The organism is Candidatus Mycolicibacterium alkanivorans, assembly GCF_022760805.1.
GTDB classification, from domain to species: Bacteria; Actinomycetota; Actinomycetes; order Mycobacteriales; family Mycobacteriaceae; genus Mycobacterium; species Mycobacterium alkanivorans.
Genome location: NZ_JAIVFL010000001.1, coordinates 397,975 through 624,364, shown reverse-complemented (window position 1 = coordinate 624,364; position 226,390 = coordinate 397,975). Strand labels below are relative to the sequence as shown.

At 67.6% G+C, this 226,390-nt stretch carries 208 protein-coding genes, 1 tRNA gene and 17 pseudogenes (2 of these 226 running past the window's edge); 125 read left to right on the top strand and 101 right to left on the bottom strand.

All coding sequences use genetic code 11. The annotated features are described in order from the left end of the window. The 4 genes in view from K9U37_RS03145 to K9U37_RS03130 are tightly spaced (at most 1 nt apart) and all read left to right on the top strand, a layout consistent with a single transcriptional unit that may run on beyond the window. Positions 1-791, top strand: partial view of an MCE family protein gene (locus tag K9U37_RS03145; protein ID WP_243070486.1) — the 3' portion only. 490 nt of this gene lie to the left of the window's left edge; 791 of the gene's 1,281 nt are visible here — the last part of the coding sequence; the start codon falls outside the window, past its left edge; its stop codon occupies positions 789-791. Further along, positions 788-2,080 carry an MCE family protein gene (locus tag K9U37_RS03140; RefSeq protein ID WP_272888007.1) on the top strand — a complete coding sequence of 431 codons (1,293 nt, stop codon included), beginning with the start codon at positions 788-790 and terminating at the stop codon, positions 2,078-2,080. The genes K9U37_RS03145 and K9U37_RS03140 overlap by 4 nt, the downstream gene beginning before the upstream one ends. Beyond that, positions 2,080-3,210: an MCE family protein gene (locus tag K9U37_RS03135; protein WP_372489376.1), complete on the top strand. Its 1,131-nt coding sequence runs from the start codon at positions 2,080-2,082 to the stop codon at positions 3,208-3,210. The genes K9U37_RS03140 and K9U37_RS03135 overlap by 1 nt, the downstream gene beginning before the upstream one ends. A 1-nt stretch (position 3,211) precedes the next feature. Continuing rightward, the gene (locus K9U37_RS03130) at positions 3,212-4,615 is read left to right on the top strand and encodes an MCE family protein (protein ID WP_243070484.1); all 1,404 of its coding nucleotides are present in this window, start codon (positions 3,212-3,214) and stop codon (positions 4,613-4,615) included. Positions 4,616-4,645: 30 nt separating this feature from the next. On the opposite strand, the gene cwsA is transcribed toward K9U37_RS03130, so the two are convergent. Then, positions 4,646-5,056, bottom strand: a complete 411-nt coding sequence (cwsA, locus tag K9U37_RS03125) for a cell wall synthesis protein CwsA (protein ID WP_243070483.1) — start codon at positions 5,054-5,056, stop codon at positions 4,646-4,648. A 79-nt stretch (positions 5,057-5,135) separates the two neighbouring features. On the opposite strand from cwsA, the gene K9U37_RS03120 reads away from it, so the two are divergent. Beyond that, complete coding sequence (locus K9U37_RS03120; protein WP_243073197.1) at positions 5,136-5,684, top strand: peptidylprolyl isomerase; 549 nt, start codon at positions 5,136-5,138, stop codon at positions 5,682-5,684. A gap of 50 nt (positions 5,685-5,734) precedes the next feature. On the opposite strand, the gene K9U37_RS03115 is transcribed toward K9U37_RS03120, so the two are convergent. Together K9U37_RS03115 and crgA are read right to left on the bottom strand one after the other, a co-directional pair. Further along, the gene (locus tag K9U37_RS03115; RefSeq protein WP_243070482.1) at positions 5,735-6,151 is read right to left on the bottom strand and encodes a PH domain-containing protein; all 417 of its coding nucleotides are present in this window, start codon (positions 6,149-6,151) and stop codon (positions 5,735-5,737) included. Between the two features lie 155 nt (positions 6,152-6,306). Continuing rightward, a complete protein-coding gene (gene crgA, locus K9U37_RS03110; RefSeq protein WP_243070481.1) occupies positions 6,307-6,588 on the bottom strand; it encodes a cell division protein CrgA in 282 nt (93 codons plus the stop codon). Positions 6,589-6,636: 48 nt separating this feature from the next. On the opposite strand from crgA, the gene K9U37_RS03105 reads away from it, so the two are divergent. Further along, complete coding sequence (locus tag K9U37_RS03105; protein ID WP_243070480.1) at positions 6,637-7,428, top strand: DUF881 domain-containing protein; 792 nt, start codon at positions 6,637-6,639, stop codon at positions 7,426-7,428. A gap of 38 nt (positions 7,429-7,466) precedes the next feature. Then, a complete protein-coding gene (locus K9U37_RS03100) occupies positions 7,467-8,147 on the top strand; it encodes an aminodeoxychorismate/anthranilate synthase component II (protein ID WP_243070479.1) in 681 nt (226 codons plus the stop codon). Here K9U37_RS03100 and pknB read toward each other — a convergent pair. The 7 genes from pknB to K9U37_RS03065 form a co-directional block, all read right to left on the bottom strand. Beyond that, positions 8,131-10,011, bottom strand: a complete 1,881-nt coding sequence (gene pknB / locus K9U37_RS03095) for a Stk1 family PASTA domain-containing Ser/Thr kinase (protein WP_243070478.1) — start codon at positions 10,009-10,011, stop codon at positions 8,131-8,133. The two genes, K9U37_RS03100 and pknB, sit on opposite strands and share 17 nt — an antisense overlap. After that, complete coding sequence (locus K9U37_RS03090) at positions 10,008-11,264, bottom strand: serine/threonine-protein kinase (RefSeq protein ID WP_243070477.1); 1,257 nt, start codon at positions 11,262-11,264, stop codon at positions 10,008-10,010. The genes pknB and K9U37_RS03090 overlap by 4 nt, the downstream gene beginning before the upstream one ends. 101 nt (positions 11,265-11,365) lie before the next feature. Next, a complete protein-coding gene (pbpA, locus tag K9U37_RS03085; protein ID WP_243070476.1) occupies positions 11,366-12,841 on the bottom strand; it encodes a D,D-transpeptidase PbpA in 1,476 nt (491 codons plus the stop codon). After that, positions 12,838-14,244, bottom strand: a complete 1,407-nt coding sequence (locus tag K9U37_RS03080; protein WP_243070475.1) for a peptidoglycan glycosyltransferase RodA — start codon at positions 14,242-14,244, stop codon at positions 12,838-12,840. Before K9U37_RS03080 ends, pbpA begins: the two co-directional genes overlap by 4 nt. Then, positions 14,241-15,668 (bottom strand): PP2C family protein-serine/threonine phosphatase, encoded by a 1,428-nt coding sequence (locus K9U37_RS03075; RefSeq protein ID WP_243070474.1) that lies wholly within the window; start codon positions 15,666-15,668, stop codon positions 14,241-14,243. Before K9U37_RS03075 ends, K9U37_RS03080 begins: the two co-directional genes overlap by 4 nt. Continuing rightward, on the bottom strand, positions 15,665-16,132 hold the full coding sequence (locus K9U37_RS03070) for an FHA domain-containing protein FhaB/FipA (RefSeq protein ID WP_243070473.1): 468 nt from the start codon (positions 16,130-16,132) through the stop codon (positions 15,665-15,667). The genes K9U37_RS03075 and K9U37_RS03070 overlap by 4 nt, the downstream gene beginning before the upstream one ends. 149 nt (positions 16,133-16,281) lie before the next feature. After that, positions 16,282-17,661, bottom strand: coding sequence for an FhaA domain-containing protein (locus tag K9U37_RS03065; protein WP_243070472.1), 1,380 nt, complete (start codon positions 17,659-17,661; stop codon positions 16,282-16,284). Positions 17,662-17,897: 236 nt separating this feature from the next. On the opposite strand from K9U37_RS03065, the gene K9U37_RS03060 reads away from it, so the two are divergent. Then, positions 17,898-17,980, top strand: a tRNA-Leu gene (locus tag K9U37_RS03060). Positions 17,981-18,143: 163 nt separating this feature from the next. Here K9U37_RS03060 and K9U37_RS20125 read toward each other — a convergent pair. Further along, a pseudogene (locus K9U37_RS20125) lies at positions 18,144-18,512 on the bottom strand (RES domain-containing protein); the annotation flags it as partial. Between K9U37_RS20125 and K9U37_RS03055 the strand changes: the two are divergent. After that, positions 18,506-18,616, top strand: a pseudogene (locus K9U37_RS03055) (PIN domain nuclease); the annotation flags it as partial. The pseudogenes K9U37_RS20125 and K9U37_RS03055 sit on opposite strands and share 7 nt — an antisense overlap. Positions 18,617-19,005: 389 nt before the next feature. Here the strand turns inward: K9U37_RS03055 and K9U37_RS03050 are convergent. Further along, positions 19,006-19,863: a transglutaminase-like domain-containing protein gene (locus tag K9U37_RS03050; protein ID WP_243070471.1), complete on the bottom strand. Its 858-nt coding sequence runs from the start codon at positions 19,861-19,863 to the stop codon at positions 19,006-19,008. Between the two features lie 443 nt (positions 19,864-20,306). On the opposite strand from K9U37_RS03050, the gene K9U37_RS03045 reads away from it, so the two are divergent. Continuing rightward, positions 20,307-20,750 carry a hypothetical protein gene (locus K9U37_RS03045; protein ID WP_243070470.1) on the top strand — a complete coding sequence of 148 codons (444 nt, stop codon included), beginning with the start codon at positions 20,307-20,309 and terminating at the stop codon, positions 20,748-20,750. Between the two features lie 59 nt (positions 20,751-20,809). After that, the gene (locus tag K9U37_RS03040) at positions 20,810-21,751 is read left to right on the top strand and encodes a ferritin family protein (protein ID WP_243070469.1); all 942 of its coding nucleotides are present in this window, start codon (positions 20,810-20,812) and stop codon (positions 21,749-21,751) included. Between the two features lie 18 nt (positions 21,752-21,769). Here the strand turns inward: K9U37_RS03040 and K9U37_RS03035 are convergent, their stop codons facing one another. Both K9U37_RS03035 and K9U37_RS03030 read right to left on the bottom strand, forming a co-directional pair. Further along, positions 21,770-23,176, bottom strand: a complete 1,407-nt coding sequence (locus K9U37_RS03035) for an ATP-binding protein (protein WP_243070468.1) — start codon at positions 23,174-23,176, stop codon at positions 21,770-21,772. Continuing rightward, on the bottom strand, positions 23,173-23,853 hold the full coding sequence (locus K9U37_RS03030; protein WP_243070467.1) for a response regulator transcription factor: 681 nt from the start codon (positions 23,851-23,853) through the stop codon (positions 23,173-23,175). Before K9U37_RS03030 ends, K9U37_RS03035 begins: the two co-directional genes overlap by 4 nt. Before the next feature lie 135 nt (positions 23,854-23,988). Here K9U37_RS03030 and K9U37_RS03025 point away from each other — a divergent pair, with 135 nt between their 5' ends. The 7 genes from K9U37_RS03025 to K9U37_RS02995 all read left to right on the top strand — a co-directional run bounded on the left by K9U37_RS03025 (position 23,989) and on the right by K9U37_RS02995 (position 30,111). After that, positions 23,989-24,303, top strand: a complete 315-nt coding sequence (locus tag K9U37_RS03025) for a hypothetical protein (protein ID WP_243070466.1) — start codon at positions 23,989-23,991, stop codon at positions 24,301-24,303. Then, complete coding sequence (locus K9U37_RS03020) at positions 24,287-24,610, top strand: hypothetical protein (RefSeq protein WP_243070465.1); 324 nt, start codon at positions 24,287-24,289, stop codon at positions 24,608-24,610. Before K9U37_RS03025 ends, K9U37_RS03020 begins: the two co-directional genes overlap by 17 nt. Position 24,611: 1 nt before the next feature. Then, on the top strand, positions 24,612-25,574 hold the full coding sequence (locus K9U37_RS03015) for an FAD:protein FMN transferase (RefSeq protein WP_243073196.1): 963 nt from the start codon (positions 24,612-24,614) through the stop codon (positions 25,572-25,574). Then, the gene (locus tag K9U37_RS03010; protein ID WP_243070464.1) at positions 25,571-27,061 is read left to right on the top strand and encodes a 2Fe-2S iron-sulfur cluster-binding protein; all 1,491 of its coding nucleotides are present in this window, start codon (positions 25,571-25,573) and stop codon (positions 27,059-27,061) included. Before K9U37_RS03015 ends, K9U37_RS03010 begins: the two co-directional genes overlap by 4 nt. Positions 27,062-27,183: 122 nt before the next feature. Beyond that, positions 27,184-27,744 carry a hypothetical protein gene (locus K9U37_RS03005; protein ID WP_243070463.1) on the top strand — a complete coding sequence of 187 codons (561 nt, stop codon included), beginning with the start codon at positions 27,184-27,186 and terminating at the stop codon, positions 27,742-27,744. Positions 27,745-27,763: 19 nt separating this feature from the next. After that, positions 27,764-29,083: a Dyp-type peroxidase gene (locus K9U37_RS03000; RefSeq protein ID WP_243070462.1), complete on the top strand. Its 1,320-nt coding sequence runs from the start codon at positions 27,764-27,766 to the stop codon at positions 29,081-29,083. 11 nt (positions 29,084-29,094) lie between these two features. After that, a complete protein-coding gene (locus tag K9U37_RS02995; RefSeq protein WP_243070461.1) occupies positions 29,095-30,111 on the top strand; it encodes a hypothetical protein in 1,017 nt (338 codons plus the stop codon). A 184-nt stretch (positions 30,112-30,295) separates the two neighbouring features. Here the strand turns inward: K9U37_RS02995 and K9U37_RS02990 are convergent, their stop codons facing one another. Both K9U37_RS02990 and K9U37_RS02985 read right to left on the bottom strand, forming a co-directional pair. Then, entirely contained in the window at positions 30,296-30,460 is a 165-nt protein-coding gene (locus tag K9U37_RS02990) for a hypothetical protein (RefSeq protein WP_243070460.1), read from the bottom strand. A 32-nt stretch (positions 30,461-30,492) separates the two neighbouring features. Then, entirely contained in the window at positions 30,493-31,812 is a 1,320-nt protein-coding gene (locus tag K9U37_RS02985) for an IS4 family transposase (RefSeq protein WP_243070403.1), read from the bottom strand. A gap of 163 nt (positions 31,813-31,975) precedes the next feature. On the opposite strand from K9U37_RS02985, the gene K9U37_RS02980 reads away from it, so the two are divergent. The 3 genes and pseudogenes from K9U37_RS02980 to K9U37_RS02970 all read left to right on the top strand — a co-directional run. Beyond that, positions 31,976-32,179: a hypothetical protein gene (locus K9U37_RS02980; protein ID WP_243070459.1), complete on the top strand. Its 204-nt coding sequence runs from the start codon at positions 31,976-31,978 to the stop codon at positions 32,177-32,179. A 289-nt stretch (positions 32,180-32,468) separates the two neighbouring features. Further along, positions 32,469-32,857: pseudogene (locus K9U37_RS02975) on the top strand (GGDEF domain-containing protein). Continuing rightward, positions 32,854-32,991, top strand: a pseudogene (locus K9U37_RS02970) (hypothetical protein); the annotation flags it as partial. The pseudogenes K9U37_RS02975 and K9U37_RS02970, both read left to right, overlap by 4 nt. A 239-nt stretch (positions 32,992-33,230) precedes the next feature. Here K9U37_RS02970 and K9U37_RS02965 read toward each other — a convergent pair. The 4 genes from K9U37_RS02965 to K9U37_RS02950 form a co-directional block, all read right to left on the bottom strand. Next, positions 33,231-33,494: a cyclase family protein gene (locus tag K9U37_RS02965; RefSeq protein WP_243070457.1), complete on the bottom strand. Its 264-nt coding sequence runs from the start codon at positions 33,492-33,494 to the stop codon at positions 33,231-33,233. Positions 33,495-33,553: 59 nt separating this feature from the next. Then, complete coding sequence (locus K9U37_RS02960; RefSeq protein ID WP_243070456.1) at positions 33,554-34,390, bottom strand: acyl-CoA thioesterase domain-containing protein; 837 nt, start codon at positions 34,388-34,390, stop codon at positions 33,554-33,556. A gap of 30 nt (positions 34,391-34,420) precedes the next feature. Next, positions 34,421-34,873, bottom strand: coding sequence for a pirin-like C-terminal cupin domain-containing protein (locus K9U37_RS02955; RefSeq protein ID WP_372489373.1), 453 nt, complete (start codon positions 34,871-34,873; stop codon positions 34,421-34,423). 227 nt (positions 34,874-35,100) lie between these two features. Beyond that, the gene (locus K9U37_RS02950) at positions 35,101-35,514 is read right to left on the bottom strand and encodes a WhiB family transcriptional regulator (protein WP_243070455.1); all 414 of its coding nucleotides are present in this window, start codon (positions 35,512-35,514) and stop codon (positions 35,101-35,103) included. Positions 35,515-35,643: 129 nt separating this feature from the next. Here K9U37_RS02950 and K9U37_RS02945 point away from each other — a divergent pair, with 129 nt between their 5' ends. The 6 genes from K9U37_RS02945 to K9U37_RS02920 all read left to right on the top strand — a co-directional run bounded on the left by K9U37_RS02945 (position 35,644) and on the right by K9U37_RS02920 (position 39,669). Continuing rightward, positions 35,644-36,384, top strand: a complete 741-nt coding sequence (locus tag K9U37_RS02945) for a helix-turn-helix domain-containing protein (protein WP_243070454.1) — start codon at positions 35,644-35,646, stop codon at positions 36,382-36,384. Further along, on the top strand, positions 36,381-37,163 hold the full coding sequence (locus tag K9U37_RS02940) for a C40 family peptidase (RefSeq protein WP_243070453.1): 783 nt from the start codon (positions 36,381-36,383) through the stop codon (positions 37,161-37,163). Before K9U37_RS02945 ends, K9U37_RS02940 begins: the two co-directional genes overlap by 4 nt. A 52-nt stretch (positions 37,164-37,215) precedes the next feature. Further along, positions 37,216-37,557, top strand: coding sequence for a DUF4226 domain-containing protein (locus K9U37_RS02935; RefSeq protein WP_243070452.1), 342 nt, complete (start codon positions 37,216-37,218; stop codon positions 37,555-37,557). Between the two features lie 63 nt (positions 37,558-37,620). Further along, positions 37,621-39,033 carry a DUF4226 domain-containing protein gene (locus K9U37_RS02930; protein WP_243070451.1) on the top strand — a complete coding sequence of 471 codons (1,413 nt, stop codon included), beginning with the start codon at positions 37,621-37,623 and terminating at the stop codon, positions 39,031-39,033. Positions 39,034-39,046: 13 nt separating this feature from the next. Beyond that, positions 39,047-39,364, top strand: a complete 318-nt coding sequence (locus tag K9U37_RS02925) for an ESX-1 secretion-associated protein (protein ID WP_243070450.1) — start codon at positions 39,047-39,049, stop codon at positions 39,362-39,364. Then, positions 39,361-39,669 carry a DUF2694 family protein gene (locus K9U37_RS02920; protein ID WP_243070449.1) on the top strand — a complete coding sequence of 103 codons (309 nt, stop codon included), beginning with the start codon at positions 39,361-39,363 and terminating at the stop codon, positions 39,667-39,669. The genes K9U37_RS02925 and K9U37_RS02920 overlap by 4 nt, the downstream gene beginning before the upstream one ends. Positions 39,670-39,674: 5 nt before the next feature. Here K9U37_RS02920 and K9U37_RS19940 read toward each other — a convergent pair whose 3' ends face one another. From K9U37_RS19940 to K9U37_RS02910, 3 genes are all read right to left on the bottom strand, one after another. Next, positions 39,675-39,803, bottom strand: a complete 129-nt coding sequence (locus K9U37_RS19940; protein ID WP_272888005.1) for a hypothetical protein — start codon at positions 39,801-39,803, stop codon at positions 39,675-39,677. A gap of 120 nt (positions 39,804-39,923) precedes the next feature. Further along, positions 39,924-40,559 (bottom strand): class I SAM-dependent methyltransferase, encoded by a 636-nt coding sequence (locus K9U37_RS02915; protein ID WP_243070448.1) that lies wholly within the window; start codon positions 40,557-40,559, stop codon positions 39,924-39,926. Positions 40,560-40,615: 56 nt separating this feature from the next. Beyond that, positions 40,616-41,056 (bottom strand): STAS domain-containing protein, encoded by a 441-nt coding sequence (locus tag K9U37_RS02910; protein ID WP_243070447.1) that lies wholly within the window; start codon positions 41,054-41,056, stop codon positions 40,616-40,618. A 416-nt stretch (positions 41,057-41,472) separates the two neighbouring features. On the opposite strand from K9U37_RS02910, the gene K9U37_RS02905 reads away from it, so the two are divergent. Further along, positions 41,473-42,336, top strand: a complete 864-nt coding sequence (locus K9U37_RS02905) for a rhomboid family intramembrane serine protease (protein ID WP_243070446.1) — start codon at positions 41,473-41,475, stop codon at positions 42,334-42,336. A 155-nt stretch (positions 42,337-42,491) separates the two neighbouring features. Here the strand turns inward: K9U37_RS02905 and K9U37_RS02900 are convergent, their stop codons facing one another. The 3 genes from K9U37_RS02900 to K9U37_RS02890 are packed head-to-tail and all read right to left on the bottom strand — an operon-like array spanning position 42,492 to position 45,309. Next, entirely contained in the window at positions 42,492-43,112 is a 621-nt protein-coding gene (locus tag K9U37_RS02900) for a LutC/YkgG family protein (RefSeq protein WP_243070445.1), read from the bottom strand. Further along, complete coding sequence (locus K9U37_RS02895; RefSeq protein ID WP_243070444.1) at positions 43,109-44,569, bottom strand: LutB/LldF family L-lactate oxidation iron-sulfur protein; 1,461 nt, start codon at positions 44,567-44,569, stop codon at positions 43,109-43,111. Before K9U37_RS02895 ends, K9U37_RS02900 begins: the two co-directional genes overlap by 4 nt. Next, positions 44,566-45,309 (bottom strand): (Fe-S)-binding protein, encoded by a 744-nt coding sequence (locus K9U37_RS02890; RefSeq protein WP_243070443.1) that lies wholly within the window; start codon positions 45,307-45,309, stop codon positions 44,566-44,568. Before K9U37_RS02890 ends, K9U37_RS02895 begins: the two co-directional genes overlap by 4 nt. Positions 45,310-45,401: 92 nt before the next feature. Between K9U37_RS02890 and K9U37_RS02885 the strand changes: the two genes are divergently transcribed. Continuing rightward, positions 45,402-46,610 (top strand): FAD-dependent oxidoreductase, encoded by a 1,209-nt coding sequence (locus K9U37_RS02885; RefSeq protein WP_243070442.1) that lies wholly within the window; start codon positions 45,402-45,404, stop codon positions 46,608-46,610. Positions 46,611-46,760: 150 nt separating this feature from the next. Here the strand turns inward: K9U37_RS02885 and K9U37_RS02880 are convergent, their stop codons facing one another. The 5 genes from K9U37_RS02880 to K9U37_RS02855 all read right to left on the bottom strand — a co-directional run bounded on the left by K9U37_RS02880 (position 46,761) and on the right by K9U37_RS02855 (position 50,390). After that, a complete protein-coding gene (locus tag K9U37_RS02880; protein ID WP_243073195.1) occupies positions 46,761-47,201 on the bottom strand; it encodes an Hsp20/alpha crystallin family protein in 441 nt (146 codons plus the stop codon). 652 nt (positions 47,202-47,853) lie between these two features. Beyond that, the gene (locus K9U37_RS02875) at positions 47,854-48,324 is read right to left on the bottom strand and encodes a hypothetical protein (RefSeq protein WP_243070441.1); all 471 of its coding nucleotides are present in this window, start codon (positions 48,322-48,324) and stop codon (positions 47,854-47,856) included. A 252-nt stretch (positions 48,325-48,576) separates the two neighbouring features. Further along, positions 48,577-49,230, bottom strand: a complete 654-nt coding sequence (locus K9U37_RS02865; protein ID WP_243070440.1) for a phosphopantetheine-binding protein — start codon at positions 49,228-49,230, stop codon at positions 48,577-48,579. 3 nt (positions 49,231-49,233) lie between these two features. After that, positions 49,234-49,716, bottom strand: a complete 483-nt coding sequence (locus K9U37_RS02860) for a flavodoxin domain-containing protein (protein WP_272888004.1) — start codon at positions 49,714-49,716, stop codon at positions 49,234-49,236. A 281-nt stretch (positions 49,717-49,997) separates the two neighbouring features. Continuing rightward, positions 49,998-50,390, bottom strand: coding sequence for a DUF6941 family protein (locus tag K9U37_RS02855; protein ID WP_243070438.1), 393 nt, complete (start codon positions 50,388-50,390; stop codon positions 49,998-50,000). Between the two features lie 172 nt (positions 50,391-50,562). Between K9U37_RS02855 and K9U37_RS02850 the strand changes: the two genes are divergently transcribed. Further along, positions 50,563-52,098: a carboxylesterase/lipase family protein gene (locus tag K9U37_RS02850; RefSeq protein WP_243070437.1), complete on the top strand. Its 1,536-nt coding sequence runs from the start codon at positions 50,563-50,565 to the stop codon at positions 52,096-52,098. Between the two features lie 7 nt (positions 52,099-52,105). On the opposite strand, the gene K9U37_RS02845 is transcribed toward K9U37_RS02850, so the two are convergent. The 7 genes from K9U37_RS02845 to K9U37_RS02815 all read right to left on the bottom strand — a co-directional run bounded on the left by K9U37_RS02845 (position 52,106) and on the right by K9U37_RS02815 (position 60,172). Next, positions 52,106-54,358 carry a molybdopterin-dependent oxidoreductase gene (locus K9U37_RS02845; RefSeq protein WP_243070436.1) on the bottom strand — a complete coding sequence of 751 codons (2,253 nt, stop codon included), beginning with the start codon at positions 54,356-54,358 and terminating at the stop codon, positions 52,106-52,108. A gap of 13 nt (positions 54,359-54,371) precedes the next feature. Further along, positions 54,372-54,929: a TetR/AcrR family transcriptional regulator gene (locus tag K9U37_RS02840; protein WP_243070435.1), complete on the bottom strand. Its 558-nt coding sequence runs from the start codon at positions 54,927-54,929 to the stop codon at positions 54,372-54,374. Positions 54,930-55,006: 77 nt separating this feature from the next. Beyond that, positions 55,007-57,133, bottom strand: coding sequence for an elongation factor G-like protein EF-G2 (locus K9U37_RS02835; RefSeq protein WP_243070434.1), 2,127 nt, complete (start codon positions 57,131-57,133; stop codon positions 55,007-55,009). A 136-nt stretch (positions 57,134-57,269) separates the two neighbouring features. Continuing rightward, the gene (locus tag K9U37_RS20300) at positions 57,270-57,446 is read right to left on the bottom strand and encodes a hypothetical protein (protein ID WP_372489371.1); all 177 of its coding nucleotides are present in this window, start codon (positions 57,444-57,446) and stop codon (positions 57,270-57,272) included. Between the two features lie 73 nt (positions 57,447-57,519). Next, positions 57,520-58,764, bottom strand: coding sequence for an MCE family protein (locus tag K9U37_RS02825; protein WP_243070433.1), 1,245 nt, complete (start codon positions 58,762-58,764; stop codon positions 57,520-57,522). A 234-nt stretch (positions 58,765-58,998) separates the two neighbouring features. Further along, complete coding sequence (locus K9U37_RS02820; RefSeq protein WP_243070432.1) at positions 58,999-59,802, bottom strand: SGNH/GDSL hydrolase family protein; 804 nt, start codon at positions 59,800-59,802, stop codon at positions 58,999-59,001. 145 nt (positions 59,803-59,947) lie between these two features. Beyond that, positions 59,948-60,172, bottom strand: coding sequence for a hypothetical protein (locus K9U37_RS02815; RefSeq protein ID WP_243070431.1), 225 nt, complete (start codon positions 60,170-60,172; stop codon positions 59,948-59,950). Between the two features lie 271 nt (positions 60,173-60,443). Here K9U37_RS02815 and K9U37_RS02810 point away from each other — a divergent pair, with 271 nt between their 5' ends. From K9U37_RS02810 to K9U37_RS02790, 5 genes are all read left to right on the top strand, one after another. Then, on the top strand, positions 60,444-62,039 hold the full coding sequence (locus tag K9U37_RS02810; protein ID WP_243070430.1) for a Na+/H+ antiporter: 1,596 nt from the start codon (positions 60,444-60,446) through the stop codon (positions 62,037-62,039). A gap of 103 nt (positions 62,040-62,142) precedes the next feature. Beyond that, positions 62,143-62,613, top strand: coding sequence for a GreA/GreB family elongation factor (locus tag K9U37_RS02805; protein WP_243070429.1), 471 nt, complete (start codon positions 62,143-62,145; stop codon positions 62,611-62,613). A 37-nt stretch (positions 62,614-62,650) separates the two neighbouring features. Continuing rightward, positions 62,651-63,625, top strand: a complete 975-nt coding sequence (locus tag K9U37_RS02800) for an NADPH:quinone oxidoreductase family protein (RefSeq protein ID WP_243070428.1) — start codon at positions 62,651-62,653, stop codon at positions 63,623-63,625. 135 nt (positions 63,626-63,760) lie between these two features. Further along, the gene (treS, locus tag K9U37_RS02795; RefSeq protein WP_243070427.1) at positions 63,761-65,515 is read left to right on the top strand and encodes a maltose alpha-D-glucosyltransferase; all 1,755 of its coding nucleotides are present in this window, start codon (positions 63,761-63,763) and stop codon (positions 65,513-65,515) included. Continuing rightward, a complete protein-coding gene (locus tag K9U37_RS02790) occupies positions 65,512-66,834 on the top strand; it encodes a maltokinase N-terminal cap-like domain-containing protein (RefSeq protein WP_243070426.1) in 1,323 nt (440 codons plus the stop codon). The genes treS and K9U37_RS02790 overlap by 4 nt, the downstream gene beginning before the upstream one ends. A gap of 12 nt (positions 66,835-66,846) precedes the next feature. On the opposite strand, the gene K9U37_RS02785 is transcribed toward K9U37_RS02790, so the two are convergent. Both K9U37_RS02785 and K9U37_RS02780 read right to left on the bottom strand, forming a co-directional pair. Next, on the bottom strand, positions 66,847-67,080 hold the full coding sequence (locus K9U37_RS02785) for a ferredoxin (protein WP_243070425.1): 234 nt from the start codon (positions 67,078-67,080) through the stop codon (positions 66,847-66,849). Then, positions 67,077-67,988 (bottom strand): FAD:protein FMN transferase, encoded by a 912-nt coding sequence (locus K9U37_RS02780; protein WP_243070424.1) that lies wholly within the window; start codon positions 67,986-67,988, stop codon positions 67,077-67,079. The genes K9U37_RS02785 and K9U37_RS02780 overlap by 4 nt, the downstream gene beginning before the upstream one ends. An 87-nt stretch (positions 67,989-68,075) precedes the next feature. On the opposite strand from K9U37_RS02780, the gene K9U37_RS02775 reads away from it, so the two are divergent. The 5 genes from K9U37_RS02775 to recD all read left to right on the top strand — a co-directional run bounded on the left by K9U37_RS02775 (position 68,076) and on the right by recD (position 78,390). Beyond that, on the top strand, positions 68,076-68,753 hold the full coding sequence (locus K9U37_RS02775) for a response regulator transcription factor (RefSeq protein WP_243070423.1): 678 nt from the start codon (positions 68,076-68,078) through the stop codon (positions 68,751-68,753). A gap of 5 nt (positions 68,754-68,758) precedes the next feature. Continuing rightward, complete coding sequence (locus K9U37_RS02770) at positions 68,759-70,000, top strand: sensor histidine kinase (RefSeq protein WP_243070422.1); 1,242 nt, start codon at positions 68,759-68,761, stop codon at positions 69,998-70,000. 94 nt (positions 70,001-70,094) lie between these two features. Continuing rightward, positions 70,095-73,361: an exodeoxyribonuclease V subunit gamma gene (recC, locus tag K9U37_RS02765; RefSeq protein ID WP_243070421.1), complete on the top strand. Its 3,267-nt coding sequence runs from the start codon at positions 70,095-70,097 to the stop codon at positions 73,359-73,361. Then, a complete protein-coding gene (gene recB, locus K9U37_RS02760) occupies positions 73,361-76,660 on the top strand; it encodes an exodeoxyribonuclease V subunit beta (protein WP_243070420.1) in 3,300 nt (1,099 codons plus the stop codon). The genes recC and recB overlap by 1 nt, the downstream gene beginning before the upstream one ends. Continuing rightward, on the top strand, positions 76,657-78,390 hold the full coding sequence (recD, locus tag K9U37_RS02755) for an exodeoxyribonuclease V subunit alpha (protein ID WP_243070419.1): 1,734 nt from the start codon (positions 76,657-76,659) through the stop codon (positions 78,388-78,390). Before recB ends, recD begins: the two co-directional genes overlap by 4 nt. Positions 78,391-78,445: 55 nt before the next feature. Here the strand turns inward: recD and K9U37_RS02750 are convergent, their stop codons facing one another. The 4 genes from K9U37_RS02750 to K9U37_RS02735 are packed head-to-tail and all read right to left on the bottom strand — an operon-like array spanning position 78,446 to position 81,044. Then, positions 78,446-79,270, bottom strand: coding sequence for an ABC transporter permease (locus tag K9U37_RS02750; protein WP_243070418.1), 825 nt, complete (start codon positions 79,268-79,270; stop codon positions 78,446-78,448). Next, positions 79,260-80,069 carry an ATP-binding cassette domain-containing protein gene (locus tag K9U37_RS02745; protein ID WP_243070417.1) on the bottom strand — a complete coding sequence of 270 codons (810 nt, stop codon included), beginning with the start codon at positions 80,067-80,069 and terminating at the stop codon, positions 79,260-79,262. The genes K9U37_RS02750 and K9U37_RS02745 overlap by 11 nt, the downstream gene beginning before the upstream one ends. Beyond that, positions 80,066-80,518, bottom strand: a complete 453-nt coding sequence (locus K9U37_RS02740) for a MarR family winged helix-turn-helix transcriptional regulator (RefSeq protein WP_243070416.1) — start codon at positions 80,516-80,518, stop codon at positions 80,066-80,068. Before K9U37_RS02740 ends, K9U37_RS02745 begins: the two co-directional genes overlap by 4 nt. A gap of 25 nt (positions 80,519-80,543) precedes the next feature. Then, positions 80,544-81,044, bottom strand: a complete 501-nt coding sequence (locus K9U37_RS02735) for a metallophosphoesterase family protein (protein ID WP_243070415.1) — start codon at positions 81,042-81,044, stop codon at positions 80,544-80,546. 123 nt (positions 81,045-81,167) lie between these two features. On the opposite strand from K9U37_RS02735, the gene K9U37_RS02730 reads away from it, so the two are divergent. The 4 genes from K9U37_RS02730 (at position 81,168) to K9U37_RS02715 (ending at position 85,272) form a co-directional block, all read left to right on the top strand. Continuing rightward, positions 81,168-81,467 carry a hypothetical protein gene (locus K9U37_RS02730; RefSeq protein ID WP_243070414.1) on the top strand — a complete coding sequence of 100 codons (300 nt, stop codon included), beginning with the start codon at positions 81,168-81,170 and terminating at the stop codon, positions 81,465-81,467. A 209-nt stretch (positions 81,468-81,676) separates the two neighbouring features. Next, positions 81,677-82,879 (top strand): CoA transferase, encoded by a 1,203-nt coding sequence (locus K9U37_RS02725; protein ID WP_243070413.1) that lies wholly within the window; start codon positions 81,677-81,679, stop codon positions 82,877-82,879. A gap of 315 nt (positions 82,880-83,194) precedes the next feature. Next, a complete protein-coding gene (locus K9U37_RS02720; protein WP_243070412.1) occupies positions 83,195-84,040 on the top strand; it encodes a magnesium transporter in 846 nt (281 codons plus the stop codon). After that, positions 84,037-85,272: an NRAMP family divalent metal transporter gene (locus tag K9U37_RS02715; RefSeq protein ID WP_243070411.1), complete on the top strand. Its 1,236-nt coding sequence runs from the start codon at positions 84,037-84,039 to the stop codon at positions 85,270-85,272. Before K9U37_RS02720 ends, K9U37_RS02715 begins: the two co-directional genes overlap by 4 nt. Positions 85,273-85,671: 399 nt before the next feature. Here the strand turns inward: K9U37_RS02715 and K9U37_RS02710 are convergent, their stop codons facing one another. Further along, on the bottom strand, positions 85,672-86,172 hold the full coding sequence (locus tag K9U37_RS02710; RefSeq protein ID WP_243070410.1) for an RDD family protein: 501 nt from the start codon (positions 86,170-86,172) through the stop codon (positions 85,672-85,674). Positions 86,173-86,576: 404 nt separating this feature from the next. Between K9U37_RS02710 and K9U37_RS02705 the strand changes: the two genes are divergently transcribed. From K9U37_RS02705 to K9U37_RS02680, 6 genes are all read left to right on the top strand, one after another. Then, the gene (locus K9U37_RS02705) at positions 86,577-88,277 is read left to right on the top strand and encodes a sigma-54-dependent Fis family transcriptional regulator (RefSeq protein WP_504871046.1); all 1,701 of its coding nucleotides are present in this window, start codon (positions 86,577-86,579) and stop codon (positions 88,275-88,277) included. A gap of 401 nt (positions 88,278-88,678) precedes the next feature. Beyond that, positions 88,679-89,551 (top strand): methane monooxygenase/ammonia monooxygenase subunit C, encoded by an 873-nt coding sequence (locus K9U37_RS02700; protein ID WP_308197320.1) that lies wholly within the window; start codon positions 88,679-88,681, stop codon positions 89,549-89,551. Between the two features lie 144 nt (positions 89,552-89,695). Beyond that, complete coding sequence (locus tag K9U37_RS02695; protein ID WP_243070407.1) at positions 89,696-90,469, top strand: methane monooxygenase/ammonia monooxygenase subunit A; 774 nt, start codon at positions 89,696-89,698, stop codon at positions 90,467-90,469. Positions 90,470-90,570: 101 nt separating this feature from the next. Further along, positions 90,571-91,752 carry a methane monooxygenase/ammonia monooxygenase subunit B gene (locus K9U37_RS02690; protein WP_243070406.1) on the top strand — a complete coding sequence of 394 codons (1,182 nt, stop codon included), beginning with the start codon at positions 90,571-90,573 and terminating at the stop codon, positions 91,750-91,752. A 91-nt stretch (positions 91,753-91,843) separates the two neighbouring features. Then, entirely contained in the window at positions 91,844-92,143 is a 300-nt protein-coding gene (locus K9U37_RS02685; protein WP_243070405.1) for a hypothetical protein, read from the top strand. Beyond that, positions 92,140-92,457, top strand: a complete 318-nt coding sequence (locus K9U37_RS02680; RefSeq protein ID WP_243070404.1) for a hypothetical protein — start codon at positions 92,140-92,142, stop codon at positions 92,455-92,457. Before K9U37_RS02685 ends, K9U37_RS02680 begins: the two co-directional genes overlap by 4 nt. Before the next feature lie 22 nt (positions 92,458-92,479). On the opposite strand, the gene K9U37_RS02675 is transcribed toward K9U37_RS02680, so the two are convergent. Beyond that, on the bottom strand, positions 92,480-93,799 hold the full coding sequence (locus K9U37_RS02675; protein ID WP_243070403.1) for an IS4 family transposase: 1,320 nt from the start codon (positions 93,797-93,799) through the stop codon (positions 92,480-92,482). Positions 93,800-93,981: 182 nt separating this feature from the next. On the opposite strand from K9U37_RS02675, the gene K9U37_RS02670 reads away from it, so the two are divergent. From K9U37_RS02670 to K9U37_RS02660, 3 genes are all read left to right on the top strand, one after another. Beyond that, positions 93,982-95,514 (top strand): AMP-binding protein, encoded by a 1,533-nt coding sequence (locus tag K9U37_RS02670; protein ID WP_243070402.1) that lies wholly within the window; start codon positions 93,982-93,984, stop codon positions 95,512-95,514. A gap of 426 nt (positions 95,515-95,940) precedes the next feature. Further along, a complete protein-coding gene (locus K9U37_RS02665) occupies positions 95,941-96,408 on the top strand; it encodes a hypothetical protein (RefSeq protein ID WP_243070401.1) in 468 nt (155 codons plus the stop codon). Next, positions 96,405-97,766: a hypothetical protein gene (locus K9U37_RS02660; protein WP_243070400.1), complete on the top strand. Its 1,362-nt coding sequence runs from the start codon at positions 96,405-96,407 to the stop codon at positions 97,764-97,766. Before K9U37_RS02665 ends, K9U37_RS02660 begins: the two co-directional genes overlap by 4 nt. Before the next feature lie 381 nt (positions 97,767-98,147). On the opposite strand, the gene K9U37_RS20120 is transcribed toward K9U37_RS02660, so the two are convergent. From K9U37_RS20120 to K9U37_RS02645, 3 genes and pseudogenes are all read right to left on the bottom strand, one after another. Then, positions 98,148-99,770: a plasmid pRiA4b ORF-3 family protein gene (locus K9U37_RS20120; RefSeq protein WP_243070399.1), complete on the bottom strand. Its 1,623-nt coding sequence runs from the start codon at positions 99,768-99,770 to the stop codon at positions 98,148-98,150. Positions 99,771-99,846: 76 nt separating this feature from the next. Beyond that, positions 99,847-99,954: pseudogene (locus tag K9U37_RS02650) on the bottom strand (HAD family hydrolase); the annotation flags it as partial. 162 nt (positions 99,955-100,116) lie between these two features. Continuing rightward, a pseudogene (locus tag K9U37_RS02645) lies at positions 100,117-100,785 on the bottom strand (TetR family transcriptional regulator); the annotation flags it as partial. 69 nt (positions 100,786-100,854) lie between these two features. On the opposite strand from K9U37_RS02645, the gene K9U37_RS02640 reads away from it, so the two are divergent. Both K9U37_RS02640 and K9U37_RS02635 read left to right on the top strand, forming a co-directional pair. Beyond that, a complete protein-coding gene (locus K9U37_RS02640; RefSeq protein ID WP_243070398.1) occupies positions 100,855-101,901 on the top strand; it encodes a ferredoxin reductase in 1,047 nt (348 codons plus the stop codon). Positions 101,902-101,918: 17 nt separating this feature from the next. After that, complete coding sequence (locus K9U37_RS02635; RefSeq protein ID WP_243070397.1) at positions 101,919-103,010, top strand: fatty acid desaturase family protein; 1,092 nt, start codon at positions 101,919-101,921, stop codon at positions 103,008-103,010. A gap of 41 nt (positions 103,011-103,051) precedes the next feature. Here the strand turns inward: K9U37_RS02635 and K9U37_RS02630 are convergent, their stop codons facing one another. Then, the gene (locus K9U37_RS02630) at positions 103,052-104,047 is read right to left on the bottom strand and encodes a zinc-binding dehydrogenase (RefSeq protein WP_243070396.1); all 996 of its coding nucleotides are present in this window, start codon (positions 104,045-104,047) and stop codon (positions 103,052-103,054) included. A 70-nt stretch (positions 104,048-104,117) separates the two neighbouring features. Here K9U37_RS02630 and K9U37_RS02625 point away from each other — a divergent pair, with 70 nt between their 5' ends. The 3 genes from K9U37_RS02625 to K9U37_RS02615 are packed head-to-tail and all read left to right on the top strand — an operon-like array spanning position 104,118 to position 105,473. After that, positions 104,118-104,576: a PPOX class F420-dependent oxidoreductase gene (locus tag K9U37_RS02625; RefSeq protein ID WP_243070395.1), complete on the top strand. Its 459-nt coding sequence runs from the start codon at positions 104,118-104,120 to the stop codon at positions 104,574-104,576. Between the two features lie 4 nt (positions 104,577-104,580). Then, complete coding sequence (locus K9U37_RS02620) at positions 104,581-105,084, top strand: hypothetical protein (RefSeq protein ID WP_243070394.1); 504 nt, start codon at positions 104,581-104,583, stop codon at positions 105,082-105,084. 47 nt (positions 105,085-105,131) lie between these two features. After that, positions 105,132-105,473 (top strand): hypothetical protein, encoded by a 342-nt coding sequence (locus K9U37_RS02615; protein ID WP_372489370.1) that lies wholly within the window; start codon positions 105,132-105,134, stop codon positions 105,471-105,473. On the opposite strand, the gene msrA is transcribed toward K9U37_RS02615, so the two are convergent. Continuing rightward, positions 105,413-105,925: a peptide-methionine (S)-S-oxide reductase MsrA gene (msrA, locus tag K9U37_RS02610; protein WP_243073194.1), complete on the bottom strand. Its 513-nt coding sequence runs from the start codon at positions 105,923-105,925 to the stop codon at positions 105,413-105,415. The two genes, K9U37_RS02615 and msrA, sit on opposite strands and share 61 nt — an antisense overlap. A gap of 293 nt (positions 105,926-106,218) precedes the next feature. On the opposite strand from msrA, the gene K9U37_RS02605 reads away from it, so the two are divergent. The 4 genes and pseudogenes from K9U37_RS02605 (at position 106,219) to K9U37_RS02590 (ending at position 109,322) form a co-directional block, all read left to right on the top strand. After that, on the top strand, positions 106,219-106,605 hold the full coding sequence (locus K9U37_RS02605) for a cupredoxin domain-containing protein (protein ID WP_243070393.1): 387 nt from the start codon (positions 106,219-106,221) through the stop codon (positions 106,603-106,605). 145 nt (positions 106,606-106,750) lie between these two features. Then, positions 106,751-107,889 (top strand): annotated as a pseudogene (locus K9U37_RS02600) (NAD(P)/FAD-dependent oxidoreductase). 140 nt (positions 107,890-108,029) lie between these two features. Then, positions 108,030-108,407, top strand: a complete 378-nt coding sequence (locus K9U37_RS02595; protein WP_243070392.1) for a DUF427 domain-containing protein — start codon at positions 108,030-108,032, stop codon at positions 108,405-108,407. Between the two features lie 3 nt (positions 108,408-108,410). Then, complete coding sequence (locus K9U37_RS02590; protein ID WP_243070391.1) at positions 108,411-109,322, top strand: DNA-3-methyladenine glycosylase family protein; 912 nt, start codon at positions 108,411-108,413, stop codon at positions 109,320-109,322. Between the two features lie 8 nt (positions 109,323-109,330). Here K9U37_RS02590 and aqpZ read toward each other — a convergent pair whose 3' ends face one another. Beyond that, positions 109,331-110,089 carry an aquaporin Z gene (gene aqpZ / locus K9U37_RS02585; RefSeq protein WP_243070390.1) on the bottom strand — a complete coding sequence of 253 codons (759 nt, stop codon included), beginning with the start codon at positions 110,087-110,089 and terminating at the stop codon, positions 109,331-109,333. Between the two features lie 151 nt (positions 110,090-110,240). Next, complete coding sequence (locus K9U37_RS02580; protein ID WP_243070389.1) at positions 110,241-111,659, bottom strand: chloride channel protein; 1,419 nt, start codon at positions 111,657-111,659, stop codon at positions 110,241-110,243. A gap of 222 nt (positions 111,660-111,881) precedes the next feature. Between K9U37_RS02580 and K9U37_RS02575 the strand changes: the two genes are divergently transcribed. The 4 genes from K9U37_RS02575 to K9U37_RS02560 are packed head-to-tail and all read left to right on the top strand — an operon-like array spanning position 111,882 to position 115,725. After that, entirely contained in the window at positions 111,882-112,760 is an 879-nt protein-coding gene (locus K9U37_RS02575) for a sulfite exporter TauE/SafE family protein (protein ID WP_243070388.1), read from the top strand. Positions 112,761-112,789: 29 nt separating this feature from the next. Beyond that, entirely contained in the window at positions 112,790-113,056 is a 267-nt protein-coding gene (locus tag K9U37_RS02570; protein ID WP_243073193.1) for a metal-sensitive transcriptional regulator, read from the top strand. Between the two features lie 34 nt (positions 113,057-113,090). Next, entirely contained in the window at positions 113,091-114,470 is a 1,380-nt protein-coding gene (locus K9U37_RS02565) for an MBL fold metallo-hydrolase (protein ID WP_243070387.1), read from the top strand. A gap of 52 nt (positions 114,471-114,522) precedes the next feature. Then, the gene (locus tag K9U37_RS02560; RefSeq protein ID WP_243070386.1) at positions 114,523-115,725 is read left to right on the top strand and encodes an NAD(P)/FAD-dependent oxidoreductase; all 1,203 of its coding nucleotides are present in this window, start codon (positions 114,523-114,525) and stop codon (positions 115,723-115,725) included. 137 nt (positions 115,726-115,862) lie between these two features. On the opposite strand, the gene K9U37_RS02555 is transcribed toward K9U37_RS02560, so the two are convergent. Further along, positions 115,863-116,120: an HPr family phosphocarrier protein gene (locus tag K9U37_RS02555; RefSeq protein ID WP_243070385.1), complete on the bottom strand. Its 258-nt coding sequence runs from the start codon at positions 116,118-116,120 to the stop codon at positions 115,863-115,865. 109 nt (positions 116,121-116,229) lie between these two features. On the opposite strand from K9U37_RS02555, the gene K9U37_RS02550 reads away from it, so the two are divergent. After that, positions 116,230-117,336, top strand: a complete 1,107-nt coding sequence (locus K9U37_RS02550) for an ISL3 family transposase (RefSeq protein WP_243070384.1) — start codon at positions 116,230-116,232, stop codon at positions 117,334-117,336. Here the strand turns inward: K9U37_RS02550 and K9U37_RS02545 are convergent. Beyond that, the gene (locus K9U37_RS02545) at positions 117,333-118,544 is read right to left on the bottom strand and encodes an ISAs1 family transposase (protein ID WP_443627142.1); all 1,212 of its coding nucleotides are present in this window, start codon (positions 118,542-118,544) and stop codon (positions 117,333-117,335) included. The genes K9U37_RS02550 and K9U37_RS02545 overlap by 4 nt on opposite strands. Before the next feature lie 144 nt (positions 118,545-118,688). Here K9U37_RS02545 and K9U37_RS02540 point away from each other — a divergent pair. Beyond that, positions 118,689-118,847, top strand: a pseudogene (locus K9U37_RS02540) (transposase); the annotation flags it as partial. Positions 118,848-118,926: 79 nt separating this feature from the next. Here the strand turns inward: K9U37_RS02540 and K9U37_RS02535 are convergent. Both K9U37_RS02535 and K9U37_RS02530 read right to left on the bottom strand, forming a co-directional pair. Next, the gene (locus tag K9U37_RS02535; RefSeq protein ID WP_372489368.1) at positions 118,927-119,049 is read right to left on the bottom strand and encodes a hypothetical protein; all 123 of its coding nucleotides are present in this window, start codon (positions 119,047-119,049) and stop codon (positions 118,927-118,929) included. Between the two features lie 30 nt (positions 119,050-119,079). Beyond that, complete coding sequence (locus tag K9U37_RS02530; protein WP_243070271.1) at positions 119,080-120,339, bottom strand: ISL3 family transposase; 1,260 nt, start codon at positions 120,337-120,339, stop codon at positions 119,080-119,082. A gap of 225 nt (positions 120,340-120,564) precedes the next feature. Here K9U37_RS02530 and K9U37_RS02525 point away from each other — a divergent pair. Beyond that, positions 120,565-121,966, top strand: a pseudogene (locus K9U37_RS02525) (putative PEP-binding protein). Between the two features lie 13 nt (positions 121,967-121,979). Here the strand turns inward: K9U37_RS02525 and K9U37_RS02520 are convergent. Continuing rightward, on the bottom strand, positions 121,980-124,160 hold the full coding sequence (locus tag K9U37_RS02520) for an FUSC family protein (RefSeq protein ID WP_243070383.1): 2,181 nt from the start codon (positions 124,158-124,160) through the stop codon (positions 121,980-121,982). Continuing rightward, on the bottom strand, positions 124,157-124,720 hold the full coding sequence (locus tag K9U37_RS02515; protein WP_243070382.1) for a TetR/AcrR family transcriptional regulator: 564 nt from the start codon (positions 124,718-124,720) through the stop codon (positions 124,157-124,159). Before K9U37_RS02515 ends, K9U37_RS02520 begins: the two co-directional genes overlap by 4 nt. A 137-nt stretch (positions 124,721-124,857) precedes the next feature. Between K9U37_RS02515 and K9U37_RS02510 the strand changes: the two genes are divergently transcribed. Both K9U37_RS02510 and K9U37_RS02505 read left to right on the top strand, forming a co-directional pair. Continuing rightward, positions 124,858-125,043, top strand: coding sequence for a hypothetical protein (locus K9U37_RS02510; protein WP_243070381.1), 186 nt, complete (start codon positions 124,858-124,860; stop codon positions 125,041-125,043). Positions 125,044-125,189: 146 nt separating this feature from the next. Next, positions 125,190-125,861, top strand: a pseudogene (locus K9U37_RS02505) (epoxide hydrolase family protein); the annotation flags it as partial. Between the two features lie 17 nt (positions 125,862-125,878). Here the strand turns inward: K9U37_RS02505 and K9U37_RS02500 are convergent. After that, positions 125,879-127,129 carry an ISL3 family transposase gene (locus K9U37_RS02500; RefSeq protein WP_243070380.1) on the bottom strand — a complete coding sequence of 417 codons (1,251 nt, stop codon included), beginning with the start codon at positions 127,127-127,129 and terminating at the stop codon, positions 125,879-125,881. A 123-nt stretch (positions 127,130-127,252) separates the two neighbouring features. On the opposite strand from K9U37_RS02500, the pseudogene K9U37_RS02495 reads away from it, so the two are divergent. The 5 genes and pseudogenes from K9U37_RS02495 to K9U37_RS02475 all read left to right on the top strand — a co-directional run. Beyond that, positions 127,253-127,735: pseudogene (locus tag K9U37_RS02495) on the top strand (alpha/beta fold hydrolase); the annotation flags it as partial. A gap of 370 nt (positions 127,736-128,105) precedes the next feature. Further along, a complete protein-coding gene (locus K9U37_RS02490; RefSeq protein WP_243070379.1) occupies positions 128,106-128,747 on the top strand; it encodes a TetR/AcrR family transcriptional regulator in 642 nt (213 codons plus the stop codon). Positions 128,748-128,850: 103 nt separating this feature from the next. Beyond that, positions 128,851-129,786 carry a class I SAM-dependent methyltransferase gene (locus tag K9U37_RS02485; RefSeq protein WP_243070378.1) on the top strand — a complete coding sequence of 312 codons (936 nt, stop codon included), beginning with the start codon at positions 128,851-128,853 and terminating at the stop codon, positions 129,784-129,786. 177 nt (positions 129,787-129,963) lie between these two features. Next, positions 129,964-130,827 (top strand): SDR family oxidoreductase, encoded by an 864-nt coding sequence (locus tag K9U37_RS02480; protein ID WP_243070377.1) that lies wholly within the window; start codon positions 129,964-129,966, stop codon positions 130,825-130,827. A 62-nt stretch (positions 130,828-130,889) separates the two neighbouring features. Continuing rightward, a complete protein-coding gene (locus K9U37_RS02475; RefSeq protein WP_243070376.1) occupies positions 130,890-131,375 on the top strand; it encodes a DUF456 domain-containing protein in 486 nt (161 codons plus the stop codon). Here K9U37_RS02475 and K9U37_RS02470 read toward each other — a convergent pair. Beyond that, positions 131,364-132,158 (bottom strand): tyrosine-protein phosphatase, encoded by a 795-nt coding sequence (locus K9U37_RS02470; protein ID WP_243070375.1) that lies wholly within the window; start codon positions 132,156-132,158, stop codon positions 131,364-131,366. The genes K9U37_RS02475 and K9U37_RS02470 overlap by 12 nt on opposite strands. Continuing rightward, positions 132,155-133,384 carry an acyl-CoA dehydrogenase family protein gene (locus tag K9U37_RS02465; protein ID WP_243073192.1) on the bottom strand — a complete coding sequence of 410 codons (1,230 nt, stop codon included), beginning with the start codon at positions 133,382-133,384 and terminating at the stop codon, positions 132,155-132,157. Before K9U37_RS02465 ends, K9U37_RS02470 begins: the two co-directional genes overlap by 4 nt. Positions 133,385-133,619: 235 nt before the next feature. Between K9U37_RS02465 and K9U37_RS02460 the strand changes: the two genes are divergently transcribed. The 3 genes from K9U37_RS02460 to K9U37_RS02450 are packed head-to-tail and all read left to right on the top strand — an operon-like array spanning position 133,620 to position 136,473. Next, positions 133,620-134,714, top strand: a complete 1,095-nt coding sequence (locus K9U37_RS02460) for a Re/Si-specific NAD(P)(+) transhydrogenase subunit alpha (RefSeq protein WP_243070374.1) — start codon at positions 133,620-133,622, stop codon at positions 134,712-134,714. After that, complete coding sequence (locus K9U37_RS02455) at positions 134,714-135,037, top strand: NAD(P) transhydrogenase subunit alpha part 2 (RefSeq protein ID WP_243070373.1); 324 nt, start codon at positions 134,714-134,716, stop codon at positions 135,035-135,037. Before K9U37_RS02460 ends, K9U37_RS02455 begins: the two co-directional genes overlap by 1 nt. Further along, positions 135,034-136,473, top strand: coding sequence for an NAD(P)(+) transhydrogenase (Re/Si-specific) subunit beta (locus K9U37_RS02450; protein WP_243070372.1), 1,440 nt, complete (start codon positions 135,034-135,036; stop codon positions 136,471-136,473). Before K9U37_RS02455 ends, K9U37_RS02450 begins: the two co-directional genes overlap by 4 nt. Positions 136,474-136,578: 105 nt before the next feature. Here K9U37_RS02450 and K9U37_RS02445 read toward each other — a convergent pair whose 3' ends face one another. Then, positions 136,579-137,715, bottom strand: coding sequence for a low temperature requirement protein A (locus K9U37_RS02445; protein WP_252394145.1), 1,137 nt, complete (start codon positions 137,713-137,715; stop codon positions 136,579-136,581). A gap of 46 nt (positions 137,716-137,761) precedes the next feature. Further along, positions 137,762-137,872, bottom strand: a pseudogene (locus K9U37_RS02440) (CAP domain-containing protein); the annotation flags it as partial. Positions 137,873-138,013: 141 nt separating this feature from the next. On the opposite strand from K9U37_RS02440, the gene K9U37_RS02435 reads away from it, so the two are divergent. The 14 genes and pseudogenes from K9U37_RS02435 to K9U37_RS02370 all read left to right on the top strand — a co-directional run bounded on the left by K9U37_RS02435 (position 138,014) and on the right by K9U37_RS02370 (position 151,472). Continuing rightward, positions 138,014-138,661, top strand: a complete 648-nt coding sequence (locus tag K9U37_RS02435) for a TetR/AcrR family transcriptional regulator (RefSeq protein WP_243073191.1) — start codon at positions 138,014-138,016, stop codon at positions 138,659-138,661. A gap of 73 nt (positions 138,662-138,734) precedes the next feature. Beyond that, positions 138,735-139,178: an SRPBCC family protein gene (locus K9U37_RS02430; protein ID WP_243070370.1), complete on the top strand. Its 444-nt coding sequence runs from the start codon at positions 138,735-138,737 to the stop codon at positions 139,176-139,178. A 573-nt stretch (positions 139,179-139,751) separates the two neighbouring features. Next, entirely contained in the window at positions 139,752-140,507 is a 756-nt protein-coding gene (locus K9U37_RS02425) for an MlaE family ABC transporter permease (protein ID WP_252394144.1), read from the top strand. Position 140,508: 1 nt separating this feature from the next. Next, the gene (locus K9U37_RS02420) at positions 140,509-141,378 is read left to right on the top strand and encodes an MlaE family ABC transporter permease (protein ID WP_243070368.1); all 870 of its coding nucleotides are present in this window, start codon (positions 140,509-140,511) and stop codon (positions 141,376-141,378) included. A 109-nt stretch (positions 141,379-141,487) separates the two neighbouring features. Further along, a pseudogene (locus tag K9U37_RS02415) lies at positions 141,488-141,637 on the top strand (MCE-family protein MCE1A); the annotation flags it as partial. Next, positions 141,634-142,674: a virulence factor Mce family protein gene (locus K9U37_RS02410; protein WP_243070367.1), complete on the top strand. Its 1,041-nt coding sequence runs from the start codon at positions 141,634-141,636 to the stop codon at positions 142,672-142,674. The pseudogene K9U37_RS02415 and the gene K9U37_RS02410, both read left to right, overlap by 4 nt. Then, positions 142,671-144,224 (top strand): MCE family protein, encoded by a 1,554-nt coding sequence (locus tag K9U37_RS02405; RefSeq protein WP_243070366.1) that lies wholly within the window; start codon positions 142,671-142,673, stop codon positions 144,222-144,224. Before K9U37_RS02410 ends, K9U37_RS02405 begins: the two co-directional genes overlap by 4 nt. Before the next feature lie 3 nt (positions 144,225-144,227). Beyond that, positions 144,228-145,838 carry a virulence factor Mce family protein gene (locus K9U37_RS02400; RefSeq protein ID WP_243070365.1) on the top strand — a complete coding sequence of 537 codons (1,611 nt, stop codon included), beginning with the start codon at positions 144,228-144,230 and terminating at the stop codon, positions 145,836-145,838. 8 nt (positions 145,839-145,846) lie between these two features. Then, a complete protein-coding gene (locus K9U37_RS02395; RefSeq protein WP_243073190.1) occupies positions 145,847-146,989 on the top strand; it encodes a virulence factor Mce family protein in 1,143 nt (380 codons plus the stop codon). Positions 146,990-147,003: 14 nt separating this feature from the next. After that, complete coding sequence (locus K9U37_RS02390; RefSeq protein ID WP_243070364.1) at positions 147,004-148,554, top strand: MCE family protein; 1,551 nt, start codon at positions 147,004-147,006, stop codon at positions 148,552-148,554. Continuing rightward, the gene (locus tag K9U37_RS02385; RefSeq protein ID WP_243070363.1) at positions 148,524-149,123 is read left to right on the top strand and encodes an Rv1363c family protein; all 600 of its coding nucleotides are present in this window, start codon (positions 148,524-148,526) and stop codon (positions 149,121-149,123) included. The genes K9U37_RS02390 and K9U37_RS02385 overlap by 31 nt, the downstream gene beginning before the upstream one ends. Beyond that, positions 149,120-150,103, top strand: a complete 984-nt coding sequence (locus K9U37_RS02380; RefSeq protein ID WP_243070362.1) for an RDD family protein — start codon at positions 149,120-149,122, stop codon at positions 150,101-150,103. The genes K9U37_RS02385 and K9U37_RS02380 overlap by 4 nt, the downstream gene beginning before the upstream one ends. A gap of 206 nt (positions 150,104-150,309) precedes the next feature. Beyond that, positions 150,310-150,858, top strand: a complete 549-nt coding sequence (locus K9U37_RS02375; protein WP_243070361.1) for an Rv1363c family protein — start codon at positions 150,310-150,312, stop codon at positions 150,856-150,858. After that, entirely contained in the window at positions 150,825-151,472 is a 648-nt protein-coding gene (locus K9U37_RS02370; protein ID WP_372489367.1) for an Mce protein, read from the top strand. The genes K9U37_RS02375 and K9U37_RS02370 overlap by 34 nt, the downstream gene beginning before the upstream one ends. 138 nt (positions 151,473-151,610) lie before the next feature. Here K9U37_RS02370 and K9U37_RS02365 read toward each other — a convergent pair whose 3' ends face one another. Then, positions 151,611-152,723 carry a phosphodiester glycosidase family protein gene (locus K9U37_RS02365; RefSeq protein WP_243073188.1) on the bottom strand — a complete coding sequence of 371 codons (1,113 nt, stop codon included), beginning with the start codon at positions 152,721-152,723 and terminating at the stop codon, positions 151,611-151,613. Between the two features lie 215 nt (positions 152,724-152,938). Between K9U37_RS02365 and K9U37_RS02360 the strand changes: the two genes are divergently transcribed. Continuing rightward, positions 152,939-153,211, top strand: coding sequence for a GlsB/YeaQ/YmgE family stress response membrane protein (locus K9U37_RS02360; protein ID WP_243070360.1), 273 nt, complete (start codon positions 152,939-152,941; stop codon positions 153,209-153,211). A gap of 3 nt (positions 153,212-153,214) precedes the next feature. Here the strand turns inward: K9U37_RS02360 and K9U37_RS02355 are convergent, their stop codons facing one another. From K9U37_RS02355 to K9U37_RS02345, 3 genes and pseudogenes are all read right to left on the bottom strand, one after another. Next, positions 153,215-154,474 (bottom strand): PQQ-dependent sugar dehydrogenase, encoded by a 1,260-nt coding sequence (locus K9U37_RS02355; protein WP_243070359.1) that lies wholly within the window; start codon positions 154,472-154,474, stop codon positions 153,215-153,217. 19 nt (positions 154,475-154,493) lie between these two features. After that, a pseudogene (locus tag K9U37_RS02350) lies at positions 154,494-154,655 on the bottom strand (pirin family protein); the annotation flags it as partial. A 45-nt stretch (positions 154,656-154,700) separates the two neighbouring features. Then, the gene (locus K9U37_RS02345) at positions 154,701-155,672 is read right to left on the bottom strand and encodes a sigma-70 family RNA polymerase sigma factor (protein ID WP_243070358.1); all 972 of its coding nucleotides are present in this window, start codon (positions 155,670-155,672) and stop codon (positions 154,701-154,703) included. A gap of 55 nt (positions 155,673-155,727) precedes the next feature. On the opposite strand from K9U37_RS02345, the gene K9U37_RS02340 reads away from it, so the two are divergent. From K9U37_RS02340 to K9U37_RS02320, 5 genes are all read left to right on the top strand, one after another. After that, a complete protein-coding gene (locus K9U37_RS02340; RefSeq protein ID WP_243070357.1) occupies positions 155,728-156,567 on the top strand; it encodes an alpha/beta hydrolase in 840 nt (279 codons plus the stop codon). A gap of 29 nt (positions 156,568-156,596) precedes the next feature. Further along, the gene (locus K9U37_RS02335) at positions 156,597-157,601 is read left to right on the top strand and encodes an alpha/beta hydrolase (protein WP_243073187.1); all 1,005 of its coding nucleotides are present in this window, start codon (positions 156,597-156,599) and stop codon (positions 157,599-157,601) included. A 171-nt stretch (positions 157,602-157,772) separates the two neighbouring features. Then, positions 157,773-158,522 (top strand): DUF2786 domain-containing protein, encoded by a 750-nt coding sequence (locus K9U37_RS02330; protein ID WP_243070356.1) that lies wholly within the window; start codon positions 157,773-157,775, stop codon positions 158,520-158,522. Beyond that, positions 158,519-159,019 carry a TIGR04338 family metallohydrolase gene (locus tag K9U37_RS02325; RefSeq protein ID WP_243070355.1) on the top strand — a complete coding sequence of 167 codons (501 nt, stop codon included), beginning with the start codon at positions 158,519-158,521 and terminating at the stop codon, positions 159,017-159,019. Before K9U37_RS02330 ends, K9U37_RS02325 begins: the two co-directional genes overlap by 4 nt. A gap of 165 nt (positions 159,020-159,184) precedes the next feature. Then, positions 159,185-160,198: a medium chain dehydrogenase/reductase family protein gene (locus tag K9U37_RS02320; RefSeq protein WP_243070354.1), complete on the top strand. Its 1,014-nt coding sequence runs from the start codon at positions 159,185-159,187 to the stop codon at positions 160,196-160,198. 430 nt (positions 160,199-160,628) lie between these two features. Here K9U37_RS02320 and ilvD read toward each other — a convergent pair whose 3' ends face one another. Then, positions 160,629-162,326 (bottom strand): dihydroxy-acid dehydratase, encoded by a 1,698-nt coding sequence (gene ilvD / locus K9U37_RS02315; protein WP_243070353.1) that lies wholly within the window; start codon positions 162,324-162,326, stop codon positions 160,629-160,631. Positions 162,327-162,404: 78 nt separating this feature from the next. Here ilvD and K9U37_RS02310 point away from each other — a divergent pair, with 78 nt between their 5' ends. From K9U37_RS02310 to K9U37_RS02295, 4 genes are all read left to right on the top strand, one after another. Further along, the gene (locus tag K9U37_RS02310) at positions 162,405-162,995 is read left to right on the top strand and encodes a DUF305 domain-containing protein (protein WP_243070352.1); all 591 of its coding nucleotides are present in this window, start codon (positions 162,405-162,407) and stop codon (positions 162,993-162,995) included. Next, a complete protein-coding gene (gene ricR / locus K9U37_RS02305; protein WP_243070351.1) occupies positions 162,996-163,286 on the top strand; it encodes a copper-sensing transcriptional repressor RicR in 291 nt (96 codons plus the stop codon). A 140-nt stretch (positions 163,287-163,426) separates the two neighbouring features. Further along, positions 163,427-164,665, top strand: a complete 1,239-nt coding sequence (locus K9U37_RS02300; protein WP_372489366.1) for an MFS transporter — start codon at positions 163,427-163,429, stop codon at positions 164,663-164,665. Positions 164,666-164,807: 142 nt separating this feature from the next. Continuing rightward, the gene (locus tag K9U37_RS02295) at positions 164,808-165,875 is read left to right on the top strand and encodes a L,D-transpeptidase (protein WP_243070349.1); all 1,068 of its coding nucleotides are present in this window, start codon (positions 164,808-164,810) and stop codon (positions 165,873-165,875) included. Positions 165,876-165,939: 64 nt separating this feature from the next. On the opposite strand, the gene K9U37_RS02290 is transcribed toward K9U37_RS02295, so the two are convergent. Continuing rightward, entirely contained in the window at positions 165,940-167,925 is a 1,986-nt protein-coding gene (locus tag K9U37_RS02290; RefSeq protein WP_243070348.1) for a M13 family metallopeptidase, read from the bottom strand. A gap of 78 nt (positions 167,926-168,003) precedes the next feature. On the opposite strand from K9U37_RS02290, the gene K9U37_RS02285 reads away from it, so the two are divergent. Together K9U37_RS02285 and K9U37_RS02280 are read left to right on the top strand one after the other, a co-directional pair. Next, positions 168,004-168,561, top strand: a complete 558-nt coding sequence (locus tag K9U37_RS02285; protein ID WP_243073186.1) for an Rv1363c family protein — start codon at positions 168,004-168,006, stop codon at positions 168,559-168,561. Next, positions 168,558-169,247, top strand: coding sequence for a hypothetical protein (locus tag K9U37_RS02280; RefSeq protein WP_243070347.1), 690 nt, complete (start codon positions 168,558-168,560; stop codon positions 169,245-169,247). The genes K9U37_RS02285 and K9U37_RS02280 overlap by 4 nt, the downstream gene beginning before the upstream one ends. A gap of 85 nt (positions 169,248-169,332) precedes the next feature. On the opposite strand, the gene K9U37_RS02275 is transcribed toward K9U37_RS02280, so the two are convergent. After that, a complete protein-coding gene (locus K9U37_RS02275; RefSeq protein WP_243070346.1) occupies positions 169,333-169,833 on the bottom strand; it encodes an XRE family transcriptional regulator in 501 nt (166 codons plus the stop codon). Beyond that, complete coding sequence (locus K9U37_RS02270) at positions 169,830-172,784, bottom strand: MMPL family transporter (RefSeq protein WP_243070345.1); 2,955 nt, start codon at positions 172,782-172,784, stop codon at positions 169,830-169,832. Before K9U37_RS02270 ends, K9U37_RS02275 begins: the two co-directional genes overlap by 4 nt. A 418-nt stretch (positions 172,785-173,202) precedes the next feature. On the opposite strand from K9U37_RS02270, the gene K9U37_RS02265 reads away from it, so the two are divergent. Genes K9U37_RS02265 through K9U37_RS02255 form a run of 3 tightly spaced genes read left to right on the top strand, consistent with a single transcriptional unit; the run spans position 173,203 to position 175,634 of the window. Continuing rightward, positions 173,203-173,574, top strand: coding sequence for a heme-binding protein (locus tag K9U37_RS02265; RefSeq protein ID WP_243070344.1), 372 nt, complete (start codon positions 173,203-173,205; stop codon positions 173,572-173,574). A gap of 57 nt (positions 173,575-173,631) precedes the next feature. Continuing rightward, entirely contained in the window at positions 173,632-174,300 is a 669-nt protein-coding gene (locus tag K9U37_RS02260; RefSeq protein WP_243073185.1) for a response regulator transcription factor, read from the top strand. Then, positions 174,297-175,634, top strand: coding sequence for a HAMP domain-containing sensor histidine kinase (locus tag K9U37_RS02255; protein WP_243070343.1), 1,338 nt, complete (start codon positions 174,297-174,299; stop codon positions 175,632-175,634). The genes K9U37_RS02260 and K9U37_RS02255 overlap by 4 nt, the downstream gene beginning before the upstream one ends. Here K9U37_RS02255 and K9U37_RS02250 read toward each other — a convergent pair. Genes K9U37_RS02250 through K9U37_RS02240 form a run of 3 tightly spaced genes read right to left on the bottom strand, consistent with a single transcriptional unit; the run spans position 175,631 to position 177,407 of the window. Next, positions 175,631-176,008, bottom strand: coding sequence for a DUF3054 domain-containing protein (locus K9U37_RS02250; RefSeq protein WP_243070342.1), 378 nt, complete (start codon positions 176,006-176,008; stop codon positions 175,631-175,633). The genes K9U37_RS02255 and K9U37_RS02250 overlap by 4 nt on opposite strands. After that, a complete protein-coding gene (locus K9U37_RS02245) occupies positions 175,995-176,210 on the bottom strand; it encodes a hypothetical protein (protein ID WP_243070341.1) in 216 nt (71 codons plus the stop codon). Before K9U37_RS02245 ends, K9U37_RS02250 begins: the two co-directional genes overlap by 14 nt. A 30-nt stretch (positions 176,211-176,240) precedes the next feature. Next, entirely contained in the window at positions 176,241-177,407 is a 1,167-nt protein-coding gene (locus K9U37_RS02240; protein ID WP_243070340.1) for a lysylphosphatidylglycerol synthase transmembrane domain-containing protein, read from the bottom strand. A gap of 83 nt (positions 177,408-177,490) precedes the next feature. Between K9U37_RS02240 and K9U37_RS02235 the strand changes: the two genes are divergently transcribed. Continuing rightward, positions 177,491-178,645, top strand: a complete 1,155-nt coding sequence (locus K9U37_RS02235) for an AI-2E family transporter (protein WP_243070339.1) — start codon at positions 177,491-177,493, stop codon at positions 178,643-178,645. An 8-nt stretch (positions 178,646-178,653) separates the two neighbouring features. Here K9U37_RS02235 and mmpL3 read toward each other — a convergent pair whose 3' ends face one another. Genes mmpL3 through trmB form a run of 3 tightly spaced genes read right to left on the bottom strand, consistent with a single transcriptional unit; the run spans position 178,654 to position 183,101 of the window. Beyond that, positions 178,654-181,602 (bottom strand): trehalose monomycolate exporter MmpL3, encoded by a 2,949-nt coding sequence (gene mmpL3 / locus K9U37_RS02230; protein ID WP_243070338.1) that lies wholly within the window; start codon positions 181,600-181,602, stop codon positions 178,654-178,656. Between the two features lie 48 nt (positions 181,603-181,650). Further along, positions 181,651-182,346, bottom strand: a complete 696-nt coding sequence (locus K9U37_RS02225; protein WP_243070337.1) for an NYN domain-containing protein — start codon at positions 182,344-182,346, stop codon at positions 181,651-181,653. Continuing rightward, positions 182,343-183,101 (bottom strand): tRNA (guanosine(46)-N7)-methyltransferase TrmB, encoded by a 759-nt coding sequence (trmB, locus tag K9U37_RS02220; protein WP_372489553.1) that lies wholly within the window; start codon positions 183,099-183,101, stop codon positions 182,343-182,345. The genes K9U37_RS02225 and trmB overlap by 4 nt, the downstream gene beginning before the upstream one ends. Positions 183,102-183,203: 102 nt before the next feature. Here trmB and K9U37_RS02215 point away from each other — a divergent pair, with 102 nt between their 5' ends. The 3 genes from K9U37_RS02215 (at position 183,204) to K9U37_RS02205 (ending at position 187,554) form a co-directional block, all read left to right on the top strand. Beyond that, entirely contained in the window at positions 183,204-184,130 is a 927-nt protein-coding gene (locus K9U37_RS02215; protein ID WP_243070335.1) for a hypothetical protein, read from the top strand. After that, positions 184,127-185,575, top strand: coding sequence for a hypothetical protein (locus K9U37_RS02210; RefSeq protein WP_243070334.1), 1,449 nt, complete (start codon positions 184,127-184,129; stop codon positions 185,573-185,575). Before K9U37_RS02215 ends, K9U37_RS02210 begins: the two co-directional genes overlap by 4 nt. A 152-nt stretch (positions 185,576-185,727) precedes the next feature. Next, the gene (locus K9U37_RS02205; RefSeq protein ID WP_243070333.1) at positions 185,728-187,554 is read left to right on the top strand and encodes a phosphoenolpyruvate carboxykinase (GTP); all 1,827 of its coding nucleotides are present in this window, start codon (positions 185,728-185,730) and stop codon (positions 187,552-187,554) included. 314 nt (positions 187,555-187,868) lie between these two features. On the opposite strand, the gene K9U37_RS02200 is transcribed toward K9U37_RS02205, so the two are convergent. Together K9U37_RS02200 and K9U37_RS02195 are read right to left on the bottom strand one after the other, a co-directional pair. Then, the gene (locus K9U37_RS02200) at positions 187,869-188,588 is read right to left on the bottom strand and encodes a GntR family transcriptional regulator (RefSeq protein ID WP_243070332.1); all 720 of its coding nucleotides are present in this window, start codon (positions 188,586-188,588) and stop codon (positions 187,869-187,871) included. Between the two features lie 5 nt (positions 188,589-188,593). Beyond that, entirely contained in the window at positions 188,594-189,751 is a 1,158-nt protein-coding gene (locus tag K9U37_RS02195) for an acyl-CoA dehydrogenase family protein (protein WP_243070331.1), read from the bottom strand. A gap of 76 nt (positions 189,752-189,827) precedes the next feature. On the opposite strand from K9U37_RS02195, the gene K9U37_RS02190 reads away from it, so the two are divergent. After that, positions 189,828-190,832 carry a MaoC family dehydratase gene (locus K9U37_RS02190; RefSeq protein ID WP_243070330.1) on the top strand — a complete coding sequence of 335 codons (1,005 nt, stop codon included), beginning with the start codon at positions 189,828-189,830 and terminating at the stop codon, positions 190,830-190,832. A 120-nt stretch (positions 190,833-190,952) separates the two neighbouring features. On the opposite strand, the pseudogene K9U37_RS02185 reads toward K9U37_RS02190, so the two are convergent. Both K9U37_RS02185 and K9U37_RS02180 read right to left on the bottom strand, forming a co-directional pair. Then, positions 190,953-191,512 (bottom strand): annotated as a pseudogene (locus K9U37_RS02185) (PaaI family thioesterase). 25 nt (positions 191,513-191,537) lie between these two features. Continuing rightward, positions 191,538-192,848, bottom strand: a complete 1,311-nt coding sequence (locus K9U37_RS02180) for a PE-PPE domain-containing protein (protein WP_243070329.1) — start codon at positions 192,846-192,848, stop codon at positions 191,538-191,540. Between the two features lie 130 nt (positions 192,849-192,978). On the opposite strand from K9U37_RS02180, the gene K9U37_RS02175 reads away from it, so the two are divergent. The 3 genes from K9U37_RS02175 (at position 192,979) to K9U37_RS02160 (ending at position 196,247) form a co-directional block, all read left to right on the top strand. Next, the gene (locus K9U37_RS02175) at positions 192,979-193,503 is read left to right on the top strand and encodes a dihydrofolate reductase family protein (protein WP_243070328.1); all 525 of its coding nucleotides are present in this window, start codon (positions 192,979-192,981) and stop codon (positions 193,501-193,503) included. Positions 193,504-193,908: 405 nt separating this feature from the next. Continuing rightward, a complete protein-coding gene (locus tag K9U37_RS02165; RefSeq protein ID WP_243070327.1) occupies positions 193,909-195,744 on the top strand; it encodes an acyl-CoA dehydrogenase in 1,836 nt (611 codons plus the stop codon). A gap of 44 nt (positions 195,745-195,788) precedes the next feature. Next, positions 195,789-196,247, top strand: a complete 459-nt coding sequence (locus K9U37_RS02160) for a MaoC family dehydratase (protein ID WP_243070326.1) — start codon at positions 195,789-195,791, stop codon at positions 196,245-196,247. A gap of 54 nt (positions 196,248-196,301) precedes the next feature. On the opposite strand, the gene K9U37_RS02155 is transcribed toward K9U37_RS02160, so the two are convergent. Beyond that, on the bottom strand, positions 196,302-197,081 hold the full coding sequence (locus tag K9U37_RS02155; protein ID WP_243070325.1) for a class I SAM-dependent methyltransferase: 780 nt from the start codon (positions 197,079-197,081) through the stop codon (positions 196,302-196,304). A gap of 260 nt (positions 197,082-197,341) precedes the next feature. Here K9U37_RS02155 and K9U37_RS02150 point away from each other — a divergent pair, with 260 nt between their 5' ends. Genes K9U37_RS02150 through K9U37_RS02140 form a run of 3 tightly spaced genes read left to right on the top strand, consistent with a single transcriptional unit; the run spans position 197,342 to position 199,179 of the window. Then, positions 197,342-198,499, top strand: coding sequence for a glycosyltransferase family 4 protein (locus tag K9U37_RS02150; RefSeq protein WP_243070324.1), 1,158 nt, complete (start codon positions 197,342-197,344; stop codon positions 198,497-198,499). A 6-nt stretch (positions 198,500-198,505) separates the two neighbouring features. Further along, the gene (locus K9U37_RS02145; RefSeq protein ID WP_243070323.1) at positions 198,506-198,901 is read left to right on the top strand and encodes a DUF5313 domain-containing protein; all 396 of its coding nucleotides are present in this window, start codon (positions 198,506-198,508) and stop codon (positions 198,899-198,901) included. Positions 198,902-198,945: 44 nt separating this feature from the next. Further along, complete coding sequence (locus tag K9U37_RS02140; RefSeq protein ID WP_243070322.1) at positions 198,946-199,179, top strand: hypothetical protein; 234 nt, start codon at positions 198,946-198,948, stop codon at positions 199,177-199,179. A 44-nt stretch (positions 199,180-199,223) separates the two neighbouring features. Here K9U37_RS02140 and K9U37_RS02135 read toward each other — a convergent pair whose 3' ends face one another. Together K9U37_RS02135 and pgfA are read right to left on the bottom strand one after the other, a co-directional pair. After that, positions 199,224-200,954, bottom strand: coding sequence for an MmpA family trehalose lipid delivery protein (locus K9U37_RS02135; protein ID WP_243070321.1), 1,731 nt, complete (start codon positions 200,952-200,954; stop codon positions 199,224-199,226). A 7-nt stretch (positions 200,955-200,961) separates the two neighbouring features. Beyond that, positions 200,962-202,158 (bottom strand): cell envelope lipid trafficking protein PgfA, encoded by a 1,197-nt coding sequence (pgfA, locus tag K9U37_RS02130; protein ID WP_243070320.1) that lies wholly within the window; start codon positions 202,156-202,158, stop codon positions 200,962-200,964. A gap of 170 nt (positions 202,159-202,328) precedes the next feature. On the opposite strand from pgfA, the gene K9U37_RS02125 reads away from it, so the two are divergent. Next, positions 202,329-203,504, top strand: a complete 1,176-nt coding sequence (locus K9U37_RS02125; protein ID WP_243070319.1) for an acyltransferase family protein — start codon at positions 202,329-202,331, stop codon at positions 203,502-203,504. A gap of 113 nt (positions 203,505-203,617) precedes the next feature. Here K9U37_RS02125 and K9U37_RS02120 read toward each other — a convergent pair whose 3' ends face one another. Together K9U37_RS02120 and K9U37_RS02115 are read right to left on the bottom strand one after the other, a co-directional pair. After that, positions 203,618-207,895: an alpha-(1->3)-arabinofuranosyltransferase gene (locus K9U37_RS02120; protein WP_243073184.1), complete on the bottom strand. Its 4,278-nt coding sequence runs from the start codon at positions 207,893-207,895 to the stop codon at positions 203,618-203,620. A gap of 1 nt (position 207,896) precedes the next feature. Further along, complete coding sequence (locus K9U37_RS02115; RefSeq protein WP_243070318.1) at positions 207,897-208,070, bottom strand: DUF2613 domain-containing protein; 174 nt, start codon at positions 208,068-208,070, stop codon at positions 207,897-207,899. 122 nt (positions 208,071-208,192) lie between these two features. On the opposite strand from K9U37_RS02115, the gene K9U37_RS02110 reads away from it, so the two are divergent. Both K9U37_RS02110 and K9U37_RS02105 read left to right on the top strand, forming a co-directional pair. Continuing rightward, a complete protein-coding gene (locus tag K9U37_RS02110) occupies positions 208,193-209,392 on the top strand; it encodes a glycoside hydrolase family 3 N-terminal domain-containing protein (RefSeq protein WP_243070317.1) in 1,200 nt (399 codons plus the stop codon). 68 nt (positions 209,393-209,460) lie between these two features. Next, positions 209,461-210,081 carry a TetR/AcrR family transcriptional regulator gene (locus K9U37_RS02105; RefSeq protein WP_243070316.1) on the top strand — a complete coding sequence of 207 codons (621 nt, stop codon included), beginning with the start codon at positions 209,461-209,463 and terminating at the stop codon, positions 210,079-210,081. 3 nt (positions 210,082-210,084) lie between these two features. On the opposite strand, the gene K9U37_RS02100 is transcribed toward K9U37_RS02105, so the two are convergent. Both K9U37_RS02100 and K9U37_RS02095 read right to left on the bottom strand, forming a co-directional pair. Beyond that, positions 210,085-210,939, bottom strand: coding sequence for a MaoC/PaaZ C-terminal domain-containing protein (locus tag K9U37_RS02100; RefSeq protein ID WP_243070315.1), 855 nt, complete (start codon positions 210,937-210,939; stop codon positions 210,085-210,087). A gap of 3 nt (positions 210,940-210,942) precedes the next feature. Then, a complete protein-coding gene (locus K9U37_RS02095; RefSeq protein ID WP_243070314.1) occupies positions 210,943-212,295 on the bottom strand; it encodes a 3-oxoacyl-ACP reductase in 1,353 nt (450 codons plus the stop codon). Between the two features lie 141 nt (positions 212,296-212,436). Between K9U37_RS02095 and K9U37_RS02090 the strand changes: the two genes are divergently transcribed. Then, on the top strand, positions 212,437-213,741 hold the full coding sequence (locus tag K9U37_RS02090; RefSeq protein WP_243070313.1) for an acetyl-CoA C-acetyltransferase: 1,305 nt from the start codon (positions 212,437-212,439) through the stop codon (positions 213,739-213,741). Between the two features lie 131 nt (positions 213,742-213,872). Further along, positions 213,873-214,866: pseudogene (locus tag K9U37_RS02085) on the top strand (PE-PPE domain-containing protein). 58 nt (positions 214,867-214,924) lie between these two features. Here K9U37_RS02085 and K9U37_RS02080 read toward each other — a convergent pair. Beyond that, positions 214,925-216,760: an acyl-CoA dehydrogenase gene (locus tag K9U37_RS02080; protein WP_243070312.1), complete on the bottom strand. Its 1,836-nt coding sequence runs from the start codon at positions 216,758-216,760 to the stop codon at positions 214,925-214,927. 246 nt (positions 216,761-217,006) lie between these two features. Between K9U37_RS02080 and K9U37_RS02075 the strand changes: the two genes are divergently transcribed. Continuing rightward, positions 217,007-217,492, top strand: coding sequence for a flavin reductase family protein (locus tag K9U37_RS02075; RefSeq protein ID WP_243070311.1), 486 nt, complete (start codon positions 217,007-217,009; stop codon positions 217,490-217,492). Between the two features lie 25 nt (positions 217,493-217,517). On the opposite strand, the gene K9U37_RS02070 is transcribed toward K9U37_RS02075, so the two are convergent. The 11 genes and pseudogenes from K9U37_RS02070 to K9U37_RS02020 all read right to left on the bottom strand — a co-directional run. Beyond that, entirely contained in the window at positions 217,518-217,673 is a 156-nt protein-coding gene (locus tag K9U37_RS02070; protein WP_243070310.1) for a hypothetical protein, read from the bottom strand. A 200-nt stretch (positions 217,674-217,873) separates the two neighbouring features. Then, complete coding sequence (locus tag K9U37_RS02065; RefSeq protein ID WP_243070309.1) at positions 217,874-218,626, bottom strand: succinate dehydrogenase/fumarate reductase iron-sulfur subunit; 753 nt, start codon at positions 218,624-218,626, stop codon at positions 217,874-217,876. Next, positions 218,623-220,554 carry a fumarate reductase/succinate dehydrogenase flavoprotein subunit gene (locus tag K9U37_RS02060; protein ID WP_243070308.1) on the bottom strand — a complete coding sequence of 644 codons (1,932 nt, stop codon included), beginning with the start codon at positions 220,552-220,554 and terminating at the stop codon, positions 218,623-218,625. Before K9U37_RS02060 ends, K9U37_RS02065 begins: the two co-directional genes overlap by 4 nt. 35 nt (positions 220,555-220,589) lie before the next feature. Further along, positions 220,590-221,426, bottom strand: coding sequence for a succinate dehydrogenase subunit SdhC (sdhC, locus tag K9U37_RS02055; RefSeq protein WP_243070307.1), 837 nt, complete (start codon positions 221,424-221,426; stop codon positions 220,590-220,592). Between the two features lie 68 nt (positions 221,427-221,494). Then, entirely contained in the window at positions 221,495-221,791 is a 297-nt protein-coding gene (locus K9U37_RS02050) for an Rv0250c family protein (protein ID WP_243070306.1), read from the bottom strand. 244 nt (positions 221,792-222,035) lie between these two features. Continuing rightward, complete coding sequence (locus K9U37_RS02045; RefSeq protein WP_243070305.1) at positions 222,036-222,578, bottom strand: GNAT family N-acetyltransferase; 543 nt, start codon at positions 222,576-222,578, stop codon at positions 222,036-222,038. Continuing rightward, positions 222,575-223,484, bottom strand: a pseudogene (locus K9U37_RS02040) (5-oxoprolinase/urea amidolyase family protein). Before K9U37_RS02040 ends, K9U37_RS02045 begins: the two are co-directional and overlap by 4 nt. Positions 223,485-223,493: 9 nt before the next feature. Beyond that, complete coding sequence (locus tag K9U37_RS02035) at positions 223,494-224,117, bottom strand: 5-oxoprolinase subunit B family protein (RefSeq protein ID WP_243070304.1); 624 nt, start codon at positions 224,115-224,117, stop codon at positions 223,494-223,496. Between the two features lie 109 nt (positions 224,118-224,226). Further along, positions 224,227-224,946 carry a queuosine precursor transporter gene (locus K9U37_RS02030; protein WP_243070303.1) on the bottom strand — a complete coding sequence of 240 codons (720 nt, stop codon included), beginning with the start codon at positions 224,944-224,946 and terminating at the stop codon, positions 224,227-224,229. 23 nt (positions 224,947-224,969) lie between these two features. Continuing rightward, complete coding sequence (locus tag K9U37_RS02025) at positions 224,970-225,953, bottom strand: ABC transporter substrate-binding protein (protein ID WP_372489363.1); 984 nt, start codon at positions 225,951-225,953, stop codon at positions 224,970-224,972. A 116-nt stretch (positions 225,954-226,069) separates the two neighbouring features. Beyond that, positions 226,070-226,390: the 3' end of an acyl-CoA dehydrogenase family protein gene (locus K9U37_RS02020; RefSeq protein WP_243070302.1), read on the bottom strand. The gene runs 873 nt beyond the window's last position; 321 of the gene's 1,194 nt are visible here — the last part of the coding sequence; its start codon lies beyond the right edge, outside the window — the gene reads right to left on this strand; the stop codon is at positions 226,070-226,072.

Below are 226,390 nucleotides of genomic sequence, written 5' to 3'. Positions count from 1 at the left end.
TCGCCGACACCCCACCGGTTCTCAAGGTGGCGCTGCAGGGGGTAGCCCGCTTCTCCCAGACGGTCGACGAGCGCGACAGCGAGTTGCGTAAGCTTCTCACCGACGCCAACAAGGTTACGTCGGTGCTGGCCGACCGCAGTGACGCCATCGTCACCATGCTGACCGACAGCAACACGCTGCTTACCGAGCTCACGACCCAGAGCCGGGCGCTCGACGAGATCTCCGGGAACATCACGACGATGAGCCGCCAGATCAGGGACCTGATCGTCGAGAACAGGCAGACGCTACAGCCCGCGCTTGACAAGCTCGACCAGCTGCTGACGATCGTCGATCACCGCAAGGAGCGGATTGCCCAGGCTATCAAGGGGTTCAACCAGTACATGATGTCCTCGGGTGAGTCGATGTCGGCGGGACCGTTCTTCAAGTTCTACATCGCCAACCTGCTGCCCGGGCAGTTCATCCAGCCGTTCGTCGACGCCGCGTTCTCCGACCTCGGTCTGGACCCCAACGTGCTGGCACCCTCACAGTTGACCGATCCGCAGACCGGCCAGCCGGCTACCCCACCGCTGCCGTTGCCGTACCCCCGCACCGGTCAAGGCGGTGACCCGAGGCTGAACCTGCCCGACGCGATCACCGGCACCCCCGGCGATCGCCGCTATCCCTACCGTGAGCCGCTGCCGGCCCCGCCGCCGGGCGGACCGCCGCCGGGCCCACCCGCCGATCCGTCACCCGCCCCGACGCCGTCACCGGTCCTGGTGCCCGCGCCACCTCCTTCCGGAGCGGCCCAATGACTCAGCGCGCCAACATCCGCATCGGCGCAGCCGCCGTCCTCACCCTGATGATCGTGGCCGCGGCCGCGGTTCTGCTGCACTCGGCCGGCACGGCCGGCCGGCGCACCGTGGTGGCCTACTTCGCCAACAGCAACGGCATCTTCGTCGGCGACGAAGTCCGCATCCTCGGCGTGCCGGTCGGCAAGATCGAGCGAATCGAACCGCAGACCACACGCGTCAAGATCACCTTCTGGTACGACGGGAAATACCAGGTGCCCGCCGACGCGAAGGCGGTGATCCTCTCCCCCGCCATCGTGAGCGCACGCATCATCCAGCTCACCCCCGCCTACACCAGTGGTCCCGAGATGCGCTCGGGTGCAGTCATTCCCGAGGACCGCACCGCGGTGCCCGTCGAGTGGGACGATCTGCGTCAGCAACTCGAACGGCTCACCCGTCTGCTGCAGCCGGACGAACCGGGCGGGCTCAGCACGCTGGGATCCGTCGTGCACACCACCGCCGACGCGCTGCGCGGTCAGGGCGCGAACATCCGCGCCACCATCGTCAAACTGTCGCAGGCGGTTTCGGTGCTCGGCGACCACAGCGAGGACCTTTTCGGCACGATGAAGAACCTGTCGGTCCTGGTGTCGGCCCTGCAGGACAGCGGCGATCTGATGCGGCAACTCAACGGCAACCTCGCCACCGCAACCGGGCTGCTGACCGACGAACCCAACGAGATCGGCGATACGGTTACCGCCCTCGCCGCCGTCGTCGGCGAGGTGCGCACCTTCGTCGCCGACAACCGCGAGTCGCTGGGCAGCACGGCGGACAAGCTCGCGTCGGTCTCCACCGTGCTGACAGCGAACCTCGACGACATCAAGCAGACCCTGCACATCGCGCCGAACGAGTTGCAGAACCTGATGAACATCTACCAGCCCGCCCAGGGCACCCTGGGCGGTGCCTACGCCTTCAACAACTTTGCCGATCCGATCACCTTCCTGTGCGGGGCGATCCAGGCGGCATCCCGGCTCGGTGCCGAACAGTCGGCCAAGCTGTGCGCCCAGTACCTGGCGCCCATCGTGAAGAACCGCCAGTACAACTTCCCGCCGCTGGCTGAGAACCTCATCGTCGGTGTGGCCGCCCGGCCGAACGAGGTGACCTACAGCGAGGACTGGATGCGGCCGGACTACGTCCCGCCGCCGGCGCCGAATCAGGCTGCGCCGGCGAGTGATTCACCGCTGCCCGCCGAGGTGCAACGCACCGACCCGGCCGCCGGCCTGACCGGCATGATGATGCCCGGGCAGGGGGGCTGATGATGACGGCACTGCTGAACCGCGCCGCCCTGGCCCTGTTGACCGCAGCGGTGGCCGCCGGCTGCGGCTGGCACGGCCTGAACTCCTTGCCGCTACCGGGAACGGCGGGGCGCGGCCCGGGCTCGTACACGGTCCAGGCGCAACTGCCCGACGTGCGCACCATCGAGCCGAACTCCCGGGTTCAGGTTGACGACGTCACGGTCGGCACCGTCACCAAGATCGAGCGGCAGGGCTGGCATGCGCTGCTCACAATGAGCATCAACGGTGGCGTCGACCTACCGGCCAACGCCACCGCGACGGTCGGCCAGAGCGGTCTGCTCGGTTCGCTGCACGTCGAGCTGGCACCGCCGTCCGGTGTGCCACCGCAGGGAAAGCTGAAGGACGGCGCGGTGATTCCACTGTCGTCGGCCGGATTTTACCCGTCCAGCGAGCAGGTGCTCGCGGCATTGACCATGCTGCTCAACGGCGGCGGGGTCGGCCAGGTCCAGGACATCACCGCGTCGTTGAGCACGGCACTGGCCGGACGCGAGCAGGACCTGCGCAGCCTGATCGAACAGCTCGACACCTTCACCCGCTACGTCAGTGACCAGTCGGCCGACATCATCGCCACCGCCGAGAGCCTGAACTCGCTGGCCGGCAGGTTCGCCGACCAGAAGCCGGCGGTGGACAAGGCGCTGACGACCATCCCCGGTGCGCTGAAGGTGATCAGCGACCAGCGGCAGACGCTGGTGGACGCCCTCGACCAGCTCGGGAAGCTCGGTGCCCTGGTGGCCGAGTCCACCAAACAGACCAAAGACGGCCTGGTGCAGGAACTCACCGATCTCGGGCCCGTGCTGGAGTCGGTGGCCAACGCCGGTCCCGCCCTGACCCGAGCGCTGGGGTTGTTCGCCACCTACCCGTTTCCCACCGACAACGTCGGGATCTGGCAGCGCGGCGATTTCGCGAACCTGACCGCTGTCATCGACCTCACCTTGAGCCGACTCGACGCGTCCTTTCTCACCGGGACCCGCTGGGAGGGCAACCTGACCGAATTGGAGCTGCAGTGGGGGCGCACCATCGGGCAGCTCCCCAGCCCGTACACCAGCGGCAATCCCCTTGTGGCGCCGTATCATCGGGACCAAGGACGCTGATATGCCGCCCCTGAGCATGCGCATGCGGATCCAGCTGGCCGTATTTGCCGTGATCACACTGATCGGTGTGGCGGCGATGAGTTTCGGATACATCAGACTGCCGGCGATGTTCGGCATCGGGCGTTATCAGGTGACGGTGGAACTGCCCCGAACCGCGGGCGTCTACCCCGGCGGCAACGTCACCTTCCGTGGGACGGAGGTGGGCCGCATCAAGGAGGTGAAGCTGACCGCCACTGGAGTTGCGGCGATTCTGTCGCTGAAATCCAGCATCGCCGTTCCCTCGGATCTCGACGCGCGGGTGCACAGTCAATCAGCCGTCGGCGAGCAGTACATCGCCCTGCTGCCGCGCCGCGATTCAGCGCCGCTGCACAACGGCGACGTGATCCCGGCCGACCGCACCACGGTGCCCCCCGACTTCGACGCGGTGCTCGATTCCCTGACCGCCGGACTGAACACCATTCCGCACGACGACCTCAAGACGATGATCGACGAGTCCTACACCGCATTCGGCGGCCTGGGTCCGGACCTGTCGCGGTTGATCACCGGCGGTGGTGAGCTGGCGGCCGGTGCGCGTAAGAACCTGGGTCCGCTGCTGACGCTGATCGATCAGTCCAAACCGGTCCTGGATGCGCAGGCCGACTCCGCCGATGCGGTCGGGGCGTGGGCCGCCCACCTGGCGACCATCAGCGGCCAGCTGCAGAGCAGCGCCCCCGCCCTCCGGGACCTCCTGCACCAGGGTGCCCCGGCCGTCGACCAGGCGCGATCGCTCCTCGACCGGGCGCGGCCCACCGTTCCCGTCATCGCGGCCAACATGGCCAGCGTTGCCCAGGTGGCCCTCACCTACCAGCCGAGTCTCGAGCAGCTGCTGGTGCTGGCACCGCAGGCGACCGCCGTCGCGCAGGCGGTCAACCTGGCCAACCGGAACACCATGGTGCCCTACCGCGGCGCATACATGAGCTTCAACCTCAGCCTCAACCAGCCGCCCCCGTGCACCACCGGCTTCCTGCCGGCTCAGCAGCAGCGGCCCTCGTCCGTGGAGGACGCGCCGGAGCGGCCCGCCGGTGACCTGTATTGCCGTGTGCCGCAGGACTCGCCGTTGAGTGTGCGTGGGGCGCGGAACATTCCGTGCATCACCCGCCCCGGCAAGCGCGCACCCACGGTGGCGATGTGCGAGAGCGACCGGAACTACATCCCGCTCAACGACGGCTACAACTGGAAGGGCGACCCCAACGCCACCCTGTCCGGGCAGGGCGTACCACAACTGCCGCCGATCACCGGTGCCGAATACGACCCGGCGACCGGGACCTACACCGGACCAGACGGGCGGTCCTACACGCAGACCGACCTGGGCCCCGGCGCGTCAAAGCCCAAGGACTGGCAGTCGATGTTGTTGCCGGGCAACTGAACTGAGCATTCGACGACGTACGCGTGCCCGCTACGGTTTCGGTGCGACCTCGACGCTGGGCGGCAGCGGTGACGGTTCGGGCTGCATCGAGCGGCGCACGATGCTGAACGCGACCGCACCGCCGACCACCGCCGCCAAACCCAGACCGCCGAACACCCACAGCCGCCGGTGGCGTCGATGCGCGGCCGTGCGCGCATCCTGCAGGGCTGCGGGAAGTTCGGAGACCACCTGCTTGACCGCGGCGGCTTCCTGCGCGAGTTCCTGGCGGGCGGCCGGGGCTTCGCGGTAGCGGCGCCGCGCGGCGGCCGCCGCGGACTCCGCGGAGTGCACGCTGATGCCGACCACGCCGCGGGTCACGTCGACGGGGCCCACGGCCGTGTAGCGCAGGCCACGGGCCAGGCGCTCTCGTGAGGTGAGCTTCGGTTCGGTTCTGCGGCCCATCGCAACCTCCCTGCCGGTGATCCCCCAACCCTGCCACACCGGAACACCGGGTGGCCGCGGGATGACCCACACCGCGCTAGTGGCACACTGTGAACCCGTGACCACGAGCCCCATCGCCACCGCGACTGCGACCCTGCACACCAACCGCGGCGACATCAAGATTGCGCTGTTCGGTAACCACGCCCCCAAGACCGTCGCCAACTTCGTCGGCCTGGCTCAGGGCACCAAGGAGTACTCCACGCAGAACGCCTCGGGTAGCACCTCGGGACCGTTCTACGACGGCGCCGTGTTCCACCGCGTCATCGACGGTTTCATGATCCAGGGCGGCGACCCGACCGGCACCGGCCGTGGCGGCCCGGGCTACAAGTTCGCCGACGAGTTCCACCCCGAGCTGCAGTTCGACAAGCCCTACCTGCTGGCGATGGCCAACGCGGGCCCGGGCACCAACGGCTCGCAGTTCTTTATCACCGTGGGCAAGACCCCGCACCTCGACCGGCGGCACACCATCTTCGGCGAGGTCGTCGACCCCGAGTCGCAGAAGGTTGTCGACGCGATCGCCACCACGGCCACTGACCGCAACGACCGGCCCACCGAACCGGTGGTCGTCGAGTCGATCACCATCTCCTGACGCGGTAGCCGCGCCGAGACGCGGTTGTGTACGCCCCGGCGTCCAACAACTCAGCGCCCGGCGTACCCGGCGTCGGTCAGTGCATCGAGCACGTCGAGCGGGTCGGTGCCGAGGTCCCAGCGGCTGAGCACGATCAGTTGGTTGTCGGTCGTGTCGATCTCCAGCAGCCGCACTTTGCGGCCGATCCGGCGGAACTCGGTGATGCGGATCAGCGTGATGTCCGGGCGGCGCAGCGTCTGGGTCCGAATCCAGCCCCGGTAGACCAGGCCCTCGGGGGTGATTGCCAGCCGGGGGCGTGCCCGCCACGATCCGAGGGCAAAGACGATCAGGCCCACGGCGGCGACGCTTGCCAGGATCCGGCCGGGTGCGTCTGCGACGACGGTCACACAAGCGGTAGCCATCAAAATGCCGCCGGCGCCAATACCAGCGATTCCCGCCGGATTCGGCGCCCATTCGGTTTGCTGCACGGCTTCCTCTAGGGGCCCTCGCCGCGGGGATTGCGGTTATCCACAGGTGTTATCAACAATGGGGATGAATCACATCGTTGTGATTGGTTTACCAGAAGGTTGCCAGCTCGATACCGGCGCGCGCACAGGATGGTTCTGATCGGGCGTCGCCGGGCTCAGCGCCACCGCATTGTCAGCAACAACCCTGTGATCATGAAAGCAAACGCGATCGCGTAGTTCCACGGACCAAGGTTTGCCATCCATTGCAGCGCGCTGGGAGTGTCGAACCCGGACGCCGCGAGTTGGAACACCAGCAGCCACGCCAGACCGATGAGCATCAGGCTGATGAACAGCACGACGAACCACACGCTGGACGGCCCAGCCTTCACCTTGACCGGGGTGCGGCTGACCGAGTTGACGGCGAAGTCGTTCTTCTTGCGAACCTTGGACTTGGGCATGGGTACCTTCGCGACGGATATTCGGTGCGACGATGGTCGCAGATCGATATGAGACTAACGCAGCGACGCCGCGACCAGACAATTCCGGCACCAGCGACGACGGGAGCCGCGCGTTCCCCGTGGCGCTTCGGTGTCCCGGTGGTGTGCCTGCTGGCGGGCCTTCTGCTGGCCGCCACCCACGGTGTCTCCGGCGGCGGCGAGATCCGCCGCAGCGATTCCCCCCGCCTGGTCGACCTGGTGCACGATGCCCAGAACTCCGTCGACCGGCTCTCCGCGCAGCGTGACGCGCTGTCTGCTCAGATCGACTCCACCCACGGCGCCTCGGCGGGCACGGCGCTCGCGGCGATGCTGGCCCGCGCGGACGAGCTGGCGGTCGACGCCGGCTTGGAGCCGGTGCACGGCCCGGGTCTGGTGGTCACGCTCTCCGACGCGCAGCGCGACGCCAACGGCCGCTTCCCCCGGGATGCCTCACCGGATGACCTGGTGGTCCACCAGCAGGACGTCCAGGCGGTCCTCAACGCGCTGTGGAGCGCGGGTGCCGAGGCGATCCAGATGCAGGATCAGCGGATCATCGGCACCTCCGCGCCGCGGTGTGTGGGCAACACGCTGCTGCTCAACGGCCGCACCTACAGCCCGCCCTACACCGTCACCGCGATCGGCGATGCGGCGGCCATGCAGGCGGCCCTTGCCGCGGCCCCACTGGTCACGCTCTTCAAGCAGTACGTGGTGCGTTTCGGCCTGGGCTACAGCGAGCAGGTCGGGCCCGACGTCCAGGTCGCCGGCCACACCGAACCGGTCCGCATGCGTTACGCCCAACCCGCCGGCCCGGTGGGCTACTGACCCGATCGCCTCGGGTCGGTCCCAGGTAACCTGACACGGTGCGGGTCTTGGTCGTCGACAACTACGACAGCTTCGTGTTCAACCTGGTCCAGTACCTGGGCCAACTCGGGGTGAACGCGCAGGTCTGGCGCAACGACGACGAGCGGTTGGCCGACGAGGCGAAGGTCGCCGCGGAGTTCGATGGCGTGCTGCTGAGCCCGGGCCCCGGTACCCCCGAGCGGGCCGGTGCGTCGATCCCGCTGGTGCGCGCCTGTGCCGACGCCGGCACGCCGCTGCTGGGCGTGTGCCTGGGCCACCAGGCCATCGGCGTGGCGTTCGGCGGCACCGTCGACCGCGCTCCGGAACTGCTGCACGGCAAGACCAGCGCCGTCTACCACACGAATGTCGGTGTGCTACAGGGACTTCCGAATCCGTTCACGGCCACCCGCTACCACTCGCTGACCATCCTGCCCGAGACCGTCCCAGCTGATCTCGAGGTCATCGCCCGCACTCGCGGCGGAGTGATCATGGCGGTGCGACACGTCGAGTTGCCGATCCACGGTGTGCAGTTCCACCCAGAGTCGATCCTGACCGAGGGCGGCCACCGGATGCTGGCCAACTGGCTGGGCTACTGCGGCGCAGCGCCGGCAGAAACCCTGGTGAGCCGGCTCGAGCGGGAAGTCGCCGACACGGTGCGGCATGCCACGGCCGACGACCCGCTCGCTACGACGCAAAGCTGAGCGTGATCGAGGCCCCGAAGTTCACCGCGCTGCCCGCCGGCGGACTCTGGGTCACAACGCCGTTGCTGCGCACCCCGCTGTTGTCGACGTTGGGGCTCTTGATCAGCACCCCGGTCCAGCCCAGCGCACGCAGGTTGGGTTCGGCGTCGGTCCAAAACTGACCCTTGAGGTCGGGCATCACGAACTGGTTACCCTTCGACACCTTGATCTGGATCACGGTGTCGAGGGGAACCGTCTGGCTCGCCGCCGGGTCGGTGCCGATGACCTGACCGGCGGACTCGGTGCTGTCGATTGGAACCGACAACGTCTTCTGGAAACCGGAGGCATTGAGGATCTGCTGGGCGATGTCGACGCCCTGGCCGGCCACCACGGGCACCGCCGCGGTCTGCGGCCCGGTGCCGACGACGATGGTGATCTCGTTGGTGATTGCTGAAGTCTGGTTGGCCGGCGGATTGGTGGCCAGCACCTTGTCCTTCTGCTCCGGCGTGGAGGCCTCGTCGGCCCGCTTGAATTTTCCGAAGCCGGCGGCGGTGAGCTTCTTGACCGCGTCGCCGTAGCTCAGTGACGACACATCGGGCACCTGGCGCTGCTCAGGGCCGGTCGAGAGGATGATCGTGATCTCGTCGCCGGCGCTGACCGCGGAGTTGCCAGCTGGATCGGTGCCGATCGCGTGATCCGGCGGGATGGTGTTGTCCGGGTTCTTCTCGGTGCGGATCTTGAAGCCCTTGTTTTGCAGCGTGGCGATCGCATCGGCGGCCGCCTGGCCGCGCACGTCGGGCACCTGCACGTTGCGGGGGTTGCCGCTGACCATGTTGATCGCGATCGTCACCACCACGGTCAGGATGGCCAGGACAGCCACGGCGACCAGCCAGCGCCCAACGGAGCCGGTGGGCCGGTCCCGGTCGAGGTACTGGCCCGGGCGCGGGATTTCGTCGGTGGTCTCGGCACGCGAGAGGGGTCCCGACGTGGCGGCCATCATTGAGGTCCGCTCCGCGTGGGTGAGCACCTTCGGCGCCTCGGGGGCTTCGCCGTTGTGCACGCGCACCAGGTCGGAGCGCATCTCGGCGGCGGTCTGGTAGCGGTTGTCCGGGTTCTTGGCCAGCGCTTTGAGGACGACGGCGTCCAGCTCCGGTGAGATTCCCGGATGCTTCTGTGAGGGCGGGACCGGGTCTTCGCGGACGTGCTGGTAGGCCACCGCGACCGGGGAATCACCGATGAACGGCGGCTGGCCGGTGAGGATTTCGTAGAGCACGCAGCCCAGCGAGTAGACGTCGGAGCGGGCGTCGACCGACTCGCCGCGGGCCTGCTCGGGTGAGAGGTACTGGGCGGTTCCGATGACCGCCGCAGTCTGCGTGACGCTGACGCCGCCATCGGCCAGGGCTCGGGCGATGCCGAAGTCCATCACCTTCACCGCGCCGGTCTTGGAGATCATGATGTTGGCGGGCTTGACGTCGCGGTGGATGATGCCGTGCTGGTGGCTGAAGTTCAGTGCCTGGCAGGCGTCGGCAATGATCTCGATGGCCCGCCGCGGCGGCATCGGGCCGTCGGTGTGGACGATGTCGCGCAGGGTCACCCCGTCGACGTACTCCATCACGATGTAGGGCAGCGGGCCGGCGGTGGTCTCGGCCTCCCCGGTGTCGTAGACCGCCACGATGGCCGGGTGGTTCAGCGCGGCGGCGTTCTGCGCCTCCCGGCGGAACCGCAGATAAAAGCTGGGGTCGCGGGCCAGGTCGGCGCGCAGCACCTTGACCGCGACGTCGCGGTGCAGACGAGTGTCGCGCGCACGATGCACCTCGGACATGCCGCCGAAGCCGAGGATCTCGCCCAGCTCGTAGCGGTCGGACAGGTGCTGTGGGGTGCTCATCGTGGTGTCTCGTCGGGTGGGTCGACGGGGTTCTCATCACCAGTAGCCGAACTGGCCGCGGTGAACCGGATCCGGCCGATCTGGTCTCCACCGCCCCACCCCGACGGCGCGGAGTGGCTGGTCGGGGTCACGGTGTCGGTGACGGTCTGCTCGACGGGCTTGTTGATCCTGCGGTCGCGGTCGGCCAGCACGATCAGGATCGCGCTGATGATCGCCAGGGCGCCCAGCACACCGGCTGCCCACAGCAGGGCGCGCTGGCCTGAGGAGAAGGTGCGCCGTGCCGGCTGCGGCCGATGGCTACCGGTGACGGCGCGCGGGCGGGTCCCGGTCGCCGGAGCCGCGGGCAGCCGCGGCGAACTGCCGGGGATCGCCGCCGGGGTGGCCCGGATGGTCGGTGCGGAGTTGGGCCGCGGCGGCCGCCGCCCAGCCCGCACGGCTGCCACCGCGTCGGCGAACTGGCCGCCGTTGCGGTACCGCATGCCGGGATTCTTCACCAGGGTGATCTCGATCAGCTCGCGCACGTTGGGCGGCAGGTCGGCGGGCAGCGGCGCCGGCGTCTCCTTGATGTGCTTCATGGCCACCGTCAGCGCGCCGTCTCCGATGAACGGGCGCTTGCCCGAAACCGCTTCGTAGCCAACAACTCCCAGCGAGTACACGTCACTGGCGGCGGTAGCGTCATGGCCCAGTGCCTGCTCGGGCGCGATGTACTGGGCGGTGCCCATCACCATGCCGGTCTGGGTGACGGGTGCGGCGTCGACGGCCTTGGCGATGCCGAAGTCGGTGAGCTTCACCTGCCCGGCGGGCGTGATCAGGATGTTGCCCGGCTTGACGTCGCGATGCACCAGCCCGGCGGCGTGCGCGACCTGTAACGCGCGACCGGTCTGCTCGAGCATGTCCAGCGCATGGCGCAGCGACAGCCGGCCGGTGCGCTTGATCACCGAGTTCAGCGGCTCGCCGTTGATCAGTTCCATCACCAGGTAGGCGGTGCGGCCCTCGCCGTCCATGTCGGTCTCGCCGTAGTCGTGCACGGCCGCGATGCCCGGGTGGTTGAGCATGGCGACGGTGCGGGCCTCGGCGCGGAAGCGTTCGACGAATTCGGGGTCGGAGGAGAACTCCTGCTTGAGCACCTTGACGGCCACCCGCCGGCCCAGCCGGCTGTCCACGGCCTCCCACACCTGGCCCATGCCGCCGGTGGCGATCAGCCGCTGCAGCCGGTAGCGGCCGGACAGCGTCACTCCCACGCGCGGGCTCATTGCTTGCCTCGCTTCGCTTGGCTGCGCGGGCTCATGGCTTGCCTCGCTTCGCTTGGCTGCGCGGGCTCATTGCTTGCCTCGCTTCGCTTGGCTGCGCGGGCTCATGAAGCCCCCTGCAATGCCGCCGCGATGGTTGCCCGGCCGATCGGGGCGGCCAGCGCCCCGCCCGTCGCCGAGAGCCGGTCGCCGCCGTTCTCGATCAGCACCGAGACCGCGACCTTGGGGTTCTGGGCGGGCGCGAAGGCGATGTACCAGGCGTGCGGCGGCGTGTTCCTCGGGTCGGTACCGTGCTCGGCGGTCCCGGTCTTGGACGCGATCTGGACGCCCGGAATCGCTCCCTTTTGCTGGGTGAGCTGTTCGGCGCCGATCATCAAATCAGTTAGCTTAGCCGCGACCTGTGACGAAACCGCACGCCGCTGCTCCTGAGGCGCGGGGCCGCTGATGTTGGACAGGTCGGGACCCTTGAGAGTGTCGACCAGGTATGGCTGCATCATCAACCCGGCGTTGGCGATCGCCGCCGCCACCTCCGCGTTCTGCAACGGTGTCACCGCCACGTCTTTCTGACCCATACTCGACATCCCCAGCGCGGCGGCGTCGACGATCGGTCCGACGGTGGACTCGGCGACCTCCATCGGGATCGGCGCCGATGCAATGTCGAACCCGAATGCCTGCGCGGTGTTGCGCAGGGCTTCGGCACCCACTCGGATACCCAGTTCGACGAACGCGGTGTTGCACGAGCGTGTGAACGCCTCGCGCAGCGATGCGGTGGGGTTGCCGCCGCAGGGCGTTCCGCCGTAGTTCTCCAGGGTTGCGGTGCTGTTGGGCAGCTGGATCTGGGGGGCGGCGGTCAGCTGATCGGCGTCGCTGACCCCGGCTTGCAGCGCGGCGGCGGTGGTGATCACCTTGAACGTCGACCCGGGCGGGAAGGTCTCGGCGATTGCCCGGTTGGTCAGCGGCGAGCCGGGATCGTCGCGCAGCTGCTGCCAGGCCCGGCCTTGCTCCTCGGTGTCGTGGGTGGCCAGCAGATTGGGGTCGTAGGACGGTGAGGACACCATCGCCAGGATCTTGCCGGTGGACGGCTCCAAGGCGACCACCGAGCCCTTGCACGGACCGTTGCAGCCCTGCTGCATCGCGTCCCAGGCGGCCTGCTGGACCCGCGGCAGGATGGTGGTGTCGACGTTGCCGCCGCGCGGGTCGCGGCCGGTGAAGAAGTCGGCCAGCCGGCGGCCGAACAGCCGCGGATCGGAACCGTTGAGGATGCTGTCCTCGGCGCGCTCAAGCCCGCTGCTGGAGTAGCGCAGCGAGTAGAAGCCCGTAACAGGGGCGTAGACAAAGGGATTCGGGTAGACCCGCAGGAACCGGTAGTGGCCGTTGGTCGACACCGAGTAGGCCAGCAGCTGTCCGCCTGCGGTGATCTGTCCGCGCTGACGCGAGTACTCGTCGAGCAGCACGCGCTGGTTGCGCGGGTCGGCGCGCAGCCCGTCGGCGCGGAAGACCTGGGTCACCGTCGCGTTGATCAGCAGCAGCACGATCAACGCCATGATCATCACCGAGATGCGGCGCAGTGAAGTGTTCATACCCGCTCGATCACCTCGGTACCCGCCGCCGCGATGGAGGTGTGCGGGCGGGTCATGATCGGGCGTCGCGCTGCGTGCGAGATCTTCACCAGGATGGCCAGCAACAGGTAGTTGGCCACCAGCGACGAGCCGCCGTAGGACATCCACGGGGTGGTCAATCCGGTCAGCGGGATCAGCCCGGTGACGCCGCCGACGACGATGAACAGCTGGATCGCCAGCGTCGAGGACAGCCCAGCCGCCAGCAGCTTGCCGAAGCTGTCGCGCACCGCGATCGCGGTGCGCAGGCCGCGGACGATCACGATGGTGTACAGCATCAGCACCCCGGCCAGCCCGACGAGCCCCAGTTCCTCACCGACCGCGGCGATGATGAAGTCCGTCGACGCTGCGGGCACGGCACCGGGCTGCCCGTTGCCCAGCCCGGTGCCGAAGATGCCGCCGGTGGCGAAACTGAACTGCGACTGCACCATCTGGTAGCCCGAGCCCTCGGGGTCGGCGAACGGATCCAGCCACGTCTGCACCCGGACCCGGACGTGGCCGAACAGGTGGTAGGCCGCCACGCTGCCCGCGGCGAACAGCGTCAGGCCGATGGCCAGCCAGCTGAACCGCTCGGTGGCGATGTAGACCATCACCAGAAACGATGCGTAGAGCAGCAGTGAGGTGCCGAGGTCCTTCTCGAAGACCATGACGCCCACCGAGGCGATCCACGCCACCAGCAGCGGGGCCAGGTCGCGCGGGCGGGGCACGTCCATGCCAAGGACGTGCTTGCCGGCGCTGGTGAACAGGCTGCGCTTGGCCACCAGAACCGCGGCGAAGAAGATCAGCAGAAGGATCTTGGAGAATTCGGCAGGCTGAATACTGAAGCCGGGGAAGCGAATCCAGATCTTGGCGCCGTTGGTCTCGGAGAAGTGCGCGGGCAACAGCGCGGGAATGGCCAGCAGCACCAGGCCGGCCAGTCCGCAGACGTAGCCGTAGCGGGCCAGGATCCGGTGGTCCTTGAGGACGATCACCACCAGAGAGAAGCCGACGACGCCCACCAGTGTCCACAGCATCTGCTGGGAGTCGCTGGGGCCCCGCGACGACGGCGACAGCGCACGCTGCACCAGGTCGAGGCGGTGGATCATCACCAGGCCCAGGCCGTTGAGCAGCGCGACCACCGGTAGCAGCACCGGGTCGGCGTACGGGGCGAAGCGCCGAATGGCCAGGTGCGCGCAGACGAACAGCGTCAGGAAGGCCAGCGTGGAGCTGGCCAGATCCCAGCTGATGCCCTGCTCCTGGCTGGCCTCCACGATGATCAGCGCGACGAAGGTGATCAGGGTCGCGAAGCACAGCAGCGCCAGTTCGGCGTTGCGGCGGGTCGGGGTCAAGGGCGCCACCGCCGCCGGCGACTGCGGCTGGGTCGTCATGCCGCCACCCTGCAGTCAACACCCGGCTTCTGCGGCGGCGCGGGCAACTGAGTCACCGTCGGCGACGGGGCCGGAGTCGGCGCGGGAGCCGACTTGGGCACCGGCGCGGGGGTGGGCGCGGGCGTCTTGGGCACCGGCGGCGCGGGCGGCGCGGGTGGCGCACACGGCGGCAGCAGTGAACTGCGGGCCAGTTCACGCAGCTGGCCGATCGCGTTGTCGAGACTTCCGGCGGGCAGTCCGGCCGAGACCTGGGTGCGTTCGGAGGGGCGCAGATCCTGCAGCTGAATCAGCTGGCAGCCCAGCGAGCTGGTGGCCCGCCCGTAGCTGATCTGCGAGAGCTCATTGCGGTCGTTCAGGCAGCCCAGCAGGTAGGGCTCCTGTAGGGGATAGCCGAGGATCGAACCCTGGATCCCGCGCATGATCGCCACGGTCCCGTTGTAGGCGCCGACGTAGTAGTTGGCGCGGATGATCTCGCGGCCTACCGCCAACCCGGCCAGCGCCAGCAGCAGGACCAGCGCGGCGGCGATGAACATCCGCCTGCGTGAGCGCGGCTTGGGTGGGGGCTCGGGCTCGGGCACCACTCGTTTGGCGACGTTGGGCCGAGGGTTGATGGCCGACGCACGGCCGGCGGCAGTGTTGGGCGGTGCGACGTGGTCGTCGTCGCTGGAGACCGCACCGGCCAGGATCGGCTGGGTCTGGCCGCCGTAGTCGTGGTCGACGACGTCGGCGACCACCACGGTCACGTTGTCCGGTCCCCCGCCTCGCAGCGCGAGCTCGATGAGCCGGTCGGCGCTCTCGGCGACATCGGAGAGCTGCAGCGCTTCCAGGATCGTCTCGTGGCTGACCGGGTCGGACAGGCCGTCGGAGCACAGCAGGTAGCGGTCGCCCTCGCGGGCCTCCCGCATGATCAGCGTCGGCTCCACTTCATGACCGGTGAGCGCGCGCATGATCAGCGAACGCTGCGGGTGGCTGTGCGCCTCCTCGGCGGTGATCCGGCCCTCGTCGACCAGGGTCTGCACGAAGGTGTCGTCCTTGGTGATCTGCGTCAGCTCGCCGTCGCGCAGCAGATACCCACGCGAGTCGCCGATGTGTACCAGCCCAAGTCTGTTGCCCGCGAACAGGATTGCGGTCAGCGTTGTGCCCATGCCTTCGAGCTCGGGCTCGATCTCGACGTGCGCGGCGATGGCGGAGTTGCCTTCGCGGACCGCCTCCTCGAGCTTGCTCAGCAGGTCGCCACCGGGCTCGTCGTCGTCGAGATGGGCCAGCGCGGCGATCACCAGCTGGGAGGCCACCTCACCGGCGGCGTGCCCGCCCATCCCGTCGGCCAGCGCCAGCAGCCGAGCGCCGGCGTAGACGGAGTCTTCATTGTTGGCGCGAACCAGGCCGCGGTCGCTGCGGGCGGCGTAGCGCAGGACCAGTGTCACGGGCGTAGCTCGATTACCGTCTTGCCGACGTGAACCGGCGTGCCGATCGGAACGCGTACTGCCGTCGTCACCTTCGCCCTGTCGAGGTATGTGCCGTTGGTCGATCCTAGGTCTTCTACGTACCAATCGGAGCCGCGCTGGGACAGTCGGGCGTGCCGGGTCGACGCGTAGTCGTCGGTGAGAACCAGGGTGGAGTCGTCGGCCCGGCCGATCAGCACTGGCTGGGTGCCCAGCGTGATGCGGGTGCCGGCCAACGCGCCCTCGGTGACCACCAGATAGCGGGCGGCGTGGCGTTGCTGGCGGGAGGGCAGCAGGGAGCCGCGCAGCGCCAAGCCGCGGCGGACCATCACCGCGCCGGTGGGGGCGTAGATGTCGTTGCGCAGGATGCGCAGCACCGACCAGATGAACAGCCAGAGCAGCAGGAGGAAACCGGCGCGCGTCAGCTGCAGAACTAGTCCCTGCATCCGGCGTCCTCTCCGTCCTCGCACCGCTGTCGCCGTCCCGGCGAAACCCGCTGACACCGGGCCGACCGCGGCACCGTCACGATACTGGGACGCCGGAGCCGACGAGGGTGAAGCCCAACAGCATCGCCCAAGCCGCGGCCCCGCCGACCTCAGTGAACGCGGACGATGATCTCGGAGTGGCCGAGCCGGATGACGTCGCCGTCGGCCAGCTGCCACTCCTGAACGGGCGCGTTGTTGACCGTCGTCCCGTTGGTCGAGTTCAGGTCGGAGAGCAACGCCACCTGGCCGTCCCAGCGGATCTCCAGATGCCGGCGCGACACCCCGGTGTCAGGCAGGCGGAACTGGGCATCCTGGCCGCGGCCGATGACGTTGGCGCCTTCGCGCAGCTGGTAGGTGCGGCCGCTGCCGTCATCGAGCTGCAGGGTGACGCTGTGGCCGGTCGCCGGGTACTCGGGCTGGGCCGGCTGGCCGTAGCCGCCGTAGCCACCACCGGCGGGCTGACCGAAGTCGTAGTCACGGCCGGCCGGCTCGGCGTAGCCGCCCTGGTCATAGCGGGGGTACTCGGGCTGGCGGTAACCCTGGTCGTAGCCGGCGCCGGAGCCCTGCTGCTGCTCGTAGCCGCCCTGGTCCGGGTAGGCCGGGCGGGGCTCGGGACGGCCGTAGCCGGGCTCCTCGTGACGCCGCGGCGCACGGCCGTAGTCATAGTCACTGGGCGGCGGGGCACCATAGCCGCCGGCGGGAGGCGGACCGTAGGGCGCCGCCGGCGGGGGTCCATAGCCGGGCGGGGGCTGCCGGTAGCCCTGGTCGTAGCCGCCGGCCGGGGGCCGCTGCTCGTATCCCTGGCCGGCGGGCGCGTAGCCCTGCTGGTAGCCGCCCTGCTCGGGGTAGCCGCCGCGCGGGGCGTAGCCCGGCTCGTTGGGCGGAGCCGCGTATCCACCGGGGCCACCCCGCTCGGGGGCGCCGGCGCGCGGCTCCTCCTGCGGACGGCCGTAGCGCTCGTCGTAATAGTCGTCGGCGGGCCGCCCCTGACCCTGGTCGCCGCCGTAGCTCGGGTTATCGCTCATCGGTGGTACTCCTGGTTCTGCGGTGAACGCATGGTTCGATTCTGCTGGGGCGGTTGCGCCTGCGGACGGGTGGGGGTTGGCATCCGGATTGACGACGCCACGCGCACGGTACTGGCCGGTGTGCAGGCTCGGCGACGGCTCGAATCTGACGACGACATCACCATACGTTTGCCATTCCTGTTCAGAGACGTATCTCTTCAAGTGTTTGGCAAATGTGTCCGACGTGAGATCGCGATCGGCGCTGACCTTCTCGAAATCGGACCCACTGAGGGTAATGACGTATTCATTCGGCGCCAAAAAACGATCGCCGGGAAGCGTTTGCACACCGTCGGAGGCCTCCCGCCGCAGCAGCGCTTCCACTTCCTGCGGAACGATGGACCCACCGAACACTCGGGCGAACGCATCGCCCACGGTGTTCTCGAGTTTGCGCTCGATGCGTTGAACCAGACCCTTCTGGTTGCTCATCTCACCGCCTGCCTCGAGTCCGATACGTGTTCGACGCGTGTCGCGCCGCCGCCTTCTTTCTCTTGAATGGTATCGGCCCAGGTTGGCGCACCGTCCCATGAGAACTCTGAGAAACGTGTTACAGCAGGCCAGAGGGGCGATGGGCAGCCGCGAATCGAGGGGCCGCGGGCCCATCGGAGCTGGGGGTACGGTTGAGGACAACCCCCTCAACCGTGATACGCTCCCCCGGTTGTTTCGGGCGAGTGGCGGAATGGCAGACGCGCTGGCTTCAGGTGCCAGTGTCCTTCGGGACGTGGGGGTTCAAGTCCCCCTTCGCCCACATCGAGCGGTTCTACGAACTGCAGGCATAGGGTCACGAACTCGAGAGAGGTCGTGACCTTTGTGTTTGGTGAGGTCGGTCTGTGCCGCACGCCCGAGCGACGGGTAGTCAAGTGTCGCAGCGCAGGCAGCGCAGAATGTCCGGTCTCGCATGGGTGTCCGGCTTAGACCACCAGGTAGCCCAGGCGTTGAGCTGCCTTCGCGATCCGAAGTGTCAGGTCGGGGTGGGTCAGTGGTAGGGACAGTACGGGGCCTGGCGGGCATCGCATCGGCGGCGGGCATGAACAGCGTGATGCACGGTTCGCCGGCGAACCGGCTGTTGTAGCGCAGGCCGTCCAGGTTGGGGAACGCCTCTGTGATGCGCCGGGCCCAGTGCTGTGTAATCGAGTGCGGCCAGTCGATAATGCGAATGTGCCGGCGCTGTTTGCAACCAGATCAAGCAACCGAAGCTCTCGGGTGAATCGCAACCCGGATAGGTGGGGATCACCACGAAACCGGTCGATGGTGCGCTCGGCCTGGAACGCCTGGGGAAGAACGCGGACTCGCCGTGATCCACTACGACGCTGATTTCGACCTCGTCGCCGCTGCCACCGGACAGCCCACGCAATGGGTCGTTCCCGCTGGAACCATTGATTAAATCGTCGGCAGTACCGGTCCAGACATCTGCAGTAACCACGGCCCTCGGGTGGGGAATTTCAATGAGCACACTTGGGGACTTTCGAGAGCGCCATCAGCGCGCTCGTCTTGACGGGGGCAAGCTGCCAAAGGACGCCACGGCACCGTCGGTGAGTGGCTGGGCATTGGTGGGCAACGACTCTCGCGGACTCCGATCGCCGGGAGTTCACACGTGCGCTAACGCCATCCTCAGCCGCCGTCACCATCGTCCTCACGGAGTCCCGTAAAGCCGTTGATCAACGTGGCATTGCGGCTTCCACGCAGACCGGCATTCAATCTGTGCGAGCGCTAAGGGATCCAGGGCCAGCGGCAGGGTGTCAGCGAGCATCGATCGACCACAGCGCAGCAATGTTATGCGCCGCGATGTCTCGCCGGGTCATCCACCGAGGCGGCTCCCCGCCCCGCCCGTGGCCCCTGCCGCCGGGCCTGATCGACCGCGTCCGGTGCGCCGGCACGCGCGATACACGACACGTCCGGGACACCACCGCGGATCGACGCCACTTTCCTATTCATCCGTTGCCGCACAACATGGCGGTACAGCCAGTCCCTGAACCCCGACAGATTCGCGCCGTGCTCGGCGTAGAACGCATCAGGACTGTCATAGCAGCCCAGATCGCCGTTGACACCGGTCATCTGGATGGTCGTGTCGGCACCGCGCCAATCGATCGGTGGGTTCGCGAGGTCGTTGGCCCCGACGCCGTAACCGAGGAAGGCGCCACGTTCACCCGGTACCATCGCCCGAAGACCGTCGAGGTACCCCGTGTCGAGGATGACGCCCTCCAGCGCCAGCCAGCGGCCATCGACGAGCACTTCTACCCAACTGTGGATGATGTTGGTCGGCGCCAGCCGATACCACAGTCCGGTGACGACCCCCTTTTGCAGCCGCTTGTGGATCGTTGCCCCGTGGAAACGACACGGGATACCGACGCCGCGCAGCAGCGCCATGAGCAGGATCGTTTTGGTGTTGCACTGCCCATAGCCGTCGGCGAGGACCCGGGAGGCCGGAATCGGGTCAGTTTGGTTGTAGCCGAATGGGATGTCGTCACGCACGAAGGTGTAAACCGCGCCGATACGCTGCCCGGTGGGCAGCGACTCCCAGCCACGGTCCTCAATCAGCGTTCTCAACGAGGCATGGCCATAGTCGAGGAGCTCGGTCTCGCTCAGATAGTCGCGGTCGGCAGTGGTCAACGGATTCCCTACAGTCGGCATCGTCGGTTCACGGTATACACGGTTGGACGCGCCGATGCAGGGTCAAAAGTCGCCGGCCGACGCCCTGCAGCGGGGTCGAAAGCCTCGGGCGGAGCGAAGGCGGCGCGCCATTGGCGGTCGGCCGAGAGGGATTGACGATTTCTGCGCGGCGGAGTCGGTTGGCAAGCGAGTATCGCGCTGGCTGTTCAACATTCGGCTCAGCGGGTTCGGCCGTGTCGACGGCTTCACTCGAAGCGTGGTCTTTAATGGGCTCTGGCGAGATCTTGGACAATCCTTGGATTCTTTCGGGATCTTCGTTGACCGGCTCGAATCTAGGCTGACGTCATGAGACCGACAGTGGCCGAGGCGTTTTCCGGATCGACGAAGCAGACGGCCTGGTGAATCAGCTGTTTGGCCTACCGGCCCATCCCTTGTTTGCTCACCTGACGGTGGTTGCGGTTCCGGTGGCCGCGCTGCTCGTCGGCGTCGTCGCGCTAGTCCCCCGGGTTCCGCGGCTTGTCAAGTCCACCACACTGGTGTTGTGCGCGTTGTCGGTTGCGTTGGTGCCGTTGATGGAGTGGTCCGGCAAGCCGCTTGAGGAGCGGGTGACCGAGACCCCAGCGGTCGAGCGGCATGCGGAGATGGGCGAGACATTGCTGCCCTGGGTCGTCGGGCTGTTGATCGTGATCGTGGCTGTTCTTGCGGCCGACCGGTGGCTCCGCCGACCGGCAGCGCGACGCCGCACAGTCAGCGACCGGATTCTGACAATCGGGCTGACGGTAGTGGCGGTTGCGGTGGCAGCGGGGACCCTCGCGCAGACCGTCCGCATCGGTCACAGCGGCGCGCAGGCAACCTGGTCCGCCCCCGGCGTTTCGACGCCCGCGCCCGCCGAGGAAGACGATCACTGACCGCCAGGTCCGTGCCTTCGAAAATCAGTTGAGTTCGCAACTATTTTAGGAGTGTTGTCATGCGTTATGCAAACCTCTCATCGACAGCGGTGTGCGCCGCGACGTTGATCGTCACGGTCGCCGCGTGCGGGAGTCAGACCGCGCCGCCGGCCAGTTCGCCGCTCGCCGATTCCACGCGTTCCAATGCGTTGTCGGCGATGCATGGTGAAGCGCTCGCCCATGCGAAATACCTGGCCTATGCCGCCCAGGCTCAGCAGGCGCGGCGGCCCCAAGCGGCGCAAGCGTTCACCGATGCCGCCCAGACCGAGCTGTCGGATCATTTCGCCCGCGAAGCCGATCTGATCGGCTTTGGCGGTGACAGCGCCGCCAACCTGCGTGACGCCATCAGTGGCGAGACCACCGAGGTCGACACGATGTATCCGGGATTCGCCAAGCAGGCCACGGCCGACAACGACCCGGCCGCGGCAGCGTTGTTCGCCGAGATCGGCAACGATGAGGCCATCCATGCCAAGGACTTCACGACCGCGCTGACCATGATCACCAGCCCCAGCCCGGCCGGCTCGGTCCCGGTGGGCGCGACGTCCGCTCCGGAGGCGATTACGGCCGGCCCCCCGCGTTCGTCGGGCACGACACTGGCGAATCTGCGCACGGCGATGCAGGGTGAGGCGTTCGCCTACGCCAAGTACATGCGCTACGCCGATCAGGCCCGTCGCAGCGAGAACCTCGCCGTGGCGCAGCTGTTCACCAACTCCGCCAACGTCGAGTTGAACGAGCACTTCGCCGCGCTGGCGACGCTGGCCGGCTTGGTGTCCCCCGACACCAATACGAACCTCACCGACGCGATCAACGGTGAGCAGCACGAGGCCGACGTGATGTACCCCGACTACGCCCGACAGGCCGAGCAGTCCGGAAACCCGCAGGCCGCCAGCCTGTTCCGGGAGATTGCGGGCGATGAGAAGGCGCATCAGCAGGCGTTCGAGACGGCGCGGACGGCAACCTGAGCGCAGAGTCAGGTGGCGCTAGTGACGGGTACGGCTGCGGGCGAACCGGATGTGCGCATCGAGTCCGCCGGTACCGATGTTGTCCGACGTGCGTGGCGTCAACTCCGCGGTTGCTCCGCTCGCGCGGGCGAGCTGGGCGACGATGGCCAGGCCCAACCCACTGCCAACGGTGTCGGTGCGTCCGCGCCAGAACCGGTCGAAGGCTCGTGCGCAGTCCTGCGATGACATCCCGGGGCCCTCATCGAGGACGTGTAGGTCCACGGCGTCGGAGGCAGGCGCCACGGCCACGCCGATGGTGGTGTGGGCCGGGGCCACCGCCAGCGCATTGTCGATGAGATTGTCGATGATCTGCTCGACGGCCCCGGGCACGGCCGACACTGGGGCGGTTTCTGGCGCGGTCACGGCTATGCGCACACCGGATTCCTCGGCGAGGGGCTGCCACTGTTCGACCCGCGCGCGGGCCACCTCGGCCAGGTCGATCTCCTGCGGCGAGATCGCAGCGCCGTCGGCCCGGCTGAGCGCCAACAGCCCATCAACGATCTGCTGTAGACGCAATGCTTCGTCCTGGGCTGCGGCGACGGTCTCACGCGCGGCTTCAGGGTCAGCGTCGACGAGATCGGCGGCGTTGTCCAATCGGACGCGCAGTGCAGTCAACGGTGTGCGCAGCTGGTGGGAGGCGTCGCCGGCAAATGCGCGCTGCTGGCGCAGCTGATCTTGGAGCCGATCAGCCATTTGGTTAACCGACCTTGCGAGGCTGCGGATCTCCGGTGCCCCGCCCTGCTCTGGGGTTCGCGCGTCGAGCCGTCCGTCGGCAAGCAGTTCGGTGGTGCGCCGCAGCTGCTGCAGGCGGCGGGTGACGGTGGTTGCCATCAGGAAGGCCACTGCCCCAGCCAACGCGACGGTGATGCCGGCGACCAGCCAAAGGATGCGCAGTTGCCCGTGCACCTTATCGGTGACCACCTGCGTCGGATAGGTCAGCCGCACCGCCCCGAGGACCCGTTGACCGCTGACGATCGGCACCGCAACGTAGAACAGGTCGGTCCCCAGGCTGAGCGAATGACGTTCTCCCGTGGCGATGTCGCCCGACAATGCCGTGGCGATCTCAGGGCGCGACCGGTAGGAGCCGCCGGTCGCGGACTGGTCGTCGTCTGAGGTCACGACCGCGTCGCCGGCGGCGTTGACGATGACCACCCGCGCTCCGCTTTCTTGCCGGTAGCGGTGTACATCGGTCACGACGCGCGGATCCGGTGATGCCGCTTCCAGCGTGTCCTCGCTGCGACCGGCGAGCAGAAAGGCATCGCGTTCCAATGCTGTGACGATGCGGTCGCGTTCGACCCGCTGCAGGTAGTTGCCCAGCGGGACGTCCTGGACCACCACAACGAGGCACGTGACCGCCATGAACGCCGCGACCAACCTCCACTTCACGACAGGATTCCGATGCGGAAGCCCACCCCGCGAACCGCCTCGATCCACCGCGGGTCGCCGAGCTTTTTGCGGATGGCGGCCACGTGCGCGTCGACGGTTTTGGTGGTGCCGTACCAGTTGGCGCCCCATACCTGATGCAGGATCTCCGATCGTCGGTAGACCGCGCCGGGATCCTCGGTGAGGTAGTAGAGCAGGTCGAATTCCTTGGGCGTCAGGTGCACCTCCCGCCGACCGAGATGCACACGCTGTGTGCGGCGGTCGATGGTCAGCGCACCGATCGAGCGGGTGGTGGCGGCCTGGTCGGGGTGACCGTCGGGCGCGGCGGTACGTCTGGCCACGGCGCGGATGCGTGCGACGAGCTCGTGCATGCCGCAGGGTTTGACCACGTAGTCGTCGGCGCCCATCTCCAGCGCTAGGACCCGGTCGATCTCCTCGCCGCGGGCGCTGACCACGATGATCGGTACCTGCGAGTGTGCCCGGATGGCGCGGCAGACGTCAGTGCCGTCCATGTCGGGCAACCCCAGATCCAGCAGCACGAAATCCGGCGCGGACGCCGACACATTCGCCACGGCCTCGGCGCCGGTCGCCACACGGCGCGGCTCGAAACCGGCTCTGCCCAGGCCTTCGCACAGCCCGGCAGCCACCGATTCGTCGTCTTCGACCACGAGCACCTGCACGTCCGCATTATCAGCTTTGCCGCGGCCCGGGTCGAGGCAGCTCGAGCGGGTCTTCCACGAGATCGCGCGCGACCTTGGATGATTCTTGGATTTTGCTGCGACCATTCTCGACCGGCCGGAATCTACCGTGAAGTCATGAGATCGAAACTGGCGGTGATTGTTTCATTGCTTTTCGTGCTGGCCATCGGGGGGGCCGCACTAGCGGTCAACACCCGGATTCTGAACACCTCGCCCCAACCCGACATCGGGCGGGCCAACGAGGTGTTGATTCCCGGCGGCGGACAGCCCGCTTCCCAGCCGACTCCGCCACCGGCTGTGCCGACTCCGCCACCGGCTGTGCCGACGTTGAGCCCGGCGGCGCCGCCCCCGACCGTGTCGCGGGAAGACGACGAGCACAGCTCCGGTGAGCACCAAACAGAAGGCGAAGATAGGCATGAGCGCGACGACTGACTCCCGCCCGCCGCGACCGTCGCCGGCGCGATGGTCCAAGCTCGCGGTCTCCGCGCTCTCGGCCAGCCTGCTGCTGGGGATCGTCGACGTGCTGAGCGCGACCGCACACCAGCGGGCGGTCATATCCAGCACTGACACCGGCAGCAGGAGCGGTGTTCAGGCCACCACCATCCAGCCCGTCGGACCGGCACCTGCCGCGGCCGTCGCGGCCCAGGTTCCCGCCCCGGTTCCCGCGCCGGTGCCAGCCGCCGACGTACCCATTGCACCCATCGCGCCCCACGCCGTGTCGAAAGCCTCCGGTGGCTGAGATGGCCCCGGAGACCATCGGGCCGCACGCTGGCGTCCCCAGCTCAGCACGCACTCACCCGGATTCGCTGCGGGCGGATCGGCGCCAGGCGATGGGCGGCACCGCGTCGATCACCGTCGTCGGTGGACCGCCGCAGCTTCTCGACGAGTGCTTCGAGCTTCTGCGTGAGCTCGAGCAGGCGTGGAGCCGTTTCCTCGCGGACAGTGACGTGTCGCGGCTGAACTGGTCACAAGGCCGCCCCGTGCGAGTGCGCCCGTGCACCGCACGGCTGGTGGCCGAACTGATCAACGCCTGGGCCCTGACCGACGGCGACTTCGACCCGACCGCGCTGCCACAGCTCGTGGCCAGCGGATACCACACCAGCCGAGTCGACCCGTCGCGGCGCACCCTGCTGCCCGAAACCGCGGCGTGGCCGGGCGATGTCGCCGGCATCGATGTCGCCGGTCTGGATATCCGCCTTCCGCTGGGCACCACGCTCGACGCGGGGGGCCTGGGCAAGGGTCTGGCGGCTGACATGATCGTCGAGCTCGCGATGGACCGCGGTGCCGACGGGGTACTGGCCGAGGTCGGTGGTGACCTGGTGGTCGCTGGACAGGCCCCCGACGCCCCGGCGTGGACGATCGGCATCCAGGATCCGTTCACCCCCACCGAGCTGATGAACGTGATCCGGCTCGCCCGCGGATCTGTGGCGACGTCGAGCCGGCTCGTGCGGGTCTGGGCCGGTGCCGACGGCCCGGCCCATCACCTGATCGACTCGGCCACCGGCGCCAGCGCGCTCACCCCGACCCTGACGTCGACCGTAATCGCCGGCACTGGTGTCAGGGCCGAAGCCTTGGCGAAGCTGGCGTTTCTGCGCGACCCCGATGGCCTGCTCGATTGGCTGCCCCGCATTGGCGCCGCCGGGGTGATAGTGGCCGCCGATCAGCCGTGCAAACAGACGGCGAACTGGGCAGATTTCGCGTGACCGATCCGCATTTGTGGTGGTATGTCACCCGGGCCAGCGGCCTGGTGGCCTGGGCCGCGATGACCGGCTCGGTGATGTGGGGTGTGCTGCTGGCCACGCGGGTGCTGCGGTCCATCGACAACCCGGCATGGCTGCGGGACCTGCATCGCTGGCTGGGGGGCACGGCGTTGATCATGACGGGCCTGCACATGCTCTCACTGATGCTCGACAGCTGGGCCCACTTCTCGCTCACCCAGGTCCTCGTCCCACTGGCGGCGGGCTACCGGCCCTGGCCGGTCGCCCTGGGCATCGTCGCGTTCTACCTGCTGATCGCCGTGTACGGGTCCTCGCTGCTGGGACCGCGAATGCCCCGGCGATTCTGGAAGGCGCTGCACTACGGCAGCTACGCGTCGGTGGTGCTGGTGTCCTTCCACGCCGGCTGGTCCGGCACCGACGTGGGTGCCTGGGGCTATCGGGTGGTGGCCTTCGCACTGCTGGGTCTGACCACCGTGGCGGTGCTCGTGCGGGTGCTGACGTCCGCCTCCGCCGCGCCGCCGCCGCGGCGACGACCACCCGCCGCGCCGCGGCGGCCGATGACCATCACCGCTACCTACCCACTCTCATGCGACGTCCTCGGCATCGACCTGTCGCTGAAAGATGGGAGTGAGTTGCCGCTGTGGGCGCCGGGAGCCCACGTGACGGTGCACCTACCGAACGGGTTGCAGCGCTGCTACTCACTGTGCGGCGATCCGGCCGACCGCTGCCGATACCGAATCGCCGTGCAGCGCGCACCATCCTCACGTGGCGGCAGCGCGTGGCTGCACGCCAACGCTCGGCTCGGCACGCCCCTGGACGTCTCCGGTCCTAGCAACACCTTCATGCTCGAGCCCGCCGAGGAGTATGTATTCGTCGCCGGCGGGATCGGCATCACGCCAATCAAGGCGATGATCGACTCGCTGCCCGCGCACCGGCGATGGCAGCTGGTCTACATCGGCGCCAGCAGGGCCACCATGGCGTTCAGTGACGAACTGCAGCAGCGGTGGCCAGACCACGTCAGCATCGACGCCCGCGACGAAACCGGCGTCCGCCCGGATCTCGCGCGCATCCTCGCCGGCAGCGGCGCCGCGGTGTATTGCTGCGGACCCTCCTCGATGACCGAAGAACTCGCGGCGCTCGTCCCGGCCGCACGCCTGCACATCGAACGGTTCAACGCGGCGACACAGATGCCAGACCAGACCGGCAGGCCTTTCGACGTAACTTGCGACCGTAGCGGCACACACGTGCACGTCTCGGGAGACCAATCGCTGCTCGAGGCACTCGAACTCGCCGACATACCCGTCTATTCGTCGTGCCGCGAAGGAATCTGCGGCGCGTGCGAGGTCCGCGTCCTCGCCGGCCGTCCCCAACACCTGGACTCCGTTGCAGACAACGAGAACAAGGACGGGGCGGGCATCATGTACCCCTGCGTCTCCCGCGCGCATACCCGCACCCTGACACTCGATCTATAGCGCCCGCCCGATGACCGCCAGGCCACCTCTGGTCGACGGCCCGAGTTCGTGGACCGAAAGTGTTTCGGCCCACGGGGTCAGACGGTAGCGTTTCGGCAAGGACAAGATTGAGGGGGTCTGCAATGTCTGCAACGGATCAAGACTGGACCAAGCCTGCGGCGATGGCCATCCCGGCGGAGGGCTATTTCGTTGAAGAGCGGGGCCGTTACGGGCCGATGTATCCCAGAACTCCCGCCTGCCATGGTTTCTCGATCATCGCGAAGGTCAAGGAGGGCCGCGAGGAGGTCGTCCGGGCCTACGGCAAGCAGATCGAGGAGGCGATCAAGGGCAGCCCCGACGTGCTGGCCCCGCTTCGGCTGCACTATTTACGTTGGGTGCTGTTCGACGTCGGTTCGGGGCTGCATTTCCAGTACCAGGGCATCTTCGATACCGACTTCGACAAGTACACCGAAGACGCGGTGCAGTTGTTCAGCCAGACCGGGATCACGACCGTCTTCACGAATTTGGAGGGATTCCCAGAGGACTGGAAAGAGAACCCCGAGGCCTTCATCAAGTTCGTGCGAGACCACCAATGCCCGAGCTTCCTGGAGTACGGGGAATACCCCTACGTGACCGCCGATGAGATCAAGAAGGCACTGAAGCTCAAAGCAGCGTTCTCCGACATGCTCGACCAGATGCAGTAAGCCGAGCAGGTCTGCACACATGCTTGAACTCGACGACATTCAGCACATCCTGCTGACCCGCACCCCGGCGATGACCGGACGCTACGAATTCTTGTCGTTCGACAAACCGGCCGGCGGTAGGGCGTGGCTCTCGGAGCTGATCCCCATCACCGAATCCGCGGCGTCGGCTGCCACCACGATGGACAACACCAAGCGGTGGGTCACGCTCGCGTTCACCTGCAACGGTCTGCGGGCCCTCGGGGTGCCCGAGGAGGCGCTGTCGACGTTCCCCGACGCGTTTCGTGAGGGGATGGCCGCCCGGGCCGACATCCTCGGAGACACTGGGCGCAACCAGCCCGGCAACTGGGTGGGCGGCCTGGCTGGCGACGATCTGCACGCGATTGCCATCCTGTTCGCGCGAGACGATGCCGAACACGCCAGGGCCACCGGGGTGCACGACGAGCTGGTGGCCCGCTGCGACGGGGTTCGGAGTCTGTCGTTCCTGGACCTGAACGCGACCCCGCCATTCAACTACGCCCACGACCACTTCGGGTTCCGCGACCGGCTGTCTCAGCCGGTGATGGAGGGATCGGGTGAGGAGCCGACTCCTGGCTCGGGTGCTGCGCTGAAGCCAGGCGAGTTCATTCTCGGCTATCCCGACGAGAATGGCCCCGTCGCCAACCTTCCGCAGCCAGAGGTGTTGTCCCGCAATGGGAGTTTCATGGCGTACCGGCGCTTGCAGGAGCATGTGGCGCTGTTCCGCGATTACGTCCGAGACAACTCGGACACCCCTGATGATGAGGAGCTGCTGGCCGCGAAGTTCATGGGCCGCTGGCGCAGCGGCGCCCCCCTGGTGCTGGCACCGGACAAGGATGATCCCGAGCTCGGCGCAGACCCTATGCGCAACAACGACTTCAACTACAAAGAAATGGACCCGCACGGGTACGCCTGTCCACTGGGATCGCACGCGCGGCGGCTCAACCCCCGCGACACCGCGCACTACATGAACCGGCGCAGGATGATTCGGCGTGGTGCCACTTATGGGCCTGCTCTGCCCGAGGGTGCACCCGACGACGGAGCGGATCGTGGTATCGCCGCGTTCATCATCTGCGCGGATCTCGTTCGCCAGTTCGAGTTCGCCCAGAACGTGTGGATCAACGACCGCGCGTTCCACGAACTGGGCAACGAGCACGACCCGATCTGCGGAACGCAAGACGGGACAATGGAATTCACGATCCCCGACAGGCCGATCCGCAAGGTCCTCAAGGGATTGCCCGCCTTCACCACACTCACCGGCGGCGCCTACTTCTTCCTGCCGGGACTAGCAGCGCTGCGATACCTCGCAACACTCGAAAGTTGACAGGTGCGATCATGAGCACATTGCCCCCAGCCCGCACCTACAATCAACGCCACGTCCCTCGCACACGCACCCCAGGCGGGCGCCGCATCAGCATCTACTGGACCTGGAGCTACCCCTGGGAAGCGCAACGGGATCCCGCCGCGATGTACAACCGCTTCTCCACCATGACCGAAGTCCGCAACGCCTTGTGGCCGAGCTACGAAACCCCGGAATACGACGAGGCGCACTTCCTGCAAGGCATCGCTGGGACGCTGGAATTATTTCACCGCTCAACGTTGGCGTTCCAGGAACTGGCAGGTGTGGTCACCGGGCACCCGGTCGCGGTCTTCCAGCGTATCGACCAGGCCGGCTACCAGCTGCCGATCGACGAGCGCATCCTCGACGACACCGACACCCTGATGGTCTTCGGGCTCGACCACATCCTCTCCGAGCAGGAAGCCGGACCCGACGAGCTCAGCGCCATCACGCAATGGCTGCAACGAGAGGGCACCTGCCTGCTGCTGGCCCCACATCACGATGTCGGATTCACCGACGATTTCGCCCAGCGTCAGATCGAATACCGGCACCACGGCGACCCGCTGGTCCCACGCCAGCAGCGATTCGGCCAGTACACCCGCTCGGTGATGACGGCACTGGATATTCCGGTGCACAACACGTGGGGTCTGCGTCCCGCCGTCGTCGAAGGCACCACCCAGATCGCACCGCTGACCGCACTGCGCGACCTGGACGCCGCGAGACTGCTCGACAACGTCACGACATTCAACTTCCATCCCCACCTGCCGCACTACGAACTCACCGCACCGGAGAGCGACTCGCTCCGCGTCCTGGGCCGGCAACGCGTCGACCCCGACAGACCTCACCCCTTCACCGCGGCGGGCAACACCGAATTCAACGCGCTCATCTGGATGCCACCCACGAGCCGACGAGCCGGCGACATCGTCTTGGTCGACTCCACCAACTTCACCACGCTCTTCGGCGGCACCGACAGCCTCAAAAGCTTCTGGCGCAACCTGGCCACCATGAAATAGCGGGCGCGAGGGGCCCGGTGTCATGATTCCGGGGTGCGACAGCGCGTGATGAGCTGGATCGCGGCACGGCAGAAAGACCCAGTGTCGATGTTGCTGACGCGCGCTGGCCGAGGCGTCGAGGCAGCTGGACCTCGCCGTCAACGGAAGCGCTTTGCCGCCGTCGTTTCCGGTGTGCCGCCAGCTGTCATTCCCGCGCTTCGGAATGATTCGGAAACTCGTGCAGCAGGCCGATCAGAGTTGGCCGATGCCGAGGTCGGTCGCCGTCGCCAACATCGCCGAGGAGTGGGCCCAGCGGTGCGGCGTGGACTTTATCCACCTCCATGACGGCCACGGCACCCAGCGGCGTCATGTCGGACTAACCCCAATGCCGCTCAGTTAAGGTCATGGGCCGGTTGTCAACTGGCCGTTGATGGTGACGTCGACGGTGATCTTGTAGCTGTTGCGGTCGATGTCGCCTTTGGCGCGGTGTTTGGAGATGGCGCGTTTGACGACGCGGGGACTGGTTCTGCGGCGGTGGGCCGGGAGCAGGTGATCGAGCACGGCGTGGCCGATCTTGCCGATGAGGTCGATAGTGGTGTCGGCGATGACGCCGGCGGCCTGGATGACCTGGTCACGGGCGGTGTTGAGCGCGATGCTGAAGCCCGCGCGGTCAGTGGTGGCGGCGGCGGTGGCGGTGGCATCGGATATCGCGATGCGCAGCGCTTGGTAGGTGACCAGCAGGGCATAGATCTCCTGGGCGATCCCGTCGGGTGTGCGGGCGCGCAGCACCCGGCCGCCGAGGATGGTGGATTTCAGTTCCAGGTAGGAGGTTTCGATCTCCCACCGCTGGTGATAGAGGGCGACCAGTTCGGTGGCGGGGTATCGCCGGTGGTCGGTGAGGGTGGTGATCAGCAGGTAGCGCTCGCTGCGACGTGGGCCCCCGGCGAGTCGCACGGCGACCTGGGCGTCGATCACCCGCACGGTCGTCGTGTCAATCCGCGACAGCCACGAGCCGTCACCGCAGTGGCCGATCACGGGGAGTTTGCGGTTGGTCTTGGCGCGGAACAGCAGGTCAGCGCCCGTGGCGGCGACCTGCTCGATCAGGCCCGCGGCGGCGAAGTTACGGTCGGCGAGCAGCAGCATGCCCTGGCGGAGGCAGCCCAGAAGCTTTGGTGCATAGTTGGTTTCGCCCACGCTCAAGGTGCCGAAGACGGCACCCAGTACGGTGCGGGTGCCGCACGCGACCACGGTCAGCATCCGCAGCATCGGATACCCCGACGGGCCGTTGCCGCCGCCGACCCGGCCGAACGCGGCCAGATTCGACGCGGTGTCGGGGGTGAACATCGACGTGCCGTCGATCGCGCATACCAGCAGGCCCCGCCATCGCGCCGCACCGGCGGCCGGACCGCGGACCAGGTCGAACAGCTCCCGCAGCGGCTTGACACCGATGCGGCGACGGGCCTGCGCCAACGCCGAGGACACCGGATCGGCGACGTCGATCCCGTCCAGGCCCGCGGTCATCCGAGCCCACACCTGGCCGTAGCCGAGCTCGGCGAACAGCGCCGCCGCCAGCAGCAGGTACACCACCACCCGCGACGGCAACGCCCGCACCCTGGCCTGCACCGTCCGGGTCGATTCCAGCACCGCATCGACCATCTCGAACGGGACGATCTGGGTCAACCCACCGAGGTGACCGGGCGCGAACCGACCCGCACCAACCACCACCGAACCACGAATGACAGACTGAACAGACAGCGGAACTCCCAGGTGAGATGGTGTCTTTGGTCGGACAATCCATCCATACCGGGAGTTCCGCTGCCCCAACTCCCCGACACGCCGCACCCGTCACACTTGACCCAACAGTCACACCCTTAACTGAGCGGCATTGGGACTAACCCAGATCGAAGCGCAGTCAGAGGGCGCCGAGACGACCACACGCGTCGACGCCGACACCTACCCGCAGACGGTGCGGGACTGTGTTCGCACCGCGCACGCCGTCGCCCGCCGGTTGGCCGAGGAGGCGCCGGGCGGCCTGCCCGAAGAAGTCCCTGCCAACGCGATCGACGTCGGCCGAACCGCAATGGGCTGACGCGCGGTCAAGACCCTCCAGCTGGCACGGTCATCGGAATCGGCGGGGTGTCCGCCGACGTCACCGAGATCGCTGCCGAGCGGGCCGCGCACCAGGAGGCCGAGGAACGGTGGCGGGCACTGGTCGAAAACTCCCCGCCGTTGCGGTGATCGACGTCGACAGCCGCATCGCCTATGCCAACAGCGAGGCCGTCGCCCTGTGCGGCGCAGCGACGTCCGCCGAGGTCGAGAACCACCCGGTGACCGGTTTCGTTGGCAGCCGGGTCGAGCGCGACATCCGCGCGACCTTCATGGCCATCGCGGCCGGCACCGCCCTGCGGCGTGCCTACCGGGGCTCGCCGGCAGTGCAGCTGCAATTGCGCGACATCACCGCCGAGGCGGCCGAGCATGCGGTGCTGCGCAGCTTCGCGGCCGCCGCAGGCGCGGTGTTGCGCACCGCTGACGTCTTCGCCCGCTGGGGCGGCGAGGAGTTCATCGTCGCGCTGCCCGACACCACCTCCGAGCAGGCGACGCACATTTTGGACCGCGTGCGGCGCAGGGGTCCCGGCGGGCCAGACCCTGCTCGATCGGGCACACCACCTGGGTCCCCGGCGAGACGCTGACCGAGACCGTGACCCGCGCCGACACGGCGCTGTACGAGGCGAAGAACGCCGGCCGCGACCGGATCGCAGAGGCGTGACCCTAACCGGTTTCCCGGTCACGCCGCCGCCGCCGCTGCGCCGCCCGGTGCTGTTCGACCAGACCTGGGTAGATCTGACGTTCATCCACTGGCCGGTGCGCCCGGATGGTTTGGCCGGCCCACCCTGGTCGCGCAGTAGGCTGACACCCATGTTGGTACGGCGACGGGTGTCCAAGGCGCTGATGGCGGCGGTCTGCGGAGGTTTCTTCGTGGCCGTGCCGATGGTCGTCGCGGCACCGGCGAGCGCCTGCCCGATCGGCCATCTCGCCGACCCCATCACCGGCCAGTGCTTCGTGGCCAACAGTGGTGTGCCGACCGTCGGCGGAATTCCGTGTATCCCCGGGAAGTCGCTGGGCACCTGCCTGGGCATCCTTCAGAACCAGTCGCCCCCCGGCGGCGGCCCCCCAGTCGGCGGCCCCTGGCCGTAGCCGCGCCTTGGCCGCGCGGTGAAGGAGAACGGCGCGTCCCAGCTCCAGGCGTCGGTGCCGGTGAGGCGCACGCCCCGCTGCAGCAGGTACCGGGTCGCGTCCCGGCCCATCCCGACATAGTCCGTGTGCCCGATGCGCTCCAACTCCTCCTCGACGTCGGCGGTCGTGGCCACGTAGCCGGCGGGGACGTGTCGGAAGTCGCGCTTCACCGCGGGCTGCAGGCACCATTCGAGGAGATGTCGACGAACCTGCGCATCTACCCGCTCCCCTACTTCATCGTCTTCGGTTGAAACGACTCGACCGGGTTCACCAATGCCACCGCCATCGAGTTGCCGATCGGGCCGTACTCGTCGAACACGGCGGCCGCCCCGGAGGCGACGCCGTCATGGCTGCCGTGCACCAGGGCGGCAAGGCCGATGTTCGGCCCCTTGGGCAACCTGGTCAGGCTCAGCGTGTAGTCGGCGTTGATATAGCGCAATCCGCTTGTGCCCCAATGGGTCAACGCGCTGGTGGCGTCGGCGGCCATGGCCGCCTCGACGAACGGGCTGACGGTCTCGCCGGCAACCAACGGGCGCAGCTGGCGCACCCAGGCGTACTTGGGACCGCCGGCGTGCCACTCGGCGAAACCGTATTCCCCGCCCGAGGAGCCCTCTCCCCCGTAGCCCCAGACGAACATCGGCAGGTTGGCGGGCAGCGGCCCCGGGTCGGGCGGCAGGGCGGGCATGGTGACCGGCGACGACCAGATGTCACCGGTAGGCGCCTCGCCGCGACGCAGGAACACCGCGCTGGCCCGCGACACCAATTCCCCGTTCTGGACCAGCGCGGCATCCACCAGCCGGATGCGGCGGCCCTCACGCTGCACGGTGGTGCGCACCTCCAGCGGGGCGATCGCGGTGGGTCGCAGCAGATCGACGGTCAGCCGCGCCGGTTGCAGCCCGTCGCCGCCGCCGGCCTGTTCGACGCCGCGGGCCAGGATCCCGCCGACGACGTGGCCGCTGAGCGTCGGCCCCCACGGCCCCTGCGCCACCGGGTCGGGCAGTAGTACGTCACCATCGGCTACGAAGTAGGCCGGTGGGGTGGCTCCGGCCTGGTCGGGTTCCGCCACGAGGTATCACGATAGCGGCGGACCCCGGCCTCAGCCGGTATGTACGGCGTGGCGGACTGGTTTGCTCAGTCGCGCCGGTGACCGGATCGACATGTCGTCGAAGTCGTGATGTGGAAGATCTGCGCCGGCCTGCCACAGCCGGCGGTATTCGACGATCTCGTCATGGGTGCGGGCGACGAAGTTCCACCACATCAGCAGGTCCTCGCCGAACGGAGTGCCGCCGAGCAGCAGCATTCGGGCCGGGTGCTCGGCCGGGTTGTGCAGCCGCAGCGACGTCGGGCCCGGGCCCAGGTAGGCGAGGTCGCCCGGCTCCAACCGCCAGTCGGCCACCTCGACAGCGCCGAGGTCCAGCAGTACGCCATGCTCGAAGGCGGGGTCGACGTCGAGGTCGACATGTGACCCCGCGGCGAGGTCCAGTTGGGAGCCCAGCAACGGGGTGAAGGCGCCGCCGTTGCGGCAGTGTCCGGCGAACCCGAATCGCACGCGGGCCGCCCAAGGTGACCTCGCGCGGCTGCAGGACCTCGACACCGTCGAAGACCGTTGCGGTACAGGCAAGTTCACCCGGAGCGGCTTCGAGGTTGCTCACCGCCCCAACGGTACTCGCCAGCGGGACGGATCTCTCTCAGGCCGCGAATGCCTGCAGGACCTCAGCCTCGTCGATGCGGAACACCCCGAACCGGAACTTGTAGCCCCACCGCCTAGGAACCGCTCTATGCGGCGGTACGGGGGAGTCGCCCCAGCGGCAGGTGCACGACGGTGGCCACCTGCACCGGCAACGCTTCGGTGCGAGCCAGCAGCTCAGCGCTCTCCGGTAGCTCGCGCGGGTTGATCTCACCGTCGGCTATGTGTCGCAGAACGTCGTGGGCGTACGCGAGCTGGGCCCGTTTGCGGTACTGACCGCCGGGGAGCTTCACACCGGCCCACACGCCGTATTCCTCACTGCCCTCGATGGCCCGGCGGGCGCAGGCCCGCTGCTGGGCCAGCGGGCAGCGCCGCAGACAGATGGTTCGGGCCCGGGTGGCGGACTGCTCGTAGACGCGGGCCTTGGCCGCGCCGTCGCTGGCGTCGTCGTCGGCATAGCCGAACCACAGATCGGGCTCTGCCGAGCAGGGGCGGTGGTGCATGGCGGCCTCCTTGTTGGAATTCGATGACGGAAGCGTATACACCCCTGGTTCGGGACGCAAGTGGAACGTAGACAAGAACGTATACCTGCGTAGCGCTGTGTACGATCCGTATATGGCGGGAGCCCGACGGTGAGCCGTGAGGCGGCGGGCGCCGCTATTCGAGCCCTCCGCGAGTCCCGCGACTGGTCGCTGGCTGACCTCGCCGCAGCGACCGGCGTCAGCATCATGGGCCTGAGCTTCCTGGAACGCGGAGCCCGTAAACCGCACAAAGGCACAGTTCAGAAGATCGAGAACGGGTTGGGCCTGCCGCCCGGCACCTACACGCGCCTAGTGATGGCCGACGACGCCGAGGCCGAATTGGCCCAACTTCTCGCCACCGCAGTAGCCGAACCAGCGCCGTCCAGACCGTCCACAGATATCGTCGTCAGCCGCCACAGCGACACCGAAGTGCTCGAAGCCCACGCCGAGGCGCACCTGGAATCGCTGAACTCGTTGATAGCCAGACTGCCGGCGGAAACATCAAACGAATACGAGACGTATATTCTGTCCGTGATCGCTCAGTGTGTGAAAGCTGAAATGCTGGCCGCCAACTCGTGGCGGGTGGCAGTCAATGCCGGAGCCGAGTCGGCTGAGCGCCTGATGACGCACCTGAAGTCGCTCGAAGCCATCCGGACCGGCCTACTGCAACGAATGCCGGGGGCAATCGCCACCCGATTCGACCAGGCGTGCACCCGGTCGGGTCTGCCGGAGTCCGTCATCGCGGCCCTGCTCGGCGTCAGCGCCGAGCAGATGTGGGACATCCGCAACCGCGGCGTCATCCCGCCCGGCGCGTTGCCGCGGGTGCGCGCATTCGTCGAGGGCCAGTCGTGAACGAACTCGACCTGCTGCAGCGGGCGCACGCTCTGTTCGCCGACGTCCCGCACACGCCGGCGACCGCGGCCGGCAGCGACGTCCCGACGCGACAATTCACCGCAGCGCCGGCCGCCTACCTAGCTGCGGCGCAGGCGCGTAATGGCGAGCTGGCCCGCACCCGCGGCGTCGACGCCGAACTGTCCGCGATTCTGGCGCAGGCCCGTCGCGATCACGGTGCGGCACACCGCCAGACTGGGGCCGTGCTCGACGCCGCCCGCGCCGATGCCACCACGACCGCCGACACCCCGGTCGCCCAGCGAGAGCTGTTGCGGCGCAGGGTAGCTCGGCTGCGTGCCCAGCACGACCACGTTCTGGTCGCCCGCCGGCGGGCGCGCCGAAGGGCGGCGTTGCTGCGTGCGTTGCGCTACCGCCTGCGTCGGCGCCGTCTGCCGCTGCCGAACTCGCGGGCGGCGCTCGCCGTGCGCGCCGCCCTGTCCCGGCTGGGCTGCCCCTACGTCTGGGGTGCCACCGGGCCGGATCGGTTCGACTGCTCGGGGCTGGTGCAATGGGCCTACGCCCGTGCGGGCATCCACCTCGACCGCACCACCTACCAGCAGATCAACGACGGTGTGCCGATAGCGCGCTCGCAGGTGCGCCCCGGCGACCTGGTCTTCCCGCACGCCGGGCACGTGCAGATGGCGATCGGCAACAATCTGGTCATCGAAGCCCCGCACGCCGGGGCGAATGTGCGCATCAGCCAGCTCGGTGAGCATGTCGCGATTCGGCGGCCGGTGTAGCCGCGACGGTAGGTGAGTTGTTCGGCCAAACGCCTCTGAGTACCGTCGAGCCATGGCGCAGCACGTCGGCGAGTCGGGGGAGTCGCTGGCCTCGGCTCGAGCAGTGCTCGCCGCGCGCGACCGTGACCTCGCCGACGCCGACGCTGAACTGTCCGCCGTCGTCGCCGGTGCGTATGCCACCGCCACCGGCGCCGCCCGGCGCCTCGAGGCGATCCAGGAAGAGATCGAGGCAGGTGTCGCCCAGCGGGGGACCGGGACTCCGGCTGAGGGCCGCGAGTTCGCGCGCTTTTTGCTCGCGCGGCAACACGAACTGGTCGACATCGTCACCGCCGCGAAAGCCGATGCGGCCTCCAAAGCGGCTGTGCTGCAACAGCTTATGGTCCGCTACCAGTAGTCCACAGGGTGAATTGCCGGGCCGGATCCGGCTGGATACAGTCACCGCCATGAGAGGCCACCGGTGGCGAGTTACCAAGATCTGCTCGACGCCGTAGCGCGGGTCCGGGCGGCCACCGGTGATGCCGACGCCTGGATGGCCGGACTCTCCGGCGAGGAACTGGCTCTGGTCACTACTCCGCTGAGCGTCGTCACGCCCGGCGCAATCGACAACGTACTGGCCAAGATTCGAGCCCGGCACGCGGCGGCGTTCGACCAGTCGGCGCCGGCCGAAGGCAACGCCGCCGAGGCCATCCGGACTGCGGAAACATCCTTGGCTCAGCAGAATTCGATGAGCGCGCAAGTCGACCTGCAGGTCATCACCGCGGTGCTCAACGCCCACGCCACACATGCCGCCGGGCGCGCCGCGCTGGAGGATCTGCAGAACGAGATCGAGTCGGCTGTCAGCATCCGCACCGATCTGGACACCCCGGCCGGTGCGCGCGGCTTCCAGCGCTATCTCATCGACAAGCTGCGTGACATCCGGACGGTGGTCGACACCGCGGGTCTGGACGCCACCTCCAAGGCCGCGCTCGCGGCGGCGCTGGCGTCGCTGTACGCCGCAGCCACACCGGTCACACCGGCCACCGCAGATGCCCCGCCGACCGAGCCGCGCAGTGAACCCAACCCCGCCCGGCCCAGTCCGCAACCCGACGCACCGCCCCCAACAGCGGTCGCCGCTGCCCAACCCGCCCCCGACCCGCTTCTCGATCCGCTTCTCGATCCGCTACTGGCCGAGGATCCGGGCATCGCACCGCCGGACCCCTCAGCCCAAAGCGTCCCGATGGCCGCCCCGATGGCGCCCGCTGTGCCGTCGATACCGGCCATGCCCGCATTCGGCGGCGCCGGGCTGCCCATCGGCTCCCCGAGCGGCGCGGGCCTCATCCCGCCGCCGAGCCTGAACCCCGCCCCCGACGCCGCAGCCGATCCGATCGGCCCGATGGCCGACCCGCTGGCCGACGCTCCCTCGGACCCCGGCACCGATACCGGCCCTGCCGATGACGAACCGACCAGTGACGAGACCGACCCCGCCCCCACGGAGGACCCGACCGTCGTGCACCTGCCCGACGGTGAGACCGTGACCGCGCCCAGCCCCGAACTGGCGGCGGCCATCACAGCCGCCGTCGCCGGCACACCCGTCGTCGAGGCCTACCGCCAGCAAGGCATCACCATTCCCGCTCCGGGCACCCCGGTGCCAGTTCCGGTGGACCCGGCACGGCTGATCGCCGGCGACATCGGCATGCTGACCGACCGGCACGCGGTCGCCCTCGGCAACGGAAAGGCCGTGTTCAACGGCAAGATCGAACCCATCTCCAGCGTGACTGGCCCCAGCTTTCTAGGGTGGGAGCATCCGCCGGAGCCGGGCAGCAGCGCCCCACCCCCCAAGTCGGAACGCCCGACACCGACCCGGCCCGCGGTGACGGCCGGCCCGTCCTGACAGGAGAGCGACCATGGCAGAACGCATCCACGTGGTGCCCGACGAGCTGCGCGAGGCGGCCCGCCACCACCGGGAGACCGCCGAGCAGTTGCGCACTGTCCCGTCGAACCACCACGACATCATGGCCAGCCTGGAGTCGCTCGGCCCGATCTTCTGTGAGCTGCGCGAGGCCGGGCGCGAACTGCTCGACCAGCGCCGCACCTGCTACGAGCAGCAGGCCGAGGCGCACGACGAACTGGCCGCCGACCTGCGGCACGCGGCCGACACGTGGGAGCAGCAGGACAGCGACGCGGCCGCACAGCTGGGCCGGGTCGTCGAGGGCGGCCCATGACCGAACCCGACCCGGAGTTCGACGCCGTCCACCCCAGCGGGCACATCCTGTTCCGGTCGTGCCGCGGCGGGTATCTGCACAGCGTCACTCTCGCCGAGGCGGCGATGGACACCGACGCCCAGACGCTGGCCGAGGCGGTCCTGCTGACCGCCGACGTGTCGTACCTCAAGGCGCTCATGCAGGTTCGGGCCGAAATCCTCGCCGCCGGCCACACCCCGTCGGCCGACGTGCCGAGCGAACGGGACCTCTACGCCGCGACCGCGGCACTGCAGCGTCACCGACTGCACCCGGCCGAGGACGGCTGAGCGGCCTAGCGCGGCCCGCCCTCACCGGAGACGACCTCCGGGGGCGCTACAGGGTTGGCGCCGAACAGTTCCCGCGCCCGCTGCAGCAAGGCGCGCACCTCGTCGAGCTGCTGCTGCAGCAGCGAGTCACCCATGGCGCAAACGTTAGCCCCAGGCATCGCCGGCCACAATTCACCCACCCGTGCGCGGTGTCTCGGCGGTGATTCGGTCCAGCAGCTCGGTGTAGTGCTCGGCCTCCCGGTGCGGACTGCTCGCTAGGCTCTGGTTCCTATCGTGATCAGATCCCGCACCGCCATGGTCCACAGCGGCCGTCTGACGCGATGCTGATCGGTGAGGGTGAACCCGGCGTCGGCGAACAACACGCGTATCTCCTGCGGCGAGGGGCTGTGCGAGGGGTTCGACAGATTCGCCGACAACCGCCGCAGCAGGGGTGGTTGGGGTGGGCCGATGGTGGCCACCGCCACCAGGCCGCCGGGCCGTAGCACCCGGTGGAACTCCCGCAATGCCGCCGGCTGGTCGAAGAAGTGGAATGCCGACGTGGTGACGACGGCGTCCAGTGCGCCGTCATCGAACGGCAGCTGCTCGGCCGGCCCTTTGAGCCACTGCACCTCGGCGCTGCGGGCACGGGCCTGACGCAACATCCCGTCGGACATGTCCACCCCGTAAACCTGCTCGGGATGAAGCTCGTCCGCGATCCGTGCAGCCAATATCCCTGTGCCGCAAGCGATGTCGGCGATCCGCTGGGCGCCGTGGGCGTGGAGTTGGGCGAGTACCTCGTCCTGCGCGGGGCGGTAGATCCAATGCTGCAGGAACGGCAGGTCGTAGAGGGGAGCGGCCAGCGACCAGAACCGAGTGACCACGTCGTTGTAGTTGCGACCTGGTGCCGCCATGGGGGACCGCCCTCTGCTTGGTGTGCTGCAGCCAGTCTAGGAGGTGGCCGCCCGGCTCACTTGGGCAGCGGTGCTAGTTGCAGCTGCCGGAGCGGCCCGCGCGCCAAGGCGGCGACGGCCGAGACGATGTTGGTGGCAATGGGCAGCGAACCCTCCGGGTCGCAGACCCGCAGCGCGCGACTGACCTCGGGCCCGGGCACCATGACCCAGTCGATTCCCCGCCGGGAACACCGCACGTTGACCGCGTGCAGCGCCGAGAACCCGTCGGTGCCGAAGAAATCCAGCCGGGACAGGTCCAGCACCAGCTGCTGATAGCCGGCGACGTGGTCCTCGACGAAGCTGCGGAGTTCGGCGGAGTTCGCCGCGTCGATCTCGCCGAGCGCGACGACGAGCACGGTGGTAACGCTGAGTTCCCTGGCGCGGAACAGGCTCCGCTCGGTGCGGGTCTGGCCAGCGCGCGAAACGGACACCGGCCCTAAAGTGATGGCAACAGTCATGACGCCTCCGTCAGTTGGATCCGTAATGCCGTCGGGCGCGCCCAGGGCCGAAGCCCTTGGACTCAAGACCTCATCCGGCGAGGGGCAAGCGCTCGCAAAACGGCGTCTCCACCGGCTGTGAATTCAACCTGAGGGAAAATCTACTCCGGAATTCGTCGTGAATCCACAAAAAGGTGCCGTACGCCGTATTCCCAGATCAGGGACACCCGTGCTCGTCTCAAAGAAATGCCACAGGCGGCGATTTCTGGCAAATATTGACGACACACGCAATTGAATCCGCAGGTCCCTGTCGGGAGGCCGGGCGACAGTTCGGAAATTGTGTCTATGACGCCACCGTGGTCAGCGGCGTCATCACCCGCCGGCACGGCGCGGACGCGTCGTCGGGCGGGCCGCACAGTATCTTCGTTGGCAGGACCATGAGCATCCCCTACACACCGCAGACCCCGGCCGAGGCGCCGACCTGCTACCGCCACCCCGACCGGCAGACCTTTGTCCGGTGCACCCGCTGCCAGCGACCCATCTGCCCGGAGTGCATGCGCAGCGCAGCCGTCGGCCACCAGTGCGTGGACTGCGTCGCTGCCGGCGCCCAGAGCGTGCGCCGAGTGAAGACCGCCTTCGGCGGCGTGCAGCGTTCGACGATGCCCGTCGTCTCGTATGCGTTGATCGCGGTCAACGTGGTGATGTTCGTGCTGCAGAAGACGGTGCCCGGACTGCAGCGCGAGCTGGTGCTGTGGGCACCTGCGGTCGCCGGCGGCGAGTACTACCGCCTGGTCACCTCGGCGTTCATGCACTACGACATCCTGCATCTGCTGTTCAACATGTGGGCGCTGTACATCGTGGGCCCGCCGCTGGAGCAGTGGCTGGGCCGGCTGCGCTTCGGCGCTCTGTATGCGCTGAGCGCGTTGGGCGGTGCGGTGCTGGTCTATCTGATTTCGCCCATCAGCGCGGCGACGGCGGGTGCCTCCGGCGCGGTGTTCGGTCTGTTCGGGGCCACATTTGTGGTGGCCAGGCGGCTCAACCTGGACGTGAAATGGGTGGTCGGTCTGATCGCCATCAACTTGGTGATCACGTTCTCCCTACCGAATATCAGCTGGCAGGGCCACGTCGGCGGCCTGATCACCGGCGCGCTGATCGCGGCGGCCTACGTCTACGCCCCCAGGGACAGCCGGACGCTCGTGCAGGCCGGCGTCACCATCGCGACGCTCGTGGTCTTCGGCGGGTTGATCGTCTGGCGCACAGCCGATTTACTTGACCACTTCGGTGCGCTGATCAGCCGCTGAGGCAATGCCAAGACGTCGCGGTTGGGGATGACGGGTCCGTAGTAGATGTCGCCGCAGCGCAGGCCGTCCGGCACGTCGACCACTTCCTTCGTCGTCCTTCTCGACCCGTCGAATCTGTGCTGTGCGGTCGCTCGAATCGAGTGGAATCTGCAATGTCACCGTCGCACCAGCACGACGTCCAGTGTGCGCGGGCCGTGCACACCTTCGACCCGGTCGAGTTCGATGTCGCTGGTGGCACTCGGTCCGGAGATGAAGGTCAGTGGGCGCAGCGGGTCCAGTGCGGCGAACGCCTGCGGGACGGTGTCGACGATCTGGTCGGCGAACACCACGCAGATGTGGTGGTCGGGAATCAGGGTCAGCGCGCGACGACCCTGGGTGGGGCCGGCGTCGAGCACGATGGTTCCGGTCGTCGCGATGCCCAGTGCGCATCCGGTTACGACGGCGTCGGCGCGGTCGAGTTCGCTCACACCGAGCGGGTTTTCGGGCGAGTCAGCCAGCACGGCAAGGCCGCCCACCCAGTCTGCGGGCAGATCCGGTGGCGCCACCACATGGGCACCGGACGGGATCAGGCCAGCGACGGTTGCCGCGATGTCGCCGGGCTTGATGCGAAGCACTTGTGCGCGGTATTCGCACACCGCCTCGGTGAAGCGGTCGGTATCGCCGGGTCCGCGGACCGGCGCCCGGTCGTAGTCGCGGGGCACTTCGACCGGGTCGGCGGGCGCGGCGGCCAGCGCCGCCCGGATGCGGTCCAGGACCACGCGGCGGGACGTGGTCATGGTGGGTCCTGCGTCGGGTGGGTGCGGGCCCACCACTGCCGGAAGGTTTCCTTCGGCGGCTCAGGGACGTCACGGCTGGCGGTCCACCGCGAGCCCGGCCACGGCAGTGCGGTGATCCGGTGATCCGAATCGGCGACGAAGCGCCCCATGGACAGCGCCTTCTCGGCGAGGGCGAACCGCCGTGGTGTGCGCATCGCCCACGCCGCGGTGCACATCGCCAGGTCCTGGCCGCAGCTGTGCCCGGTGTCGACCGCAGCGGCCCGCAGGTGCACCAGGATGCCGGGGATGTCGATGCGCACCGGGCAGGCGTCAAAACAGGCCCCGCACAGCGAGGAGGCATACGGCAGAGACGCATTCGGGTCGTCGTGGCCACGGGTGCCGGTCAGCTGGGGGCTGAGGATCGCCCCGATCGGCCCCGGGTAGACCGAGCCGTAGGCGTGGCCGCCGGTGCGTTCGTACACCGGGCACACGTTGAGGCAGGCACTGCAGCGGATGCAGTGCAGGGCCGCGCGACCCTCCGGGTCGCCGAGGACCTTGCTGCGGCCGTTGTCGAGCAGTACCAGGTGGAAGTCCTGCGGGCCGTCGCCGCGGTGCACGCCGGTCCACATCGAGGTGTAGGGATTCATCCGTTCGGCGGTCGAGGACCGTGGCAGCAGCTGCATGAACACCTCGAGGTCGGTGAAGCGCGGCACCACCTTCTCGATGCCCATGACGGTGATCAGGGTGTCCGGCAGGGTCAGGCACATCCGCCCGTTGCCCTCGGATTCGACGACGGCCAGTGTCCCGGTCTCGGCGATACCGAAGTTGGCGCCGCTGATTGCGACCTTGGCGGACAGGAACTTTCGGCGCAGGTGTGCCCGGGCGGCCATGGCCAGCACTCGTGGTTCGTCGGTGAGTTCGCCTGCGTCGGGCATCTCGCGGGAGAAGATGTCGCGAATCTCGGCGCGGTTGCGGTGGATGGCGGGCACCAGGATGTGGCTCGGCTTGTCGTGGCCCAGTTGAACGATCAACTCCGCCAGGTCGGTTTCGATCGCCGCGATGCCCTCGGCCTCGAGATGCTCGTTGAGCCCGATCTCCTGGGTGGCCATCGACTTGACCTTCACCACCTCGTCGGCACCGGCGGCGCGCACCAGGTCGGTGACGATCCGGTTGGCCTCGAGCGTGTCGCGGGCCCAGTGCACCACGCCGCCGCGCGCCACCACGTTGGCCTCGAGTTGCTCCAGCAGTTCGGGAAGCCGCGCCAGGACGTCGGCCTTGAGCGCGCTGCCCGCCGCGCGCAACTCTTCCCAGTCGGCGCATTCGGCCACCGCTGCAGCCCTTTTGGTGCGGATGGTCTGGGTGGCGTGGCCGACGTTGCGGCGCATCTGGGTGTTGCGCAGTTCGCGCCGGGCGGCCACCGGGAACGGCTCGTCACCGCGCAGATTGCCGAAACCCGGTGTGCCCAGGAACGTCGTCATCGCCCCGTCTCCGTCGAGGCGAGGATCTCGGCGAGGTGCACCGTGCGGACCGCCGAGCGCATCCGGCTCAACCCACCGCCGATGTGCATCAGACACGAACTGTCCCCGGCAGTGCACACCTCGGCGCGCGAGGCGATGACCGCGGCCATCTTGTCGGCGAGCATCGCGGTGGAGGTGTCGGCGTTCTTGATCGCGAAGGTGCCGCCGAACCCGCAGCAGGTCTCCGCGTTCGGTAAATCCACCAGCGTCAGTCCCCGGACGTGGCGCAACAACTCCAGGGGCTTGTCACCGACGCGCAGCATGCGCAGTGAATGGCAGGTGGGGTGATAGGTGACCCGGCGCGGGTAGTAGGCGCCGACATCGCTGAGCCCGAGGACGTCGACCAACAACTCCGAGAGTTCGTAGGTGCGGGCCGCGACGGCCTCGGCCCGCTGCGCCAGCGCGCCGTCCCCGGCGCGGCGGGCGACCATCGCGTGCTGGTGGCGTACCGAGCCCACACACGATCCCGACGGCGCGACGACGGTGTCGCAGCCGGACTGCTCGAACACCTCGACGTGGTGGCGGACCAGATCGGTGGCCTGCCCCAGGTAACCGGTGTTGATGTGCATCTGTCCGCAGCAGGTCTGCCCTTCGGGGAAGACCATCTCGTGGCCGAGGCGCTCCAGCAGCTGCACCGTGGCGATGGCGGCCCGGGGGAACATCGCGTCGGCCAGACAGGTCGCGAACAGGGCGATACGCATCGCCTCAACCGTAAGGCTTTCGCGGGCGCTGAGGAGTGCCGTTCGAGCGGAAGGTCATCATCGGGGAGCGCATCGAGGTTTAGCGTAGGGATATGACCGACTCCACGGCTTGTGCGATCGTCGGCGGGGGACCCGCCGGTATGGTGCTCAGCCTGCTGCTCGCCCGGGCTGGTGTCGAGGTGACCGTGTTGGAGAAGCACGCCGACTTCTTGCGTGACTTCCGCGGCGACACAGTGCATCCCAGCACGCTGCGCCTGCTCGACGACCTCGGGCTGTGGCCGCAGTTCTCTGACCTTCCGCAGAGCAAGGTCGACCACGCGGCGTTCACCGTTGATGGCACGTCACTGACGATGGTGGACTTCCGCCGGTTGCGTCAGCCCCACCCCTATATCGCGATGGTGCCGCAGTGGGATCTGTTGGACCTGTTGGGCGACGCCGGCCGGGCGGAGCCGACGTTCTCGTTGCGGATGGAGCACGAGGTCACCGGCCTGCTGACCGAGGGCGGCAGAACGGTCGGGGTGCGCTACCGCACCCCGACCGGCGAGGGGGAGTTGCGGGCGGATCTGACCGTCGCCTGCGACGGCCGCTGGTCGGTGGTCCGGCAGTCCGCCGGGTTGGCGGCGCGGGAGTATCCGGTGCCCTTCGACGTGTGGTGGTTCCGGCTTCCGCGCGCCGACGACGCCGAGTACACCCTGATTCCGCGCACCGCGCCGGGCCGGCTGCTCATCTTGATCCCGCGCGAAGGCTACTTCCAGATCGCCTACCTGATCCCCAAGGGCACCGACGGTGAGCGGCGCAGCAAGGGTCTCGAGGCGTTCAAGTCAGAACTGGCCACGCTGATCCCCGAGGCCGAGGTCGCGGCACTGGCGTCCATGGACGACGTGAAGTTCCTCGACGTGCGCCTCAACCGGCTGCAGCGCTGGCACACCGACGGCCTGCTGTGCATCGGCGACGCCGCGCACGCCATGTCCCCGGTCGGCGGTGTCGGGATCAACGTCGCGGTTCAGGACGCGGTGGGCGCGGCCACATTGCTGGCCGACCCGCTGCGCCGACGCGACGTCACCGACGCCGACCTTGCTCGAGTCCGCCGGCGCCGCCTGCCGCCGACCGCGCTCACCCAGGCCGTCCAGCGGGTGATGCACCGCCGGCTGGTGGGCCCGATCCTGCGCGGCGAGAGCGGCAACCCGCCGGCGGCCCTGGTCGCCGTGCTGGAGCGGTTGCCGTGGCTGTCGGTGATTCCGGCGTACGTGGTGGGTGTGGGCGTGCGCCCGGAGCGCGCACCGGCCTTCGCCCGCCGCTAGCGGGAGCGCCGAAGCATGAGCGAGTACAGCGCTCTGGAGGAGCCTGGCCGAGGGCGCAAGAGCCCGAAGTTCTTTGCCGCCGAGCTATCGCAGTGCCGAGGACCGGAGCGGTCCCGAAGCCGGGGGCTCCGAGACCACCCCCGGTCGTGGTCAGCTAGCCGTCTCGATCGGAACCCGCCTCTCGGTGGGCGCGGCTTGCTGCGGGACCGCCACGTCGACGGTCAGGATCCCCTTGTCATAGCTGGCCTTGATGTCGGCCTCGTTGGCGCCGGCCGGCAGGGAGAGGGTGCGGACGAACGTGCCGTATGAGAACTCCGAGCGCCCGTTGACCTCCTTCTTCTCCGAGCGTTCGGCCTTGATCGTCAGTAGGCCGTTGGCCACGGTGATGGCAACGTCCTTAGCGGGATCGACGCCGGGGATCTCGGCACGGACGAGGTAGTGCCCGTCCTGCACTTCATCTTCCAATCGGATGAGGTGGCCTTGCCCCAGCCCGGGGCGAACACCGGTCCACGAAGGGAAACCGGTAAAGAGGTCAGAGATCTCCGACAGCAATGACCGCGGGTGCCGGTTTTCGGGAAGGTTGGTCATGATTCCCCTTTTGTTGCATCAGGCTTGATTTGTTGGTCGGACCTGGTTGCCGACCCCCTCAGTCTCACAGCGCTGGACCGGCGGGCAGAAGGGTCGAAAGTCCCGGTTCGGTGAAGGGCGGAAAGGGCGAGTTCACCGCCGGGCCCACAGGTGAGGCGGGAGTGAAAGTTGGTGAGCCACTTGGTGCTTGACGGGCAGACGTGCAGGCAGGCGGCGGGCCCTTCCTGGCGCCGCGTGCCAGCGATCGTGTCAGTCGATGTCCGGTTCTCCGGAGAGGTGCACGATCCGTTGCCGCGCGGTGTCCCGCAGTTGGACGGCGGATGCCCAGTCGCTGCCCGCCGGGGTGATCGGTTGGCCCGCGACGATGTCGATGCCGCCATGTTCGGGAATCGACGATCGGGTCGGAGAATCTGGCGGGTTCCGCGAATTCCGAGCGGGAGGACTGGTGTCCCAGCTTGGGCGGCGACGACGAAGGCGCCCAAGTGAAATGGGCGCACTCCGGTCACCGGGGATAGGCGTGCCTCCGGGAACCACCCGAGTTGGCTCGACGGGTTGGTACTCACAGCCGTTCTGCCGCCGTCGTTCCGCTTGGCAACCACGATGCATGGCCCGCTGGATAGATGGTCGAGGCCGTGCACGGTGATCGGCGTCCGGGTCAGGCGGGCCAGCAACCGCGCTGCACCGCGCACCGTCCGCCACCGCCACGCATCCGCGGCAGCACCGCCAGCAGGGCGATCACGCCCAGGCCTAGGACCGTGAACAGTGTTGGTGCGTAGGCGGCGAACCCGACAGCGGCGGCGCGCCCACGGGCGCGACGTGCCGATGTGGCGAGTCCGCGCAGCCGAATCCGGGCCAGCTCCCACCACAGCGGGGCCACGGGAGCGCCGATCTTGCCCTGCTCGTAGAGTTCTCGGCAAGCGGTGCGCCTGATCTTTCCGCTCGAGGTCTTGAGCACGGCGCCCGGCGGGGCCAGCACCACGTCGTCGGGGGCCAGGCCGAGCAGGTCCACTGTCGTCGCCGTGATCACGGCCCGTAACGCCTTCTTTGCATCGGCGCCGGTGGCCCGGGTTTCGGCCACCACAACGAGCCGCTCGGATCCCCCCGCCGGATCGGCACTGGCGAACACCGCGACGCAGCCTTTGCGGGCATCGTCGAGGTTTCCGACCGCCTCTTCGAGTTCGGCCGGATGCAGTTTGCGGCCGGCCCGGATGATGACGTCTTTGACCCGACCTGTGAGGTAGGGGTCGCCCTCGGCGATGTAGCCGAGGTCGCCGGTGTCGCGCCAGCTGCCGTCGAACAGTCTTTGTGTCGCATCGGGGTTGTTGAGGTATCCGCTGGTTGCGGAGGACCACGGAACTCGATGCGGCCCTCCTGACGGTCACCGAGCTCGAGGCCGACGAGGTCGACGATGCGGATCTGGTGGCCCGGCGGGGGTGTCCGCAGGCGACGAGGACAAGGCCTCGGGATCACCCGGTTTCGATGACTCAGCCCGCCCGGACCGCACGAAGATGCCGCGGTCCAAGCGGTCGATGAGCGGCGCGCGTCCGAGCGGCGGAAAGGCAAGTCCCACCGAGGATTCAGCCAGTCCGTATACCGGTGTCATCGTCTCCGGCCGGAAGCCGAAGGCTCTGAACCGTTCGATGAAGCGCTCCACAGTTCTCGCGCTGACGGGTTCGGCGCCATTGAATGCCAACCGCCATGAACTGAGGTCGAGTTCGTTCAGTTCGGCGTCATCGATTTTGGTCAGACACAAGCACGGAAGCCGGTTCGAGTGACCGAGCCGGACTGCCCCTCGAGGGGCACGGAGCAGGTCGCGGGGTGTCTCCGCGCTGCCCAACACATGGGCGGGCAGCGTTACGCCGAACGCGTTCTGGACACGCAACAGCAGCTCAGCCAGTTCGAGGCTGCCGATTCCGAGATCGTCGAACTGGCTGTCGAACGTGACGGGCAGCGACGGGCCACTCGGGTGCACTTCGGCAGCAAGTCGTTGTACCAATGCAAGAACGCGGGCGGCACGTTCGTCGGCCGGCATCGCTCAGCTGGCGGCTTCGGGAGGCCGGATTTGGTTGCGCACCCGAATGGCGAACGCAGCGGCCGCGTCCAAATCGTCGTCGTTCGGGTGGCCTTTGTTGACCCCGCCGACCCAGCCCAGCGGGCCCACCGTGTCCAACCCGCGGCAGGAGTACGAATCGAGCACCCGGAAACCCCTCCGGGCGATTCCCCAACGGATCGGCCGGCTGTAGCCCACCAATGGGAGCTCGGCGGCTCCGCTGGTGAAGAACGTGAATGCGGGGATTCCCTCGACATGAGGCAGCCGGCAGACGAGTCGCCATAGCCTCGGATGCGCGGACATGAAATAGACGCCCGATCCGAATCCGACGAGGTCATATTGCGTGATCTGATCAACGTCGACACCCTCCGGTTCGACGAGTTCGGCGGAGAGAACCTCAGCCATCCGATCGGCCACGCGGCGCGTACTGCCGTTCGACACCGAAACGCAGATGATTAGTGCCTTCATTCCAATCCTCCTGTGCCACAAGCATTTCAACCGCATCCAATACGGCTGTTTTGCATCCGGCACGCCCGCGACGGCATTCCCGGCCAGATGTGTATTTCTACGGTCAGATCTGAGCACCGCAGTCCGGGCGGCGGTAGGGCATCAAGACCCTTGTGCACAAAGTGGATTGGGCTCTTCTGACATTGCCGTGGGTCTGTGACCGGGGGTTTTGGGCGCGCGGCCGGCCGCGCTGATGGACCTCGACGGCCCCGGTGTCAGCAGATTGGCCCGGCAGATCGGTGCTACTCGGTGACGGTGAACCCGGCGAGCCAGTCCTCGTGCATCTCGCCGCCGATGGTCACCCGCCACTGGTAGCGCTCGCCGACCTCGAGGTTCAGCGGCGGGATGGTCGCGATGAACGGAATGGTGACCGGAGTGCCCTCGGGGTGCACCGGGTGGCGGCGGGCTTTGATGGTGTTCTCCTCGGTCTGGGCCACCCGGGCGCCGTCGCTATCGACGAGCTCGGCGCGGATCGGGAACGAGGTCCCCAGCTCGGACCATTGGACTTCGACGAACACGATCAGCACATGCTGCGGCGTCGGGGTCTCGCTGGTGGTCCAGCCCAGACCCAGGGTGTGGACCGTCCCGTTCTTGTCCAACTGGCCGCTCTGCGCCAGCAACACGATGGCTCTCATCGGTGGCTGATGCTAGTCACCTGTTCGACGCGACCCAGCGAGCGCCAGCCCAGTCCGGGCTATTGTGGGCCAGCAGCATGATGCGCTGCCCGCGCCGGACGCACAGCGCCTCGAGCTTGGCGCGGGAGGCGGACCGGTACTCTGGTTTACCGGATCGAAGGGGGCGATCGCCATGGCGCGTAGCGAGCCTGTCGTCGACACCAAGTACGGCCCGGTTCGCGGCATCGACCGCGGCTGGGTCAACGTGTTCAAGGGCATCCGGTACGCGGCGCCGCCCGTCGGCGATCTGCGGTTTCGGGCACCGGTGCCACCCGAACCGTGGACCGAGGTGGCCGACGCCACCGCGTTCGGCTGCGCCTGCCCCCAGCCCCCGCTGCCCGGCATTCCCCTCGACCTCGGCGCCCGCCAGGACGAGGACTGCCTGACGCTGAACATCTGGGCTCCCGCGGGTGCCGAGGGCAAACCGGTGATGGTCTGGCTGCACGGCGGGGCATACGTGCTCGGGTCGGGTAGTCAACCCTTCTACGACGGGAACCAACTGGCCGGCAGCGGCGACGTCGTGGTCGTCACGGTGAACTATCGGCTGGGCGCGTTCGGTTTTCTGGATCTCTCCGTCTTGAACCGACCCGCCAGCACGTTCGACTCGAACATCGGACTGCGCGACGTCCTGGCCGTCTTGCAGTGGGTTCAGGACAACATCGCCGCGTTCGGCGGCGACCCCGACCGGGTGACGCTCTTCGGTGAGTCGGCCGGCGCCGGTTTGGTGACCACCCTGCTTGCCGTCCCGGCTGCCAGGGGCCTCTTCTCCGCCGCCATCGCGCAGAGTTCTCCCGCGACATCGGTCTACGACCGTGGGCGTGCCGAAGTGATGGTCAACGCGATGCTTCACGAGTTGGGCATGACAACCGGCGAGGTGAACCAACTGCGTCAGGTGCCGGTGCCCACGCTCATCGCGGCGACCAAGAAACTCTTCGACGAAGTCCCCGTGCGCAATCCCGGAACGTTGGCATTCGTTCCGTTCGTGGACGGCGACATACTGCCGGACTACCCCGTGAAAATGGCGCGGGAGGGCAGATCCCATCCGGTCCCGCTGATCATCGGCACCAACAAGCAAGAGGCCGCCCTGTTCAAGCTGATGCGGTCGCCGTTGATGCCGATCACCCCTAAGGCGATCACGTCGATGTTCGACCAGATCGCCGCCGAACAACCCGACCTGCAACTGCCGACCGAGGAACGGCTGGGCGCCGCCTACGCCAAGATGGGTGGCCGCGCCAAGGGTCTGAGCATTGCCAGTGACGTCGGCTTCCGGATGCCGTCGGTATGGCTTGCCGAGGGGCACAGTTCGGTGGCGCCGGTTTACCTCTACCGGTTCGACTACGCCACCCCGCTGCTGAAGCTGCTGCTCGTAGGTGCCGCGCACGCAACGGAATTGGGATACGTGTGGGGCAACCTGGGCGGTCCCGGCGACCATTCGCTGCGACTCGGTGGCGCCAAGGTGGCCAGGGCGGTGTCCAAGCGGGTGCAGACGCGGTGGGTCAACTTCGCCACCCACGCCAAGCCCGTCGGCTTGGAGGGCGAACCGGAATGGCTGCCCTACCAGTTGACCGACCGACCCTGTCTGCTCATCAACGAGCGGGACCGGCTGGTGTACGACGTCGACAAGCGCGCCCGGATGGCGTGGGGTGACGAGGTCCTGAGCTTCCGCTAGCGGACTGCTACGCCGACGCGGTGGCCAGGTCGGATTGCGCATTCTCGATGCGGGCCGGAACGTGCTTGTGCCAAGGGGTTCCGGCGTAGGCGTCGCGCCACTCGGCGGAGGTCAGTTCGTTGGGGGCGACGCCCGGCACCCGCACCGCGCCATCGGTGTCGACGAAGTCCAGTCCGTAGCCGTTGGGCAGGGCGGCATGCCCGGGTTGCATGGTGGCACTGATCTCCACTCGGGCCTCGGCGCTGCCCGCGGCCGTGGTAATCCTGGCGCGTCCACCGTCGACCAGGCCGAGTGCTTCGGCGTCCTCGACACTGACCCGCAGCGCACCGTCGGTGTCGCGTTTACGCCACGCGGGGTCGCGGATGATGTCGTTGGCGGTGAACGCCCGGCGTTCACCGGCCGACAGCACGATCGGGAATTCCGGGGTGGTCAGCCCCGGCCGGGTGTTGCGCAGCGCGCGGATCTCGTCGAGCATCTCCGGCATCTCCAGCCGGATCTTGTGGTCCGGATGGCTGATCAGGGCGAAATCGTCGGCGTATTCGTGCACGCTGAACGTCACTCCCGACCTGGTGTTCAGGATCGCATCGAACAGCGCATTGCCGTCGGCGTGACCGGCCCGGCGCACGGCGTCGGGATAGGTGATGGCGGCCTTCTGCGCCAAACCCCACAGTGCCGCAGCACCTTTCAGGTTGTCGGGCAACGTGGGTCCCAGCGTCTCGTAGAGGGCGTAGGGCAGTACCTTGCCCAGCGCCGGGTTGGCGCCGAGCTCGGTTAAGAACGCCTGGGTGTAGGCGTCGCGACCCTGCTCGGCGGCCTCGCGCAGCGGACGCAGGTCGTCGTCGCTGACGATGCCGAGCGCGCGCACCAGCCGTGCCCAGATCTCCGGCTCGGGCAGGGTGCCGGGCAGCGGCTCGAACAGCGGGTGACGCAAATGGAAAGTGTTGTGCGGGAATTCGAGGTTGAAGAACGTCGCCTCGGCCTTCTCGAACTGGCTGGCCGCCGGCAGCACGTAATGGGCCAGCCGCGCCGTCTCGGTCATGGCCACGTCGATCACCACGAGCAGTTCCAGCGACTCGAAAGCCGCACGGCACGCCTGGGAGTCGGCAATCGAATGCGCCGGGTTGCTGCTCTCGACGATCATGGCGCGGAACCGGTCGGGGTGATTGGTGAGGATCTCCTGCGGCACCACGTTGGACGGCACCAGGCCGGCGATGATCGGCGAGCCGGTCACCGGTGAGCGGCCGACACCACCGGGGCTGAACAGTGGGGCGAACGTCGAATGCAAGTGCTGCCCACCGCGTTTGGCGAAGCTTCCGGTGAGTATCCACAGCAGCTTGTCCAGGTAGGAGCACAGTGTGCTGTTCGGTGCCTGCTGCACACCGAGGTCCTCGAACACCGAGACGCTGTCGGCCGCTGCGATCCGCCTGGCCACCGCGCGCAGCAGTTCATTGTCGACGCCGCTGTGTTTGGCGTAGTCGTCGATCGGCACGGTCCGCAGGACGTCGCGTACCACGTCGGCGCCATCCACGTGGTCGGCGAGAAATGCTTCGTCGCAGATGTTTTCCTGTACCAGCACCGCCGCCAGGGCGGCCAGGCACCAGGCGTCCGCACCGGGCTTGACCCGCAGGTGGAAGTCGGCCATCTTCGCGGTGTCGGTGAGCACCGGGTCGATCACGATCATCGACCGGGCGGGATCCTTGGCGATCTCGTTGAGCACGGTGCGGGCCCGCGGGAAGCTCTGCGACATCCACGGGTTCTTGCCGACGAACACCGAGACCTCGGCATGCTCGAACTCGCCGCGGGTGTGGCCGCCGTAGAAGTGGGCGTCCACCCAGTACTCGCCGGTCTTCTCCTGGGCCAGTGCGTTGGAGCGGTACCGCGAGCCGAGGGGCTTCAGGAACGCGCTGCTGTAGGCGCCACCGAGATGGTTACCCTGACCGCCGCCGCCGTAGTAGAAGATCTTGTTCCCGCCGTAGGTCTCGGCGATGCGCTTGAAGCCGGCGGCGATCTCGGTGACCGCGGTGTCCCAGTCGATCTCCTGGTAGCTGCCGTCGGGCCTGCGGCGCAGCGGGGAGGTCAGTCGCGACGGGTTGTTCTGGTAGTGGTCCAGGCGCAGGGCCTTGTTGCAGGTGTAACCCCGCGAAGTGGGATGGTCCTTGTCGCCGCGGATCTTGGCCAGGTGGCCGCCGTCGGTCTGCACGACGATGCCGCAGTTGCACTCGCACAGGATGCAGGCGGTGGGGTGCCAGTCAGCGGACATTGGGGCTCCTTCTCTAGCCGGCCTCGAGCAGGCGGCGTAGCTGTCGGTGGACGACGTCGAGAGGCGCGATGTCGCGGGCCGCGCGCGCGAGCACGATGGCGCCCTCCAGGGAGGCGGTCACGAACACGGCGAGATCCTTGGCCCGCTCGGCGGGCATCCCGTCGGCGACGAACCGCTGGGCGATCAGGCCGTTCCAGCGCTCGAATGTTGCGGCGGCACGATCGAGAACCGGGGCGGGGGAGTCCGGTTCGCCGGCTTCGACAGCGACGGCTAGCGCGGGGCAGCCGGCTCGGTAGTCGGTCTCGACAAGGTTCTTGCGGTAGAAGCTGAGCATCCCGTCCAGCAGGTCAGCACCGCTGGCGGCCTTCTCAAACTTGGCCGCCACGTAATCGGCGGTGTAATCGATTGCCTCGCAGAGCAATTGGGTGCGACCACCGGGGAAGTAGTGGTAGGCAGAGCCCCGCGGGGCCCCGCTGTGCTCGAGGACGTCCGCGATCGCCGTCGCTTGTGCGCCGCGCTCGCGGATGAGCAGCGCGGCCGAGGCAACCATGCGTTCACGGGGGCTCGCCATGCGTATGTATGCAACCATACATAATCGTCTGGCGCCAGACTGGGCGTCGATTTCGCGGCCGGGGCCGAGTACCTGCCTCAGACCTGTACCTTGGCCGCCGCCGATTCCGGCATCGGTTCGTATCGCACGAACGACCGCGTGAACGACGCCGCCCCGTGGGTCAGGCTGCGCAGATCGATCGCATAACGGATCAGTTCCACCTGCGGCAGCTCTGCACGGATGACCGCATGGCTCTCGCCGGCCTGCTCGGTGCCCAGGACCCGACCCCGCCGTGCGGACAGATCACCCATGACGGCGCCGACGAGGTCGTCGGGCACCTCGATGCTGACCTCGTCGACCGGCTCGAGCAATGCTATCCGGGTCACGGCCGCCGCCTCCCGCAACGCGAGGGCGCCGGCCATCTGGAAGGCCATGTCCGAGGAGTCGACGCTGTGTGCCTTGCCGTCGACCAGCGTCACCTTGATGTCCACCACGGGATACCCGGCGTGCACACCCTTCTCCATCTGGGCCCGCACACCCTTCTCCACGCTCGGGACGAACTGCCGCGGCACGGCGCCGCCGACCAGCTTGTCGACGAACTCGAAACCCGAGCCCTCGGAAAGCGGCTCCACCTCGATATCGCAGACCGCATACTGCCCGTGCCCGCCGGACTGCTTGACGTGGCGGCCGTGTCCCTTCGACGGGCCAATGAACGTTTCCCGCAACGGGATTCGCACATCGACGGTGTCGACATTCACCCCGTAGCGATTGGCCAGCGCATCGAGCACCACACCGGAGTGCGCCTCACCCATGCACCACAACACGACCTGGTGGGTCTCCGGGTTCTGCTCGATGCGCAGCGTCGGGTCCTCGGCAGCCAGCCGCTGCAGGCCGACCGACAGCTTGTCCTCGTCGGTCTTCGCGTGTGCCTGGATCGCCACCGGCAGCAGCGGCTCGGGCATCGTCCAGGGCTTCAGCAGCAGTGGATCTGTCTTGTCCGACAACGTGTCCCCGGTCTCGGCGCGGCTGAGCCGGCCGATGGCGCAGATGTCTCCGGCCACCACCTGCTGCGCGGGCCGCTGGTGCTTGCCGAGCGGGAAGGACAGCGTGCCGATGCGCTCGTCCTCGTCGTGGTCGGCGTGGGTGTTGGTCTCGAAGAAGGCCGAAAAGTGGCCCGACACATGCACTGTCGTGTCGGGCCGGATGGTGCCGGAGAAGACCCGGACCAGACTCACCCTACCGACGTAGGGGTCCGACGTCGTCTTGACCACTTCGGCCAGTAGTGGCCCCGCCGGGTCGCAGGCAAGTCCGGTGCGTGCGACGCCGTGCGGGTTGAACACTTCGGGCAGGACGTGTTCGGGCGGCGACGGGAAACCGCGGGTGGCCACCTCGAGCAACTCGACAGTGCCGACGCCGGTGCCGTTGCACACCGGGATGACCGGGAAGAACGAGCCTCGGGCGACGGCCTTCTCAAGATCGCCGATGAGGACCGCCTCCTCGATCGTCTCGCCGCCGAGGAAGCGCTCCATGAGCGACTCGTCCTCGGACTCCTCGATGATCCCCTCGATGAGGCGGCCGCGGTGCTCCTCGATCCGACCGGCGTAGGAATCATCGGGCGGATGTACGCTGCGGGTTCCGTCGCGGTAGTCGTACTGGTTCTGGGACAGCAGCCCGACCAACCCATTGGCGGTCGGAAGATACAGCGGCAGAACCTTCTCCCCGAACGCGTCCTGGGCGGCGCGCAGTGCACCGGTGTAGTCGGCCCTGGCGTGGTCCAGTTTGGTGACCACCACGGCGCGTGGCATGCCCACCTCGTCGCATTCGTGCCACAGCGCTTTCGTGGGCTCGTCGACGCCTTCGTTGGCCGCGATCACGAACAGCGCGCAGTCCGCGGCCCGCAGTCCGGCGCGCAACTCGCCGACGAAGTCGGCGTAGCCGGGGGTGTCGATCAGGTTGACCTTGACGCCGTCGTGGGGAACGGGGGCCAGCGCCAGGCCCACCGACCGCCGTTGGCGGATGGCCCCCTCGTCGAAGTCGCACACCGTGGTGCCGTCGACGACGGAGCCGGGCCGCGAGAGCACACCGGAGGACACCAACAGCGCCTCGATCAGGGAGGTCTTTCCGGCGCCGGACGGGCCGACGAGCACGACGTTGCGTATCGCCGCAGGACTGCTCGCGGCGGGAGCGGTCCGCACCGTCTGGGAAGTGTTCGCCTTGTCAGCCATGACGTTCCTCCTGCTCTCCACCATTCCCCTGACTGCGGGTGGCGCACAAGAGAACGGGGAAAATCGACCAGGCGCGGGGCGGGCACGCGCGCCTCTGCACCTGGAGGCATGCTCGGGCCTACCCGACTACCGGAATTCATGGCGGCGTCAGGGCTTCGACGAATCCGATCTGGTGCGCGGCGACAGTGACCGGCTCGCCCGCGGCATCGTCGGCATGGGCTCGGTGGAACAGGCCGCCGCGTCGGTGACCGCACACCTCGACGCCGGCTTGGGACCCGCGTCCGGCTCTGCGGGAGTTGGCGGCCGCACTCAACCTCTGAGCGCCGAATGTGGGCCTCCTGCAGAAATTTTCGGCAAATCGTCTGCATCAGGCCCACGCTCGAGGGTTACGGGTTGATGGTGTTCTCGCCCACCTGGCGTCCCCACACATACTCGGTGAGGATCGGCTGGCCCAGCTCGAAGTGGTTGTAGGGCGCCAGCGACGCGCCGTAGTCGGCAACCAGGAACGGCGCGGGCCAGAAGTTCGGGGTGATCTCCTGCCAGCAGCCCGGCGCGCCGCCCGGGCCGCCCCTGGCGTTGACCCTGGGCAGATTGTCGGGATAGACGTACGGGTTGGGTGCGCCGGTCAGCCCGATGTGGAAGTCGATGGAGTACCCGTTGCCACCGACGCCCTCCTTGGCCTTGGAGGTCGCGTAGTTACGGATCATGCAGAGCAGCTCGGGACTGTAGGTGTCCAGCAGCCGACTGGTGGGCACCAGGTCGCGCTGGCCGGCGATGAAGTAGGGCGCACCACGTTCGAACACGTCGGCGCCGGTGTTGCCGAAACCGGTCGCCGCGAGCAGCGTCGCGTCCAGGTCGCCCTGCTGCCGGTTGAGCGTGCGGGCGGTGGTCACCGCCTTGTCCAGGAAGTTCCAGAAGTCGGGGCTGGCCTCGGCGTAGATGTCGGCCAGGTTCGCCAGCTGCTTGATGTTGGAGCGGATCTGCGGCATCTGCGGATTGATGTCGTCGAGGACGACGTTGGCGTTGCCGATCGACTGCCCGAACTTGGTGCCCAGGCCATTGAGCGCCTCGGCCGTTGCCGACAGCGTCAGGTTCAGCTTGACCGGGTCCACCTTCTCCGCGATCGAGGTCAGCGTCTCGAACAAGGTGTTGAACTCGGTCGTCACATGCGTCGCGTCGATGACGTCGACGCTGGAGATCCGCGCCTCGCTGGGGTTGGGCGGACTGCGGAAGGAGATGTATTTGTTGCCGAAGACCGTGGTGGCCTTGATCTCGGTGACGGCGTTGGCCGGGATGAGGTGGACGTACTTCGGGTTGACGTCCAGCGTGAGCTTTGCCCTAGTGGCGTCGCCTTGGTTGATCGCGTCGACGCCGGTGACGCGGCCTACCTCCACGCCGTTGAAGGTGACCTTCGAACCGGAATCCATCACTAGGCCGGCCCGGTCAGAAACCATGGTCAGCCTGGTCTTAGGGTCGAACTGGCCGCGCCACTGCATGTAGACCAGAACCACGAGGATCGTCAGCAGGATCGCGGTGATGGTGAACGCAGTCTTGATCGGCGGATGGAACTGCCAGTGCCGGGTTTTCTCGTGCCACCACTCCGAGACGGCTCCGCCCTTTTCCGCACTCATCGGCGGCACGCGGAGGTCTGGGGGCTCGCTTTCTTGGGGCCGACGCCTCGGACAAGCACTGGAGTTCCCCTCCGCTCATGCATGATCAGTGCAGCAGTTGCCACTATCCCACGCAGACGTCGCGTGCCCCAGCTTTCGGCCAAACGTCCGCCAGTGACTAGCAACAGAGAACCGGGCGTCCACAGTGATCTGCATCACAGTCACTGGTCGGGTTGGGCGCGCGGCGGACGACGGTCAGGCGGTGTGGTGCGGCAGTCGCTCCCGGTTGGAAACCGGTTGCAGCACGGGGTATTTTGGGTCCAGGCCATCACCCGAGGACCGCCCGCGCAGGTGCCGCCACACCCAGGGGATCAGCAGCCCGTGGGTCCACTGCACCTGTGCGTAGCCGCGCTGCCAGAAACCGGCATCATCGGCATCGCCGGTGGCCAGGGTCCAGTCGTTGCTGCTGCCCTGCAGTCCGAGAGCCTCGGCGGCCGCCTCGGTGAACAGCCGATGGCCCAGCGAAGAGGCGTGCATGCGGTCGTGACTCCAGGTCTGCGACTCACTCATCGACGGCGCGTTGTACAGGTCGACCAGGCCGAAGCCGTGCCGGTGGGCTGCATTGCGGATCACCCCGTTGATCTGCAGCACGCGTGATCCGATGAGCCGGCCCACCGGCAGCATCTTGGCCACGTCCGGGAACGTCGTCGTCACCACGGTGACATCGGAGGCCGCCAACTGCGCGTAGACCTCGTCGAGATCGGCCAGCGCCGCGCTGAATGCCCGGCCGGGCCGAGTCACGTCGTTCATCCCGATGCACACCGTCACCAGGTCGGGTTGCATCGCCAATGCCTTCGGCAGTTGGTCGTCGAGCACATCGACGATCCGGCGGCCCCGGATGGCGAGGTTGGCGTACATCAGGCCGGGGTAGAGCGAGTCGAGCAGGACGGCGAGCCGATCCGCGAATCCGATCACGCCAGAGGCGTCATCCCCGTCCCACAGGCCCTCGGTCTGACTGTCGCCGATGGCGACAAAGCGGGCGAACCCGATGTCCGACATGACCTCCAACTTTAACGCCGACCCGGAAGTGCGATGGGCACACAACGGAAAGGCGGTGTGTACAGGCGGTGAAGTCGGAGATGTCGACATCGTCGGCCGGGCGCGCACGTCGCGCCGGACGGCGCCGCTATTGCGCTGCTGGGAACTAGCGCATGAGCCAGGCGCGAACCTTGTCCAGAGCCCGCGTGTAGGACTCGTACATCTCGTCGTCGAAGAACGACGCGCCGCTGATGGCCTCGTCCCCCCGCCAGATCACCCGGACGCGGACCTTGTCTCGGGTGTAGACGTCGGCCCGGTCGGCTTCCCGGCGGCTCCAGCCGCGCTCGTCGCCGAATTCCCGCAGGGCCTGTCGCTCGCCGCTGACAGTCATCTGTGCTTCTCCTCGGGTGATCCGCTCTAGCTCCCCGGCGCAAGACTACTGCGGCATTCTGAGACAAGGGGAGAGTCTGCCGAAATGCGCTGATACCACCAGTGATTGCCGGTTCCCGTGGCTGCCGCACCGCGCAGAGCGCCAGCGGTCTGGTTCCTTGTGGGATTGATCAGCCCGAGGGGCACGCGTTGGCGTGCCTGATCGAAAACGTTGCATGCTGGTTGCGGATCGGGCGGGCGGCCAGCCGAGGACCGAAAGGAGGTCTGGGGACGTGATTGCCTCGCTGTTGGCGGTACTGGTTGCCGCGGTGCTGCTGTCGGCGGTGTTCCGGCACTACAAGGTATCGGCGCCGTTGGCGCTGGTGCTGGCGGGGCTGGTGGCCGACTTGATCCCGGGGTTTCCCGAGATCAAGCTCGAACCCCATCTGGTGCTGTTCGCCATCCTGCCGCCGCTGCTGTGGTCGGCGGGGTTGGAGAGCTCGTATTTCGCGCTGCGCCGAAACGTTCGTACGATCGGGCTGCTGGCGATCGGGCTGCCCCTGGCGACCACATTCGCGGTCGGGTTTGTCGCATACAAGACGGCGCCCGAGCTGACGGTGGCGGGCGCGCTCACGCTGGGCGCGATCGTGGCCCCGCCGGACGCGGTGTCGGCCACCGCGGTCGGGCGCCGGCTCGGGCTGCCGCGGCGGATCATGACGCTGCTGGGCGGGGAGAGCCTGCTCAACGACGCGACGGCGCTGACGGTCTACAAGGTCGTGCTGGCCGCGGCGGTCGGCACCGCTGAGAGCTGGGGTCGCCCGTTGGCCACCCTCGTGCTGGCAGTGGCCGGTGGGTTCGCGGTCGGCGGCGTCCTGGGCGCGGTCATCGTCTACATCAGGTCACGGCTGAAGGACCCGATGGTGGAGAGCGCTATCGGCCTGGTCGCACCGTTCTTGATCTACCAGGTGGCCGAGGAGATCCATGGCTCAGGGGTGCTCGCCGTCGTCGTCGCTGTGCTCATTCTCGGGCATCGGTCCACCCGGGCCGGCTACGCCACCCGGCTGCAGGACAAGGCGGTCTGGAAGGCGATGCAGCTGGTGCTGGAGTCGTTCGCGTTCCTGCTGATCGGCCTGCAACTGCGCAGGGTCGTCAGCGACACGGTGGGGATGCCGGCCTCGGTCGTGGCGATCTCCTCGGCGGCGGTGCTGGCGACCGTGATCGGGGTCCGGATCGTGTGGCTCTACACGTTCGCGTATCTGCCGCGGTTGCTGTTCGCCCGCGTTCGCGAGCGTCAACCCGCGCCCGGCTGCGCGCAGATGTTCGTCGTTGCGTGGGCAGGCATGCGAGGGGTGGTTTCGCTAGCGGCCGCGTTCGCCGTTCCGTTGACGACGATGTCGGGTGCGCCGTTCCCCGGGCGGGCGCAACTGGTGTTCCTGACGTTCGTCGTGGTGATCGGAACGTTGCTGCTGCAAGGTCTGACGCTGCCGTGGCTGATCCGGGTGCTGGGCGTGCAAGGCGACGAAGCGCGTACCGATATTCTCGCCGAGGCCGCCGCGCAGGACATCGCTGCGCGGGCGGCAGCCGACCGCCTCGACCAGCTACTGGCCATGCAGCACGCCGGTGGTCCTTCCGATGTGCATGAGCGGGCCGCCCAGGTGCTGCGCGGCTGGAACACGCGGCGCCGCGACTCCGCCTGGGAGCGGTTGTGCCGTGACGAGGACATCGGCGAGAGCCCGACGGTGGTGTTCCGCAGGTTGCGGCTGGCGATGCTGGACGCCGAACGCGCGGCGTTCATCGCCGAACGTGACGGCGGGCGCATCGACGACGAGGTGCTGCGCTCGGTGTTGCACGGTCTTGACCTCGAGGAGGCGACGCTCAACCGCGATTAGTCCGACGCGCCGAGTTCGGCCGGGAAAAGCGCGCATCGCGTCCAGCGGAGCGGCCCAAACAAACCCGGCATTCCCGGCGCACCACGCAGGTACGTTGTCGGGCATGAGCGAGACGAACTTCGCCGAGCAGGAACGCCACCGCATCGAGGCGGAGCTGGCCGACCTGCGCCGGCGCCGCGATGCGATGCGGGCCGAGCTGCAAGGTGACGCCGGCACCGGCGGTGACCGCGGTGACGCCGCCGACGCCCTGCAACGCGCCGAGGATCTGGCCGGTATCGACGAGCAGATCAGCCGGCTGGCGTGGCTGCTGGCCGGCGGCAACGCCGACGTACCGGGTCAGCTGCCCAACGGCACCGAGGTCACGCTGCGCTTCCCCGGCGACGAGCCGGTGCGGATGCGGGTGATCCACTACCTCGAGGAGACCCCGGCCGGCGAGGAGGACAGCACGCTGACCGCGGACAGCCCGCTGGGTCTGGCGCTGTTCGGCCGCCGGGCCGGTGAGACCGTCACCTACTCGACCCCGCGCTGCGAACTACAGGTCGAACTGCTCGATATCGAGTTACCCGGGGCGTGACACACTGGTCACTCGGTCAAGTGAGTGTGGAGGTGCGATGCGCGCGATCAGGGTGACCGAGCTCAGTGGACCGGAGGCGGTGCAGCTCGTCGACATCGACGAACCGGCCGCCGACGGCGGAATCGTGGTCGACGTCCACGCCGCCGGGGTGGCCTTTCCCGACGCGTTGCTCACCCGCGGCCTCTACCAGTACAAGCCGGAGCTCCCGTTCACCCTGGGCGCCGAGATCGCCGGTGTGGTGCGCACGGCTCCGGCAGGCTCGGCGGTGAAGCCGGGTGACCGGGTCGCGGGCCTGACGATGATCACCGGCGCGATGGCCGAGACGGTGGTATTGACCGAGGAGCGGGCCTTCCCGCTGCCCGACAACGTCAGCTTCGAGGCCGGTGCCGGCCTGTTGTTCAACGACCTCACGGTGTACTTCGCGCTGACAGTCCGCGGCCGGCTGGCCGAAGGCGAGACGGTGCTGGTGCACGGCGCGGCAGGTGGCATCGGGACGTCGACGCTGCGACTCGCACCTGCCCTGGGGGCCAGCCGGGTGATCGCCGTCGTCAGCACCGAGGACAAGGCGGAGGTGGCCAGCGCCAACGGTGCCACCGACGTCGTGCTGGCCGACGGTTTCAAGGACGCGGTTGCCGAACTCACCGGCGGCAAGGGCGTCGACATCGTCATGGACCCGGTCGGCGGCGACCGGTTCACCGACTCGCTGCGTTCCCTCGCGCCGGGCGGACGGCTGCTGGTGGTCGGCTTCACCGGCGGGGAGATCCCGACGGTCAAGGTCAACCGGCTGCTGCTCAACAACATCGACGTGGTCGGCGTCGGCTGGGGTGCCTGGACCATGACGCATCCGGGCGCGCTGACCGAGCAGTGGAACGGGCTAGCCGCGTTGCTGAAGTCGGGCAGGCTGCCCGCGCCGCAACCGGAGGTCTATTCCTTCGAGCAGGCGGGTGCGGCGGTGGCAGCACTGGAGAACCGAACCGCCAAAGGCAAGGTTGTCCTGCGCATCCGCGACTGAAAATCGACGGCGACAACGGTTTTCAGCCACCGGTTGCCGCGTGGGCGCCGTCGCACTACAACGGTGGGCAGACGACGGTGTCTGACGACGATTCGCTTCGGCCGGTGCGGGGTAGTGGAACCTAGTGGAACCTAGATGGAGTTGAGCAGCGACCCGGCAGAGGGCAGCCACGTCGAGGACGGTGTCGTCGAGCACCCGACTGCCGGCGACTTCGGGCAGGCGCAGGCGTTGCCTGCCGACCGGACCTGGTTCAAGAGCGCGGTGTTCTACGAGGTGCTGGTGCGCGCCTTCTACGACTCGAACGCCGACGGGGTGGGCGACCTGCGTGGGCTCATCGAGCAACTCGACTACCTGCAATGGCTGGGCGTCGACTGTCTGTGGCTGCCGCCGTTCTACGACTCGCCGCTGCGCGACGGCGGCTACGACATCCGCGACTTCTACCGGGTGCTGCCCGAGTTCGGTACCGTCGACGACTTCGTTGCCCTGCTCGACGCCGCCCACCGGCGCGGCATCCGCATCATCACCGACCTGGTGATGAACCACACCTCCGACTCCCACCCGTGGTTCCAGGAGTCGCGGCGCGACCCCGACGGGCCCTACGGCGACTTCTACGTGTGGAGCGACACCAGCCAGCGCTACATCGACGCGCGGATCATTTTCATCGACACTGAGGAGTCCAACTGGACGTTCGACCCGGTGCGAAAGCAGTTCTACTGGCACCGGTTCTTCTCGCATCAGCCCGACCTGAACTACGACAACCCCGCAGTGCAGGAGGCGATGATCGACGTCCTGCGGTTCTGGCTGGACCTGGGCATCGACGGCTTCCGTCTCGACGCAGTTCCCTACCTGTTCGAACGGGAGGGCACCAACTGCGAGAACCTGCCCGAGACGCACGCCTTCCTCAAGCACTGCCGCAAGGTGATCGACGACGAGTGCCCCGGCCGGGTGCTGCTGGCCGAGGCCAACCAGTGGCCGGCCGACGTCGTCGAGTACTTCGGCGACCCGGCCACCGGCGGCGACGAATGCCACATGGCGTTCCACTTCCCGCTGATGCCGCGCATCTTCATGGCGGTGCGCCGCGAATCGCGCTTCCCCATCTCGGAGATCCTGGCGCAGACCCCGCAGATCCCCGACATGGCGCAGTGGGGCATCTTCCTGCGCAACCATGACGAGCTGACGCTGGAGATGGTCACCGACGACGAGCGTGACTACATGTACGCCGAGTACGCCAAGGACCCGCGGATGAAGGCCAACGTGGGGATCCGGCGTCGGCTGGCCCCGCTGCTGGAGAACGACCGCAACCAGATCGAGCTGTTCACCGCGATGCTGCTGTCGTTGCCCGGCTCACCGGTGTTGTACTACGGTGACGAGATCGGCATGGGCGACATCATCTGGCTCGGCGACCGCGACGGTGTGCGCACACCGATGCAGTGGACGCCGGACCGCAACGCCGGCTTCTCCACCGCCAATCCCGGGCGGCTGCACCTGCCGCCGAACCAGGACCCGATCTACGGCTACCAATCGGTCAACGTCGAAGCGCAGCGTGACAGTTCGACCTCGTTGTTGAACTGGACACGCACCATGCTGGCGGTGCGGCGCCGCTACGACGCCTTCGCCGTCGGAACGTTCCGCGAGCTCAGCGGGTCGAACCCGTCGGTGCTGACCTACGTGCGCGAGCCCGACGGCGGCGACACCGTGCTGTGTGTGAACAATTTGTCGCGTTTCCCGCAGCCGATCGAATTGAACCTGCAGCATTGGACTTCCTACACTCCTGTGGAACTGACGGGGCACGTGGCGTTCCCCCGGATCGGCCAGCTGCCCTACCTGCTGACGCTGCCGGGGCACGGGTTCTACTGGTTTCGGCTGTGCCCCTCGGAGGAGAAGCAATGAGTTCGCCGCAGAACCTTCCGTGGAGCGACTGGCTGCCTGCGCAACGCTGGTATGCCGGCCGTGGCCGCACGTTGACGTCGGCCCAGCCGGCAGTGACGGTTCCGTTGCGCGACGGGCTGGACCTCATGCTCGTCGACGCCTCCTACCAGGACGGCTCGGCGGAGCGTTACCAGGTTCTGGTGCAATGGGATTCGGCCCCGCTCTCGGAATACGGCACGGTCGCGACGATCGGTGCGGCCGGCGATCACACCGCCTACGACGGGCTGTACGATCCGTCGGCCGTGCAGTTCCTGCTGTCGCTCATCGACTCGTCGGCCACCATCGGCGACGTCACGTTCAGCAAGGAGCCCGACGTGGAGCTGCCGCTGGAGTCGGCGCCGCGGGTCTCCGACGCCGAACAGAGCAACACCAGCGTGGTGTTCGGTGAGGAGGCGATCCTCAAACTGTTCCGCCGGGTAGCGTGCGGAGTGAATCCCGACATCGAGCTCAATCGGGTGCTGGGGCGGGCCGGCAATCCGCACGTCGCGCGGTTGCTGGGGACGTTCGACACCAGCTTCGACGGCGAGCCGTGCCCGCTGGGGATGGTCACGGCCTATGCGGCCAACTCCGCCGAGGGCTGGGACATGGCGACCGCGAGTACCCGCGACCTGTACGCCGAGGGTGACCTGTACGCCCACGAGGTGGGCGGCGACTTCGCCGGCGAGGCCTACCGGCTCGGCGAGGCGGTCGCCTCCGTGCACGCCACCTTGGCCCACGAGCTGGGCACCTCGACGGCGATGCTCGGTGTGGAGGCGATGCGTGAGCGGCTGGCCGCCGCGGCGGCGGCGGTTCCCGAGCTCACCGACTACGTACCCGCGATCGAGGAGCGCTACGCAAAGCTGGCCGACGAACCGGTCACGGTGCAGCGGGTGCACGGCGATCTGCACCTGGGCCAGGTGTTGCGGACACCGGAACGCTGGCTGCTGATCGACTTCGAGGGTGAGCCCGGCCATCCGCCGGCCGAGCGGCGAGAGCCGGACTCCCCGCTGCGGGACGTCGCCGGGATGCTGCGGTCCTTCGAGTACGCGGCCTACCAGCAGCTGGTCGACCAGACCGGCGACCGCCAGCTGGCGGCGAGGGCCAAGGAGTGGGTGGACCGCAACTGCGCCTCGTTCTGCGACGGGTACACCGCGGAGGCCGAGAGCGACCCGCGTGATCACTCCGCGGTGCTGGCGGCATACGAGCTGGACAAGGCCGTCTACGAGGCGGCCTACGAGGCGCGGCACCGGCCCAGCTGGCTGCACATCCCGCTGCGCTCCATCGCCCGCCTGGTGGGCTGAGGCCGCGGAGCATCAGTCGCCGAGCAGGCGCAGCGCCAGCCGCGGGCAGCGCTTGACCGCGGCCTTCGCGTACTTCGCCGACTCGGCCGGGACCGCCGGCTCGTGATCTCCGCTGCGCGCCAACGGGTATCCCCAGTCGTCACGGGTGAACACGTCGGGCAGCAGCTCGGTGCACAGCCCGCGACCGTCGCACCGTGTCCAGTCGATGTGCAGCCGGCCCGTGGTCTTGACCTTGTCCTTGTTCATGTCTGCGGCCACCCTCCCTGAATGCGGACCTCGCCGGCGCGGTCGACGAATCGGGCCGGAACGCCAAGTGCGGCGACCCAATCCGGAGCGCGGCGGCCCCGGATGATCGCCGCGGTGCTGATGGTGTTGGCGGCCAGGCAATTACTGGCCGCGATGCTGACGCTGCGCCACACCGGGTCGGCCGACTGGCCGGTGCGGGGGTCGATGATGTGATGCACGATATCGCCGTCGCGCCACCAGCGCCGGCGGCAGGTGCTCGAGGTGGCCAGGCCCGCCCCGTCACCCAGCACGACGTGGCTGGCCGGGTCGTCGTCGGTGTCCTGGACGAGGACCCGCCAGCCGCCCTCGGGGGTCGGACCCACCGTGGCGACGTCTCCGCCGAGGTTGACCAGCACACCGCTGCCGGTGCGTTCGTAGACCAGCTTCGCGCCGCGGTCGGCGGCGACGGCCTTGGCGGTGGCACCCAGATCGAGCAGCACACCGGCGGGCAGGCGTACGCTGCGGCCGTCGAACTCGACCATCGACCAATCCGACCGAATGCTGACCGACGCCACCCGCGGGTGAGCCGGGTCGAGCTGGTCGATGTCGCGGTCGTAGCCCAGCGCGATCAGTGCCGAGCCGACGGTCGGGTCGACGTCGCCGTCGGTGAGGCTGGCCGCGGCCAGCGCGGCCTCGAGGAGGTCGGCCAGCACCGGGCTGACGGGCGTGCGGGCCCCGTCGGCGGCGGCCAGCGCACAGATCTCCGAGTCGGGCCGGAACCGTGACGCGGCAATCTCGACGGCGTCGAGCTCGGCGTCGACGACGGCCCGTGCCTCGGCCAGCGCGGCCGGCCGGGTCACCAGCAGGTGCATGTCGGTGCTCCACCGGCTCCACTGCGCCTGGCCGGGGCTGACCAACGTCGACGACATGTCGTCCAGGCTGACGGCCTGTTCTTTGAGTGCTGTAAGAATCGCCGTTGCGGGCGGTGAGTGCAGTGCCCGTGGCACTCTCTGTACGTGTCAACGCCACAGGCCGGACCCGCGTTGCTGGTCGTCGAGGACGACCGGGTGCTCAGCGGGATGCTCGCCCAGCTGTTCGCCGATGAGGGCTATCTGGTGGACACCGCCTACGACGGTCAGCAGGGCATGCACCGCGGTCTGACGGTGCGTTACGACGCGATGATCGTCGACCGCGGATTGCCCGTGATGGACGGGGCCGAGCTGGTGGCGCTGCTGCGGTCCAGAGGTATCACCACGCCTGCGCTGATCCTGACCGCACGCGGGGCGGTGGAGGACCGCGTGGAGGGTCTCGACGCCGGCGCGCAGGACTACCTGGTCAAGCCGTTCGACATCCCCGAGCTGCTGGCCCGGGTGCGCGCGCTGGTGCGCCGCACCGACAACACCGGGGTGGTCCGTGCCGGCGGCTTGGCGCTGGACCGGGTGAGCCGGCGGGTGTCCGGCGCCACGCCGGGGGAAATCGAGGTCGAGCTCTCCGAGCGCGAGGCCGCGCTGCTCGCCACCTTGATGGCCGCACCGAAGCGGGTGTTCAGCCGCGCGCAACTGCTCGAGTCGGTGTTCGACGGCGCGGAGTCCGGCGGAACCGTCGACCTCTACGTGCACTACCTGCGCCGCAAGCTGGGCAAGCAGGTGGTCCGCACGGTGCACGGCACCGGTTACCAATTCGGGCTGGAGTGAGCCCAATGTTGTCGCACCACAAGGAATCCGAGGGCACACCACCCGGTGACCTTGCCGTGGTGAAGAAGGCCGGTCGGGTGGTGGCGTTCCAGGCGTCGGCCGCACTGGCGCTTGTGCTGCTGCTGGTCGGGGGTGTGGTGTTCGGGGTCTATGTGCGGACCCAGCGCCGCCAGATCGATGCTGAGCTGCAGAGCGTGGCCATGGTCGTCGACGACACCAACGACCCGCCGCCGGGCATGGAGCTGGCCATCTGGGAGACCGACGGCGAGATCTCGGTGAGCGACGGCGGGCAGCCCGGTGTTCCGCTGCTGACCGGCCCGAGCGGTTTCAGCGACATCCGCGCCGAGGGGCGGCATTTCCGCGCATTGGCGGTGGACCGGCCCGAGGGCCGGGTGGTGGCGATGATCGACCTGGCGCCCTACCAGGCGGCTCGCAACCGGCTGCTGATCTCGCTTGCGTTCGCCGAACTGACGGGCATTATGGCCTCCATCGCGGTGGTGGCATTGTTCACCCGGCGATCGGTGCGGCCGCTGGCGCAGGCGCTGGCGTTGCAGCGGCGCTTCGTGGCCGACGCCTCGCACGAGCTGCGGGCACCGTTGACGGTGCTGCACACCAGGGCCCAGATGCTGGCCCACCGGGTCGGGACGGCCGATGAGGACACCGTGCAGAAGGATGTCGACGCGCTGGTCGCCGACACCCGCGCACTGGGAGACATCGTGGATGACCTGCTGGCGTCGGCGACGATGACCGCGGGAAGGCCGCCGCGTGACCGGGTCGATCTGGCGGCTGTCGGGGCTGCAGTCCGCGACAGTATGGCGTCCTATGCGAATTCGCTGGGGGTCACGTTGAACTATGTGTGCGAAACACCGAGCGGCGAAGGCGTATTCGACGTCGCCGGTTCGGCGGCAGCACTGCGCCGGGCGCTGACGTCACTGGTGGACAATGCGCTCGGCCACGAGCACCGGGGTGGCACGGTGGAGCTGCGTGTGCGGCGTGACGGCGCGAAAGTGCTTGCCGCCGTGGCCGACGACGGCGTGGGCATCGACGCCGAGACCATGGCGACGTTGTTCACCCGCTTCTCCCATGGCAGCGAGCACACCACCCGCGAAGGCCGGGAGTCCTACGGCATCGGCCTGGCCTTGGTGCGCGAGATCGCCAACGCGCACGGCGGTGACGTCACGGTCACGTCGACACCCGGCGAGGGGTCGACGTTCACGCTGACGTTGCCCGCAGCACACCGGAACTGAGCGGCGCGACAGGTTGTCCCTCAGCGTCGACGGCGGCGCCAGCTGATCAGCGCCAGAGGTCTGGTGTCGGGGACCCGGTCTACGGTTGTCCGCTATGGCCCTGCACGTACATCGCGCCGAACGCACCGACATGCTCGCGGACGGGTTAGGGACGTTGCTGGCCACTCCGCAACCCGACCCGTTCGCCGAGGAACTCGTGGTGGTGCCCGCCCGCGGGATAGAGCGCTGGCTCAGCCAGCGGCTGTCCCACATCCTGGGCCGGGGCGGCGGGGCGGACGGCGTGTGCGCGGGGGTGTCGTTCCGGTCGCCGGGCTCGCTCATCGCCGAGATCACCGGCACCCGCGACGACGACCCGTGGTCACCCGACGCTATGGTCTGGCCGCTGCTCGAGGTCATCGACGCCATCCTCGACGCGAGCTGGTGTCACACCCTGGCCGCCCACCTCGGGCACTTCGTGACCGGTGAGGAGAAGGAATTGCGGCAAGGCCGGCGCTATGCCGTGGCTCGCCGGCTCGCCGGCTTGTTCGCCTCCTACGCCCGCCAGCGTCCGCAACTGCTGGTCGACTGGCTCGACGGCGCCGCCGACGATCTTGACACCGACCTGCGCTGGCAGCCGCACCTGTGGCGCGCGCTGGTGGCGAAGATGGCCATCGACCCGCCCCACGTGCGACATGCGAAAACCGTTGCCCTGCACCACGAATCCGGGGCGGACCTGCCCGCCAGGTTATCGCTGTTCGGCCACACCCGGCTGGCGAGCACCGACATCGAACTGCTCGAGGCGCTGGCCGTCCACCACGAGGTGCACCTGTGGCTGCCGCATCCCAGTGCTGAATTGTGGACGGCGCTGGAGCATCTGCACGGCGCGATCCCGCGCCGCGAGGACGTCAGCCACCGCGCCGTCGGCCATCCGCTGCTGGCCACCCTGGGCCGCGATCTGCGCGAGCTGCAGCGCAATCTGCCCGCCACGGTGGCCACCGACGAGTTCCTGGGCGGCGGTGAGCGGCCCGACACCCTGCTGGGCTGGCTGCAGTCCGACGTCGCCGCGAATGCGGTACGCCCGCAGGGCCGCTCGCTGCGCAGCGACGACCGCTCGGTGCAGGTGCACAGCTGCCACGGCCCCGCCCGCCAGATCGACGTGCTGCGTGAGGTGCTCTTGGGCCTGCTCGCCGACGACGAGACGCTGGAGCCCCGCGACATCCTGGTGATGTGCCCGGACATCGAAACCTACGCTCCGCTGATCGCCGCCGACTTCGGCCTGGGTGAGGTGGTCCCGGGCGCGCATCCGGCCCACAAGTTGCGGGTGCGGCTGGCCGACCGGTCTCTGGTCCAGACCAACCCGCTGCTGGCGGTAGCGTCCCAGCTGCTCACGCTGGCCGGTAGCCGGGTCACCGCAACCGAGGTGCTCGACATCGCGCACGCGCCGCCGGTGCGGGCACGCTTCGGCTTCACCGACGACGACCTTGAGAACATCACTCGATGGGTTCGCCAGGCCAACATCCGGTGGGGCTTCGACGCCGAACACCGCGCGCCGTACGGCATCCCGTTCATCCAGAACACCTGGCGCTTCGGCATCGACCGGGTGCTGGCCGGAGTCGCCATGTCCGACGACTCGAAGGCCTGGCTCGACGTTACGCTGCCTCTCGACGATGTCGGCAGCAACAGTGTGGAACTCGCCGGGCGGCTCGCCGAGTTCGTCAACCGCCTGCAGTCGGTGGTCGAATTGCTCAGCGGCGCAAAACCCTTGGCGCAGTGGCTGACAGCGCTCGGCCAAGGCGTCGCCAGTCTCACCGAGACCTCCGGTGAGGATGCCTGGCAGACCAGTCAGCTCCGACGCGAGTTCGGCGAGATCCTGGCCCGCCCGCAGGCTGAGGCCACCGTGATGCGGCTGCCCGACGTTGTGGCCCTGCTGAGCCGACACCTTGCGGGGCGCCCGACTCGGGCCAACTTCCGCACCGGCACCCTCACGGTGTGCACCATGGTGCCGATGCGTTCGGTGCCGCATCGGGTGGTGTGCCTCGTCGGCTTGGACGACACGGTCTTCCCGCGGATCGGCGCGGTCGACGGTGACGACGCGCTGGCACGCACCCCGATGACCGGTGAGCGTGACATCCGGTCGGAGGACCGCCAGCTGCTGCTCGACGCGGTCTGTGCCGCCACCGACAAGCTCGTCGTCACCTACACCGGGGCCAACGAGTACTCCGGCCACCCGCGGCCGCCCGCCGTGCCGCTGGCCGAACTCCTCGACGCGCTGGACCGCACCGTCGGCGAGCCGATCTGCCAGGACCAGGTCGTGGTGCGTCACCCGTTGCAGCCCTTCGATATTCGCAATGTGACGCCGGGTGCACTGGGGGTGCCAGGCGAACCATTCACCTTCGACACCAGTGCGCTCAGTGCGGCCTCCGTCAGCGGCGGCCCGCGCCCCGAACGACCGGACCTGGTGTCGCACCCACTGCCCCAGCCGCCGCCCGATGACGTGACACTGCAGGAGTTGTCGAGGTTCTTCGCCAATCCGGTCAAGGGCTTCTTCACGGCGCTGGACTTCACCCTGCCGTGGGAAGTGGACGGTGTCGACGACGCGATGCCGGTCGAGATCGACAACCTGCAAGAGTGGACGGTGGGCCAGCGTCTGCTCATGGACATGATGGCCGGCATGGACCCCGAGCGGGCCGGGCAGGCCGAGTGGCGACGAGGTTCACTGCCGCCGGGCCGGCTGGGGTGGCGCAAAGCCAACGAGTTGCGCGACCAGGCAAGCGAACTCGCGCGCGCAGCGCTGTCCTATCGAACCGGCACCCCGCAGGCCTACGACGTCGATGTCGACCTCGGCGCCGGACGCCGTCTGACCGGAACTGTCTCACCCGTTTTCGGTAACCGCCTCGTCGAGGTCACCTACTCCAAACTCGACGCCCAGCATCTGCTCAAGGCGTGGATCCCGTTGGTGGCCTTGGCGGCAGCCCGGCCCGGGTCCTGGTCGGCGGTGTGTATCGGTCGGCAGCGGAGACGCAGGGGCGTCGCGGAACGGGTGCTCGGCCCGCCGCTGCAGGATCCGGTGACCGTGCTGCGCGACCTGGTAGCGACCTACGACGCCGGCCGTCGCGAGCCGATTCCGTTGCCCATCAAGACCTCCCATGCCTGGGCGGCAGCACGACATAGCCGGCAGGACCCCAGAAACGAAGCATGGTCGAAGTGGCGGTACGAGCGCGACGACCGTGCCATCGCACGGGTCTGGGGCCGCGAGCCCGACTTGGATGAGCTGCTGACGCCGGTTCGGCCCGGCGAGGAGGCCGAGGGCGAGACCTGCCGGCTGGGTGCCTTTGCCGTGCGGCTGTGGGGGCCGCTGCTGCAGGCCGAGGACGGTATCTGATGGACACCTTCGACCTGCTCGGACCGCTGCCCGCGGAATGTTCGACGACGGTGCTGGAAGCCAGCGCCGGAACGGGCAAGACCTTCGCACTCGCCGCGCTGGTGACCCGATACGTCGCAGAAGGACGGGCCCGACTCGACGAGATGCTGCTGATCACGTTCGGCAGGGCCGCCACCCAGGAGTTGCGCGAACGGGTACGGCGCGCGCTGCACGACGCGTTGAACGCCTTCGACAATCCGGAAATCATCGGTGACAACCGCGTACTGAGAGCCCTGACCACCGGTGACCCCGACGAACTCGGGACCCGTCGTCAACGACTGCACGATGCCCTGGCCTCCTTCGACGCCGCCACCATCGCCACCACGCACCAGTTCTGCCACCTGGTACTGAAATCCCTTGGCGTGGCAGGTGACAGCGACGGCGGAGCCACGCTGGCCGAAAGCCTCGACGACCTGGTCGCCGAGATCGTCGACGACCTGTACCTTCGGCACTTCGGGCAGGAGCGCGAAGAGCCCCCGATGACGCGTGCCGAGGCGCTCGCACTGGCTCGCGAGGTCGTCGCCAACCCGTGCACGCAGCTTCGCCCGCTCGATGCGCCCGCCGGCTCCGAACCGGCGATCCGGGTGGGCTTCGGCAACGACGTTCAGGTCGAACTCGAGAGACGCAAACGCCGGCGCGGGATTCTCAGCTACGACGACCTGCTCACCCGCCTGGCCGACGCCTTGAAGTCCGAGAACTCGGTCGCCGCCACTCGCATGCACCAGCGGTGGTCGGTTGTGATGGTCGACGAATTCCAGGACACCGACCCGGTGCAGTGGCAGGTCATCGAGCGCGCCTTCAGTGGTCGCTCCACGCTGGTCCTGATCGGCGATCCCAAGCAGGCCATCTACGCATTCCGTGGCGGTGACATCTTCACCTACCTGCAGGCCGCCCGGACAGCCGGTGACCGTCGCACGCTGGGGGTCAATTGGCGCAGCGATGCCGTCCTGGTGGACCGGCTGCGAACGGTGTTGCTCGGTGCTGAGCTGGGTGACGCCGACATCAAGGTTCTAGACGTCACGCCGCATCATCGAGGCCACCGCCTGGCCGGCGCTCCCCGCAACGATCCGTTCCGCCTGCGCGTGGTCTCGCGAGACACCTTCGGCCTCAGCGGAACCCGCACGGTCAAGATGGATGTGCTGCGGCCGTACATCGCCAAGGATCTGGCCGCCGACATCGGCGTGCTGCTCGACAGCGACGCCACGTTCGCCGGAGAGCCCCTGCAGGCCCACCACATCGCCGTCATCACCGAGAGCCACACCGACGCCCGCGTCTGTTTCGACGCACTGGCGGAGGCCGGTATCCCGGCGGTGTACACCGGCGATACCGACGTGCTGAAGTCGCAGGCCGCCGAGGACTGGCTGTGTCTGCTGGAGGCCTTCGACCAGTTGCACCGGCCCGGCCTGGTGCGTGCCGCGGCCGCGACGATGTTCTTCGGTGAAACCGCCGAGACCCTCGCCGACGGCGGTGACGCGCTGACCGACCGGGTCGCCGAGACGCTGCGTCAGTGGGCCGACCACGCACGCGAAGCCGGTGTGGCGGCGGTGTTCGAGGCCGCTCAGTTGGCGGGGATGGGAAGGCGGGTGCTCTCCTGGGCAGGCGGCGAACGCAACATGACCGACCTCGCTCACGTCACCCAGCTCCTGCACGACGTCGCGCACCGTGAGCACTTCAGCCTGACCGCGCTGCGCAACTGGTTGCGCACCCAGCGCGACGAGAGGTCCGGGGCCGCCGAACGCAACCGTCGTCTCGACAGCGACTCGGCGGCGGTGCAGATCATGACGGTGTGGGTCAGCAAGGGCCTGCAGTTCCCGATCGTGTACCTGCCCTTCACCTTCAATCGGTATGTGCGGAAAGAGGATCTGGTTCGCTTCCACGACCAGGGTCGCCGCTGCCTGCATATCGGCGGCGAGCACAGTGCCGAGCTGGCGATGGCCCGGGCGGCCGGCAGGCGGGAAGCCGCCGGAGAAGAGACGCGGCTGACCTACGTCGCGATGACCCGCGCCCAGTCGCAGGTCGTGGCGTGGTGGGCGCCGTCCTGGGATGAACCCAACGGCGGACTGTCGCGGCTGCTGCGCGGCAGGCGTCCGGGTGAATCAGCGGTTCCGGACCGCTGTGACCCGGAGCGGATCGACGACGCCGACGCGATGGCACTCCTGCGGGAATGGGAGACGGTGGGTGGGCTCGTCGTCGAGGAGTCGGTCGTCGCCCCGAAGACGGAACTGACGTTGCCTGCGGCGCGACATGATCTGGCGGTCCGGCATTTCCACCGCGGGATCGACACGTCCTGGCGCCGGACGTCGTATTCAGGGTTGATCCGGAGCGCCGACACCCCGGGGCTCGGCAGTGAGCCTGAGGTCGTCGAACTCGATGACGAGGTGGCCGACCTGACCGTGACGGCTCCCGCCGCCGGAGCGGACATCCCCTCACCGATGGCCGACCTGCCGACCGGAGCCAAGTTCGGCACGCTGGTGCACGCGGTGCTGGAGACCGCTGACCCGCTCGCCACCGACCTGGCCGCCGAGCTGCAGGCACAGATCGAGCGCCACTCGGTGTGGTGGCCGGTCGACGTTGCCGCCGCCGAACTGGCCGCAGCCTTGGTGCCCATGCACGACACGCCGTTGGGCCCGCTGGCCGGCGGACTGACCTTGCGTGAGATCGGGCTGTCAGACCGGTTGTGTGAGATGGACTTCGAATTCCCCCTCGCCGGCGGCGATCTGCGCTCGGCTGCCCCCGACATCAGGCTCGCCGACGTCGGCCGGCTGCTGGCCAAACACCTTCCCGACGGTGACCCGGTGGCACCCTATGTGGAGCGGCTCACCGGCACGGCGCTGGGCGGCCAGTCGTTGCGGGGCTACCTGACCGGCTCCGTCGACGCGGTGTTGCGCGTGCCCGACGGCGACGGATACCGCTACCTCGTAGTCGACTACAAGACGAACTGGCTCGGTGAGCCGGACCGTCCGCTGACCGCGGCGGACTACGATCGCCGCCGGCTGGCCGAGGCCATGCTGCATTCCGACTATCCCCTGCAGGCGCTGCTGTACAGCGTTGTCCTGCACCGGTTCCTGCGCTGGCGGCAGCCGGGCTACCAGCCGGCGCGGCATCTGGGTGGCGTGCTGTATCTCTTCGTGCGCGGCATGTGCGGCCCCGACACGCCGCTTGCCGACGGCCAGCCGGCCGGGGTGTTCAGCTGGCAGCCGCCCGCCGCTCTGGCGGTCGAACTCTCCGAACTGCTCGACGGCCGGAAGGTGGCGGCATGAGCCTTGACGAGGTGGACGTTGCGAGCTGGCGCCGCGCGGCCGAGGCGACCGGCTTGCTGCGGGCCAGCAACGACGCAGGTGTCGTCGAAGCCGCCGATGTGCTTGTCGCACAACGGCTCACATCGCTGGCCGGAGACGCCGACGACACGGTGGCGCTTGCCGTGGCATTCGTCGTCAGGGCTGTGCGCGCCGGCTCGGTGTGTGTGGATCTGGCGACGCTGCAGGCGCAGGTCGCCATGCCCGAGTTGGACTGGCCCGCGCCGCAGCAGTGGGTGGCGGCGGTCGCGGCCAGTCCTCTGCTCGGCACCCCACCGGTGCTGCACCTTGACGAGGGCCTGCTGTACTTCGACCGCTACTGGCTCGAGGAGCGGCAGGTCGCCGGGGACGTTCTCGCGCTGGCTGCGGCCAGGCCCGCCGGTGAACTGCCCGACATCACACGACTTTTCCCGCCGGGCTTCGAGGAGCAGCGGCAGGCCGCCGAGGTTGCCCTGTCACGGGGACTGACCGTGCTCACCGGAGGCCCGGGCACCGGCAAGACCACCACTGTTGCGCGTCTGCTCGCGCTGCTGGCAGAGCAGTCCGAACTCGACGGCAAGCCCCCGCTGCGCATCGCGTTGGCAGCGCCCACCGGGAAGGCGGCGGCGCGGCTGCAGGAGGCGGTGCAACTGGAGGTCGACCAGTTGGACTCCGTCGACCGTGACCGGCTGCCGGCGTTGCGGGCCACGACTTTGCACCGCCTGCTCGGCTCGCTACCGGAGACCTCGTCGCGGTTTCGGCATCACCGGGGCAACCGGCTGCCGCACGACGTGATCGTCGTCGACGAGACCTCGATGGTGTCGTTGACGATGATGGCCCGGCTGGTCGAGGCGGTACGCCCCGACTCGCGGCTGCTGTTGGTGGGCGATCCCGACCAGCTGGCTTCGGTGGAGGCGGGTGCGGTGTTGGCCGACCTGGTCGACGGGCTTGCCGCCACCACGGACACTCCCGTCGCCCGGCTCGTCACGTCGCACCGTTTCGGCGAGTCGATCGGTGCTCTGGCACAGGCGATCCGGGACGGTGACGCCGAGCTGGCGGTGGATGTTCTGGGTGCCGGCGGTGCCCACGTCGAGTGGATGGACACCGACGAGCCGGCCGACTGCCTGCGCAAGATCCTGGTCCCGCAGGCGTTGCGCCTGCGGGAGGCGGCCGTGCTCGGCAACGGACCGGCGGCGTTGGCGACCCTCGAGGAACACCGGCTGTTGTGCGCGCACCGGCGCGGGCCGTACGGCATCGCGTACTGGAACCGGCAGGTCGAACGCTGGCTCGCCGAGGAGACCGATGCTCCGCTGTGGGCGTCCTGGTACGTGGGCCGGCCGCTGTTGATCACCGCCAACGACTACGGCCTCAAGCTCTACAACGGCGACACCGGTATCACGGTTCTGCGCGACGGCGCGCTGCGGGCCGTGGTCGCCGGCTCGGAGGGCCGGGCCGAATTCGCCACCAGCAGGCTGGCCGACGTCGAGACCATGCACGCGATGACGATCCACAAGAGTCAGGGCAGTCAGGCCGCCGAGGTGACGGTGCTGCTGCCGCCGGAGGATTCGCGGTTGCTGACCCGCGAGCTGCTCTACACCGCGGTGACCCGGGCCCGCAGCAAGGTGCGGGTGGTGGGCACGGCCGCGCAGTTGCGGGCGGCGATCGACCGCCGCGCGGTCCGGGCCACCGGGCTGGCCCGCCGACTGCAACAGTAACCGCACGGCGGAAAATCGCCAGCCTGACCGCCGCGGCGTTACTGTCGCGAACCGGCTAGCCGACCAGTCGACGCAGCAGTGCCGACGCCGCCCCGATACCCACCACCGCTGCGATCGCCAACACCGCGATGTCGAGCCACGGATGCGCCGAGGGGATACCGACCAGCAGCAGCCGCAGCGAATCCACTTCGTAGCTCAGCGGATTCACCCGCGACAGCCAGCGCAGCCAATCCGGCATCACCGCCACCGGGTACAGCGCGTTGGAGGCGAAGAACAGCGGCATGGTGATCGCCTGGCCGATACCCATCAACCGGTCCCGGTTGCGCACCAGCCCGGCCAGCGTGATCGACAGGCACGCGAAGAACGCCGACCCGAGCATCACCACACCCATCGCGGCCAGGATCCGCAGCGGGTTGTAAGTCATGTGAATGCCCATCAGGTAGGCCAGCGCCAGCACGCCGACCACCTGCGCCACCGAACGCACTCCGGCGGCGAATGCCTTGCCGGTCACCAGCGCCGAGGCCGGCGAGGGGGTGACCATCAGCTTGGCCAGGATCCCTGCGTCGCGGTCCCAGATGATCTGGATGCCGTAGAAGATCGAGATGAACAGCGCCGACTGGGCGATGATGCCGGGCGCCAGGAACGCCAGGTACGGCACCGGCCCGGTGTCGATGACATGCAGCCGGTTGAACGTGGTGCCGAAGATCAGCAGCCACAGGGCGGGCTGGACCATCCGGGTGAACAGCTCGGTGCGGTCGTGGCGCAGCTTCTGGAGCTCGACCCACGCGAACGTCTCCATCCGCCCCAGCAGGCTGCCTGCCCGCCGCCAGCCGCGTGGCGCCCGGAGCATGCCGGGGGGGAGGGCCGAGTCAACCGGCATGACGTGCCGCCTTCCGCCCGGCCCGGATCTCCCCGAGCCCCGCCCGAGCCGTGTCCTCGACCAGGCCGGATCCGGCGTAATGACGGAACACGTCCTCCAGCGTCGCCTCCGGTCCCACCTTGGCCTTGAGTTCGGCGGGGGTGCCGACGGCCCGCAGCGTGCCGTGGTGCATCAGAGCCACCCGGTCGCACAGCACGTCGGCTTCCTCCATGTAGTGGGTGGTCAGCAGAACTGTCATGCCGAACTCGTGTTGCATCCGCTGCACCTGGCCCCAAACCCCGTCGCGGGCAATCGGATCCAGGCCCACGGTCGGCTCGTCGAGAATCAGCAGCGACGGCCGGGTCACCAGTGCCTGCGCCAGCTCCAGCCGGCGCACCATCCCGCCGGAGTACGTATTCGCCAGCCGGTCGGCGACATCGAGCAACGCCATCGCCTCGAGCGCCTCGGCAACCCGCTGGGCCCGCTGTGCGCGGGGGACATCGTAGAGCCGGGCGAACCACTCCACGTTCTGCTCTCCGGTCAGCGCCGGCTCGATCGAAAGTTGTTGCGGGACATAGCCGATGTTGTACCGAATGTCCATGGTGTCCCGACGGGCGTCGAGCCCGAAGATCCGCACCTCGCCGCGCTGGATCGGCGCCAGCGTCGTCAGCAACCGCACGACGGTGGTCTTCCCGGCTCCGTTGGGCCCCAGCAGGCCGAGGGTCTCACCGGTCTGCACCTCCAGCGAGAAGTCGTCGACCGCGGTGAAGTCGCCGTAACGGTGGGTGAGGTGACGGCAGTCGATGGCGGGTGTCGTCATGTTCGCTTCTCCTGCAACTCCTCGGTGATGTCGGCCAGCACCCGCAATCCGGCGGCCAGCGCCCGGGCGTCCTCGGGGTCCAGGCCGTCGAGGACCTCGGCCAGCGCGGCCCGGCGGGCCGCACGGGACGCATCGGCCAGGCGTTGAGCCGGTGGGGTCAGGGCCAGCCGGCCGACGCGGCGGTCTTCGGCGTCGGCGGTGCGGACCAGCAACCCATCGGCCGATAATTTCGACACCAGCGTGGAGGCGGTGTTCGGTGCCAAACCCAGCTCGGCGGCGGCCGCGCTGACCGAGATACCGGGCTGGCGACCGACCAGGCCCAGCAGCTCGGCCTGCGACTCGGTGACGCCGGTCAGGTCGAAACCGCGGGGCCCCGACCGGCGCACCGTGCGCCGGAAGCGGCCGATGGTGCTAAACAGTTCGGTGACCAGATCGGTGCGGGTGTCCACACCACATAATAGCTCTGTCGCAGAGCTAATTTTTCTCGATCTGATGCAGGCGTACCTCGTGCAGGGCTCCACCGCGAGTGGCCGCTGTCATGTACGTGCAGAACGGCTGGCGCCGGCGGTCGGTCGGGGAGCCCGGGTTCAGCAGCCGAAGACCTGTCCGCGCGGTGGTGTCCCACGGGATGTGGCTGTGGCCGAACACCAGCACGTCGGTCTCGGGATAGCGCTGGGCCATCCGGGCCTCGCGGCCCGATGCCGCGCCCGTCTCGTGGACCACGGTGAAACGCAAGCCGTCCAGTATCACGTCGGCCCGTTCGGGAAGTCGCGCACGCACGTCCGGTCCGTCGTTGTTGCCCCAGCACGCGATGAGGCGCCGCGACCGGGCGGACAGCGCATCGTGCAGGCCCAACTCCACCCAGTCGCCCGCGTGGATGACGACGTCGCACCGTTCCACCTCCTGCCACACCTGGGTGGGTAGGTCGCGGGCGCGCTTCGGGACATGCGTGTCGGCGAGAAGCAGCAGACGCATGGCCCGATCCTCTCACTGACCTCCGCGCACGCTGCGCCTCAGCCGGGTTCTCGCGCGGCGGCCTGGGACGTCAACCCTGCCGCGGTCGTCTATCGAGGTCTACCCTGGGAGAGAGGTGAAATTATGACGAGCAACGACGTCGAGAAGCGCTGGCATGACCCGCGGATGTTCCGGGCGGCAGTCACCTACGTTGTGGCCGTCGTCGCGGTGGCCGGTGTGGCGTTCGCGGCGGCGGTCGTCTGGCGCTCGCTGACCGCGGGGATACTGGTACCGGTCATTCTCTTCGTCGGCGGCGTCGGCGCCTTGGTGCAGGCCTACCGGGTGTGGAAGGCCGAAGGCGTCTGGCCGATCTGGCAGGGCGCGGGGTGGTTTCTCCTGCTGCTGATGCTGGTCTGCCTGGGTGTACCGGTCGCGGTGGCATAACCGTCAATTACCGGTCTCGCCGCCAAGCCACACTTGGTGATCTCGCTCGTAAGTTCGTCGGGGTCATGCCCAGGCGGTCGGATCGCCCAGGCGACTACGCTGCTTACGTCGACTACCGCGACCGCTACCGGCGATGGCGCATCACGTCGACTTCAATCCGCGCGATGGCCGAGGCAATGCCGTGAACACCCGCCCGCCATACTCTTCGCGTGGCTTCTGAACCTGACCTGCCGCTGGCCGGTGTCCGCATCATCGAGATCTCCAGCTTCGTGGCCGTGCCGCTGGCCGGGATGACGCTGGCTCAGCTCGGCGCTGAGGTGATCCGGGTCGACCCGATCGGCGGTGCGGCCGACTACCACCGGTGGCCGCTGACCGATTCCGGGCAGAGCATCTACTGGGCCGGGCTGAACAAGGGCAAGCGCTCGGTCGCCGCCGACATGCGCTCTCCGCAGGGCCAGCGGGTGATCCAGCGCCTCGTCACCGACAGTGGCATCCTGATCACGAATGTGGCTGGCCGCCAATGGCATTCCTACGAGACTCTCAGCGCCGAGCGCCCCGACCTGATTCACTTGGAGGTCGTCGGCCGCGCCGACGGGTCGACCGGTGTGGACTACACCGTCAACGCGGCCACCGGTTTTCCGCTCGTCACCGGTCCCTCGGCGCAGCGCGAGCCCGTCAATCACGTCCTGCCGGCCTGGGACGTCAGCTGCGGTCTGTACGCCGTGGTGGCGATCCTGACCGGCCTGCGCCGACGCGATACCACCGGCAAGGGCAGCAGCATCCGCTTGCCCCTCGACGATGTCGCGTTGGCGACCGCGGCCAATCTCGGCTTCCTGACCGAGGTCATGGTCAATGGGACCCAGCGGCCGCGGCTGGGCAACAGCCTCTTTGGCCAGTACGGCCAGAACTTCACCAGCAGCGACGGTGTCTCGTTCATGATCGTGGCCCTGACCGCACGCCACTTCCGAGATCTGGCCGAACTCACCAGGACCGCGAAAGCGGTTGCCGCCGTTGCCGAAGCACTCGACGCAGACTTCACCGACGAGGGTCAGCGCTACGAGCACCGAGACGTGCTCTCCGGGTTATTCGCAGCGTGGTTTCGCAGCCATACCGCTGAGGAGATCACCGCGGCCCTGTCGGCCAGCTCGGTGCTGTGGGACCGCTACCTGAGCTTCGCAGAGGTCGTCGAGCACCCGCGGGTCACCGCCAACCCGCTGTTCGCCAGCCTGGACCAACCGCGCATCGGTACCTATCTGGCGCCGGGCCTGCCGATGTCGGTCGACGGCGCCCACGTTGCCGCCCAGCCCGCACCGACTTTGGGTGACGACACCGCCGCCGTCCTGACCGAGCGGCTCGGCCTGAGCGCGCAGGAGATCGCCGACCTTGTCGAATCAGGCGTGGTGGCAACATGACTCATGCGCTGCCCAGGCTTCTTGACGTCGCACCGGAGGGTGAGGACGTATTCAGCGGCCCGGCCACCGGACCGCCAGGCCACGCGCCCAACGGGACCGGTCGACAATTTCGTTCGGTGCGCATGAACTCCTCGACCCAGTCGAGCTTCTTCTGGTATTCGGGGTCGGTCCCGAAATCCCACCTGGCGCCATCCTCGAGTCCGCAGCATTCAGGCGGCGCGAGCATAACGTGATGCGGTTGCATCAATCGACGCGCATGGCTCGATTTCACCGGGTCGGTACGGAACCGGTGGCCGAATGGGGCATGCTGCGACAGTGCTGTTGCTCAGCCGGGTCACCGGTCAGGATGTTCTGGGCCCCGACGGTCGGGTCATCGGCCGGCTCGCCGACCTGACCGCCGATCTGGTCGAGGAGTCCGGCCCGCACCTGGTCGACCGGGTTGTGGTCAAGCGTGGGCGGGCCCCGTCGCTGCTGGTTCCCTGGGACGCGGTGGCCAACATAGGCCGCAACCAGCTGGTGTTGGCCGCCGACGCGGCCGACTGCGAACGCTTCGGCGTCGACGACGTCACCGAGGCCCTCGGTGAGCACGAGATCATGCTGGCGCGTGACGTGCTGGACACCCAAGTCGTCGACGTGGTCGGTCAGCGGCTGGCCCGCGTCGCCGACGTGGTGCTGACCCGCACCTCCGAAGGGAGGCTCGAACTGCTGGGCGTGGAGGTGGGCTTCGGCGGGGTGCTCCGCCGGCTGCGGTTGCCCGCCCTGATCCGATCCGGCGAGGACATCGTCGCGTGGTCGGATCTGCACCTGACCTCCGAGCGGGGCCACGCCGTCCAGCTCGGCACGCCGCGGTCGGCGGTGCACCATCTCGACGCCCGCGGGCTGGCCGAGTTGGTCAGCCGGGTGGACACCGAGTCGGCCACCGAGATCCTGGCCGTGACCGGCCCCGGCGTGGCCGCCGAGGTGGTCCGTGCCGCCCATCCGTCGGTCGGTGAACGAATCCTGCGGGCCATGCCCGGCCCAGTCGCCGCCCGGATCGTGGCGGCCATGCCAGCCGAGCACGCGGGCCGGTGGCGGGCACTGCTGGCGCGTGCACCGGGGCGGGGCTTGCTGCGCTCGCACGTCTGGCCGCGCCGCCGCCATCGCAGCGGGCCGGCGTCATGAAACTGCGCGGCCGCAACGCCAGGTTGGGCGCCCTGCTCGCCGTCGTGGGACCCGGCCTCCTGGCCGGACTCTCCGATGACGATCCGGCCGGTATCACCACCTACTCGGTCCTCGGCGCCGACCACGGCTACCAGCTGCTGTGGGTGCTGCTGTTGTCGACCGTCGCGCTGATCGTCTTCCACACCCTGGCCGCGAAGATGGGCGTGATCACCGGTCAGGGTCTGATAGGACTGGTGCGTCAGCGCTACGGCGTCGGCGTCGGCGGCGCCGTTCTCGCGGCACTCGTCGTCGCCAACATCGGCACGACGTGCGCCGAATTCGCCGGTATTGCAGCAGGATTCGAACTGTTCGGCATCAGCCGCTACCTCAGCGTGCCGGTCGCGGCGGTGACCGTGTCGCTGCTGGTGCTGCGGGGCAGCTTCCGGCGCGTCGAACAGTTCCTGCTGCTGCTGTCCACGGTGTTCCTGGCCTACATCGCATCGGGATTCATGGCCAAACCCGACTGGGGCGCCGCGTTGCACGGCACGCTGGTGCCCACGATGCCGATGACCGGTCAGGCGATCGCGATCGTCACCGCCACCCTGGGCACCACGCTGGCCCCGTGGGGCCTGTCGTTCATGCAGTCCTACGCCGTCGACAAGAAGCTGCGGACCGAGGACCTGGCGCTGGAGCGCATCGACGTGGTCACCGGGGCGACGCTCACCGGCGTGATCGGGTTCTTCGTGGTGGTGGCCTGCGCGGCGACCCTGCACCGCGACGGGCGCAGCGTCACCGACGCCGCCGACGCGGCGATCGCCCTCAAGCCACTCGTCGGCAGTGCCGCCTCGACACTGTTCGCCGTCGGGCTGATCGGCGCCGCCTTCCTGGCGGCCTCGATCCTGCCGCTGTCGACGGCCTATTCGGTGTGCGAGTACGCCGGACTGGAAGCCGCCGTCGACGACCCCTATCGCGAGGCCAGGACGTTCTACACGACCTACGGCATCGTGACGTTCATCGGCGCGGCGATCGTCCTGGCCCCCAATGCCCCGCTGGTCACCATCCTGGTCGGCACTCAGGTGCTCAACGCCGTGCTGCTGGTGCCGCTGCTGTTCGCGATGATTGGGATCGGCCGCGACCGCGCGCTGATGGGCCGGTTCGTGATGGGCCGCGCATCGACGGCCGTCTACGCCGTCACCACCGCGATGGTGGTGATGTGCGTCATCGCCCTGGGTGTCACCGAGGTTCTCAGCTGACCAACGCCGAAGATGGGTGGGTGAGCACGACTACCGTCCGGGCGACGTAGACGACACCGGCGTCGCGGTTCTGACCCTCGACGGCTGAGAAGCGCAACGCGCGTTCTCCGGTGACACGGACATGTCGGCGCAGGCTCGCTCGTTCGGCACCCCCGGCGCGGGTTTCGGGGCGTCGTCGGTTCAGCCGCCGGCCTGGCGGTGGCCGCAAACTCATGATCGCGGCGATCGACGGCCCGGCTATCGGCATCGGCCTGATTCGGCGCGCTCACCCGCCGTCACTTCGTGGCCGGGCGCGGCTCGGAGGTGGCCAACCTCCGAAGATCCCTGAATTCTCGTGGATGAACCGACCCGACTATCTTGAGGAGGACGCTCAGTAAATGCCCCGCGACGGTGCCTCAGTCAGGTTGAGAGGTTCCGCACCCTCACGACGCGGGTGCCACCTGCGAGGCGGTCGTGAATGCCCTGCTTGTTTGCGTTGCTGGCGATGGTCGATGCGATGAGAAGGTACGCGGTGATGCTGAAGAGGGCACCGACGTAGGGGATGGAAGACAACAGTGTGAACGCATTACGGACGGCTGACTGCCTCAAAGTGGGGCGTGGCGCCGAATCAGGGCCGAGGACGCGGATCCCCACAAGTTTCTTACCGAGAGTACTGCCCTGGGACGACTCGTAGACAAGGAAGTAGGCGAACGTGATAACACCGAACACCGCCGCAGTCACGTAAAGGCCTTGTCCTACGTCAATTACTGCACGAACAATGATCGCGAAAAGTAACACGATCATACCGTCGACAAGGCGGGCGGCGCATCGCGAACTCAGCGTCGCTGGCTGCGGGTCGAGATGCGACCCCGAAGGCTCGATAGCCCCGCGGCTTTCTGGATCCGTTCCATCGTTGGACATCGTCGTATTCTCCGATCGATTCAGCATCAACGGTTCCGTGCCGTGTCACCGTCGAGCCAATTGTTGGAACGATCTTGTTGGCCACTCGCTCAAACCCAGGAGGGTAACGCTATTTTCGACCAGACGTCCCTGCGCTTGGCCTCCTGGCGCCCCGCGGTCGTTGCGGGTGTTGCCGATCTTCCCTGCACAGCCACGGGGAATCCGAAGCGCAGCTTCAGCCGGGGCTGACGCGCCAGCGCGCGGTCGCTTCCCAGCCAGGTCACGGCGGATTGTCGAGCCCTCGACTCGCGGGCGTGGGCTCTGCTCCTCACCTGGCGAATTACGGTACCAGCGCCGGGAGAGCGACAACCATCGGCGGAGGGCTTCAAGCCTGCGACCACGGCCACAAGCGGTAAAATCAGCCGGTGACAGGATGTGACGCAGATCGCGAAGGGGGTGGTGATATGCCCGTTGACGCCGCGAGGCCGCCCTCTACGCGCCCGGACATCGTCATGTCCTGGCGGCGGTCGAGGCTGAGCGGCCTCGACCCAAGCAAAGCGCCGGAGATCGACTTGACCATCGACTTCGATAACGATTCCCGGTTGCTGCGGTCGGCGATGCCCGTTCTCGAAGAACTCGGACGCGAGATTGCCGGTGCCGGGTTGTGCCTGTTGCTTACCGATCGCGACGGCCGCGTCGTGCGAAGGGTGGTCGACAGCAAGGTGTTCGCCCGACGCGCCGACGACCTCGGAATAGTCTCGGGCGCCCGCTTCAATGAAGACACGGTTGGCACGAGTTCACTGGGGACACCATTGGAGGTCCGACACGGGGTCGTCGTCAACGGTCCCGAGCACTTCCTCGAGCAGCTGCGCGCGCTCAGTTGTTACGGATCTCCCATCATTCATCCGGCGACGGGCAGGGTTGAAGGCATCCTCGATCTGACGGTCGAGGATCAGCGAGCCGATCCGCTCTTCATTCCGTTCGTCGACCGCGCAGTGCGCGAGATCGAGCGGCGGCTATTGGACGGATCGAAGGTATCGCAACAGCGCTTGGTCGCCGCATTCCAGGGCACGATGCCGCCTCCGCATGCCGCCCTCGCGGCGATTGGCACCGACATGCTGCTTCAGAACAACGTTGCTGCAAATCTGTTGAGCTCCACCGATTACGTGCTGTTGCGTGAGAGCGCTTCAGAGCTGCGTCCCGGTGAGCGGCGGAGGATCAACATCGAGTTAGCCTGCGGTGAAGCGGCCCGGGTGGAAGCCGAGTCCGTTGTGGGCAGCGAAGGTGGCGCGATTTTTGTCGTAGTACCGCTCCTGCCGGATGTTGTTCCCGTGCCGCGAGGCGTGCGCGCAAGTGCCGCGCCGCCGCGCCTAAGCGTCGAGATGACTGGGGTTATCCGGCTCGGCGGGCCGGTTGCGGTGTGCGGTGAGCCCGGCTCGGGCCGCACCACGGTCGCGCGCGAAATCGCCGGAGAAGCAGCCCTCTGGCTGGATGCCTCGGACATCACACAGTCGGGCGAGGCCCACTGGTTGAATCAGCTGACCGACGCGGTGTCCACGTCGACGTCGGCAATCGTGGTGGAGCACGTTGATGCGCTGCCGGAATCTACGCTCCCCGCGGTCACGCGGCTTATCGACGGGGACAGGGGGCCACGCCTCATCCTGACAAGTCGCCAACTCGATGATCTGCCGCCCAGTATCGCGGCGGTGATCGTTCGGTGCGAAGGGCGCATCGATATTCCTCCCCTACGACGGCGCCGACTCGAGTTAGGCGTGATCGCTGGGCGGATACTCTCCGAATTTGAGGGAACGTGGGAGCTGACACCCGACGCGCTCGCGGCTTTGTGCGCTGCTGACTGGCCAGGCAACCTGAGTGAGCTGGCCAGTGCCTTGCGGACGGCATCACTGACGGCGACAAGCGGCAGGATCGGTCTACGTAATCTGCCGGCTAGGTATCAACACACGGGGCGCATCACGCACCTCGGCGGACGTGAACGCGCCGAGCGGCAGGCGATTATCGACGCACTGAACAACGCGTCCGGCAACAAGGTGCACGCGGCGCGCGAACTGGGGATCAGCCGAAGCACGCTTTACTCGCGCATGAAAGCGCTCCGCATCCCCTCTTGATCCCCCCTTGACAGCCGGCTCGACCACAGTCGCGGACGCCATCGCTTCCCAGAAGCCCGTCGCCAGGAGGCTGCGGTTCCCGCTCATCGCCAGCTGCTGGCGGGGCTGCTCGCGGCTTCACTGCGCCACGCCACGCTGTAGTCAAGGTGTCCAATAGTCGAACAGTTGCGAAAGCGCCAGGGAGGTGATGATGACGTTGGTCACAGGACTCCGGGTCGATGTGACCCGGGACCGACTAGAGCATTGGCCGACGACGTAGAGGTGAGCAGGGACGCGGTGACTGCATTCGCGAGACTCTCCGAATAAGGTCAGCGTCACGTGACGAAACGTCCGATAACAGAGGAGAGTCGCTTGCAAGTTTTGCATTCGCTGTCTACCAATGTTCGAGAAAGGAAGAGCAAGTGACAACAACTGAAACAAGGCGGAGGGCCGGCGCGAAGACGGAAGACTACGCAGGTCCCGCTGCTCGTGGCGGCTCATGGCGCACCGTGGCGATCATGGTCGGAGCGGTCTTCGCCATCTGCCTGTTCTGGCGCAGCTACCAACAGATGTTTGCATTCAAGAACGGCCTCGAATCTCATCAGCCGGGCTTCAATACCTACTGGTTGACCCTGGCCGCAGCGAACATGACCGTGTTGCCTGCGACTGCGGCGGCCATCTATGGCTGGCTGTGGGTATCGGCGAAGCGTCTGCCCACGGAAATCAGCCGTGCAGACGAGAGCCGTCGGCTCTGGGCACTGTGGGGCCTGATAGCCGCGTTTTGCGCCGCCGTATTCCTCGGCGGAAGCTACTTTGCCGAACAAGACGCGTCTTGGCACCAGATCGTGACTCGCGACACCGCGTTCACCCCCAGCCATGATGTCCTGTTCTACGGCGTCTTCCCGCTGATGATCTATATGGCGGTGGGCATCTACCTCTACGCACGGACCCGGCTTCCGCACCTCTACGGCGGCACGCGCCTTCCAGTGTCGTTCACGTTGATGACAGCGGGCAGCTTCCTGCTCCTGTTCCAGGTGGCGATGAACGAGTTCGGGCACTCGTTCTTCCAGGGTGAGGAACTATTCGCCGCGCCGCTGCACTGGCCGTTCGTCCTGTTCGCATACCTTCTGGCGGCGACCTTTGCGGTCTGGTTCGAGACACTTCCCCGCATCTTCGAACTCGCCCGCCAGGAACGTGAGCTGGCTGCTGAAAGCGCCGCCGGCGTGTCAGCAACCGTCACCGCGTCAGTGATTGCCGGTGGCCGACGCGACCGCGACGCGGTGGCTCAGACGTAGTTAGACACCATTCACCCATCGGGGTCCCGCGGCGGGGACGAGCGAGACTCTCCTCGCTGCGGGACCTTTCCACATCAGTGCGCAAGTCGGTGCCACTGTTGCGCCGCATGACAAGACAAGTGTCCTCGGAGGATCGATAAACCCATGACCACCGTCCAACATCCCGCCGACGCCCCGCCCGATGTGGGAACTACGTCCAAGCCACTGCTTAGTCGGCGCTGGGACATCCTTCTTCTGATTGGTGCGCTGCTGCTCATCGGCGGGGCATTTCACCTGAATCAGATGCTGTTCGTAGGGGACTGGTCGTTTTGGGCCGACTGGAAAGATCGCGAGTTCTGGCCGTTGCTGACGCCGGCGCTCGGTATCATCATTCCTGCTGCGGTGCAGTACATTACGTGGGATCGCCTGCGGCTGCCGGCTGGTGCGACCCTGGCCGCGGTTGCGCTGATGGGGGCCGAATGGCTTTCCCGGTGGGGCAGCTTCCATTACTGGTCGCATATGCCGCTGAACTTCGTCTGGCCGGAGACGTTCCTTCTCGCCGCAGTAATTCTTGACGTCGTCTTGCTGGTCACTCGCAGTTATCTGTTGACCGCCGTCTTCGGGTCCATGGTGTGGGGGGCGTTCTTCTGGTACTTCAACTTCCCGGCGCTATCTCCGTTCCTGTCGCCGGTTGACTTCAAGGGCACCCTGCTCACCGTCGCCGACACGATGTCGTTCCACACCGCGCGAACCCAGACCCCCGAGTACCTGCGCATCATCGAGGAAGGCCGGTTGCGCGCGCTGGTGAACAACATCACGATCGTCGTCGCGTTCTTCGCCGGAATGGTGTCGGTTGTCGGATATGGCGTGGGCTACCTGATCGGTAAGTACCTCGCTGTGTGGCCGGTGGCCAAATTCTGGAAGCTGCGGAACGAATGAACGGGCGGTTTGACATGCTGTGCACAAGATTCGGGCTAGGCGACCAACGCCCGATAGCGGAAGCTGGACGCACACGACCACGGTTCGCGGCGCTACTCGCCGTGTTGGCGATCCTGTTCATGATGTCGCCGCCGCCCTTAGCGTCGGCGCACGGTGAGCAGAGTCAACAAGCGTTTCAGCGCACCGCCACCGTCGTGTTCTACGACGTCAACTTCTCAACCGACAAACTCGACCTCGGTCAAGAACTGACGATCACCGGGACGATGCGGATTATGAATTCGTGGCCTGACCACACCATCCCGCCGCCGGAGATCGGATATCTGACCGTCAATCAACCTGGCCCGGTGTTCTCGGTCCAAGATCGCGAAATCAACGGCGAGTTCGCGCCCCAGTCCGTGAAGGTGTCCAAGGGCAGTGCCTACCCCTTCAAGTTGGTGCTGAAAGCGCGTATGGCGGGAACGTGGCACATCCACCCTGCGATGGCGATGCACGGGGTCGGCACCTTAGTCGGCCCGGGGCAATACATCACGATCAACAACGCGGGCGTGTTCACCGAACCGCAGACCCTGGCTGACGGACGCACGGTCGACCTCAACGACTACGGGATGGCTCGGGTCGTGATCTGGCAGCTCATCGGCCTCGCGGTCGCGGGTGTCTACGCCGCCTACTGGCTGAGGAAGTCGTTGTTACAGAGAGCGGCCGTTGTCAACGAAGGCGGTGGCCGCACGCTGGTCACCAAGCAGGAGCGCAAGGTGAGCATCGCCATCGGCCTAGTCGCGCTCGTAGTGGGGTTTGGCGGCTACATCTACGCCGCAGTCGCTGATGGACCCCATATTCCGCTGCAGGTCGACCGGATCACTCCGACTCCCGAGGAACCGAGCGCGTTGGCGAAGAGTCTGAGCTCTAAAGTCGAGAGCGCTGTGTTCCAGGAGAAGAGCGGCAATTTGCTGATGACAGTGAAGGTGACGAACAACTCCCCGTCACCGGTTTCATTGGACCATCTGCAATTCGCCGAATACATCACCAAGGTGGAAGGCGGGACGGGTGCCCCGACACCCGATGTCGCCACGGTGACTCCGAGTGAGCCGATCCCCCCTGGGGAGACACGTGAGCTCAAGGTCAGTGTTGACGCGCGTGAGTTGAACCGGCAGAATTTGCTGCCCTTCAACGAGGCCGAGATCAAACTAACCGGGCTGATGTTCTTCCGCGACGCTGCCGGGCAGACTTCGACGGCGGAGATCAACGAGGTCACGTCCGGTCTGCTGCCCGATTACAGCAGCTGAGGGCGTGGGGGCGCAGCCCGGGCGAAAATCAGAACCCGGGGTCGCGCCCCCACCGTCCCAATCCGCACACGCCAAGGGAACCGCTCAGATCATGAACCTCTCCGCCACCAGCGCGACAGTGACAATTTTGGCCCACGGCGGTCAAATGACGTCTGACGAGATCGCGATAGTCGGCAGTGGTATTGGACTGGCTGTTCTGTTTCCGGCCGCGGTGTTGTTGTTTGTGATCCGCAAATCGAACCGCGGCGGCGGTTCGGACACATCCAACGACGAAGACGCAGAATTCAGAACCTTGTTAGTTGCCGACGTGTCGACGGACTCAGCGACGAACCTCGATGCGGCTGGGTCTAAAGCACATTTTGACCCCTGGGCCTCGAAGGAGGAGCTATGAATTCCGTTAGCCAGTTTGCCGCTATGGGCGGCTACACCGGAGAAATGAGCACGGCGAGCCTGCTCATGAGCATCGTTGTAATTTCGCTCGCCATCGCCATGCCGGCCTTGGTCTTGGCCATTTCCATTCTGAAGTCGCCAGGCAAGGGGCTCGATGAAGAGATCGGACTCGGCAAGGTCAGCCTCCATGACGAGATGTGGGATTTCGTGTCGGCCGTCGAAAGCGGCGAGGTGACACTGGCGTCCATCGATGCAGGAGCCTGCGATTCACCGACGAGGACACTCGGCTCGTCGCCGCACCGGTCCGCGGGCTAGAGGCAATGCCGCTCAGTTAAGGTCATGGGCCGGTTGTCAACTGGCCGTTGATGGTGACGTCGACGGTGATCTTGTAGCTGTTGCGGTCGATGTCGCCTTTGGCGCGGTGTTTGGAGATGGCGCGTTTGACGACGCGGGGACTGGTTCTGCGGCGGTGGGCCGGGAGCAGGTGATCGAGCACGGCGTGGCCGATCTTGCCGATGAGGTCGATAGTGGTGTCGGCGATGACGCCGGCGGCCTGGATGACCTGGTCACGGGCGGTGTTGAGCGCGATGCTGAAGCCCGCGCGGTCAGTGGTGGCGGCGGCGGTGGCGGTGGCATCGGATATCGCGATGCGCAGCGCTTGGTAGGTGACCAGCAGGGCATAGATCTCCTGGGCGATCCCGTCGGGTGTGCGGGCGCGCAGCACCCGGCCGCCGAGGATGGTGGATTTCAGTTCCAGGTAGGAGGTTTCGATCTCCCACCGCTGGTGATAGAGGGCGACCAGTTCGGTGGCGGGGTATCGCCGGTGGTCGGTGAGGGTGGTGATCAGCAGGTAGCGCTCGCTGCGACGTGGGCCCCCGGCGAGTCGCACGGCGACCTGGGCGTCGATCACCCGCACGGTCGTCGTGTCAATCCGCGACAGCCACGAGCCGTCACCGCAGTGGCCGATCACGGGGAGTTTGCGGTTGGTCTTGGCGCGGAACAGCAGGTCAGCGCCCGTGGCGGCGACCTGCTCGATCAGGCCCGCGGCGGCGAAGTTACGGTCGGCGAGCAGCAGCATGCCCTGGCGGAGGCAGCCCAGAAGCTTTGGTGCATAGTTGGTTTCGCCCACGCTCAAGGTGCCGAAGACGGCACCCAGTACGGTGCGGGTGCCGCACGCGACCACGGTCAGCATCCGCAGCATCGGATACCCCGACGGGCCGTTGCCGCCGCCGACCCGGCCGAACGCGGCCAGATTCGACGCGGTGTCGGGGGTGAACATCGACGTGCCGTCGATCGCGCATACCAGCAGGCCCCGCCATCGCGCCGCACCGGCGGCCGGACCGCGGACCAGGTCGAACAGCTCCCGCAGCGGCTTGACACCGATGCGGCGACGGGCCTGCGCCAACGCCGAGGACACCGGATCGGCGACGTCGATCCCGTCCAGGCCCGCGGTCATCCGAGCCCACACCTGGCCGTAGCCGAGCTCGGCGAACAGCGCCGCCGCCAGCAGCAGGTACACCACCACCCGCGACGGCAACGCCCGCACCCTGGCCTGCACCGTCCGGGTCGATTCCAGCACCGCATCGACCATCTCGAACGGGACGATCTGGGTCAACCCACCGAGGTGACCGGGCGCGAACCGACCCGCACCAACCACCACCGAACCACGAATGACAGACTGAACAGACAGCGGAACTCCCAGGTGAGATGGTGTCTTTGGTCGGACAATCCATCCATACCGGGAGTTCCGCTGCCCCAACTCCCCGACACGCCGCACCCGTCACACTTGACCCAACAGTCACACCCTTAACTGAGCGGCATTGGGGCTAGAGGCGAAGAATGCGAATCCCTCTGACCACCAACAACTTCCTCGACCGCGCGGAACGCGTCTACGGCGACCGGACTGCTATCACCGACGAACCGTTGGCGCCGTGCAGCCTCGGCGAGTTGACCTACAGGCAATTGGCCGTCCGGGCCAGAGCGATCCAGGCGGGCCTACATCGCCTGGACGTTTCCGAGGGCGGCCGGGTCGCCGTCGTCAGCCACAACTCGGCCCGCTTGCTGGAGCTGCTCCTGGCCGTGCCATCGGCTGGCCGCATTCTTGTGCCCATTAACTTCCGGCTGCAGCCAGGCGAGGTCTCCTATATCGTTGACGACAGCGGAGCCGACCTGCTGCTGGTCGATCCCGAGCTCGACGCTCTGCTCGCCGACGTGTCCGCGCCTCATCGCCTCGTCCTCGGTGAAGAATCCGACCAAATATTGCTTGACTTCGACCACGAGCCCCCGCCATGGTCTCACCCGGACGAGGACGCCTACGCCACCCTGAACTACACCAGCGGGACGACGGGCAGGCCCAAGGGCGCCTGTCTGACGCACCGGAACGTCTGGGTCAACGCCGTCACGTTCGGCATGCACATGCAACTGGGCGACGGCGACGTGCTTATGCACGTGCTGCCCATGTTCCATTGCAACGGCTGGGGAATGCCCTATACCAGTACGGGATTGGGTGTCGAGCAGGTAATACTCCGGAAGGTCGATGGCGCGGAGATCCTCCGACGGGTCGACACTCACGGGGTCTCGATCATGTGCGGAGCGCCGACAGTTTGGAACATGGTGCTCGACGCCGCGCAGGACTGGCCCGGTGATATTCCGGGGCGTGACCGGGTGCGCATCGTGTGCGCGGGCGCACCCCCACCGTCGCTGACCATCGCTCGCATCGAGCAAGATCTCGGCTGGCAGTTCAACCAGATCTACGGCCTCAGCGAAACGGCTCCACTGTTGACAGTGAACAGGCCCCGGCGTGAATACGAAGGCCTCTCGCCAGAAGACCGGGCGAAAAACCTGAGTCGCGCCGGTGTGCCCTCGCTTGGCACGTCACTGCGAGTCGACGACGAGGGCGAAGTTCTGGTCGCGTCGAACACCGTGATGACCGAGTACTGGAACAAGAAGGAAGAGACCGACGCGGCAATCGAATCGGGATGGTTCCACACCGGTGACGGCGGCGTCCTCGGTGCCGACGGATACTTGACCATCACCGACCGGAAGAAGGACGTGATTATCTCTGGCGGAGAGAACGTCAGCTCGATCGAGGTCGAGGACGTTCTTCTCGGTCACCCCGCCATCGCCGACGTAGCGGTGATCGCAACACCCGACGACAAGTGGGGGGAACTCGTGACCGCAATAGTCGTCGCGCGAAACGGCGAAGCCCTCGTCGAAAGCGAAATCGTCGAGTTCGCCAAAACTAAAATGGCTCATTACAAAGCACCCAAGAAAGTCATCTTCCGCGCCGACATCCCCTACACAGCCACCGGCAAGAAACAGAAGTTCAAACTGCGCGCACCGTTTTGGACGGGCGATCGTCAGGTCCACTGACCTGATCGCTGGGCACGATCCACCGTCGTCACGGCCGCAGAGATGAGTGCACCAATGCTAGGACGCACACCCCACCGACGCCGGTGTGAATCGGAGCGCGTTTAGGAAGACGCGGTTGCAAACAACAGACTAAACAGCGAAAGCGAATTCACCGGACACACGATCCGCCCGGAGATCGCTCAGTCATGGACACGATCGCTGAAAACCGTTGCACCTTCCTGCATCGGCGCGCCCGCCGACGACGAGTATCCGGGCTTGCCCACGGCGTAGGTTGGCGAACCATTGGCTCACGGCGGCACAAATCCGAACAACATTTTCGCGATTGGGAACTGGGCGGGTGAGTTGTCCGACTATTGTTGGGCGCTGGATTCCGTGACTGTCGGCGCATGTCGATCGATGCTGAGCAACCCAAATTAGGAGATGTAGATGTCAAACACCCTGAAGCAAATTAGCGCGGCGCTGGCGGTTCCCGCGCTCGGGTTGACGTTGATCGCGTGCTCGTCGCAGAGCAACTCAACGACATCGACGACACCGCAGCCAGCCTCGGCGGCATCGACAAGCCGTCAAGCGGAAACGACCTCGTTGAGCCCTGCACCGTCGCCGACGGCGTCAGCGCAACCCGGCGCCGCGGCTCTGGAAATTCCGATCCAAATCCACGGCGGAGCCGTCACACCGCTGAATGCTCAGTTCGACGCTACCGTTGGCCAGCCGATCACCTTGCGCGTCGACAGCGACGTCGACGAGGAGCTTCATGTTCATTCGGTGCCCGAACACGAATACGAGGTGCGGCCAAGATCAGGGCAGGTATTCACCTTCAGTGTGGCCGTGCCGGGACAAGTTGCGATCGAATTGCATCAAGCCGACAAGACCGTAGCCACCCTGATCGTCCGTTGACCGAGCCTTCGGTTCAGGTTCTTGCCCACGGGTTGGGCGGAAGCGCCGACCTGCCCGTTCCGCTGGCCTATGCGTTGGTGGCTGCGGCCTGGGCGCTCAGCATCTCCTTCGGAGTGCTCGTGTTCGCTTGGCGCACACCACGCTTGCGGGCTGACACGCAAGGGTTGCCGCTGCCCAGCTGGGTCAACACATGCGTCGCCGCGCCTCTGATGCGGCGTGCGGGGGCCGCTGCTGGACTCGTCCTGACGGTGTGGGTGTTGCTCGCCGGAGCGTTGGGGCCGCCGCGGACTTCGCACAACGCCTTGCCGGCTACCTTCTACACCTTGCTGTGGGTGGGACTAGTAGCTGCGTCGGTGGTGTTCGGTCCGGTGTGGAAGCTCATCTCACCGGCGCGCGCGATACAACAGCTCGCGTGTCTGGTAACGGGTCAGCGGCGCGAGCACGCATGGGTGACCTACCCCGAGAAACTCGGATACTGGCCGGCGGCCATTGGGTTGTTCGCGTTCGTTTGGCTTGAATTGGCATCGCCGAATCCAGGGTCAGTCGCAGCGGTGTTGACGTGGTCGTTGGTGTACCTGGTGACCACCATCGTTGGCACTATCGTGTGTGGAACACGATGGTGTGAACATGCCGATCCCTTCGAGGTGTACAGCGCCCTGGTCGGCAAATTATCGCCGGTAGGGCCAGGACCGGAGCGGGCCGCCTACGTCCTGCGGTGGCCGTTAAACAACCTCCAGGCGACACCAGTCGGCGCGGGCTCGGTCGCGCTTGCTGCAGTTTTATTGGGGTCGACTGCTTTTGACAGTTTCTCGTCGCAGCCCCGATGGCGAAACTTCGTCGACAGCGCGTCTGCGGGAGAGCCGTTAGGGGGTTGGACGGCGACGGCGGTGCGCAGCCTGGGCCTGCTGTTGATGGTTCTGTTTATCGCGGCGACATTTACCCTTGCCTGCCGGGCGGTGCCGCAGTTGCCCCGGTCTGAGCGGGCGAAACTGCCCGGTCTTTTAGTGCCCTCGTTGACACCGATCATCGTCGGATACATCTTCGCGCACTATTTGACATATCTTGTGGAGAAAGGTCAGTCAGCGGCCATGCTGCTGATGGACCCGCTGGACAAGGGGTGGAATCCGCTGGGGTTGGACGACCGCGACGTCGCCTACGTTCTGTCCACCCACCCAACACTATTGGCGGCCCTGAAAGTGACGTTCGTGATCGTCGGGCACATCCTCGGCGTTCTGGCCGCCCACGACCGTTCACTTCGGGTTCTGCCGAAGCGGCATCAGCTCACCGGCCAGTTCGCGCTACTCCTGACCATGGTGATGTACACCTGCGGCGGGTTGTATCTGCTCTTCGGCGGGTAGTAGCGCAGACGCCCCAGCCACGATCGTGAGGGCGCCCTGCTCCACGCGCGTGGCGCTAACGCGGTGGCAGAGAAGATGAGCGGCACGCTTGTCGACGCCCCTGTCCAAGAGACCTTCTCGTAGTCCTTGGCCAGTTCGCTCCATGTCGGGTCGTCGGCGAGGGCCAGCGAGTGCGCGAGATTTTGGCGAACTCAACGTTGAGTTTAAGGGTGCGGGCGAACATCACGGCCTCACGGGGATGTGCCGCGAGTGCGGTCATGACTTCGGCTCGATAAGTCGGTGGCCTGTTTGGCCCAACCGATGGACAGGTCGGTCTGCCCGATCTCCTCACGGGCATCCCGAATAATGGATCGTTGTCTGGCGACCCGCCCGTCGTGATGCCTACTTCCGGCGTCTCGAATTCTGGAAAAGCGCGGTGAATGCGCCGTTGACCTCGTCGATGTCGAAGTGCGCCGGGTCGTGTTGGTCGGGTCGATCGAGGCCGAGCCATTCCAGTCGGTCTTGGTGTTCTTCGTGGGCGGGGTTATCGAGGATCTCCAGCAGCTCCTGATACCCCCAGATGCCGCCGCAATCTTCCGGTGGAGCTTTCCGACGCCCGCCGACACACCTCGGGTAGATCGAGGCATCCTCGGACGGCATGGTGTCCTCCACGGTGATCAGGTGTTCCCAGTCGTCGCCGAAGTCGTAGGTGTAGGTGAGTTTCGTCTTGGGGCCGGCGGCGACTTGTTCGAGGGTGACCTTGGCATCAGATGCCAATCCCAGCTCGGGATCGGGAATACCGAATTGACCGTAAGCGGTGTCGAAGGCGTACATGTGCGTGGAATGCCAGTCGAACGCTACCTGCAACACCGTGTGCAACTCGCGCAGCACGATATCGCCGCGAACCTGTAGGCGCCGCCAGATCGGTGGCTTACTTCCGCGTAGGTCGACGCGTAACTGCAGAACAGGGGCCGGCCCGTCCCTCGTCTTGCGCTTGGCGGGCAGTTTGGGGCTCGACTTCACCGGGACGGCCGCAGCCGGCCCGCCGAACACCCCGGGTAGCGCCGCAAGCCGATCCAGCGCTGCCAGCAGGCCGGTCATCTCGAACTCATCACCCTCGCCGTGCGGCGGCTTCGGTTTCGTCGACAGCGGCAGCGCCCGCAGTCTGGCCCGCAGCAACGGCGCGAGAGCGCGGTACCCCGGACCGTCCTCGTCATCGAGATCGTCGTCATCGAAAAAACTCGCGTTGTCGAACAGATCATCTACGTCGGCGACGTCGTCCGAGTCGAACGGATCGTACTGGTCATCTCGGTCGTGATAGTCGCGCGCGTCCATCGCGGCTTCGGCCCGCCACCGAAATTCAGCCGGATCGATATCCGTCGTGGTGAGCCGGACCTTGTCCCGTTTAGCGGACCGGTGCAGCCCGGCGAGTGCTTCCGTCAAATCGACGCAGTCCAGCAGCATGATCTCGGCCGCCTCCCCGCAATCTTGGGGGTCGACCAGAATCATCACCGCGTGCCCCGCGCCCGCGCGGTCGAAGCGGGCGGCAAGCACCAGCGTCTGGTCGTCTGCGCTCAGTTCGACACAATCACGCGCGCTCACCGGAGCCGACAGCGCTGCCGTCCACTCGGGAGCGGCCACACCGCGTGCCCGCAGCCGGTCCAGCCCCGCGGTGGCGGACTCGCCGACTGGCCCTTCGTCGAGCGTGGCGAGCACGGCGAGCATCCCGGCCGCTGGCGGGTTGCCCCCTGCCTCGATGACCGAGACCAGCTCGGACGCGGCGACTGCAGCCACATCCGCGCCGAGCAAACCGATGGCACCAAGGATCGTCGAGCCGAGGACTTCGGCCTCCACCGGATCGGTGATCTGGGCGAAACCCCCCAGGACCGCCTCCATCACGACCCCCGGATCGCTGCCCTCGTCGGCGTCGTCGACACGAACGTCGGGTGGTTGGGCCGTGACGTCGAACAGCGGTGTGGTCGAGTTTTTTCCAGGGCGTTTGGCGGGCGGTGTGCGCTTATTCACGGCCTATACTGTTCCACATCGGGCGAGGCGGGTTCCAGCCCGGCAAGGCACCGACAGCCCCCGTTCAGCCTGGCGGCAGGCCGGGTTCGGCGAAGGCCCGTTGCCGGGCATGGACGTGCAGATAGTTGGAGTCGGCCGGCGTGCCGTCAATGTCGAACAGCACGGCGGGACGCGGATTTGCCATGCTCCGGTAGTTCCCGCTTGAGCGAAACTGAGGCCACGCCCAGCTCTAGTCGAGGGCGCCTGGGATGAGTGCAATCTCGCGGGCGGCCGCATTGTCGCCCGCCGGGTCCACTTGTCGGGCTCCTCCTCGGCCGCGTTCCGCGGCCGCATTGTCGCCCGCCGGCTGGCTGCGCCACCCGGCGACTCCGACACTGATCATCCGCAGCTGCTTGACCGCTGTGCGCTTGATGTCCTCGAGCGCCGTCACGTCGCCGGCCTCCTCGATGGCCTCGGCGATGATGATCATCGAATTCACGAACAGGCTGGACAGGATGTTGAGATCCTCGGTGCTCCAGGTGTTCAGGCCCGGGAAGCGCGCGAGGTCGGTGGCCAGCTCCGAGGTGATCAGACGGATTTCGGTGCGGATCGCGTAGCGCAGCACGGTCACCCCGCTGGAGCGCTCGCGGACGATGAACCGCCAGTGCTCCCGCCGTTCGCTGACCCCGGCGATGAGGATCTCCACCGTCGACTCGATCACCCGGCTCGGGTCGAGCTTGCCGGCGCGGGCGTTGCGCAGCATCTCACGCAGGGAGCGGAAGGACTCGTCGATAAGCACCAGCCCGAGTGCGTCCATCGACTCGAAATGGCGGTAGAAGGCCGCGGGCACGATCCCGGCCTCCCGGGTCACCTCACGCAGGCTCAGGCCGCCGAAGCTGCGCTCCTCGAGGAGCTTCAGCGCGGCGTCGACGATCGCACGGCGAGTGGCTTCCTTGCGTTCCTCACGCGAGAGCGTGCCCCTGGACCGAGTGGGGGCCTGCCGTTCGCGTCGTGAATTCGGCGTACGACTGTTCACTGTTGTGAACCCTACCACAGACTGCATGAATCCCTTGACGACATGCTGTTTCGGGAGGACGGTGCACATATGTTCACTGAAACATTGACCAAGAGGGTGCTTCGCTCACCGTTGGTCGATCTGCTCACCGGACCGCACGGTGTGGACCGGTACACCGAGCTGGTGGACCGGACCTGGACCGCCGACGCCCGCGCCAAAGTGGTCGACGTCCATCGGTCCACGCCGCGCAGTGTCACCCTTGTCCTTGAACCCAACGCCGCCGTCGTCGGCCATCGCGCCGGCCAGCACGTCAACCTGACCGTGGAGATCGACGGGCGCCGGTACACGCGGTGCTACTCACTGGGCAACGCCGAGGGCTCCCCACTGCTCGAGTCGACCATCGGCCGTCATGACGGCGGCCTGGTGTCGGAACATCTGTACCGGCATGCGCGTCCGGGGATGGTGGTGGGTCTGTCCACGCCGGCCGGAGAGTTCGTGCTTCCCGAGCAGCGACCGCGGCGCATCCTGTTCGTTTCCGGCGGCAGTGGCATCACCCCGGTGATGTCGATGCTGCGCACTTTGGCGGGTGAGGACTACGACGGTGAGATCGCCTTCGTGCACTACGCCCGCACGCCCGACGATGCCTGCTACCGAGGCGAGTTGGCGGCCATGCCGGTTCGGGTCCTGCGCGGCTACACCCGCTCACCCGGCGGTGAGTTGACGGGCTACTTCGACGCCGCTCATCTGGCGGCTGCACTGCCCGATCCCGACGCGGTGTTCGTCTGCGGACCCCCGGCGCTCGCCGAGTCTGTCCGCCAGGTCTGCGCCAACGTGAGGTCGGAAAGCTTCGTCCCCACCCCGTTCGTCGTACCAGACTCACCGTCAGGTGGCCGGATCACGTTCCGCGACAGCGGAATCGAGACCTCCGATGACGGCCGCCCATTGCTCGAGCAGGCCGAGGCCGCCGGGCTGACGCCGAAAAGCGGATGCCGGATGGGCATCTGCCACACCTGCACCCGGCGCAAGCATCGCGGCGCGGTGCGCAACCTGACCACCGGTGCGGTGTCGACCGCCGACCAGGAGGACGTGCAGATCTGCGTGTCCGTGCCTGTCGGTGACGTTGAACTCGCGCTGTGAACACAAGGAGCAATCCCATGACCCAGATCACCCTGACCCCTGACCAGGCCGATGTCTTCGGCCGCGAACTCGACGAGATCCGCGATCGCGTGATCGCCGACCTCGGCCAGGTCGACGTCGACTACATCCGCAACGTGATCAAGGCCCAACGCTCGATGGAGGTCGCCGGCCGGGCACTGTTGTTCGCCGGCATCTTCCCGCCGGCCTGGCTGGCGGGCACCGCAGTGCTGGCGGTCTCGAAGATCCTCGACAACATGGAGATAGGCCACAACGTCATGCACGGCCAGTACGAATGGACCGGTGACCCGGCGCTATGCGGCCGCACATTCGAGTGGGACACCGCGTGCCCGGCCGACCAGTGGCGGCACTCGCACAACTTCTCCCATCACACCTACACCAACATCGTCGGGATGGACCGCGACATCGGTTACGGCGTTCTGCGGATGAGCCCCGACCAACGGTGGCGCCCCTACTTCCTGGGCAACCCGGTCTACGCCCTCCTGCTCATGGTGCTGTTCCAATACGGGGTGGCACTGCACGAGATGGAGACCGAGCGCATTCGCGCCGGCGAGATCTCGCTGGCCGACAAACGTGAAGTGTTCCAAGAAATCTGGCGCAAGATGCGTCGGCAGGTGGCCAAGGACTACGTCGCCTTCCCACTGCTTGCCGGACCGGTCGCCCCCTTCGTCTTCGCCGGCAACATGACGGCGAACCTGATCCGCAACGTCTGGTCCTACTCGATAATCTTCTGCGGCCACTTCCCCGACGGCACTCAGGAATTCTCCGAAGAGGAGACTCGCAACGAGTCGCGCGGCCAGTGGTACTTCCGGCAGGTGCTCGGCTCGGCGAACCTGACGGGCGGCAGGCTGTTCCACCTCTTGTCGGGCAATCTGTCCTTCCAGATCGAGCACCACCTGTTCCCCGATCTGCCGGCGCGGCGCTACGCCGAGATCGCACCGCAGGTCCGCGGGGTCTGCCAGCGGCACGGGATTCCGTACAACGCTGGTCTGCTGCCCAAGCAGTTCGCGACGGTGGTCCGCAAGATCTTCAAGCTGGCTTTGCCGGACCGGGTGCGTCAAGAGGCACAGCGGGTGCTGCAGGCGGCGTGACGCCCCCGTTGGGAAAGAACGTCAGGCGGGTACCGGTGCCGTCAGGGCTGCACCACGATGCGGATCGGATTGCCCTCGGCGTGCTCGAGCATGCGGATGCCGTCGTGGATGTCCTCCAGCGGGATGATCTGGCTGATCGAACGCGACAGGTCGAGACGGCCGCGGTGGCCCAGCACCTGTTTCTGGCTCAGACCGAACGTTGACGTCGGCCCCACCGTCGGTGATTCGGCGCTCATGCCCACCTCGACCAGCCGCCCGCCGACTGTCAGCGAGTCGAGTGCCTGCTCGAAGGTGACCTTGAGCCCCACCGCGTCGAAGGCGACGTCGAGCTTGCGTCCGCCGGTGGCATCGGCCAGCTTGTCCTTGAGGTCCTTGTCCCGCGAGTCGAAGGCGTAGTCCGCACCGAGTTCCAGCGCCCGGTCGCGAACCTCCGGGTTGATGTCGACGGCGATCACCGGAACCGCTCCGACCAGACGGGCCAGTTGCACGATGTGGGTGCCGACCCCACCGACGCCCCACACTCCGACGGACTCCCCGACGGCGACTTTGCCGGTGTGCACGACCGCCCCGAACGGCGTGGACACCGCGTCGGCCAGGATGGCGGCCTGGTCCATCGGCACGTTGTCGGGCACCCGGGTCAGCCCGGCGGCCAGCGCGACGGTGTACTCGGCCCAGGCGCCGTCGTAGGCGAAGGCCATCACCTGAATCCACTGGCAGTTGGCCATATCGCCGCGACGGCAGTTCGGACACTGGCCGCAAGGCCGGCCCGCCGCGACGACCACACGGTCGCCTTCAGCCCACCCGGTCACCCCAGGGCCGAGCTTGGCGATGGTCCCGGACGCCTCGTGGCCCTGGGTCACCACCGGACGCTGGGCGGGGAACGTCCCGTTGATCAGGCTCAAATCGGAGTGGCAGATCCCGCAGAACGCGACCTTGACCAGAACCTCACCCTCGCCGGGTTCGGGAATCGGAACATCCTCGAGTACAACCTTTTTCGTGTCGGCGTAGAAACGCTCCGCCCGCATCGTCGCAGCCATGCGCAGTCCTTCCTCGCGTCGAGAGCCAAACGTACGCTCATCGGCCACCGGCGTGGATAAAGTGGCCGACATGGCACGCAAGTACGCGACGGCGGACGCGGTGGACCACGACCGGTTGCTGGAGTTCGCGCGCCCGCGCCACCGGATGGTGCTGATCACCTTCCGTTCCGACGGGTCGCTGCAGGCCTCGCCCGTCACCGGCGGTGTCGACGCGCGGGGCCGGCTGGTGATCGCCAGCTACCCGCGGCGGGCCAAAGCGGTCAACATCCGCCGTACCGGGCGCGCCAGTGTCGTGGTCCTCTCCGACGAGTTCGACGGACTCTATGTGCAGATCGACGGGACCGCGGAGGTGATCGACCCGCCTGCGGCCGTCGAGCCGCTGGTCGACTACTTCCGTGCAGTCGCCGGGGAGCACCCGGACTGGGCGGAATACCGGCAGGCCATGGTGGACCAGGGCAAGTGCCTGATCAGGGTCACCCCGCAAACCTGGGGCCCGGTGGCCACCGGCGGCTTCCCGCCGCCGAGTTGACGCCATGTGGCCCCGCCAGCGCGACGGCGTCACCTGCGGTCCCAGCGTGGCCGTGATGGCCGGCGCCCTGCTGGACGGCGCCTACGGTTCCCCGCTGCGCTCCGACGGCTTCCAACAGTGGTTCGACGCCGAACAGCTGCGCGTGCACCGGGCGGTCAACCGGGTGTGGCCGCGGGCGCTCGGCACCACCCCGTCGGGCATGGCCCGGGCGTTGACCGAGCACAGCGCCGGTCGCGGCGTGCGGTATCGCTGGCGCCCCTACCGTCCGGGAGAGTCCCTGTCCGATGTGCTCGACGCGGTCGCCGCCGGATGGCCCGCGGCGATGCTGATCGGCTCGGTGGTGCCGCGACACTGGGTTCTCATCACCGAGATCGACGGTGACGCCGTGCGCTGTTACGAACCGTCCAGCGGCGGGCTGGTTCGGGTGCCCCTGGCGGATGTCCGCAAGGGTCGGCTGGCTGGCCTCGGCTTCCCGAGACCGTTCGCCTTCGTGCTGCCGCACGTTTGAGGACATCACGAACGGGCACGCGAACGACGTTACGAGGACGCACCGACGTGCTGTCGCTGTTCCTGCGCAGCACCTACGAGGACGGTTCGGCGATGACGCGCCGCGAGATCGGCGACGGGCAGGCCACGATCATCGAGGTGCAGCGCAACCGTACGGTGAGCGACTTCGTGGGCCGCCATGTCCAGGTGTCGAGCTACGATCTCGGCGAATGGATTGTCCTCCAAGGCTATTCGATCATGGTCAGCTCGTCGCAGCTGCACGGAGCGGTTCGACCCGCAACGATTCGTCGACGCCAAGCCCAACGCGTTCGTCTGGGTCCCGTTAGGGGCTACGAGACCTGCGCCCGCTTGGGCAGCTTCCAGCCCGGCCGCGGGAAATGGCAGGTGTAGCCGTTCGGGTAGCGCTCCAGATAGTCCTGGTGCTCCGGCTCGGCCTCCCAGAACTCGCTGGCCGGTGTCACGTCGGTGACCACCTTGCCCGGCCACAACCCGGAGGCGTCGACGTCGGCGATGGTGTCCAGCGCCACCCGCTTCTGCTGCTCGTCGAGATAGAAGATCGCCGAGCGGTAGCTGCTGCCGATGTCGTTTCCCTGACGGTTCTTGGTGCTCGGGTCGTGGATCTGGAAGAAGAACTCCAGCAGCGCCCGGTAGTCGGTCTTGGCGGGGTCGTAGACGATCTCGATCGCCTCGGCGTGGCCCGGATGCTTGCGGTAGGTCGGGTGGTCGTTCTCGCCGCCGGTGTAGCCGACGCGGGTGGAGACCACACCGGGCTGCTTGCGGATCAGGTCCTGCATGCCCCAGAAGCATCCGCCGGCCAGGATCGCCTTCTTGTACTCGCTCATCTGATCTCCTTCCCCGGTGGCCGTGAACGGCCGCCGGTGTGCGCCGTAGCCCTGCGCCTCGAGGTCGTCGAGGTGGATGAATCTCAGCGAACCCGAGTTCATGCAGTAGCGCAACCCGGCTTGCGAACGGTCCAGGTGGCTGTCGCCAATGGGCCCAGCGCACCTCGGCGTTGCGGCTCACGCGCGCCGAAGGCCCGCGAGCTGGGCTGGCAGCCGTGCCCGGTAGGAGTCCGTTCGCGAGGCCAACGCACAGCCGGACTGAACCGACCCGTGCGCCAATTCGTGTCGCGGCTATGACACGTCTGATTACACTCGCCTTCGCCACCCTGCTGTTCGTGACCGGTTGCTCGTCAGGAATCACCACCACGCCGTCCGCCGAGGGCACCCCGGCCGCGACCACATCGGCGGCCCCAGCCCCCAGCGCCACCGCGGCCGGACCGACGATCAGCATCGCCGACATGAAGTTTGGCGCCCCGCTGACCGTCACGCCCGGCGCCACCGTGACCGTCGTCAACTCCGACGGCGCCGAGCACACCGTCACCGCCGACTCGGGTAACGCGTTCAACGCCGAGGTCGGCGGCAAGGGAACGACCACGTTCACCGCGCCGAGCCAGCCCGGGACCTACGCCTACCACTGCACCTACCATCCGATGATGCACGGGCAGCTGATCGTTCAGTAAGTCAGTTGGCCCGCAGGTCCCACGGCACGCTCCAGTCGCCGTTCTGCCGTAGAACCACGTCGCGTTGTCGCCGTTGAGGTTCAGGCAGCCATGACTGGTGTCGGTGCACAAGGCGCCAACCGGTCGGCCTGCCAAGATTCTTCCCATGGCCACGATCGACGGCGCCGTGTCGCACTGGTACGCCGAACTCCCGCAACCCCGTACCGCTCTGCCCGGTGACCGCGACGCCGACGTGTGCGTCGTCGGCGCCGGCTACACCGGACTGTGGACCGCCTACTACCTGAAGAAGGCCGACCCGTCCCCGCGGATCACCGTGCTCGAAGCGCGCTTCGCCGGGTTCGGCGCATCGGGCCGCAACGGCGGCTGGCTGTCCGGCCTCGCTCCGGGCCATCGCGGCCTGATGGCCAAGACGTACGGGCGCGACAGCGTGCTGGCCTGGCAGCGCACCCTCGACCAGGCCGTCGACGAGGTCATCGACATCGCAGCCCGCGAAGGCATCCAGGCCGACATCGTCAAGGGCGGGAACCTCGAGGTTCGCCCGAAACGCCGCCCGGGCGCGGCGGCTGCGCGCCGAGGCTGACGAGCACCGCGAGTGGGGCACCGAGGGCATCGAGATGCTCACCGCCGCCGAAGCCAGTGCGCGGGTCCGCGTCGACCACCTCGTGCTGGGCTCCTTCAACCCGCAATGCGCCCGGATCCAGCCGGCCAAGCTGGCGCGCGGTTTGGCCGACGTGGTCGAGCGCCTGGGCGTCAAGATCTACGAGCAGACCGCGCCGGCGCTGGCTGCCGATGAACAGCGCGATGATCGCCACCGAGCCGATGTCAGACGACATCTGGCAGACGATCGGCTGGGCAGGCTACGAAACGATGGGCGATCTGCGCACGGCTCTTCTACGCCCAGCGCACCGCCGACAACCGCATCGCGATCGGCGGCCGCGCGGTGCCCTACCCGTGTTGGGCGTGCCGCGGGACTGGTCGGCCGGGGTGAGCCTCGATCCCGCAACGGGCCTGGGCGAGGCCGGCGGCTACGTCGGCCACGGTGTGACGGCCACCAACCTGGCCGGGCGCACGTTGACCGATCTCGTTCTCGAGCGCGGCACCGCGCTGACCGCCCTGCCCTGGGTCGGTCACCACTCACGCACCTGGGAGCCCGAGCCGTTCCGGTGGATCGGGGTGCGCGGAACGTACGCCGCCTACAAGGTGGCCGACCGCCGCGAGGAGGGCGGCCGGTCCACCACCTCGCCCGTCGCGGTGGTCGCGGACATGATCGCGCGCCGGGCGTAGCGGGGCGATCCGGCCGTAGCGGGCGACGATGCAATCCGGCCGCAGCGACGACCGGCCCACTAGTCAGCGTCGGTCCGGGCGGGAATCATGGGTTGGGTGCGGTGTTGCAGCGAGCGCACCCACGGCGAGGAGAACCGACGATGGCCACCCGCGAAGTCAAGCAACCCACGGCCCAACACCCGATCACCATCACGCCGACCGAGGGTCGGGTCCGGGTCCGCATCAACGGCCAACTCGTCGCCGACACCCGAGCCGCACTCGGTCTGCAGGAGGCGAACTACCCGGCAGTGCACTACATACCCGTCACCGATGTCGATCCGAAAGTGTTGAGCCGCAGCCGTTCTCGGTCATACTGCCCGTACAAGGGGGACGCCGGCTACTACGACGTGACTGTCGGCAACATGGCCGTGGAAGACGCCATCTGGACCTACGAGAAGCCGTACCCCGCGGTCGCGGCGATCGCCGGGCACGTCGCGTTCTACCCGAACAAGGCCGACATCACCGTCGACCCGACCTGACCAGTGCCCGTCGAGCGCACACTGCGGTTCCCCGGCCCGGCCAGTCCGGGCCTCACGCTGGCGCCGCAGCGCCGCGGACCGGGTGACCCCTGCTATCAGCTCGACGCGCAGCGTGCGATCTGGCGCACCAGCCTGCAGACCAGCGGCCCGGTCACCGCGCGGATCTCGCCGACGGCACCCGATGCGGCGACCTGCGAGGCCTGGGGAGACGGAGCCGAAGAGTTCCTCGAAGCCCTGCCGGCGCTGCTCGGTGCCGACGACGACGCCGCCGGCTTCCGGCCGGAGCATCCGGTCGTCGCGGCCGCCGCCGCGCGGGTACCGCACCTGCGGTTGGGCCGCACCGCCCGCGTGCTGGAAGCGTTGATCCCCGCGGTGATCGAGCAGCGGGTCCCGGGTGCCGACGCATTCCGGGCGTGGCGGTTGCTGGTGGCCAAGTTCGGCAGTCCCGCGCCAGGACCGGCTCCCGCCGGCATGCGGGTGCCGCCGTCGGCGGAGGTGTGGCGGCGGATCCCGTCCTGGGAGTTCCACCGCGCCAATGTCGATCCGGGTCGCGCCCGCACCGTCGTCGGCTGCGCCCGGCGGGCCGACGCCCTGGAACGGCTGGTCACCCGCGCGCCCGCCGACGCCTGTGAGGCGCTGACCTCGCTTCCCGGTGTCGGTGTGTGGACGGCCGCCGAGACCGCGCAGCGGGCCTTCGGTGACGCCGACGCGCTGTCCATCGGCGACTACCACGTCCCGAAGATGATCGGCTGGACCCTGATCGGGCGACCGGTCGACGATGCCGGGATGGTCGAGCTTCTCGAGCCGCTGCGTCCTCACCGCTACCGGGCGGTGCGGCTGCTGGAGGCCAGCGGACTGGCCTCCGAGCCCCGCCGCGGCGCCCGCCTGCCGGTGCAGGCGATCAGCAGACTCTGACTCGTCGGTCAGCGGTCCAGTGCCGCGTCGCGCACCGGCCGGTCGGCGAGTTCCTCGCCCCTGCCGAACAGCAGCGGGTAGGCCACGCCGGCGATGGCCGCACCCACCAACGGCGCGAGCCAGAACGCCCACAGCTGTGCCGGTGCGCCTGCGCCGTTGAAGAACGCGACGCCGGTCGAGCGGGCCGGGTTCACCGAGGTGTTCGAGATCGGAATCGAGATCAGGTGAATCAGCGTGAGCATCAACCCGATTGCCAGCCCGGCGAAACCCTTCGGGGCCCGGTCGTCGGTGGCGCCCAGGATCACCAACAGGAACAGGAAGGTCAGCAGGATCTCGGCGATCAGCACCGCGGCCAGCGAGTAGTGGAACGGCGAATGCTCGCCGTAGCCGTTCGCCGCCATGTGACCCGTCGGCGTGAACCCGGGCTTGCCGTTGGCGATCAGGTAGATGACCCCGCCGGCCACCAGTCCGCCGATGACCTGGACCACCCAGTAGAGCGGCAGCGCCTTCCACTCCACGCGTTTTGCCAGAGCCGCCCCGAGTGTCACCGCCGGGTTGAAGTGACCGCCGGAGATCACCCCGAAGGCGTAGACACCGGTGAGCACCGTCAGGCCGAAGGCCAGCGACACTCCGAGGAAGCCGATTCCCACGGAATTGTCCTCGGCGGGGTCGGCGGCGAAAACCGCTGCGCCACAGCCGCCGAGAACCAGCCAGAACGTACCGACGAACTCCGCGGCCAACCTGTGCGCCATCGTGGGAGCCGACACCCGAACCCCTTCGCCTCGACACGAGCCTACGATTCGACAGGATCCCACGCCGCTGCGCGAAAAGCACGACGTTTCGCTCAATTGTGCCGAGATAGTGACCTAGATCCCGCTGATCAGCGCTCGCCCGTGGCGTGGTCGTCGTCAGGTGTCGTCAGCGCCTCGGGGCCGAGACGGTCACCCGTTCGGCCGCGGCGGTTTCGCAGTTGAGGCGCTGCGACTGGTAGATCGACACGCTGGTGCGGCAGATGATCAGGTAGGCGATCCCGACGCCGACCATCGCGCACGGGACCACCGAGAACGAACCGGTCATCTCGGCGACCATGAGCGTCACCGCCAGCGGTGCGTGAGCGATGCTGCCGAAGCACGCCATCATGCCGACGATGACAAAGACCCCTGGGCCGCCGGGCATCGCCGGCGCACCGGCCAGATCGGCCAGCCGCCAGATCGCCGCACCGACGAACGCCCCGATGACGATGCCAGGACCGAAGATGCCCCCGGAGCCGCCGGTTCCGATCGACAGCGCCGTCGCAACGATCTTCGCGACGGGCAACACCAGGACGATCCACAGCGGGATGGTCATCAGACCTTCGCGTGTGGTGGCGATCTGTACCCAGCCGTACCCACTGGACAGCACCTGGGGAATCACCAGCGCGAGCAGGCCGACCAGCAGACCGCCGATGGCGGGCTTGATGACCTTCCCGCCCGGCAGTCGGCGCGTCAGGCCGACCGTTCCGTAGAACACCCGCGCGTACAGGTAACCCACGCCGGCGGAGAGCACCCCGATCAACAGGCACCACACCAGATGGGTGGGGTTGAAGACGTAGTCGGGTTCGACGAAGCCGAACATCGGATCGAAGCCCATCAGCGAGCCGTAGATCGCGTAGGCCGTCCCTGAGGTGAGGAAGCCCGGAATCAGGGCCTTGTAGTCGAAGTCCTCCCGATAGACGATCGAGGCGGCCAGCACTGCGCCGCCCAGAGGTGCCCCGAAGATCGCGCCGATACCCGAACCGATGCCCAGTGACACCGCGATCCGGCCGTCGGCGTCGGACAGGTTGAACACGCGGGTCAACAGTGAGCCGAAACCCGCGGAGATCTGGGCGGTCGGCCCCTCTCGGCCGCCAGAGCCACCAGAACCGATGGTCAGTGCGCTCGAGATCATCTTGACCGCGACAGCCCGGCTGCGAATGGACCGCGGGTCGGTGTGCACGGCTTCGATCGCGTTGTCGGTGCCGTGCCCTTCGGCCTCCGGCGCGAACTTCGCCACCAGGAAGGCGGACACCAGCGCGCCGCCGAAGGCGATGAGCGGGATGGCCCACGGCCGGACGAACCCGCTCGACCCCGTCCCACCACCGGCCTCCTTCGCCGCGGGGACCTGATACCCGCCGACATAGCCGATCAGGAACTTCCCGGTGTAGTCCAGCGCGAGGTAGAACACGACCGCGCCCAGCCCGGCGATGATGCCGATGGCGACGCCCAGGATGAGCCACTTTCGCAGATATCCCGAGCCCCGGATGAAGGCTCCCGTCCACCCGATCACCGCGCTGCCGCTGGTCGGGTGCGCCTCGGGCATAGCGGGATGCTAGCAGCGCAAACGTGCATGCGGAGGGTTGCTTCCCCTCTTCTCCCGACCCCGCAGGTGAGGGGCCAAAGTCACTTCCCGTGAAGTACCCCTATGGGTATAGTGAATCACAGTTGCACGTACCCCCACAGGTATCTATGCTGACTGAAGTGGGCATACCCCTGGAGGTATGCAAAATCTGCAGAAACTGCAGGCTCGAGGGAGGAAACGGCCGTGATCACCCTGGCAATCGTCCTGGCGGTGTTCGTGGGCGTCTCTCTGGGACTGATCGGGGGCGGCGGATCGATCCTCACCGTTCCGCTGCTGGCCTATGTGGCCGGCATGGAGGCCAAGCAGGCCATCGCCACCTCGCTGCTGGTGGTCGGCACGACCAGCGTGGTGGGGTCCATCTCCCATGCCCGCGCCGGCCGGGTCCAGTGGCGGACCGCTCTGCTGTTCGGTGCGACGGCGATGGCGGGCGCCTACGGCGGCGGATATCTGGCCAAGTTCATTCCCGGCGGCGCGCTGCTCATCGGCTTCGCGGTGATGATGGTCGCGACCGCGTTCGCGATGCTGCGCGGCCGCAAGAACACTGCGGCCGGCGGGGATCAGTCCCGTCGGCCGCCGCTACTGCAGATCGCTTCCGTCGGCCTGGCCGTGGGCACGGTGACCGGATTGATCGGTGCAGGAGGCGGCTTCCTGCTGGTGCCCGCACTCGTCCTGCTCGGCGGGCTGCCGATGCCGATCGCCGTCGGTACGTCCCTGGTGATCATCGCGATGAACTCTTTCGCCGGCTTGCTGGGCTACCTGTCCAGCGTGCGGATCGATTGGGCCCTCGGCTTGGCGTTGACGGCAGCGGCGGTGGTGGGCGCTCTGATCGGCGCCCGGTTCGCGGGCAAGATCAATCCCGAGACGCTGCGCAAGGGATTCGGCTGGTTCGTGTTGGGCATGGCCTCGCTCATCCTCGGCGAGGAGGTCCATCCGGCCGTCGGCATCACCGGGGCGGCACTGACCGTCGTCGCAGGCGCGATGACCTTCGCCTGCACGCACTACGCGGCTTGCCCGCTGCGGCGGCTGACCCGCAGGTCGTCGCCGAAGGCGGCCGCAGCATGAGCGACACCACGACCGACAAGGAGACGACCATGGTCGAGGACGGCAAGTCCACCGAGGTCCTGCATCGGCTGCGCCGCGCACAGGGCCAACTGGCCGGTGTGATCTCGATGATCGAGCAGGGCCGCGACTGCAAGGACATCGTGATCCAGCTCGCCGCGGTATCGAAGGCGTTGGATCGGGCCGGATTCAAGATGGTCGCCACCGGTCTGCGCGAGTGCGCAACGGGAGTCGACTCCGGCGCCACAACCCCACTGACCGAGGCCGAGCTCGAAAAGTTGTTCCTCGCGCTCGCCTGACCCGCCAACCGAAAACTCCTGAAAGGACTCTGAAATGAAGTTCAACCAGTACTACCTGGATTGTCTGTCGCATGCGTCGTACTTGATCGGTGATGAGACCACCGGCCGCGCCGTTGTGGTCGACCCGCAGCGCGATGTGTCCGAGTACGTCGCCGACGCGAAGGAACTCGGGATGACGATTGACCTTGTCATCGAGACGCATTTTCATGCCGACTTCTTGTCTGGGCACTTGGAGTTGGCGAAGGCGACCGGCGCCAGGATCGTCTACTCGTCGGTGGCCAAGCCGGAGTTCGACTACTTGCCGGTTGAGGACGGCGAGCGTTACTGCCTGGGCGAGGTGCAGTTGGAGTTCCGGCACACTCCGGGTCATACCCCCGAGTCGCTGAGCATCGTGCTCTATGAGCATGCCGGTGACACCGTTCCCTACGGCGTGTTGACCGGTGACACCTTGTTCATCGGTGATGTGGGCCGGCCGGATCTGTTGGCCTCGATCGGTTTCACCCGTGAGGAGTTGGCCGACAAGCTCTACGACTCGTTGCACGGCAAGCTGATGACCCTGCCCGATACCACCCGGGTCTACCCGGCGCACGGCGCCGGCTCGGCCTGCGGCAAGAACCTGTCGACCGATCTGTGGTCGACGATGGGTGAACAGCGCAAGACCAACTACGCGCTGCGGGCCCCGGACAAGGCGACCTTCATGGAGTTGGTCACCGAGGGTCAGCCGCCGGCCCCCGGCTACTTCGTCTACGACGCGATCCTCAACCGCAAGGACCGCGACCTGCTCGATGAGGCCGAGATGCCGCAGCCGATGACCTACGACGAGGTGCGTGCGGCCATGGAGTCCGGGGCGATGCTGGTCGACGGCCGCAGCCCCGAGGAGTTCGCGCTGGGTTACCTGCGTGGCGCGGTCAATATCGGACTGGAGGGTCGTTACGCCGAGTTCGCCGGATCGGTGGTCAAGCCCGATGTGGACATCATCTTGATGACCGAGCCGGGTCTGGAGTTGGAGGGCAAGAACCGGTTGGCGCGAATCGGTTTCGACCGGGTCGTCGGCTACCTGGCCGAGCCGTACCAGGTGATGTTCACCCACCGCGACGACGTCGAGGTCGCCTCGCGACTGACCAGCAACGCGTTGGGTGAGCGGATGGCCGATGTGCCCGAGCTGCAGATCGTCGATGTGCGCAACCCCGGTGAGGCGGCCGCCGGCATGATCGCGGGGGCGGTGAACATCCCGATCGGCCAGCTTCCGGACCGTATCGACGAGCTCGACCGGCGTAGGCCGACTGTCGTGTACTGCGCCGGCGGTTACCGCTCGTCGATCGCTGCGAGCCTGCTGCGCCGGCGCGGCTTCGCCGATGTCAGTGATGTCCTGGGCGGCTACGGCGCCTGGGAAGACGCCATCCAAAACGCCTGAACCACAACAACTCTGAGCCACAACAACTCTGAGCCACGAGGTAGCGGGAAGCATGAACACCACCGCCAAACACAAGGTCCTGATCGTCGGCGGCGGCACGGCCGGTATCACCGTCGCAGCGCGCCTCCTACGGAAGGGCTACACCGACGTCGCGGTCATCGAACCCTCGGACAAGCACTACTACCAGCCGCTGTGGACGCTCGTCGGCGGCGGCCAGGCCAAGGCGGCGTCAACCGAACGGCCCGAAGCCTCGGTGATGCCCAAGGACGCCACCTGGATCCGCAAGTCCGCCGAGGCGTTCGACCCGGACAACAACACAGTGACATGCCTCGACGGTGCCAGCTATGAATACGACGTGCTGGTGGTGTGCCCGGGTATCCAGCTCGACTGGAACCGCACCGAGGGGCTTGAGGAAACGCTGGGCCGCGACGGTGTGTCGTCCAATTACCGGTTCGACCTCGCTCCGCGGACGTGGGATTTCATCCGCGACCTGCGTTCGGGCACCGCGGTGTTCACCGTTCCCACCGGTGCGATCAAGTGCGCTGGCGCGCCCCAGAAGATCGCCTACCTGGCCGCCGACTATTGGCGGAAACAGGGCGTGCTCAAGGACATCGACGTCCACCTCGTCATGCCCGCGCCGCGGCCGTTCGGAATTCCGGCGATCGCTGACAGCCTCGACAAGGTGATCGCAGGCTATGGGATTCACCTGCACAGCAGCTCCGAGATGAAATCCGTTGATGCCAGCGTGCGCAAGGTCGCGGTGGCCAGCGTCGGCGAGGGCGGCAACGAGATCAAGTTGCCCTACGACATGCTCCACGCCGTGCCCCAGCAGTCGGCCCCGGACTGGATCAAGTCGAGTCCACTGTCGGCCGGTGATGCGGCCGGATACGTCGATATCAACAAGCACACGATGCAGCATGTGCGCTATCCCAACGTGTTCAGCCTCGGTGATGCCGGTTCCTCGCCCAATTCCAAGACCGGCGCCGCAATCCGCAAGCAAGCGCCAGTCGTGGTCGAGAACATCGACGCGTTCCTGAAGAACCGGCCGCTGCGCGGATCCTATGACGGCTACTCGTCATGCCCAATAATCACGTCATCGCACGCGATGCTGCTGGCGGAGTTCGACTACGACCTGAACTTGACGCCGTCCTTCCCACTGCTCGACCCGACCAAGCCGCACTGGGCGTACTGGTACCTCAAGAAGTACGGTCTGCCGTTCCTGTATTGGAACCTCATGCTCAAAGGCCTGGCCTGATCACCGATTCACCGAGGACGCGAAGACCTGGGGTGGTACCAATACACCCTGCGGGCCGGTACAAGTACAACCTCTCGCAGCACAGAAACGGCCCGAGCCGACCTTGGGTGGTGGACTCGGGCCGTTCTTCGCAGCTGTCAGGCGTCGAGGTCCTGCTGAACCAGTTCGGCGATGGCCTTGCAGGTCGCCTCGTCCTCGGAGGCGACGGTGACCTCGGCCCCGTTGCCGGCGCCCAGCGTCATGATCATCAGCGCCGAACCGGCGTCCACCGGCTCACCGCCCTCCATCGTCAGCGTTACCGGGGCACCGGCTTTGACAACGGCTTCCGAAATGATAGCCGCCGGGCGGGCGTGCAATCCGATCGCCGAGCCGACGATGACGGCCTTGGTGTGCATTGGACTCCTTCTGCTTGTGTCGAACTCGACGTTATGAAAAAATGGGCGCTTCCGGGTTTTTCGTGGGCTCGATGTGGGCGTGACGGGCGTCAGCGGCAGGATATCGGGTATGCGCGACACCGAGCTGTACCGCCATCTGCTGGGACTGGAGACTCCGTGGAAGGTGGGGCGGGTCGAGCTGTCAGCAACCGACGGGCGAGTGGACGTATGGGTTGAGCATCCGGCCCAGACCCGGTTCGCCTGCCCGGACTGCAAACGCGAACTGTCGGTCTATGACCACTCGGCTGAGCGGGCGTGGCGGCATTTGGACTCGTGTGCGTTTTTGACGTTCCTGCATGCCAGTCCGCCGCGGGTGGACTGTCCCGAACACGGGGTGCGTCAGGTTGGGTTGCCGTGGGCCGAGCCGCACTCGCGGTTCACGACGTTGTTCGAGCGGCTGGCGATCGACGTGCTCGCCGCGTGCGACGTAGCGTCTGCCGCCAAGTTGCTGCGCATCAGCTGGGACCAGGCGTGGCACCTGATGGACCGTGCCGTGGCCCGCGGCCTGGCCGCCAAACCGCTGAACGTACCGGCCCACGTCGGGGTCGATGAGAAGGCGGCCGGCAAGGGACAGGACTACATCACCGTGGTCAGTGACCTGGACGCGGGCACCGTGGAATATATCGCCGACGAGCGCCGACAGGCCAGCCTGGACGGCTACTTCGAGAAGTTCACCGCCGAGCAGCGGGCCGGTATCGAGGCGGTGGCGATGGACATGTGGGAGCCCTTCGCCGCCTCGGTACGCACGCACCTGAGCGACGCCGACGACAAGATCGTCTTCGACCGCTACCACCTGATGGGCTATCTGACCAAGGCCGTGGACACCGTGCGCAAGGCCGAGAACCGGGCGTTGGCCGTCACCGGCGACAAGAGCCTGGCCGGCAGCAAGTACCTGTGGCTGTACTCGGCCGAGAACCTTCCCGCACGCCACCACGACCGCTTCGCCGCCCTGCGCGGCGCCGACCTGAAAACCGGCCGTGCCTGGACGATCAAGGAAGACCTGCGCCACTTCTGGTCCTACAAACGCCGCGGCTGGGCGGCCAAGCACTTCAAGCGCTGGTACTTCTGGGCCACCCACTCCCGGCTCAAGCCGATCATCGACGCAGCAAAGACGTTAAAGCGCCACGAAGCGGGGCTGCTGTCCTACTTCGCCCAGGGCTCCGGCGTTGTTGATTAGCATGCCTGTGAGCTGGGGATATGTGGATTCGTGAAGAGTTGCAGGGCGTTGTTGCTGCTGAATGCCGTTGTGCGGCAGGCTTCGGCAATGTTGGTGGCTCCGGCGAGGCGGTGCAGATTCATGGCGGTGTTACGTAGAGCGGCCATGGTTTGGGGCGCGGTGCCGGTGCGCACGGTCGAGCGGTCCTCGTCGTAACTGACATCACGTACCCAGTGCACCGAATTCTCGATGCCCCAGTGCCGGCGCAGCCAGGAGGCGATCAGCTTGGGTGGGGCCTGTTCGAACGCAACACTGCAGATGGCATAGACAGTCTCGATCGAGCGAACACCGGTGGCAGTCACGACCCGTTCACGGGTGACCTCGGCGATCTGCTTGGCGTAGGGAAACCCGATTCCGCGGGATGCGGTCAGTGTCTTGAGTGTTCGTGTTTCAATGCGGCCGTGACCGCGTTCGGACGGCTCGGCGAAGGTAACTGGCACCTGCGCCCACGGCATGGCCTTGATGCGGGCCAGCAGGCTGGGCTGATTCGACTTCACCGTCATCAGGTAGTGGGATTTCAGGGTGCTGCAGATCAGCTTGGCGGTCTTGGTCTGGGTATGCATTGCGTCGATGGTCACCAGGAGCCGGACGTGCCCAAACAGTCTGAGTAGCGCACGGACGCAGGGTATTTCGTTGCTCTTGTCCGCGACGGCGAGCTGCCCGAGCACCAGCCGGGCGTGATGGGCGAACACCGACACCACATGGACCGCCGCCGCTCCGGCGCGGCGTGCTCCTCGCAACGTCTTGCCATCCAGCGCCACCACCAACAGCGCGTCGCCGGCGGCGGACTGCGCGACAGCCAGCGCGGTGAAGTATGCACCGAGGCGGCGGTCCAGGTCGGCGGCATCCAGACGCGACAGTACGGTCCGAAACGTCTTCTCGCTCGGGCGTCGATACCGAATACCCAACTGCGCGAGAACATCCTGCGGTGCACTCGCTGCCCACGTGGCGAACCCCGCGTAGGAGCGCATGCCGGCCGCCGTAGCCAGGATCGCCACCGCCAACAGCGCCATCAATGAGTACCTCACGCCACGTGCATCACGTGGATCAGGAACCTGCGCCAGCACGTCCAACAGCTCGGTGCGCAGCACACGGACGCGTTCGCCGGATTGCCAGCGAGCCAACGCCTCGGTGATCGAGTCCACGGGTGATACTGACAGGGCAGGCACGGGCAACTCCGAGTGATCGATGAGGTCTGAGCAACTCCATCGTCCTCGGACCGCCCGTGCCTGCCCACCAGCCTCGACGGCGTGTCACCGAATAACCATCAGCCCAGGTCACGGACCCGTAAATCAACAACGCCGGAGCCCTGCTACTTCGCCCACCCGATCACCAACGCCGGCGCCGAAGGCCTCAACTCCCGCATCCAGGCCATCCGAGTCTCCGCCCGCGGCTACCGCAATCGCGAGCACTTCAAGACCGCAATCTACTTCCACCTCGGCGGATTACAGCTCCACCCGGCCGCACCATGACCCACAAACTTCCCGGAAGAGCCTGAAAATGTTTACTCGAACAATCATGTCCACATAGCGGTTTGGGCGCAGTGCCGGGTCAGGCGGGGGCCAGGACGGCGTTGGCCGCCTCCTCCGCGGCCTCGTCGATCACCGCGCCGGGCTCGTTGATCTTCGTTGTGGTGCGGTCGGATTCAGTGATCGTGAGGTTGACGCGCACCACGCCGTCGACGGGAACCGCATAGAACCGGCTCTACTGACATGAATGTGGATGACCTCCTGTGTGGTATGGGAGCTTCAGGGTGACGGGTCCGCAGGCTAGGAGGATGAGCGCGAGGGCGGCCTTGGCACTGTGGAAGCCGTAGGCGCGTCGGATGAGAAGCCGCACCTTGGTGTTGAGCCCTTCATGGCGTCCGTTGGAGAGTCCGCGCTCGAGGGCGGCGTCGATGCCGGCGCGGTGTTTACGGATGGTGCGTCCGGCCTTAATGAACTCGGGGATGCGGCTGCGTTGGGCTCGTGCGCACCAGCGATTGAGCAGTTCGGCGACGGTGGCCGTGTCGAGGTCGCCGGCGAATACCTCGCGAAGTGCTTCCTTGAGTTGGTAGGCGCGCCAAAGTATTCCACCGTTGCGTTTCATCTCCCGTAGGGTTTGGGCTTGGGTGTCGGTGAGGTCGGCAGGATTCTTCAGCAGCGCCCAGCGAGCGCCCTTGAACGTCTTGGCGATGCGCTGATCGGGCAGTGTGCGGGCGGCCTGCCAGACCTGGCGGCGCACCGCCTCAAGCGCATCGGTGACGACTTTGACAACGTGGAAGGGATCAAAGCAGATGACCGCCGCTGGTGCCCGCTCGCGCACGGCTTTGGCGTAGGCCGGTCCCATGTCCATCGACACCGCCTCCAGGGATGCGCCGCCGTCGGGCAGCTCGTCGAAGAATGCGCCCAAGGTGTCGGTGTCCTTACCGGGTTTGCCCCACACGATGGTGCCGCTGTCGTGGTCGGAGACCAGCGTCAAATACCGGTGGTGTTTGCGCCAGGAGATCTCATCGACGCCGATGTCGACCAGCCCGCACAGCCGGTCGGGGTCTAACACGTCGGCGACGACCCGCTCACAGATCGCGCCCACGGTGCGCCAGGCGACACGGGCAAAGCTGCTGACGGTGGTCTTGTCGGCCTTGGTGACCAGCCACGCCACCAGGTCCTCGAAGTCGCGGGTGTGCCGGGAATCGGGGCGCGCAAACGGCACGCCCTCGGCCAGCACACCGTGGTCCGGGCAGCGCAGCCGTCTGCGCCGCAACAGGATCCGACATATCCGCCCACCCATGTCCAGATGCCGCCACGATGAGTCCACCTCACGGGTGTCATAGCGGTGCCCGGTGCTAAACGAACACTGCGGGCAGCACAGCCGCCGACGGCGCAAGCTAACCGTCACCCGCAGCTCGCCGTCGCACACAGCGGTCTTGCCGGCCCGCACCCCAGACAGTCCGAGGAGGGAATTGAGTAGGGTTGATGCGCGCACGGACGGCTCCAGGATCGATTGGGGTCAGAGCCTTCGAACCTAGATCACCGTCCGTGCGTCCCCACTCACCATCCCCGGCCCATACCACACGCTCCCCGATCCACATGAACGTCAGGAGAGCCATAGAACCGCACACCGACGGCCGGGTCGCGGCGCACCGTTTCGGTAGTGACGTCGTAGGCCTGGCCAGCTCGGCCACCGACGCGCGGCGGTAGCGTGATTCACATGTCCGCCTCGATCCGGCCTCCTTCAGTGACCACAGCGCCCGGCGCTGTTCTCACCGGCGTCCCCGTGGTTCCCGGCGTCCGGTTCGCGCCCGTCATCCGCCCTGGCAAGTTGCCCCCGCTCGAGGAACTCGAACCCGGCGGCGAGGTCGCCGAGGGAGAGCGCGACGCCGAGGCCGCCCGGTTCACCGCCGCGGCGGCCACCGTCGCCGACCGCCTCCGCGAGCGCGCCGCCACCACCACCGGAGCCGCCTCCGAGGTGCTAGCCGCCACGGCGATGCTGGCGCAGGACCGTGCATGGCTGGGCGCCGCCGAGAAACGCATCAGGGAAGGTGTGCCCGCCGTGCGGGCAACCGCCGAGGCGGTCGCCCAGTTCATCGACTTGTTCACCCAGGTCGGGGGGCTGATGGCCGAGCGGGTGACCGATCTGCGCGACATCCGTGACCGGGTGGTCGCCGAGCTCAGTGGCCTACCCGAGCCGGGCGTGCCGGTGCCTTCCCGGCCGTCGATCCTGTGTGCCGAGGACCTCGCGCCCGCCGACACCGCGAGCCTGGACCCGGCGCTGGTCGTCGGGCTGGCCACCACCCTGGGCGGGCCGACCAGCCACACCGCCATCGTCGCCCGCCAGCTGGGAATTCCCTGCGTGGTCGCGGTCAGCGGCCTCGACGACATCGCAGCCGGCACCGACGTGCTGGTCGACGGCACCCGCGGCACCGTCACCGCGTCGCCCGACCCGGCGGAGGCCGCCGCGGCCGTCGAAGCCGCGGACGCCGCGGCCGCCGCGACGGCCGGCTGGACCGGTCCCGGCGCCACGGCCGACGGGCACCCGGTGGCGATCCTGGCCAACGTCCAGGACGGCTCAGCGGCCCGCTCGGCGCCGGCAGCTCGCCGTGGGTGATGGCACCGATGATCGCCACGCCCGATGAGGCCAAGCGCTTCGCCGAGCGCGCGCGCGAAACCTGACCCCCGGCGTCATGATCGAGGTGCCCGCCGCAGCCCTGCTGGCGCACCGGATCCTCGAGCACGTCGAGTTCCTCTCGATCGGCACCAACGACCTGGCCCAGTACACGATGGCCGCTGACCGCATGTCGGCCGAACTGGCCGCGCTGACCGATCCGTGGCAGCCCGGCGTCTTGGCGCTCGTGGCGCAGACCGCACGGGCCGGGGTGACGGCCAGCAAGCCGGTGGGGGTGTGTGGTGAGGCCGCCGCCGACCCGCTGCTCGCATGTGTGCTGACCGGTCTGGGCGTGACGTCGCTGTCGGCGGCCGCCGCCGCCATCACCGGTGTCGGCGCCAAGCTGGCGTCGGTCACCCTGGCGCAGTGCCGCGACGCGGCCGAGGCGGTGCTGACCGCGGCCAGTGTGGCCGAGGCGCGTGCGGCGGCACTGGAAGTGTTGAGCTGAGAGGACTTTCGCGCTAGGTGTGTGCGGGGTCGGCGGCAGCCGCCGGCGGATAGGTCAGCTCGAGCTCGCCGATGTTGGCCGCCGCGGTCACCAATGGCAGGGCCGCCGAAACGGTGAGCTCGCCTGCAGCGGCCTCGGCACGCAGGGCGGGCACCAATGCGTCGCTGATCGGGGGGAGCGATGCGTTGGGATCGCTGCCGTCGAGGCGGGCGCACACCGCCGTGGTGTGGGTCTCGAGCACCTGACGCGCCTGCGGATACACCCCGAGCGGTGGCGGCACAATGTCGGCGATGAGATCGGCGGCCGTGCGCAGCCGAATGGCGCGGTTGGATGCCCGCACCACTGGCGCACGTGAGTCGATAGGTCCGCTACTTTCCGAAAGGTATTGGCGTACAGCATCATCCAATGTCCGAGATGCCGTGAGCGCATCATGGCTCAGGGCGTTGACCCGGTTCTCGGCCTGCTCGAACGCGCCGCGGGTGACCCGGTTCACCGCCGCGCGCAGGTAGCGCGACCCCACCTCGCAGGACGCGTCGATGGCCCGCTGTACCGACGTTTTGGCGCCGCGTGGCCACAGCAATAGCGAGACGACGACGCCGACGCACGCCCCGACCACCACGTCCTCGACCCGGATCAAGCCGACCTTCCACCCGGTGGGCACGATCAGGTTGAACACGATCAGCACCATCATGGTGAAGGCGGCCTGACTGGCGGTGAACGAGCCGATCTCGGGCACGTAGGCCGACCCGAACGCCACCACGGGCAGCAGCACCCACATCACGACGGGATCGATGCCGAGCAACTCGATGACGACGGCGCCGATGACGAAGCCGATCACGGTGCCGGTGACCGCGCGCAGCATGCTCGTTCCGGTAGTCAGGGCGCTGCTGCGCAGGACCGACAGCGCCCCCAGCACCACCCAGAACCCATGCTGGACCGGAAACACGAATGTCACCAGCACGGCCAGGGCCAGGCCGAGGCCGGTTCGCGCGCTGTTGCGCACGGTGACAGCTCGGGTCACCAGATAGCCGGTCATCAGCGCGGTGACCGCCGCGGTCTCGGAGTAAACCCGGTCGGCCACACCGGTTTCGGGAAGCTGCCTGCCCAGCACGCGGGCCCATGCCGGGCGGGCATCGGCCGCCGCGGCACTGGCGATCAGGCGCCCGGTGACGGCGATCGTGGCGCCGATGGTGCGTCGGCTCAGCAGTGTGCGGCCCAGTTCGACAGCGGCGGCCTCGTCCGGCTCGGCGAGGATGTCGACGATGTCCTGCCGGTAGCTGCCCACCGCGATGGTTCGCAGCTCGGCCAGGGCGGTGCTCAGATCGGCACGCGCACCGGCCCGGTCGGCCGGGCGGGTGATGCCCAGGATGCGGGCGCAGTCGCGGAGCACCCGCACCGCGGGCTCGGCCATCGACCCGAGCAGGCCGCCGGTGTCGTCAGTGACGCGATCGCACAACCACTGCAGGTCGTCGACGACCCGGACCAAGGCGCGACTGCCAGCGGTCAGGGCCACCGGCCGGTACGCCGCGCCCAGGAAATTGGCGCGCAAGGCATCCATCGCCCCGGTGAGGTCGGCGCCCGTCGCGGTGCCCTCGATCCGCGCGGCCAGCACCTGGCACACCGCGGCCGCATGACGGCGCAGCTCACCGTGGTGGCGCGGCGGGAACAGAAACAGTGCGGCGGGCATGCAGATGGCCAGCGCGATCGCCCATCCCAGCAGCCGTTCACCCAGCGGGCCCCCCGGCGTGCAGATCGGCAGCACGAACGTAAGCAGCGTCGCGCGTTGGCCGGCCGCGATGATCTCGCTGAGCACACCGGCGAAACTGACCAGCGCACCCAGGACGAACATCAGCGAGACCGCCAGCCACGGCACGGGAGCGGCCAGAGTTCCAACGCTGATCAGCACCGCGCCGTTGAAGCCAAGACCGGTGTAGGCCAGCGCGCGGGTGTTCATGTTGCCGGGAAAGTCCACGACGATCAGTAGGGCGATCGAACCGAAGATCGTGAACAGCGGTGTCTGCGAACCGCCGCCGACGGCGAAGCTGACCGCCGCCGCGACGGGGATGACGATGGCTGCACGCAGTGCGCGCCGCGCCCCGTCGTGTTCGGGGTCGCGCGTGCGGATCCGGTTGGCCGCCCGGCGCCAGCCACCCACATCGCGGTGCGCGGGCTCGACGGAATCGGTCCGGGTCACCGGGGCGGCACGGTGCTGAAGCTGCCGGAGTCGAGCGCGTCGAGCATCTGGCTGCTGATCCACTCGTAGACCCGCGGATCGCGGGGCAGGGTCGCCTGTTCGTAGCCGACCAGCATGTAGACGCACCAGTCGGCGAACACCTCGGCCTGCCGCTCGTCGCGGACGATATCCATCGCATAGTCGTAGCAGACCCGGTAGCGCTCCTCGTCGACCTCGACCTGGACCTTGTAGACCTCGGGGTCCACCGAACTCCACGACCTGATCGCGGCTTCGGCGCCGTGCGGGAGCGACAGCACGGCGCGGATGATGACCTGCATCCGCTGCCGCGGATCGGTCACCGCATTGAAGGCCCTGGCCATTCGCATGGTGCGGTCCTGCACCCAGTAGGCGATCAGCTCCCGGCTGTAGGCCGGCCAGCTGGAGAAATAGTGGTAGAACGACCCCGTGGTGACTCCGAGCCGGTGGCACACCTCGGCCAGCTTCAGTCCGCCGAAGCCCAGATCGGCGAGTACTTCGAGGCCCGTCTCGAAGTACGCCTCTCTGGTGGCGACAGTGGCCATGTCTGAAGACCATAGTTCCCAGATGTCGCCGGTCGGCCGGGAAGACGCGATCCACAGTCAGTTCGGACGACGAGGGTGTCGCCGCCCGCCGATGATGCGGCAAGCTGGCGGCCAGCAGACCTATTCGAGGAGTTGCCATGACTGTCCAGATCGCGAGTGATCAGGCCACCGGCGTGCTGGCCGATGTGCGCAGAGTCTTCACCAGCGGCCGGACCCGGCCGCTGGTGTGGCGGACCGGCCAGCTGCGCACCATCGAGCGCATGTGCGACGAGCGTGAGCCCGAGATTGCCGAGGCCATCGGCAAGGGCAGGCTCTGCCGTTGACGCAGCTGCCCGGTCGCGGCCCCACGGAAAAGCCGGAAGCGCCAAAATAGGCGTGGCACGCCGCTGCCCCAGTCAGCAACCTCGGCCTGGGCTACTCTGTTGCCCATCCGTCTAACCGGAGAGGAAACATGAGCGAGACGCGAGAGATCAGGCCCTTTCGGATCGGTGTTCCCGATGAAGTCATCGACGATTTGCTATTGCGGTTGGCGCACACACGCTGGCCCGAAGCCCAAACTGTAGATGACTGGAGCCAGGGCGTGCCGTTGGAGTACGCCCGTTCTTTAGCGTCCTACTGGGCCGACGGATACAACTGGCGCACACGTGAGTCCGCGATCAACCGATTTGACCATTTCCTCACCGAAATCGAAGGTCTGGACATCCATTTCATCCATCAGCGGTCCCCCCATCAGGACGCCTTCCCGCTGCTGATCTCCCATGGCTGGCCCGGCTCGATCGTGGAGTTTCATAAGGTGATCGAGCCGCTGACGAACCCGACGGCGCACGGAGGGCGGGCCGAAGATGCCTTCCACGTTGTGTGCCCGACGCTTCCGGGTTTCGGCTTTTCTGGGAAACCCACCCACACCGGGTGGGGCGTCGAAAAGATCGCGCAGGCTTGGGAGACGCTTATGGTGCGCCTGGGTTATGAGCGTTATGGTGCGCAGGGCGGTGACTGGGGCGCGGTGATCACCACATTGGTCGGCCACTACCGCGGCCATTGTGTAGGCATCCACCTGAACATGCCGGTCGCCCATCCCTCGGCCGATGACCTCGCTAATCCGACCGAGGAAGATCGGCAGGTCCTTGCGACGTTGGGATCTACTGACGTTGTAGTGGGTCATTTTCGTCCTGGTAGTGCTGGGCAGAGGCCGCCTCGGGTGAGCATGGCCATGCCGATCAGGGCGTCAGGGCTGTGGAATCCGTAGGCGCGTTTGGTCAATGCCCGCAGGTGGGTGTTGGTGGCCTCGGAGCGGGCGTTGGACAGTCCGTGATCGAGGGTGTTCCAGATCAGGTCGCGGTAGCGGCGGATGCTGCGGGCCAGCGCAACGAATTCGGGGATGCGCGAGTGCGAGGCCCACGACAACCACCCGGCCAGTAGCTGCCGCCCGTGGGTGCCTTTGACCCGAAAGACCTCGCGTAGCTGCTCTTTGAGCAGATACCCCCGGTACAGGGTGGCGTTGGTGTCGGCGATCTCCGCGAGGCTGGTGCGCTGCTCGCCGGTCAACTCGGCCGGGTTCTTGCGGGTCGCCCACATCGCATGCCGATCGGTGATCCCGGCGCTGGTCATGGTGCGTACCCGCACCTTGTCCAGTGCCTTCATGGCCCAGGCCACGACATGGAAGGCGTCCAGGCAAATCAGCGCCTGCGGCGCGCGTGCACGCACCAGGGCGTGGATCCATTCCGCGCCGTCGCAGCTCACATGCGTCAATGCTGCGGCCCGCTCGGCGCCCAGCTCGTCGAAGAACCGGCCCAGCGTGTCCTGGTTGCGGCCCTCGCCGGCCCACACCAGCCGGCCTGTCGTGTGGTCAACCACGCACGTCAAGTAGCGGTGCCCCTTGCGGTAGGCGATCTCGTCGATGCCGATCCGCGACAGTCCCGCGAGCAGATCGTTGGTGTCGCGGCCATCGGCCACCACCCTGGTCACGATCGCCGCCACGGTGCGCCAGGCGATCCGCAGCAGCACCGTGAGCACACTCAATGCGGTGTGGGCGGCCAGCCACGCGCAGGTGTCCTCGAATGCCCAGGTGTGTTTGGCACCCGGGCGCGCCCACGGCACATGCGCCACCACCACCCCGTGCTCGCCGCATGCCACCCGCGGTGCCGCGGCCTGCAGATACGCCTTCGTGGTTCCCACATCCAGGGTCCGCCACCGCCTGACCCCGTCCCCGTCCCGGCCGCCGGCGTCATAGCCCGGGCACCGCTTGCGACACCGTGAGCAACGGCCTGCCTGCGACGCCTTGGGCCGCACCGAGAACACCAGCACCTCGCTGGTCTTCGGCTGCTTGCGGCCCGTGGTCTCGGTCTGGATCATCACGTCCTCGATCACCATGTTCTGGTCACCCAGACCGGTCGCGAATACCCTGGACATGCGCAACGCCGTACACCCTTCTCACGGATTGAACCTTTAGCAGTCCAAAACGTAAGCAGGACACGGCGTTGCGCCCAAATTCCCAGGTCAACGAACCCACTACAACGTCACAAGAGCCCGACGTTGGAGCACTATCAGCGGTGGGATATGGGGTATTCCGAAGAACAGTCCACCCGGCCGCAGACATTGGGCTATGGGCTGGTCGATTCGCCGGTGGGGCAAATGGCGTGGATCATCGAGAAGTTCTGGTCGTGGATGGACTGCAACGGCAATCCTGAGAACGTACTCACCCGCGACGAACTGCTCGACAACGTGATGCTGTACTGGGTGACCAGGAGCGGAAGTTCCTCGGCACGAATCTACTGGGAGAGCTTCGCCAAGCTCCTAGAGTGCTACACTGGATCTGCTAGTTTAGGTCGGGTCGAATTGCCTACTGGCATAGCCGCTTTCCCCAAGGAAATCCTGCCGGCAGCGCGGCACTGGTGTGAGAACAACTATAACGTCACTCGCTGGACAACTATGCCGCGAGGTGGACACTTCGCCGCGCTCGAACAGCCGGATCTGTTCGTCGAGGACGTTCGGGCATTCTTCGGCACGCTGCGTTGACCGAACTCCTTCGGCCTTGTACTGAATACTCAAGCGGCTAGCGGAGTTTCGAGCGCGAGATCGTTGAACAGCGTTTGCGTGTCGATGCGGATTGGTTCGTAGTCGCGGTCGACGCGCGTCCGGTGGGCGGGTTTGCGTCCCATCCTTGGGCTGCGGATCCCGGCCAGGATGGGGGGCGATGACCTGGTCCGCAGCGCGAGCAGGGCGGCGGTGGTACGCGCTGCTGCCGGCGGGACAATTGTCAATCAAATTTTAAGCACTGCAAAGACTCGCGTATGAGACAGAGTGTTTATCGGAAATCAAAATGTGAAACAGGTAAGCAAATGACGGCCACCGTCAAATTGTGCCCTCGTTGTGGCAGAATTTGACTATGGCGCACACAGCCAGTCGAGGTCCCGGACGGCCGCCTGCAGCTAAGGCGGCGGAGACGCGTGAGCGCATCATGCGCGCCGCCCGCGAGGTGTTCAGCGAACTCGGTTACGACGCCGCGACCTTCCAGGCAATCGCGATCCGCGCCGACCTGACGCGCCCCGCCATCAACCATTACTTCGCCAGTAAACGGCTCCTCTATCAAGAGGTCATGGAGCAGACCAACGGAATGCTCATCGAATCGGCCGTCCAGCACTCCCAGCGGGAGAGCGCGCTGGCCGGACGGATGCGTGCGTTTCTGCGCGCAGCTGTCGAGGCCCAGGGTGAGGACCGCTCTGTCGCAGCCTTCCTGGCGACCTCCGTCCTGGAGTCGCAGCGTCATCCCGACCTGAACCAGGAAGACAACGAGTCGCTGACCTTCACCCGCGGGTTCGTTACCTCGGCGATCAAAGACGCCATCGAGGGAGGCGAGATCCGGCCCGACGTCGACGTGGACGCCGCCGCCGAGATGTTGATGGCGGTCATGTGGGGCCTCGGCTTCTACGCCGGATTCGTCGGTGACCAGGAGCGACTGATCACGATCACCGATCAGTTCCTGCAGTTGCTCAACGGCCAGATGTGGCGCGCGGCTGACCCTGCATGAGGCCCGCCACAGCTGCCCATAGCTTGGCTAAGCGTTTCGGTAGCATTGCTGAAGACCCTTGTGAATAGGGTCGATGCACACCGACTCGAAGGTACCTTCTGCTATGAGCACCCTGCGCACCCACGACGACACCTGGGATATCGCGACCAGCGTCGGATCGACCGCCGTGATGGTCGCCGCCGCCCGAGCCCGCGAGACTGACCGCCCGGACGCGCTGATCCGCGACCCGCACGCCCGAATCCTCGTCACCGAGGCCGGTACCGGGATGTGGGAGAGCATCCTGGACGACTCCATGGCCGAGCGGGTGGCCACGGCCGACCCGGAAGCCGCCGCGATCTTCGCCCACATGGGCAACTACCAGGCCGTGCGCACCCACTTCTTCGACGCGTACTTCACCGATGCCGTCGCCGCCGGCATCCGCCAGGTGGTGATCCTGGCCTCGGGCCTGGACTCGCGCGCCTACCGGCTGGACTGGCCGGCCGGCACCCACGTCTTCGAGATCGACCAACCGAAGGTCCTCGGGTACAAGGCTCAGACGCTGGCCGCGCACGGAGTGCGTCCCGCGGCAGCTCTGCACGAGGTGCCGATCGATCTGCGCCAGGACTGGCCCGCGGCGTTGAAGGAACATGGCTTCGACCCATCCCAGCCGACCGCATGGCTCGCGGAAGGCCTGCTGATGTATCTGCCCGCCGACGCTCAGGACCGGCTCTTCGAACAGATCGCCGAGCTGAGCGCGCCCGGCAGCCGGGTCTCGGCCGAGGCCGTCGGGCACCGGGACGAGAGCCGCCGCGCGGAGTTCCGGGCGCGCTTCGAGAAGGTCGCCGACCAACTCGGCATCGAGCGCAAGATCGACATCGGCGACCTCACCTACAACGACCCCGACCGGGCCGACGTCACCGAATGGCTCAACGCCCACGGCTGGACGGCTTCGGGCATCTCCTCGGTCGAGGAGATGCGCCGGCTGGGGCGGTGGACCGAGGTGCCGATGGCCACCGATCCAAACGCTTTCGCCACCTTCGTCATCGGCGAGCGCCCCTGAGAAGCTAGCCTCGCGCGTCGAGCCTGCGCACAGATCGAAAGCCACGCGAACCACGCGCTGTGCACAGAGCCGATCCGCAGACCGGCCTGATCGCCCAACCGCCTGGTTGACTACGATTGCCAACGCCGGGTGGCGTCGCACGACCCACCTCATCGAACGGCCGGAGAGAGGAAGCTCATGCCCGGAGTTGCGGATCGTGCCATCGTCGTCACCGGTGCCGGAGGTGGTCTGGGCCGCGAGTACGCCCTGACGCTGGCCTGTGAGGGCGCCAGCGTGGTGGTCAACGACCTCGGCGGCTCGCGCGACGGCACCGGAGCCGGCCACTCGATGGCGGACCAAGTGGTCACCGAGATCAAGGAGGCCGGCGGTCGCGCCGTGGCCAACTACGACAGCGTCGCCGACGCCGATGGTGCGGCCAACATCATCAAGACCGCGATCGACGAGTTCGGTAGGGTCGACGGTGTGGTGAGCAACGCCGGCATCCTGCGTGACGGAACGTTCCACAAGATGCCGTTCGAGAACTGGGACGCCGTCATCCAGGTGCACCTCTACGGCGGTTACAACGTCATCCGTGCGGCCTGGCCGCACTTCCGCGAGCAGAGTTACGGCCGCATCGTGGTCGCCACCTCGACCAGCGGTCTGTTCGGCAATTTCGGGCAGGCCAACTACTCTGCCGCCAAGCTCGGCTTGGTCGGCCTGATCAACTCGCTGGCCCAGGAAGGCGCCAAGTACAACATCAAGGCCAATGCGGTGGCCCCGATCGCGGCCACCCGCATGACCGAGGACATCCTGCCGCCGGAGGTGTTCAAGAAGCTCACCCCGGAATACGTCGCGCCCGTGGTCGGCTACCTGTGCTCCGAAGAGGTGCCCGACAGCGCGTCGGTGTTCATCGTCGGCGGCGGCAAGGTCCAGCGGACCGCGCTGTTCCAGAATGAGGGCGTCACCTTCGACCACGTGCCGACCGTCGACGACGTCGCCGCGCACTGGGCGCAGATCGACGACCTGTCGGCGGCCAAGCATGCCACCTTCTCCCTGAGCTGAGCGCCAACACGTTTCGACCTCACCGCACACTGGACGCCCGCTCGGGCGGTAGGTTCGAACCGATGAGCACCGCCGGCGTCGTTCTCGTAGCGCTGGCCATCGCCGTCGGACTGGTCGGCATCATCGTGCCACTGCTGCCGGGAACGCTGTTGGTGTACACCGCGATCGGGGTGTGGGCGGTGCTCGAACACACCGCGGTCTCGTGGGTGGTCCTCGGTGTGGTCACCGCGATCATCGCCGCCAGCCTGCTGGTGAAGTACGGCTGGCCGGTGCGCCGCATGCGGGCCGCCGAGGTCAGCGGCTGGAGCCTCACCGCGGGCGCGGTCCTGGGCGTGATCGGCTTCTTCATGATCCCGGTCGCCGGACTGATCCTCGGCTTCGTCCTCGGTGTATATCTGGCCGAACTCGCCGCACGCCGCGACCAGCGCCGCGCGTGGGCGTCCACCGTGCATGCGGTCAAGGGTGCGGCACTGTCGGTCGGCGTCGAACTGGCCGGCGGACTGCTGGCGACCGGCGTGTGGGTGGTCGGTCTGGTGCTATCCCAGTAGCTCGGCGCGGGTCCGCTCGACGTCCTCGGCCGTCACGCCGGAGACCCCGAGGAAGCCGTCGAGCCCGCCGTAGGTCTGGTCGATCGTGCGACGCGCGGTCATCAGGTACTCCTCGCGCACCCCGAGGACTCCGTCGGTCAGCCGCGCCTCGGCGAAGGTCATCACCTCGGGCGTCTCACCGGTGAGGTTGCTGATCGACTCCATGATGCGCTCACGAAGCAGCGGCACGGCATCGTTGCTGCGCAGGAAGTCGGTCAGGACCGCCTCACGCGGGACCCCGATCGCCTCGAGCACCACCGCCACGGTGAAGCCGGTGCGGTCCTTGCCTGCGAAGCAGTGCGTGATCACTTGCCGGCCCGAGCCCAGTAGCGAAAAGACCTGGCGCACAGCGCGTTGCGCGCCACCGAGGACGGGAAAATTCTCGTACTCCTCGGTCATGAACCGCTCGGCCGCAACTTCGACGTCCTCGTCGTCGGGCTTCTCGGTCATCATCTTCTGCCAGCTGTTTTCGTGCCGCGCCTCGGCTGTGGTGTTGGACAGGTCCGGGAACGGCAACAGGTGCACGACGACACCGTCGGGAACCGCGCCCGGCCCGCGACGCTCCACTTCCTGGGGCGAACGCAGGTCGGCCACGTCGGTGATGCCGAGCCGGCGGAAGACGTCCCGGCCCGAATCGTCGAGTCCGCTGAGCTCACTGGACCTGAAGAACCGGCCGGGACGCACTCCCGCCGTCTCGGCGATGTCGCGGAAGTTCCACGCACCGGCCAGCTGACGTCCGCTCATCCCCGGACCGCCGCCGTGGCCATAGCGCTTGGCTCGCTGCCGAGCTCGGCACGCGCGATGCTGCGCAGGTGCACCTCGTCGGGACCGTCGAAGATGCGCATCGCGCGCTGCCAGCCGTACATCCGGGCCAGCGGGAAGTCGTCGCTGACGCCCGCCCCGCCGTGCACCTGGATCGCCCGGTCGATGACGTTGCAGGCCATCTGCGGTGCCACGGCCTTGATCTGGGCCACCAGGTTGCGGGCTTCTTTGTTCCCGTGCTGGTCGATGGTCCACGCGGCTTTGTGGCACAGCAGCCGTGCCTGGTCGATCTCGTTGCGGGACACCGCAACTGCGTGCTGAACCATGCCCTGCTCGGCCAGCGATTTGCCGAACGCGATGCGGGTGCGGGCGCGCTCGACCATCAGCGCCAGCGCCCGTTCGGCCACGCCGATCGCGCGCATGCAGTGATGGATACGGCCCGGGCCCAGGCGGGCCTGCGCGATCGCAAACCCCATGCCCTCCTCGGCCAGCAGGTTCGAAGCCGGCACGCGTACGTTGTCGTAGATCACCTCGGCGTGCCCGTGCTGGTCCTGCCAGCCGAACACCGAAGTGGAACGGACCAGGGTGACCCCGAGTGTGTCGACGGGGACCAGGATCATCGACTGCTGTTGGTGCGACGCGGCATCGGGGTTGGTGCGGCCCATCACGATCAGGATCTTGCAGCGCGGGTCGTTGGCGCCCGAGGCCCACCACTTGCGGCCGTCGATGACGTAGTCGTCACCGTCGCGGGTGATCGCCGTCTGGATGTTGCGGGCGTCGCTGGAGGCCACCGCGGGTTCGGTCATCGAGAACGCGCTGCGGATCTCGCCGGCGAGCAGCGGCTCGAGCCACTGTTTGCGCTGCTCCTCGGTGGCGAACAGGTGCAGGGTCTCCATGTTGCCGGTGTCCGGGGCCGCGCAGTTGAGTGCCTCGGGCGCGATCTCGGTGCTCCAGCCGGTCAGCTCGGCCAGCGGCGCGTACTCGAGGTTGGTCAGCCCGGACTCCGGGGGCAGGAACAGGTTCCACAGGCCTCGGGCCTTGGCCAGCTTCTTGAGCTCTTCGACCACCGGCGGCACTGTGAAGTCGCCGGGGCCGGCTGCCGCCCGGTACTCGTCGTAGGACTTCTCGGCGGGAAACACCTTCTCGACCATGAACTCGGTGAGGCGCTCGTGGTAATCAGCCGCCTTGACGGACATGGCGAAATCCATGCCATCACGATAGGACACCTGGCCGCGCGACGACCAGGCCATGGCGACGACGGTGGTCACGATGCCCGTGCGCCGCACCGCCCGCCAGTCGGCCCGAGTTGTCTCCCCCCGATCGGGGGAACTGGATCGACGCGGCGCCTTCCGGGTTGGGGAATTACTTGCGGTTGCAGATAGGGTGTCACGAGCACAGGGTGTTTGCCGATGAAATCCACGCCAGGAAGCGAACGCACGGTTCATGACTGATACGCAAACGACAGTTGGCGTCGTCGCCGAGTCCGGTGCCGACGAGCGCCGCGTCGCGCTGGTCCCCAAGGCGGTGTCGGCACTGGTCAACAGCGGTGTCTCCGTGGTGGTGGAGGCGGGCGCCGGTGAGCGTGCGCTGCTGCCCGACGAGCTGTACACCGCCGCCGGCGCGATAATCGGCGACGCCTGGGCGGCTGATGTGGTGGTCAAGGTGGCACCGCCGACTGCCGAGGAAGTAGCGCGGTTGCGCTCCGGCCAGACGCTGATCGGCTTTCTTGCCCCGCGCAACGCCGACAACCAGATCGGAGCTCTGAAGGAGCGCGGCGTCCAGGTCTTCGCCGTGGAGGCGATCCCGCGGATCTCTCGCGCCCAGGTGATGGACGCGCTGTCCTCGCAGGCCAACGTCGCCGGCTACAAGGCCGTGGTGCTGGCGGCCAGCGAGTCCACCCGGTTCTTCCCCATGCTGACCACCGCGGCGGGCACCGTGAAACCGGCCAGCGTGCTGGTGCTCGGCGTGGGCGTGGCGGGCCTGCAGGCGCTGGCCACCGCCAAACGTCTGGGCGGACGCACCACTGGTTACGACGTGCGCCCCGAGGTGGCCGACCAGGTCCGCTCGGTCGGTGCTCAGTGGCTGGACCTGGGCATCGAAGCGGCCGGCTCGGGCGGCTACGCCCGCGAGCTGACCGAGGAGGAGCGCGCCCAGCAGCAGAAGAAGCTGGAGCAGGCCATCGGCGGGTTCGACGTGGTGATCACCACCGCGCTGGTGCCCGGCCGCCCCGCACCCCGGCTGGTGACCGCCGCTGCGGTGGAGGGCATGAAGCCGGGCAGCGTGGTGGTCGACCTGGCCGGCGAGACCGGCGGCAACTGTGAGCTGACCGAGCCGGGCAAGACCGTCGTCAAGCACGGGGTGACCATCATCTCGCCGCTAAACCTGCCCGCCACCATGCCCGAGCACGCCAGCGAGCTGTACTCCAAGAATCTCACCTCACTGCTGGAACTGCTGATCAAGGACGGCGCGCTGGCGCCCGACTTCTCCGACGAGGTCCTGGCGGCCTCATGTGTGACCCGCGAAGAAAAGGCTCAGTGATGTACGAACAGCTGCTGGCGAACATCGCGATCCTGGTGCTGGCCGGGTTCGTCGGCTTTGCCGTCATCTCCAAGGTGCCCAACACCCTGCACACCCCGCTGATGTCGGGCACCAACGCCATCCACGGCATCGTCGTCCTCGGTGCGCTGCTCGTGCTGGGCAATCTGCCCGCCGACGCGCACTGGGGGGTGCGGATTATCGGCTTCATCGCGCTGGTGTTCGGCACGCTCAACGTGATCGGCGGCTTCCTGGTGACCGACCGCATGCTGGGTATGTTCAAGAGCCGGAAGCCCGAGGCCGAGAAGGCTGGGGCGAACAAGTGAACTACTTCGTCAACGTCCTCTACATCGTCGCCTTCGCGCTGTTCATCCTCGGCCTGTCGGGTCTGACCGGACCCAAGACCGCTGTGCGGGGCAACTGGATCGCCGCCACCGGTATGGGTATCGCGGTGGTGGCCACCTTGATCAAGGTCCGCGACACCGCGTCGATCAACTGGATCCTGATCGTCGCTGGCCTGGTGATCGGTGTGGTGCTGGGTGTGCCGCCGGCCAAGAAGACCAAGATGACCGCGATGCCGCAACTGGTCGCGTTGTTCAACGGCGTCGGTGGCGGCACCGTTGCGCTGATCGCGTGGTCGGAATTCATTGAGACCGATGGCTTTTCGCGGTTCAAGCCCGAGCAGTCGCCGACGGTGGCGCTGGTGGTGGGTTCGCTGTTCGCGGCGATCATCGGGTCGGTGTCGTTCTGGGGTTCGCTGGTCGCGTTCGCCAAGCTGCAGGAGTCGATCCCCAAGAACGTCGAGAAGAAGCTGATCGCCGGCGCCAAGTTCTTCCAGGCGGCCAACATCGTGCTGCTGCTCGGCGCCGTCGCGGCGGCGGTCTACATCGGCCTGAACGCCCACCCCGGGCAGGGCAGCGCGATGTGGTGGATCGTGCTGGTGCTGGTGCTCGCCGGGGTGATGGGGCTGTTCGTGGTGCTCCCTATCGGCGGCGCCGACATGCCCGTCGTCATCTCGCTGCTCAACGCGCTCACCGGATTGTCGGCCGCGGCAGCTGGTTTGGCGCTGAACAACACCGCCATGATCGTGGCGGGCATGATCGTCGGTGCGTCCGGTTCGATCCTGACCAACCTCATGGCGGTCGCCATGAACCGCTCCATCCCGGCGATCGTGTTCGGATCGTTCGGCGGCGGTGACACCGGAGGCGGCCCCGTCGGTGGGGAGCAGGGCACAGTCAAGACCACCTCTGCCGCCGACGCCGCGATCCAGATGGCGTATGCCAACCAGGTGATCGTGGTGCCCGGCTACGGCCTGGCCGTCGCGCAGGCCCAGCACACCGTCAAGGAGATGGCCGAGATCCTGGAGAGCAAGGGTGTCGAGGTCAAGTACGCCATCCACCCAGTGGCCGGCCGCATGCCCGGGCACATGAACGTGCTGCTGGCCGAGGCCGACGTCGAGTACGACGCGATGAAGGAAATGGACGACATCAACGGCGAATTCGCCCGTACCGACGTGACTTTGGTGATCGGCGCCAACGACGTCACCAACCCGGCGGCGCGCAACGACTCGTCGAGCCCGATCTACGGCATGCCGATCCTCAACGTCGACCAGTCCCGGTCGGTGATCGTGCTCAAGCGGTCGATGTCATCGGGTTACGCCGGCATCGAGAACCCGTTGTTCTTCGGTGAGCACACCTCGATGTTGTTCGGCGACGCCAAGAAGTCGGTGGGCGAGGTCATCGAGGAACTCAAAGCCCTCTGACACCCTCTCGCCCAAACCGGCAATCGGGCGCGAAAGTGCGAGTGCGGCACACCATTACGTCGATCTCGGCGAACCGAGTGCGACAGTCTCCAGCGCCGGTCTGGATCAGGGCCGGCCCAGGCAGGTTGCGCTTTCGGCGGCGTGGCGCCAGCTGACCAGAGCGGCCGCCGCGACCATCACCGCTGCCGCGCCGAACAACGGATAGGGCAACAGCGCGCTGAGCAACAGAGCCGCTCCGAGGCACACCGTGCCGACGGCCTGAATCGCGTCGCGGCGCACGGCGTCGATTGAAAGCCACGTCGCGACCACGAACACCGCGAGTGGAATTGTCAGCGTCAGGCCCGCCACCGTATGCGGCAGATGGCTCTCGTGCAGGCGCACTGCAATCGCGACCTCGACTCCCGCCGAGAACGCTGCCGCCGAGGCGAAGACGAAGTAGTGCATGTACCCCCAGAAGAATGCCCGCGGCCGGGTGACCGTCTGGTCGTGCTGGGGGCGGTCGAAGTAAATCCACCACATGGCAGCCACGATGACCAACGAGCAGGCGGCGATGACGATCAGCCCGGTGCGTTCGGCGGCGTCGGACATGCTTCCGATGATCGAATTGGCCACCGCCAGAACCGATTCACCGAGCACGATCAGCGTGAACAAGCCGTACCGTTCAGCGATGTGATGGTGATGAAAAGCCGTCTGACGGTGATGCTCGGCGATCGGCGCGACGGCCAGGTCCACCGCCGCCAGGACCGGGAACAGCCAAACCGGACCGTCGACCAGCCACCAGGCCACCCACAGCACCTGGACGACCAGGATGCCCACGGCGTAGCGCACACAGGTGCCCCGGTAATCGGGATCGCTGATCGCCGCGCGGGTCCACTGCCCGGCCATCGCCACCCGCATGATGACGTAACCGACCACGATGGCCGCGAAGTCGTTGTCCAGCATCGCTCGCTGCGCGCCCGCGGCGATGGTCAACGCCCCGGCCATCTGGACGAAGGTGGTCAGCCGGTAGAGCCAGTCGTCGGTGTCGTAGGCGCTGGCGAACCAGGTGAAGTTGATCCAGGCGTTGAGGATCGCGAAGAACACCATCGCGTAGGCGAGCACGCCTGCGGCGAAGTGCTGTTCCTCCCAGAGGTGGTGCAGGGCGCCGGAGGCCTGGGATACGGCGACGACGAACACCAGGTCGAAAAGGAGCTCGAGCGAGCTCGCCGCGCGGTGCGGCTCGTCGGGGTCCCGGGCGAGCATCGCCCGCAGGCCGGGGGGCACGGCGACAGGTTGACGGCGGTGTCGGTCAGACCGGGGGATAAGCGGGCGGTGGGTAGACCCCGCGCAATGCCCACGGCAGCCAGCTGAAGAAGTACTCGACTTCGTCACTCGCGTCGTAATCCGGGTTCGGATCCATACCAGTCCTTCCAACGCTGCCCTCTGCTCGGGAGTCTATCCCGGCGGCACGCGCCGCAACTCGGATCACCGCCATTGCCTACACTGTCCAACCAGTTGATAGAGAGCCGGCTGGAGTCGGAGTAAAATGAGCGAGGACATCATGCCACCCGAGAACGGGATGACCCGGCGCGAAGAGTTGCTGGTCGTCGCCACGAAGCTGTTCGCCGCCCGGGGCTATCACGGCACCCGGATGGACGACGTCGCCGATGTCGTCGGCCTGAACAAGGCGACCGTTTACCACTACTACGCCAGCAAGTCGCTGATCCTCTTCGACATCTATCAGCGTGCGGCGCAGCGCACGCTGGCCGCGGTGCACGACGACCCGTCCTGGACCGCCCGCGAGGCGCTCTACCAGTACACCGTGCGGCTGTTGACCAACATCGCCAAGGACCCCGAGGGTGCCGCGGTGTACTTCCAGGAGCAGCCCTACATCTCCGAATGGTTCACCGACGAACAGGTCGCCGAGGTCCGCGAGAAGGAGACCCAGGTCTACGAGCACGTGACCGGGCTGATCGACCGAGGTATCGCCAGTGGCGAGTTCTACGAGTGCGACTCGCATGTGGTGGCGCTGGGCTACATCGGCATGACGCTGGGGGCGTACCGCTGGCTGCGGCCCGACGGCCGGCGCAGCGCCCAGGAGATCGCCGCCGAGTTCAGCACCGCGCTGCTGCGCGGTCTCATCCGCGACGAGAAGATCCGCGTCGAGTCGCCGCTGGGCGGCGCGGCGGGCAAGAAGGCCAACGCGTAACGCTGTCCGACGATGCACGCGCAGGAGCGCCCGAGAGGGACGGCCACCCCGCACCGCTGGATATGATCGGCCGATGCCGCTCGTCTCCAAGACCCTAGAGGTCAACGCCGATGCCAGATCGATCCTCGACATCGTCGCCGACTTCGAGGCCTACCCGCAGTGGAACGACGAGGTCAAGGCCGTCTACATCCTGGCCCGCTATGACGACGGCCGGCCCAGCCAGCTTCGGATCGACACCGTGATCCAGGGCCACGAGAGCACCTTCATCCAGGCGGTCTACTACCCGGGGGAAAACCAGATCCAGACCATGCTGCAGCAGGGTGACGTGTTCACTAAGCAGGATCAGCTGTTCTCCGTGGTGGCGATGGGCCCGTCGAGTCTGCTGACTGTGGACCTCGAGGTGGAGACCTCCGTGGCGCTGCCCAGCCTGATGATCAAGAAGCTGTCCAACGACGTGCTCGAGCACCTGGCCGGCAACCTCAAAACCCGCGCCGAGCACCTCAGCGCCAATTCCTGAGTCAGCCCCGCATCCCGTTTCGCTCCAGCTGCTCGATCAGGCGCGTTCACGTGACCTCCGAGGGCTTGTGTGGGCGGCGGCAAGGCAATAGTGTGACCCAGGCAACACCAGCTTTGATCAAACATAACGATGCCCGGTCAGTTCGGTGTCGAGTTCACACAGGACTCGAAATCGTCGATGCGTTGCCCCGCAATCCCGCCGGCAAAGTCTCAAAATCGAACTGCGAGTCCGATTCGGCACCGTCGTCAATAGCGATCCGGGCGCCCAAAACGCTTCGGATGCAGCCGATCCCGGCTAGCAGGCGATTCCTTCGCGCACCGGAAATAATGACGGAAATGACATGGAGGGTTAATAGTGCAGATGTGGTGCACCGCCCGTATGCCATCGGGTACATTCCGGGTTGTCCGCCTCACTACCGAAGGGTAGGGAGACGCCGGTCACTGAGTGCGGGTCGGTGCGAGGAGGGTATGTGCCACACGGAGTGCCGACGGGCCGCGACGACGTCCGCGGACCCGTCCTGCGGGTGCCTCGGTGACAGCGTCGGCCGGGGTGTCCGGCTTCATCCAGGAACGGATGCGCGCGCCGCTGAACGCCGTCGGCGGCTTCTTCCGTATGTGCGTGCTGACGGCGAAGGCCACCACCAAGTGGCCGTTCGAGTTTCGTGAGTTCGTCATCCAGAGCTGGTTCCTCTTCCGGGTGACCTTCTTGCCCACCGTCGCCGTGGCCGTCCCGAACACGATCCTCATCATCTTCACCATCAACATCCTGTTGGTCGAGTTCGGCGCCGCCGACGCCTCGGGCGCGGGCGCGGCCCTGGCCGCCGTGACTCAGCTGGGTCCAATCGTGACCGTGCTCGTGGTCGCCGGCGCCGGGTCGACGGCCATCTGCGCCGACCTCGGTGCCCGCACCATCCGTGAGGAGATCGATGCACTCGAAGTACTCGGCATCGATCCCATCCACCGGCTTGTCCTGCCGCGCGTGGTGGCCTCCACCTTCGTGGCCGTCCTGCTCAACGGCGCCGTCATCACCATCGGCCTGGTCGGCGGATTCATCTTCGGTGTCTACGGGCAGAACGTCTCGGCCGGCGCTTACGTCTCGACCCTCACGCTGATCACCGGCCTGCCCGAGGTGGTCATCTCGATCGTCAAGGCCCTCGCCTTCGGGCTGATCGCCGGTCTGGTCGGCTGCTACCGCGGCCTGACGGTCTCCGGCGGTGCGAAGGGCCTCGGCACGGCGGTGAACGAGACGCTGGTTCTGTCCGTCGTCGCGCTGTTCGCCGTGAACGTGGTGCTGACGACCATAGGTGTCCGGTTCGGAACGGGGCGGTGAGATGAGCACAGCGGCAGTCCTGCGCAGCCGGTACCCCCGCGCGTACACGATCGCCTCGCGGTGGGCAGGTGCGCCGGCGCGGTTCGCCGAGAGTGTCGGCGAAGTGGCCTGGTTCACCGTCACTGCGGTGGGCCAGATTCCGCACGCCCTGCGGTACTACCGCCGCGCCACGTTGCGGCTGATCGCCGAGATCGGCATGGGCACCGGCGCCATGGCCGTCATCGGCGGCACGATCGCCATCGTCGGCTTCGTCACGCTGTCCGGCGGCTCGCTCATCGCGATCCAGGGCTACGCCTCGCTGGGCAACATCGGCGTGGAGGCGTTCACCGGATTCGTAGCCGCACTGGTCAACGTCCGCGTGGTGGCACCGCTGGTGTCCGGGCACGCGCTGGCCGCGACGGTCGGTGCCGGCGCCACAGCCGAGCTGGGTGCCATGCGGATCAGCGAGGAGATCGATGCCCTCGAGGTGATGGGTATCAAGTCAATCAGCTACCTGGTGTCGACGCGGATCCTGGCCGGCATCGTGGTGATCGTCCCGCTGTATGCGATGGCGCTGCTGCTGTCGTTCCTGGCCGCGCAGCTCACCACCACCGTGTTCTACGGGCAGTCGACAGGCACCTACGACCACTACTTCCGCACGTTCCTGCGGCCCGATGACGTGTTCTGGTCCTTCGTGCTGGCGATAATCATCGCCGTCTTCGTGATGATCAACCACTGCTACTTCGGCTACAACGCCAGCGGCGGTCCGGTCGGCGTCGGCGAGGCGGTGGGGGTGTCGATGCGCGCGTCGCTGGTCGCGGTCGCGTTGGTGGTCCTGCTGGCGTCGTTGGCGCTCTACGGCACCAACCCAAACTTCAACCTCACGGTATAACCGGATGCCCTCCTATCCGGAGAATGCGTCGCGGCGACCCCCGCTCAAGCTGGCGGGGGTGGTACTACAGCTCGACCTCGAGGTCCAGCCCCGCTTCGGCACGCTGGCCCCGATCGCCAAGGACTTCTGGCCCGCGCCGTTCCTGGTCGCCGACTATGGCGCGTCACTGGCGCCCTACAACCACTTCGAGCTGGGCCAGCCGATCCTCACCGAGTATGTCTGGGGACGCCATGTCGGGGAGAACACGATCAACCCATGAAAATCACCGGCACCGCAGTCAAACTCGCAGCATTCTCGTTCGTGCTGCTGCTCTTCACGGCGATCATCGTTGTCGTCTTCGGGCAGTTTCGGTTCGACCGGACCACCGCCTACACCGCGGAGTTCAGCAATGCCAGCGGGCTGCGCGACGGTGAGTTCGTCCGCGCCGGCGGCGTCGAGGTCGGCAAGGTCTCGAACCTGAAGCTGGTCGACGACGGTCGCCGCATGCTGGTCACCCTCAACGTGGACAGGACGCTGCCGCTGTACCAGTCGACCACCGCCCAGATCCGTTACCAGGACCTGATCGGCAACCGCTACGTCAATCTCGAACGCGGCACCGGCGAGGGCGCCGACCGGGTCCTGCCGCCGGGCGGATTCATCCCGATGTCGCGCACCCAGCCCGCCCTCGACCTCGACGCGCTCATCGGCGGCTTCAAGCCGTTGTTCAAGGCGTTGGACCCCGAGAAGGTCAACACCATCGCGTCCTCGTTGGTCACCGTGCTACAGGGTCAGGGCGGCACCATCAACGACATCCTCGACCAGACAGCGCAATTGACCTCCACCCTGGCCGACCGTGATCAGGCGATCGGTGATGTCATCACGAACCTCAACACGGTGCTGGCCACCACGGTCAAGCACGAGAAGGACTTCGACCAGACCGTCAACAACCTCGAGGTGTTGATCACCGGTCTACGCAACCGGGCCGATCCGCTGGCCAACTCCGTCGCCGACATCAGCAACGCCTCCGGCACACTCGGGGACCTGCTGGCCGACGACCGTCCGCTCCTCAAGGACACCATCGCCAAGCTGGAGACCCTTCAGCAGCCACTGGTCGACGGCAAGGACCGGCTGGACGACCTGCTGACCAAACTGCCGGAGGCCATCAAGATCATCGGCCGCGCCGGTGGCATCTACGGTGACTTCTTCAACTTCTATCTGTGCGACATCAACCTGAAGCTCAACGGCCTCCAGCCAGGCGGACCGGTCCGCACCGTGAAGATCACCCAGCAGCCGACGGGTAGGTGCACCCCGCAATGAGGACGCTCGAGACGGACAACCGGATCAAGAACGGCCTGGCCGGCATCGTGATCGTGCTGCTGGTCATCGCCGTGGGCCAAAGCTTCGTGAGTATTCCGCAGCTGTTCGCGCAGCCCACCTACTACGGCCAGTTCGCCGACTCGGCCGGCATCAATCCGGGTGACAAGGTGCGCATCGCCGGCATGGAGGTCGGCCAGGTCAAGTCGTTGGCCATCGAGGGTGACCACGTGCTGGTCGGATTCTCGTTGGCCGGCAGGGAGATCGGCACAGACAGTCGGATGGCCATCCGCACCGAGACCATCCTGGGCAGGCGTGCCGTCGAGATCGAGCCACGCGGTGAGAAGGCCCTCAAGCCCCGGGGCGTTCTGCCGGTCGGTCAGACCACCACCCCTTATCAGATCTACGATGCGGTCTTCGACGCCACCAAGACCACCCAGGGATGGGATCTCGAGACTGTCAAGCGTTCGTTGAACGTGTTGTCGGAGACCATCGATCAGACCTATCCGCACCTGAGCGCCGCACTCGACGGCGTGGCCCGGTTCTCCGACACCATCGGAAAGCGTGACGTGCAGTTCAAGCAGCTGCTGGCCAACGCGAACAAAGTCGCCGCCGTGCTGGGTAACCGCAGCGAGCAGATCAACCGCCTGGCGGTCAATGCGCAGACGCTGCTGGCCGCGCTTAACGAGCGTGGCCGCGCAATCGACTACCTGCTGCAGAACGTCTCGGAGATCTCCCAACAGTTCGCCGGGTTCATCAACGACAACCCGAACCTGAATCACGTTGTGGAGCAGCTACATACGATCAGCGACGTGCTGGTCAAGCACAAGGTCGACCTAGCCGACTCGTTCATCACGGCGTCGAAGTTCATGGGTGCCCTCGCCGAGGCGATCGGCTCGGGCCCGTACTTCAAGACCCTGGTCGTCAACCTGATCCCTTACCAGATCCTGCAGCCGTGGGTGGATGCCGCGTTCAAGAAGCGCGGCATCGACCCCGAGGAGTTCTGGCGCAACGCGGGCCTGCCGGCGTTCCGGTTCCCGGACCCCAACGGAGCGCGCCAACCCAACGGTGCCCCACCGGCTGCACCGACGCCTCTGGAAGGCACGCCGGACCATCCCGGTCCTGCGGTCGGGCCCGGCTCTCCGTGCTCGTACACCCCGCCCGCGGACGGCATTCCGACGTCGGCCAACCCGCTGCCGTGCGCCGGCCTGACGCAAGGCCCGTTCGGCCCGGTGCCGGGCGGATACCCCGCCGCCGATGTGCCGATCTCGGCCCCCAACCCGGCCGCGGTGCCCGGTCCGGGTGTGCCCAGTGCCGCTGTGCCAGGCGAACTTTCGCCCAACGTTGCGGGCGTGCCGGCGGCTCCGCTGGCGCCCGGACCGCCCGGCGCGCGCACTGTGCCGGTCGGACCATTGCCTGGCCCCGCCGACAACACGCCCGGTATCGCACCGCCGCCGCCGGCGTTTCTCGGACCCATCCCGCCAGCGGGTCCCGGTCCGCAGGTGCCGCCGGTCGGCAACCTGGCACCTGTCGATCAGGGAGGGGGAGCCTAACCGATGTCGACGAAACTCAACGTGCGAAACCTGGGCTTGCTGAAGATGTCGCGGGTGTCCGCGATCATCGCGACGCTGGCGGTGGTCCTCGGACTGGTCGCGGCGCTTGTCGGTTACCAGCTGTACAAGAAGATGACGACCAACACCGTGGTCGCTTACTTCTCTCAAGCGCTTGCGCTCTACCCCGGCGACCGGGTCCAGATCATGGGCGTCAAGGTCGGCAACATCGACAAGATCGAGCCGGCCGGCGACAGGATGAAGGTCACCTTCCACTACGCCAACAAGTACAAGGTGCCCGCCAACGCGACTGCGACGATCCTGAACCCGAGTCTGGTCGCCTCCCGCGTGATCCAGCTTGCGCCGGCCTACACCGGCGGCCCCGTGCTGGCCGACAACGCCGTCATCCCGATCGAGCGCACCCAGGTGCCGGTCGAGTGGGACGACCTGCGTAACCAGATCTCCGAACTGCTCACCGAGTTCGGCCCCACGCCCGATCAGCCCAAGGGTCCGTTCGGCAACGCCATCGAGTCCCTGGCCAACGGCCTGGAGGGCAAGGGCGAGCAGATCAACACGACCTTCCGCGCCCTCTCGGATGCGGTGACCGCCCTCGACGAGGGGCGTGGCGACCTCTTCGGGGTGCTCAAGAGTCTGGCGCTGTTCGTCAACGCGCTGCACAAGAGCGATCAGCAACTCGTCTCGCTGAACACCAACCTGGCGACCCTGACCAACTCGTTTACCAACTCCGACCAGGAAGTGGCGAACGCGGTACGGGACATCAACACGCTGTTGACCACGGCGCGCAAGTTCATCGACGACAACGGCTCGGTGCTGAGCAAGGACATCAGCAACCTGGCCGACGTCACCAACCAGCTGATGCAGCCCGATGCCCGCAACGGCATCGAGACGGTGCTGCACGTCTATCCGACCCTGGCAGCCAACCTGCAGAACATCTACCACCCGACGCACGGCGCCCTGGTCGCCATCCCGGTGGTCGCCAGCTTCGCCAACCCGATGCAGTTCCTCTGCAGCGCAATCCAGGCCGGCAGCCGGCTGGGATACCAGGACTCGGCCGAACTGTGCGCCCAGTACCTGGCGCCGATCCTGGATGCCATCAAGTTCAACTTCCCGCCGTTCGGCGTCAACCAGTTCTCCGCGGCGGAAACATTGCCGAAATACGTCGCCTACTCCGAACCCAGGCTGCAGCCGCCGCCCGGATACAAGGACACGACCGTGCCCGGCATCTGGTCGCGCGACACGTTATTCTCGCACGGCAACCACGAAGCGGGCTGGATCGTCGCACCCGGCATGCAGGGTGTCGACGTGCAGGCGTTCACCGCCAACATGCTGACCCCGGATTCGCTCGCCGCACTGATGGGCGGCCCGGACCCGGCCTCCATCCCGCCGGCCGGCCCGCCGGGAGGAGCGCCGCCGAACGCCTACGACCAGAGCAACCCGCTTCCGCCGCCGTGGTATCCGGGGCCGATCCCGCCCCCGGCGCCCGCACCGGATGTGATCCCGGGCCCGCTGCCGGTGTCGCAGCAGATCAACGGTGGCGCTCCGCCGCCGGCCCCGGCCGGCCCACCGCTGCCCGCTGAGATGGGGAGTGGGCAGTGAGCACGATCATGAGTACGGCGCGCCGCTTCGGTTGGCGCGGCCTGGTGCTGGTCGTCACCGCGATGGTGCTGACCTCATGCGGCTGGCGTGGTATCGCCAACGTGCCCCTGCCCGGCGGCCCGGGTAGCGGCAAGGACAAGATGACGATCTACGTCCAGATGCCGGATACCTTGGCGCTCAACGTCAACAGCCGGGTCCGGGTCGCCGACGTGTATGCCGGCTCGGTCAAGAAGATCGAGCTCAAGAATTGGATCCCCACCCTCACGCTGGACCTCCAGCCCGGAATCAAGTTGCCCGCCAATGCAATTGCGCGGATCGGGCAGACCAGCCTGTTGGGAACCCAGCACGTCGAGCTCGATCCGCCGCCGAACCCGTCGCCCGAACCGTTGCGCAACGGTGCGACGATCCCGCTGAAGAACTCGCAGTCGTTCCCGACCACCGAGCGCACCCTGGCCAGCATCGCCACCGTGCTGCGCGGCGGCGGCATCCCGAACCTGGACGTCATCCAGACCGAGGTCACCAACATCCTGTCCGGCAACGCCGACCAGATCCGGGACTTCCTGGGCAAGCTGAACACCTTCACCGATCAGCTCAACCAGCAGCGTGATGACCTGACCCGCGCGATCGACTCCACCAACGAGTTGGTAAAGATCATCGCGAGCCACAACGACACCCTGGACCGGGTGCTCACCGAGTTCCCGCCGCTGGTGCAGTATCTGGCCAACTCGCGCGACAAGCTCACCGGTGCCGTGGAGGCCTTGGGCCGGTTCGGCAACGTCACCGCGACCACGCTGTCGGAGGCACGGGCGGATCTGGACACCAACCTGCAGCTGCTGCAACGTCCGCTCAAGCAGTTGGGTAAGGCGGGGCCGTACCTGATCGACTCCCTCAAGCTGGCGATCACGGCGCCGTACCCGATCGACAACATCCCGAAGGTGATCCGCGGTGACTACATCAACACGTCGGCCACCTTCGACCTGACGCTCAGCTCGATCGACAACGCATTCCTCACCGGTACCGGTTTCTCTGGAATGCTGCGTGCACTCGAGCAGGCCTGGGGTCGCGATCCGCAGACGATGATTCCGGATGTGCGGTTCACGCCCCATCCGAACATGACCGAAGGCGGTCCCTACGTCGAGCGCGGCGAGTGAAGGGTGACGGCTAAGTGTTGACCCGCTTCATCAAGACGCAGCTCGTCGTGTTCGGCGTGCTGACCGTGATCGCGCTGCTGTTGCTCGGGGTGTACTTCCTGCGCCTTCCCACGCTCGCCGGGGTTGGCCAGTACACCTTGACGGCGGACCTGCCGTCCTCGGGCGGGCTGTACCGCACGGCCAACGTGACCTATCGCGGCGTGACGATCGGACGGGTGACGGACGTCGAGCCCACCGAAACCGGTGTGCGGGCCACGATGAGTATCGCCGACAAGTTCAAGATTCCGGTCGACGCCACCGCCAACGTCCACTCGGTGTCGGCGGTCGGTGAGCAGTACCTGGACCTGGTTTCCGACGGCAATCCCGGCAAATACTTCGCGCCCGGCCAGACCATCACCAAAGGTACTGTGCCCAGTGAGATCGGCCCGGCGCTCGATGCCGCCAACAACGGCCTGGCGGCGCTGCCGGCGGACAAGATTCCGGCCCTGCTCAACGAAACCGCTTTGGCGGTAGGCGGATTGGGCCCGTCACTGCAGCGGTTGGTCAACGGCACCCAGGCGCTCGTGGCTGACTTCAAGACCAACATCAATGACGTCAACGACATCATCCAGAACTCGGCGCCGGTCGTCGACAGCCAGGTCAACTCCGGTGATGCGATCTCGCGCTGGGCGGCGAATCTGAATTCGATCGCCACCGAGGCCGCGGCTCAGGATCAGGCGCTGCGCAGCGGGCTGACCCAGGCGGCGCCGACACTGGACGCGGTCACCGCGGTGTTCAGCGATGTCCGTGAGGCGCTGCCGCAGACGTTGGCGAACCTGGAGATCATCATCGAGATGCTCAAGCGCTACAACAAGGGCGTCGAGCAGTCACTGGTGCTGCTGCCGCAGGGCGCCTCGGTGGCCCAGGCGGTCTCCGCGCCGTACCCGCATCAGGCGGCGCTGGACTTCGGTCTGACGATTAACCAGCCGCCACCGTGTCTGACCGGCTTCCTGCCGGCCAGCCAGTGGCGCGCGCCGGCGGACCTGTCCCGCAAGCCGGTGGAGAACGGCCTGTATTGCAAGATCCCCAAGGACACCCCCGCCAACGTGGTTCGCGGCGCCCGCAACTTCCCGTGCGTCGACATCCCGGGTAAGCGTGCGGCCACCCCGATGGAATGCCGCAGCGGCGAGCCCTACATGCCGCTGGGCACCAACCCCTGGTACGGCGACCCGAATCAGGTGCTCACCTGCCCGGCGCCGGCGGCACGGTGCGACCAGCCGGTGAACCCCGGTACGGTGATACCGGCACCGTCGATCAACAACGGGATGAACCCGCTGCCGGCGGACCTGCTGCCTGCGCCCACGCCGCCGTCGAGCGATGACCTCAGTGCGCCGGGGACGGGGACGGTCCAGTGCAACGGACAGCAACCCAACCCGTGCACCTACACTCCCGCGGCAAGTAACACAGCCGTATACAACCCGCAGAGCGGGCAGTTGGTTGGTCCGGACGGCGTGAAGTACAGCGTCAAAACCTCGAGCAGTACAGGAGATGACGGATGGAAGGAGATGCTGGCTCCGGCCGGCTGAACCCGATCCCGCCGGCCGACGATGCCGAACGCGACGAAGTTGCGGTGGTCGACGAAGCCCTGCCGCACCGATCGAGCCTGAGCGCCCGCTGGCTGGCCGGCGTGTGCGCGGCACTGGTGATCGCGGCCCTCGCCTTGGGCGCGGGCGGCTACCTCGCCTTGCGTTCGCACCAGAAGAGCGTCGCTACCGTCCGCGCGGAGGCCGCGGCCCTGGCTGCGGCCAAGGACTGCGTGACCGCCACCCAGGCGCCCGACGCCAGTGCCATGGAGGCCAGCCAGCGCAAGATCATCGAGTGCGCCACCGGGGGTTTCGGTGCGCAGGCAACTCTGTACAGCGGGCTCCTGGTGGATGCGTACCAGGCCGCCAACGTGCAGGTGCAGGTCTCCGACATGCGCGCAGCCGTGGAACGGCACAACGACGACGGCTCGATGGACGTCCTGGTCGCCATGCGGGTGAAGGTGTCCAACACCGAAGCCCAGGGCCAGGAGCAGGGCTACCGGCTGCGGGTCAAGATGATGCCCGACGCCGGGACGTACAAGATCGCCGACCTCGCACAGGTGAGCAAGTGACGGTAGCCGCCAACGGCACTGTCGGCGCGACCGAGGCCACCACCCTCGTAAAGGAACCGGCCGGGCCCCCGGCCGGTTGGGGTGCACGCGCCGGGGCGTTCGCCATCGACGTCCTGGTGGGCCTCGGTGTTCTGGCCACCCTGATGCTGGTGGCATGGGCAGCAGCGCTGCGCGGCTGGCTTTGGTGGGTGGCGGTCTCCGCGGCGGCGGCGGTGTTCCTGGCGGTGGCGGTCAACCGGTGGCTGCTTCCGTCGATCTCCGGATGGACCCTCGGGCGCTCGGTGTTCGGTGTCGCCGTCGTTGGGCGCAACGGTTCCCGGGTCGGGCCGTGGCGTCTACTGCTGCGCGACATCGCGCACCTGCTCGACACGGCGCCGCTATTCGTCGGCTGGCTGTGGCCGTTGTGGGACTCGCGCGGCCGGACCTTCGCCGACCTGATCGTCCGCACCGAGGCCAGCCGTGTCGACGGTGACCGTCCCGACCGGCGGCGTCTGGCCGGTGTGGTCCTGGTATCGGCCGGGGTGATTGCTCTCGCCGGTGCTGGACTGGGATATCTGGCGATCTACCGTCACGAACTGACCATCGAGCAGGCCCGCCAGCAGATCGCGGTGCAGGGGCCCAAGATCGTCGAGAACACCCTGAGCTACGACGTCGCCAACATCGACGCCGACTTCGCCCGGGCACGGTCGCTGGTGACCGACGGCTACCGGCCAGAGCTCGTTGCCCAGCAGGACACCGTGCGCAAGGCCGGTCCCGTCGACAACGACTACTGGGTGACCAACAGCGCGGTGTTGACCAACACGAGCGATCGGGCGGTGATGTTGCTGCTCATGCAGGGCCAGCGAGGTGCTGCGCCCGCGGCACGACTGATCACCGCGACGGTGCGGGCCGACTTCGAGAAGTCGGCCAACGGGCAGTGGCAGGTATCCAACATCTCGGTGCTCGCCAAACCGAACCCGGCAAGGCAGGGCGGCCAATGAGCCCGCGCAGGCGAGCGAAGCGAGGCAAGCAATGAGCCCGCGCAGGCGAGCGAAGCGAGGCAAGCAATGAGCCCGCGCAGGCGAGCGAAGCGAGGCAAGCAATGAGCCCGCGCAGGCGAGCGAAGCGAGGCAAGCAATGAGCCCGCGCAGGCGAGCGAAGCGAGGCAAGCAATGAGCCCGCGCAGGCGAGCGAAGCGAGGCAAGCAATGAGCCCCCGCCGCAAGGTCGAACCGGGGAGCAAGGCCGTCTTCGGGATGCCCGAGCCGTGCCCGAGGCGCTGGGTGCTGCCCCTGGTCGCCGGAGCGGCTGCCGTGGCCATCCTTGCCGCGACCGCGGTCAGCGCACTGGTTCTGGTCAAACGTGAGACGCAGCGTCGCGACGCGGTCCGCGACGTGGCGGTGCTCAGCTTCGTCCGAAGTTTCATCACCCAGTACACCTCGCCAGATCCGTTCCACGCCAACGACTATGCCAACCAGGTGCTGGCCCAGGGCACCGGACCGTTCGCCAAGCTCTACCAGGACAAGATGAATGAGATCGTCATCCAGGTGGCCCAGGCCGAACCGACCAAGGGCAATGTGCAGGACCTGGGCATCGAACGCTGGAACTCCGACGGCAGCGCCGACGTCGTGGTGGCCGCGACCACCAACACCAAGATGCCGGACGGAAAGACCATCGCCAGCGGAAGCCGTTGGGTGGTAACCACGATCAAGGAAGGGGAGCAGTGGAAGATCAGCAACCTGCTGCAGGTGATCTGACCGACACCGCGCCCGACGAGCAGGCTCCCGAAACCGCCCCGGCTGAGAACGAGACCGACGACACGGCGGCCGCGGGACCGGAGGCGAAGCGAAACTGGTTCAGCCGCAACAAGATTACGCTGGCTGCCGGAAGCTCGGCAGCGGTGTTCGTCGCCGCCGGAGCCGTCGCCGGTGCCACGGTGCAGCCGTACCTGATGGACCGCGCAGTCGTCGCGACCAAACTCGACATCGCCCGCACCGCCGCCGACGCCATCACCACGCTGTGGACCTACACCCCCGAGGACATGGACACGCTGCCGGACCGCTCGGCGAAGTTCCTCTCGGGTGACTTCCAGGATCAGTACCGCAAGTACGTCGACGCCATCGTGCCCACCAACCGGCAGGCCAAGGTCACCAACAACACCCAGGTGGTGGGAACGGCCGTCGAGACGCTGCAGGGCTCGCAGGCCACGGCGATCGTGTACACCAACACCACCTCGACCAGTCCCCTGACCAAGAACATCCCGGCGATGAAGTACCTGTCCTACCGCCTGCAACTCAAGCGCGACGGCGGTCGCTGGCTGGTGACCAAGATGACCACGGTGACCTCGCTCGACCTCACACCGCAGATGTGACGGCGGTATTGGCGACACTTGCCCATGGCCGTCACGTCGCCCGTCGCGGGCGGTCATCGAGGGGCTGCCAGCCGTCGCACTGTTCGGCGCGGGGTATGCCGGTCAGACCAGCGGCACGGAGCGCGCAGTGCTGGCTCTCTAGTTGAACCCCAGCCAGGCCGGCAGCGCACGCTCGTGCGAGTCACACAGGACCTGCATGGTGTCGCAGGAGCCCTTGGGCACCCCCGCTCCCGCCCACATGCCGCCGGTGTCGCGGCGAAGCACGATCGCCGACGACCCGCCCCCGTCGAGCAGGATCGCGGTGTCGCTGCCCAGGCCGCGGAACAGGTCCTGGATCTGGTCGGGCGTATAGCTGCCGCCCTGGAAGACGTACATCTCGTCTTTGTCCCTGACGTAAGCGAGTGCGGTGCGCGCCGAGCTGGGACCCGGGTCGTTCATCTGGCCGGTGTCGCCGGGGGCTAGTAGCTTCAGGCCGCTGACCGCCGCGAACCGGGCGCCCTTATCCAGCAGCCCCTGAATGACCGGAGAGGCCGCGTCGTAGTCGTCGGGCGCCTTGGGTGTGACCACGACTGGCGCACCGGCCACCGGCAGGATCATCGTCGTCAGCGCCGTCCACACCTCGTCACCGCCGGACAGCGCCTGCTTGCCCGCGTAGGCGATGGTGCCCGTCACCGCCGCGTTGGCGCGACTCTGCCCGCGGGTGTTGTCGACGTAGGCGCCCAGCGGCGAACTGCAGCCCGTGGTCTTCCACGACCCGCCCGTCTGCGAGCGCACGTCGAAGAAGTTGGCGTTGATGGCAATCGTGGGCTGGCCCAGAACACGCCAGGCCTGCAATGGGGTGTAGGTCTCCGCGGCCTGGACCAAGCCCTCGCGCGTGCGCGCCCCGGGGGTCTGTTCGCAGCGCGCCTGGTATCCGGTGTGGGTGTCGACGAGCAGCCGCGGCGTGAGGCGCTGGGATGCGGCCTTGATGATCATCAGGTGCCCGCCGTTGGTCATCTCGTACCAGTTGCCCGTGGCGTTGAGCATCGGCGCCGGGAAGCCGCTGCCGAAGTTGTAGACCAGATAGCTGCCTCGCGTCGTCGCGATCGCCTGTGCCAGCTGCTCGCGGCCGTCGGCGACCGCCACCGGTGCGCCGGTGGTGGCGGCCAGCGTCAGGCAGGCGACCACCACCAGGCAGCTCGCGGCGGCTCGGCGAAGCGTCGCGATTCGGGTCGGCACAGCGGCCCTTTCCGTGCAGGCGGACGAGTACAGCAACTTTCACAATAACCACAGCAACCACACAGTCAACTTTCGTCACGGAAGGGTGACGCTTTGGCCGACGGCCTATTACAACGCGGGCCAGGTCAGTTACAGCTGCAGATTTTCTCGGCCAGTCGTGTGGCGGCGGTTTTAGCGGCGCGCGACGGGGAATAACAACTGGCAGCGAAGCCGCCCGGCGACGCGCAATTCGATAAGGAGCAAACCCGATGACGATCTTGTGGACCATTATTGTCGGCGCCGTGATTGGTGCTTTGGCCCGCCTCGCCATGCCCGGCCGGCAGCCCGTCGGCATCATCGTGACCATCCTGCTGGGGATTGTTGGTGCATTCCTCGGCTCGTGGATCACAACGCAGTTCGGCTATGCCAACGCCAACGGGGGCTTCGCAGTCCTGCCCTTTGTGGTGGGGATAGTCGTCGCCGCGGTGCTGATCGCGATCTACGTCGCCATCACAGGGCGCAGCAACCGCGTGCATCACTAACGGTCAACGGCCCGGCGGCGCGAGCCGGTACACCGCTCCGGCGTAATCGTCGGTGACGTACACCGCGCCGTCCGGGCCGACCACCGCGGCCACCGGCCGACCCCAGCGGGTGCCGTCGCCGGACTGGAATCCGCCGACCAGGGTCTGCTGGGGTCCCAAAGTGCCGCTGCGCCAACCAAAAAACGACACTTCAGGCGCGCGGGGCGGAGTTCGGTTCCAGGACCCGTGCACACCCAGCAGGGCTCCCTGTGCGAACGGTCCCGGCAGGGCGCCGTCGACGAAGCTCAATCCCAGGGGAGCGGAATGGGCTCCGAAAGTCTGTTCCACCGGTGGCAGTGTCGCGCAGTCGAGTTCAGACCCGTCGGCATTGGTCTGCACGTCCCGCACAAACCCGTCAGCGTCGGGATTGCAGAAAGGCCAACCCAATTCACGTCCCGACGTCAGTCTGGCGAGGAACTCCGGCGGGTGGTCGTTGACGTAGTCGGTCACTTTTCCGTAGTCGGGGCCGGGACGCGGATCGGCGACGTCGTCACGGTTGTTGACCGCCGTCCACACCGATCCGTCGGGGGCGACGGCCAACCCGGTGCCATTGCGCACGCCGGAGCTGAACAGGACGGGCGCACCACCACCGGGCGGTATGCGCAGGATGGTGGCGCGCGGCGGATCGGCGGCGCGGTCGGCGGCCGAGATGTTCCCAGTGGATCCGATCGAGAAGTACACCGCGCCGTCTGGCGTGACCGCCACACTCTTGAGGGCATGCGCGTAGGCGCCGCCCAACTCCGGGCTGCGTGTGTCGGGCAGACCGGAGGCGATGATTCGGCGATCAGACGCCGTGCCGCCGGTATAGCGGAACGTGTTGATCTGATCGCTTTCCGCGACATAGAGCGTCGTGCCGTCGAACGCCAGTCCGTGCGGTTGGTCGAGGCCCTCGAGTACCACCGAGGTTCGCCCCTGCTGTCCGTCGGGAGTGAGACGGACGACCCGACCGGACGCCGGTACAGAGACCAGCAAGGTGCCGTCCGGCGCCCAGGCCGCCAGTCGGGCGCCCGGCACCCGCGCCCACGCCGAGAGTGTCCAGCCCGGCGGCACCAAGGCCTGGTGGGGAGTGTCCAGTGGCGTCTGGGCCATCCCGGCGGGGACGGCGACGGTGACCGGAACCAGACCCGACGGCGCCGAAGCACTCGGCGCGGTGGGAGCCGGCTGGCCACACGCCGCCGTCACCAGCACGGCAGCACAGGCGACGCTAGCCCGCCAACCCGGCATGCATCCCCCAGACCAGGGCTCCCGGTTTGACGATGTCGTCGTTGTTCACCAGCAGAAGTCCGTGGTGGGTGTTGGGCGGGTCATAGTGGTGGCTGAACGAGAACGAGTGGTTGGAGCACAGCCAACCGATCTTTATCGCGAGACGGTCGGCGGCTCGTCTGATGTCGACGGTTGCGGCCATGTCATCAAGTATCGCTGGAGTTGTGAACTCGTCGCTGGCGGATCGCTAAAGCGCCTCGGGCAGGCCGAATTTCGCGAACAGGCTGGTGTCGAGGAACGCCACCACATGCGACACACCGGACGGGCTGACATCGAGCACATGCAACTGGAACGGCATGTGGCGGCCGTCGATCTCGGGCCGGCGCATGTACATCGCCGCGGCGGGCTGGCCGTTGGCGGTCAGCGGCAACAGCCGCATGTCGCCGGCCGCGTTGGCCGGGCAGTTGTGATGGATGAGGTCACCGATGGCCGGCCCACCCTGATACCAGCCGACGAACGGTGGCATCTCCCAGACCGCCTCTGCGGTGAACATCTCCACCAGGCGCTCGATGTCGTAGTCCTCGAACGCCGAGATGTAGCGGGCCAGCTGATCGCGTGCCTCCGGGGAGTCCGGCGCGGACAGCGGGTCGTCCTCGCTGGGGCCGACCGCATTCAGCTGTGCCCGCGCCCGCTGCAGCAGGCTGTTCACCGCCGCCGGCGAGGCGCCGATGGCGTCGGCGACTTCGGCCGCCCGCCACTGCAGCACGTCACGCAGGACGAGCACAGCCCGCTGTCGCGGCGACAGATGCTGCAGCGCCGCCACGAACGCCAGCCGGACGGACTCCCGCGAGCCGACGATCTCCGACGGGTCGGGCAGCGGTTCCAGCCACGGCACCTCCGCGCCTTCGACGAGTTCGTCGGTGGGATTGGAACTCGGGGCCCCCAGCCCCGTGGGCAACGGTCTTCGTTGGCGGCCTTCCAGTGCCGTCAGGCAGGTGTTGGTGGCGATGCGGTGCAGCCAGGTACGTACCGACGCCTTGCCCTCGAACCGGTCGTAAGCCTTCCAGGCCCGCAGGAACGTCTCCTGGACCAGGTCCTCCGCGTCGTGCAAGGACCCGGTCATCCGGTAGCAATGCGCCAACAATTCCCGGCGGTACGGCTCGGCCTGGGCCAGGAAGTCGTCGTCTCCCTCGGCAAGACTTCGCGCGAGCACGCCCACTCAACCGAGCTTACGCACGGCCGCCGACAGCAGACCGCTCCGCTAGTCTCGCCTGATGGTCACAACCCGCACCGAGCGGACGTTCGACGGGGTTGGCGGCGTCCGCATCGTCTACGACGTGTGGACACCCGATGCCGAACCGCGGGGCGTGGTGGTGCTCTCGCACGGACTCGGCGAGCACGCCCGCCGCTACGACCACGTGGCGGAGCGCTTCGGCGAGGCAGGCCTGGTCACCTACGCACTCGATCACCGTGGGCACGGGCGATCCGGCGGCAAGCGCGTGCAGGTCCGCAAGATCGACGAGTACATCGGCGACTTCGACACCTTGGTCAAGACCGCCAACTCCGAATACTCCGGTCTCAAGCGCATCGTACTGGGCCACAGCATGGGCGGCGGCATCGTCTTCGCCTACGGAGTCGACCACGCCGGCGAGTATGAACTGATGGTGCTGTCCGCGCCCGCCGTCTCCGCGCACACCGGCGTCCCGCGCTCCAAGGCGTTGCTCGGCAAGACCGTCGGTTCGTTGCTGCCGAATCTGCCCGTCGAACGACTCGACGTCAACGCCGTATCCCGCGACCCCGAGGTGGTAGCCGCCTACAATGCCGACCCGTTGGTCCACCATGGCAAGATCCCCGCCGGCATCGCCAAGGCGCTGCTCGAGGTGGGGGAGACGATGCCGCAGCGGGCCCGCAGCCTCACCGCGCCACTGTTGGTGGTGCACGGCGCCGAGGACCGCCTGGTTCCGGCCGCCGGCAGTGAACGCCTGACGGAGTGCGTCGGCAGCACCGACGTCCGCCTCAAGATCTATCCCGAGCTCTACCACGAGGTCTTCAACGAGCCGGAGCGCGACCGGGTGCTCGACGACGTGACCGCGTGGATCGAGGCCAGGCTGTGAGACTTCGCGGCCGCGTCGCCGTGGCGGTGATGGCGCTGGCGTTCGTCGCGGGTTGCTCGTCGCACAGCGACTCGCAACACGCCTGGGTCGAGGACGAGGTGACGTTCGTCGCCGACGGGCTGACGATCCACGGCACCTACCGCCACCAGCACGGCGCTGGCGCCGGCCCGGCCGCGCTGCTGATCTCCGAGAGTGGCCGCACCGATCGCAACGGCGACAACAACGTCGCCGGCCCCATCGGCAACATGCGTCAGCTCGCCGAGTACCTGTCCGACCACGGGGTGGCCTCGTTGCGCTACGACAAGGTCGGCACCGGGCAGACCGGGCTCGGGCCCTACGCCGGGCGGCCCGCCGACGTCGGCAGCGCCATCTACACCGGCGGCGCCAAGGCCGCGGTGCGGTTCCTGGCCGGCCAGTCCGGGACCGACAAGAACCGCCTCTCGGTTTACGGCCTCGGCGAGGGCACGATCCACGCCATGTCCCTGGCGGACGACACCGCCGCCGATGCGCCCAAGATCCACTCGCTAGGTCTGCTGCAACCACTCGGCGGTCGCTACCTGGACCTGATCGCCGACCGCGTCAAGGGCGACATGGCTGCCGCGGTCAAGGGCGGCCAGAAGACGCAGCAGCAGGCCGATCAGGTGATCGCCGAGTGGAACGCGGCGGTGGGCCAGGCCCGTACGGCCGGCGCGGTGCCAGCCAAGCTGCCCGAGGGGCTGAGCGCAATCCTCAACCCGGGCAACGTCAAAGCCGTCGTGGAGGCCGACGCCATCGACCCACTGGCGCTGGCCGCGCGGATCCCCAACGGCATACCGGTATTGCTGACCTGCTCGGACTCCGACGCCCAGGCGACCTGCGCCGACATGAAGCTACTGGCCGACGCGCTGGCGCACACTGCACTGCAGTTCGTTCAGCTCAACGGCGTCAACCATGTGTTGCGCGACGACCCGACCGACAATGTAGGCAACTACGCCAAGACGGGTCCGCTGTCGCCCCAGCTGACGGCGGCGCTGGACCAGTTCGTCACCAAGTAGCGCTCAGCGCGACCGACGATTCGGCCCGTGATCGGGTGAGGTGGAGGCGGGCAATGGAACAGTAGTGTTGGGCTGTGGACGAATTCGGATCTGGGGAGCAGTGCCGTTGTCGGCCCGGCGCCAGCCGGTCACGGTGCGCGCCCGTCGTAGTGCTGGCCTAGGTTTCGAATCATGAGTGACAACAAGATGCTCGCGCGGATCGCCGCGCTGCTCCGCCAGGCCGAGGGCACCGACAACGCGCACGAGGCCGAGGCGTTCATGGCCGCCGCGCAACGGCTGGCCACCGCGACCTCGATCGATCTCGCGGTGGCGCGGTCGCACTCGGCGTCGCGCACCGCGGCCCAAGTCCCCACCCAGCGAACCATCACCATCGGTGAGCCGGGCACCAGGGGGCTGCGCACCTACGTACAGCTGTTCGCCGGTATCGCCGCGGCCAACGACGTGCGCTGCGACGTGGCCTCGAACTCCACGTTCGTTTACGCCTACGGGTTTCCCGAGGACATCGACACCAGCCACGCGCTGTACGCCAGCCTGGTGGTCCAGATGGTGCGCGCCTGTGACGCCTACCTGGCCACCGGTGCGCACCGCCCGACCCCGACGATCACCGCCCGGCTCAACTTCCAGCTGGCTTTCGGCGCCCGCGTCGGCCAACGCCTAGCCCATGCCCGCGACGAGGCAAAGCAGGAGGCCGCCAACGACCGCAAGACCGCACCCGGAACCGCACTTGCGTTGCGCAACAAGGAAGTCGAACTGCGCGATCATTATCGCCAGGCCTCCCAGGCGCGCGGTACCTGGCGGGCCGCCAGCGCGTCGGCCGGGTATTCCTCGGCAGCCCGGCGCGCGGGTGATCGCGCTGCCCGCCAGGCCAGGCTGGGGGCGAGCCCTGAACTGCCGGGAGCGCGCGCCCGGCTGCCGAGGTGAGCGCCCGAGACAACCAACGCTCCCGGGTGTACGCCGCCGAGGAGTTCGTCCGGACACTGTTCGACCGTGCCGCCCAACACAGTTCACGGTCCATCGACTTCTTCGGCGCGCAGTTGACGCTCCCGCCGGAGGCACGGTTCGGATCGATCGAGTCGGTGCAACGCTATGTCGACGATGTTCTCGCACTGTCGGTGATGACCGCCCGCTGGGCATCGCAGGGACCGTTGAGTGTGCGACCCCGACGCGCGGCGACGGCCGCGCACTACGAAAACCACGACGGCACAGGGGTTATCGCTGTGCCCGACCGGAACACCGCCGGCTGGGCGATGCGCGAGTTGGTGGTCCTCCACGAGATCGCCCATCACCTCGACGACGGCCACGGCCCCGCGCACGGCCCCGAATTCGTCGCGACCTTCTGCGAGCTGGCCGCACTGGTGATGGGCCCCGAAGTCGGACATGTGCTGCGCGTGGTCTATGCCAAAGAGGGCGTGCGATGACTCGGTGGTCAACCGTTACGGTGGGGTGGCGAGCGACACGATCGGCCCCGAGAATCGGCGGCCCGTCGACCCACTGCTGGACCGGGCGCTCCTGGGTGCGGACGGCTTCGCCGTCGCGCTGGTGAAGTTAGTCCACAGCGGCCCCGCGCGGGTTAGTGTTCGGCCATGAGACGAGTCGTGGTCGGTCGGTACGGGGGACCGGAGGTCTTGACCGTGGTGACCGACGACGAGCCTGCCCCGCGCCCCGGGGAGGTCAGCGTCGCAGTGCTGGCCGCCGGGGTGTCGTTCACCGACTCGCTGCTTCGTGCCGGCACGTATCCGGGTGGACCGAAGCCACCGTTCACCCCCGGGTACGAGGTTGTGGGTATCGTCACCAGAGTCGGCGCGGGGTGCACGACGGTATCGGAAGGTGACCGCGTCGCCGCGCTCTTGGTCTGGGGTGGGTATGCCGAAACAGTCTGTGTTGCGGAGTCTTTGACAGTAAAAGTGCCTGATGACGTGGATCCCGCGGTGCTGGTGAGCCTGATCTTTCCATACATGACCGCATACCAGCTGCTGCACCGCGCGGCGCGGGTCCGACCGGGTGAGACGGTGCTCTACCACGGTGCCGCGGGACGGGTCGGGGTCGGGGTGCTGGAACTGGCCGAGCCTGCCGGAGTGACGGTCTACGGCACCGCAAGCGGGGCCGATTGCGCGATCGTCCAACGGCTCGGCGGGATTGCCATTGACTACACCCGCCAAGACTTCTTGCGCTATGCGCGCAAGCTCCCCGGTGCCGGCGTCGATGTGGCATTCGACGGCATCGGCGGAGCGTTGTCCTACCGTTCGTTTCGGGCACTGCGGCGCGGTGGGCGGCTGATTCTCTTCGGCCACCAATCCACCGTCAACGACGGCCGTCGTGACGTCAAACGGCTCGCCGAGTTCTACGCGTGGGCGGTTACGGTGCTGGCCGTCGGCTTGGTCTCACCGCACAAACGAGTAGGGATGTACCGCATCGCAAAACTGCGCGATCAGCACCCGGACTGGTTCCGGCAGGACCTGCAGCAGCTCATCCGCTTGCTACGTGACGGCAGGATCAATCCTGTTGTGGCCGAGCGGATCCCGTTGTCAGAAGTTCGACGGGCGCACGAATTGCTGAGAAGCTCTGCGGCCAGGGGCAAGATCGTCTTGATCCCGTGATCAGCCTGCCGGGGTCACCTCGACCGGCAACGCGTCGTCGAGGCTGTTGACGCCAGCGTGCTGCGCCGCCACCCGCACGCGCGTGCCCGGCTCGGTGTGTTCGCGGGACAACAGTCCTTTCTTCCGACTTGCCGGGGGCCAAATTGACCCGTCGGTAGAGCGCTCATGGACCGGTTTCGGCTCGGTTCGACCAAGAAGGCTGCTACCAAGCTGGCGCTGGTCGGCGCTGCGACCGCGACCGCCGCGGCCCGCATCGTCGGCGGGCTAGGGCCGATTGCCCTTCTCCTCCTCGGGCCGTGCCGGCCCGCATCGTCGGCGGCTAGGGCCGATTGCCCTTCTCCTCCTCGGGCCGTGCCGGCCCGCATCGTCGGCGGCTAGGGCCGATTGCCCTTCTCCTCCTCGGGCCGTGCCGGCCCGAATCGTCGGCGGGCTAGCCGCAGACCGCGCCGTTGGCGGCCGAGCCGACCAGCTTGCGGTACTTCGCCAGCACGCCGGTGGTGTAGCGCGCTGGCGGCGGGGTGAAGCCGATCATGCGCAAGTCGATTTCGGACGGGTCAACCAGCACGTCCAGCGTCGAGTTGGCCACGTCGAGCCGGATCCGGTCACCGTCGGCGACGAACGCGATCGGGCCGCCATCGACGGCCTCGGGCGCCACGTGCCCCACGCACAGACCGGTTGTGCCACCGGAGAAGCGGCCGTCGGTCAGCAGCAGGACGTCCTTGCCCAGCCCGGCGCCCTTGATGGCACCGGTGATGGCCAGCATCTCGCGCATGCCCGGACCGCCCTTGGGGCCCTCGTAGCGGATCACCACCACATCACCGGCGGTGATCGTGCCATCCTCCAGGGCATCCATTGCGGCGCGCTCACCATCGAAAACCCTTGCGGTGCCTTCGAATACATCGGAGTCGAAGCCGGCCGACTTCACCACCGCGCCCTCGGGGGCCAGCGATCCGTGCAGGATCGTGATGCCGCCGGTGGGGTGGATCGGGTTGCTCAGGGCACGCAGCACCTTGCCGTCGGGATCCGGCGGCGCGATGTGAGCCAGGTTCTCCGCCATGGTCTGACCGGTCACCGTCAGCACGTCGCCGTGCATCAGACCGGCATCCAGCAGGGCCTTCATGACCACCGGCACGCCGCCGATGCGGTCGACGTCGAACATGACGTGCTTGCCGAACGGCTTGACGTCGGCAAGGTGCGGCACCTTGGCACCGACCCGGGTGAAATCCTCCAGCGACAGCTTGACGCCGGCCTCGTGCGCGATCGCCAGCAGGTGCAGCACCGCGTTGGTGGAGCCGCCGAAGGCCATCACCACCGCGATCGCGTTCTCGAAGGCCTCTTTGGTCAGGATGTCGCGGGCGGTGATCCCGCGGCGCAGCAGCTCGACCACGGCACGGCCGCTGGCCCGGGCGTACCCGTCGCGGCGACGGTCGGTGGCCGGGGGAGCGGCGCTGCCGGGCAGTGACATCCCCAATGCCTCGGCCGCGCTGGCCATCGTGTTGGCCGTGTACATCCCGCCGCATGCACCCTCGCCCGGGCAGATTGCGCGCTCGATGGTGTCGACATCCTCGCGCGGCATCAGTCCGCGCGCGCACGCGCCGACCGCCTCGAAGGCGTCGATGATCGTCACGTCCATCTCGGTGCCGTCGGACAGCTTCGCCTTGCCGGGCAGGATCGATCCGGCGTAGAGGAACACCGCGGCCAGGTCCAGGCGGGCGGCGGCCATCAGCATGCCGGGGAGCGACTTGTCGCAGCCGGCCAGCAGGACCGAGCCGTCGAGGCGCTCGGCCTGCATGACGGTCTCGACGCTGTCGGCGATGATCTCCCGGGACACCAGCGAGAAATGCATGCCCTCGTGGCCCATCGAGATGCCGTCGGACACCGAGATGGTGCCGAACTCCAGTGGGTAGCCGCCAGCCTCGAACACGCCCTCCTTGACGGCCTTGGCCAGCCGGTCCAGCGACAGGTTGCACGGAGTGATCTCGTTCCACGACGAGGCCACGCCGATCTGGGGTTTGCCGAAGTCCTCGTCGCCCATCCCTACCGCGCGGAGCATGCCGCGGGCCGCGGCTTTCTCCAGGCCGTCGGTGACGTCGCGGCTGCGGGGCTTGAGATCAGGCGTTTCGCTCACCGGTCAAGTATGCCGCCGTCGGGAGCGGCCTCAAAATCCATTCCGATACCCCGCGGGGGTATCGGGTACGGTGAGTGCATGACGTCCACCAGCGCCCGCATCGTGGCGGGCCTCGCTGCGTTCGCCACCGCCGTCGTCGTCTCGGCCTGCAGCAAGGGCGAAGACCACAACGCGCACGCCACAAGCACGGCCACCGGCGCCGAACAGGTCGCCGCACACAGCGCCGAGGACGTGATGTTCGCGCAGATGATGATTCCCCACCACGAGCAGGCTCTGCAGCTGTCGAAGTTGGTGCCCGACCGCTCGACCAACCCGGCCGTCGTCAAACTGGCCGTCACCATAGCCGACGAACAGCAGCCAGAGATCAACGCGATGAAGGCGCTGCTGCTGCAGTGGGACGTCGACCCGCACACCATGCCAGACCACGGGGGTATGCCGATGCAGGGCATGGTCGACGACGCCACCATGGCCAAGCTGCAGAGGCTCAAAGGCGCCGAGTTCGACACACTGTGGCTGCAGTCGATGATCGGCCATCACCAGGGCGCCATCGAGATGGCCAACACCGAAATCGCCAAGGGCCAAAGTGCCGATATGATCACCATGGCCAAGAACATCGTGCGCGCGCAGCAGGCCGAGATCGACCAGATGAAGCAGGTGCTGGGAGGATAAATGACTGGCGCACATGGATATTCGGCGAACAAGGAGAACTACGCGAAACGCCTGCGCAGGATCGAGGGCCAGGTCCGCGGTATCGCCAAGATGATCGACGAGGATAAGTACTGCATCGACATCCTCACTCAGATCAGTGCGGTGAACAGCGCCCTGCAGTCAGTCGCGCTGGGCCTTCTCGAGGAGCACCTCAGCCACTGTGTCAGCCACGCCGTTGCCGAGGGCGGTGAGGAGGCCGAGAAGAAGCTGGCCGAGGCGTCGGCCGCCATCGCCCGCCTGGTGCGTTCCTGAGCATCGTTCCGGCGGCCCGCCGCAACGTGTTTCCCCTGTCTCGAGGTGGTCTCGAACGGATCTCCGAGGTTATGCCCGCACTACCTCGGCCGATACCGTGATGTGGTGACCTCAGTGCCGGACCGCCCGGGCCGGCCCTCATGACGACCTTTGACTCGCAGCCAATGCGTACCAGCCCGTGGACACCGCGGGTCACTACGGCCCTCGCCGTGCTGGCCGCCGCAGCGTTCGTCTATGTCACCGCAGAGATCATGCCAGTGGGGGCTTTGCCCGCGATCGCTCGCGACCTGCGCGTCAGCGAAGCGTTGGTGGGCACCCTGCTCGCCGCCTATGCGTTGGTCGCCGCGGTGTCGACGGTCCCGCTGGTGCGGTGGACGGCGACCTGGCCGCGCCGGCGCGCGTTGCTGTTCACCCTGGTTAGTCTGGCCGTCTCGCAGCTGATCTCGGCGCTGGCCCCGACGTTTGCGGTACTGGCGATGGGCCGAGTGCTCTGCGCGCTCACCCACGGCCTGATGTGGTCGGTGATCGCACCGATCGGCGTCCGACTGGTACCGCCGAGCTACGCCGCCCGCGCTACCGCGGCCGTGTATGTGGGCACCGGCCTGGCCCTCGTGGTGGGCAACCCGCTGACCGCCGCGATGAGCGAGCTGTGGGGCTGGCGGCTGGCGGTCGGCGCGATCACGGCCGCCGCGGTCGCGGTGATGCTGGCCGCGCGGTTCACCCTGCCGGCCATGCCGATGACCGGCGCGGTGACCGACTCCGGCGGCGGGCAGGTTCGGCATCACCGCAATCGCCGGCTGGTGATGCTGAGCGTGCTGACCCTGGTCGGGGTCACCGGCCACTTCATCTCCTACACGTTCATCGTGGTCATCATCCGCGACGTCGTCGGGGTGCCCGGACCGAATCTGGCCTGGCTGCTGGCCGCCTACGGAATCGCGGGCCTGACCGCGATAGGGCTGATGGCACGGCCCGGCGACCGCTGGCCCAAGGCCGCCATCGTGGGGTGCCTGTCCGGGCTGGCCCTGGCCTTCGGTGTGCTGGCCGCCCTGGGATTCGGCGACCAGCACACCATCGCCACCCTGCTGACCGGTGTCGTCGCGATCGTCTTGTGGGGCGCCACGGCCACCGCGATGCCGCCGCTGCTGCAGACGGCGGCCATGCGGCACTGCCCGGAGGACCCAGACGGCGCCTCGGGGCTGTATGTCGCGGCCTTCCAGGTCGGCATCATGGCCGGCTCGCTGGCCGGGGGGCTGCTGTACCAGCATGCCGGGATCCCGACGATGATCACCGCGTCGGCGGCGCTGATCGCGGGCGCCCTGGTGTGCGTCGTGGTCAGCCGCGGCCTGTTCGCTGTTCGGCCGCCGACCAGCGAACAGTAACGCCGGCCACCTAGCAGGCGACTATCAGGACAGTTCAGGGCGTTGGCGGGGTCTTCGGTCAGGTTCGCTGGCAAGCGACGCCAGGTCAGCGCTCAGCGTGTTGTGCGACACTGGGGCGGAATCGTTGCTGAGGAGTTTTGTGATGGCGTTGCGGGTGAAGGGGGCTGTCGCGGCCACGTTGTGCGTGGTCGGGGTCGCTGCCGGAATCAGTCTTGGCAGTGGGTTGGCGCTGGCCGATCCCGACCAGGCGCCCGTGGATCCCGCCGTCGTCGACGCGCCGCCGGCCCAGGTGCCGGCTCCGGATCCCGCAATCCCCGCCCCGCTGCCGGCTCCCGCGGGCGACCCGCTGCCGGCTCCCGCGGGCGACCCGCCGCCGGCTCCCGCGGGCGACCCGGGGCTGGCGTCGCCGCGGCCAGTCGATCCGCTGGCGGCCGCGCAGGCCGCGCCTGCCGGGACGGTGAAGGGTCAGAACCCGCTGCCGTACACCGGTGACCCGGTGTTCGCCCCGCCGTCCTTCAACCCGGTCAACGGCGCCATGGTCGGCGCGGCCAAGCCGATCATCATCAACTTCGCCCGGCCGATCGCCAACCGGCCACTCGCCGAGCAGGCCATCCACATCTCCTCGGTGCCCGCGGTGCCCGGTGCGTTCTACTGGACCACCGCCACCCAGGTCCGGTGGCGGCCCTACAGCTTCTGGCCGGCCGGCACGGTGGTCAGCATCGACGCCAGCGGGGCCAAGTCCAGCTTCCGGGTCGGTGACGCGCTGGTGGCCACCGTCGACGACAAGACCCACCAGATGACCATCACCCGAAATGGCGTGGTGGAGAAGACTTTCCCGGTGTCGATGGGCCGCCCGGACGGCAAGCACGAGACCAAGAACGGCACGTACTACGTGCTGGAGAAGTTCCCCGACATCATCATGGACTCGGCGACCTATGGCGTGCCCAACACCTCGGCCGAGGGCTACAAGCTCAAGGTGCAGTGGGCCGTTCGCATCGACAACAGCGGTGCGTTCGTGCACAGCGCGCCGTGGTCGGTGGCCGACCAGGGTAAGCGCAACGTCAGCCACGGTTGCATCAACCTCTCGCCGAACAACGCCAAGTGGTTCTACGACAACTTCGGCAGTGGCGACCCGATCGTGATCAAGAACTCCGTCGGGCTCTACAACAACCCTGACGGCGCCGACGACTGGCAGTGGCAGCTGGCCTGACGCCACCGGGTTCGCCCTGGGATGCGGTCCAGGTCGGGATCCGGAATCGGCGCCTACGCGAACCTCAGTTCCAGATTCGGACGCGGTGCTCGGGGTCCAGATACAGCGCGTCGTCCTGGTCGACCTCGAACGCGTCATAGAACGCGTCGATGTTGCGCACCACACCGTTGCACCGGAATTCCGGCGGCGAGTGTGGGTCGATGGCCAGGCGCCGGAGAGCCTCGGCCTCGCGCGATTTCGTCCGCCACACCTGCGCCCACCCGAACAGCACGCGCTGCACGCCGGTCAGACCGTCGATAACCGGCGCCTCCTTGCCGCCCAGCGAGAGCCGGTAGGCCAGCAGCGCGATCGACAGCCCGCCCAAGTCGCCGATGTTCTCGCCCACGGTGAACGCGCCGTTGACGTGCGCGTCCCCGTCGAGTTCACGCGGCACGTAGGAGTTGTACTGCTCGATGAGTTTCATTGTCCGAGCGCCGAATTCGGCGCGGTCCTCGTCGGTCCACCAGTCGACGAGGTTGCCGTCGCCGTCGTACTTGGCGCCCTGGTCGTCGAAGCCGTGGCCGATCTCGTGGCCGATCACCGCGCCGATCCCGCCGTAGTTGGCGGCGTCGTCGGCCTCGGCGTTGAAGAACGGTGGCTGCAGAATCGCTGCCGGGAAGACGATCTCGTTCATGCCGGGGTTGTAGTAGGCGTTGACGGTCTGCGGCGTCATGAACCACTCGTCGCGGTCCACCGGGCCGCCCAGCTTGGCGATCTCCCGGTCCGATGCCACCTGTGCGCCGCGGACCACGTTGCCGTACAAGTCGTTCCGGTCGATCGCCAGTGCCGAGTAATCGCGCCACTTCTTGGGGTAGCCGATCTTGGCGGTGAACTTGTCCAGCTTGGCCAGCGCACGCTGCCGGGTCTCGGGCGTCATCCATTCCAGCTCGTTGATACTGACGCGGTACGCCTGGCGCAGGTTGTCCACGAGCACGTCCATCCGGGACTTGGCGTCCGGCGGGAAATGGCGCTCGACGTAGAGCCGGCCGACGGCGTCGCCCATGGTGTTCTCCACCAGCGACACCGCGCGCTTCCAGCGATCGCGAATCTGCTCGGTTCCGCTCAACGTGCGCCCGTAGAAGCTGAAGTCCTCCTCGACCGCGGCTCTGGGCAGGACGGCGGCGCGGGCGTGGATGAGCCGCCAGCGGGCCCAGTCCTTCCAGTCGGCGAAGTCGGCCCGCGCCCACAGCCCGGCGAACGCGGTCAGATAGTCGGGCTGGCGTGCGACCAGCTCGGCCACCGCCCCCGGGGAGGTGCCCAGCGCGCTCAGCCACCCCGCCCAGTCGAAGCCGGGCGCGTCGGCGGGCAGGTCGGTGAACCGGCGCAGGTTGTAGGTCAGGTCGGCGTCGCGGCGCTTGACCACGTCCCAGTGTGCGGCGGCGAGCCTGGTCTCCAGGGCCACGATCCGCCCGGCCGTCTCGGCATGGTCGGCAGCGGTACCGCCGTAGACGAGGGCGAACATCGCCGCGATGTGACCGGGGTAGGCGCCCAGGATCGAGGCGTGCTGCTCGTCGCGGTAGTACGACTCGTCGGGCAGGCCCAGACCGGACTGGGTGAAGTGCACGAGGTAGCGCGAGGAGTTCTTGGAGTCGGTGTCGACGTAGGCGCCCACCCCGCCGCCGACGCCGAAGCGCTGCAGGGCCCCGATGACCGCGGCGAGCGCCGCCGGATCGGCCGCGGCGTCGATGCCGGCCAACTCGTCGAGCAGCGGCCGCACACCGCGTTCTTCGATGGTGCCCTCGTCGAGGAAGCTGGCGTACAGGTCGCCGACCCGCTGCTCGTCGGTGTCGGGCTGGGCTCCCGACGCGGCCGCCTCGGTGATCAGTTCGCGGACCTGCTCCTCGGCCCGGTCGTACAGCGAGCGGAAGGCGCCGTCGGTGGCCCGGTCCGCCGGGATGGCGTATTCGGCCAGCCAGCGGCCGTTGACGTGGCCGAACAGGTCGTCCTGGGGACGAACACCCGATTCGACGTGGGACAGGTCGATGCCCGAGCACAGAGTTTCTACCGTCACCCAACCATCCTTACCACGACCGGTAGCCTCGCCTTCGTGCCCGAGGCGGATGAGACGACGGCGGGAGCGAGTACGACGATGGCCAAGGTGTTCTCCGGCTACGGTGTCGCCTCGGTCGTGCTCGCGGCGATCGGGGTGGTCGCCATCGTGCTGGGTGCACTGATCTGGTCGGATCACCGCAGCGCAGCCCACGAGCGGGACTACCAGAGCCGGGTGCTGGCCGCCGCGGCCGCGTGGACCGGTGTGCTGATCAACATGAACGTCGACAACGTCGACGCCAGCCTGCAGAAACTGCACGACGGCACCGTCGGGGACCTCAACTCCGACTTCGAAGCCTCGATCAAGCCGTACCGGGAGGTGGTCAAGACACTGCGGGCGCGCACCACCGGGAAGATCGAGTCGGCGTCGGTGGAGGCCGTCCACCACGATCTCGACGTGGTGGCCGGACAGCGCCCACCGGCCCCCCCGACGCTGCCACCGCCGCTCGCCGAGCGCACCGACACGGTGTTGGTGGTGGCCACGTCGGTCAGTGAGAACGCCGGGAACAACCCCACGACGGTGCGCTGGAACCTTCGCCTGGGGGTGTCCGACGTCGACGGCAAGCTGATGATCTCGCGGCTGGAGTCGCTGCGATGAGGAACCTGGCGCGTGTTCTGGTCTTCGACGTCGCCGCACCGCTGGCCGCCATCGCCGCACTGCTGGCCATCGGAGTCGTCCTCGGCTGGCCGCTGTGGTGGGTGTCGGTGTGCTCCATGCTGTGCCTGCTGATCGTCGAGGGCATGGTCGTCAACTTCGTTGTCTACCGGCGCGATTCGGTGACGGTCGGCACCGACGACGACGGTCCGGGGCTGCGTCTTGCCGTGGTCGGGCTGGCGACCGTGGCCTTGGCGGTCGCGGTGGTCGTCGGCTACACGCGTTGGACGCTGCCCGACCGCGACTTCACCCGGGATTCCGCCGAGGTGGTGCGGATCGCCACCGCGGTGTCCGAGGCCACCGCCACCTTCACCCCGGCCGACCCGATGTCATCGATCGACCGGGCCGCCGCCTTCATGGCACCCGAGCGTGCCGACTCTTTCAAGAACGAATTCGGAAAGGCCACAGCCGATTTGGCCAAGCGCAACGTCTCGGCCCAGGCGCAGACGATCTCGGCGGGCCTGGAGGCACTGGGTCCCTCGGCCGCCAGCGTCGCGGTGATCATCCGCGGAACCCAGAGTCAGCCCGGCCAGCCGCCGAACACCGCGGTGCTGGCGCTGCGGGTGGGACTGACGAAGCAGGACGGCCAGTGGCTGGTCCTCGACGTCGCGCCCATCAACTCCCGATGAGCCGGGCGCAATTGCCCTTCAGGCAAGGCTGTCACGCAGAATATGTTGCAGCGCAGCGGAATCCGGATTGGTCCACGCGTCGGCGTCAGTCTTCGTCGTTCGCTTGCTGCGCGCGCATCTTGGCGAACCGGTCCGACAGCCGGCGCATCCGGATCATCAGCGATGCCGGCGGGCTCACCGTGGCGCCGAGGTAGCTGGCCAGATCCGCCGGGGCCACGCCGATACGGGAGGCGAACTCCTGCTCGCCCAGTCCCGAGCGATCCAGCAGCACACGGACGTGGCGGGCCGCCTCGGCGCGCTCGTTGGCCTCCAGGTGACTGCGGGCCCGCACCAGCACCTCCGAGAGCGCCTTGGCGATGCCATAGGGCTGGGAGTTCTCCAGCACCTCCTCGACCTGGCGGGCGGTGCGGCCGTACGGATCGCGCTTGATGGCCACCACGATGCGCTGCCAGATAGTGATGTCACCGGTCTCCAGCGCCGACCGAATCGAGGACGTCGCCCAGAACTCGACGGGACGGCTGTCGAACGACTCGGGGGAGCGCGGTGCGGGGACCTCGTCGCTGTGCGGGTCGGCCGTCACCGTCACCTCGCCTCCTCCAGGATCGCCACTGCCACCGAAAGGCAGCGCTGCCTGATCCTCGTCCATTCGGCGGCCCCCTTCGGACCGGCCCAGCGATCGTCGTCGACGTCGGACGGGTCGGGATCGGCGAGCCGGCGCACCAACTGGGTTGTAATCCATTGTTGCTCAGATCGCCCAGAACAGTAGTACCGGTCCATCCCGGAGAGCACCGTGGCGGCGGGGTCGACGTCCATCACGTCGACCAGGTCGGCCAGCTCGGCGAAGTCCGACCTGGTGTTGCGGATCAGGATCAGGTAGCCCTTGAGCCGCAGCGTCTCGGCGCACGTCGGGATCTGCAACCGGTCGCCGGTGGGCAACTGCACGTTCGTGGTCTCGACCGGGCTCAGCCGCTCCACGGTCGGATGCGGGAGGTCGGCTTCGGTCTCCAAGGCATCCAGGGCGATCGAGAGCCGTCCCCGCCACATCGTGACGGGGTGGACCGGCCGGGGTGCGGCCGGGCGGGCAGCCCGGTAGGCCCTGATGAGCTTGCGTTCGACCGTCGGCGCACCGCCTGCGGGAATGCGTTGTGGGCCGTGCCGGGTGGCGTCGTCGCTGCCCTTCACCCGGCCGGCGAGTTCGCTGTCCAGAGGGCCGCAGCCGGTGAACGCCATCGGGTCGGCCACGCAGATCGCGTCGGGCGCCAGATCCTTGAGCCGGGCCGCGCCCCTGACGACCATCTTCAGATCGGCCGACGGCGGCACCATCGTCGAAATGTCGTCGGGGATGACCACCAGATCGCCGAGGTCGAGCTTGGGCAACGGCTTCTCGAAGTCCACCGACGGCAGGACCTTGGCCAGCGAGCCGGGCAGCCACCAGTTCCACTGGTCGAACATCGCCATCAGGGCCGGCACCAGCACCACCCGGACGATCGTGGCGTCGACGGCGATCGCGACGGCGCATGCCACCCCGAGTTCGGCGACCAGCGGCATGCCGGCGAACGCGAACCCGATGAAGACCGCGATCATGATCAGCGCGGCGCTGGTGATGGTGCGCGCGCTGGTGGCCACACCGTAGGCGACGGCGTCGAGGGTGTCACCGGACTGCAGGTAACGCTCCCGGATGCGGGTGAGCAGGAAGATCTCGTAGTCCATGGACAGGCCGAACGTCATGGCCAGCACCAGCGGCGGGATGGTGCTGTCGATCGAGGTGATCTTCCCGAAGCCCAGATCCTCCAGCCAGCCCCACTGGAACACCATCACCAGGCTGCCGTAGGCCGCGGCGACGGAGAGCACCGTCATCAGCACGCCCTTGAACGCCAGGAACACCGACCGCACCGAGATCAGCAGCATCACGAAGGCGATCAGTGCGACGAAGACGAATACCAGCGGCTGCGTGCTGGACACCTCGTCGTCGAAGTCCTTGATCAGCGCGGTCGGGCCGCCGACGTACACCTGGGCGCCCGCGGCGGCGGGCGCCTTCGGCAGGTTCGCGCGCATCCAGTCGATGGTCTTGCGCGCACCGAGGTCCTCCGGATCCACCGACAGCACCGCCGAGATCAGCGCGCTGCTGTTGTTGTCGGCGAACACCGGCGTCGACACCGAGACGATGTTCGGCGCCTGCGCCATCTCGGTGCCGATCGCCTCGAGGGCGGGGGCGTGCTTGGGATCGGAGGCGCCGCCGTCGGGAAAGCTGACCAGCACTCGGACCGGGCCCAGCGCGCCGGGCCCCAGCGCTTCAGCCGCCGCCGCCACACCGCCCCGGATCTCGTGGGCGGACGGGAACTGCCGCTGCATGCTGTTGCCCAGCACCATCGAGAACGCCGGGGCGGCCATGACCAGCAGCACCGCCGTCGCCGACAACGCCGACAGCCACGGCCGGCGCATGACCTCACCGACCCAGCGGGTCCAGAACCGGGACTGGGTGGTCTCCGCGCGACGCGACCAGTGCAGCAGCGAGGAGCGTCTGGCCGCAGCCCGGCCGAAGGTGGTCAGTACCGCCGGAATCAGCGTCGCCGAGGTCAGGACCGCGATGGCCACGGCCAGGATGGCCCCAGTGGCCATCGAGCGCAGCACGGGTGTGTTGATGAGGTAGATGCCGGTCAGGGATGCGATCACGGTCAGTCCGGACAGCACCACCGCCAGACCCGAGGTGGCCATCGCCGCGTCGGCGGCCTGCTTGGGGTCGCGCCCGGCGCGAAGTTCTTCGCGGAATCGCATGAGGATGAACAGTGAGTAGTCCACCGCCAGCGCGATGCCGAACATCGACACCGTCGACGTCACGAACACCGACATGCTGGTCAGCGTCGACAGCGCGTAGACCACACCCATGGTCACCACGACCGTGCACACCCCCAGTGCCAACGGGATGGCCGCGGCCGCCAGCGAACCGAACACCGCGAGCAAGACAATCAGCACGACCGGAAAGTTCCAGCGCTCGGCTTCGGCGATGTCGTGCTTGGTGCTGGTCTGGGCCGCCGCGCCGAGGGCGCCCTGCCCGATGACGTACAGCCGGACCCGGCCGTTGTCGGTCATGCCCGGCTGGTCGCCCCGGACGCCGATCTTCTGCCGCAGCTGGCGTGCGACGTCGACGGCGCCGGTGTTGTCGAAGTCCAGCCGCAGCGAGACGACGTAGGGCCGGTCCGGTGCGGGCGTCGGCTGGGCTGGGTTGGGCACCACCGAGACGCTGGGGACCTGTTTGGCGGCTTGTTCGAGCTGCGCGACGGCCTTTTTCATGTCCTCGAAGGACGCGTCGGCCCGCGGTGCGGCGACCAGGGCGAGCGGGGAGGCGCCCTGTTCGGGGAAGTGGTCCTCGAGTTGGTACTGGACGTGCAGGGACTGCGAGCCGGCGACCTCGAAGCCACCACCGGTGAGGTGATTTGACTGGGTCGACGCCAGGTACAACGCCGGCACGAGGGCCAGCAACCAGCATGCAAAGACCAGCCAGCGGAATCTGCGCAGGTTGCTACTGAGGCGCATCATGAACTGCTGGATGGCGATCTCCCCGCATTCTCTCCGGGTTTTGTGGGTGCGAGCCTACCGCAGCACCGGTACGGCGACCCGTCGTGATCGGCGGTTTAGCTGTATCGAGACCTGTTCTGCAGCCGTCCGTGACCGTTCGCGAAGTGGTCTGCACCGGGCCGGGATGGCAGGATGTGCGGTGGCCACGTCGCCCGCCGCCGTTCCGGCCGGCAGCGGGCCGCTACCGGGACCGTTGCCCCACACCACGCGCTGAGCGTGCTCATGGCGCGCGTCCAGTGGGCGCCTGACCAGTGGGTTCGGATATTCTCACGATTGTTTAAGCTCAAGGCAGGAAACTCAGCACCGTTTCTGCTTAGCTTTCCTGGTCAGTAGCCCTTACTGATACGGCTTCTCCGTAACCCCATTAAGGAGTCCGAGCATGTTGCTTAATGCCCGTCTGGCCCGTCGCGCGGTCGTCGGAGTGATCGGCACGGGCGCTGTCGCCGGCGCGATCCTGGTCGGCACGGCCCCGTCCGCGCTGGCCGATCAGCCCCCGAACTGCACCGCCGCCGACCTCGCCGGTGTGGCGGCGGGTGTGTCGGCCGCGACGTCGGCGTACCTGTTCACCCATCCGGACGTCAACGCCTTCTTCACCGGTCTCGAGGGCGCTCCGCGCGACCAGATCCGGACCCAGGTGCAGCAGTACCTCGACTACAACCCGTCGGTGAGGTCCGACCTGCAGGGCATCCGCCAGCCGCTGGTCGACATCAAGAATCGCTGCGGTGCCGGCGCCAATCTACCCGGCTCCTAAGTAGCGGTGCGGGTAGGGCAACAGCCCGCGCAGGAGAGCGCAGGCCGCACCGTCCTCATGGTCGACGACGACCCGGACGTACAGATCTCCGTCGCGCGCGGTTTGCGACATTCCGGGTTCGACGTCCGGGTCGCGGCGACCGGCAAGGAAGCATTGCGGCTCTTGTCGACCGAGAACCATGACGCCCTGGTTCTCGACGTGCAGATGCCCGAGCTCGACGGTGTGGCGGTGGTGACCGCCCTGCGGGCGCTGGGCAACGACATCCCCATCTGTGTGCTGTCGGCACGTGACACCGTCAATGACCGGATCGCCGGTCTGGAGGCGGGCGCCGACGACTATCTGACCAAGCCCTTCGATCTCGGCGAGCTGGTGGCGCGGCTGCATGCCCTGTTGCGCCGCGCGTCGCATTCCGCCGAGGGATCCGATGCGATCACCATCGGCCCGCTCATGATCGACACCGCGCGCCGTCTGGTGTTCGTCCAGGGCGACCGGATCGAGCTCACCAAGCGCGAGTTCGACCTGTTGGCCGTACTGGCCGAGAACGCCGGTGTGGTGCTGTCCCGGCAGCGACTTCTCGAGTTGGTCTGGGGCTACGACTTCGACGTTGACACCAACGTCGCCGACGTGTTCATCAGTTATCTGCGGCGCAAGCTCGAACGCGACGGGGTGCCGAGGGTGATCCAGACGGTTCGTGGGATTGGGTACGTTCTGCGGGCCGAGCCGTGAGGTGGCCGGGCCGTAGCGCCTCGCTGCGGACCCGCGTCGCGATCGCCGCCACCCTGGCCGCCGCGATAGTCGTAGCGCTGCTGGCCGTGCTCACCTCCTTCGTGCTCGCCAATAACGACGCGGCACAACTGGATCGGCGGCTGGACTCCATCGTCGACGCCAGCATGTACCCGGAGCAGCTGCAGGACGCCAAGCATGGCGTGCTGACCACCGGGCGGTCGCGGTCCACCGGCCAGGTGGTTTTCCAGCGCGGTTTCCAGCTTCCGCCGCTGCCGCCCGGCACCGCCACCGTCGAGGTCAACGGCGTCGACTACCGGGTCCGCACAGTGCTCGTCGAGCAGGCGGGCGGAATCCTGGTCTCGATCGGCATCCGCGAAGACAGCCTTCTGCTGAGCCGCGCGCGAATTCCGATCTATGTGCTCATCGGCTCGTTGGCTCTCCTGGTGGCGGCCGGACTGGGCTGGATCCTCGCCGGACCGGCCGTGCGACCGTTGCACAAACTCACCGAGCAGACCCGCCGGCTGGGCAAGGGCAGCGAACACCTGGAGCCGGTGCACGGTGCCAGGGAAGCCGAAGACCTCTCCGAGGCCATGGCCCAGATGCTGCGCCGCCTCGCCGATGCCCAAGCGGCGACGACGAATTCGCTGCAGGCCGCGCAGGACTTCGCCGCCAACGCCGCCCACGAGCTGCGCACCCCGCTCACCGCGATGCGCGCCGACCTGGACACCCTGCGGATCCACGACCTGCCGGATGACGAGCGCGCCGAAGTGGTCGCCGACCTGTCCCGCGCGCAACGACGCGTCGAGGCCATCATCACCGCGCTCGGGCAGCTGGCCTCCGGGCAATTGGCTCGCGCCGAGGATCGCGAACCGATCGACGTCGCCGAGATGCTCGACCGCGTGGCGCGGGAGAACACGCGATCCGGTGGTGAGGTCGAGATCACCGTCGAGGCCGACGACGCCGGAACGGTGTGGGGCTGGCCGGCGGGTCTACGTCTGGCGGTGGACAACCTGGTGCGCAACGCGATCACCCACGGTGGTGCCACCCGGGTCGTGCTGACCGTGCACCGCCACGAGCCGCAGCTGACCATCACCATTGACGACAACGGGCGTGGGCTGCCTGCCGAAGAGCACGAGGCGGTTCTGGGGCGGTTCGCCCGCGGCAGCACCGCGGCGGCCGGCGGATCCGGGCTCGGTTTGGCGCTGGTGGCTCAACAGGCGGCGCTGCACGGCGGCCGCATCGAGCTCTCCGACGGTCCACTCGGCGGCCTGCGCGCCACGCTGACGGTGTCGACCGCGCTGGAAACAGTCGCCCGAGCCGGAAACGCCGGCTAGCCGCTGCGCCGGCGGATCAGGCCGGCCGCCATCCGCCAGCCGATCAGCAGCAGCGCCGTCACCAGCGAGGCCACCACGATGAAGCTGGCCGCGACGCCCTGAGAACTGGCTTTCCGCAACAACATTCCCACAACGACGGTGGACAGCCAGATGACCAGTCCGGACGGCGCCACGGCAGTCGGTGCACGCCACGCCCGGGCGATCAGCCAGCCGATCAATGTCCCGGACAGGAACGGCCACGCCGTTTCGGCGATGCCGCCTAACGTCAGTCCCTCGGCGTGGCTGCGGCGGCCGATCGTGCAGAACACGACGACGCCGGCGATGTCGGCAAACAGGGCCAGTACAGCGGGCCGTGTGGTGTTACGAGTTTCCATATGTCCTCACATCCAAAACCAGCGGGCTGACGTCGGTTTGGTTACTCAACTCGAAACCGGTCCGCATTCTCTCGGGCTTGCCGGCTTCGAGTTCGCCGAGCACGCCCATGCCGGTAAGCCGGTTGGTGATTGTCTCGTCGGTGACGTCGGAGCACGATGCCAGCGCGATGAGCACCGGACCGACCGTCCCGCGCTTCATCATCGAATCCAATCACAGCCGCACCTGCCGGCCTCACCGATCGGGGTCGTCCTCGGGCGCCGGATCGGACGGTGGCAGAGGTCCCTGCAGGGCGGTGTCGGCCGGGTTGTGGCCGTTCGGCGGATCGTCGCCGGCGAGTTCGTCGACGACGGCGTCGGGGTCCAGGGCCCCCTCCGTGCGGAACATGAAGAAGAACACCACCCAGCCGATGGCCGAGATGAAGATCCAGCTGACCAGGCGATAGATCAGCATCGCCGAGATGGCGTCGGGCAGCGTCATACCGCTGGAAACCAGGCCCGGGACCAGCACAGCCTCGACGACCAGCAGCCCACCAGGCATCAGCGGGATGGACCCGACCGCCCGGGCGGCCGCGTAGGCGACGGTGAGTCCGGCCAGTGATGGCCTGCCGCCGGCGGCGTAGGCCGCGAAGGCCAGGCAGGCGACGTCGGCGACCCAGTTGAAGAACGACCAGCCGAACGCCACCGCCAGTTCGCGCCGGTTCAGGCTCACCGACTCGAGCTGCTCGAGGGTCTCGCGCCACTTCACCAAGCCCGTCTCGGGTGGCTTACCGCGCGCGGAGTTGACCCAGCCCAGCACCTTGACACCGATGCCGTCGATCAGTTCGGGTCGGGTAGCCACCGCCTGCGCGAGCAGCAGCAGGGCGACGAAGCCGCCGAGGGAGAACAGCAGCGAGAACGGATTGTTCTTGGCACCCAACAGGAATGCGCCGCCGAGGCCCAGCAGCGCCAGGCCGACCACCTGCAGCGCCCCCGACATCACCAGCTGCCAGGAGGCCACCACCGGTGACGCGCCCCAGGTGCGCTGCTGGCGGTAGACGAAGGTGGCCGAGAGCACCGGCCCGCCCGGCATCGTCGTGCTCAACGCGTTGCCGGCGTAGAACGCGGTCTCCGAGCGCCACTGGTGGACCACCACCCCGGCCGAGCGCAGCAGCGTCCGCTGGATCTGCGCGAAGCTGTGCATCGACAGCATCGCCGCCGCGACCGCCGCCAGGACCCACCACCAATTCGCCGACAGCAGGCTCATCCACGCCTTGGATAGCTGGTCCCAGACCAGCGAGGCCTCCACCGCGAGCACGATCAGCGCGAGGGCGATCAGCGCCCAGCGGACCCACCAGTACTTCCCGCGTGCCGGGGGTTTGTGTTCCTCGCGGGCGGCATCGACCGGCGGGTCGTGGGACACGTCGTTCAGGGTAGCGGCGACTCATGCTGTCGACGCTGTTCGCCGCGGGGTGTCCGGTCGCGACGGTTAGTTAGGCTGGCCGCATGCCGCCGACCCGGGTTTCGGACGACGATTCGGTTGATCCACTGATCCGTAAGGCGGCAGCCTGGTCGTGGCGTCTGCTGGTGATCGGGGGCGTGATCGCGGCGCTGATCTGGCTGGTCGGCCGGCTTCAGGTCATCATCGTGCCGGTGGCTCTCGCCACGATGGTGGCCGCGTTGATGCTGCCGGCCGTCGACTGGCTGGACCGGCGTGGCGCACCGCGGGGCGGTGCGGTGGCGCTGGTGATCCTCGGCGGCGTCGGGGTGTTCGGCGGGATACTGACTTTCGTTGTCAGCCAATTCGTTTCGGGCCTACCGGGCTTGGTGGAACAGGTCACCCGCAGTATCGACAGCCTCCGAGCGTGGCTGATCGAGGGACCGGCGCACCTGAGTCGTGAACAGATCGACAACGCCGGCAACACCGCCATCAAGGCGCTGCGGGACAACCAGGAGAAGCTGACCACCGGTGCGCTGTCCACCGCGGCCACGCTGACCGAGATCGTCACCGGCGCCTTCCTGGTGTTGTTCACGCTGATCTTCCTGCTGCACGGCGGCCGCAACATCTACTCCTTCATTACCCGGATCGTGCCGGTCCAGACCCGCGATCGGGTCCGCGATGCCGGGCGCGCCGGGTTCGGATCGCTGATCGGCTTCGTGCGCGCGACCTTCCTGGTTGCCCTGGTGGACGCCGTCGGCATCGGCACCGGCCTGGCGATCATGGGTGTGCCACTGGCGCTGCCACTGGCGTCGCTGGTGTTCCTCGGCGCCTTCATTCCGCTGGTCGGCGCCGTGGTCAGCGGCTTTCTGGCCGTCGTCGTCGCCCTACTGGCCAAGGGCTTCGTCTACGCGCTGATCACCCTCGGGTTGATCATCGCCGTCCAGCAGTTGGAAGCGCATGTGCTGCAGCCGCTGGTGATGGGCCGTGCGGTGTCGATCCACCCGCTGGCGATCGTGCTGGCGATCACCACCGGCGGTGTGCTGGCGGGCATCGTCGGGGCGTTGCTGGCGGTGCCGTTGCTGGCGTTCCTCAACAGCGCCACCCGGGTTCTCATCGCCGACAACCCAGACCAAGAGGCCGCCGAGCTCGAGGCCAGTGACGCGGTGGTCATCGTGGCGCATCCCGACACCGTGCCACCGAAGGCCGGCCGGGACGACTAGGGGGGCGTTTAGAGGCGGCCTTCGCGGCGGAGCAGGTCCGCCGCGCTGACTCCGCCGCCGCGGCGCGGGCGGTCTTCGCCCTCTTTCTTGCCCCGGGCGTTGAGCTTCTCTGTGGCCACATCGGACTCGCTGGGCTCCGGCTTGCTCACCGGGATCGCGCGGGTCTCCTCGGCCGAGATCGTCGGCGGCAGGTCATCGGTGCCGTTCTGGTCACGCTGCGCGGGGATCGCCGTCGTCGCGTCCTCGGGTGTCGGGATCACGTTGGTCGGCTCCGCGGCCGGCTGGGGCTGCGCCGGTGCAGCCGTGCCGGGCTTACCCCGCAGCTCACCGAGCCACGACTCGATCTCGCGGTCCGGCGTCGGCGCCGGGTCGGTCCGGTTGGACCGCGCCGCCGCGGTGGCGTTGCTCACCGCGTTCTTGACGGCGTTCTTGGCCACCGCGAACCGGGTGGTCGGGGCCTCGTTGGCGGGCACGGCCTGAGGGTCTGCCATGCGGGCGGTTCCCGCCGCCGACGGAGCCTCCCGGCGTGCTGCCGGCGCCTGGTACTCGGCCCGGCCGACCACGCGCGGACGAGGCCGCGCTTCGCCACCGGGATGGGTCGGATCATGCACCGGGCGACGACGGTCCTCGGTCGGCGCCGGTGCGCCAGCACCGACCAGCGCGTCGGCGGTCTCGCGCACCACCGGACGCTTGCGCTCGTCGGGCAGGTAGGTCTCACCGAGCCCGATCTTGTTCTGCAGGCGCTTCATCCAGCGCGGCGCCCACCAGCAGTCGTCACCGAGCAACTTCATGATGGCCGGGACCAGGAACATCCGGACGATCGTGGCGTCCAGCAGCAGTGCGATCAGCAGACCGAAAGCGAGGTACTTCATCATCACCAGGTCGGAGAACACGAACGCACCGGCGACCACCGCCAGCACCAGGGCCGCGGCCGTGATCAGCCGGCCGGTGGTGGCGGTACCGATCCTGATCGCCTCGGTGGTGGACATCCCGCGTTCACGGGCCTCCACCATGCGGGACACCAGGAAGACCTCGTAGTCGGTGGACAGGCCGTAGATCACCGCGATGATCAGGCCGATCATCGGCGCCATCAACGGCTGTGGCGTGTAGTTCATCAGGCCCGAGCCGTGCCCGTCGACGAACATCCAGGTGAGCACACCCATCGTCGAGCCGAGGGTGAGCGCGCTCATCAACGCCGCCTTGATGGGCAACACCAGCGACCCGAACGCCAGGAACATCAGGATCGTCGTCGTGGTGATCAACAGCAGCACCATCAGTGGGAGCTTGGCGAACAGACTGTGGATGCTGTCCTGTTCCAGCGCGGGCGTACCGCCGACGTACAGCGAGACGCCCTTGGGTGGCGTGATGGATCTCAGCTCACTGATCTTCTTGTTCGCGTCGTTGCGGTTGATCAGGCCGTTCTGGATGACGCGCACCGACGGGTCCTTCGAGGCCCCGTCGAGGTAAGGCCGTTCCTTCCACATCGCGTCGGGGTTGTTGTCCGGGTCGGTGAACCCGCTGACGGCCATCGCGCGGCTGCGGATCTCGGCGACCTGCTGATCACTGACCGGCTGGCCGTCGTTGCTCTTCATGACCAGCGTGATCGGCTCGGTGCGGAAGCCCGGGAAGACCGTGTCGAACTCCTCCTGGGCCTGGCGCACCGAGTTGTCGGGCGGCAGGTACTTCTCACTGATGCCGCCGAGGGCCAGCTTCCCCAGCGGGATGATCAGCACGATCATGAAGATGACGATCGGGGCGGCGAACATGATGGGCCGCTTCATCACCTGGTTGACCAGCTTGCCCCAGAAGCCGTGCTCGACCTCTTCACGGGTCTTGGTCTTCTGCGTCTTCTCGGCGAACCAGTCGATGATCTTGCGGGAGAACGGCCAGTTACGCAGGAACGGCACCCTCAGCAGGGTGCGGACGCCGAGTGCGTCCACGTTCGGGCCGAGGATGGCCAGGATCGCCGACAGCACCGTGATCGACAGGATCGCCGAGAGCATGACCGAGGCGATGATCGCGTAGGTGATCGACTTGAGGAAGCCCTGCGGGAACAACAGCAGCGGCAGCGAGGACGCGACGATGATCACAGCGGAGAACACCACCGTGCGCCCGGACGTCATCATCGTGCGGCGTACCGCCGCCTCGGTGTCGTAGCCCTCGGCGATCTCCTCCCGGAACCGGCTGACTATGAACAAGCCGTAGTCGATCGCGATGCCCAGGCCGATCAACGTGACGACGGGCTGGGCGAAGAAGTGCACCGGGGTGAAATCGGCGATCAGCCTCATGATGCCCAGCGCACCTAGAATCGACAGACCACCGATGATGGCCGGGAGGCTGGCGGCGATCACGCCGCCGAAGACGAAGAACAGCAGAACCGCCACCAGCGGGATCGCGGCCACCTCGGCGCGGCGCTGGTCCTCCCCGATGGTGCCGGTCAGTTCGCTGGCCAGCGGCTGCAGGCCGGCCAGCTTCACATCGACGCCCTTGTCGAAGAAGTCCTTGTCGACCTTCTTGTAGTTGTTCAGGATGGTGTCGTCGTCGTTGCCCTTGAGCTGGATCGACATGAACGCGTGCTTCTTGTCCGCGTCGGCCATGTTCGACAGCAGTTCGGGATTCTTGAAGTAGCCGATCGACCGCAGGATCTCGTCGGGGTGGTCCTTCTGGACCTGCGCGAGGTTGTCCAGGACCTTCTTCTTGAAGGCCGGATCGTCGACGGTCTTGCCGTCCGGCGCGGTGTAGATCGCGACGATGTGGCCGGACGTGTCACGGCCGTACGCGCCATCGGCGATCAGCGACGCCTTCACCGATTTACTGCCCTCATCATAGAAGCCGCTCTGGGTGACGTGCTTGCCGAGACTGGCTCCGTAGACACCACCGGCGAGGCACAGCGCGACCATGACGGCGATCACGATGTACCGATATCGGTACACAGTTCGACCCCACCAGGCGAACACGTAGGCTCCTAACTAAATCTGCGGCGATCTGCGCATCGGTGCTGCTTGTCAGACGCGCGATGTCAGTAGTGCGGACAGCGGCCGGAATGGCTGCAGCCACGCTCCCTGCTCTGGTAGCGAATCTAGGCCGATTCGTGGCAGCGGCTCACGGAAAACACCAGGAATGTCCTCTAGGTCGACGAACTCCAAGGTATCCGACGCTAATGCCCAGCTGGCATGTTCGCGAAATCCGAGCACCTGGGTCGGCACGCCCGACCGGGCGATTTCTTCCAGCGGCGCCCGGAATGCCTGGCCGTCGGCCGAGGCGACGAGCACCGCGGCCAGACCCTCCTCACGGCGCAGCGCGATGTGGGCCAGCATGTCGCTGTCCACGTCGCTGTCCTCGTCCACCTTGGGCTTGGCGAAGACCGCGAAGCCCACATTGCGCAGCGCCTCCACCCACGGGCGAACGACGTCGGCGCTGCCGGGGGCAATGTTGGTGAACACCGTCGCCTCTGGTTCCAGCGACAGCTCCGGATGGCCGGCGGACAGCTCGGCAGTCCGCATCAGCAGCCACCGGCCCAAGGCGTCGAAGCGCGGCCGGTGCGCGGCCGTGGGCCGGCCGCCCAGGATCGACCCCAGACCCATGTCGAGGTTGGGGGCATCCCACACGAGAAGCACCCGCTGGGGTGCGGACTCCACCGCGGCTCCGGTGTCCGGCTCGTCTGGAACCGCAACCTGTTGAGTTTCTTCGATCACGCTCATGGTCGTCTCACCCAGATGAGTTCGGTTACCGGGCTACCCGCGTGGCGGGCCTTGCCCTCGTACTTGGTGGTCGGGCGCTGCGTGGAGATGGGCAGCGCCCCGTCCGGCCGTGTGCGCAGGAGAAGGGGCTCGGCGTCGCCGGCTTCGGCGATCTGCTCGGCGTAGCCCGCGTGGTCGGTGGCGGCGTGCAGCACACCTCCGGGCCGCAGACGGTTGGCGATCAGCGCGATGGTGTCCGATTTGAGCAGCCGCCGCTTGTGGTGCCGCGATTTCGGCCATGGGTCGGGGAAGAACACCCGCACCCCGGTCAGCGATGCCGGACCGAACATGTGCTCGAGCGCGTCGACACCGTCGCCGCGGACCAGGCGGATGTTGGACACGCCCTCCCGGTCCATGGCGCCGAGCAACTGCGCCAGACCGCGGCGGTAGACCTCCACGGCGACGACGTCGAGGTCGGGTTCTGCCTGTGCCATCGCCAGCGTGGAGGTGCCGGTTCCGCATCCGATCTCGAGAATCACCGGCGCCTGACGCCCAAACCAGGCCTCGGCGTCGAGCAGTGGTGCCGGTCCCTCGGTAAACCGCGCCTGGGTGCCCAGCGTCGGCCACAGCCGGTCCCATACCTCCTGCTGCGCCTGGGTCAGCGACGAACGGCGCGACCGGAAGCTTGTGACCCGGGGATACAAATGCGCCGCCCGACCGTCGGGCGCGGTGGAGCCGCCCGGGTGCTGCGCATACATCGGTCCATGGTCCCTCATGAACATGGGTGCACCCGCGTCGCGGTGCATATTGATACCCAACAGTTGCCTTCGCCTGGTAGTGACTCGCGCCATATCGGCTCCGATGCCACCATGGCGGGCATGGCGGGCATGGCGGGCATGGCGGGCATGGCGGCAACCACCGGGCCGGTGCGGGCAGCGGTGCTGGGCCGGCCCGGCTGCGGCCGGCGTACCGTGGCCAGGGCGTTGCACGCCGCAGGCGTGATGGTGGCCGGACCGGACGACGCGGCCGACGTCGACGTCTACGTGTTCACCGAGACCCTCAAACCCGAGGACCGCGCCGCGCTGAGCAGCCCGCCGGGGCCGCGCGTCGCGATCCTGAACAAGGCCGACCTCGCCGGCTTCGGCGGCGATGGTCCTGTCGCGACCGCGGCCGCACGCTGCGAACTACTGCAGCAGAGCGTGGCCATGCCGATTCATCCGCTGGCCGCCCTGGCCGCAGTGGCTGCGCTTGACGACACTGTCATCGACGGCGCCGTGCTGGCCGCGCTGCGGGTGCTCACCGGTGAGCCGGCGAACCTTGGCTCCACCGACGGCTTCCTCACCGGGGCGCACCGGCTGCCCCGCGGGGTCCGCCAGCGGCTTCTCACCGAGCTCGACCTGTTCGGTATCGCCCATGCCGTGGTGGCCCTGCGTGAGGGCGCCGATCGCGCTGGCCTCGCGGCGGCGCTGCGCCGGGCCAGTGGTCTGGATGCCGTGTTGGCCGCGATCGGGCGCGCCACCGCTCCGGTGCGCTACCGCCGCGTGGCCGAGGTCGGGGCGTCGCAGCCGGTGGACGACGCAGCGATGGCCGCGCGGATGTCGGCAGCCATCGAGGTCGTCGAGGCGGCCGGGATGGCTGTGGATCGCGGTGATGACGCCGACGCGTATCTGCGCCGTGCCGTCTTGTGGCAGCGCTACGCGCGTGGACCGGTGTCGGAGCTGCATCGCCGCTGCGCCGACGACATCGTCCGCGGGTCGCTGCGGTTGTGGGAGCAGGCCGGCGGAGTTCCCGAGGCGGTAGCGTGAGCGAGGCCGATGTCGACGCGATGGTTCTGGCGGTGGACCCTGAGCTTCCGCAGCCCGCGATCGCACGTGACGACGTGGTGCTGGTGACCGGGCCGTGGCTGGCCGGCGCCACCGGCGTCATCAACGCGCTGCGCGAGCGGCTGCCCCGGCACCGGTTCGTCGAGGCCGCCGAGATTCGCGCGGGGGTGGCCCCCGTGGCGATGGTCTTCGTCGTCTCGGCGACCGCTCCGCTCACCGAATCGGACTGCGCCTTGCTCGACGCCTCGGCCGCCGACACCGATGCGGTGATCGGGGTGGTCACCAAGATCGACGTGCACCGCGCCTGGCGTCAGGTCCTCGAGGCCGACCGGACGATCACCGCCGGCCATGCTCCGCGGTATGCGGCGATGGCGTGGGTGGGGGCCGCGGCAGCGCCGGATCTGGGTGCCCAGGCGGTCGACGACCTGGTCGCCGCCGTCGAGCAGGCGGTTGCCACCGATTCGCTTGCGCGACGAAATAGGTTGCGGGCGTGGGAGAATCGGCTGCTTGGCGCGGCTCACCATTACGAATCTGAGGTGGTGGGCGAGGGCCGGGAGGTACGGCTTGCGGCGCTACGGGAGCGGCGTGCCGCCGAGGTGCGCCGGGCGCGGCTCGACAAGACCGAACGGGCCATCGCGGTACGCGCGCAGATGCAACAGGCGCGCCTGCAGTTGTCCTACTTCGCGCGCAACCGCTGCGCCTCGGTGCGAACCGAACTGCAGGAGGATGCGGCCTCGGCCACGCGGCGGACGTTCGGCGCGTTCACCGACTACGTGCGCCGGCGCATCGGTGAGGTTGTCGAGGAGGTCGACGACGGCACCGCACAGCAGCTGAGCCAGGTGGGACTGGAACTCGGCCTGCCGATCGAGTGCCCAGCGCCGCCGGCCCTGGCCGTCGAGGTTCCCGCTGCGCCGCTGAGGTCGCGCCGGGTGGAGACCCGGCTGATGGCACTCCTCGGGGCGGGCTTCGGCCTCGGCGTGGCATTGACGCTGAGCCGACTGCTGGCCGACCTGGCTCCGCAGTGGACGGCAGCGGGCGTGGTCGCCTGCGCGGTGATCGGCGTGCTACTCACGCTGTGGGTAGTGGGCACACGGGGACTTCTGCACGATCGGGCCGTGCTCGACCGCTGGGTCGCCGGCGGCACCTCCGGGCTGCGGGCCGCGCTGGAGGAGCGCGTTGCCAGCTGGGTGTTGGCCGCCGAATCGGCGCTGGGCATCGCCGCCGCCGAGCGTGACGCCGCGCAGAGCGTACGGGTCGATCAGGTGCTGGCCGGCATCGACCGGGAGATTCACCAGCTTGCCGTCACGAGGGCCCACGCGGTGGCCGAACGGGACCTGCACATGCCGGTGATCGAGCGGGCGCTGGCCGTCGTTCGGGTTGAACTGGCGCCTGCGGTGGGAACTGATTCGACGAATCGGCCCATCTGAGTCTTTCTGAATCGTTCCTGTGAGTGATCGGACATAATCTCGATTAACCGCGGGTATCTCACCCGCGTTAACCTTCTTGCCAGGGACGACCGTCTCCGCTATGTGCGGCGTAAGGCCTGCATCCTGGCAAGAAACCTACGCAGGAGATACCGATGACTTCAGCGACCATTCCCGGTCTGGACACTGCACCGACCAAACACCAGGGCCTGCTGGCCTGGGTACAGGAAATCGCTGAGCTGACCCAGCCCGACCGAGTGGTCTTCGCCGACGGTTCGGAGGAGGAGTACCAGCGCCTCTGCGAGCAGCTTGTCGCCGCCGGCACCTTCATCCCGCTCAGCGACTCCGAGGAGCCTCGCTCCTACCTCGCGCGGTCGACGCCGTCGGACGTGGCGCGCGTCGAGTCCCGCACCTTCATCTGCTCCGAGCGCGAGATCGACGCCGGCCCCACCAACAATTGGATGGCCCCTGACGAGATGCGCGCCATCATGACCGACCTCTACCGCGGCTGCATGCGCGGGCGCACCCTGTACGTCGTGCCGTTCTGCATGGGCCCGCTCGGCGCCGACGACCCCAAGCTGGGTGTGGAGATCACCGACTCCGAGTACGTGGTCGTCTCGATGCGCACCATGACGCGGATGGGCAAGGCGGCACTCGAGAAGCTCGGCGACGACGGCTTCTTCGTCAAGGCGCTGCACTCGCTGGGCGCTCCGCTGGAGCCCGGCCAGGAAGACGTGCCGTGGCCGTGTAGCGACACGAAGTACATCACCCACTTCCCGGAGACCCGCGAGATCTGGAGCTTCGGCTCCGGCTACGGCGGCAACGCCCTGCTGGGCAAGAAGTGCTACTCGCTGCGCATCGCCTCGGTGATGGCCCGCGATGAGGGCTGGCTCGCCGAGCACATGCTGATCCTCAAGCTGATCTCCCCGGAGAACAAGGCCTACTACATCGTCGCGGCGTTCCCGTCGGCGTGCGGCAAGACCAACCTCGCGATGCTGCAGCCCACGATTCCCGGTTGGCGCGCCGAGACCCTCGGTGACGACATCGCCTGGATGCGGTTCGGCAAGGACGGCCGGCTGTATGCGGTCAACCCGGAGTTCGGGTTCTTCGGCGTCGCGCCGGGCACCAACTGGAGGTCCAATCCGAACGCGATGAAGACCGTCGCGGCGGGCAACACCGTGTTCACCAACGTCGCGTTGACCGACAAGGGCGGCGTGTGGTGGGAGGGCCTCGAGGGCGAGCCGCAGCACCTGATCGACTGGAAGGGCAACGACTGGACGCCGGACTCCGACGAGCCTGCCGCCCATCCGAATTCGCGGTACTGCACCCCGATGTCGCAGTGTCCAACGCTGGCCCCGGAGTGGGACGACCCGCAGGGCGTGCCGATCTCGGCGATCCTGTTCGGTGGCCGTCGTAAGACGACCGTGCCATTGGTGACCCAGGCCCGCGACTGGCAGCACGGTGTGTTCATCGGCGCCTCGCTGGGCAGCGAGAAGACCGCGGCGGCCGAAGGCAAGGTCGGCACGATCCGCCGCGACCCGATGGCCATGCTGCCATTCCTGGGCTACAACGCCGGTGACTACTGCCAGCACTGGCTCGATCTCGGCAAGAACGCCGACGAGTCGAAGCTGCCGAAGATCTTCTTCGTCAACTGGTTCCGTCGCGGCGAGGACGGCCGCTTCCTGTGGCCCGGCTTCGGCGAGAACAGCCGGGTGTTGAAGTGGATCGTCGAGCGGGTCGAGGGTAAGGCCCACGGGACGTCCACACCGATCGGCACGGTGCCGGGTGTCGAGGACCTCGACCTGAGCGGCCTCGACGTCGACGAGGGTGACGCGGCGGCCGCGCTGAAGGTCAACGCCTCCGAGTGGCGCGACGAACTGGCTCAGATCGAGGAGTGGTTCGAGTTCATCGGCGAGAAGCTGCCGACCGGCGTCAAGGACGAGTTCGAGGCGCTCAAGCAGCGCCTGGCCGAGGCCGACTGAGCCCTCCGGCATAGCCCTCGCATCGAGATCGACGCCACCGCGCAAAAGTGCGAGTGCGGCGCACGCCAGCGTCGATCTCGGCCAAACGCCTCTGGCCTACGGGCTTTCGAGGAGTTGCGGCAGGGAGGCCAAGAAGCCGTTCGCGGTCGTGTCGAGGTGGCGTCGCTGACCACCGCGATCACTCCCGCTGTCGCCGTGGCGAAGACGCAGCCGGGCGACCTGTTGGAGAACACGATCCGCGCCCCTGCCCCAGCTGCGGATCATCATCGGCGGCCAGAAGCGTGCGGGTAATCCACGTTCGGCGCGAACGGCGGTTAGCTGGAGCGGCGCAACGTGACCCGATAGGTGTACTGCTCGGGCAGGAAGTAGCTCACCGACAACTCCACCGGGGTGCGCCGCGTGTCGGAGTACAGCCGGTCGACCCCGAGCATCGCGTGCCCGCGCGGACAGCCCAGCGCATCTGCCACAATGTCGTCGGCCGGTGCCACGGTGATGGACTGGGCCGCTTCGGCGATGGGTTGGTCGAGATGCGGCTCGAGCACACCGATGACAGTGTTCGTGCCCACGGCGCCGGTGGCCAGCTCCGGGGACTCGAGCATCAGCTGGGCTACCGACTCCGGCAGATGCACGGTGGTGAGGACGAACGGAACACCCCGGTGAAGCCGACGGAACACCACGGTGTAGACCACGTCGTGGTCGAGCCGCAGCCGGCTGGCGGCGGCGACGTCGACACGGCGCGAAAGGCCGTGCAGCACTTCCATCGTGGTGTCCTCGGACAGGCTCATCAGGTCCTCGATCGACCCCAGCTGTCTGAGATATCCGCGGTTGGCGAATGTGCCGCGGCCCGGGACCCGGTAGACCACCCCTTCGGCCACCAGATCCTGGAAGGCCCGCCGCACGGTCTGCCGGGACAGCCCGCATTCAGCCACCAGCTCCGACTCCGTCGGCAGGCGCACGCCGTCGGGGTATGCGCCGGCGGCGATCTCGTCGCGAAGCCGTTGGCGCAGAAGCTGATAGGCCGGCTCGGGCTTCACCGCAGCTAGATTCCCCCGCGAGCGATCAGTTGCCCGGCGATGACGTTGCGCTGGATCTCGTTGGTGCCCTCGCCGACGATCATCAGCGGGGCGTCACGGAAGTAGCGTTCGACGTCGTACTCGGTGGAGTAGCCATAACCGCCGTGGATGCGCACCGCTGTGAGCGCGATCTCCATCGCGACCTCGGAGGCGAACAGCTTGGCCATCCCGGCTTCCATGTCGCAACGCTGGCCGCTGTCGAATCGCTCCGCGGCGTAGCGGGTGAGCTGACGGGCGGCGGTGAGCTTGGTGGCCATGTCGGCCAGGTAGTGCCCCACGGCCTGGTGCTTCCAGATCGGCTGCCCGAAACTCTCCCGCTCCTGGGCGTAGGCCAGGGCATCCTCCAGCGCCGCGGTGGCGACTCCCAATGCGCGGGAAGCGACCTGAATCCGCCCCGTCTCGAGCCCTTTCATCATCTGCGCGAAGCCTTTACCCGGTTCGCCGCCGAGAATGGCCGACGCCGGCGCCCGGCAGTCCTCGAAGGCCAGCTCGCACGATTCGACACCCTTGTAGCCCAGCTTGGGCAGATCGCGTGACACCGTGAGGCCGGGGGTGGGCGACTCGACGAGCACCACCGAGATGCCGGTGTGCCGCGGACTGGCCTGCGGATCGGTCTTGCACAGCAGGGCGATCAGCCCGGAGCGGCGGGCGTTGGTGATCCACGTCTTGGCACCGTTGATCACCAGCTCGTCGCCGTCGCGACGCGCCACAGTGGTCATGTTCTGCAGATCCGAGCCGCCACCGGGTTCGGTCAGCGCCATTGTCGCCCGCAGGTCACCGGTTGCCATCCTCGGCAGGTAGGCCTTCTTCTGGTCCTCGGTCCCGAAGAGATCCAGCAGTTTGGCCACCACTGTGTGGCCGCCCATTGCGCCGGCCAGACTCATCCAGCCGCGGGCGAGCTCCTGGGTGACCTCGACGTAGCAGGGCATGGACACCGGGGTGCCGCCGTACTCCTCGCTGATGGCCAGACCGTAGATGCCGATCCGCTTCATCTGCTCGATCCACGCCTCGGGATAGGTGTTGGCGTGCTCGACGTCGCGCACGGTCGGCTTGACGTCGCGATCGACGAACGCGCGGACGGTCTGGACGAGCAGGGTCTCCTCGTCGTTGAGTGCAGTAGTCACCTTGGGTCGCTCCAATACCTGAAATATGTACGGCCATATTGACACAGTGATCCGGGAACTGCCAGCATGATCGACTGTGACTTTGTACGGCCATATCGGGTCGGGCGGGCCCCACTTCGACGACCTGGTCGTCGGCCAGGTCTTCGACGGGGCCCCTTCGATGACGTTGACCTCCGGGGCGGCCGCCACCCACCAATCCATCCTCGGCGACCGGTTGCGGCTGTCGCTGGACGCCGAACTGGCCCACGCCGTGGTCGGCACTACCGGGCCGCTGGCCCATCCGGCATTCGTCTGCGACGTGGCCATCGGCCAGAGCACCCTGGTCACCCAGCGGGTCAAGGCGAACCTGTTCTATCGCGGACTGTCGTTTTATCGTTTTCCCGTCGTCGGCGACACCCTGTTCACCCGCACCGAGGTCGTCGGCCTTCGCCAGAACAGCGCCAAACCGGGCCGCGCGCCCACGGGCATGGCGGCGCTGCGGATGACCACCATCGACCAGGTGGGGCGTCTGGTGCTCGATTTCTACCGCTGCGCCATGCTTCCGCTGAGTCTCGGCGCGGCGGACACCGGCCATGCCGACGACCTGTCGCAGATCGGTGCCGACCTCGCGGCCGCACCCGACCCGACCGTCGACTGGGACGCGGCGGCCTTCCGCGAACGTGTTCCCGGTCCGCACTTCTATCCCGATATCGCGGGTTCGGTGTTGCGCAGCACTGGGGACGTGGTCAGCTCCGCACCCGAGCTGGCCAGGATTTCCTTGAACATTGCTGCCACACATCATGATTCAAGCGTCGGCGGCCAGCGGCTGGTGTACGGCGGGCACACCATCGGCCTGGCGCTCGCCCAGGCCAGCAGGCTGCTGCCCAACATCGCGACCGTGCTGGGCTGGGAGTCCTGCGATCACACCGGGCCGGTGCACGAGGGCGACACCCTCTACAGCGAGTTGCACGTGGAGGCGGCCGACCCACTGCCCGATGACCGCGGGGGCGTTCTGAGGTTGCGATCGGTGGTGTATGCGGCGGCCGATGATGGAGACGACCGGCCGGTGCTGGACTGGCGATTCACAGCGCTGCACTTCTGACGGGCCAGAAGGTCGCCGACACGATCCGAATCGGTCACACCAGACGCCCCACCAAGTCAGACGAGCCGTCAGACCGGCCAGTTCGGTTTCGTTGGCGCACAGCGCCGTTGAAGTCATCGGTCATGTTCTTGACCGGTATCCCGTGATGCGGGCCATGATGGCGACCTTGCCGTCGTCGCCGACGGCCCGGGCGTCACCGATGGCGGAGTTGCGGCCCACCCGGACCGCCGTCCCTTCGTAGCGGGAGAGCTCCCCGGCGAAGAAGGGCCGAAGGAAGTTCACCCGGATCGACGCCGTCTGAAGCGGTTCGGCCTGATCGTGGTTGATCGCCGCGGAGGCGACCAGTTCCAGGCCCGTGGCCACCACCGGTTCATCGGGCGCGGCCAGGATGCTGTCGATCCCGTCGGGGCTCAGTTCGACGGTGAGCTCACTGGACACCGTCCACTGGCCCGAACCCCGGCGGTGGAAGTTGGCCCGGCCGGCGACGTCGTCGACCAGGATGGCCAGTGCGCCATGGTCGGAGTCCCGGTGGAGGGGTTGACCATCCCGCCCACCGGCATCGAGGCCACCACAGTGAAGTCGGTGAAGTCCTCCCCGAGGGTGCTGATGCTGAAGCGGGCCAGGACACTTTCCGGCGTTCCCGGGTCCTGAGCATCGATCCGCGGAGGAGGTGTCGTCACGCTGGTATTCCAGCCGCTGCGAGGGCTACTCAGAGTGGTGCGTCGACCGCTGGGCCGAGCGCCTCGTCGCGGCGACGGTGTGATTGGCCGGCTTGTCTGCTGCGGTTGCGTTCTCGTCGGGCGCAACGCTGGCGCCCGCGGGGGCGGGGTCGGTCTTGGTTTTACGCGCGGAGCGGCCGATGGCAGCGGAGGGGGCCTTGCCGGCGGTCGATGCGACGGAGGTGGTGGCGTTCGAGGCGCTGACAGCTGTGTTCGAGGGGCTCTGGCTGGGGCGGGAGGGTGTCGCGCCGATGTCGGCCAGCGCGGCCCGGACGCCGGCTTTTCCGGCGGCCTGCAGATCGGTGATCAGCTTCGGGTCATCGATCTTCGGGTGGAAATCGAATGTCGTCGGCTGCCCGTAAGGGATGCTGCGGTCGTAGCCCGACTCGACGAGCACACGCAGCGTCGGCTCGAGCAGGTCGGCGATCGGCGTAGTCAACCCGCTCAGACCGAGCGCCTGCCCCAAATCACGCAGCGGCACCAGCAGGGGGAGCCGCTTGGCGGGGATCGTGATGTAGGTGGTGTCCCCGTAGACCTGACGGTTCGCCGGGTCGTTGATGGCAGCCACCAGTTCGTCCGGGGTGTAGCCGCTGCCGCTCGACACATAACTGCTGTGCAGATAGGCGCCGAACAGGACGTTGAGGTCCGCCAGGAGGTTCAACGGGCGCAACGGCAAGTCGGCCACCCCGTCGTACTGGAAGGCGATGTCGACCGTCTGGATTCCGGTGTCCGTCGGTGTGGCACCGCTGGCGGTCAGACCAAGGGAAGGACTCGACACCGGAAAGAAGCGCTCCAACATGCCACCGTTGGGCCGGTTCGGGTTGGCGACCAGAACGAACGTGAGTCGGCCCTTGTCCTGCGCGGACAGTCCAACGAGGTTCCGCTTTTCGTGGGTCAGGATGCTCGAGCTCTGTGAGTTGCCGAAGACCACGATGGTGTCGGTGCCCCCGGTCAGCTCGCCGTTGATGGCCTCGTTGATTATGGTCGTGCCCTGAGTGATCGACTCGTCGATCGTCAAGTCGGCCAGGCCGGTGAATGGCCAGAACGTCTCCGGGGTGACGACGGGCTTCGTGGCGCATGTCTGAACCGCGCACAGCGTGGTCGGGTTGACGTAGTAGTCGATGGCCCCCTGCGCGTACCCCGAGTTAGCCATCGGGTCGGAGACGAAGGTGGCACCCAGAAGCAGCGTCGTCGCCGCCCACGTAGCGGCCGAACCGGCCAATGCAGAGACCCCCAGCGTCGCCGCTGTGAGAAACGCCAGCAACACCGAGACCGGCTTGCGCCCGGTTATGCGCATCCCCACCCCGACCCCCCGTGATCAGTCACCCAGGACCCTCTGATCCCCGGATGGGTGAGCGCCGCGGGCCTCAATTGTTGCAGATCACCGTCGTGCAGGCGAGTCAGGGCTGGGCGGCATAGTGGTCAGCATGTCCACCATCTATTTCACTGCATCCAGCCTTGACGGGTTCATCGTCGATCAGCAGGGCAGCCTCGACTGGTTGACGTCCCGCGCCATCGACGTCAACGGTCCGTTCGGCTATGAGGCCTTCAACGCCGGTGTCGGCGCCCTGGTGATGGGCTCGACCACCTACAAATGGTTGTTGGCCAACGAACCCGGCGAGTGGATGTACCCCCAGCCCACCTGGGTGCTGACCGACCGCCCGGACATCATCGCCGCCAGCCACCCGGTGCGGGCGTTTACCGGAGCGGTGACGGAGCTGCACCCGCTGTTGACGGAGGCCGCCGGTGACAAGGACGTGTGGGTGGTCGGCGGCGGAGATGTCGCCGCCCAGTTTGTCGCCGCCGGTCTGGTCGACGAGATGATCATGTCCTACGCGCCGTGCAGTCTCGGCGCCGGCGCGCCGGTGTTGCCGCTGCGCTCGGAGTGGACGCTGGCCGAGACGGGCGTCAACGGCGACTTCGTCTGCGCGCGCTGGCTCGTCAGGCGTTGAGGGTCGGGACACCGAACTTCGTCACGAATTCCTTTGCCTTGATGAGGAATTCGAGCTGGTTGGCCACATCGTAGAGCGGTTCGAGGCTGCGCGCCGACCGACACAGCCTGCGGTGATCTCGCCGCCGGCGAGGTTCAACGCTTCCCGGAGGATCTGGCTGCGACCGCCGGGGAAGTGGTGGTAGACCGATCCGCGCGGTGCGCCGCGCCCGAGCAGCCGCCTGCGCTTGCCGCTGACATCACGTTCAGGTGAACAGCTCCTTAACCGCTGCGATGACCTGCGGCTCAAGTGGCCTAACGCCGCGCGTATATGATGTAACTCATATTTTCGGTCGATAGCGGAACGCGCTGATCAGGCCGCCTCGGCGGGCTAGGCTTCTCCCAGCCGCAATGGGAGGCGCAAGCGATGGGCCATTACAAGAGCAACGTCCGCGACCTCGAGTTCAACCTGTTCGAGTTGCTGGAGTTGGAGAAGGTGCTCGACGGCACCGAGTACGGCGATCTCGACGCCGACGCGGTCCGTCAGATACTCGCGGAGGCGGCGCGCCTGGCCGAGGGGCCGGTCGCCGATTCCTTCGCCGAGACCGATCGCGATCCACCGACCTTCGACCCTGAGACGCACGTCGTGTCGATACCCGAGCCATTCAAGAAGTCACTGCAGGCCTGGCAGCAGGGCGAGTATTTCCGGATCGGCCTCGACGAAGAGGTCGGCGGAATGCCGGCGCCGGCCATGGTCAGCTGGGCGGTCAACGAACTGGTTCTCGGCGCAAACCCCGCGGTGTTCATGTACGTGGCCGGTCCCGTCATGGCCAACATCGTCCACCAGATCGGCAACGAGCAGCAGAAGCACTGGGCGCAGATCGCCGTCGAACGCAACTGGGCTGCCACCATGGTTCTCACCGAACCCGACGCCGGCTCCGACGTGGGCGCCGGACGGACCAAGGCCGTCGACAACGGCGACGGCACCTGGTACATCGAGGGCGTCAAGCGGTTCATCACCAACGGCGACACCGACGATATGTTCGAGAACATCATGCATCTGGTGCTCGCACGGCCGGAGGGAGCCGGGCCCGGCACCAAGGGACTGAGCCTGTTCCTGGTGCCCAAGTTCCTCTTCGACCCCGAGACCGGCGAGCCCGGCGAACGAAACGGCGCGTTCGTCACCAACCTCGAACACAAGATGGGCCTGAAAGCCTCTGCCACAACGGAACTCAGCCTCGGCCTGCACGGAGTCCCCGCCGTCGGCTACCTGATCGGCGACGTGCACAACGGCATCGCCCAGATGTTCAAGGTCATCGAGTACGCCCGGATGTTCGTGGGCACCAAGGCAATCGCGACCCTGTCCACCGGATACCTCAACGCGCTGGAATTCGCGAAGTCGCGGGTGCAGGGCGCCGACATGACGCAGATGACCGACAAGACCGCTCCGCGGGTCACCATCGTGCACCACCCCGACGTGCGCCGAGCCCTGATGATGCAGAAGGCCTACGCGGAGGGGCTGCGTGCGCTCTACCTGTACACCGCAGCCCACCAGGATCCGGCGGCAGCGGCCGTGGTCTCCGGTGCTGATGCCGCGTTGGCCGAGCGGATCAACGACCTGTTCCTGCCGATCGTGAAGGGTGTCGGATCCGAGCGGGCGTACCAAACGCTGACCGAGTCGTTGCAGACCTACGGCGGATCGGGCTTCCTGCAGGACTATCCGATCGAGCAGTACATCCGCGACGCCAAGATCGACTCGCTCTACGAGGGCACCACCGCTATCCAGGCCCAGGACTTCTTCTTTCGCAAGATCGCCCGCGACCAGGGGGTGGCGCTGTCCCACGTCGTCGGCCAGATCGAGAAGTTCATCGACAGCCCCGACGGCCGTCCCGGACTGGCGACCAGTCGCGGACTGCTGGCCGACGCGCTGGACAACCTGCGGGCGATGGTCGCCGCGATGACGGGCTATCTGCTCGGCGCCCAGCAGGACGCGCGCGAGCTCTACCGGGTGGGGCTGGAATCGGTGTCCTTCCTGCTCGCCGTCGGCGACCTGATGATCGGCTGGTTGTTGTTGCGCCAGGCCGAGATTGCGCTGCGCGCCCTCGACGGCGAGCCGGACCCGCGCGAAGAGGCGTTCTACCGCGGCAAAGTCGCGGTCGCGAACTTCTTCGTGCGCAACGTGCTGCCCCGCCTGGCCGCCGAACGCCGCATCGTCGAAGCGGTCGATCTGGCGATCATGGACCTGAGCGAAGACGCGTTCTGAACGTCGGTCAAGATGACGGGGAAACCGTGCAGAAAGGTGACCCCATGAAGGTGATCAAGTCCATCGACGACGCGCAGTCTCTGGTCGGCCAGGAACTCGGTGTCAGTGAATGGCTGGATATTGATCAGAAGCGCATCAACGACTTCGCCAACGTCACGGGCGATCACCAGTGGATCCACGTCGATGTCGAGCGGGCCAAGGCCGAAAGCCCTTACCGCACGCCGATCGCCCATGGATTCCTCACGTTGTCACTGGTCCCCGCGATGAGCAAGGACAACTACCGCGTCGAGAACGCCAAGCTGGCCATCAACTACGGGCTCAACAAGGTCCGGTTCCTGTCGGCGGTTCCCGTGGACAGCCGCATCCGGATGCGTTCGGAACTGCTCGACGCCGCCAAGATCGACGACAACACCGTCAACCTGACGGTCAAGCAGACCTTCGAGATCGACGGTGTCGACAAGCCGGCCGCGGTGGCCGAGATGATCGTCCGCATAGTCTTCTAGTTCTCGGGCGATCTGGGGGGTGTGTCATGTCAGTCGCATTACCGACTGAAGACTTCAGTTCAGCGGGTCGGACGGTCGAAGCACCAGCACCAGGTTGCTCACCAGGAACTCCCGCACGCCGGGCGCATCGGTCAGCCACCACGCCCATCGCGGGTGGTAACGCGGGAATGCCGCAACCAGCGCGCCGGTGCCGCGGGCCCATCGCAGGCCGTCGGCGGCTGAGACGGCGAACAGCGACGACCCGTAGTTGTTCTTCGGCGGATGGCCGTGCTTTCGGGCGTAGCGGGCGGCGGCCCTCGCACCGCCGAGGTAGTGCGTCAGACCCAACTCGTGCCCGCCGAACGGGCCCAGCCACACGGTGTAGGACAGGATGGCCAGCCCGCCCGGACGCGTCACCCGCAGCATCTCCTCGCCCAGTTGCCAGGGCCGGGCCACGTGCTCGGCGACGTTAGACGACAAGCACACGTCGACGCTGCCGTCGGCGAACGGCAGTGCCATCCCGGAGGCGCGCACGAACGCTCCGGGCACACCGCGGCGAACGTGCTCGGCGGCGTGCATCTCCGAGGGGTCCGGTTCGACGCCGACGTAGTGCCAGCCGGCCCGGGAGAACGCAGCGGCGAAATAGCCGGGGCCGCCGCCGACGTCGACCACAGTGTGTCCGGCCGGCTCTGCGCGCCGGGCGGCGCGCCACAGGTCGGTGACCATCGCGGCGGTGTCGGCGGCCAGCGCACCGTAGAAGCGGTCCGGGTCGGCTTGTTCGTAGCGGAAGTTGCCGAGCAGTCGCGTCGACCGCGCCAGCGTCGCGCGCCGGGCGAACAACTCGGTGACAGGCATCGGTTCACCCTAGTAGCCGGGCCCTGAGTTGATTGTCGGTCTCCTCCTCGGGTCGTTCCGACCCGCATCGTCGGCCGACTAGATCTGATTGTCGGTCTCCTCCTCGGGTCGTTCCGACCCGCATCGTCGGCCGACTAGATCTGATTGTCGGTCTCCTCCTCGGGTCGTTCCGACCCGCATCGTCGGCCGACTAGATCTGATTGTCGGTCTCCTCCTCGGGTCGTTCCGACCCGCATCGTCGGCCGACTAGGCTAAACCCGATGTCCACCACCGTTCGCTCCGTCCTGCTTCTGTGCTGGCGTGACACCGGTCACCCGCAGGGCGGAGGCAGCGAAACCTACCTGCAGCGCATCGGTGTACTGCTGGCCCAGTCGGGCGTCGACGTCACCCTGCGCACCGCCCGCTACCCCGGGGCTCCGCGCCGCGAGGTGGTCGACGGCGTGACGGTCAGCCGCGGCGGTGGTCCCTACACCGTCTACATCTGGGCGGGCCTGGCGATGGTCTTCGCCCGCATCGGGCTCGGCCCGCTGCGCGGGGTGCGCCCCGACGTCGTCGTCGACACCCAGAACGGTGTGCCGTTCCTGGCACGTCTGGCCTTCGGCCGACGGGTGGCGGTACTGGTTCACCACTGCCATCGCGCGCAGTGGCCGGTCGCGGGCAGATTCGTCGGCCGGCTGGGCTGGCTGGTGGAGTCGTGGCTGTCCCCGCTGATGCATCGGCGCAACCAGTACGTCACGGTGTCGCTGCCCTCGGCGCGTGACCTGGCCGACCTCGGCGTGGACCTCGGACGTATCGCGGTGGTCCGCAACGGCTTGGACGAGGCGCCGCCGGAGACGCTGACCGGCGAGCGGTCGGGGACTCCGCGGGTGGTGGTGCTGTCACGGCTGGTGCCGCACAAGCAGATCGAGGACGCCCTCGACGCGGTCGCCAGGCTGCGTACCCGCGTCGACGGTCTGCATCTGGACATCGTCGGTGGCGGCTGGTGGTATCAGCGCTTGGTCGAACGTGCCGACCGGCTTGGTATCGCCGATGCGGTGACGTTCCACGGCCATGTCGATGACGTCACCAAACATGTTGTGGTGCAACGATCCTGGGTCCACGTGCTGCCGTCCCGTAAAGAGGGTTGGGGGCTTGCGGTCATCGAAGCGGCCCAGCACGGGGTGCCCACCATCGGCTACCGGTCCTCGGGCGGGCTCACCGACTCGGTGATCGACGGGGTGACCGGGGTGCTCGTCGACGACCATGACGAGCTGGTTGACAGGCTGGAGCGACTGCTCACCGACCAGACGCTGCGCGACGAGCTCGGCGCCAAGGCCGAGGTGCGCAGCCGCGACTTCTCCTGGCCGCAGAGTGCGGCGGCCATGCGAAACGTGTTGGAGTCCGTGCACACCGGGACCCGCGTCAGCGGGGTGATCTAGGAACTGATGAGCGACAAGACCCGCCCCAATCCGCTGCAGTACCTCGCCTACTGCTACGGCAAGGTACTTCCCCCGTCGATGCAGGACTGGGTGCGAAATGACCTGGCCGGCAAGGGTGCTCGGCGCCGGACGCTGATCCGGGTGACGCTGCCCGGGCTGCTGCTCGTCTCGCCGCTGTGGTTGATCCCGACGAGCACGGGCATGCACCTGGCGATGTCTGCGCTGCTGTTCCTGCCGTTCCTCTACTTCGCCCATGCGCTGGACAAGGTTTGGCGCACCCACCGGCTACGCCAGCACAACCTCGACCCCGAGCTGGTCGACGAGTTGGCCCGGCAACGCGACGCCCACATCCACGAGGCCTACCGCAAGCGCCACGGTCGCGCCGAGGATACTGACAGCTAGCTCGCGGACGGGCTCGACATCACGACAGCGCGTGATGATCGGGCATGTCCAAAATTTACGATTACGTCCGCCACCGCGCGCACGAACTGGCCACCCGACAGCCGGTCAAGGCCGCCGACAAGCGCGCGGAAGACACCTTCAAGGACGCCGAGGCGGTGCTCAAAGAGGCGGCGATGATTAAGGATCATCCGCGCCACGAAGCTTCCAGTCGCCCTCGCTGCGCGCTTCGAGTCCCTGGCCCTCCATCGCCAGATACCGCTGGGTCATCCGGCGCATGAGCGGTGCGACGACAGTCCCGATGATGCCGCGCTGCTCGAAGTAATCATGTACCGAAAGGTACATCGCGGCGCCGTCGGGCGATACCCACCGCGGCGGCGACGGCGCTCGACGCCAGCATCGCCACCCACACCAGGTGTGTCGCCACCATCGCTGCCCGCTTGTCCTGTGCCGCAACCGAACCGGATCCGCCGACGCGATAGAGCGTGAGGTCGCGGTCGTGGTAGGCGACCGGCAGCTGCTTCAAGGTCTGTTGCGCATTGCCCATCGCGCTGGCGGTACCGCCCTCGACGACGACCCACCGGACCCCGGCATCGGCCAGCTCCCTCGGGGCCGAGCCGGCCACCACCACGCGCTGAACCTCACGCGCATGACCACCTTCACCGGGCACGGTCTGCCCCGAGATGGTGAGGTCGCCGGTCAAGAGCACCTCGGTGCGAACCCAGCGCGGCAGGGGGTCCAGCACCGGGGCCGGGCCGGCCCAGCCGAACCGGCGCATGCTGTCGGCGGGCAACACCGCGACCGAGCCGGGATCGGCGTCGATCGCCGCGGCCACCGCCCGCCATCCCGGCGGATACTGCACCGGCGTGACCGCGCCCCAGACGCCCCACGCGAGGTCCGGCAACACGGCGATCAGCGCGGCCGCGCAGGCCGCCGCCGCCAGTTCGGGTCGCAGTCTGCTTCGCGCGGTCACGACCGCTCCGGCTGCGGCCACCGCATAACCGGGCATCGCCAGCGCCACCCACTTCTGCCCGTCGCGCAGGACGCCGAGCCCCGGTACGGCGTCCACCACCAAACGCAGCAGCGCCAGTCCGGGCCCGGTGGCCAGCAGGGCCGGTCCGACGATGCTCACCGCCGCCAGCACGAGCAGCGGCACCGCGGTCGGGCGTCGGATCACGGTCACCAAACCCACCGCCACCACCGCCAGCAGGACCACCGTCGCCACCAACGCCAAAAGCGTTGTCCGCGAGCCTGGTACGGCCTCGGCGTTCCAGATGCCGCCCAGGCCGGCCAGAGTGCCCAGGGTGCCCAGGCCCGGCTCGGCACGGGCAGCGAACGCCGCCAGACCCGAGCCCCCGGACGCCCCGAGCGCCCCGCCGAGAACCGACGCCACCAACCACGGCAGCGCCGCGAGCACCGCCGTCACCGCGATCCCGGCCGCACACCACACGCGCGAGACACCGGAGCCGGGGACCGCCACGCAGCCCAATGCCACGACGGCCGCCAGGATCAGACCGGTCGGCGTCAGCCCGGCCATCGCGACCCACCACGCCACCGCCGCCCAGCCCACCCAGCACGGGGCCGCCGCTGCAGTGCGCAACCGCACGACCGCGGCCGCCGTCCACGGCAGCGCGCCGTAACCCACGAGCAGACTCCAGTGCCCCTGCAGCAGGCGTTCGGCGACATAGGGATTCCACACCGCGAGCGTGGCGGCCACCAGTTGGCCGGGGACCCCGGCCTCGGGCACCACCGTCGCGGCCAGTCGGGCGGCCCCCCAGCCGGCCAGGAACAGCCCGCCGATCAGCAGCAGCTTGACCACCACGCCGCCGTCGGCGACCGTGGTCAGCGCGGCGATGAGGAAGTCCTGCGGCACCGCACGCGGGGCGGCTTCGGTCAGGCCCAGCGCGGCATCGGAGAAGAAGGACTGCGGGGTGGACACCGCGTCACGTAGCAGCAGATAGCCCGGCGCGAGAAGCGGAGCCGTCACCGTGACGGCCAGTATCAGGGCGTAACCCGGTACCAGCCACCGGACTGCCCGGCGGTGTGCCTGGGTCATGCCATGCTCACCGATCCGGCGGGGACTCCAGATCGGGTCTGGCCGCGGGCAACTTCTCGGTGGCGGCCTCGGCGGCGGGCATCGGCCCGGTCTCGTCCTTACCGAAGAAGCCGTGGTCCGCAGTGTCCAGGCCGGGATCGATCAGAGCCGCCTCGGCGCGCAGGCTGAAGGTGCCCAGCAGCGCCCCGCCGATCAGCGCGACAAGTCCGGCCGCGGTGAAGCTGATCGGCAGCACCCGCGACCACAATCCGATCCGGTCCCGCTCGTCACGGGCTGCGGCCACCTGGGACTCGACGGTCTGCTCGGTCGAGGTGACCTTGTAGTCGGCCAGCGCCATCTCCGGCTTGAGCGGGTCGCGGGCGTAGTAGTGGTTGGCGTGCTCCTGCTCCCGCACGATGGCGCCCGACACCGGGTCAACCCAGAACGTGCGCTGCGCGGCGTAGTAGCGGGTCATGGTGATGGGCTCGTCGGGCGGGCCGGGCAGACCCCACAGCGAGGCCCGCGCCGTCACCTCGCCGTCTTCGTTGTTGTCGTACAGCGAAGCGTATTTGATCGGCTCGACCAGCTTGCCGTCGGCGTCGTAGCCGACGTTCTGGGTGAACCGGTAGGTGGTCAGCCCGTTGACGTCCTCTTCACCGTCGTAGTTGGCGTCGAATGCCTTCTGCGCGATCGGATCGAAATACGGGTAGGTCTTCTTCTCGGTGTTGAACGGGAACCGGTAGGACAGCCCGTCGTGCGGCAGTGCGACGCTCGTCGACGGCTTGGTGTCCTCGATGCTGCGCGGCTTCTGCACCGAGCCACCGGGATGGGTGTCATCGGACACCGCCATCGCCGTGCTTCGGTTGAGGGTCACGGTGTCGACCATGGCCAGCAGCAGACCGTTGTCCTGTTGCTTGTCGGTGCGCCGGACGCTGGTGCCGGCCTGCAGCGTCACCACGTCGGCGTTGGCCGGCGACTCGACGGTGATCTGCTGCTGGGACACCAGCGGGACGTTCTTGTCTATAACGAATCGGTCACCCAGCAGCGAGGCCGGATCCAGCGACGTGCCGGTCCCGTCGCTGACAAGGTTCTCGTCGACGGTCAGCGGAATCTTCTTGATCTTGCCGGAGGTGTAGGTCGTCAACAGCAGCGCGGCGATCAGCAGGGCGGCCCCGAGCCCGATGATGCCGCATGCCGCGATACGCAACATGCCTGCGCGGTTCACGCTGCCGAGGCCTCCTTTTCCCGATCGGATTGTGCGCCGCCTGACGGCGAAGCAAACCGGTCTGACCCTAACAGCAGAAGCCGAGGCGCCGACTCATTAGTTAGAGGTCATCTCCGCTGCGTGGGTGTACCCACTTTCGCCGGTGATCCGTTCACCGGCAGACTGACTGCATGAAACCGGCGGAGCAGGTGGGTGGTACCCGCGGCTTCCTGCCCGCCGTCGAAGGCATGCGCGCCTGTGCGGCCATGGGTGTGGTGCTCACGCACGTCGCCTTCCAGACCGGAACCTCGAGTGGCGTGCTGGGTCGGCTGCTGCATCGCTTCGACCTCGCGGTCGCGGTGTTCTTCGCGCTGTCCGGTTTCCTGCTGTGGCGGGGCCACGCGGCGGCGGCGCGTGGCCTGCGGCACCGCCCGCCGACCGGGCACTACCTGAGGTCCCGGCTCGTGCGCATCATGCCCGGCTACCTGGTGGCCGTCATCGTCATCCTGACTTTGCTGCCGGAGGCCAACCATGCCAGCCCGACGGTGTGGCTGGCCAACCTGACCCTCACCCAGGTTTACGTTCCGCTGACCCTGACCGCCGGACTGACCCAGATGTGGAGCCTGTCGGTGGAGGTGAGCTTCTACCTGGCGCTGCCGATACTGGCGCTGCTGATGCGGCGGCTTCCGGTGCGGGCCCGGGTTCCGGTCATCGCCGTGGTGGCGCTGGCCAGCCTGGGCTGGGGTCTGCTGCCGATCCACACCCCGCAGGGCGTCAACTTTCTGAACTGGCCGCCGGCTTACGCATCCTGGTTCGCGGCGGGCATGCTGCTGGCCGAGTGGACGGTCAGCCCGCTGGGCTGGGCGCACAAGCTGGCCCGCAACCGCTGGGCCATCACCGCCGTTGCGCTGGTGGCTTATCTGATCTCGGCCTCGCCGCTGGCCGGGCCCAAGGACTTGGTGCCGGCCACCCTGGGGCAGTTCGTGGTGCGCACCTCCATGGGAGCGGTCGTGGCCTGGGCCCTGCTGGCGCCGCTGGTGCTCGACCGTCCCGACACCGCCCACCCCGTCCTGGGCAACCGGGTCATGGTGACGCTCGGGCGCTGGTCCTACGGGTTGTTCGTCTGGCACCTTGCCGCGCTGGTGATGGTGTTTCCGATGGTCGGCAAGTTCATGTTCAACGGTGACCTCGTGGTGGTGCTGGTCCTCACGCTGATCTTCGGGTTCGCGATGGCGGCGGTCAGCTACGCCCTGGTGGAGTCGCCGTGCCGCAACGCACTGCGCCGCTGGGAGTACCGCAACCAAGCGCCGGTCCCGCCGCTGGACAGCTCGGTCAGTGACGCGCCTGAACCGGTCATTGCGCGATAAGGGCGAACGCAGCCCACGTTCTCGTCCTGAGTGCCCTCGTCTTGGGCCGCTACATCCCGCGCATCCAGCGGACGGCCGCGCAGACCGCGATCGGTCCGCCGTGTGGCAAGACCTTAGTGGGATGCTGGTGGGGGCTCATCGTTTTCGACAGAAGGCCGAGGTCCGGGCACGACCGATGCGGCCAGCGCCGCCACCGCGATCAGCGCAGGCAGCTGAACCCACGGCGAATGCCCGACATAGCCGTCGACCGAGCGCCAGGGATACCGCGACAGCACCGCACCGGCCAGGATCAGGCCACCCGAGGCCGCCCACAGTGTCGTCCGGTCCCGCAACCGGCGTCGGTCACGCAGCAGGTAAGTCACCGCCAGCGCCCCGCCGAACACCAGCACTCCGCCGATCCCGGCGACGACCGCACCCGCGCCCAGCACCGCCGCGGACGCCACCAGCGGCACCGACCATGGCCGGGCCGGCTCCCGCCCCGACGGCTGACGGCGCGGCGGCACGAGTGCCAGCAGCAGCAACAGCGGCAGCAGCGACAGCCCGGCCGCCAGCCCGGTCCGGTACGCGGCGTTGGACGGGAACGTCAGCGTGATGGTCCCCTGCTCGCCGGCGGGCACCACCCAGCCCTGCTGCCAACCGTTGACGATCACCGGGGTCAGCGTCACACCGTCCGGGGTGTGGGCCACCCAGCCCGGATTGACGCTCTCGGGGACCACCAGCACCCGCGCGATCGGCGCCCGGCCCAGCGCGATCTCGCGGCGGTCGGGACCCCACATCGTGACGTCGGCGGGAGTGGTTGTGGCCGTGTGGATCTGGGCCGCCAGCGGTCCGGCGAGGGCGACGCCGTCGACGATGAAGGCCGAACCCGGGCTGATCAGCAACTCCTGCTTGCCGGCGGGCAGCATGATCGGCGCCGGGTCACACGCCTTGGCCGCGATCGGCTCGCCGTCGAGCAGCGCTCCGACCGTCGTCGTCACCGAGGTCTGCACGAACCGGCCCGACACCGCCACGATCGGCCCCTGTCCGCAGGGAATCTCGATGGTGCGCTTGCTCTCGCGCGACGCGTCGACCGGGGCCGCCGGCTTGCCGTCCGGTCCGAGCACCGCCACCTCTGCCAGCCCTGGTGGCTTGATCTGGTCGAAACCCAGTGCGGTGCGGTCGATTACGTCTTCCCAGTTGAGCAGGCTGATGCGCACGGTGTCGGTGACGCGGGGATGCAGGGCCACCGTCTGAGCGCCGGCGTCGTCGCCCGACTGCAGCCTGCGGACCTGCGGACCGTCCCCGAGGTCGATGGCGACCATGGTCGGATGTGTCGGCAGTGCCGACGAACTCGGGGTGAGCCGCAGCCCGGTTACCTCGGTGGCTTTCGGCAGTGTCACCGTCAGCGTCGGCGCGCTCTTGTGCTGCACCACGTTCTGCGGCGCGGTCCAGGCTGTGCGGGGATCACCGTCGGCGGCCGCATACGCCGATCCGTCGACGTCGATCAGGTCGGAGTCGCCGCGGGCGCGGGTGGTACCCGGCTCGGCGATCAGATCCGCCAGGTGCGGTCCCTGCCGGGCCCGCACCCACACCGTCGCCCCGACACCGATCGGGGTGGGCACGGTCAGCGTGCGGCTGAGGTTCACCGGTTCCTCCGGCGTCTGCGCCATGGACGCTGCGCAGTGCACCCCGTCGGCGGAGTCCGCGCACCCGGGCCGGCCCAGCAGTTCGGATCCCAGATCCCAGGCGGCGACGGCCGACCCCGCCGGCGGTCCGGGCACCATCACGGTGTGGCGCAGGTCGACCGGATGGGCGTATCCCGACGCGTCGTACTGGGTGATCGACAGATCGGTGATGCCGAACTGGACCCCGGAGGAGCCGTCGTCGGTGCCCACTGCGGTGATCCGGACCCAGGAGGTCTCCCCATAGGGCAGGGCCACGGTAAGCGGCTTGCCTGGTTCGTCGAAACGTACTGTGGTGGTGCCGTTTTCGGTGGACACCTGAATCCGCCGGACCTGCGCGCCGACCGCCGTCGCGCTCGGCGTCACGGTCAGCGTCGCATTGGTGACCGGGCGGTCGAAGTCCACCTGGAGCCACTGCCCGACCGCAGGCTGCAGCGAGTTGGACACCCACGCGGTGGCTGAGTCGCCATCGACGGCCGCCGCCGGCCCGCTGGCGGGTGCGACGGTGGGCAGCGCGGTGGAGTCCGATGACGAACTCGAGGCGCTGAGCCGTCCGCCCGACCATCCGCCGTGCACCTGCCGCGCGCCGGGCACCGGGTAGTCGGGGACCCGGTTGAAGGTGTTGCGCCGGTCCCCCTCGGCGCGCGCCGCCGACGAGTGGTCATCGACGCGGCCGTAGTCGGTCTCCCGGTCGACCGGGGTGTCGGTGACGGTGACGACCGGCACGGGCAGGCCCGCACGTTGGGCGTCTGAGGTCAGCAGCATCGGGCCGAGCGGCGGCTGGCCGAGCAGACGCCGTCGCTCGTCGAGTCGCAGCAGCACTTCCGGGCCACCGTCGACCCGGGCCATCCGGCCGGCGTCGGTCAGGTACGGCGCCCCCGGATTGCCTTGGGTGTCAACCCGATAGATCTCCACCGCCGGATACCTCGGGCGCAGTCCGCTGTCGCTGATGAAGCCCGACAGGGTGCCCGGCCCGACCGGCTCGCCGAACTCGGCCACCTTCTGCAGGCCCGGTGAGCCGTCGATAGCCCGGTGTACCAGCAGCGGCCGTACCGACCGCGACGTGTCGGGATCCAAGTCGTTGCGTACCACGACGTATGAAATACCTTGGCGTGCAAGGGTATCCGCCAGGCCTGCGGAGGGGCGGCCCGCCGCGAATAGTCGCTGCACGGAGTCCAGTGCCCGGATGGTCTGCGGCGGGGTCAGCGGAATGGAATCCCTTACCCCCCAGGGCCCCTCGCTGAGCACCTGCAGCGGTTCGTCGTGGCTGTTGCCCCATACCTGGGTGGCGAAGGGGGCGCCCGGCGCGACGAGGACGCGCCCCGGTGTCGGCTCGCCCTTGTTGTGATCGCCCAGCCAGGACGCGGCCTGGTGCCAGTAGTCCGGGATCGCGCGGAACGCGCCGGGCGGCGCCAGCCGGCCGGTCCAGGCCATCGAGGTGGCCACCGCGAGTGCGGCAAGCACGACGATGCCGACGGCCACCCGCTTGTCGTCCTCCGGGTGCGCGAAGGCCCGCATCCACACCGGTCGCGGTGCGCTTCCGGGCAGTGGAACGCGACTCAGTAGGTGTGCCACCCCGAGCACCAGCGGGATGCGGATCACCGGCTCGAGCTTGTGCACGTTGCGCAACGGCGCGCCCGCCGCGTCCAGGAATGCCTGCACCTCGTGCGCAAGCGGGGAGCCGAGGCCGCCGGAGTAGCCCACGCCCAGCAGGACCACCCCGATCAACAGCATGGTGACCAGACGTCCCCGCGCAGGCATCGAGCGCAGCGCGAGTCCGGCCATCCCGCCCGCGGCGACCAGCGTGCTGGCCAGCACCAGGACCGGCTGGGTCACCAGTGAGGTGGCGGCGGTGGCGTTGGGCGCCACGAACGGCGTCCAACTGTCGGTGCCGCGCAGCATCTCGGTCAACGAGGTCCACTGCGTGGTCACCCCGGAGGATTCGATGAAGTCCAGGAACGGCGGGCTGATCCGGCCGAGCAGCAGCAGGGCCACCACCCACCAGGTGACCGCCAGTGCCGAGGCCAGCGCCCACCACGCGCTGAATCGCCACCACGTCCGGTTCGGCCGGTGACAGGCCCACCAGATCACCGCCGGCAGGCAGCCGGTGAGGGTGGCCACCGCGTTGACCGCGCCCATCAGTGCCAGGGCGATACCGGCGCGGGCCGCCAGCACCCGCAGCGACCGCTGATTTCCGTTGAGCGCCAATATGACCGGCAGCAGCACCCAGGGCGCCAGCATCATCGGAAGCGTCTCCGACGAGATGGAGCCCAGCGTCGTCAACACCCGGGGCGACAGCGCGAACGCCAGGGCGCCGATCACCCGCGACGGCGTGGTACCGATGCCCAGCGCCTCGGCCACCCGCAGCAGACCCCAGAAGCCGGCGGTCAGCAGCAGCGCCCACCACAGCCGCTGGGTGATCCAGCCCGGTATGCCGAGGGTATCGCCGAGCAGGAAGAACGCTCCGTGCGGGAACAGGTAGCCGTATGCCTGGTTCTGCGCCTGACCGAACGGCAGGTCGCTGTTCCACAGGTTGGCCGCACGCGCCAGGAACCGCAGCGGGTTGGCGGTCAGGTCGAGCTTGGTGTCGGGGGAGATCATCCCCGGTGACTGGGCGAAGCACAGCGCCAGCGCGGCGGCGAAGACGACGCCCAGCCAGCGCCGGCGAAGCGGCGGGAGGGTGACGGGTGCCTCCGGGACCGCGGGGGAGGCAGCGGCGAGCGTGCTCAGGCTAGCCGCGGTTGCCGTACTCGACGCGGTTGAGTACCGACGATGCCGGGTCGCCCGGCGACAGCGGCGGCTTGGTGTCCTGCTGGATCATCAGCGTCACCCCGAAGATCGCGGCGGCTCCGAGCAGCAGACCGACCACGACGCTGGCGGCGGCGGGAACCACGAACCGGGTCATGATCGGGGTCTCCTTGGCTGGCGTACGGAACGGGAGGATCGCTTCGGGGGGTACCCGCTGGTCAACCTAGCACGCCTCGAACCGCGGTTGGACGACGGCGGCGGCCATGACAGCATGTCCGGATGGTCAGACGCCCGTTCTCGTCGCGCGGATTCGCCGCCATCTCGGCGCTGCCCCTGCTCCTGGTCGGCTGCTCGGCTACCGCCATCACGAGTGCCCCGTCGTCCTCCGCGCCGGCCAGCTCGTCCTCGGCGGCCAGCGTCGCCCCGCTGGCCGGACCGGTTCCGGCACCGGCCGCGCCGGCGCCGCCGATGTGTGGTGATCCGACCACGCTGCCCGCCCGCGACAAGCTCGCCCAGCTGCTGATGGTCGGCGTCCGCGACGCCGCGGACGCCCGCGCGGTGGTGGAGGGCTATCACGTCGGCGGCATCTTCATCGGCAGCTGGACCGACTTGTCGATGCTGACCGACGGCTCGCTGCCCGACATCGCCAACGCCGGCCCACTGCCGCTGGCGGTCAGCGTCGACGAGGAAGGCGGCCGGGTGTCCCGGCTGTCGTCGCTGATCGGACCGGCCCCGTCGGCTCGCGTGCTCGCGCAGAGCCAAACACCCGACGAGGTCTACCAGCTCGCATTGGCGAGGGGCCAGAAGATGAAGGGCCTCGGCATCACCATCGACTTCGCGCCGGTGGTCGACGTCACCGCCGCCGCCGACGACACCGTCATCGGCGACCGGTCCTTCTCCGACGACCCCGCGGTGGTCACCACCTATGCCGGCGCCTACGCCCGCGGCCTGCGTGAGGCGGGTCTGCTGCCGGTGCTCAAGCACTTCCCCGGCCATGGCCACGGCTCGGGTGACTCGCACACCGCCGGGGCGGTCACCATCCCGCCGCTGTCGGAACTGCAGAACAACGACCTGATTCCGTATCGCACCCTGACCGCGGACGCTCCCGTCGCGGTGATGATCGGCCACCTCGAGGTGCCCGGCCTCACCGACGGCACACCGGCCAGTCTCAGCCCGGCGGCGGTGAACCTGCTGCGCAGCGGCGGATACGGCGGCCCCGGCTTCAACGGCCCGGTGTTCACCGACGACCTGTCCAGCATGGCCGCCATCTCCTCGCACTACGGAGTTGCCGAGGCGGTGTTGCGGGCCCTGCAAGCCGGTGTCGACCAGGCGCTGTGGGTCACCACCGACGAGGTCCCGGCGGTGCTCGACCGGCTGGAGAAGGCCGTCAACGGCGGCGAGCTGTCGTTGCAGGCGGTCGACGGCTCGGTGCTGCGGATGGCGGGCGTCAAGGGCCCCAGCCCGCGCTGCGGCGGCTAGCCTTTTAGGGGATCGGCGGGCAGGAGCGAAGCGACCCGGGGATCTGCACAGCGGCGAGAGGCGACGACATGGCAGGTGGCACCAAGCGGTTGCCTCGTGCCGTGCGCGAGCAGCAGATGCTCGACGCCGCCGTGCAGATGTTCTCGGTCAACGGCTATCACGAGACGTCGATGGACGTCATCGCCGCCGAGGCGCAGATCTCCAAGCCGATGTTGTATCTCTACTACGGCTCCAAGGAGGAGCTGTTCGGCGCCTGCCTGAGCCGCGAGCTCAGCCGCTTCATCGAGGCAGTTCGCGAGGACATCGACCTCAAGCAGAGCCCGCATGATCTGTTACGCAGCACCATCCTGTCGGTGCTGCAGTACATTGACGCCAACCGGGCGTCGTGGACCGTGCTCTACACCCAGGCCACCAGTTCGCAGGCGTTCGCCCACACCGTGCGCGAGGGCCGCGAGAAGATCATCGACATGGTGGCCCGGCTGCTGGAGGCGGGCACCCGCCATCCCGAGCCCGACACCGACTTCCACATGATGGCCGTGGCTCTCGTGGGTGCGGGCGAGGCCGTCGCGGCCCGGGTCAGCGCCGGCGACGCCGACGTCGACGAGGCGGCCGCGCTGCTGATCAACCTGTTCTGGCGCGGACTGAAGGGTGCGCCGGCCGAGAAGGAAACCTCCTCGGCCACGGCCTGATCGCTACAGGCTCCGCACCGTCGCTGTGAGATGCGGGTAGCCCTTTGCCAGGTTGCGCAGCGCGATGTCCCACCCGTCGGCCACCCGGTCGACGTAGAGCCCGGCGCTGGCCGGCAGGACCACCGGCTTGCCGAACTTCACCGAGTACCGCACCGCGTCGGGCAGCTGGCCTTCGACGTTGGCCAAAACGGCTGCAGCGCTGAATATTCCGTGTGCGATGACAGTCGGAAACCCGAACAGCTTGGCACCGATCGCGTTGGTGTGGATCGGGTTGTGGTCGCCGCTGACCGACGCGTACTGCCAGATCTGGCCGGGCGTGATCCGCAGAATGGCGTTGGGCGGCGGCAACTTCGGCTGCTTGGGCGGCTCGGGCCGAGCCTCGCCGGACAGGCTGGTGCGCTGTTGGTGCAGGAACGTGGTGACCTGGTGCCAGGCCAGCTCGTTGCCGACGTGGACGTCGGTGACCAGATCGACCAGCAGGCCCTTGCGGTGCTCACGCAGGTTCTCCGCGTGCACCTTGACACCGACGGTGTCGGTGACAGCAATCGGCCGGTGCTGGGTGATGTGGTTCTCCACGTGCACCGCACCCATTGCCGCGAACGGGAAGTCGAATGCGGTCACCAGCTCCATGACCGAGGGGAAGGTCAGCGCGAACGGGTAGGTCAACGGGACGGTGTCGCCGTAGCGCAGACCCGTGACCGCCGCGTAGGCGGCGACGTTGGAACGGTCGATCGACAGTTCGTCGACGGTCAGCGTCCGTGAGGGAAGGCTGTCGCCGCGCGGGATGAACGGCAGCGCTCCCGCCGCCGCCCGCAGCATGTTGCGCCAGCCGCTCGGTTGTTCGGTCACAGTACTCATAGGTTATGCCCCCAGCATGGCCTGGCCGCACACCCGGATCACGTTGCCGGTCACCGCGTTCGACGCCGGGCTGGCGAAGTAGGCGACGGTCTCGGCCACGTCGACGGGCTTGCCACCCTGGTGCAGCGAATTGAGCCGGCGGCCCACCTCCCGGGTGACCAGCGGGATCGCCGCCGTCATCGCGGTCTCGATGAAACCAGGGGCGACGGCGTTGATCGTGATGCCCTTCTCCGCGAGGGACGGTGCCAGCGCCTGGGTGATACCGATCATCCCGGCCTTGGTCGTCGCATAGTTCGTCTGCCCCCGGTTGCCGGCGATGCCGGCCATCGACGACAGCCCGATGATCCGGCCGCCCTCGCCGATACTGCCGTTGGCCACCAGGCCCTCGGAGAGGCGTTGCGGGGCAAGCAGATTCACGGCGATCACCGCGTCCCAGCGGGCGTCGTCCATGTTGGCCAGCAGCTTGTCGCGGGTGATTCCGGCGTTGTTCACCAGGATGTCGGCCCGGCCGTCGTAGTGCTCACGCAGATGTGCGGTGATCTTCTCCACCGCGTCCGCGGCAGTGACGTCCAGCGGCAGCGCGGTGCCGCCCACCCTGGCCGCCGTGTCGGCCAGCGCATCATGGGCGGACTCGACGTCGATCGCGACGACCCGGGCCCCGTCGCGGGCGAACACCTCGGCGATGGTGGCGCCGATGCCGCGCGCTGCGCCGGTGACGATTCCCACCTTGCCCGCCAGCGGCTTGTCCCAGTCAGCCGGCGGGGTCGAGTCGGCCGCGCCGACGTAGAACACCTGGCCGTCGACGTAGGCCGACTTCGCCGACAGGATGAACCGCATCGTCGACTCGAGACCTGTCGTAGCGGGTTCGGCCGCCGGGGACAGATAGACCAGGGCGGCGGTGGCGCCGCGGCGCAACTCCTTGCCCAGCGAGCGGGTGAAACCCTCCAACGCCCGCTGGGAGATCCGCTCGTCGACACTGGCGGCCTCGTCCGGGGTGGTGCCGACCACGACGACGCGGCCCGACGGTCCCAGGTTGCGCAACACCGGGGTGAAGAACTCGTAGAGACCGCGCAATGCGACTGGCTCGGTGATGCCGGTGGCGTCGAAAACCAGGCCGCCGAACGAGTCGGCCCAACGCCCGCCCAGGTTGTCGGCCACCACGTTGTAGTCCTCGGCCAGCGCCGCGCGCAGCGGTTCCACCACACGGCCGTCGCCGCCGATCAGCAGCGAGCCAGCCAGCGGCGGCTCGCCGGGCCGGTAGCGACGCAGGGTCTCCGGCTGCGGGACGCCCAATTGTTTGGCCAGAAACGAGCCGGGACCGGAGTTGACGACTTGAGAGAACAGGTCGGAAGCCACGAAAGCGCCCTTCGAGTTTGGGTTGCCAGGGAGACCGGGAACGAACTTACTCGAGAGTAAGGACATGGGTAGTATGGGTGTGCTGTACCCATTATGGGTGTCCTACACCCATCCGGAACCGACGACACAGCGGAGATTGACGTGGCCTCCAACAGTCATAACCCTCGCAGGGTTGCCGTCCTCGGGGGCAACCGCATCCCGTTCGCCCGCTCGGACGGCGCGTACGCCGAAGCCTCCAACCAGGACATGTTCACCGCCGCACTCGACGGCCTGGTGGACCGGTTCGGCCTTGCCGGCGAGCGCCTCGGCGCGGTGATCGGCGGTGCGGTCGTCAAGCACAGCCGGGACTTCAACCTGATGCGCGAGAGCGTTCTGGGCAGCGCACTGTCGCCCTACACCCCCGCCATCGACCTTCAGCAGGCCTGCGGCACGGGATTGCAGGCTGCCATCGCCGCGGCCGACGGGATCGCCGCGGGCCGCTATGAGGTCGCCGCCGCCGGCGGCGGCGACACCACCTCCGACGCGCCGATCGGGCTGGGCGACAACCTGCGCCGCACCCTGCTGGGGCTGCGCCGGGCCAGGTCCAATGTCGAGCGCTTGAGGTTGATCGGCAAGCTGCCCGCCGCCCTTGGTGTGGAGATTCCCGCCAACGGCGAGCCGCGTACCGGCCTGTCGATGGGCGAGCACGCGGCAATCACCGCCAAGCAGATGGGCATCAAGCGCACCGATCAGGACGCGTTGGCCGCAGCCAGCCATCGCAACATGGCCGCCGCCTATGACCGGGGATTCTTCGACGACCTGGTGACCCCGTTCCTGGGCGTCTACCGCGACAACAACCTGCGGGCGGACTCCAGCGCCGAGAAGCTGGCCAAGCTCAAGCCGGTGTTCGGCGTCAAGAACGGCGACGCCACCATGACGGCGGGTAACTCCACGCCGCTGACCGACGGCGCCTCGGTGGCCCTGCTGGCCAGCGAGGAGTGGGCCGAATCACATTCATTGACCCCGTTGGCCTACTTCGTGGACTCCGAGACCGCCGCGGTGGACTACGTCAACGGCGCCGACGGCCTGCTGATGGCACCCACCTACGCGGTGCCGCGACTGCTGGCGCGCAACGGCCTGAGTTTGCAGGATTTCGACTTCTACGAGATTCATGAAGCCTTCGCATCGGTCGTGCTCGCACACCTGCAGGCCTGGGAGTCCGAGGAGTACTGCAAGGAACGTCTTGGTCTCGACGCGGCGCTGGGCAGCATCGATCGGTCCAAGCTCAACGTCAACGGGTCCTCGCTGGCTGCAGGCCACCCCTTCGCCGCGACCGGCGGCCGCATCGTCGCTCAGTTGGCCAAGCAGCTCGCCGAGAAGAAGGCCGAGACCGGTCGGCCGGTGCGCGGACTGATTTCGATCTGCGCTGCCGGCGGCCAGGGCGTGACGGCGATTCTAGAGGCCTGAAAATTCGCGAAAAACAGGCTTTCGCGAGTTTGTAACGCGCTCGGTCGGGTACTCGATGTATCGGATAGCTCCGTGTTGCCGTCTGACCCCCCGACCCGACGACAACACGGAGCATCCTCGTTCTTCGGGTCATGTTGACACGGAGTCCGGCCCGAGGACCTGAAAATGGTCTCCTATCGACGTGGCTGTTGTGGTTGACTCTCCCGCTAGTACGCTTTCTGCCCTGGCAGGGGGCCGTCGCCCGTGGCTGGCAGCAGCGCCGGCGAGGAGCACGGGGATTCGTTTTCTTACTGGTTGCTGACGGCACCTTCGGTACGTCCGATCAATTGCTCGGCGGCGCCTACAAGAACGACCCCTTGACCACGATCGACTATCCGGGGTCGATCTGGCCGATCACCGGGCCGTTCGACCCGACTCTCGGCGAGTCGATGGGAATCGGCACCACAAGGCTGGAGACGGCCGCCAAGAACACCGCGGGGCCGATGGTCATCATCGGCGCCTCGCAGGGGGCGATGGTGGTGCAGCAGGCCGAGGTCGACTTGAACAACGACCCCAGCATCCCCTCCGACACCACCTTCATCCTGATCGCCGACCCGAACTTCGGTCTGGGGCGGGCGTTGCAGGGCATCTATGTTCCCGGTTTCAACTACACGCCGGCCCGATCCCATCAAGCAGCCCTTGAACCTGTTGACCGACCTGAACGCGCTCATGGGCACCGCGTACGTCCACCCGTATGCCCAGAACGCGGACCTGTCCACGGTTGCCCCCGAGGACATCACCACCACGACCAACAGCCAGCAGGGCACCACCACGATCTACCGCGTCCCGACCGAGCAACTGCCGCTGACCATGCCGTTGCGCCAGTTGGGGGCGCCCAACGCCGTCGTCGACCAGATCGACGCGCCGCTGCGTCCGATCATCGACCAGGGGTACGCCGATCCCCAGCCACGGCAGGCGCGGACACGCCCGTCGCATCCGGTGTCGGCGGTCCGCGGCGCGCAGCCCAGTCCGCAGTTGGCCGCCGCGCCGGTGCACTCGCTCCGTGCGGCCGTCGCCGGCGGGGTGGCCAAGGCCACGAACCGGTCTGACGGTACCGCCCACCGCCAGCGCACACCCAGGTCTTGACGAAACGCCAACGGGGCCCCGAGACCGAAAGGTCCCGGGGCCGTTGCGCTTTGATGGTTTAGAAGGCCGCTTCGTCGAGCTCCATGATCTCGTTGTCGATCGTCTCGATCACCTGACGCGTGCTGGTCAGCAGCGGCAGGAAGTTCTTGGCGAAGAACGAGGCGACGGCGATCTTGCCCTCGTAGAACGAGCGGTCGGCACCGGTGGCACCACCGTCGAGAGCCGCGATGGCAACCGCAGCCTGACGCTGCAGCAGCCAGCCGATGACCAGGTCGCCGACGCTCATCAGGAAGCGCACCGAGGCCAGGCCCACCTTGTAGATGGACGAGGCGTCCTCCTGCGCGGCCATCAGGTAGCCGGTCATCGAGGCCGCCATGGCCTGGACGTCCTCCAGCGCCTTGGCCAGCAGTTCGCGCTCGGTCTTCAGGCGGCCGTTGCCCGACTCGTTCTTGATGAACTCACCGATCTGGCCGGCGACGTAGCCCAGCGCAACACCCTTGTCGCGGATGATCTTCCGGAAGAAGAAGTCCTGCGCCTGGATGGCGGTGGTGCCCTCGTAGAGCGAGTCGATCTTGGCGTCGCGGATGTACTGCTCGATCGGGTAGTCCTGCAGGAAGCCGGAACCACCGAAGGTCTGCAGGCTCTCGGTGAGCTTGGCGTAGGCCTGCTCGGAGCCGACACCCTTGACGATCGGCAGCATCAGGTCGTTGACCTTGACCGCTAGATCGGCGTCCACACCCTGAACCGCCTTGGCCACCGCGGTGTCCTGGTAGGTGGAGGTGTAGAGGTACAGCGCCCGCAGACCCTCGGCGTAGGCCTTCTGGGTCATCAGGCTGCGACGCACGTCCGGGTGATGAGTGATGGTCACGCGCGGCGCGGCCTTGTCGGTCATCTGGGTCAGGTCGGCACCCTGCACACGCTCCTTGGCGTACTCCAGAGCGTTGAGGTAGCCGGTGGAAAGCGTGGCAATCGCCTTGGTGCCCACCATCATTCGGGCCTGCTCGATGACGTCGAACATCTGCGCGATGCCCTCGTGCACCTCGCCGACCAGCCAGCCCTTGGCCGGGATGCCGTGCTGGCCGAAGGTCAGCTCACAGGTGGCCGAGATCTTCAGGCCCATCTTGTGCTCGACGTTCGTGACGAACACGCCGTTGCGCTCGCCGGGTGCGCCGGTCTTGGAGTCGAAGAGGAACTTCGGCACGATGAACAGCGACAGACCCTTGGTGCCCGGGCCTGCGCCCTCGGGGCGGGCCAGAACCAGGTGCAGGATGTTCTCGAACATGTCGTCGGAGTCGGCAGAGGTGATGAAGCGCTTGACGCCGTCGATGTGCCAGGAACCGTCGTCCTGCTTGACGGCCTTGGTGCGACCGGCGCCGACGTCAGAGCCGGCGTCCGGCTCGGTCAGCACCATGGTCGAGCCCCAGCCGCGCTCGGCAGCCTTGATCGCCCACTTTTTCTGCTCCTCGGTGCCGAGGTGGTAGACGATCTGGGCGAAACCGGCGCCGCCGGCGTACATCCACACCGCAGGGTTGGCGCCGAGCACGTGCTCGTGCAGGGCCCAGACCAGAGTCTTGGGCATCGGCATGCCGCCGAGCTCTTCATTGAGGCCGACCTTGTCCCAGCCACCGTCGATGAAGGCCTTTACCGACTTCTTGAACGGCTCCGGCAAGGTCACCGAATGGGTGTTGGGGTCGAAGACCGGCGGGTTGCGGTCACCCTCGACGAAGGAGGCTGCCAGCGGACCCTCGGCCAGGCGGGCCATCTCACCGAGCATCTCGCGCACGGTGTCGGCGTCGAGATCGCTGTACTCGCCCTGGCCCAGTGCCTTGTCGACACCGAGAACCTCGAAAAGGTTGAACTCTTGGTCACGTACGTTGCTTTTGTAGTGGCTCACTGTTCCTCCTCGATGAGAATGCCACTTACGGGTTGGGTACTTGGCTCTAAGTTACCCACCAGTAACACCGCAACTATACCGCTCGGTAACTTCAGCGCAAGCCGACTGTGACGCACATTGCATTGACTGCCTAAGCGGTGGTTGGACCACGGAGAAGTAACACTCACCGAGATCTGGACGGGTGACGTCGGCCACCCCCGCAACGTAGGGTTTTTCCAGTAGTCGAGCCCCGAGCAGAAGCGCGAGATGAGCAGCACGAACCTGAGCCCGAACTCCCTGCGTGAAGCTTTCGGTCACTTCCCCGCGGGTGTGATCGCGATTGCCGCCGAAGTGGCTGGCACCCGAGTGGGGTTGGCCGCATCGACATTCGTCCCGGTGTCGCTGGATCCGCCGCTGGTGTCGTTCTGTGTGCAGAACACCTCGGAGACGTGGCCGAAACTCCAGGGCGCGCCGGTGCTGGGCATCAGCGTGCTGGGCGAGAGCCACGACGTCGCGGTGCGGACCCTGGCCGCCAAGACTGGTGACCGGTTCGCCGGTCTGGAGACGGTGTCCTCACTGGCGGGTGCGGTCTTCGTGCAGGGCACCGCGGTGTGGCTGGAGAGCGCCATTGAGCAGCTCGTCCCGGCTGGCGATCACACGATCGTGATCCTGCGGATCAACGACATTACGGTCCACGACGACGTGCCGCCGATCGTCTTTCACCGCAGCACTTTTCGCAGGCTGGGCAGTTAGCCCAGTCTGTCCCGTCCGATCGGCCTCAGGGGCGCTCGGCGAGTTCGTCGCGATAGGCGGCGATGCGCCGCTCGATTTCGGCGGCGTCCTCCGGGCGGTCCTCCTTGCGGGCCAACTCGGCGCGGGCCGACAGCTCGCGGATCGCGGTTCGAATTTCGTTGACGCTGTGGCTGCTTCCCATACTCGCGAGGCTACCCCGGATGCCAACGAGCGCGAACCCACTCCGAAAATCACCACCTGAAATTCGCAGCAGATTCACGCTCGTCGCAGAAAGACCTACTTGTCCCGCCGGCTCTGCTTGACGGTTCCGCTCACTTCGTTCGCCGGCTCTGCTTGACGGTTCCGCTCACTTCGTTCGCCCGCGCTGCTTGACGGTTCCGCTCACTTCGTTCGCCCGAACAGCTTGTTGCCGAGCCAGACCACCGGGTCATACTTGCGGTCCACCACGCGTTCCTTCATCGGGATCAGCGCGTTGTCGGTGATCTTGATGTGCTCGGGGCACACCTCGGTGCAGCACTTGGTGATGTTGCAGTAGCCGAGACCGAACTCCTCCTGAGCCATGTCGCGCCGGTCGAGGGTGTCCAGCGGGTGCATGGACAGCTCGGCGATCCGCATCAGGAAGCGCGGGCCGGCGAACTCCTTCTTGTTCTCCTCGTGGTCACGCACCACGTGGCAGACGTTCTGGCACAGGAAGCACTCGATGCACTTGCGGAACTCTTGCGAGCGCTCCACGTCGATCTGGGCCATCCGGTACTCGCCGGGCTGCAGATCCTTCGGCGGCGCGAACGCGGGGATCTCGCGGGCCTTCTCGTAGTTGAACGACACGTCCGTCACCAGGTCGCGGATCACCGGGAAGGTGCGCAGCGGGGTGATGGTGATGGTGTCGGCCTCACCAAACGTCGACATCCGGGTCATGCACATCAGGCGCGGGCGGCCGTTGATCTCCGCCGAACACGATCCGCACTTGCCGGCCTTACAGTTCCACCGCACCGCGAGGTCGGGTGCCTGCTCGGCCTGCAGTCGGTGGATGATGTCGAGCACGACCTCACCCTCGTTGACCTCGACCGAGAAGTCGTGCAGGCCGCCGCCCTCGTCGTCGCCGCGCCAAACCTTCAGATTCGCCTGATAGCTCACTGGGTCCTCCGTCCCGGATGCTGCGCCAGCTCCTCGTCGGTGAAGTACTTGCCGAGTTCCTCGATCTCGAAGATCTCGAGCAGATCCTCGCGCATCGGCGGCTGATTCTCCTTGGTGACCGACACGTCGGGCACCTCGTCGTCGCTCGCCGTCCGGCACACCAGCAGCGTGCCCCGCCACTTGGGGTCCATCGACGGGAAGTCGTCGCGGGTGTGACCGCCACGGCTCTCGGTGCGCGCTAGCGCGGCCTTCGCCACGCACTCGCTGACCAGCAGCATGTTCCGCATGTCGATGGCCAGATGCCAGCCAGGGTTGAACTCGCGCCGTCCGTCGGACTCGATGTTCTTGTAGCGGGCCTTAAACTCCTCGATCTTGGCCAGCGCCTGCTTGATCTCGCCGTCCGTGCGGATGATGCCGACCAGGTCGTTCATCGTCTGCTGCAGCTCGGCGTGCAGGGTGTACGGGTTTTCCGGTTTGGCTCCCCCGTTACCGCTACCCTGCGGACCCTTGAACGGCTCGAGCGCCAACTCCGCGGCGGACTCGATGGACTCCTCGGAGACCTTCGGGCGGCTCGACAGCGCCCGCACGTAGTCGGCGGCGCCGAGCCCGGCGCGCCGGCCGAACACCAGCAGGTCCGACAGCGAGTTGCCGCCCAGCCGGTTCGAACCGTGCATGCCGCCGGAGCACTCGCCCGCGGCGAACAGGCCCGGAGTGGCCGCGGCACCGGTGTCCGGATCGACCTCGATACCACCCATCACGTAGTGGCAGGTCGGTCCGACCTCCATCTCGTCCTTGGTGATGTCGACCTCGGCCAGCTCCATGAACTGGTGGTACATCGACGGCAGGCGGCGCTTGATCTCCTCGGGAGTCATGCGCGTCGCGATGTCGAGGTAGACGCCGCCGTGCGGGGTTCCGCGCCCGGCCTTCACCTCGGAGTTGATGGCACGCGCCACCTCGTCGCGGGGCAGCAGGTCAGGGGTGCGGCGAGCGGAGTCGTTGTCCTTGAGCCACTGGTCGGCTTCTTCTTCGGTCTCGGCGTACTGGCCCTTGAAGACCGCCGGGATGTAGTCGAACATGAAGCGCTTGCCGTCGGAGTTCTTCAGAACCCCGCCGTCACCGCGCACACCCTCGGTCACCAGGAGGCCCTTGACGGACAGCGGCCAGACCATGCCGGTCGGGTGGAACTGGATGAACTCCATGTTGATCAGCGCCGAGCCCGCCCGCAGCGCCAGGGCGTGCCCGTCGCCGGTGTACTCCCAGGAGTTCGACGACACCTTGAACGACTTGCCGATACCGCCGGTGGCCAGCACCACGGCTGGGGCCTCGAACAGGATGAACTTGCCGGTCTCCCGCCAGTAGCCGAAGGCGCCGGCGATCTTGTCGCCGTCCTTGATCAGCTCGGTGATCGCACACTCGTGGAAGACCTTGATTCGGGCCTCGTAGTCGCCCAGCTCGGCCTTGTCCTCCTGCTGCAGCGAGACGATCTTCTGCTGCAGGGTGCGGATGATCTCCAGGCCGGTGCGGTCGCCGACGTGGGCCAGCCGCGGGTAGGTGTGCCCGCCGAAGTTGCGCTGGCTGATCCGCCCGTCTTTGGTGCGGTCAAACAGCGCGCCGTAGGTCTCCAGTTCCCACACCCGGTCGGGGGCCTCTTGCGCGTGCAGCTCGGCCATCCGCCAGTTGTTGAGGAACTTGCCGCCGCGCATGGTGTCACCGAAGTGCACCTGCCAGCTGTCCTTGGTGTTCACGTTGCGCATCGCAGCCGCGCAGCCGCCCTCGGCCATGACGGTGTGAGCCTTGCCGAACAGCGACTTGCACACCACGGCGACCTTCAGGCCCCGTTCCCGGGCTTCGATGACCGCGCGTAGCCCCGAGCCGCCGGCACCGATCACGACAACGTCGTAAGAATGCCGCTCGACCTCAACCGTCATGTGTCCTCGCTCAAACTGTTGTATGAAACTGCTTGTCAGCCAATGAATCTCAGGTCAGAGATGGTCCCACTGGCCACGAGCATGACGTAGAAGTCGGTGAACATCAAGGTGCCCAGAGTGATCCACGCGTACATCTTGTGGCGGGTGTTGATCTTGCTGACCTGGGACCAGATCCAGTAGCGCACGGGGTGCTTCGAGAAGTGCTTGAGGCGACCGCCGGTGACGTGGCGGCAGGAATGGCAGGACAGCGTGTAGATCCATAGCAGCACGACGTTGGTCACCAGGATCACGTTGCCCAAGCCGAAACCGAATCCGCCGGGTCCCTTGTCGGAGTGGAAGGCGACGATCGCGTCGTAGGTGTTGATCACCGAGATGATGCCCGCGACGTAGAAGAAGTATCGGTGGCTGTTCTGAATGATCAGCGGAAGCCGGGTCTCGCCAGTGTATTTCGCATGCGGCTCGGCCACGGCGCAGGCGGTGGGGGCCTGCCACACCGAGCGGTAGTAGGCGCCGCGGTAGTAGTAGCAGGTCAGCCGGAACAGCAGCAGGAACGGCAGTGACAGCAGCGCGTAGGGCAGCAACGACAGCAGGCCCGAACTGGGCAGGATCTGCGGCCAGAAGTCACTGGCCTCGCCGCATGACTTGCTCAGGCACGGCGAGTAGAACGGCGTGAGGTAGTGGTACTGCGGCACGAAGAAGTGGTCGCGCTGGAACGCCCGTACGGTCGCGTAGATGATGAACGCGGCGAAGCCGAGGTCGACAACGATCGGTGACTTCAGCCAGTTGTCGGTGCGCAGCGTGCGCTGCGGTATCTGGGCACGGCCGGGTGAGAAGACGCCGGTCGCAGGGCGGTTAGCCGCAGGTGCGCTCATCTACTGTGATCCCCTTCGCATGAACTGATCGGAGGGTACCTAGATCACGGCGCCCAGCGGTAAGCGGGTCAGTGACGGTGGTGGCCGCCGACGCCCTCGTCGTCGACGTCTCGCCAGAAGGCGGTGTCGTACGGGGTGTCCGGTATCGGGATCTTCTCGCCGGAGAAGACGACGGTTTGCTGGGCGAGCTCGAGCTCATTGGCGTCGATATCGAGAAGCTCGACGTCATTGAGGATTCGCTCGGTGTCGTTGACGATTCGGCGCATTGCTGGAGAGTCGCCGTACTTCGCCTTCAAAGACGTCACGCACCGCCGCAGCCCGCCGATCAGGTGGTGAAGTTCGGCCAATTCGGTTGTGCTGGACAACGGACCTCCTCGGGCATGAAGGTGTTACGGATCACAGTACGCCCACCCGATGCTAGCCAGGTCCCGGGGTCAAGGTGAGAGAACTCACGTCCGGTAAGGCTCTTCGGGCGGCTGTGTTGCACCACCGGAAAGGCCCCGCGTGAGAAAAGGAGCGACGGCATGCCCGACGACGAAGGCATGACGTTCGACGACGCGCCATTGTGAGCGCACTCGCCGAGGCTCCGGGCGGTTCGGTGGTCGCGGTCTACCAGACGTCGCCGTCTCGCCAGTCGCACACCAGCTCGGCCTTCGGGTCCATGTGCAATCCGACGGGAAGTACAAAAACGGAACCGTCGTCGTCGGGGGTGCGGATCAGCCCGGACGGGGCCAGGACCGCGGTCGGACCCTGCCAGTGCAGCCAGCTCCGGGGCCGGTAGATCCGCTCCCCGTCAGGGCTCGCGCTGAGCGCCCCAACTTGGTAGGCGCCGCGGATCACCTGCTCGATCGCGTCCATCACGGCATGGGCCAATCCCTGCCCGCGCCAGTCCTCCCGCACGGCGACGCCCTCGACGTAGCCGCAGCGCAACGCGGTGTCCTGATAGAGCAGCCGCCGTTGCACCACGGATGCGTGGGCGATCAGCGCACCGTGGTAGGCGATGATGGCGTGCATGCCGCCGAGCGCGTGCTCCCAGTCGTAGTCGGTGTACTCGCCGAACGCCTCGGCCACCATCTGACGGGCGTGCTGGCGTGTCTCGTTGTCCAGGTCGCTGGTGTGAATCAACCGGGCGGTGTGGAGTTGCGCGTTCACACCGTCAGCTCTACCAGCCCGCAGGGCTTCCCGGCGGCAATGCGCGGGTGGGTCCAGTGCAGGCGCACCGTCTGGCCAGGCCGGATCTGCGCGACCTTGTCGACGTCGGCCTCGGTGACCACACCGATGACCGGGTAGCCGCCGGTCACCGGGTGATCGGGTCCCAGGATGACGGGCTGGCCGTTGGGCGGCACCTGGATCGCCCCGCGAGTGGCACCCTCGCTCGGCAGCTGCCGGCCCGGCCAGCGGTGCGCCAGCGGCCGGCCCATCAGCCGCATGCCGACGCGGTCGCTGCGGTCGCTGGCCACCCAGTCGGTGTGCACCAGCGCGTCGGGGTCGGTGAACCAGTCGTCGCGCGGGCCGGGAACCACCCGCAGCTCGTGGAGGTCCTTCGCGATGGCGGCCACCGGTGCCTGGTCGAGCTCCGGATAGCCGCCGGTGCTGGGGCCGACCGGAACGATGTCGCTGGCTTGCAGGGGTAGCGGCCCGATCGCCGACAGGACGTCGAAACTGCGCGACCCCAGCACCGGGTCGACCGCGATCCCGCCGCGCACCGCCAGATAGCTGCGCAGGCCGGTGTGCGGTGCGCCCAGCGAGATCACCTCGCTGTTGCGCACGCGGTGAATACTGTTGATGCCAAATGGAATTCCGCTCACTGAGGGGTCGGTGTCGGCGCCGGTGACCGCGACGTCCACGTCACCGCCGCGGACCCGCGCGGTGAACCCGCCTAGCGTGACCTCGATGGTGGCGCAGTCGTCGGGGTTGGCCACCAGCCAGGTTGGCCAGTCGGTGCGATCGGCGGTCGGCCGCCCCGGACCGGGTCACTCCGACGTGCGCCAGGCCGGGCCGGCCCAGATCCTCGATGAGGGCCAGCGGCCCGGGTGTCAGGATTTCCAGCGTGATCATGTCGTCCCCTCAGACGGCCCGGAACTGCACCCTCATGCCGGGTGTCAGCAGTGCCGGTTGAGGGCGGTCGACGTCCCACAGCACCGCGTCGGTGCGCCCGATCAGCTGCCATCCCCCCGGTGACTCCCGCGGATACACACCGCTGAACTCACCGGCCAGTCCCACCGATCCGGCCGGCACCTTGGTGCGCGGCTCGCTGCGCCGCGGCACCTGCAGTCGCGGGTCTCCACCCACCAGGTACGCGAAACCCGGTGCGAATCCACCGAATCCGACCCGCCACGGCGCTGCGGTGTGGGCGTGAATGACACCGGCGGTGTCCAGTCCGGTGAGCTCGGCGACCTCGGCCAGGTCTGCCCCGTCGTAGACGAGGTCGATCGTGACGTCGACGCGCCCGTCCGCGTTCGCGGCGGTGGTGGGTTCGATCCGTAGTTGGCTCAGTCGTTGCCGGGTGGGCCTCTGGTCGCGGGGGCCTGCGAGCTCGAGCAGGACGGTGCGCGAGGCGGGCACGATGTCGAGCACGGCAGGAATCCGGGCCTCGTTCAGCGCCGCGGTCACGGCCAGCACCTCGTCGGTCGACTCGCACACCAGCAGCAGCGCGGTGTCGCCGTAGTCGCGGATTGCGTCGGACACCATCAGGTCTGTTCCCCAGCCATTCACCAACGGTAAATCGACGGTTCCGATTGTGAAATTGTTCCACGCATCGCGCGGTCGAACCGTGGCGGTAATCCACGTTCGCACGCCGTCACACCATGGCGGTGTAGGTGGGCTCGTGCCGCTTGATGTAGGCGATCACCCGGTAGGTGATCGGCAGCATCACCACTTCCACGGCGGTCTTGTAGATCCAGCCCAGTGCGGCGTAGGTGGCGAAATCGCCGAAGCTGGTGATGCCGATCGCGCCGGCGGCGATGCTGCAGAACACCAAAGTATCGCCGAGTTGGCCGGCGAAGGTGGAGCCGACCAGCCGCGCCCACAGGTGCTTCTCTTTGGTGTGTTCCTTGATCTTGACGACGGTCCAGGCGTTGATGGTCTGGCCGACGATGAAGCCGGCCAGACCCGCGACGATCAGCTGGGTGTAAGCGTGGACGATGTTCTCGAAGTGTTCCTGATTGGTGTAGAAGTCAGCCGACGGAAGATAGATCGTCACCCAGAAGGACAGTGCTGCAAGTCCGTTCATCGCGAAGCCGAGGATGATGGCCCGCCGCGCGGCTTTGAAGCCGTAGACCTCGGAGAGAACGTCACCGATCACGTAGGTCAGCGGGAAGACGATGAACCCGCCGTCGGTGATGATCGACCAGTTGCCGATGATCGGGCCGAAGGCGACGCCCTTGGTGGCGGTGACGTTGGAGATGATCACCAGTGCGGTGAACACTGCGACGAGGGCCGGATAGTAACGAGAGCCGACCTGTGCGAACCCCGGCGTAGGGGCGTCCTGCCGTGCGGTGTCGGTCCGGCCGCTAGTCACGGGTGCTATCCAAGCACGCGCGCTCACCCGAGCGCGCGGGAGAGCAGCGGTGGCAGTTGGTCGGCGACCACCGGGTAGGACAGCGGTGAGGAGAACGCGATGGCGCCCGCGAGGTCCTTGCCGGTGAACACGTTGCGCTTCAGCTGGGTCGCACTCAGTGCGGCGACGGCGGGATCGGCCAGCAGCGCGGCCTGGTCGGCGTCACTCTCGGTGGACCAGATCAGCACGTCGGCGCCATCGAGGGCGTCGGCGAGCTTGTCGCGGGGGATGGCGGCGCGGCTGCTGTCGACGGCGAAGGCGGAGATGCTGTTCGGGATCTGAAAGCCCATCGAGGTCAGGAAGTCGGTGCGCCAGCCGGGAAGCGTGGCGGTGAGGGCGCCGGCATAGAAGCTGCCCGCGAGTAGCAGTGCCTTCTTGTCCTTGAATCCGGCGTCGTTCTTGGCCACGTCGGCGAACTTGTTGTCGACGTCGGTGATGAGTTGCTTCATCCTGTCGGCCTGGAACACCGCGGTGCCGACTGCGGTGGCCTGGTCCTTCCACGGTTCGAAGAAGGCGTCGCCGTCGGACTGTGCAATGGTCGGCGCGATCGCGGTGAGCCTCTGGTAGGTGTCGGCATCGAGTCCGGCGTTGACGGCGACGACGAGGTCGGGTTTGAGTTTGGCGATCTGGTCGACCTGGATTCCGTTGTCCAGGTTCAGCAGAACCGGCTGGGCGCCGCCGAGTTCGGACTGGGCCCACGGCCATACCCCGAACGGCTGGTCGCCGAACCAGTTGGTCACCGCGACCGGGACGACGCCGAGAGCCAGCAGGTCGTCCTGCTCGGTCAACCCGGCGCTGACGACGCGGTTGGGTGGCGCGGGGATGGTGGTCTCGCCGAAGATGTGTCGGATGGTGACCGATTTCGGGACGGAGTTCTTCGAGCCGTTCGACGAGCATGCGGTGGCGAGCAGCAGTGCCGCCGCGCCGGTGACTCCCAGGAACTCTCGCCGACTCCAGTAGGTGCCCACGGCGCGACATTAGCTCAATCCAGGGTCAGACCCGACTCCAATACGTTCATGGCCTGATCGACATTCTCGGGCGAGAACGGGGGCGCAGATACCGGAGTTCGACGGCTGCGGTCATGTCAGCGGAACGCTGCCTGTCCGGTTAGAGCCTTACCGATCGACAGCAGATGCATCTCGGAGGTGCCCTCGTAGGTCAGCACAGACTCGAGGTTGTTGGCATGGCGCAGCGGTGAGTACTCGAGGGTGATCCCGCTGCCGCCCAACAGGGTTCGGCATTCACGGGCGATGGCCAGCGCTTCGCGTACGTTGTTGAGCTTGCCCAGGCTGATCTGCTCGGGCCGCACGCCCTCGGCGTCCTTCATTCGGCCGAGGTGAATGGCGAGCAGCATGCCCTTGCCCAGTTCCACCGTCATGTTGGCGAGCTTCTCCTGGGTCAGCTG

Excerpts from the sequence above, each read along its gene's own strand:
- K9U37_RS02300 (WP_372489366.1), top strand. The coding sequence starts at position 163,427 with ATGACGACCTTTGACTCGCAGCCAATGCGTACCAGCCCGTGGACACCG.
- K9U37_RS02855 (WP_243070438.1), bottom strand. The coding sequence starts at position 50,390 with ATGAGAGCCATCGTGTTGCTGGCGCAGAGCGGCCAGTTGGACAAGAAC.
- K9U37_RS02420 (WP_243070368.1), top strand. The coding sequence starts at position 140,509 with ATGAGCACAGCGGCAGTCCTGCGCAGCCGGTACCCCCGCGCGTACACG.
- K9U37_RS02180 (WP_243070329.1), bottom strand. The coding sequence starts at position 192,848 with ATGCGCATAACCGGGCGCAAGCCGGTCTCGGTGTTGCTGGCGTTTCTC.
- K9U37_RS02840 (WP_243070435.1), bottom strand. The coding sequence starts at position 54,929 with ATGGCGAGCCCCCGTGAACGCATGGTTGCCTCGGCCGCGCTGCTCATC.
- K9U37_RS02165 (WP_243070327.1), top strand. The coding sequence starts at position 193,909 with ATGGGCCATTACAAGAGCAACGTCCGCGACCTCGAGTTCAACCTGTTC.
- K9U37_RS02745 (WP_243070417.1), bottom strand. The coding sequence starts at position 80,069 with ATGACGACACCCGCCATCGACTGCCGTCACCTCACCCACCGTTACGGC.
- K9U37_RS19940 (WP_272888005.1), bottom strand. The coding sequence starts at position 39,803 with ATGGGTGACTCGCTGCTGCAGCAGCAGCTCGACGAGGTGCGCGCCTTG.
- K9U37_RS02105 (WP_243070316.1), top strand. The coding sequence starts at position 209,461 with ATGGCAGGTGGCACCAAGCGGTTGCCTCGTGCCGTGCGCGAGCAGCAG.
- K9U37_RS03050 (WP_243070471.1), bottom strand. The coding sequence starts at position 19,863 with ATGCCGACTGTAGGGAATCCGTTGACCACTGCCGACCGCGACTATCTG.
- K9U37_RS02825 (WP_243070433.1), bottom strand. The coding sequence starts at position 58,764 with ATGAGTGCGGAAAAGGGCGGAGCCGTCTCGGAGTGGTGGCACGAGAAA.
- K9U37_RS02780 (WP_243070424.1), bottom strand. The coding sequence starts at position 67,988 with ATGTCGTCGACGTTGGTCAGCCCCGGCCAGGCGCAGTGGAGCCGGTGG.
- trmB (WP_372489553.1), bottom strand. The coding sequence starts at position 183,101 with ATGAGGGACCATGGACCGATGTATGCGCAGCACCCGGGCGGCTCCACC.
- K9U37_RS02335 (WP_243073187.1), top strand. The coding sequence starts at position 156,597 with ATGGCGCTGGCGTTCGTCGCGGGTTGCTCGTCGCACAGCGACTCGCAA.
- K9U37_RS03130 (WP_243070484.1), top strand. The coding sequence starts at position 3,212 with ATGCCGCCCCTGAGCATGCGCATGCGGATCCAGCTGGCCGTATTTGCC.
- K9U37_RS02410 (WP_243070367.1), top strand. The coding sequence starts at position 141,634 with ATGAAAATCACCGGCACCGCAGTCAAACTCGCAGCATTCTCGTTCGTG.
- K9U37_RS02330 (WP_243070356.1), top strand. The coding sequence starts at position 157,773 with ATGAGTGACAACAAGATGCTCGCGCGGATCGCCGCGCTGCTCCGCCAG.
- K9U37_RS02455 (WP_243070373.1), top strand. The coding sequence starts at position 134,714 with ATGTACGAACAGCTGCTGGCGAACATCGCGATCCTGGTGCTGGCCGGG.
- K9U37_RS02580 (WP_243070389.1), bottom strand. The coding sequence starts at position 111,659 with ATGCCCGAGGCGCACCCGACCAGCGGCAGCGCGGTGATCGGGTGGACG.
- K9U37_RS02735 (WP_243070415.1), bottom strand. The coding sequence starts at position 81,044 with ATGCGTCTGCTGCTTCTCGCCGACACGCATGTCCCGAAGCGCGCCCGC.
- K9U37_RS02140 (WP_243070322.1), top strand. The coding sequence starts at position 198,946 with ATGTCCAAAATTTACGATTACGTCCGCCACCGCGCGCACGAACTGGCC.
- K9U37_RS02340 (WP_243070357.1), top strand. The coding sequence starts at position 155,728 with ATGGTCACAACCCGCACCGAGCGGACGTTCGACGGGGTTGGCGGCGTC.
- K9U37_RS02260 (WP_243073185.1), top strand. The coding sequence starts at position 173,632 with ATGGTCGACGACGACCCGGACGTACAGATCTCCGTCGCGCGCGGTTTG.
- K9U37_RS02470 (WP_243070375.1), bottom strand. The coding sequence starts at position 132,158 with ATGAGCGGACGTCAGCTGGCCGGTGCGTGGAACTTCCGCGACATCGCC.
- K9U37_RS02510 (WP_243070381.1), top strand. The coding sequence starts at position 124,858 with ATGACTGTCCAGATCGCGAGTGATCAGGCCACCGGCGTGCTGGCCGAT.
- K9U37_RS02805 (WP_243070429.1), top strand. The coding sequence starts at position 62,143 with ATGAGCGAGACGAACTTCGCCGAGCAGGAACGCCACCGCATCGAGGCG.
- K9U37_RS02295 (WP_243070349.1), top strand. The coding sequence starts at position 164,808 with ATGGCGTTGCGGGTGAAGGGGGCTGTCGCGGCCACGTTGTGCGTGGTC.
- K9U37_RS02820 (WP_243070432.1), bottom strand. The coding sequence starts at position 59,802 with ATGTCGGACATCGGGTTCGCCCGCTTTGTCGCCATCGGCGACAGTCAG.
- K9U37_RS02060 (WP_243070308.1), bottom strand. The coding sequence starts at position 220,554 with ATGACGGTTGAGGTCGAGCGGCATTCTTACGACGTTGTCGTGATCGGT.
- K9U37_RS02950 (WP_243070455.1), bottom strand. The coding sequence starts at position 35,514 with ATGCACCACCGCCCCTGCTCGGCAGAGCCCGATCTGTGGTTCGGCTAT.
- K9U37_RS02145 (WP_243070323.1), top strand. The coding sequence starts at position 198,506 with ATGAGCGACAAGACCCGCCCCAATCCGCTGCAGTACCTCGCCTACTGC.
- K9U37_RS02815 (WP_243070431.1), bottom strand. The coding sequence starts at position 60,172 with ATGACTGTCAGCGGCGAGCGACAGGCCCTGCGGGAATTCGGCGACGAG.
- K9U37_RS02205 (WP_243070333.1), top strand. The coding sequence starts at position 185,728 with ATGACTTCAGCGACCATTCCCGGTCTGGACACTGCACCGACCAAACAC.
- K9U37_RS02680 (WP_243070404.1), top strand. The coding sequence starts at position 92,140 with ATGAATTCCGTTAGCCAGTTTGCCGCTATGGGCGGCTACACCGGAGAA.
- K9U37_RS03135 (WP_372489376.1), top strand. The coding sequence starts at position 2,080 with ATGATGACGGCACTGCTGAACCGCGCCGCCCTGGCCCTGTTGACCGCA.
- K9U37_RS02695 (WP_243070407.1), top strand. The coding sequence starts at position 89,696 with ATGACCACCGTCCAACATCCCGCCGACGCCCCGCCCGATGTGGGAACT.
- K9U37_RS02035 (WP_243070304.1), bottom strand. The coding sequence starts at position 224,117 with ATGGTGTCCGACGCAATCCGCGACTACGGCGACACCGCGCTGCTGCTG.
- recD (WP_243070419.1), top strand. The coding sequence starts at position 76,657 with ATGAGCCTTGACGAGGTGGACGTTGCGAGCTGGCGCCGCGCGGCCGAG.
- K9U37_RS03040 (WP_243070469.1), top strand. The coding sequence starts at position 20,810 with ATGCGTTATGCAAACCTCTCATCGACAGCGGTGTGCGCCGCGACGTTG.
- K9U37_RS02175 (WP_243070328.1), top strand. The coding sequence starts at position 192,979 with ATGTCCACCATCTATTTCACTGCATCCAGCCTTGACGGGTTCATCGTC.
- K9U37_RS02125 (WP_243070319.1), top strand. The coding sequence starts at position 202,329 with ATGAAACCGGCGGAGCAGGTGGGTGGTACCCGCGGCTTCCTGCCCGCC.
- K9U37_RS02685 (WP_243070405.1), top strand. The coding sequence starts at position 91,844 with ATGAACCTCTCCGCCACCAGCGCGACAGTGACAATTTTGGCCCACGGC.
- K9U37_RS02250 (WP_243070342.1), bottom strand. The coding sequence starts at position 176,008 with ATGGAAACTCGTAACACCACACGGCCCGCTGTACTGGCCCTGTTTGCC.
- K9U37_RS02770 (WP_243070422.1), top strand. The coding sequence starts at position 68,759 with ATGTTGTCGCACCACAAGGAATCCGAGGGCACACCACCCGGTGACCTT.
- recC (WP_243070421.1), top strand. The coding sequence starts at position 70,095 with ATGGCCCTGCACGTACATCGCGCCGAACGCACCGACATGCTCGCGGAC.
- K9U37_RS02225 (WP_243070337.1), bottom strand. The coding sequence starts at position 182,346 with ATGAGCGTGATCGAAGAAACTCAACAGGTTGCGGTTCCAGACGAGCCG.
- K9U37_RS02905 (WP_243070446.1), top strand. The coding sequence starts at position 41,473 with ATGAGCATCCCCTACACACCGCAGACCCCGGCCGAGGCGCCGACCTGC.
- K9U37_RS02150 (WP_243070324.1), top strand. The coding sequence starts at position 197,342 with ATGTCCACCACCGTTCGCTCCGTCCTGCTTCTGTGCTGGCGTGACACC.
- K9U37_RS02115 (WP_243070318.1), bottom strand. The coding sequence starts at position 208,070 with ATGACCCGGTTCGTGGTTCCCGCCGCCGCCAGCGTCGTGGTCGGTCTG.
- K9U37_RS03090 (WP_243070477.1), bottom strand. The coding sequence starts at position 11,264 with ATGAGCCCGCGCGTGGGAGTGACGCTGTCCGGCCGCTACCGGCTGCAG.
- K9U37_RS02310 (WP_243070352.1), top strand. The coding sequence starts at position 162,405 with ATGACGTCCACCAGCGCCCGCATCGTGGCGGGCCTCGCTGCGTTCGCC.
- K9U37_RS03000 (WP_243070462.1), top strand. The coding sequence starts at position 27,764 with ATGCTTGAACTCGACGACATTCAGCACATCCTGCTGACCCGCACCCCG.
- K9U37_RS02395 (WP_243073190.1), top strand. The coding sequence starts at position 145,847 with ATGAGTACGGCGCGCCGCTTCGGTTGGCGCGGCCTGGTGCTGGTCGTC.
- K9U37_RS02500 (WP_243070380.1), bottom strand. The coding sequence starts at position 127,129 with ATGTCCAGGGTATTCGCGACCGGTCTGGGTGACCAGAACATGGTGATC.
- K9U37_RS02890 (WP_243070443.1), bottom strand. The coding sequence starts at position 45,309 with ATGCGTATCGCCCTGTTCGCGACCTGTCTGGCCGACGCGATGTTCCCC.
- K9U37_RS02625 (WP_243070395.1), top strand. The coding sequence starts at position 104,118 with ATGGCACGCAAGTACGCGACGGCGGACGCGGTGGACCACGACCGGTTG.
- K9U37_RS02375 (WP_243070361.1), top strand. The coding sequence starts at position 150,310 with ATGAGCCCCCGCCGCAAGGTCGAACCGGGGAGCAAGGCCGTCTTCGGG.
- K9U37_RS02465 (WP_243073192.1), bottom strand. The coding sequence starts at position 133,384 with ATGGATTTCGCCATGTCCGTCAAGGCGGCTGATTACCACGAGCGCCTC.
- K9U37_RS02265 (WP_243070344.1), top strand. The coding sequence starts at position 173,203 with ATGTTGCTTAATGCCCGTCTGGCCCGTCGCGCGGTCGTCGGAGTGATC.
- K9U37_RS02560 (WP_243070386.1), top strand. The coding sequence starts at position 114,523 with ATGAACACCACCGCCAAACACAAGGTCCTGATCGTCGGCGGCGGCACG.
- K9U37_RS02785 (WP_243070425.1), bottom strand. The coding sequence starts at position 67,080 with ATGAACAAGGACAAGGTCAAGACCACGGGCCGGCTGCACATCGACTGG.
- K9U37_RS02995 (WP_243070461.1), top strand. The coding sequence starts at position 29,095 with ATGAGCACATTGCCCCCAGCCCGCACCTACAATCAACGCCACGTCCCT.
- K9U37_RS02715 (WP_243070411.1), top strand. The coding sequence starts at position 84,037 with ATGAAACTGCGCGGCCGCAACGCCAGGTTGGGCGCCCTGCTCGCCGTC.
- K9U37_RS02285 (WP_243073186.1), top strand. The coding sequence starts at position 168,004 with ATGGCCAAGGTGTTCTCCGGCTACGGTGTCGCCTCGGTCGTGCTCGCG.
- K9U37_RS02935 (WP_243070452.1), top strand. The coding sequence starts at position 37,216 with ATGGCGCAGCACGTCGGCGAGTCGGGGGAGTCGCTGGCCTCGGCTCGA.
- K9U37_RS02480 (WP_243070377.1), top strand. The coding sequence starts at position 129,964 with ATGCCCGGAGTTGCGGATCGTGCCATCGTCGTCACCGGTGCCGGAGGT.
- K9U37_RS02620 (WP_243070394.1), top strand. The coding sequence starts at position 104,581 with ATGTGGCCCCGCCAGCGCGACGGCGTCACCTGCGGTCCCAGCGTGGCC.
- K9U37_RS02665 (WP_243070401.1), top strand. The coding sequence starts at position 95,941 with ATGTCAAACACCCTGAAGCAAATTAGCGCGGCGCTGGCGGTTCCCGCG.
- K9U37_RS02640 (WP_243070398.1), top strand. The coding sequence starts at position 100,855 with ATGTTCACTGAAACATTGACCAAGAGGGTGCTTCGCTCACCGTTGGTC.
- K9U37_RS02750 (WP_243070418.1), bottom strand. The coding sequence starts at position 79,270 with ATGCCGGTTGACTCGGCCCTCCCCCCCGGCATGCTCCGGGCGCCACGC.
- K9U37_RS02235 (WP_243070339.1), top strand. The coding sequence starts at position 177,491 with ATGCCGCCGACCCGGGTTTCGGACGACGATTCGGTTGATCCACTGATC.
- K9U37_RS02605 (WP_243070393.1), top strand. The coding sequence starts at position 106,219 with ATGACACGTCTGATTACACTCGCCTTCGCCACCCTGCTGTTCGTGACC.
- K9U37_RS02270 (WP_243070345.1), bottom strand. The coding sequence starts at position 172,784 with ATGATGCGCCTCAGTAGCAACCTGCGCAGATTCCGCTGGCTGGTCTTT.
- K9U37_RS02865 (WP_243070440.1), bottom strand. The coding sequence starts at position 49,230 with ATGCCGGCCGACGAACGTGCCGCCCGCGTTCTTGCATTGGTACAACGA.
- K9U37_RS02925 (WP_243070450.1), top strand. The coding sequence starts at position 39,047 with ATGGCAGAACGCATCCACGTGGTGCCCGACGAGCTGCGCGAGGCGGCC.
- K9U37_RS02790 (WP_243070426.1), top strand. The coding sequence starts at position 65,512 with ATGAGTTCGCCGCAGAACCTTCCGTGGAGCGACTGGCTGCCTGCGCAA.
- K9U37_RS02475 (WP_243070376.1), top strand. The coding sequence starts at position 130,890 with ATGAGCACCGCCGGCGTCGTTCTCGTAGCGCTGGCCATCGCCGTCGGA.
- K9U37_RS03140 (WP_272888007.1), top strand. The coding sequence starts at position 788 with ATGACTCAGCGCGCCAACATCCGCATCGGCGCAGCCGCCGTCCTCACC.
- K9U37_RS02850 (WP_243070437.1), top strand. The coding sequence starts at position 50,563 with ATGGCGCGTAGCGAGCCTGTCGTCGACACCAAGTACGGCCCGGTTCGC.
- K9U37_RS02110 (WP_243070317.1), top strand. The coding sequence starts at position 208,193 with ATGGTCAGACGCCCGTTCTCGTCGCGCGGATTCGCCGCCATCTCGGCG.
- K9U37_RS03005 (WP_243070463.1), top strand. The coding sequence starts at position 27,184 with ATGTCTGCAACGGATCAAGACTGGACCAAGCCTGCGGCGATGGCCATC.
- K9U37_RS02670 (WP_243070402.1), top strand. The coding sequence starts at position 93,982 with ATGCGAATCCCTCTGACCACCAACAACTTCCTCGACCGCGCGGAACGC.
- K9U37_RS02485 (WP_243070378.1), top strand. The coding sequence starts at position 128,851 with ATGAGCACCCTGCGCACCCACGACGACACCTGGGATATCGCGACCAGC.
- K9U37_RS02710 (WP_243070410.1), bottom strand. The coding sequence starts at position 86,172 with ATGTCCAACGATGGAACGGATCCAGAAAGCCGCGGGGCTATCGAGCCT.
- K9U37_RS03015 (WP_243073196.1), top strand. The coding sequence starts at position 24,612 with ATGGCCCCGGAGACCATCGGGCCGCACGCTGGCGTCCCCAGCTCAGCA.
- K9U37_RS02460 (WP_243070374.1), top strand. The coding sequence starts at position 133,620 with ATGACTGATACGCAAACGACAGTTGGCGTCGTCGCCGAGTCCGGTGCC.
- K9U37_RS02570 (WP_243073193.1), top strand. The coding sequence starts at position 112,790 with ATGGTCGAGGACGGCAAGTCCACCGAGGTCCTGCATCGGCTGCGCCGC.
- K9U37_RS02435 (WP_243073191.1), top strand. The coding sequence starts at position 138,014 with ATGCCACCCGAGAACGGGATGACCCGGCGCGAAGAGTTGCTGGTCGTC.
- K9U37_RS03065 (WP_243070472.1), bottom strand. The coding sequence starts at position 17,661 with ATGAGCAACCAGAAGGGTCTGGTTCAACGCATCGAGCGCAAACTCGAG.
- pknB (WP_243070478.1), bottom strand. The coding sequence starts at position 10,011 with ATGAGCACCCCACAGCACCTGTCCGACCGCTACGAGCTGGGCGAGATC.
- K9U37_RS02075 (WP_243070311.1), top strand. The coding sequence starts at position 217,007 with ATGAGCAGCACGAACCTGAGCCCGAACTCCCTGCGTGAAGCTTTCGGT.
- K9U37_RS03105 (WP_243070480.1), top strand. The coding sequence starts at position 6,637 with ATGAGACTAACGCAGCGACGCCGCGACCAGACAATTCCGGCACCAGCG.
- ricR (WP_243070351.1), top strand. The coding sequence starts at position 162,996 with ATGACTGGCGCACATGGATATTCGGCGAACAAGGAGAACTACGCGAAA.
- K9U37_RS02320 (WP_243070354.1), top strand. The coding sequence starts at position 159,185 with ATGAGACGAGTCGTGGTCGGTCGGTACGGGGGACCGGAGGTCTTGACC.
- K9U37_RS02515 (WP_243070382.1), bottom strand. The coding sequence starts at position 124,720 with ATGGCCACTGTCGCCACCAGAGAGGCGTACTTCGAGACGGGCCTCGAA.
- K9U37_RS03025 (WP_243070466.1), top strand. The coding sequence starts at position 23,989 with ATGAGATCGAAACTGGCGGTGATTGTTTCATTGCTTTTCGTGCTGGCC.
- treS (WP_243070427.1), top strand. The coding sequence starts at position 63,761 with ATGGAGTTGAGCAGCGACCCGGCAGAGGGCAGCCACGTCGAGGACGGT.
- K9U37_RS02385 (WP_243070363.1), top strand. The coding sequence starts at position 148,524 with ATGGAAGGAGATGCTGGCTCCGGCCGGCTGAACCCGATCCCGCCGGCC.
- K9U37_RS02635 (WP_243070397.1), top strand. The coding sequence starts at position 101,919 with ATGACCCAGATCACCCTGACCCCTGACCAGGCCGATGTCTTCGGCCGC.
- K9U37_RS02920 (WP_243070449.1), top strand. The coding sequence starts at position 39,361 with ATGACCGAACCCGACCCGGAGTTCGACGCCGTCCACCCCAGCGGGCAC.
- K9U37_RS02155 (WP_243070325.1), bottom strand. The coding sequence starts at position 197,081 with ATGCCTGTCACCGAGTTGTTCGCCCGGCGCGCGACGCTGGCGCGGTCG.
- K9U37_RS02445 (WP_252394145.1), bottom strand. The coding sequence starts at position 137,715 with ATGCTCGCCCGGGACCCCGACGAGCCGCACCGCGCGGCGAGCTCGCTC.
- K9U37_RS02550 (WP_243070384.1), top strand. The coding sequence starts at position 116,230 with ATGCGCGACACCGAGCTGTACCGCCATCTGCTGGGACTGGAGACTCCG.
- K9U37_RS02860 (WP_272888004.1), bottom strand. The coding sequence starts at position 49,716 with ATGAAGGCACTAATCATCTGCGTTTCGGTGTCGAACGGCAGTACGCGC.
- pbpA (WP_243070476.1), bottom strand. The coding sequence starts at position 12,841 with ATGAACACTTCACTGCGCCGCATCTCGGTGATGATCATGGCGTTGATC.
- K9U37_RS02885 (WP_243070442.1), top strand. The coding sequence starts at position 45,402 with ATGACCGACTCCACGGCTTGTGCGATCGTCGGCGGGGGACCCGCCGGT.
- K9U37_RS02405 (WP_243070366.1), top strand. The coding sequence starts at position 142,671 with ATGAGGACGCTCGAGACGGACAACCGGATCAAGAACGGCCTGGCCGGC.
- K9U37_RS02900 (WP_243070445.1), bottom strand. The coding sequence starts at position 43,112 with ATGACCACGTCCCGCCGCGTGGTCCTGGACCGCATCCGGGCGGCGCTG.
- K9U37_RS02845 (WP_243070436.1), bottom strand. The coding sequence starts at position 54,358 with ATGTCCGCTGACTGGCACCCCACCGCCTGCATCCTGTGCGAGTGCAAC.
- K9U37_RS02915 (WP_243070448.1), bottom strand. The coding sequence starts at position 40,559 with ATGGCGGCACCAGGTCGCAACTACAACGACGTGGTCACTCGGTTCTGG.
- sdhC (WP_243070307.1), bottom strand. The coding sequence starts at position 221,426 with ATGAGCGCACCTGCGGCTAACCGCCCTGCGACCGGCGTCTTCTCACCC.
- K9U37_RS02215 (WP_243070335.1), top strand. The coding sequence starts at position 183,204 with ATGGCGGGCATGGCGGGCATGGCGGGCATGGCGGCAACCACCGGGCCG.
- K9U37_RS02355 (WP_243070359.1), bottom strand. The coding sequence starts at position 154,474 with ATGCCGGGTTGGCGGGCTAGCGTCGCCTGTGCTGCCGTGCTGGTGACG.
- msrA (WP_243073194.1), bottom strand. The coding sequence starts at position 105,925 with ATGAGCGAGTACAAGAAGGCGATCCTGGCCGGCGGATGCTTCTGGGGC.
- K9U37_RS02245 (WP_243070341.1), bottom strand. The coding sequence starts at position 176,210 with ATGATGAAGCGCGGGACGGTCGGTCCGGTGCTCATCGCGCTGGCATCG.
- K9U37_RS02100 (WP_243070315.1), bottom strand. The coding sequence starts at position 210,939 with ATGAGTACTGTGACCGAACAACCGAGCGGCTGGCGCAACATGCTGCGG.
- K9U37_RS02280 (WP_243070347.1), top strand. The coding sequence starts at position 168,558 with ATGAGGAACCTGGCGCGTGTTCTGGTCTTCGACGTCGCCGCACCGCTG.
- K9U37_RS03070 (WP_243070473.1), bottom strand. The coding sequence starts at position 16,132 with ATGCAGGGACTAGTTCTGCAGCTGACGCGCGCCGGTTTCCTCCTGCTG.
- recB (WP_243070420.1), top strand. The coding sequence starts at position 73,361 with ATGGACACCTTCGACCTGCTCGGACCGCTGCCCGCGGAATGTTCGACG.
- K9U37_RS02070 (WP_243070310.1), bottom strand. The coding sequence starts at position 217,673 with ATGGGAAGCAGCCACAGCGTCAACGAAATTCGAACCGCGATCCGCGAG.
- K9U37_RS02895 (WP_243070444.1), bottom strand. The coding sequence starts at position 44,569 with ATGACGACGTTCCTGGGCACACCGGGTTTCGGCAATCTGCGCGGTGAC.
- cwsA (WP_243070483.1), bottom strand. The coding sequence starts at position 5,056 with ATGGGCCGCAGAACCGAACCGAAGCTCACCTCACGAGAGCGCCTGGCC.
- K9U37_RS02425 (WP_252394144.1), top strand. The coding sequence starts at position 139,752 with ATGCGCGCGCCGCTGAACGCCGTCGGCGGCTTCTTCCGTATGTGCGTG.
- K9U37_RS02730 (WP_243070414.1), top strand. The coding sequence starts at position 81,168 with ATGACGAGCAACGACGTCGAGAAGCGCTGGCATGACCCGCGGATGTTC.
- crgA (WP_243070481.1), bottom strand. The coding sequence starts at position 6,588 with ATGCCCAAGTCCAAGGTTCGCAAGAAGAACGACTTCGCCGTCAACTCG.
- K9U37_RS02430 (WP_243070370.1), top strand. The coding sequence starts at position 138,735 with ATGCCGCTCGTCTCCAAGACCCTAGAGGTCAACGCCGATGCCAGATCG.
- K9U37_RS02160 (WP_243070326.1), top strand. The coding sequence starts at position 195,789 with ATGAAGGTGATCAAGTCCATCGACGACGCGCAGTCTCTGGTCGGCCAG.
- K9U37_RS02630 (WP_243070396.1), bottom strand. The coding sequence starts at position 104,047 with ATGGCTGCGACGATGCGGGCGGAGCGTTTCTACGCCGACACGAAAAAG.
- K9U37_RS02400 (WP_243070365.1), top strand. The coding sequence starts at position 144,228 with ATGTCGACGAAACTCAACGTGCGAAACCTGGGCTTGCTGAAGATGTCG.
- K9U37_RS02990 (WP_243070460.1), bottom strand. The coding sequence starts at position 30,460 with ATGACGCCGCTGGGTGCCGTGGCCGTCATGGAGGTGGATAAAGTCCAC.
- K9U37_RS02490 (WP_243070379.1), top strand. The coding sequence starts at position 128,106 with ATGGCGCACACAGCCAGTCGAGGTCCCGGACGGCCGCCTGCAGCTAAG.
- K9U37_RS03020 (WP_243070465.1), top strand. The coding sequence starts at position 24,287 with ATGAGCGCGACGACTGACTCCCGCCCGCCGCGACCGTCGCCGGCGCGA.
- K9U37_RS02595 (WP_243070392.1), top strand. The coding sequence starts at position 108,030 with ATGGCCACCCGCGAAGTCAAGCAACCCACGGCCCAACACCCGATCACC.
- K9U37_RS02565 (WP_243070387.1), top strand. The coding sequence starts at position 113,091 with ATGAAGTTCAACCAGTACTACCTGGATTGTCTGTCGCATGCGTCGTAC.
- K9U37_RS02555 (WP_243070385.1), bottom strand. The coding sequence starts at position 116,120 with ATGCACACCAAGGCCGTCATCGTCGGCTCGGCGATCGGATTGCACGCC.
- K9U37_RS02800 (WP_243070428.1), top strand. The coding sequence starts at position 62,651 with ATGCGCGCGATCAGGGTGACCGAGCTCAGTGGACCGGAGGCGGTGCAG.
- K9U37_RS03080 (WP_243070475.1), bottom strand. The coding sequence starts at position 14,244 with ATGACGACCCAGCCGCAGTCGCCGGCGGCGGTGGCGCCCTTGACCCCG.
- K9U37_RS02910 (WP_243070447.1), bottom strand. The coding sequence starts at position 41,056 with ATGACTGTTGCCATCACTTTAGGGCCGGTGTCCGTTTCGCGCGCTGGC.
- K9U37_RS02135 (WP_243070321.1), bottom strand. The coding sequence starts at position 200,954 with ATGACCCAGGCACACCGCCGGGCAGTCCGGTGGCTGGTACCGGGTTAC.
- K9U37_RS02360 (WP_243070360.1), top strand. The coding sequence starts at position 152,939 with ATGACGATCTTGTGGACCATTATTGTCGGCGCCGTGATTGGTGCTTTG.
- K9U37_RS02835 (WP_243070434.1), bottom strand. The coding sequence starts at position 57,133 with ATGGCTGACAAGGCGAACACTTCCCAGACGGTGCGGACCGCTCCCGCC.